At 62.8% G+C, this 225231-nt stretch carries 229 protein-coding genes, 3 tRNA genes and 2 pseudogenes (2 of these 234 running past the window's edge); 105 read left to right on the top strand and 129 right to left on the bottom strand.

The window, feature by feature from the left end; all coding sequences use genetic code 11:
* Positions 1-619: the 3' portion of an NAD-dependent epimerase/dehydratase family protein gene (locus NL528_RS01410; protein ID WP_309180973.1), read on the top strand. 32 nt of this gene lie to the left of the window's left edge; only the last 619 of its 651 coding nucleotides appear in the window; the start codon falls outside the window, past its left edge; it ends in the stop codon at positions 617-619.
* An 87-nt stretch (positions 620-706) separates the two neighbouring features.
* Here the strand turns inward: NL528_RS01410 and NL528_RS01405 are convergent.
* Positions 707-781: transfer RNA gene (locus tag NL528_RS01405), tRNA-Gly, on the bottom strand.
* A gap of 194 nt (positions 782-975) precedes the next feature.
* Entirely contained in the window at positions 976-1410 is a 435-nt protein-coding gene (locus NL528_RS01400) for an SRPBCC family protein (protein ID WP_309180972.1), read from the bottom strand.
* 208 nt (positions 1411-1618) lie between these two features.
* Here NL528_RS01400 and trxA (NL528_RS01395) point away from each other — a divergent pair, with 208 nt between their 5' ends.
* From trxA (NL528_RS01395) to NL528_RS01370, 6 genes are all read left to right on the top strand, one after another.
* On the top strand, positions 1619-2542 hold the full coding sequence (gene trxA / locus NL528_RS01395) for a thioredoxin (RefSeq protein ID WP_309180971.1): 924 nt from the start codon (positions 1619-1621) through the stop codon (positions 2540-2542).
* A 103-nt stretch (positions 2543-2645) separates the two neighbouring features.
* Positions 2646-3320 (top strand): LON peptidase substrate-binding domain-containing protein, encoded by a 675-nt coding sequence (locus NL528_RS01390; RefSeq protein ID WP_309180970.1) that lies wholly within the window; start codon positions 2646-2648, stop codon positions 3318-3320.
* A gap of 300 nt (positions 3321-3620) precedes the next feature.
* Positions 3621-3944 carry a helix-turn-helix transcriptional regulator gene (locus NL528_RS01385; protein WP_074272049.1) on the top strand — a complete coding sequence of 108 codons (324 nt, stop codon included), beginning with the start codon at positions 3621-3623 and terminating at the stop codon, positions 3942-3944.
* Positions 3941-4351: an SRPBCC domain-containing protein gene (locus NL528_RS01380; RefSeq protein WP_309180969.1), complete on the top strand. Its 411-nt coding sequence runs from the start codon at positions 3941-3943 to the stop codon at positions 4349-4351. The genes NL528_RS01385 and NL528_RS01380 overlap by 4 nt, the downstream gene beginning before the upstream one ends.
* Positions 4348-4902, top strand: coding sequence for a cytochrome b/b6 domain-containing protein (locus tag NL528_RS01375; protein ID WP_309180968.1), 555 nt, complete (start codon positions 4348-4350; stop codon positions 4900-4902). Before NL528_RS01380 ends, NL528_RS01375 begins: the two co-directional genes overlap by 4 nt.
* A gap of 45 nt (positions 4903-4947) precedes the next feature.
* A complete protein-coding gene (locus NL528_RS01370) occupies positions 4948-5385 on the top strand; it encodes a DUF1801 domain-containing protein (RefSeq protein ID WP_309180967.1) in 438 nt (145 codons plus the stop codon).
* A 327-nt stretch (positions 5386-5712) separates the two neighbouring features.
* Here the strand turns inward: NL528_RS01370 and NL528_RS01365 are convergent, their stop codons facing one another.
* Positions 5713-6063, bottom strand: coding sequence for a hypothetical protein (locus NL528_RS01365; protein ID WP_309180966.1), 351 nt, complete (start codon positions 6061-6063; stop codon positions 5713-5715).
* Between the two features lie 94 nt (positions 6064-6157).
* On the opposite strand from NL528_RS01365, the gene NL528_RS01360 reads away from it, so the two are divergent.
* The gene (locus NL528_RS01360; RefSeq protein ID WP_309180965.1) at positions 6158-6694 is read left to right on the top strand and encodes a TetR/AcrR family transcriptional regulator; all 537 of its coding nucleotides are present in this window, start codon (positions 6158-6160) and stop codon (positions 6692-6694) included.
* 64 nt (positions 6695-6758) lie between these two features.
* Positions 6759-6956 carry a Trm112 family protein gene (locus NL528_RS01355; protein WP_074272055.1) on the top strand — a complete coding sequence of 66 codons (198 nt, stop codon included), beginning with the start codon at positions 6759-6761 and terminating at the stop codon, positions 6954-6956.
* Between the two features lie 145 nt (positions 6957-7101).
* Here the strand turns inward: NL528_RS01355 and NL528_RS01350 are convergent, their stop codons facing one another.
* Entirely contained in the window at positions 7102-8322 is a 1221-nt protein-coding gene (locus NL528_RS01350) for a ubiquinone biosynthesis hydroxylase (RefSeq protein ID WP_309180964.1), read from the bottom strand.
* Positions 8323-8481: 159 nt separating this feature from the next.
* On the opposite strand from NL528_RS01350, the gene tesB reads away from it, so the two are divergent.
* Positions 8482-9342 (top strand): acyl-CoA thioesterase II, encoded by an 861-nt coding sequence (tesB, locus tag NL528_RS01345; RefSeq protein ID WP_309180963.1) that lies wholly within the window; start codon positions 8482-8484, stop codon positions 9340-9342.
* 105 nt (positions 9343-9447) lie between these two features.
* Here tesB and NL528_RS01340 read toward each other — a convergent pair whose 3' ends face one another.
* Positions 9448-10326 (bottom strand): DUF4339 domain-containing protein, encoded by an 879-nt coding sequence (locus NL528_RS01340; protein ID WP_309180962.1) that lies wholly within the window; start codon positions 10324-10326, stop codon positions 9448-9450.
* Between the two features lie 257 nt (positions 10327-10583).
* On the opposite strand from NL528_RS01340, the gene NL528_RS01335 reads away from it, so the two are divergent.
* The 9 genes from NL528_RS01335 (at position 10584) to NL528_RS01295 (ending at position 21641) form a co-directional block, all read left to right on the top strand.
* Positions 10584-10922, top strand: a complete 339-nt coding sequence (locus NL528_RS01335; protein ID WP_074272058.1) for a P-II family nitrogen regulator — start codon at positions 10584-10586, stop codon at positions 10920-10922.
* Positions 10923-10999: 77 nt separating this feature from the next.
* Positions 11000-12304: an ammonium transporter gene (locus tag NL528_RS01330; RefSeq protein ID WP_309180961.1), complete on the top strand. Its 1305-nt coding sequence runs from the start codon at positions 11000-11002 to the stop codon at positions 12302-12304.
* Between the two features lie 309 nt (positions 12305-12613).
* Positions 12614-12952: a P-II family nitrogen regulator gene (locus NL528_RS01325; RefSeq protein WP_008142813.1), complete on the top strand. Its 339-nt coding sequence runs from the start codon at positions 12614-12616 to the stop codon at positions 12950-12952.
* Between the two features lie 36 nt (positions 12953-12988).
* Entirely contained in the window at positions 12989-14431 is a 1443-nt protein-coding gene (locus tag NL528_RS01320) for an ammonium transporter (protein ID WP_309180960.1), read from the top strand.
* Positions 14432-14685: 254 nt separating this feature from the next.
* Complete coding sequence (locus NL528_RS01315) at positions 14686-15093, top strand: GFA family protein (RefSeq protein WP_309180959.1); 408 nt, start codon at positions 14686-14688, stop codon at positions 15091-15093.
* Positions 15094-16151: 1058 nt separating this feature from the next.
* A complete protein-coding gene (locus NL528_RS01310) occupies positions 16152-17378 on the top strand; it encodes an aminotransferase class I/II-fold pyridoxal phosphate-dependent enzyme (protein ID WP_309180958.1) in 1227 nt (408 codons plus the stop codon).
* A 12-nt stretch (positions 17379-17390) separates the two neighbouring features.
* Positions 17391-19835, top strand: a complete 2445-nt coding sequence (locus NL528_RS01305; RefSeq protein WP_309180957.1) for a DNA translocase FtsK — start codon at positions 17391-17393, stop codon at positions 19833-19835.
* Between the two features lie 184 nt (positions 19836-20019).
* The gene (locus tag NL528_RS01300; protein WP_309185303.1) at positions 20020-20748 is read left to right on the top strand and encodes an outer membrane lipoprotein carrier protein LolA; all 729 of its coding nucleotides are present in this window, start codon (positions 20020-20022) and stop codon (positions 20746-20748) included.
* A 77-nt stretch (positions 20749-20825) separates the two neighbouring features.
* A complete protein-coding gene (locus NL528_RS01295) occupies positions 20826-21641 on the top strand; it encodes an exodeoxyribonuclease III (RefSeq protein WP_309180956.1) in 816 nt (271 codons plus the stop codon).
* A 6-nt stretch (positions 21642-21647) separates the two neighbouring features.
* Here NL528_RS01295 and NL528_RS01290 read toward each other — a convergent pair whose 3' ends face one another.
* Together NL528_RS01290 and NL528_RS01285 are read right to left on the bottom strand one after the other, a co-directional pair.
* Complete coding sequence (locus NL528_RS01290; RefSeq protein WP_309180955.1) at positions 21648-22088, bottom strand: cyclic nucleotide-binding domain-containing protein; 441 nt, start codon at positions 22086-22088, stop codon at positions 21648-21650.
* A 54-nt stretch (positions 22089-22142) separates the two neighbouring features.
* Positions 22143-22829: a response regulator transcription factor gene (locus tag NL528_RS01285; RefSeq protein WP_074272068.1), complete on the bottom strand. Its 687-nt coding sequence runs from the start codon at positions 22827-22829 to the stop codon at positions 22143-22145.
* 216 nt (positions 22830-23045) lie between these two features.
* Between NL528_RS01285 and NL528_RS01280 the strand changes: the two genes are divergently transcribed.
* Entirely contained in the window at positions 23046-23615 is a 570-nt protein-coding gene (locus NL528_RS01280) for a L,D-transpeptidase family protein (protein ID WP_309180954.1), read from the top strand.
* 7 nt (positions 23616-23622) lie between these two features.
* Positions 23623-24408: a fumarylacetoacetate hydrolase family protein gene (locus NL528_RS01275; RefSeq protein WP_309180953.1), complete on the top strand. Its 786-nt coding sequence runs from the start codon at positions 23623-23625 to the stop codon at positions 24406-24408.
* Between the two features lie 150 nt (positions 24409-24558).
* Here the strand turns inward: NL528_RS01275 and NL528_RS01270 are convergent, their stop codons facing one another.
* Positions 24559-25248, bottom strand: a complete 690-nt coding sequence (locus NL528_RS01270; RefSeq protein WP_309180952.1) for a YggS family pyridoxal phosphate-dependent enzyme — start codon at positions 25246-25248, stop codon at positions 24559-24561.
* A 108-nt stretch (positions 25249-25356) separates the two neighbouring features.
* Between NL528_RS01270 and NL528_RS01265 the strand changes: the two genes are divergently transcribed.
* A complete protein-coding gene (locus NL528_RS01265; RefSeq protein WP_309180951.1) occupies positions 25357-27048 on the top strand; it encodes a diguanylate cyclase domain-containing protein in 1692 nt (563 codons plus the stop codon).
* A gap of 107 nt (positions 27049-27155) precedes the next feature.
* Here the strand turns inward: NL528_RS01265 and NL528_RS01260 are convergent, their stop codons facing one another.
* Entirely contained in the window at positions 27156-28142 is a 987-nt protein-coding gene (locus NL528_RS01260) for a GGDEF domain-containing protein (protein WP_309185301.1), read from the bottom strand.
* Between the two features lie 276 nt (positions 28143-28418).
* Here NL528_RS01260 and leuS point away from each other — a divergent pair, with 276 nt between their 5' ends.
* From leuS to holA, 3 genes are all read left to right on the top strand, one after another.
* The gene (leuS, locus tag NL528_RS01255) at positions 28419-31091 is read left to right on the top strand and encodes a leucine--tRNA ligase (RefSeq protein WP_309180950.1); all 2673 of its coding nucleotides are present in this window, start codon (positions 28419-28421) and stop codon (positions 31089-31091) included.
* Positions 31078-31629: an LPS assembly lipoprotein LptE gene (gene lptE / locus NL528_RS01250; protein WP_309180949.1), complete on the top strand. Its 552-nt coding sequence runs from the start codon at positions 31078-31080 to the stop codon at positions 31627-31629. Before leuS ends, lptE begins: the two co-directional genes overlap by 14 nt.
* 126 nt (positions 31630-31755) lie before the next feature.
* On the top strand, positions 31756-32784 hold the full coding sequence (gene holA, locus NL528_RS01245) for a DNA polymerase III subunit delta (RefSeq protein ID WP_309180948.1): 1029 nt from the start codon (positions 31756-31758) through the stop codon (positions 32782-32784).
* Between the two features lie 254 nt (positions 32785-33038).
* Here holA and NL528_RS01240 read toward each other — a convergent pair whose 3' ends face one another.
* The 7 genes from NL528_RS01240 to hemJ all read right to left on the bottom strand — a co-directional run bounded on the left by NL528_RS01240 (position 33039) and on the right by hemJ (position 41454).
* On the bottom strand, positions 33039-33914 hold the full coding sequence (locus NL528_RS01240) for a ParB/RepB/Spo0J family partition protein (protein ID WP_309180947.1): 876 nt from the start codon (positions 33912-33914) through the stop codon (positions 33039-33041).
* Positions 33915-34079: 165 nt separating this feature from the next.
* Positions 34080-34931, bottom strand: a complete 852-nt coding sequence (locus NL528_RS01235) for a ParA family protein (protein WP_309180946.1) — start codon at positions 34929-34931, stop codon at positions 34080-34082.
* Between the two features lie 29 nt (positions 34932-34960).
* On the bottom strand, positions 34961-35626 hold the full coding sequence (gene rsmG / locus NL528_RS01230) for a 16S rRNA (guanine(527)-N(7))-methyltransferase RsmG (protein WP_309185300.1): 666 nt from the start codon (positions 35624-35626) through the stop codon (positions 34961-34963).
* Positions 35627-35821: 195 nt separating this feature from the next.
* On the bottom strand, positions 35822-37705 hold the full coding sequence (mnmG, locus tag NL528_RS01225; RefSeq protein WP_309180945.1) for a tRNA uridine-5-carboxymethylaminomethyl(34) synthesis enzyme MnmG: 1884 nt from the start codon (positions 37703-37705) through the stop codon (positions 35822-35824).
* A 147-nt stretch (positions 37706-37852) separates the two neighbouring features.
* Positions 37853-39184, bottom strand: a complete 1332-nt coding sequence (gene mnmE, locus NL528_RS01220) for a tRNA uridine-5-carboxymethylaminomethyl(34) synthesis GTPase MnmE (RefSeq protein ID WP_309180944.1) — start codon at positions 39182-39184, stop codon at positions 37853-37855.
* Between the two features lie 323 nt (positions 39185-39507).
* A complete protein-coding gene (rho, locus tag NL528_RS01215) occupies positions 39508-40773 on the bottom strand; it encodes a transcription termination factor Rho (protein ID WP_074272080.1) in 1266 nt (421 codons plus the stop codon).
* 258 nt (positions 40774-41031) lie between these two features.
* Positions 41032-41454 (bottom strand): protoporphyrinogen oxidase HemJ, encoded by a 423-nt coding sequence (hemJ, locus tag NL528_RS01210; RefSeq protein ID WP_309185299.1) that lies wholly within the window; start codon positions 41452-41454, stop codon positions 41032-41034.
* A 453-nt stretch (positions 41455-41907) separates the two neighbouring features.
* On the opposite strand from hemJ, the gene NL528_RS01205 reads away from it, so the two are divergent.
* The 4 genes from NL528_RS01205 to dnaQ are packed head-to-tail and all read left to right on the top strand — an operon-like array spanning position 41908 to position 44730.
* Complete coding sequence (locus tag NL528_RS01205; protein ID WP_309180943.1) at positions 41908-42744, top strand: pyruvate, water dikinase regulatory protein; 837 nt, start codon at positions 41908-41910, stop codon at positions 42742-42744.
* A gap of 10 nt (positions 42745-42754) precedes the next feature.
* Positions 42755-43363 carry a Maf family protein gene (locus tag NL528_RS01200; protein ID WP_309180942.1) on the top strand — a complete coding sequence of 203 codons (609 nt, stop codon included), beginning with the start codon at positions 42755-42757 and terminating at the stop codon, positions 43361-43363.
* A 27-nt stretch (positions 43364-43390) separates the two neighbouring features.
* Positions 43391-43990 (top strand): dephospho-CoA kinase, encoded by a 600-nt coding sequence (gene coaE / locus NL528_RS01195; RefSeq protein WP_309180941.1) that lies wholly within the window; start codon positions 43391-43393, stop codon positions 43988-43990.
* A gap of 41 nt (positions 43991-44031) precedes the next feature.
* The gene (gene dnaQ / locus NL528_RS01190; protein WP_074272084.1) at positions 44032-44730 is read left to right on the top strand and encodes a DNA polymerase III subunit epsilon; all 699 of its coding nucleotides are present in this window, start codon (positions 44032-44034) and stop codon (positions 44728-44730) included.
* Positions 44731-44772: 42 nt separating this feature from the next.
* Here dnaQ and secB read toward each other — a convergent pair whose 3' ends face one another.
* The gene (gene secB, locus NL528_RS01185) at positions 44773-45261 is read right to left on the bottom strand and encodes a protein-export chaperone SecB (RefSeq protein WP_309180940.1); all 489 of its coding nucleotides are present in this window, start codon (positions 45259-45261) and stop codon (positions 44773-44775) included.
* A gap of 237 nt (positions 45262-45498) precedes the next feature.
* Between secB and NL528_RS01180 the strand changes: the two genes are divergently transcribed.
* The 3 genes from NL528_RS01180 (at position 45499) to NL528_RS01170 (ending at position 47708) form a co-directional block, all read left to right on the top strand.
* The gene (locus tag NL528_RS01180; RefSeq protein ID WP_309180939.1) at positions 45499-46734 is read left to right on the top strand and encodes an integrase arm-type DNA-binding domain-containing protein; all 1236 of its coding nucleotides are present in this window, start codon (positions 45499-45501) and stop codon (positions 46732-46734) included.
* A gap of 85 nt (positions 46735-46819) precedes the next feature.
* On the top strand, positions 46820-47050 hold the full coding sequence (locus tag NL528_RS01175) for a DUF6471 domain-containing protein (RefSeq protein ID WP_309180938.1): 231 nt from the start codon (positions 46820-46822) through the stop codon (positions 47048-47050).
* A gap of 1 nt (position 47051) precedes the next feature.
* Positions 47052-47708: an MT-A70 family methyltransferase gene (locus tag NL528_RS01170; protein ID WP_309180937.1), complete on the top strand. Its 657-nt coding sequence runs from the start codon at positions 47052-47054 to the stop codon at positions 47706-47708.
* 303 nt (positions 47709-48011) lie between these two features.
* Here the strand turns inward: NL528_RS01170 and NL528_RS01165 are convergent, their stop codons facing one another.
* The 20 genes from NL528_RS01165 to NL528_RS01070 form a co-directional block, all read right to left on the bottom strand.
* Complete coding sequence (locus NL528_RS01165; protein ID WP_309180936.1) at positions 48012-49226, bottom strand: hypothetical protein; 1215 nt, start codon at positions 49224-49226, stop codon at positions 48012-48014.
* Between the two features lie 130 nt (positions 49227-49356).
* Positions 49357-49572, bottom strand: a complete 216-nt coding sequence (locus tag NL528_RS01160) for a hypothetical protein (protein WP_309180935.1) — start codon at positions 49570-49572, stop codon at positions 49357-49359.
* A gap of 153 nt (positions 49573-49725) precedes the next feature.
* Positions 49726-50082 (bottom strand): hypothetical protein, encoded by a 357-nt coding sequence (locus NL528_RS01155; RefSeq protein ID WP_309180934.1) that lies wholly within the window; start codon positions 50080-50082, stop codon positions 49726-49728.
* Positions 50083-50304: 222 nt separating this feature from the next.
* Positions 50305-50490, bottom strand: a complete 186-nt coding sequence (locus tag NL528_RS01150) for a hypothetical protein (protein WP_309180933.1) — start codon at positions 50488-50490, stop codon at positions 50305-50307.
* On the bottom strand, positions 50487-50747 hold the full coding sequence (locus NL528_RS01145) for a hypothetical protein (RefSeq protein WP_309180932.1): 261 nt from the start codon (positions 50745-50747) through the stop codon (positions 50487-50489). The genes NL528_RS01150 and NL528_RS01145 overlap by 4 nt, the downstream gene beginning before the upstream one ends.
* Before the next feature lie 1523 nt (positions 50748-52270).
* Positions 52271-54586 carry a DUF5906 domain-containing protein gene (locus tag NL528_RS01140; RefSeq protein WP_309180931.1) on the bottom strand — a complete coding sequence of 772 codons (2316 nt, stop codon included), beginning with the start codon at positions 54584-54586 and terminating at the stop codon, positions 52271-52273.
* A 237-nt stretch (positions 54587-54823) separates the two neighbouring features.
* Positions 54824-55054, bottom strand: a complete 231-nt coding sequence (locus NL528_RS01135) for a hypothetical protein (RefSeq protein ID WP_309180930.1) — start codon at positions 55052-55054, stop codon at positions 54824-54826.
* Positions 55032-55328 carry a hypothetical protein gene (locus tag NL528_RS01130; protein WP_309180929.1) on the bottom strand — a complete coding sequence of 99 codons (297 nt, stop codon included), beginning with the start codon at positions 55326-55328 and terminating at the stop codon, positions 55032-55034. The genes NL528_RS01135 and NL528_RS01130 overlap by 23 nt, the downstream gene beginning before the upstream one ends.
* Positions 55329-55710: 382 nt before the next feature.
* Positions 55711-55983 carry a hypothetical protein gene (locus NL528_RS01125; RefSeq protein WP_309180928.1) on the bottom strand — a complete coding sequence of 91 codons (273 nt, stop codon included), beginning with the start codon at positions 55981-55983 and terminating at the stop codon, positions 55711-55713.
* Positions 55980-56843, bottom strand: a complete 864-nt coding sequence (locus tag NL528_RS01120; protein ID WP_309180927.1) for a hypothetical protein — start codon at positions 56841-56843, stop codon at positions 55980-55982. Before NL528_RS01120 ends, NL528_RS01125 begins: the two co-directional genes overlap by 4 nt.
* Positions 56844-57207: 364 nt before the next feature.
* Entirely contained in the window at positions 57208-57705 is a 498-nt protein-coding gene (locus NL528_RS01115) for a hypothetical protein (RefSeq protein ID WP_309180926.1), read from the bottom strand.
* An 11-nt stretch (positions 57706-57716) separates the two neighbouring features.
* The gene (locus NL528_RS01110) at positions 57717-58004 is read right to left on the bottom strand and encodes a hypothetical protein (protein ID WP_309180925.1); all 288 of its coding nucleotides are present in this window, start codon (positions 58002-58004) and stop codon (positions 57717-57719) included.
* 140 nt (positions 58005-58144) lie between these two features.
* On the bottom strand, positions 58145-58405 hold the full coding sequence (locus tag NL528_RS01105; RefSeq protein WP_309180924.1) for a hypothetical protein: 261 nt from the start codon (positions 58403-58405) through the stop codon (positions 58145-58147).
* A gap of 117 nt (positions 58406-58522) precedes the next feature.
* Positions 58523-58888 carry a hypothetical protein gene (locus NL528_RS01100; protein ID WP_309180923.1) on the bottom strand — a complete coding sequence of 122 codons (366 nt, stop codon included), beginning with the start codon at positions 58886-58888 and terminating at the stop codon, positions 58523-58525.
* A 1-nt stretch (position 58889) separates the two neighbouring features.
* Positions 58890-59216 (bottom strand): hypothetical protein, encoded by a 327-nt coding sequence (locus NL528_RS01095; protein ID WP_309180922.1) that lies wholly within the window; start codon positions 59214-59216, stop codon positions 58890-58892.
* Positions 59213-59440, bottom strand: coding sequence for a hypothetical protein (locus NL528_RS01090; RefSeq protein WP_309180921.1), 228 nt, complete (start codon positions 59438-59440; stop codon positions 59213-59215). Before NL528_RS01090 ends, NL528_RS01095 begins: the two co-directional genes overlap by 4 nt.
* Positions 59441-59443: 3 nt before the next feature.
* Complete coding sequence (locus NL528_RS01085) at positions 59444-59818, bottom strand: hypothetical protein (protein WP_309180920.1); 375 nt, start codon at positions 59816-59818, stop codon at positions 59444-59446.
* Between the two features lie 133 nt (positions 59819-59951).
* Entirely contained in the window at positions 59952-60338 is a 387-nt protein-coding gene (locus tag NL528_RS01080; protein ID WP_309180919.1) for a hypothetical protein, read from the bottom strand.
* 490 nt (positions 60339-60828) lie between these two features.
* On the bottom strand, positions 60829-61065 hold the full coding sequence (locus NL528_RS01075; protein ID WP_309180918.1) for a hypothetical protein: 237 nt from the start codon (positions 61063-61065) through the stop codon (positions 60829-60831).
* Positions 61066-61097: 32 nt separating this feature from the next.
* On the bottom strand, positions 61098-61325 hold the full coding sequence (locus tag NL528_RS01070) for a helix-turn-helix domain-containing protein (RefSeq protein WP_309180917.1): 228 nt from the start codon (positions 61323-61325) through the stop codon (positions 61098-61100).
* Between the two features lie 724 nt (positions 61326-62049).
* Here NL528_RS01070 and NL528_RS01065 point away from each other — a divergent pair.
* Genes NL528_RS01065 through NL528_RS01055 form a run of 3 tightly spaced genes read left to right on the top strand, consistent with a single transcriptional unit; the run spans position 62050 to position 64917 of the window.
* Entirely contained in the window at positions 62050-62754 is a 705-nt protein-coding gene (locus NL528_RS01065; RefSeq protein WP_309180916.1) for a Tim44/TimA family putative adaptor protein, read from the top strand.
* Entirely contained in the window at positions 62732-64324 is a 1593-nt protein-coding gene (locus NL528_RS01060) for a murein transglycosylase A (protein ID WP_375143974.1), read from the top strand. Before NL528_RS01065 ends, NL528_RS01060 begins: the two co-directional genes overlap by 23 nt.
* A complete protein-coding gene (locus tag NL528_RS01055; RefSeq protein ID WP_309180914.1) occupies positions 64321-64917 on the top strand; it encodes a Smr/MutS family protein in 597 nt (198 codons plus the stop codon). The genes NL528_RS01060 and NL528_RS01055 overlap by 4 nt, the downstream gene beginning before the upstream one ends.
* 154 nt (positions 64918-65071) lie before the next feature.
* Here NL528_RS01055 and NL528_RS01050 read toward each other — a convergent pair whose 3' ends face one another.
* From NL528_RS01050 to hslV, 6 genes are all read right to left on the bottom strand, one after another.
* A complete protein-coding gene (locus NL528_RS01050) occupies positions 65072-66208 on the bottom strand; it encodes a hypothetical protein (protein WP_309180913.1) in 1137 nt (378 codons plus the stop codon).
* Positions 66209-66595: 387 nt separating this feature from the next.
* Complete coding sequence (locus NL528_RS01045) at positions 66596-67696, bottom strand: transposase (protein ID WP_309180912.1); 1101 nt, start codon at positions 67694-67696, stop codon at positions 66596-66598.
* Positions 67697-67774: 78 nt separating this feature from the next.
* Entirely contained in the window at positions 67775-69076 is a 1302-nt protein-coding gene (gene hslU / locus NL528_RS01040) for an ATP-dependent protease ATPase subunit HslU (RefSeq protein ID WP_309180911.1), read from the bottom strand.
* Between the two features lie 64 nt (positions 69077-69140).
* A complete protein-coding gene (locus NL528_RS01035) occupies positions 69141-69752 on the bottom strand; it encodes a DUF2585 domain-containing protein (RefSeq protein WP_334398600.1) in 612 nt (203 codons plus the stop codon).
* Positions 69749-70234, bottom strand: coding sequence for a GNAT family N-acetyltransferase (locus NL528_RS01030; RefSeq protein WP_309180910.1), 486 nt, complete (start codon positions 70232-70234; stop codon positions 69749-69751). Before NL528_RS01030 ends, NL528_RS01035 begins: the two co-directional genes overlap by 4 nt.
* A 14-nt stretch (positions 70235-70248) precedes the next feature.
* Positions 70249-70800 (bottom strand): ATP-dependent protease subunit HslV, encoded by a 552-nt coding sequence (gene hslV, locus NL528_RS01025; RefSeq protein WP_074272092.1) that lies wholly within the window; start codon positions 70798-70800, stop codon positions 70249-70251.
* A 202-nt stretch (positions 70801-71002) separates the two neighbouring features.
* On the opposite strand from hslV, the gene hisB reads away from it, so the two are divergent.
* The 7 genes from hisB to coaA all read left to right on the top strand — a co-directional run bounded on the left by hisB (position 71003) and on the right by coaA (position 75766).
* Positions 71003-71596 carry an imidazoleglycerol-phosphate dehydratase HisB gene (hisB, locus tag NL528_RS01020; protein WP_309180909.1) on the top strand — a complete coding sequence of 198 codons (594 nt, stop codon included), beginning with the start codon at positions 71003-71005 and terminating at the stop codon, positions 71594-71596.
* A gap of 86 nt (positions 71597-71682) precedes the next feature.
* Positions 71683-72216, top strand: coding sequence for a DUF2628 domain-containing protein (locus NL528_RS01015; RefSeq protein WP_309180908.1), 534 nt, complete (start codon positions 71683-71685; stop codon positions 72214-72216).
* The gene (gene hisH, locus NL528_RS01010) at positions 72213-72863 is read left to right on the top strand and encodes an imidazole glycerol phosphate synthase subunit HisH (protein WP_074272095.1); all 651 of its coding nucleotides are present in this window, start codon (positions 72213-72215) and stop codon (positions 72861-72863) included. Before NL528_RS01015 ends, hisH begins: the two co-directional genes overlap by 4 nt.
* On the top strand, positions 72851-73600 hold the full coding sequence (gene hisA / locus NL528_RS01005; RefSeq protein ID WP_309180907.1) for a 1-(5-phosphoribosyl)-5-[(5-phosphoribosylamino)methylideneamino]imidazole-4-carboxamide isomerase: 750 nt from the start codon (positions 72851-72853) through the stop codon (positions 73598-73600). The genes hisH and hisA overlap by 13 nt, the downstream gene beginning before the upstream one ends.
* A 10-nt stretch (positions 73601-73610) precedes the next feature.
* A complete protein-coding gene (hisF, locus tag NL528_RS01000) occupies positions 73611-74387 on the top strand; it encodes an imidazole glycerol phosphate synthase subunit HisF (protein ID WP_309180906.1) in 777 nt (258 codons plus the stop codon).
* 80 nt (positions 74388-74467) lie between these two features.
* Entirely contained in the window at positions 74468-74791 is a 324-nt protein-coding gene (locus NL528_RS00995) for a phosphoribosyl-ATP diphosphatase (protein WP_309180905.1), read from the top strand.
* A gap of 18 nt (positions 74792-74809) precedes the next feature.
* The gene (gene coaA / locus NL528_RS00990) at positions 74810-75766 is read left to right on the top strand and encodes a type I pantothenate kinase (protein WP_309180904.1); all 957 of its coding nucleotides are present in this window, start codon (positions 74810-74812) and stop codon (positions 75764-75766) included.
* Between the two features lie 79 nt (positions 75767-75845).
* On the opposite strand, the gene NL528_RS00985 is transcribed toward coaA, so the two are convergent.
* The 5 genes and pseudogenes from NL528_RS00985 to NL528_RS00965 all read right to left on the bottom strand — a co-directional run.
* The gene (locus tag NL528_RS00985; protein WP_309180903.1) at positions 75846-78098 is read right to left on the bottom strand and encodes a response regulator; all 2253 of its coding nucleotides are present in this window, start codon (positions 78096-78098) and stop codon (positions 75846-75848) included.
* Between the two features lie 153 nt (positions 78099-78251).
* Positions 78252-78716, bottom strand: coding sequence for a hypothetical protein (locus NL528_RS00980; protein WP_309180902.1), 465 nt, complete (start codon positions 78714-78716; stop codon positions 78252-78254).
* Between the two features lie 1037 nt (positions 78717-79753).
* A complete protein-coding gene (locus NL528_RS00975) occupies positions 79754-81292 on the bottom strand; it encodes a YifB family Mg chelatase-like AAA ATPase (RefSeq protein WP_309180901.1) in 1539 nt (512 codons plus the stop codon).
* Between the two features lie 132 nt (positions 81293-81424).
* A complete protein-coding gene (locus tag NL528_RS00970) occupies positions 81425-81823 on the bottom strand; it encodes a type II toxin-antitoxin system HicB family antitoxin (protein WP_309180900.1) in 399 nt (132 codons plus the stop codon).
* A 5-nt stretch (positions 81824-81828) separates the two neighbouring features.
* Positions 81829-81915, bottom strand: a pseudogene (locus NL528_RS00965) (type II toxin-antitoxin system HicA family toxin); the annotation flags it as partial.
* Positions 81916-82113: 198 nt separating this feature from the next.
* Here NL528_RS00965 and NL528_RS00955 point away from each other — a divergent pair.
* Positions 82114-82698: a Panacea domain-containing protein gene (locus NL528_RS00955; RefSeq protein WP_309180899.1), complete on the top strand. Its 585-nt coding sequence runs from the start codon at positions 82114-82116 to the stop codon at positions 82696-82698.
* Positions 82699-82986, top strand: coding sequence for a hypothetical protein (locus NL528_RS00950; RefSeq protein WP_309180898.1), 288 nt, complete (start codon positions 82699-82701; stop codon positions 82984-82986).
* A gap of 143 nt (positions 82987-83129) precedes the next feature.
* Here the strand turns inward: NL528_RS00950 and NL528_RS00945 are convergent, their stop codons facing one another.
* The 8 genes from NL528_RS00945 to rsmI all read right to left on the bottom strand — a co-directional run bounded on the left by NL528_RS00945 (position 83130) and on the right by rsmI (position 89815).
* Positions 83130-83459, bottom strand: coding sequence for a hypothetical protein (locus NL528_RS00945; RefSeq protein ID WP_309180897.1), 330 nt, complete (start codon positions 83457-83459; stop codon positions 83130-83132).
* A 380-nt stretch (positions 83460-83839) separates the two neighbouring features.
* Positions 83840-84157 carry a hypothetical protein gene (locus NL528_RS00940; RefSeq protein WP_309180896.1) on the bottom strand — a complete coding sequence of 106 codons (318 nt, stop codon included), beginning with the start codon at positions 84155-84157 and terminating at the stop codon, positions 83840-83842.
* Entirely contained in the window at positions 84150-84314 is a 165-nt protein-coding gene (locus tag NL528_RS46875) for a hypothetical protein (RefSeq protein ID WP_375143973.1), read from the bottom strand. The genes NL528_RS00940 and NL528_RS46875 overlap by 8 nt, the downstream gene beginning before the upstream one ends.
* Before the next feature lie 243 nt (positions 84315-84557).
* Entirely contained in the window at positions 84558-85748 is a 1191-nt protein-coding gene (locus NL528_RS00930; protein WP_309180895.1) for a ferritin-like domain-containing protein, read from the bottom strand.
* 590 nt (positions 85749-86338) lie between these two features.
* Positions 86339-87310, bottom strand: coding sequence for an MBL fold metallo-hydrolase (locus tag NL528_RS00925; RefSeq protein ID WP_309180894.1), 972 nt, complete (start codon positions 87308-87310; stop codon positions 86339-86341).
* Positions 87311-87486: 176 nt separating this feature from the next.
* Positions 87487-88434, bottom strand: a complete 948-nt coding sequence (gene gshB, locus NL528_RS00920) for a glutathione synthase (RefSeq protein ID WP_309180892.1) — start codon at positions 88432-88434, stop codon at positions 87487-87489.
* A gap of 27 nt (positions 88435-88461) precedes the next feature.
* Positions 88462-88875: a YraN family protein gene (locus tag NL528_RS00915; protein ID WP_309180891.1), complete on the bottom strand. Its 414-nt coding sequence runs from the start codon at positions 88873-88875 to the stop codon at positions 88462-88464.
* Complete coding sequence (gene rsmI, locus NL528_RS00910) at positions 88862-89815, bottom strand: 16S rRNA (cytidine(1402)-2'-O)-methyltransferase (protein WP_309180890.1); 954 nt, start codon at positions 89813-89815, stop codon at positions 88862-88864. The genes NL528_RS00915 and rsmI overlap by 14 nt, the downstream gene beginning before the upstream one ends.
* A 233-nt stretch (positions 89816-90048) precedes the next feature.
* Here rsmI and NL528_RS00905 point away from each other — a divergent pair, with 233 nt between their 5' ends.
* Positions 90049-91275 carry a penicillin-binding protein activator gene (locus NL528_RS00905; RefSeq protein ID WP_309180889.1) on the top strand — a complete coding sequence of 409 codons (1227 nt, stop codon included), beginning with the start codon at positions 90049-90051 and terminating at the stop codon, positions 91273-91275.
* 5 nt (positions 91276-91280) lie between these two features.
* Here NL528_RS00905 and hemW read toward each other — a convergent pair whose 3' ends face one another.
* From hemW to rph, 3 genes are read right to left on the bottom strand one after another with little or no spacing between them, the layout of a single operon-like run.
* A complete protein-coding gene (gene hemW / locus NL528_RS00900) occupies positions 91281-92438 on the bottom strand; it encodes a radical SAM family heme chaperone HemW (RefSeq protein WP_309180888.1) in 1158 nt (385 codons plus the stop codon).
* Positions 92431-93060 carry an RdgB/HAM1 family non-canonical purine NTP pyrophosphatase gene (gene rdgB / locus NL528_RS00895; RefSeq protein ID WP_309180887.1) on the bottom strand — a complete coding sequence of 210 codons (630 nt, stop codon included), beginning with the start codon at positions 93058-93060 and terminating at the stop codon, positions 92431-92433. Before rdgB ends, hemW begins: the two co-directional genes overlap by 8 nt.
* Before the next feature lie 11 nt (positions 93061-93071).
* On the bottom strand, positions 93072-93785 hold the full coding sequence (gene rph / locus NL528_RS00890) for a ribonuclease PH (RefSeq protein ID WP_309180886.1): 714 nt from the start codon (positions 93783-93785) through the stop codon (positions 93072-93074).
* 244 nt (positions 93786-94029) lie between these two features.
* Here rph and hrcA point away from each other — a divergent pair, with 244 nt between their 5' ends.
* A complete protein-coding gene (gene hrcA / locus NL528_RS00885; protein ID WP_309180885.1) occupies positions 94030-95118 on the top strand; it encodes a heat-inducible transcriptional repressor HrcA in 1089 nt (362 codons plus the stop codon).
* A gap of 105 nt (positions 95119-95223) precedes the next feature.
* On the top strand, positions 95224-95820 hold the full coding sequence (gene grpE, locus NL528_RS00880) for a nucleotide exchange factor GrpE (RefSeq protein ID WP_309180884.1): 597 nt from the start codon (positions 95224-95226) through the stop codon (positions 95818-95820).
* A gap of 217 nt (positions 95821-96037) precedes the next feature.
* Here grpE and pncA read toward each other — a convergent pair whose 3' ends face one another.
* Together pncA and NL528_RS00870 are read right to left on the bottom strand one after the other, a co-directional pair.
* Complete coding sequence (gene pncA, locus NL528_RS00875; protein ID WP_309180883.1) at positions 96038-96757, bottom strand: bifunctional nicotinamidase/pyrazinamidase; 720 nt, start codon at positions 96755-96757, stop codon at positions 96038-96040.
* Positions 96758-96881: 124 nt separating this feature from the next.
* A complete protein-coding gene (locus tag NL528_RS00870; protein ID WP_309180881.1) occupies positions 96882-97829 on the bottom strand; it encodes a hypothetical protein in 948 nt (315 codons plus the stop codon).
* 408 nt (positions 97830-98237) lie between these two features.
* Here NL528_RS00870 and dnaK point away from each other — a divergent pair, with 408 nt between their 5' ends.
* The 9 genes from dnaK to NL528_RS00825 all read left to right on the top strand — a co-directional run bounded on the left by dnaK (position 98238) and on the right by NL528_RS00825 (position 106155).
* A complete protein-coding gene (gene dnaK, locus NL528_RS00865) occupies positions 98238-100139 on the top strand; it encodes a molecular chaperone DnaK (protein ID WP_309180880.1) in 1902 nt (633 codons plus the stop codon).
* Positions 100140-100293: 154 nt separating this feature from the next.
* Positions 100294-101427 carry a molecular chaperone DnaJ gene (dnaJ, locus tag NL528_RS00860; protein WP_309180879.1) on the top strand — a complete coding sequence of 378 codons (1134 nt, stop codon included), beginning with the start codon at positions 100294-100296 and terminating at the stop codon, positions 101425-101427.
* A gap of 202 nt (positions 101428-101629) precedes the next feature.
* The gene (locus tag NL528_RS00855) at positions 101630-102232 is read left to right on the top strand and encodes an rRNA adenine N-6-methyltransferase family protein (RefSeq protein ID WP_309180878.1); all 603 of its coding nucleotides are present in this window, start codon (positions 101630-101632) and stop codon (positions 102230-102232) included.
* A gap of 133 nt (positions 102233-102365) precedes the next feature.
* Positions 102366-102944 carry an NAD(P)H-dependent oxidoreductase gene (locus tag NL528_RS00850; RefSeq protein WP_309180877.1) on the top strand — a complete coding sequence of 193 codons (579 nt, stop codon included), beginning with the start codon at positions 102366-102368 and terminating at the stop codon, positions 102942-102944.
* 6 nt (positions 102945-102950) lie between these two features.
* Positions 102951-103661: an orotidine-5'-phosphate decarboxylase gene (gene pyrF, locus NL528_RS00845; RefSeq protein WP_309180876.1), complete on the top strand. Its 711-nt coding sequence runs from the start codon at positions 102951-102953 to the stop codon at positions 103659-103661.
* Between the two features lie 30 nt (positions 103662-103691).
* The gene (locus tag NL528_RS00840; RefSeq protein ID WP_309180875.1) at positions 103692-103994 is read left to right on the top strand and encodes a DUF1330 domain-containing protein; all 303 of its coding nucleotides are present in this window, start codon (positions 103692-103694) and stop codon (positions 103992-103994) included.
* 155 nt (positions 103995-104149) lie between these two features.
* Positions 104150-104965, top strand: a complete 816-nt coding sequence (gene dapB / locus NL528_RS00835; RefSeq protein WP_309180874.1) for a 4-hydroxy-tetrahydrodipicolinate reductase — start codon at positions 104150-104152, stop codon at positions 104963-104965.
* Positions 104966-105004: 39 nt separating this feature from the next.
* A complete protein-coding gene (locus NL528_RS00830) occupies positions 105005-105628 on the top strand; it encodes a 2,3-bisphosphoglycerate-dependent phosphoglycerate mutase (RefSeq protein ID WP_309180873.1) in 624 nt (207 codons plus the stop codon).
* Positions 105625-106155 (top strand): GNAT family N-acetyltransferase, encoded by a 531-nt coding sequence (locus tag NL528_RS00825; RefSeq protein ID WP_309180872.1) that lies wholly within the window; start codon positions 105625-105627, stop codon positions 106153-106155. Before NL528_RS00830 ends, NL528_RS00825 begins: the two co-directional genes overlap by 4 nt.
* Before the next feature lie 30 nt (positions 106156-106185).
* Here NL528_RS00825 and NL528_RS00820 read toward each other — a convergent pair whose 3' ends face one another.
* Positions 106186-107541 (bottom strand): glutamate ligase domain-containing protein, encoded by a 1356-nt coding sequence (locus NL528_RS00820; protein ID WP_375143972.1) that lies wholly within the window; start codon positions 107539-107541, stop codon positions 106186-106188.
* Between the two features lie 101 nt (positions 107542-107642).
* Here NL528_RS00820 and NL528_RS00810 point away from each other — a divergent pair, with 101 nt between their 5' ends.
* Positions 107643-108491, top strand: coding sequence for an LD-carboxypeptidase (locus NL528_RS00810; RefSeq protein WP_309180869.1), 849 nt, complete (start codon positions 107643-107645; stop codon positions 108489-108491).
* A gap of 22 nt (positions 108492-108513) precedes the next feature.
* Here NL528_RS00810 and NL528_RS00805 read toward each other — a convergent pair whose 3' ends face one another.
* Together NL528_RS00805 and NL528_RS00800 are read right to left on the bottom strand one after the other, a co-directional pair.
* Positions 108514-109410, bottom strand: coding sequence for a bifunctional helix-turn-helix domain-containing protein/methylated-DNA--[protein]-cysteine S-methyltransferase (locus tag NL528_RS00805; protein ID WP_309185297.1), 897 nt, complete (start codon positions 109408-109410; stop codon positions 108514-108516).
* Positions 109411-109525: 115 nt separating this feature from the next.
* Positions 109526-110047: a DUF2244 domain-containing protein gene (locus NL528_RS00800; RefSeq protein WP_309180868.1), complete on the bottom strand. Its 522-nt coding sequence runs from the start codon at positions 110045-110047 to the stop codon at positions 109526-109528.
* Positions 110048-110069: 22 nt separating this feature from the next.
* Here NL528_RS00800 and nth point away from each other — a divergent pair, with 22 nt between their 5' ends.
* The 6 genes from nth (at position 110070) to NL528_RS00770 (ending at position 116967) form a co-directional block, all read left to right on the top strand.
* The gene (gene nth, locus NL528_RS00795; protein WP_309180867.1) at positions 110070-110837 is read left to right on the top strand and encodes an endonuclease III; all 768 of its coding nucleotides are present in this window, start codon (positions 110070-110072) and stop codon (positions 110835-110837) included.
* A gap of 133 nt (positions 110838-110970) precedes the next feature.
* Positions 110971-112023, top strand: coding sequence for a type III polyketide synthase (locus NL528_RS00790; RefSeq protein ID WP_309180866.1), 1053 nt, complete (start codon positions 110971-110973; stop codon positions 112021-112023).
* A complete protein-coding gene (locus NL528_RS00785; protein ID WP_309180865.1) occupies positions 112020-112535 on the top strand; it encodes an isoprenylcysteine carboxylmethyltransferase family protein in 516 nt (171 codons plus the stop codon). Before NL528_RS00790 ends, NL528_RS00785 begins: the two co-directional genes overlap by 4 nt.
* Complete coding sequence (locus tag NL528_RS00780) at positions 112532-114070, top strand: DHA2 family efflux MFS transporter permease subunit (protein WP_375143971.1); 1539 nt, start codon at positions 112532-112534, stop codon at positions 114068-114070. The genes NL528_RS00785 and NL528_RS00780 overlap by 4 nt, the downstream gene beginning before the upstream one ends.
* Before the next feature lie 130 nt (positions 114071-114200).
* A complete protein-coding gene (locus NL528_RS00775) occupies positions 114201-115343 on the top strand; it encodes an HlyD family secretion protein (protein ID WP_375143970.1) in 1143 nt (380 codons plus the stop codon).
* Complete coding sequence (locus NL528_RS00770) at positions 115336-116967, top strand: MFS transporter (protein WP_309180864.1); 1632 nt, start codon at positions 115336-115338, stop codon at positions 116965-116967. Before NL528_RS00775 ends, NL528_RS00770 begins: the two co-directional genes overlap by 8 nt.
* Before the next feature lie 174 nt (positions 116968-117141).
* On the opposite strand, the gene NL528_RS00765 is transcribed toward NL528_RS00770, so the two are convergent.
* On the bottom strand, positions 117142-117894 hold the full coding sequence (locus NL528_RS00765) for a sulfate transporter family protein (protein WP_309180863.1): 753 nt from the start codon (positions 117892-117894) through the stop codon (positions 117142-117144).
* Between the two features lie 7 nt (positions 117895-117901).
* Positions 117902-121339 carry an indolepyruvate ferredoxin oxidoreductase family protein gene (locus tag NL528_RS00760; RefSeq protein ID WP_309180862.1) on the bottom strand — a complete coding sequence of 1146 codons (3438 nt, stop codon included), beginning with the start codon at positions 121337-121339 and terminating at the stop codon, positions 117902-117904.
* A 152-nt stretch (positions 121340-121491) separates the two neighbouring features.
* On the opposite strand from NL528_RS00760, the gene NL528_RS00755 reads away from it, so the two are divergent.
* Positions 121492-121947, top strand: a complete 456-nt coding sequence (locus NL528_RS00755; RefSeq protein WP_309180861.1) for an Lrp/AsnC family transcriptional regulator — start codon at positions 121492-121494, stop codon at positions 121945-121947.
* Positions 121948-122204: 257 nt separating this feature from the next.
* On the opposite strand, the gene NL528_RS00750 is transcribed toward NL528_RS00755, so the two are convergent.
* The 5 genes from NL528_RS00750 to NL528_RS00730 all read right to left on the bottom strand — a co-directional run bounded on the left by NL528_RS00750 (position 122205) and on the right by NL528_RS00730 (position 127716).
* The gene (locus tag NL528_RS00750) at positions 122205-123377 is read right to left on the bottom strand and encodes a hypothetical protein (RefSeq protein ID WP_309180860.1); all 1173 of its coding nucleotides are present in this window, start codon (positions 123375-123377) and stop codon (positions 122205-122207) included.
* Between the two features lie 92 nt (positions 123378-123469).
* Positions 123470-124882 (bottom strand): MFS transporter, encoded by a 1413-nt coding sequence (locus NL528_RS00745; protein ID WP_309180859.1) that lies wholly within the window; start codon positions 124880-124882, stop codon positions 123470-123472.
* A 139-nt stretch (positions 124883-125021) separates the two neighbouring features.
* Positions 125022-125816, bottom strand: coding sequence for a LysR substrate-binding domain-containing protein (locus NL528_RS00740; protein WP_309180858.1), 795 nt, complete (start codon positions 125814-125816; stop codon positions 125022-125024).
* A 37-nt stretch (positions 125817-125853) separates the two neighbouring features.
* Positions 125854-127527 carry a transposase family protein gene (locus NL528_RS00735; RefSeq protein WP_309179520.1) on the bottom strand — a complete coding sequence of 558 codons (1674 nt, stop codon included), beginning with the start codon at positions 127525-127527 and terminating at the stop codon, positions 125854-125856.
* A gap of 45 nt (positions 127528-127572) precedes the next feature.
* Positions 127573-127716: a LysR family transcriptional regulator gene (locus NL528_RS00730; protein ID WP_375143969.1), complete on the bottom strand. Its 144-nt coding sequence runs from the start codon at positions 127714-127716 to the stop codon at positions 127573-127575.
* A gap of 107 nt (positions 127717-127823) precedes the next feature.
* Between NL528_RS00730 and NL528_RS00725 the strand changes: the two genes are divergently transcribed.
* Both NL528_RS00725 and NL528_RS00720 read left to right on the top strand, forming a co-directional pair.
* Entirely contained in the window at positions 127824-128993 is a 1170-nt protein-coding gene (locus NL528_RS00725) for a CoA transferase (protein ID WP_309180857.1), read from the top strand.
* An 8-nt stretch (positions 128994-129001) separates the two neighbouring features.
* Positions 129002-129949, top strand: coding sequence for a hydroxymethylglutaryl-CoA lyase (locus NL528_RS00720; protein WP_309180856.1), 948 nt, complete (start codon positions 129002-129004; stop codon positions 129947-129949).
* 201 nt (positions 129950-130150) lie between these two features.
* Here the strand turns inward: NL528_RS00720 and NL528_RS00715 are convergent, their stop codons facing one another.
* Positions 130151-132520, bottom strand: a complete 2370-nt coding sequence (locus NL528_RS00715) for a heavy metal translocating P-type ATPase (protein ID WP_309180855.1) — start codon at positions 132518-132520, stop codon at positions 130151-130153.
* A gap of 55 nt (positions 132521-132575) precedes the next feature.
* Here NL528_RS00715 and NL528_RS00710 point away from each other — a divergent pair, with 55 nt between their 5' ends.
* Positions 132576-132851, top strand: coding sequence for a metal-sensitive transcriptional regulator (locus tag NL528_RS00710; protein ID WP_027540012.1), 276 nt, complete (start codon positions 132576-132578; stop codon positions 132849-132851).
* Between the two features lie 220 nt (positions 132852-133071).
* Positions 133072-133692, top strand: a complete 621-nt coding sequence (locus tag NL528_RS00705; RefSeq protein ID WP_309180854.1) for a class I SAM-dependent methyltransferase — start codon at positions 133072-133074, stop codon at positions 133690-133692.
* 32 nt (positions 133693-133724) lie between these two features.
* Here NL528_RS00705 and NL528_RS00700 read toward each other — a convergent pair whose 3' ends face one another.
* The gene (locus NL528_RS00700) at positions 133725-134696 is read right to left on the bottom strand and encodes a YiiX/YebB-like N1pC/P60 family cysteine hydrolase (RefSeq protein ID WP_309180853.1); all 972 of its coding nucleotides are present in this window, start codon (positions 134694-134696) and stop codon (positions 133725-133727) included.
* Between the two features lie 192 nt (positions 134697-134888).
* Here NL528_RS00700 and NL528_RS00695 point away from each other — a divergent pair, with 192 nt between their 5' ends.
* Complete coding sequence (locus NL528_RS00695; protein ID WP_309180852.1) at positions 134889-136316, top strand: NAD(P)/FAD-dependent oxidoreductase; 1428 nt, start codon at positions 134889-134891, stop codon at positions 136314-136316.
* A gap of 29 nt (positions 136317-136345) precedes the next feature.
* On the opposite strand, the gene NL528_RS00690 is transcribed toward NL528_RS00695, so the two are convergent.
* Genes NL528_RS00690 through pheS form a run of 5 tightly spaced genes read right to left on the bottom strand, consistent with a single transcriptional unit; the run spans position 136346 to position 142061 of the window.
* A complete protein-coding gene (locus tag NL528_RS00690; RefSeq protein WP_309180851.1) occupies positions 136346-137290 on the bottom strand; it encodes an MBL fold metallo-hydrolase in 945 nt (314 codons plus the stop codon).
* A 40-nt stretch (positions 137291-137330) separates the two neighbouring features.
* Complete coding sequence (locus NL528_RS00685) at positions 137331-138107, bottom strand: sulfite exporter TauE/SafE family protein (protein WP_309180850.1); 777 nt, start codon at positions 138105-138107, stop codon at positions 137331-137333.
* 53 nt (positions 138108-138160) lie between these two features.
* Complete coding sequence (gene pheT / locus NL528_RS00680; protein ID WP_309180849.1) at positions 138161-140569, bottom strand: phenylalanine--tRNA ligase subunit beta; 2409 nt, start codon at positions 140567-140569, stop codon at positions 138161-138163.
* Positions 140566-140982 (bottom strand): ASCH domain-containing protein, encoded by a 417-nt coding sequence (locus NL528_RS00675; RefSeq protein ID WP_309180848.1) that lies wholly within the window; start codon positions 140980-140982, stop codon positions 140566-140568. Before NL528_RS00675 ends, pheT begins: the two co-directional genes overlap by 4 nt.
* Positions 140979-142061, bottom strand: a complete 1083-nt coding sequence (pheS, locus tag NL528_RS00670; protein ID WP_309180847.1) for a phenylalanine--tRNA ligase subunit alpha — start codon at positions 142059-142061, stop codon at positions 140979-140981. The genes NL528_RS00675 and pheS overlap by 4 nt, the downstream gene beginning before the upstream one ends.
* 153 nt (positions 142062-142214) lie before the next feature.
* Here pheS and NL528_RS00665 point away from each other — a divergent pair, with 153 nt between their 5' ends.
* Positions 142215-142631 carry a hypothetical protein gene (locus tag NL528_RS00665; protein ID WP_309180846.1) on the top strand — a complete coding sequence of 139 codons (417 nt, stop codon included), beginning with the start codon at positions 142215-142217 and terminating at the stop codon, positions 142629-142631.
* A 42-nt stretch (positions 142632-142673) separates the two neighbouring features.
* Here NL528_RS00665 and rplT read toward each other — a convergent pair whose 3' ends face one another.
* The gene (gene rplT / locus NL528_RS00660) at positions 142674-143033 is read right to left on the bottom strand and encodes a 50S ribosomal protein L20 (RefSeq protein WP_309180845.1); all 360 of its coding nucleotides are present in this window, start codon (positions 143031-143033) and stop codon (positions 142674-142676) included.
* A 78-nt stretch (positions 143034-143111) separates the two neighbouring features.
* Complete coding sequence (gene rpmI, locus NL528_RS00655) at positions 143112-143312, bottom strand: 50S ribosomal protein L35 (protein ID WP_100415670.1); 201 nt, start codon at positions 143310-143312, stop codon at positions 143112-143114.
* 262 nt (positions 143313-143574) lie between these two features.
* Between rpmI and NL528_RS00650 the strand changes: the two genes are divergently transcribed.
* Positions 143575-143997, top strand: a complete 423-nt coding sequence (locus tag NL528_RS00650; protein WP_309185292.1) for a hypothetical protein — start codon at positions 143575-143577, stop codon at positions 143995-143997.
* Between the two features lie 73 nt (positions 143998-144070).
* Here the strand turns inward: NL528_RS00650 and infC are convergent, their stop codons facing one another.
* Positions 144071-144610, bottom strand: coding sequence for a translation initiation factor IF-3 (gene infC / locus NL528_RS00645; RefSeq protein ID WP_074272152.1), 540 nt, complete (start codon positions 144608-144610; stop codon positions 144071-144073).
* Between the two features lie 271 nt (positions 144611-144881).
* Between infC and NL528_RS00640 the strand changes: the two genes are divergently transcribed.
* Both NL528_RS00640 and NL528_RS00635 read left to right on the top strand, forming a co-directional pair.
* Positions 144882-145676, top strand: coding sequence for an alpha/beta hydrolase (locus NL528_RS00640; protein ID WP_309180844.1), 795 nt, complete (start codon positions 144882-144884; stop codon positions 145674-145676).
* A gap of 136 nt (positions 145677-145812) precedes the next feature.
* A pseudogene (locus tag NL528_RS00635) lies at positions 145813-146275 on the top strand (nuclear transport factor 2 family protein).
* 107 nt (positions 146276-146382) lie between these two features.
* On the opposite strand, the gene NL528_RS00630 reads toward NL528_RS00635, so the two are convergent.
* The 3 genes from NL528_RS00630 to NL528_RS00620 all read right to left on the bottom strand — a co-directional run bounded on the left by NL528_RS00630 (position 146383) and on the right by NL528_RS00620 (position 149159).
* Positions 146383-147177: an acyl-CoA thioesterase domain-containing protein gene (locus tag NL528_RS00630; protein WP_309185290.1), complete on the bottom strand. Its 795-nt coding sequence runs from the start codon at positions 147175-147177 to the stop codon at positions 146383-146385.
* A 132-nt stretch (positions 147178-147309) separates the two neighbouring features.
* Positions 147310-148518 carry a tRNA epoxyqueuosine(34) reductase QueG gene (gene queG / locus NL528_RS00625; protein WP_309180843.1) on the bottom strand — a complete coding sequence of 403 codons (1209 nt, stop codon included), beginning with the start codon at positions 148516-148518 and terminating at the stop codon, positions 147310-147312.
* Positions 148467-149159, bottom strand: coding sequence for a glutathione S-transferase family protein (locus NL528_RS00620; protein ID WP_309180842.1), 693 nt, complete (start codon positions 149157-149159; stop codon positions 148467-148469). Before NL528_RS00620 ends, queG begins: the two co-directional genes overlap by 52 nt.
* A gap of 308 nt (positions 149160-149467) precedes the next feature.
* Here NL528_RS00620 and NL528_RS00615 point away from each other — a divergent pair, with 308 nt between their 5' ends.
* Positions 149468-150274: an undecaprenyl-diphosphate phosphatase gene (locus NL528_RS00615; protein WP_309180841.1), complete on the top strand. Its 807-nt coding sequence runs from the start codon at positions 149468-149470 to the stop codon at positions 150272-150274.
* Between the two features lie 156 nt (positions 150275-150430).
* Here NL528_RS00615 and NL528_RS00610 read toward each other — a convergent pair whose 3' ends face one another.
* Positions 150431-151396 carry a complex I NDUFA9 subunit family protein gene (locus NL528_RS00610; protein ID WP_309180840.1) on the bottom strand — a complete coding sequence of 322 codons (966 nt, stop codon included), beginning with the start codon at positions 151394-151396 and terminating at the stop codon, positions 150431-150433.
* A 147-nt stretch (positions 151397-151543) separates the two neighbouring features.
* On the opposite strand from NL528_RS00610, the gene NL528_RS00605 reads away from it, so the two are divergent.
* A tRNA-Leu gene (locus NL528_RS00605) sits at positions 151544-151630 on the top strand.
* Positions 151631-151729: 99 nt separating this feature from the next.
* Here NL528_RS00605 and NL528_RS00600 read toward each other — a convergent pair.
* The 4 genes from NL528_RS00600 to NL528_RS00590 all read right to left on the bottom strand — a co-directional run bounded on the left by NL528_RS00600 (position 151730) and on the right by NL528_RS00590 (position 154191).
* Positions 151730-153001, bottom strand: a complete 1272-nt coding sequence (locus NL528_RS00600) for an MFS transporter (protein WP_309180839.1) — start codon at positions 152999-153001, stop codon at positions 151730-151732.
* A gap of 241 nt (positions 153002-153242) precedes the next feature.
* On the bottom strand, positions 153243-153617 hold the full coding sequence (locus tag NL528_RS00595) for a hypothetical protein (RefSeq protein ID WP_309180838.1): 375 nt from the start codon (positions 153615-153617) through the stop codon (positions 153243-153245).
* Complete coding sequence (locus tag NL528_RS46870) at positions 153614-153736, bottom strand: TetR family transcriptional regulator (protein ID WP_375144120.1); 123 nt, start codon at positions 153734-153736, stop codon at positions 153614-153616. Before NL528_RS46870 ends, NL528_RS00595 begins: the two co-directional genes overlap by 4 nt.
* Before the next feature lie 71 nt (positions 153737-153807).
* Positions 153808-154191, bottom strand: coding sequence for a hypothetical protein (locus NL528_RS00590; RefSeq protein ID WP_309180837.1), 384 nt, complete (start codon positions 154189-154191; stop codon positions 153808-153810).
* A gap of 1 nt (position 154192) precedes the next feature.
* On the opposite strand from NL528_RS00590, the gene NL528_RS00585 reads away from it, so the two are divergent.
* The 8 genes from NL528_RS00585 (at position 154193) to ptsN (ending at position 161207) form a co-directional block, all read left to right on the top strand.
* A complete protein-coding gene (locus tag NL528_RS00585) occupies positions 154193-154528 on the top strand; it encodes an ester cyclase (RefSeq protein WP_309180836.1) in 336 nt (111 codons plus the stop codon).
* 131 nt (positions 154529-154659) lie between these two features.
* A complete protein-coding gene (locus tag NL528_RS00580) occupies positions 154660-155274 on the top strand; it encodes a ribonuclease D (RefSeq protein WP_309180835.1) in 615 nt (204 codons plus the stop codon).
* Between the two features lie 132 nt (positions 155275-155406).
* Positions 155407-156165 (top strand): LPS export ABC transporter periplasmic protein LptC, encoded by a 759-nt coding sequence (gene lptC, locus NL528_RS00575; protein ID WP_309180834.1) that lies wholly within the window; start codon positions 155407-155409, stop codon positions 156163-156165.
* Positions 156162-156845, top strand: coding sequence for an LptA/OstA family protein (locus NL528_RS00570; RefSeq protein WP_309180833.1), 684 nt, complete (start codon positions 156162-156164; stop codon positions 156843-156845). Before lptC ends, NL528_RS00570 begins: the two co-directional genes overlap by 4 nt.
* Positions 156846-157054: 209 nt before the next feature.
* Positions 157055-158071: an LPS export ABC transporter ATP-binding protein gene (gene lptB / locus NL528_RS00565; RefSeq protein WP_309180832.1), complete on the top strand. Its 1017-nt coding sequence runs from the start codon at positions 157055-157057 to the stop codon at positions 158069-158071.
* A gap of 92 nt (positions 158072-158163) precedes the next feature.
* Complete coding sequence (gene rpoN / locus NL528_RS00560; protein WP_309180831.1) at positions 158164-159837, top strand: RNA polymerase factor sigma-54; 1674 nt, start codon at positions 158164-158166, stop codon at positions 159835-159837.
* A 78-nt stretch (positions 159838-159915) separates the two neighbouring features.
* Positions 159916-160515, top strand: a complete 600-nt coding sequence (hpf, locus tag NL528_RS00555) for a ribosome hibernation-promoting factor, HPF/YfiA family (protein WP_309180830.1) — start codon at positions 159916-159918, stop codon at positions 160513-160515.
* A 230-nt stretch (positions 160516-160745) separates the two neighbouring features.
* Positions 160746-161207, top strand: coding sequence for a PTS IIA-like nitrogen regulatory protein PtsN (gene ptsN / locus NL528_RS00550; protein ID WP_074272170.1), 462 nt, complete (start codon positions 160746-160748; stop codon positions 161205-161207).
* A gap of 8 nt (positions 161208-161215) precedes the next feature.
* On the opposite strand, the gene NL528_RS00545 is transcribed toward ptsN, so the two are convergent.
* On the bottom strand, positions 161216-161734 hold the full coding sequence (locus NL528_RS00545; protein WP_309180829.1) for a GNAT family N-acetyltransferase: 519 nt from the start codon (positions 161732-161734) through the stop codon (positions 161216-161218).
* A gap of 222 nt (positions 161735-161956) precedes the next feature.
* On the opposite strand from NL528_RS00545, the gene NL528_RS00540 reads away from it, so the two are divergent.
* A complete protein-coding gene (locus tag NL528_RS00540; protein WP_074272158.1) occupies positions 161957-163300 on the top strand; it encodes an IS1182 family transposase in 1344 nt (447 codons plus the stop codon).
* Positions 163301-163352: 52 nt separating this feature from the next.
* On the opposite strand, the gene NL528_RS00535 is transcribed toward NL528_RS00540, so the two are convergent.
* Together NL528_RS00535 and NL528_RS00530 are read right to left on the bottom strand one after the other, a co-directional pair.
* Positions 163353-163697 (bottom strand): tautomerase family protein, encoded by a 345-nt coding sequence (locus NL528_RS00535; protein ID WP_309180828.1) that lies wholly within the window; start codon positions 163695-163697, stop codon positions 163353-163355.
* Positions 163698-163797: 100 nt separating this feature from the next.
* Entirely contained in the window at positions 163798-164115 is a 318-nt protein-coding gene (locus NL528_RS00530; protein ID WP_309180827.1) for a MarR family transcriptional regulator, read from the bottom strand.
* A 164-nt stretch (positions 164116-164279) separates the two neighbouring features.
* Here NL528_RS00530 and NL528_RS00525 point away from each other — a divergent pair, with 164 nt between their 5' ends.
* On the top strand, positions 164280-164720 hold the full coding sequence (locus tag NL528_RS00525; protein WP_309180826.1) for a tautomerase family protein: 441 nt from the start codon (positions 164280-164282) through the stop codon (positions 164718-164720).
* Between the two features lie 149 nt (positions 164721-164869).
* Here NL528_RS00525 and NL528_RS00520 read toward each other — a convergent pair whose 3' ends face one another.
* The 8 genes from NL528_RS00520 to NL528_RS00485 form a co-directional block, all read right to left on the bottom strand.
* Positions 164870-165136 (bottom strand): DUF1150 domain-containing protein, encoded by a 267-nt coding sequence (locus tag NL528_RS00520; protein WP_074272175.1) that lies wholly within the window; start codon positions 165134-165136, stop codon positions 164870-164872.
* A 50-nt stretch (positions 165137-165186) separates the two neighbouring features.
* On the bottom strand, positions 165187-165612 hold the full coding sequence (locus NL528_RS00515) for an Hsp20 family protein (RefSeq protein WP_309180825.1): 426 nt from the start codon (positions 165610-165612) through the stop codon (positions 165187-165189).
* 270 nt (positions 165613-165882) lie between these two features.
* Entirely contained in the window at positions 165883-166974 is a 1092-nt protein-coding gene (locus tag NL528_RS00510) for a sn-glycerol-3-phosphate import ATP-binding protein UgpC (protein WP_309180824.1), read from the bottom strand.
* A gap of 1 nt (position 166975) precedes the next feature.
* Positions 166976-167824, bottom strand: coding sequence for a sn-glycerol-3-phosphate ABC transporter permease UgpE (gene ugpE, locus NL528_RS00505; RefSeq protein WP_309180823.1), 849 nt, complete (start codon positions 167822-167824; stop codon positions 166976-166978).
* A gap of 5 nt (positions 167825-167829) precedes the next feature.
* Positions 167830-168711 carry a sn-glycerol-3-phosphate ABC transporter permease UgpA gene (gene ugpA, locus NL528_RS00500; protein WP_309180822.1) on the bottom strand — a complete coding sequence of 294 codons (882 nt, stop codon included), beginning with the start codon at positions 168709-168711 and terminating at the stop codon, positions 167830-167832.
* Positions 168712-168769: 58 nt separating this feature from the next.
* Positions 168770-170083 (bottom strand): sn-glycerol-3-phosphate ABC transporter substrate-binding protein UgpB, encoded by a 1314-nt coding sequence (gene ugpB / locus NL528_RS00495; protein ID WP_309180821.1) that lies wholly within the window; start codon positions 170081-170083, stop codon positions 168770-168772.
* A gap of 216 nt (positions 170084-170299) precedes the next feature.
* The gene (locus tag NL528_RS00490; RefSeq protein WP_309180820.1) at positions 170300-171505 is read right to left on the bottom strand and encodes a CaiB/BaiF CoA-transferase family protein; all 1206 of its coding nucleotides are present in this window, start codon (positions 171503-171505) and stop codon (positions 170300-170302) included.
* Positions 171506-171683: 178 nt separating this feature from the next.
* Positions 171684-172109, bottom strand: a complete 426-nt coding sequence (locus NL528_RS00485) for an organic hydroperoxide resistance protein (protein ID WP_309180819.1) — start codon at positions 172107-172109, stop codon at positions 171684-171686.
* Positions 172110-172270: 161 nt separating this feature from the next.
* Between NL528_RS00485 and NL528_RS00480 the strand changes: the two genes are divergently transcribed.
* Positions 172271-172729: a MarR family transcriptional regulator gene (locus tag NL528_RS00480; RefSeq protein ID WP_309180818.1), complete on the top strand. Its 459-nt coding sequence runs from the start codon at positions 172271-172273 to the stop codon at positions 172727-172729.
* Positions 172730-172744: 15 nt separating this feature from the next.
* Here the strand turns inward: NL528_RS00480 and NL528_RS00475 are convergent, their stop codons facing one another.
* The 3 genes from NL528_RS00475 to NL528_RS00465 form a co-directional block, all read right to left on the bottom strand.
* Positions 172745-172981, bottom strand: coding sequence for a GIY-YIG nuclease family protein (locus NL528_RS00475; RefSeq protein WP_309180817.1), 237 nt, complete (start codon positions 172979-172981; stop codon positions 172745-172747).
* A 374-nt stretch (positions 172982-173355) separates the two neighbouring features.
* Positions 173356-173431 (bottom strand) — tRNA-Ala (locus NL528_RS00470).
* Between the two features lie 121 nt (positions 173432-173552).
* Complete coding sequence (locus tag NL528_RS00465) at positions 173553-173975, bottom strand: TIGR02300 family protein (protein ID WP_309180816.1); 423 nt, start codon at positions 173973-173975, stop codon at positions 173553-173555.
* A 144-nt stretch (positions 173976-174119) separates the two neighbouring features.
* Here NL528_RS00465 and aroA point away from each other — a divergent pair, with 144 nt between their 5' ends.
* Both aroA and cmk read left to right on the top strand, forming a co-directional pair.
* Positions 174120-175469, top strand: a complete 1350-nt coding sequence (gene aroA, locus NL528_RS00460; protein ID WP_309180815.1) for a 3-phosphoshikimate 1-carboxyvinyltransferase — start codon at positions 174120-174122, stop codon at positions 175467-175469.
* Positions 175466-176095: a (d)CMP kinase gene (cmk, locus tag NL528_RS00455; protein ID WP_309180814.1), complete on the top strand. Its 630-nt coding sequence runs from the start codon at positions 175466-175468 to the stop codon at positions 176093-176095. The genes aroA and cmk overlap by 4 nt, the downstream gene beginning before the upstream one ends.
* 32 nt (positions 176096-176127) lie before the next feature.
* On the opposite strand, the gene NL528_RS00450 is transcribed toward cmk, so the two are convergent.
* Positions 176128-176295: a hypothetical protein gene (locus NL528_RS00450; protein WP_309180813.1), complete on the bottom strand. Its 168-nt coding sequence runs from the start codon at positions 176293-176295 to the stop codon at positions 176128-176130.
* Between the two features lie 504 nt (positions 176296-176799).
* On the opposite strand from NL528_RS00450, the gene rpsA reads away from it, so the two are divergent.
* The 6 genes from rpsA (at position 176800) to trpB (ending at position 182852) form a co-directional block, all read left to right on the top strand.
* Entirely contained in the window at positions 176800-178500 is a 1701-nt protein-coding gene (rpsA, locus tag NL528_RS00445) for a 30S ribosomal protein S1 (RefSeq protein WP_074272187.1), read from the top strand.
* A gap of 312 nt (positions 178501-178812) precedes the next feature.
* On the top strand, positions 178813-179790 hold the full coding sequence (sppA, locus tag NL528_RS00440) for a signal peptide peptidase SppA (protein ID WP_309180812.1): 978 nt from the start codon (positions 178813-178815) through the stop codon (positions 179788-179790).
* Between the two features lie 171 nt (positions 179791-179961).
* Positions 179962-180267: an integration host factor subunit beta gene (locus NL528_RS00435; RefSeq protein WP_138831907.1), complete on the top strand. Its 306-nt coding sequence runs from the start codon at positions 179962-179964 to the stop codon at positions 180265-180267.
* Between the two features lie 79 nt (positions 180268-180346).
* Entirely contained in the window at positions 180347-180739 is a 393-nt protein-coding gene (locus NL528_RS00430) for a LapA family protein (RefSeq protein WP_309180811.1), read from the top strand.
* Positions 180740-180802: 63 nt separating this feature from the next.
* Entirely contained in the window at positions 180803-181627 is an 825-nt protein-coding gene (locus NL528_RS00425; protein WP_375143968.1) for a phosphoribosylanthranilate isomerase, read from the top strand.
* Positions 181628-181634: 7 nt separating this feature from the next.
* Positions 181635-182852, top strand: a complete 1218-nt coding sequence (gene trpB / locus NL528_RS00420; RefSeq protein WP_309180810.1) for a tryptophan synthase subunit beta — start codon at positions 181635-181637, stop codon at positions 182850-182852.
* Between the two features lie 82 nt (positions 182853-182934).
* Here trpB and NL528_RS00415 read toward each other — a convergent pair whose 3' ends face one another.
* Complete coding sequence (locus tag NL528_RS00415; RefSeq protein WP_309185288.1) at positions 182935-183189, bottom strand: endonuclease domain-containing protein; 255 nt, start codon at positions 183187-183189, stop codon at positions 182935-182937.
* Between the two features lie 162 nt (positions 183190-183351).
* Between NL528_RS00415 and trpA the strand changes: the two genes are divergently transcribed.
* The 4 genes from trpA (at position 183352) to NL528_RS00395 (ending at position 187473) form a co-directional block, all read left to right on the top strand.
* Entirely contained in the window at positions 183352-184188 is an 837-nt protein-coding gene (trpA, locus tag NL528_RS00410) for a tryptophan synthase subunit alpha (RefSeq protein WP_309180809.1), read from the top strand.
* A gap of 86 nt (positions 184189-184274) precedes the next feature.
* Entirely contained in the window at positions 184275-185216 is a 942-nt protein-coding gene (accD, locus tag NL528_RS00405; RefSeq protein ID WP_309180808.1) for an acetyl-CoA carboxylase, carboxyltransferase subunit beta, read from the top strand.
* The gene (locus tag NL528_RS00400) at positions 185213-186556 is read left to right on the top strand and encodes a folylpolyglutamate synthase/dihydrofolate synthase family protein (protein WP_309180807.1); all 1344 of its coding nucleotides are present in this window, start codon (positions 185213-185215) and stop codon (positions 186554-186556) included. Before accD ends, NL528_RS00400 begins: the two co-directional genes overlap by 4 nt.
* A 176-nt stretch (positions 186557-186732) precedes the next feature.
* On the top strand, positions 186733-187473 hold the full coding sequence (locus NL528_RS00395) for a metallophosphoesterase family protein (RefSeq protein ID WP_309185287.1): 741 nt from the start codon (positions 186733-186735) through the stop codon (positions 187471-187473).
* Positions 187474-187527: 54 nt separating this feature from the next.
* Here the strand turns inward: NL528_RS00395 and trxA (NL528_RS00390) are convergent, their stop codons facing one another.
* The 14 genes from trxA (NL528_RS00390) to ubiE form a co-directional block, all read right to left on the bottom strand.
* Complete coding sequence (trxA, locus tag NL528_RS00390; RefSeq protein ID WP_291567524.1) at positions 187528-187848, bottom strand: thioredoxin; 321 nt, start codon at positions 187846-187848, stop codon at positions 187528-187530.
* A 92-nt stretch (positions 187849-187940) separates the two neighbouring features.
* The gene (gene addA, locus NL528_RS00385) at positions 187941-191447 is read right to left on the bottom strand and encodes a double-strand break repair helicase AddA (protein WP_375144119.1); all 3507 of its coding nucleotides are present in this window, start codon (positions 191445-191447) and stop codon (positions 187941-187943) included.
* Entirely contained in the window at positions 191444-194590 is a 3147-nt protein-coding gene (addB, locus tag NL528_RS00380) for a double-strand break repair protein AddB (protein WP_309180806.1), read from the bottom strand. The genes addA and addB overlap by 4 nt, the downstream gene beginning before the upstream one ends.
* Before the next feature lie 159 nt (positions 194591-194749).
* Positions 194750-195472, bottom strand: coding sequence for a nucleotidyltransferase family protein (locus NL528_RS00375; RefSeq protein ID WP_309180805.1), 723 nt, complete (start codon positions 195470-195472; stop codon positions 194750-194752).
* Positions 195473-195602: 130 nt separating this feature from the next.
* A complete protein-coding gene (locus NL528_RS00370) occupies positions 195603-195929 on the bottom strand; it encodes a PilZ domain-containing protein (RefSeq protein ID WP_309180804.1) in 327 nt (108 codons plus the stop codon).
* 91 nt (positions 195930-196020) lie between these two features.
* Entirely contained in the window at positions 196021-197544 is a 1524-nt protein-coding gene (gene tsaE / locus NL528_RS00365) for a tRNA (adenosine(37)-N6)-threonylcarbamoyltransferase complex ATPase subunit type 1 TsaE (RefSeq protein WP_309180803.1), read from the bottom strand.
* Positions 197541-200060 carry an ATP-binding protein gene (locus NL528_RS00360; protein ID WP_309180802.1) on the bottom strand — a complete coding sequence of 840 codons (2520 nt, stop codon included), beginning with the start codon at positions 200058-200060 and terminating at the stop codon, positions 197541-197543. Before NL528_RS00360 ends, tsaE begins: the two co-directional genes overlap by 4 nt.
* Positions 200061-200281: 221 nt before the next feature.
* Positions 200282-200467, bottom strand: coding sequence for a hypothetical protein (locus NL528_RS00355; protein ID WP_309180801.1), 186 nt, complete (start codon positions 200465-200467; stop codon positions 200282-200284).
* A 10-nt stretch (positions 200468-200477) separates the two neighbouring features.
* Positions 200478-201155, bottom strand: a complete 678-nt coding sequence (locus NL528_RS00350; RefSeq protein WP_309180800.1) for a cupin domain-containing protein — start codon at positions 201153-201155, stop codon at positions 200478-200480.
* The gene (locus tag NL528_RS46865) at positions 201110-201340 is read right to left on the bottom strand and encodes a hypothetical protein (protein WP_375143967.1); all 231 of its coding nucleotides are present in this window, start codon (positions 201338-201340) and stop codon (positions 201110-201112) included. The genes NL528_RS00350 and NL528_RS46865 overlap by 46 nt, the downstream gene beginning before the upstream one ends.
* Positions 201341-201463: 123 nt before the next feature.
* Complete coding sequence (gene dut / locus NL528_RS00345) at positions 201464-201871, bottom strand: dUTP diphosphatase (protein ID WP_375144118.1); 408 nt, start codon at positions 201869-201871, stop codon at positions 201464-201466.
* Positions 201872-201918: 47 nt separating this feature from the next.
* Positions 201919-203349, bottom strand: coding sequence for a bifunctional phosphopantothenoylcysteine decarboxylase/phosphopantothenate--cysteine ligase CoaBC (gene coaBC / locus NL528_RS00340; RefSeq protein ID WP_309180798.1), 1431 nt, complete (start codon positions 203347-203349; stop codon positions 201919-201921).
* A gap of 56 nt (positions 203350-203405) precedes the next feature.
* A complete protein-coding gene (gene ubiB, locus NL528_RS00335; RefSeq protein ID WP_309180797.1) occupies positions 203406-204980 on the bottom strand; it encodes a 2-polyprenylphenol 6-hydroxylase in 1575 nt (524 codons plus the stop codon).
* Entirely contained in the window at positions 204977-205738 is a 762-nt protein-coding gene (gene ubiE, locus NL528_RS00330; RefSeq protein ID WP_309180796.1) for a bifunctional demethylmenaquinone methyltransferase/2-methoxy-6-polyprenyl-1,4-benzoquinol methylase UbiE, read from the bottom strand. Before ubiE ends, ubiB begins: the two co-directional genes overlap by 4 nt.
* A 241-nt stretch (positions 205739-205979) precedes the next feature.
* Between ubiE and mutM the strand changes: the two genes are divergently transcribed.
* Positions 205980-206861 carry a bifunctional DNA-formamidopyrimidine glycosylase/DNA-(apurinic or apyrimidinic site) lyase gene (gene mutM / locus NL528_RS00325; RefSeq protein ID WP_309180795.1) on the top strand — a complete coding sequence of 294 codons (882 nt, stop codon included), beginning with the start codon at positions 205980-205982 and terminating at the stop codon, positions 206859-206861.
* 237 nt (positions 206862-207098) lie between these two features.
* Positions 207099-208778: a gamma-glutamyltransferase gene (ggt, locus tag NL528_RS00320; RefSeq protein WP_309180794.1), complete on the top strand. Its 1680-nt coding sequence runs from the start codon at positions 207099-207101 to the stop codon at positions 208776-208778.
* A gap of 135 nt (positions 208779-208913) precedes the next feature.
* On the opposite strand, the gene NL528_RS00315 is transcribed toward ggt, so the two are convergent.
* Positions 208914-210290 (bottom strand): serine protease, encoded by a 1377-nt coding sequence (locus tag NL528_RS00315; protein ID WP_309180793.1) that lies wholly within the window; start codon positions 210288-210290, stop codon positions 208914-208916.
* 253 nt (positions 210291-210543) lie between these two features.
* Between NL528_RS00315 and NL528_RS00310 the strand changes: the two genes are divergently transcribed.
* Positions 210544-211350 carry a molybdopterin-synthase adenylyltransferase MoeB gene (locus NL528_RS00310; protein WP_309180792.1) on the top strand — a complete coding sequence of 269 codons (807 nt, stop codon included), beginning with the start codon at positions 210544-210546 and terminating at the stop codon, positions 211348-211350.
* Positions 211351-211538: 188 nt separating this feature from the next.
* On the opposite strand, the gene NL528_RS00305 is transcribed toward NL528_RS00310, so the two are convergent.
* The gene (locus NL528_RS00305; RefSeq protein ID WP_309180791.1) at positions 211539-212540 is read right to left on the bottom strand and encodes a D-glycerate dehydrogenase; all 1002 of its coding nucleotides are present in this window, start codon (positions 212538-212540) and stop codon (positions 211539-211541) included.
* 404 nt (positions 212541-212944) lie between these two features.
* Here NL528_RS00305 and NL528_RS00300 point away from each other — a divergent pair, with 404 nt between their 5' ends.
* A complete protein-coding gene (locus NL528_RS00300; RefSeq protein ID WP_309180790.1) occupies positions 212945-213472 on the top strand; it encodes an SH3 domain-containing protein in 528 nt (175 codons plus the stop codon).
* Positions 213473-213624: 152 nt separating this feature from the next.
* Here NL528_RS00300 and irrA read toward each other — a convergent pair whose 3' ends face one another.
* On the bottom strand, positions 213625-214116 hold the full coding sequence (irrA, locus tag NL528_RS00295) for an iron response transcriptional regulator IrrA (protein ID WP_309180789.1): 492 nt from the start codon (positions 214114-214116) through the stop codon (positions 213625-213627).
* A gap of 330 nt (positions 214117-214446) precedes the next feature.
* Here irrA and fabA point away from each other — a divergent pair, with 330 nt between their 5' ends.
* The 3 genes from fabA (at position 214447) to fabV (ending at position 217500) form a co-directional block, all read left to right on the top strand.
* Complete coding sequence (gene fabA, locus NL528_RS00290; protein ID WP_309180788.1) at positions 214447-214968, top strand: 3-hydroxyacyl-[acyl-carrier-protein] dehydratase FabA; 522 nt, start codon at positions 214447-214449, stop codon at positions 214966-214968.
* Positions 214969-215023: 55 nt separating this feature from the next.
* Entirely contained in the window at positions 215024-216247 is a 1224-nt protein-coding gene (fabB, locus tag NL528_RS00285) for a beta-ketoacyl-ACP synthase I (RefSeq protein ID WP_309180787.1), read from the top strand.
* Between the two features lie 83 nt (positions 216248-216330).
* On the top strand, positions 216331-217500 hold the full coding sequence (fabV, locus tag NL528_RS00280; protein ID WP_309180786.1) for an enoyl-ACP reductase FabV: 1170 nt from the start codon (positions 216331-216333) through the stop codon (positions 217498-217500).
* A 63-nt stretch (positions 217501-217563) separates the two neighbouring features.
* Here the strand turns inward: fabV and NL528_RS00275 are convergent, their stop codons facing one another.
* From NL528_RS00275 to infB, 7 genes are all read right to left on the bottom strand, one after another.
* Positions 217564-218160, bottom strand: a complete 597-nt coding sequence (locus NL528_RS00275; RefSeq protein ID WP_309180785.1) for a glutathione S-transferase N-terminal domain-containing protein — start codon at positions 218158-218160, stop codon at positions 217564-217566.
* The gene (locus NL528_RS00270; protein ID WP_309180784.1) at positions 218157-218621 is read right to left on the bottom strand and encodes a GNAT family N-acetyltransferase; all 465 of its coding nucleotides are present in this window, start codon (positions 218619-218621) and stop codon (positions 218157-218159) included. The genes NL528_RS00275 and NL528_RS00270 overlap by 4 nt, the downstream gene beginning before the upstream one ends.
* A gap of 281 nt (positions 218622-218902) precedes the next feature.
* Positions 218903-221062, bottom strand: coding sequence for a polyribonucleotide nucleotidyltransferase (gene pnp, locus NL528_RS00265; RefSeq protein ID WP_074272226.1), 2160 nt, complete (start codon positions 221060-221062; stop codon positions 218903-218905).
* Between the two features lie 349 nt (positions 221063-221411).
* Positions 221412-221681, bottom strand: coding sequence for a 30S ribosomal protein S15 (rpsO, locus tag NL528_RS00260; RefSeq protein WP_074272228.1), 270 nt, complete (start codon positions 221679-221681; stop codon positions 221412-221414).
* A gap of 2 nt (positions 221682-221683) precedes the next feature.
* On the bottom strand, positions 221684-222796 hold the full coding sequence (gene truB / locus NL528_RS00255; protein ID WP_309180783.1) for a tRNA pseudouridine(55) synthase TruB: 1113 nt from the start codon (positions 222794-222796) through the stop codon (positions 221684-221686).
* Positions 222796-223209: a 30S ribosome-binding factor RbfA gene (gene rbfA, locus NL528_RS00250; protein WP_309180782.1), complete on the bottom strand. Its 414-nt coding sequence runs from the start codon at positions 223207-223209 to the stop codon at positions 222796-222798. Before rbfA ends, truB begins: the two co-directional genes overlap by 1 nt.
* Positions 223210-223356: 147 nt before the next feature.
* Positions 223357-225231 carry the 3' portion of a translation initiation factor IF-2 gene (gene infB / locus NL528_RS00245; RefSeq protein ID WP_309180781.1) on the bottom strand. It continues 765 nt past the right edge of the window, so 1875 of the gene's 2640 nt are visible here — the last part of the coding sequence; the start codon falls outside the window, past its right edge; its stop codon occupies positions 223357-223359.

Raw genomic sequence — 225231 nt, 5'->3', positions numbered from 1 at the left:
GATCGGCTCGGCGGTGGTGCGCGAACTCGTCGCGCGCAGGCTTGAGGTTTTGGGCCTGGCGCGATCCGATGCGGCGGCAAAACTTGGCGAATTCGGGGCGACCGCCATCGCCGGCAATATCGCTTTTCCCCCGCCATGGATCGGAAAGCTTGCCGGCATCGATGCGGTGATTCACGCGGCCTGCGATTTCAGCACCGACATGGAGGCAATCGAGCGTCGCCTGCTCGACGCATTGTTGCCCGCGCTCGCCAGGCAGGCGAACAAGCCGCGCTTCATCTACACCGGCGGCTGCTGGCTGTTCGGCGCGACTGGCGACGAGGTTGCGACCGAACAGACGCCGTTCAATCCCCTGTCCGCATTCGCATGGATGGTGCCGCATTTGCAGCGCGTTCTCGCCGCACCCGGCATCGACGGCATCGTGATTCATCCAGCGATGGTCTACGCGCCACGCGGCGGTGTCTTCCATCGCGAGGCCTGCGACGCGATCGCCGCCGAACTCGGCGAATGGGCGCGCGGCTACGCGCTCGATCAGCGGCTGAGCGGCGCGAAGGCGCAGCGCGAGCTTGGCTGGCGGCCGAAGCATCTGGATCCCGAAAGTGAGATCGCTACGCTTGCTTGAATGTCGGGCCGCGCCGAGCGCGCCACAAAACGAAAAGCCCGCTTGTCTGCGGGCTTTCGTCAAACTCTGCCAATTTCCAAGAAAATCTGGAGCGGGCGAAGGGGCTCGAACCCTCGACCCCGACCTTGGCAAGGTCGTGCTCTACCACTGAGCTACACCCGCATCCGAGATGGCGGCGATCGCTCGCCGACAACGGCAGAGCTATGCCAAATGCGGCCCGTGAATGCAACAGTTCACGCACGGTCCGAACCCGTCCAAATAGCCCGGGCTTTCTGGCAAATATGGGCGAATCGGCCCGAAACGACGCCCGGACTGCCGAATATGCGGCTTTCGGGTCCCGGGGCGGGGAACCCGGGTCATGCCGCCAGCGTGTCGCGCAGCGATTCGAGCCATTTTTCGAACGAGGCCGCCAGGGTCCCGGTCAATTGGTCGCGCTGGCCGGCGTCGCAATCGAAGGTCGCCCACCACTTGGCGAAAGCGCGGTCGCCATCGACAACCGGCGTGATTCGTAAGGTGGCCCGATAGTAGGTCACCGGCAGCGTCGGCGCGCCGGCGAATTCGTAGGTCTGGGAACGCTCGACGTCGGACTGCGCCAATAGCCGCTGGCGGATGCGCCGCTGCTGATAAAGCACATTTCTAATGGCGCCCACGGTATCGCCGGATTTGCCGTCTTCGATCTCGCTTTCGCCGGCGCCGCCGACCCAGACCGGATAATTGTTGAAATCGCGGACGATTTTCCAGACCGCCGGGGCCGGCTGTTCGAACACGGTGCTGTAATAGGCTTTTGCCATGCCTCAAATTCCCTCATTGGCTGCGATGCCAGCCATCACGGGACGCTGGGAGGCCAAAACCCACCCGATCTCCGATGGAACAGAGCCCGTCGATCGCTGGTTGAACCGATTGAAATTTGCGGCCAAACCGCCATCTAGCGGGAGAGAACTTCTGACCGGGCCGTGCTAGAAGAGGCCCGATTTTTTGAGACATCAGGGCGAGGACACCGTGACCATAGTTGAGCAGGGCGGCGCCGCGGTGCCGCAGACAGCACCCGATCTGATCAAGGAGACGACCACCCAGACCTTCGTCAAGGACGTCATCGAGGAGTCGAAGCGCCAGCCGGTGCTGATCGACTTCTGGGCGCCCTGGTGCGGTCCTTGCCGGCAGCTGACACCGATCATCGAAAAGGCGGTGCGCGCGGCCAAGGGCAAGGTCAAACTGGTCAAGATGAATATCGACGAGCATCCGGCGATTCCCGGCCAGATGGGAATCCAGTCGATCCCGGCCGTGGTCGCCTTCGTCAACGGCCAGCCCGCCGACGGTTTCATGGGCGCGGTGCCGGAGAGCCAGGTCAACGCCTTCATCGACAAGCTGACCAAGGGTGTAGCCGCGCCGGGCGAGCCGAACATCGCCGAAATTCTGCAGGAAGCAGAGGCGGTGCTGGCGGAGGGCGATCCCGCTGCCGCGGCGCAGATCTATGCCGAAGTGCTCGCGATCGACGCCACCAACATCCCAGCGATCGCCGGGCTGGCGAAATGCTACGTGACGACGGGCGCGATCGAGCAGGCCAGGCAGACCATCGCGATGGTGCCGGAATCCAAGCGCAACGACGCCGCCGTCAAGGCGGTGCAGGCCTCGATCGAGCTTGCCGAGCAGGCCCAAGCGGTCGGTCCGGTGACCGAGCTGGAACAGAAAGTTGCCGCAAACCCGCTCGATCATCAGGCACGATTTGATCTGGCGACCGCGCTCAACGCCCAGGGCAACCGCGCCGAGGCGACCAACCAGTTGCTTGAAATCGTCAAACGCGATCGCAAATGGAACGAAGACGCCGCGCGAAAACAGCTGGTGCAGTTCTTCGAGGCGTGGGGCGGTGCCGACGAGGCGACCGTGGACGGACGCAAGCGGCTGTCGACGATCCTGTTTTCGTAGTCCGCACCAGCAAGCCCTCGGACGTGATCCGGGGGTGGACACCAGTTTTGCGATAACAATACGTGCCTGAATGTAGAGCCTTCACGAGCACCCGGGGCCGCAAATGCCGATCAATGCCGAATACCGCGGACCCGGCGAGCTTCCCGAAGTGATCCCTGTGTTTCCGCTACCCGGCGCGTTGCTGCTGCCGCGCGGCCAGATGCCGCTCAACATCTTCGAGCCGCGCTATCTCGCGATGGTCGACGATGCGCTGCGCGACGGCCACCGGCTGATCGGGATGATCCAGCCCGATGTAGCCCATAGCCGCGACGAAGCGAGGCCGGTGCTGTTCCGCGTCGGCTGCGTCGGCCGCATCACCCAGCTCGCCGAATCCGGCGACGGCCGCTACATCCTCGAACTCACCGGCATCGCGCGCTTCAAGGTGGTCGAGGAATTGACCGTGCTGACGGCGTACCGGCAATGCAAGGTGGATTTCTTTTCCTACGCCGACGATTTTGTCGCGCGCAAAGGTGAAGAGGAAGTGGACCGCCAGGCCTTGCTCGAGGTGCTGACGGATTTTCTGGAAGCCAACAATCTGAAAGTCGATTGGGAAGGCATCGAGAGCGCGCCGAATGAGGCGCTGGTCAACGCGCTGGCGATGATGTCGCCCTATGGCCCGGCGGAAAAGCAGGCGATGCTGGAAGCCCAGAACCTGAAGACCCGCGCCGAAATCCTGATCGCGGTGACCGAGATGGATCTCGCCAAGAAGCGCACCAGCGGCGACACCGGGCTGCAGTAGGTTTTTGGGCCCTGTTTACGAAGTTGCAGCACAGGCATCTGCGGATCGCAGCCATAGGACGCGCGGCACCGCCTCGCCACGCCCCCGATGATCGATAACGATCATGCATAACCAACGGGGTATGGTAAATTCGGGGATCAGGCGCGGCGCTGCGCAGGGAGCGGCCGGCTGACTATAGCGTCGGCGCGTTACTGCACACGCGTCGCCATCGCTCATTCTGCCCCTCCAGGCTTCCGGCTTGACTCACACATAACTCGGAAGTTATACGTTGATCCATAGCCAATGGGTTATCGATCTCAGATGCCGAACGCTCAAGATGTGCTGTTCCGAACGCTCGCCGATCCGACCCGGCGGGCTCTCTTCGAGCGACTGTGCCGCGAAGGAGAGCAGACCGTGGGGTCGCTGACGGCTCAGTCCGGGGTCTCGCAACCGGCGGTCTCAAAGCATCTCGGGGTTTTGAGGCAGGCCGGGCTGGTGCGCGACCGCCACGAAGGTCGCCAGACGCACTATAGCGCGCAGCTCGGCGCGCTGGCCCCGCTGATCGACTGGACCAGCCAGATGGCCGGCTTCTGGCAGAGCCGGTTCGACCATCTCGAAGATCTGCTGAAGAGGATGGACCAATGAGCAATGCTGCGACCAAAACGCGCTCCGTCGTTGTCGAACGGGAGGTACCTCATCCGCCGGAAAAGATCTGGCGTGCGCTCACGCAACCGCACCTGATCGAGGAGTGGCTGATGAAGAGCGACTTCAAGCCTGTCCTCGACCATCGTTTCAATTTTCGCGCCGACTGGGGCGCGGTCGACTGTCAGGTAGTGGCAGTCGAGCCGAACAGAACGCTGTCTTACACGTGGGCAGCCTATGGCCTCGAGAGTGTCGTCACCTGGACTCTCACCCCTACGCGCACGGGGACCCACCTGCGCATGGAGCAGTCGGGCTTCGGGCCGGGTCAGGGGCAGGCCTATCAGGGCGCCAAGATCGGCTGGGAGAAATTCTTCGCAGACCTCGAACGCGTGGTGGGAGGCCTGTCGTGAGCCGCACCCTCGCCTCGCGCTACCAGCCCGTGCTCGTCGCGCTGCACTGGTTGCTCGCGCTGATGATCATTGGCCTTCTATGTCTCGGTTTCTTCGTGCTTGCGGATATGCCGAACACCGATCCGAAGAAACTCGATATCCTGGTGTGGCACATGGCGGGTGGCATGTTCGTGCTCGTATTGATGATCCTGCGCCTCATCATACGCAGATGGAGCGCCCGTCCGGCAACGGCGACGACCGGTTCGCCCCGGCTCGACCGGCTGGCCTCGATTGCGCACCAGAGCTTCTATGTGATCGTGTTCTTGATGATCGCCAGCGGATGGTCCACCGGGTGGCTCATCAGCGGCGCGTTCCAGCCCAATGGCGAAGCTCTGCCCGACTCTTTCGCCGTGTTGCCCACATTCCAGGCCCATGCGGCTCTGGCAACGCTGCTGGCCATTCTGATTGCGGCGCATATCGCGGCCGCGCTCTATCATCAGTTCGTGCTGAAAGACGGCCTGTTCCGCCGCATGTGGTTCGGGCGACGCACGATCGTTCCCGCAGAAAAATAAAATGAAGTGGTCACTGACCACCCCATCGGACATGAGAAAGATCCAATGAAGCCATCGGAACAGATCGACCAGCTGATCGCGAAACTCGGGGATTGGCGTGGCAAGACCTTGGCCAGCATCCGCAAGAGCATCCTCGAGGCCGACCGCGAGATATCAGAGGAGTGGAAGTGGATGGGAAGTCCGGTGTGGTCGCGCGACGGGATGATCGCGGTCGGCAACGCCCACAAGGAGAAGGTGAAGCTTACCTTTACCCACGGGGCGAAGCTCCCGGATCCCGACAAGCTCTTCAACGCGGGGCTCGGAGGCAGCGCGTGGCGAGCGATCGATCTTTTCGAGGGTGACAAGATTGATGAGCGTGCGCTGAAAAATCTGGTCCGTGCCGCCATCGATTACAATCAGAGCAAAATGAAGAAGAAAGCGCCCGTGAAAAAGAAAGCGCCCGCGGCCGCGCGCGCGAAAGATACCAAAAGCAAGAAGGGATGAAGCAATAGCTTTCTCTCGCTGACACGAGTCCGCCGCTTCGCTCGGGTCGCGGCGACTTAAATCCCGCCTCGCTCCAGGAGGCATTCCCGGATCAAAGCCTGGGTCTCCGCGTGATGAACAGCGGCTAGAGCATTTTCCAGGTGGTTCGACTCGTGGTCGCGTAGCCGCGGCTTCATGGTTCGAGACGCACGGCGGTGCCGTGCTCCTCACCATGAGGATTTCAGACCTCATCCTGAGGAGCATCGCCAACGGGTCGCGCGAATGCGGGCCCGATGACAGGCTCCGCGATGCGTCTCGAAGGATGAAGCCACCGAGTCGGAAAATGCTCTAGTACCCGGCCGCCGCGAGCACGACCACTGCGCCGAGCGCCTTCCAGCCAAAGCCGCGGCCGCGCGACCACCAGGCATTGGCGGCGGCGGCGAAGGCGTAGACCGCGATGATGGTGGCGACGATCCAGTGCCGCGCGCTCTCCGATCCCATCGAGGGAGCTGCGATCAGCAGCACCCCGCCGCCGATCCAGGCCACCGTGCCGGCCTGCCAGACCAGCCGGATCAGGGTCCTCAAGCGCTCCGGCTCGATCGTCGCCCTGGCGAATACCTTGGTTTCGCCGAGCGCGCCGTGAATCAGGGCGACCACGATTCCGGCGGCGCCCGCGCATTGCAAGATCAGATCGCGCATCGAGATGCCTCCATACAGTGCTGTATAGTTGTGCCGCGGCTTCTGGCGCCTGTCAATACAGTTGTGTATGGTGGATTGTCGCAGGGAACCCGACATGACCGACCAACTCTCCGCCAAGGACTGGCTCGACCAGGGCCTGAAAACGCTGGCCCGCGACGGCTTCACGGCGCTCAAGGCCGAGCCGCTGGCGAAGGCGATGGGGGTGTCGCGCGGCAGTTTCTACTGGCATTTCGCCGACATCGGCGCGTTCCACGCCGCGATCCTGAAGCAGTGGCGCGAGGTCGCCGCCGAACAGATCATCGCCAATGTCGAGGCGGCGTCGAAACATGAAAACCCGCTGACGCTGCTGCTGCGCCGGGTGTTCGGCGAGCGGCTGGCGCTGGAGAACGCGGTCCGCACCTGGGCCAGCGTCGATGCCGCCGCGCGCGCCGCGGTGCAGGCGATCGACCAGCGCCGGCTCGGCTATGTCGAAAGCCTGCTGCGGCAGTCGGGGCTGCCGGCGGAAACGGCCCGGGCGCGGGCGCAAATCCTCTATTGGGCGTTTCTCGGCTTTGCGCTTTCGGACCGGCCGCTGCCGAAAGCGAGGCAACAGGCGATGCTTGACGAGATGCTCCGGATCGCCACGAGTTAAGCGCGCGGTTACGCCGTCGGTCCAGGTATGCTACAGGACCGCGGCCAAGCCGGAGTCCCCCTGCATGAATTCCTCGCCCGACCGCCTCGAAGGCACCGTCGACCCAAAGCTGCTGGAAATCCTGGTCTGCCCGATCACCAAGGGCCCGCTGGAGTTCGACGCCAACACGCAGGAGCTGATCTCGCGCTCGGCCAAGCTCGCCTACCCGATCCGCGACGGCATCCCGATCATGCTGCCGGAAGAGGCAAGGAAGATCGAGTAGCGCACCCGTCGTCCCGGACAAGCGAAGCGCGATCCGGGACCCATACGCCGTGAACTCTCGTTCAGGCAGTGAAGCCGAAACCTTCTTCTTATTATTAACGCCGGTGGCTATGGGTCCCGGCTCAAGGCCGGGACGACGAGAGGCGCTACAACGCCTCGCCCTTCAACAGCCGCGGCACTTCGCCTGACAGTCCCGCGGCCTGGCGGATGAACAGGCTTTTCAGCGGCGGGGCGCGATCGACCAGGCCCAGACCGATATCGCGCACGGTGCGCAGCAGGCTCGATTCGTTCGAGAACAGAAAGTTCAGCGAATTGGTGGCGAGCCCCATCGCCATGGTGTCGAACCGGCGCCAGCGCTGATAGCGGTCGAGCACGTCAGCCTGTCCGAGATCCATGCCGAGCCGCGCGGCATCGACCACGACTTCGGCCAATGCGGCGACATCCTTCAGGCCCAAATTGAGCCCCTGCCCCGCGATCGGATGAATCACATGCGCGGCGTCGCCGACCAGCGCCAGCCGCTCGCCGATGAAGGAACGCGCGACGAAATAGCCGAGCGGAAACGCGCGCGGCTTGTCGAGCGCCTTGATCTCGCCGAGATGCAGGCCAAAACGCTGTTCGAGCTCGGCGTGAAACTCGTCGTCGCTCAGGCCGATGATGCGCGCCGCCTGCTTGCGGTTCTCGGTCCACACCAGCGATGAACGCTTTCCGGTCAGCGGCAGGATCGCGAACGGGCCTGCGGGCAGAAAATGTTCTTCGGCGCGGCCGTGATGATCGCGCTCGTGACCGACGGTGACGACGATGCCGGATTGATCGTAATCCCAGCCATGGGTGGCGATCCCGGCGCGCTCGCGCAGTTTCGAGCGCGCGCCGTCGGCGGCGACCAGCAGGCTCGCCTCGATCACGGCGCCATCGGCGAGCGTCACGTCGACGCCATCGGCGCGTGAAGCGAAGGTTGCAACCGGCGTGGCTCGCAAGTCGATGCCCTCGGCTTCCGCGCGCACCACCAGCGCGTCGATCAGATGACGGTTCTCGACCATATGCGCAAAGGGTTCGCCGGGCTCGACATGGCCGGCAAAGGTCAGGAACACCGGACGCGTCGCGTCTTCCAGTTTGGAATCGGTGACGACCATGTCGAGGATCGGCTGCGCATTGGATGCCACCTGGTCCCAGACGCCGATCGCCTCGAACAGCCGCCGGCAGGCGGCGACGATGGCGGTGGCGCGGGGATCGCGGCTCGGCCGCGTTGCCAACGCCGGATCGGCGACAATCACGGGAATCTCGGGGCCGAGGCCCTGACGCAGCGCCAGCGCCAGCGCCAGCCCGGCGAATGCGCCACCGCAAATGACAATGCTTCGCTGTGCCGGCATGGAGGCCCTTACTCGGTTACGTCATCAGAGGATACTTGCTACCTGATATTAGCTGGGCGAAACAGGGCCGGAAACAAGGCCCGCATCCATCGTCATTCCGGGGCGATGCGTCAGCATCGAACCCGGAATGACGCAAAAGACCAAACCGAAAGCGCTTCCATGTCCGACGGCCTGATTGACCTGATTTCCATCCTTGATCTCGAGCCGATCGAGGTGAATATGTTCCGCGGCAACAGCCCGAAGACGAGCTGGCAGCGGGTGTTCGGCGGCCAGGTGATCGGACAGGCGATGATGGCGGCATGCCGCACCGTCGACGGCCGCCTGCCGCATTCGCTGCATTGCTACTTCATCCTGCCCGGCGATCCACAGATCCCGATCATCTACCAGGTCGAGCGCTTGCGCGACGGCAAGAGCTATTCGACCCGCCGCGTCACCGCGATCCAGCACGGCAACGCCATCTTCTCGATCATGGTGTCGTTTCACGCCGAGGAGGAAGGCGCGTTCGACCATCAGGACAAGATGCCGGACGTGCCGCCGCCGGAAAAACTCACCGCCGAGGAAGTCGCAAAACAGCCGATGTTCAAGGAGATGCCGGATTTCATCCGGCGCTATTACGAGTCGGACCGGCCGATCGAATTGCGCCCGGTCGAACTCGGCCGCTATTTCGGCCAGAAGATCGACGACGGCCGCATCCATGTCTGGATCCGGACCGCGGCGAAACTGCCCGACGATCCGGCGCTGCATATGTGCGCGCTGGCCTATGCGTCCGATTTCTCGCTGCTCGACGCGGTGATGGCGCGCTACGGCCGCACGCTGTTCGACAAGCGCATGATGCCGGCCAGCCTCGATCACGCGATGTGGTTTCACCGGCCGTTCCGCGCCGACGAATGGCTGCTCTACGCGCAGGATTCGCCGAGCGCGCAAGGCGGCCGCGGGCTGACCCGCGGCCTGATCTTCAAGCCCGACGGCACGCTGGTGGCGTCGGTGGCGCAGGAAGGCTCGGTACGCGAGCGCAGGTAATGCGTTCAGGCACCAAAGCGTTTTGGAGCGAAGTGGACGCCGGTTCGCGTCAAGAAAACGCGTCAAAGCAAAAAGATGGAGCGGGATGGCTTTCGAAGAAAGTCATCACGCTCCAGCGTAACCGCGCTCGACCAGCGCGAATTGCGACGCGTACCATTGCGCGTACCAGCGCAGCACCCATGGAATCGGAATCAGGAATGCACAGCCGATGCTGAAGACCAGCGTGCGCCAGAGCACTTCCAGTCCCGACCCGTTGAAGATGATCTCGCGCCTCGTGCCATCGATGTTGCGGCAGATCCATCGCATCCAGGCCGTGATCACCCAGGCCCAGCCGATGATGGTGATGAAGGACAGGAACATCAGGACGTACCAGCCGACATAGGTCAACGCGCTGCCGGTAAAGGCAATCGGCAACGGCTGGCCGTTCGAACTGAGATTGCCGGCGATCCAGCGCAGGATCATCCATGACAGAAACGCCTCGATCAGGACGGCGACGATCGGCAGGTAATTGTTGAGTTGTCCGGCATAGCTCATCAACGCCAGCGCGATGAACACGTACCAGATGTCGCCGACCATGCCGTCGAAAGCGAAATTGGGCCGCCCGGGCACCGAGGTCCGGGACGCCATCCAGCGGTAGTAGCTGGTCGCAACCCAGGGTGCGGGAATTACCAGCAAAAAACCGATGACATACAGAATGGTCCGGCCGAGGAGCGGCCAGAGCGGCAGGTCAATCGACAACGCCCCGCCGCCGTAACTGCCGGCGCTCATCACCGGTCCACCCGCTTGCGGGATCACCGGCGGGCCCGAGCCGCCCGGGGCGAGGCCCGGAATCTCTCCCGCCCGCTGCCAGCCGCTCATCCCCTCGGTCCAGACCAGCGTATCGGCCCTGACCGTCCCCCGGACGATGAGATCGCGCAGCTGAGTTTCCGGAAACGGCCCCTGTTGCTGGCCGTCGGCGGCATAAAACCAGGATCGGTCTGCCATCTCTTCTCATCCCCCTGAAGCGATGTGGCGAAAAGCAGCCAGCGGGACCGCTGGCAAGGCGAGAAAATCGCATTGTGGCGGACGGTTCGGTTCCCGTACAGTGACCGAGGTCACAAGGTTGGAATGTTTTCCCCTTCAACCTGCAACTTTTTTGTGCCATTTGCCCGGAAAGATGCCAAGTTCGGGCGGGCACGAACGCCACCCCCGACATGCCAAGACTTGAGAGAATCAAGGCTTGAGAGAATGAAGGCCTGACCATGAAACTCGTCGTTGCGATCATCAAACCCTTCAAACTTGACGAGGTGCGCCAGGCACTGACGGCCATCGGCGTCCACGGCATGACCGTGACCGAGGTCAAGGGTTACGGCCGCCAGAAGGGCCATACCGAGATCTATCGCGGCGCCGAATATGTCGTTAATTTCCTGCCCAAGCTCAGAATCGAAATCGCGGTCGCCTCCGACCTCGCCGACAAGGCGGTCGAGGTCATCACCGCCAATGCGCGCACCGGCCAGATCGGCGACGGAAAGATCTTTGTAACGCCGATCGATCATGCCTTGCGCATCCGCACCGGCGAGACGGACAGCGACGCGCTCTAGGCGCTTCCACAATTTTTCAAGCGCGCCCGGCAACGACGCCGGCGCAGCGAAAACGACCGACAGACCGGGGAAATTCCATGGGGGCACTATTTCGTGCAGCGAAGTTCGCTGCACTCGTCACGCTTGCGGCGGGCCTTTCGCCGGCGACGCCGGCCTTCGCCGAAACCTCGACCATCAACACCGCCGACACCGCGTGGATGATCGTCGCCACCGCGCTGGTGCTGATGATGACGATCCCGGGCCTGGCACTGTTCTATTCCGGCATGGTGCGCAAGAAGAACGTGCTGGCGACGATGGCGCAGAGTCTCGCGGCGGTCGCGATTGTCTCGATTCTATGGGTGACGTTCGGCTATTCGCTCACCTTCGTCGGCGACGGTCCCTGGCTTGGCACGCTCGACCGCTGGTTTCTCGCCGGGATGACCATGGAGAGCGTCAATCCGCTAGCGAAGACGATTCCGGAATCGCTGTTCATGCTCTACCAGATGACGTTTGCGATCATCACGGTGGCGCTGGTGGCGGGCTCGGTCGCCGACCGGATGCGTTTCTCGGCCTTTCTCTTGTTCTCGATCGGCTGGTTCATGTTCGTCTATGTGCCGCTCGCGCATTGGGTGTGGGGCGGCGGCTTCCTCGCCACCATGGGCGTGCTGGATTTTGCCGGCGGTCTGGTGGTGCATCTTTCCGCCGGCGTCGGCGGACTGGTCGCGGCCAAGGTGATGGGCCGCCGTCACGGGTACGGCAGCGACAATCTGTCGCCGTTCGATCTGTCGCTCGCGGTGATGGGCACCGGATTGCTGTGGGTCGGCTGGTTCGGTTTCAATGGCGGTTCGGCGCTGGCGGCCAATTCACGCGCGGTCATGGCGATCATCGCGACGCATCTGGCGGCCTGCGCCGGCGCGCTGACCTGGGGCGCGATCGAATGGGCGATGCGGCGCAAGCCCTCGGTGCTCGGGATGATTTCCGGCGCGGTCGCGGGCCTCGGCACCATCACGCCGGCTTCCGGATTCGTCGCACCCTGGCACGGCATCATCATCGGCATCGCCGCTGGCCTCGTCTGCTTCTGGGCCTGCACCTGGCTCAAGCACCGCTTCAATTATGACGATTCGCTCGACGTGTTCGGCGTCCACGGCGTCGGCGGCATGACCGGCACCCTGCTCGCGGGCGTCTTCGCGGTCAGCGCCATCGGCGGGACCTCGGGCCTGATCGAGGGCCACCCGCAACAGCTGCTGATCCAGCTCTACGGCGTCGCCGTCACGCTGGTCTGGTCGGGCGGGGTCACCTACGTGCTGCTCAAGCTGGTGAGCGCGTTCGTGCCGCTACGGGTGTCGCTGCAGCAGGAGCTCGAAGGCCTCGATATTTCGCAGCACGGCGAAGCACTGCAATAAATCCCCATCTGAATACCGTTGCCCTGCCCTTGTGCTGAGCAACATTATGTCGGGAGTCTGTCCTGCCTCTGATTTAAGCAGGGATGATTACGCTTTGGGCGCGACCGAATAACGCAGGTGCGGCCGTTTCCTGCAAAGCCCGAAAAGGTCCGGATTCATAGTCCGTTAGGCAATTCCGCCGATCTGGCACGGCATTTGATTCTATGGGTCCTGGCTGTGCCCGCGTAGTGAACTTCTCCGCGTGGTGAACCTCAGTCGAGAGAGAACGCCCGGTCGTGTCTGGACCGGGCCCAAGCGGGGATAGGACCCATGAAAATTGTTATGGCGATCATCAAGCCATTCAAGCTCGAAGAAGTCCGTGACGCCCTGACCGCCATTGGCGTTCACGGTTTAACGGTGACGGAAGTCAAGGGATATGGCCGGCAGAAGGGCCATACGGAAATCTATCGCGGCGCCGAATACGCCGTGAGTTTCCTGCCCAAGATCAAGATCGAGGTCGCTGTCGCCTCGGACCAGGTCGACAAGACCATCGACGCCATCACCTCGGCTGCCAAAACCGGACAGATCGGCGACGGCAAGATCTTCGTCATCAACCTCGACCATGCGGTTCGCATCCGCACGGGTGAGGCGGATGCCGCGGCCCTCTGATTTCGCGCTCAACCAAACCACTCAGGAGTAAAACAAATGACGTTCAAGCGTCCCTATAGCGCGGGATTGGCGGCCCTCGCAGTCGGCCTGTTCGCCGCGACCGCTGCCTACGCGGAACCAACTGTCAACAAGGGCGACAACGCCTGGATGCTGACATCGACGGTGCTGGTGCTGTTGATGACGATCCCGGGCCTTGCGCTGTTCTACGGCGGCCTCGTCCGTTCCAAGAACATGCTCTCGGTGCTGATGCAGGTTTTCTACACCGTCTGCATGGTCACCGTTCTCTGGGCTCTCTACGGCTACAGCCTCGCCTTCACCGGCGGTTCCGACTTCATCGGCGGCTTCTCGAAAGCCTTCCTGATGGGCGTGACCACGGATTCGAAAGCGGCGACGTTCAGCGTCGACGCCAACATCTCGGAACTCGTGTACGTCTGCTTCCAGATGACCTTCGCGGCGATCACCCCCGCCCTCATCGTCGGCGCCTTCGCCGAACGCATGAAGTTTTCGGCGATCGCGCTGTTCATTCCGCTCTGGGTCACCCTGATCTACTTCCCGATCGCACACATGGTTTGGTACTGGGCCGGACCGGACGCGATCTCGGATGCGGTCAAGGCGCTCGCGGCTGCGGCTGACGGTGCGGCGAAAACCGCGGCGCAGGCCAAGCTCGATGAAGTCAACGCCGACGCCGGCTGGGTCTTCAAGAAGGGCGCGATCGACTTCGCGGGCGGCACCGTGGTGCACATCAACGCCGGCATCGCCGGTCTCGTTGGCGCGCTGCTGATCGGCAAGCGCACCGGCTACGGCAAGGACCTGATGGCTCCGCACTCCCTCACCATGACCATGATCGGCGCCTCGCTGCTCTGGGTCGGCTGGTTCGGCTTCAACGCCGGATCGAACCTCGAAGCCAATGGTGGCGCTGCGCTCGCCATGACCAACTCCTTCGTTGCAACCGCAGCGGCGGCGTTGTCCTGGATGTTCGCGGAATGGATCGTCAAGGGCCATCCCTCCGTACTCGGCGCATTGTCGGGCGCGGTCGCCGGTCTCGTCGCGGTCACGCCCGCGGCCGGTTACTCCGGTCCGATGGGAGCGATCGTGCTCGGTCTCGTCGTCGGCGTCGTCTGCCTGTTCTTCTGCACCGTGGTGAAGAATGCGCTGGGCTATGACGACTCGCTCGACGTGTTCGGCGTCCACTGCATCGGCGGCATCGTCGGCGCGCTCGGCACCGGCATCCTGGTGAATCCGGCCCTCGGCGGCACGGGCATCATGGATTACACCGCCGGCAAGATCGCCGACTACGACTTCGCGGCGCAGATGGTCTCCCAGATCTGGGGCGTCTGCACCACGCTGGTGTGGTCGGGCATCGGCTCGGCGATCCTCTACAAGGTCGTCGACGTCATCGTCGGCCTGCGCGTGAACGTGGAGACCGAACGCGAGGGTCTCGACGTCACCGAGCACACGGAGCGCGCTTACAACATGTGAGTTCTCCCGGGGCGCGGCCTTCCCGGAGGTCGCGCCCACAACTCCGGTTTGGGCACATACCCGGCAATGCCCCGACCGTTGAGGGGCTCCAGCGCAAGCTGGGGCCCCTTTCTTTTTGGCACACGTAGCGTTTTCGAGCGAAGTGGGCACCGGTTCGCGTGAAGAAAACGCGTCAAAATATAAAAGAACCAAAAATGGATTGCCAAACCGGGCGCGCGGCGTCGAAATAGCGCCAACAAAACAGGGAGGACGTCATGAAACTCGAAGGCGGATGCTATTGCGGCAAGGTGCGCTATGAGGCCGAGGGCGAGCCGATGATGAAGGCGCAGTGCCACTGCCGCGAATGCCAGTACATCTCGGGCGGCTCGACCAACATGTTCGTGCTGATGCCGATCGCCGGCTTCAAATACACCAAGGAAGCTCCCAAGCAATTCAAACGCAGCGACCTGGAGCGCGCGGTGACACGGGAATTCTGCGCCGAATGCGGCACCCATGTCGTCACAAGGCCGCCGGGTCTGCCCGCCGTGGTTCTGAAGGTCGGCACGCTCGACGATCCCAGCCTGTTCGGCAGCCCCCAGATCGCGATCTACACCATCGACAAGCAGCCCTATCACCATGTGCCCGAGGGCATGCCGGCGTTCGAACGGTTGCCGCAGCGATAGGCGTCGTTGCCGGAAGTCACTTAGCCCGCATGAGCGCAGCGACATGTAGGATCAAAATTGACGCCGAAAATCGTCATTGCGAGCCAACGGGGCGCGCGTTCGCGCGACCCGTTGGCTCCTCGCAATGACGACGGGCTACATGGAGGACTGATTTTGCCCGACGGGCAAATCAGTATTTTCTGTCCAGCCCCCTTTGCAAAAATATTTCGCTTTCGCCGTCGGGCAAATCACCGATACAAGCTCGCCCCATCCCGGCCCGAGAAGAGGGGCGTTGGCCATCGTCACGAACGTTGGGACGGGATGCGGTGGACGCGGCCGGCGTCGGCGTGAAACGGAATCGCAGGGCGGGTTTATCCCGTGAGCGATATCGGTTGCGCAAGACGACGGCGCCAAAACCCGGTTGAGCCTTTTGGCGAAGACGGGCGGCTGCGTACGGCAAAACCGTGTGGTCCTGGCACCCGTTGCTGGTGTCAAATCGGCGGAGGTTTTCGTCAGCCCAACCGGGCGGACAAAGCCTTTAATCCGCCGATGACGGTGACAAGACGAATTCGTCGCCGGGGAGAGCGCGCCATAAGCCGTAAAACCATTGCGCAGGGAAGGCCGGATGCTCTCCGCTGAACCTGTATGCTCGTGTGCGTTTCTTCGCACAACTTTGCACACGAGACCGCGGGTGCAGCGCGCACCCGGCTTTCCCTGCGCCCTCTTCTTTTTGGGCGAGAACTTTTTCCGACTCGGGCGCGTCGCGCGGCGAGATCGCGAATTTGCGCGTGAAGCATGGCAGCCGTCATTGCGAGCGAAGCGAAGCAATCCATAGCGCAGCAAAGAAAGAATGGATTGCTTCGCTTCGCTCGCAATGACGGTTTCCGATCTGGCGTTTTTCTGGTCTCGGCGGCATCGCGGCCTCCGACACAGGTTCCAAGGGGGAACAAACCAGCAAAATCGACGCTGGCGCCGATGGTTAATCGCGTCTTAACCTCGCCGTATCTATGGTGGTTTGATTGGTCTCCGGTCGGTCTCCAACTCCCCCGACCGCTTTTGAAAGTGCTGGCGTTTCAGACATGGCAATGACCGCCTCTTCCGGCGTGGCGCAGGGCGCCGGCAGTGTTCAGCCTGCCGGTCAGGCCGAGCGCTCCCCGTTTGCGCGGACGACCGAGCTGCTGGCGCCCTATACGCCCGCTAAGCCGTTGATTACGCTATCATTGGGCGAGCCGCAGCACCCGGTGCCCGCCTTCGTCGGCCCGGTGCTGTCACGACATATCGCCGAGTTCGGCCGCTATCCGCTGGCCAGGGGCATCGAGCCGTTCCGCCGGGCCGCCGCGAACTGGCTGTCGACCCGGTTCCAGCTGCCGCGGCCGGTCGATCCCGAAAGCGAAATTCTGGTCCTGAACGGCAGCCGCGAGGGCCTGTTTTTCGCCGCCATCACCGCCGCGCGCTATGTCGGTCCGCGCAAGGGCCGGCCGGCGATCCTGATGCCGAACCCGTTCTATCCCGCCTATGGCGCCGGCGCCCGCGCCGCGGGCTGCGAGCAGATCTATCTGCCGACCACGGTCGCGAACGGATTCTTGCCCGATCTCGATGCGCTCGACGACGCCACGCTGGCGCGGACCGTTGCATTCTTCATCGCCTCGCCCGCCAACCCGCAAGGCGCGGTCGCCTCGCCCGATTACTTCACGCGGCTGAAGAAACTGGCCGACCGCTTCGGCTTCATGATCCTGAGCGACGAGTGCTATTCGGAAATCTACACAAGGCAGGCGCCGGGCAGCGCGCTGGAATGCGCCGGGCCCGATTTCACCAATGTGGTGGCGTTCCAGTCGCTGTCGAAGCGTTCGAACCTGCCGGGCATGCGCGTCGGCTTCGCCGCCGGCGACAGGAATTTTCTGGCCGCGTTTCACGAACTGCGCAATGTCGCCGCACCGCAGGTGCCGGTGCCGCTGCAGCACGTCGCGGTCGCGGCCTATAGCGACGAGGCGCATGTCGTGGAGAATCGCCGGCTGTACCGGATCAAGTTCGATTTCGCCGACCAGATCCTTGGCAATCGCTACGGCTATGTCAGGCCTGCCGGCGGTTTCTGCGTCTGGCTCGATGTTTCCGCGCGGGGCGGTGATGAGGCGGCAGCGGTGAGACTCTATCGCGATGCCGGCGTGCGCGTGATCCCCGGCAGCTATCTGTCGCGGCCGCAGCACGACGGCTTCAATCCCGGCGACGGCTATATCCGGCTTGCGCTGGTCTCCGACAGTGAATCAACAGCCGAGGCATTGCACCGGCTGGTCGAAATTCTGGATTAGTCGCAGGGCCCCATGAGCATGCCAGCGATCGAACGTGTCATTCCCCTGGTCAGCCAGTTGCCGGCCTCGATCCGCGACGCGCTGGCGCGGCGCCTTCGGGAATTCACCGGCCTCTGCCTGATCGCGCTGTCCGGCGTAGCGGCGGCCGCGCTGATGACATGGTCGGTGCAGGATCCCAGTTTCAGCCACGCGACCTCGCGCGCGATTCGCAACATCGTCGGCTATCCCGGCGCGATCGGCGCCGATTTGCTGATGCAGATTCTCGGCCTCGGGGCGATCATGCTGATCCTCCCCGTCGCGGTGTGGGGCTGGCGCATGCTGACCCATCGCACCTTCGACCGCGAAGCGTTGCGGCTCGGATGCTGGATTCTCACCACGGTAATCGCCGCGGGCTTTGCCAGCTGCTGGCCGCATGGCGGCGCCTGGCCGCTGCCGACCGGACTTGGCGGCGTCGTCGGCGACGCACTGGTGCGCGCGCCGGCGGTGGTGTTCGGCCCGGCAGGTTTCGTCTATCGGCTGGTGCTCGGGATCATTCTTTTCGCGGCGATGTCGGCGACCTTCCTGCTCGCATGCGGCTGGGGCTCGCGGCCGCAGGACGAGGAGCTGACGCCGATCGAGGACGATGACGCGCCGTTCGAGGAAGAGGGCGATCGCAGCTCGGTCTCGCTCGGCTGGATGTTTCATGCCGTCATGAGCACGAAGGCGCGTCTCGGCTGGCTATTGACCACGGCGTACCGCTCGCTGGTCGCAAGTGCGCCGCAGCCGCGGACGGCCTCGTTCGAACGCCAGGAGCCCAATCTCGGCGGCCGCACTGCGCCGTCACTGGCTCCGCAGGCTGAAGAGGATTTTGCCAACGAAGACGAGGAAGACGAGGACGAGGAAGTCCCCGCCACCCGCGCGCCGCGCAAGAAAGCCCCGCGCGCGCCGGCGCGTAAATCCTCCGACAAGTTCGAACTGCCATCGGTCTCGGTACTGACCGCGCCGAAGGCTTCCGACCGGCAGCCGCTGAACAAGGCCGAACTGGAAGCCAATTCGCGCGCGCTGGAAGGCGTGCTCGGCGATTTCGGCGTCCGCGGCGAAATCGTCAAGGCCAATCCCGGCCCGGTGGTGACGCTGTACGAACTCGAGCCCGCGCCCGGCATCAAATCGTCGCGGGTCATCGGTCTCGCCGACGACATCGCGCGCTCGATGAGCGCGCTGTCGGCGCGCGTCGCCGTCGTCGCCGGCCGCAACGCGATCGGCATCGAATTGCCCAACGCGCATCGCGAGAAGGTTTATCTGCGCGAGCTGCTGTCGGTGAAGGACGACTCGATGGCCAAGCTTCCGCTTTGCCTCGGCAAGAACATCGGCGGCGAATCCATCATCATTGATCTGGCGCGCACGCCGCACATGCTGATCGCCGGCACCACCGGCTCGGGCAAATCGGTCGCCATCAACACCATGATCCTCAGCCTGGTCTATCGCTTGCGGCCGGACCAGTGCCGCCTGATCATGGTCGATCCGAAAATGCTCGAACTCTCCGTCTATGACGGCATCCCGCATCTTTTGACGCCGGTCGTGACCGACCCGAAAAAGGCGGTGGTCGCGCTGAAATGGGCGGTGCGCGAGATGGAAGAGCGCTACAAGAAAATGTCCAAGCTCGGTGTGCGCAACATCGACGGCTACAATCAGCGTCTCGTCGAAGCCAGGGGCAAGGGCGAGGAGCTGACGCGCACGGTGCATACCGGCTTCGACAAGGAAACCGGCAAGGCGATCTACGAAGAAGAAAAGCTCGACCTCGATCCATTGCCCTACATCGTCATCATCGTCGACGAAATGGCCGACCTGATGATGGTCGCCGGCAAGGACATCGAAGGCGCGGTGCAGCGGCTGGCGCAGATGGCGCGCGCCGCAGGCCTGCATGTGATCCTCGCAACGCAACGGCCCTCGGTCGACGTCATCACCGGCACCATCAAGGCGAATTTTCCGACCCGCATTTCGTTCCAGGTCACCTCGAAGATCGACAGCCGAACGATCCTCGGCGAGATGGGCGCCGAGCAACTGCTCGGCCAGGGCGACATGCTCTATATGGCCGGCGGCGGCCGCATCAGCCGCGTGCACGGCCCATTCGTTTCCGACGAAGAAGTCGAGAAGGTGGTGCGCCATCTCAAGACGCAGGGCCAGCCGGAATATCTCGAGGCGGTCACCGCTGAAGAGCCTACCGACGAGGACGGCGCGGTATTCGATTCCACCGGCATGGGTGGCGATGGCGGCGGCGCCGACCTGTTTTCGCAGGCGGTCGCGATCGTCAAGCGCGACCGCAAGGCATCGACTTCGTACATTCAACGCCGGCTGCAAATCGGATATAACCGCGCAGCTTCTTTGATGGAGCGGATGGAACTGGAAGGCATCGTGGGCCAGGCCAATCACGCCGGCAAACGCGAGATTCTGGTCGAGGAAGAAGAAGGCCGCTTCTAAGCAAGTGCTGCATTTTCACGGAAAAACGATACCTCTTTTGGTCCAAAGCACGATAAAATAGCCGTCGAAGCGGGGCATTGCCTCGAATAGAGGTCTGAAATACCGAATGACAAAACAATCCACCCATCGCGGCATCCATTACGGATTGGCGCTGTTGATATCAGCGTCTCTCGCCGGCCTCGCGATGCCTTCGTCCGCGCAGAACGTTCCCGTTCCGAAGCCCGCGCCGAAGGCCCGAGACGGCGGCGTGCAGCTGAGTGCACAGGGCGCGCCGAGGACGACGGGGACGACATCCCAGGCGCCGCCGAACCCGGTGATCCCCGATCCGCACCGCAATGTCCCTGCCAGTATCTTTTCGAGCTTCGATGCCAACCAGAAGGCGCAAGCCGCCAAGGTGAGTTCGTATCTGTCGTCGCTGCAGACGCTGGTCGGGAATTTCGTCCAGGTCGGACCCGATGGCAGCAAGACCAAGGGCGACTTCTACATCCAGAAACCGGGCAAGGTGCGTTTCGAATATGACGATCCGACGCCGATCGCCATCATCGCCGACGGCTCGTCGCTGGCGGTGCGCGACCGCAAGCTCGCGACCCAGGACATCTATCCGCTGTCGCAGACGCCGCTGCGGTTTCTGCTGTCGGATCGCATCGATCTGATGAAGGACACCAACGTCGTCAACGTCACCGCCGACGATGTCTTCATCAGCGTCACCATCGAAGAGAAGCAGGCACTGATCGGGACCAGCCGGCTGATGCTGATGATCGGCACCAAGGACGGCCAGCTCAAGCAATGGACTGTGACCGACCCGCAGGGCTACGACACCACGGTCGCGGTCTACAATCTGGATACGTCGAAGAAGGTCGATCCCAATTTGTTCAAGATCGACTTCACCAATTATCCGACCTCGCCGGGCTGATTTTGCGGCCTCGCGCGTTCGTTTCCCTGTGGAGAGCTGGAAAACCGCAGCACGAACCGTGGTAAGACACGGTTCTCATGCGCTTCTCCCTGACAACGTGGAATATCAACTCGGTGCGCCTGCGCATCGATCTCGTCGCCAGGTTTCTCAAGTCGGTGCGGCCGGACGTGCTTTGCCTGCAGGAAACCAAATGCATCGACGATGCCTTCCCGCTGAAGCGCTTCAAGCGTCTCGGCTACGAGCACGTCGCGCTGAACGGGCAGAAGGGCTATCACGGCGTCGCCATCGTCTCGAAGCTGCCGTTCGAGAGCAAGGATGTAAGAACCTTCTGTGACAACATCGATTCTCGGCACATCTCGGTTTCATTCGGCGAGAAGGCGCAGCTCGTAAAGCCGCTGGTGCTGCATAATTTCTACGTCCCGGCCGGCGGCGATATTCCCGATCCCGCGCTCAATCCGAAGTTCGACCACAAGCTGAAATTTCTCGACGAGATGAAAGCCTGCGAGCCGCTGCATCCGCGCGGCGACGACCGGCATATCCTGGTCGGCGATCTCAACGTGGCGCCGCATGAGAACGACGTCTGGTCGCACAAGCAATTGTTGAAAGTCGTGTCGCACACCCCGATCGAGACTGAAAAACTGCTGGCCGCCCAGACGCACGGCGAATGGTTCGACGTCGCGCGGGAGCGCATACCGCTTTCGGAGAAGGTCTACACCTGGTGGAGCTACCGCGCCGCCGACTGGACCGTCGGCGACCGCGGCCGCCGGCTCGACCACATCTGGGTCTCGCGGGCGCTGAAGGACGGTGTCAGCGATTTCAGGATCACGCGGGATGCGCGCGGCTGGGAGCGGCCGTCGGACCATGTCCCGGTGACGGTGACGCTGGAGGTGTGATTGCGGTCAGATACTCAGCTTTGCACCCGCCATCAAAATGTCGCTGGCGAGCTGGCTGGTGCGGGTGGCGAGCTCGTCGCGCAGGCGGCGGGCCGCGGCGGGGTCGCTTTCGAGCACGCGCTGAAACAGACTGCGCGCAACCCTGAGCACGGTGGAATGTTCGATCGCGATCGCCGTGGACGGCCGCCGCATCGCGACGATCAAAGCGAGCTCGCCGATCAGGGCGCCGGGACCGGCGATGATCTCGGCGCCGCCATCCTCGACCCGGAAGGCGCCGCGCTGCACGATATAGCCCGCATCGGCGTCGTCGCCGGCATTGAACAGGCGGTCGCCACGCGCAAAGTCGCGCTGTTCCGAGCCGATCGCCAGCATGCGCAGCGCCGTATTGCCCAACAGGCGCAATGTCGGGACCCGCTCAAGCAGGGCTACATCATCTTCGATCGACATACGGGACCGGTGACCGGGATGCGCAAAGAGTTACGATTCGCGGACCGAATCGTATCACGGCACCAGCTTGTAGCCACCGGCTTCCGTCACCAGGATCTCGGGATTGGCAGCATCTTTTTCGATCTTCTGCCTGAGCCGGTAGATGTGCGTTTCCAGGGTATGGGTGGTGACGCCCGAATTATAGCCCCACACTTCCTGCAGCAGCGTCTCGCGCGACACCGGCAGCTGGCCGGCACGATAGAGGAAACGCAGGATCGCGGTTTCCTTCTCGGTCAGCCGCACTTTTCGGGCATTGGCGCCGGTCAGCATCTTGGAGCCGGGGCGGAAAGAGTAGGGGCCGACGGAGAACACCGCGTCCTCGCTGGCCTCGTGCTGGCGCAGCTGCGCCCGGATCCGGGCCAGCAGCACCGCAAACCGGAACGGCTTTGCGACATAGTCGTTGGCGCCGGATTCGAGGCCCAAAATGGTGTCCGAATCGGTGTCGTGGCCGGTCAGCATGATGATCGGCGCCTTGAAGCCGCCCTTTCGCAGCGACCGGACAACCTCGCGCCCGTCGGTATCGGGCAGCCCGACATCCATCAGCACGAGATCGGGGGCATTGGCCTTGGCCGCGCTGGCGCCCTTGGCGCCGGTATCGACCGCGGAGGCTTCGAATTCCTCGTGCAGCGACAGCTGCTCGACCAGCGTATCGCGCAGATCGGTATCGTCATCCACGATCAGGATCTTGCGGGCATTGGCCATAGGTTACCATCCTCTTGGGGCAGGCGGCGGCACAAGCGGAAGCGCTTTTGGCCGAGACTTGATAGTTAGATTCGTACACAGGTAGGCGATTGTTACCGATTCACAAGCAGGCCGCACTCTATCCCAAAACCGGCACGCCTTTGGATGAATGTCCTGTAATGGCGCCAGATAGAACAATCGAGGCTGGGGAGGCAACCCGGGATTAGAGCGATTCTCATGATAAACCCCAATCTTTCAATCGCTTATGAGACAGTTGCCCGTGATCGGCCGCTCTCGGCGATCAGGGTTCACCCCGCCGCCGGCGACCCGCGCCGGGGCTGGCTGACCGCGGACGGCTGGACCGCGCCGGTGGCACTTGGTCGCGGGGGCATCCTGGCCAACAAGCGCGAAGGCGATGGCGGGACCCCCAAAGGGACCTTCTATCCCCGGCAATTGTGGTGGCGCGCCGACCGTCACCCACGGCCGCGAACCTACCTGCCGGTGCGCCCGATCCGGCCCGATGACGCCTGGTGCGAGGACCCGAACGACCGCCATTACAATCAGCCGATGCGGCTCAGCTGCGATCAGGCCGGCGACCGGCTCACGCGCGAGGATCACCTCTACGATTTCATCGTCGAGATCGATCACAACAGCGCCCCGCGTATCGCCGGCCGCGGCAGCGCGGTGTTCTTGCATCTGGCGCGCGCGAACTTTTCAGCCACGGCGGGATGCGTGTCGATGACGAAGTCCTCCATGCTGCGGCTGTTGCGGCGGATGAGCCGGCAGACCAAGATCATCATCGGGTAATCAAACCATGCTCGACAAGAACCAGATCGCCGTGGCATCCAGTATCCTGCACGATCATTGGCGCGCCGGGACCAAGTTCGACGCGCTCGACGCTTCGCTGCGGCCACGCGATCGCGCCGAGGGCTACGCCATTCAAGCGGCGATCGAGAATTATTCGAGCGGAGAATTGTTCGGCTGGAAAATCGCAGCCACCAGCGAGGCCGGCCAGAAGCACATCAATGTCGAGGGCCCGATGGCCGGACGCATCCTGCCTGAGACGATTATACCGGATGGCGGCACCGCTTCGATGGCCGGAAATGAAATGCGCGTCGGCGAGCCGGAATTCGCCTTTCACATGGCGAGAGACCTGCCGCCGCGGCCGGCGCCCTACACGGTGCAGGAGGTTCTGGACGCGGTCGACACGCTGCATCCCGCGATCGAGATTCCGGATTCGCGTTTTGCAGATTTCGTGCGCGCCGGCGCCGCGCAAATCATCGCCGACAATGCCTGTGCGCACCTGTTCGTGCTGGGCGCGCCGACGGCTGCGAACTGGCGCGCGCGCGATCTCGTCGAGGAGAGGCCGGTCATCACGTTGCGCGGACAACGCTATGTCGGGCACGGCAAGAACGTGCTCGGCGATCCCAGGATCGCACTGGCCTGGCTCGCCAATGAATTGCGCGCGCTTGGTGTGACGTTGAGAGCAGGCGAGGTGGTGACGACAGGCACCTGCCATCCACCGCTGCCGATTCAGTCCGGGGATTTGTTCGCGGCGGATTTCGGCGCGCTTGGGAAAGTGTCGGTGCGGTTTGAGTAGGCTCTCTCAACGTCATTGCGAGCCACCGGGTCGCGCGAATGCGCGCCCGATGACAGGCTCCGCGAAGCAATCCACGCCGCCGCAAAAAGAAAGAATGGATTGCTTCGTCGCTGCGCTCCTCGCAATGACGGAAGGATGGATCGCGCGGCTCTACCGATGCCCGAAGATCGCCGAGCCCACGCGTATGTGCGTTGCGCCCATCTGGATCGCGATCGCAAAATCGGCGCTCATGCCCATCGACAGATTCTTCAATCCGTTGCGCGCGGCGATCTTCGCGGTCAGCGCGAAATGCGGCGCCGGCGCCTCGTCGACCGGCGGGATGCACATCAGGCCAGAAATCGCCAGGCCATATTTCTCCCGGCAGCTCGCGATGAAGGCATCCGCCTCGCCGGGCGCGACGCCGGCCTTCTGCCGTTCTTCGCCGGTATTAAGCTGGACGAACAATTCCGGCTGCTTTTTCTGAAAATTGATTTCCTTGGCTAACGCTTCGCAAATGCTCGGGCGATCGACCGAATGGATGGCGTCGAACAGTGCCACGGCCTCCTTGGCCTTGTTGGATTGCAGCGGCCCGATCAGGTGCAGCGAAATGCCGGGGTGGTCAGACATTAACCCTGGCCATTTCGCCTTGGCCTCCTGCACCCGGTTTTCGCCGAAAACGCGTTGTCCGGCGTCGATAACAGGCGAAATGGCGGCGGCGTCGAATGTCTTCGATACCGCGATCAGGGTTACCGACGTGCGATCGCGGCGCGCTTCCTTGCAGGCGCGCGCGATCTCCTGCTCCACCGTCGCGAGACCGTTTGGTAAAGGTGAGGTTAGCAAATTTGTCGTTTCCGGCGTCATGTTGTCTATCGGATCGTAACTTTATGGGGGTTTGTTCCAATTTTACCAAGTTCGGGAAAGGCTTTTTGAACCCTTCGCACTACCTTGGCACCGGGGCAGGGGGCGAAGATGTCTGGCGTTACTTTCAACCGCAACAGGGTGAAACTCAAGAAGCTTCTGGGAATCCGTGCGCGGCTGGCGCTGCTGGCGGTGATCCTGGTGGCGCCCTTGATGCTGGAACGCGCCCGCTCGCTCGAATACACCCGCGCCAAACAGATCGCGGCGGCTTCGGAGGAATTCGCCAACATCACCCAGCACAGCGCCGACACCCAGCGCGAAGTGATCTCCTCGGTCGAGACGATGCTGAAATCGGCGGCCTATATCCGCGCCTCCGGCGGCATCGCACGAAGCTGCGAAATCCTGCGCGCCAGCCTGCCGACCAACCTGCCCTGGATCCGCAGCATCATGTTCGTCAGCAAGGACGGGCTGGTGCAGTGCTCGACCCTGAACATGCAGGTGGGGCTCAGCCTCGGCGACCGCGAGTATTTCAAGAAGACACAGGCGACCCGCGACTTCGTTTTCAGCGACTATCTGTTCGGCAAGACCAACGGCCGCCCGATGATGATGGCGGCCTATCCGGTGGCCGCGATCAATCCGGAGGAAGACGCCGTCGTCGTCGCCGGCATCAATATCGACTGGCTGTCAAAGATCATGACCAATCTCGGAGGGCGGCCGGGGATTTCGTCCCTGCTGGTCGACAGCACCGGCGTCGTGATCGCAGCCCCCTCGGATCAGTCCAGCATGATCGGCCGGCCGCTCGACAATGTACCGCTGTTGGCGGCGATTGCCGAGAAAGCGCTCGGCTCCGACGCGCCGACAGGTTCGCTTTCATTCACCGCTTCCGACGGCTCGAAACGCACGATCAGCTTTGCGCGCATTCCCGGCACGCAATCGCGTCTGATCGTCAGCATCGACGAGGCCAGGGTGACGGCCGCAATCAATCGCGAGATCCGCACCGCCTATTTGCAGCTCGGCTTCGTCTGCCTGTTCGTGCTGCTTGGCGCGCTGGTCGGCGCGGAGAAGCTCATCATCGGACCGATCGAACTCATGACCGGAATGGCAAGACGGTTCGGCGAGGGCGACTGGTCGGCCCGCGTCGCGCGCAGCCGCCTACCTTCGGAATTCGTTCCATTGGCCCGCGCCTTCAACGCGATGGCGGCCCAGCTCAGCCAGCGCGAGCGCGAACTGGTCGCGACCAACGACCGGCTCACCGTGATGGCCTCGATCGACATGCTGTCAGGCCTCGCCAACCGGCGCGGCTTCCAGAGCCGCCTGGATTTCGAGTGGATGAAGGCGCAGCAATATGACAGCGAGCTGTCGCTCCTGATGATCGATGTCGATCACTTCAAGCTCTACAACGACACTTATGGCCACCCCGAGGGCGACGCCTGTCTCTCCAGGCTCGGCGAAACGCTTGCCGTGATCGCCGCCGACACCATGGGGTTCGCCGGACGCTACGGCGGCGAGGAATTTTGCCTGCTGCTGCCGAACACCGAAACCGCCCGCGCGCTCGAGATCGGCGAGATGGTGCGCGCCGCGGTCCAGGGCCTTGGCCTGCCGCACGCGACATCCAGCCACCAGACCGTCACCGTCAGCGTCGGCGTCGCCTGCACCAAACCGAACGACAGCCAGCGCCCCGGCGACCTGATCGAGGCCGCGGATGCCGCCCTCTACGCCGCCAAACACCGCGGCCGCAACGCCGTGGTCGAGCACGGCTTCGTGCGGATGGTGGATGAAGCCGGCATGGCGCTGGCGGGGTGAGGCTTCATCCCGAACAATCTGCCCGCAAGCCCGATCCAGATCTACGAATGAGATGTTCCGGCAAAGCGATAGGCGAGGGGTCCGATTCACCCGGATGAATCAGGCTCTCACCCGGCCCTGAGCCCGAGATCGAGTTCGTTCTCGGTCACGACGCGGTTACGGCCACCTCGTTTGGCGACATACAGTGCGCGATCGCAGCGATCGATCAGATCGGCCATCGACTCGCCCAGTTGAAACTGTCCAACGCCGATCGATACCGTGATGCCGGGCAGCGCCTCGCCAGTCGAACGGCGGCTAAGATGGCATTCCGCGATCAAGCGGCGAATGCGCTCGGCAACTGTCGCGCAGGTGGCGAGATCCGCACCGGGGAGCACGGCGATCAATTCTTCGCCGCCATATCGTGCCGGAAGGTCAATCTCGCGAACGCCCTCTCGCAGTACCTTCGCCATCAACCGCAGCACATGGTCTCCGACGCCGTGGCCGTACTCGTCGTTGAAACGCTTGAAGTGATCGATGTCAATCAACAACGCACTGAGCGGGTCGCCTTGTTCCATCGCCGCGATCTGGGCCTGCCGGAAAAACTCGTCCAACGCCCGGCGGTTCGGCAGACCGGTCAGCGTATCGGTCCTGGCGCGCTCCTCGGACTTGTTCAGGGAATCGCGGATGGTGTCGAGCTCACGCGATTTCTCGGCAAAGCCAGCTTCGAGCTTGGTGGCGCGGGTCGCCGCCTTGGCCAGCTCGTTCATCAGGCTTGCGACCAGCGGTTTTGGATCGACGCCGGCTTCGGTCTGCGCAGTGACGTCGCTGATAGCAGCCATTTGCGTACGGTTGTCGGCGATGGCCGTGGTCAGAAACTGCCTGGCTGACGCCATCACCGAATGCAGTTGCTGGGAGACGTCATGAGCCACCGCGTCATCCGCCCCTTTCGAGCCGATATAGGTCTCGAACAGGTCTTGATTGACAGCAACGTTGAACTTCAGCTTGTTGCCGATCAGGATGTCGATTGCCCGCCTGAGTTCGGGTGGTGTGCCGAGCGAATATTTGAACCAGACGTGAAAATTGTTCGGTGTCGGTGGCACGCGCTGTTCGGCCATCGACCGCATGGCTTTTTCCGCGACCGACGTCGCGTATTCGAAATCGAGCTCGTCGAACGCGGCGGTCACGGTATCGCTGGTTTCCCTGCCACAAGGGACAAAATGCCCTCTTCATGGGCAAGGTCTCACAAATTCATTAAGTGCACCTCAATCCGATTGGTTGCACTTCCGCCGGCGCCGTCGACATCCTCCAACCCATTGACCCATCATGGCCTTTTATGGCCTAGTCCGCCGTCTTTTGAATGGCCGCAAAACCCGAAAAAGCCCAGCGATTTCATGACCTCCGAACGCTATAACGCCCGTGATTCCGAACCGCGCTGGCAACGCCAGTGGGATGAAAAGGCGATCTTCGCCTCCAAAAACGACGATCCGCGGCCGAAATATTACGTGCTCGAGATGTTCCCCTATCCGTCCGGGCGCATCCATATGGGGCACGTTCGCAACTACGCCATGGGCGACGTGCTGGCGCGGTTCATGCGCGCCAAGGGCCTTAACGTCCTGCACCCGATGGGCTGGGATGCGTTCGGGCTGCCCGCCGAGAATGCCGCGATCGAGCGCAAGATTGCGCCCAAGGCCTGGACCTACGACAATATCGCCGCGATGAAGAAGCAGCTCCAAACTATGGGGCTCTCCCTCGACTGGTCACGTGAATTCGCGACCTGCGACCCCTCCTACTACAAGCATCAGCAGAAGATGTTCCTGGATTTTTTGCGCGTGGGCCTGGCCGAGCGCGAGAAGCGCAAGATCAACTGGGATCCGGTCGACATGACCGTGCTCGCCAACGAGCAGGTGATCGACGGCCGCGGCTGGCGTTCCGGCGCTGTGGTCGAGCAGCGCGAGATGAACCAGTGGGTCTTCAAGATCACGAAGTACTCGCAGGAGCTATTGGACGCGCTCGATGGGCTGGACCGCTGGCCCGACAAGGTGCGGCTGATGCAGCGCAACTGGATCGGCCGTTCCGAAGGCCTGCTGGTGCGTTTTGCGCTCGACCCGGCGACAACGCCCGCGGGCGAGAACGAGCTGAGGATTTTCACCACGCGTCCGGACACGCTGTTCGGCGCAAAATTCATGGCGATCGCGGCGGATCATCCGCTGGCGATTGCCGCAGCCGCCAGGAATCCAAAACTCGCCGAGTTCATCGCGGACGTAAAGCGGATCGGCACCGCGCAGGAGATCATCGACACCGCCGAGAAGCAGGGCTTTGATACCGGCATCCGCGCGGTGCATCCGTTCGATCCGAACTGGAAGCTGCCGGTCTATGTCGCCAACTTCGTGCTGATGGAATACGGCACCGGCGCGATCTTCGGCTGCCCGGCGCACGACCAGCGCGACCTCGATTTCGTCAACAAATACGGGCTCGGCAATATACCAGTGGTCTGTCCCGAAGGTCAGGACCCGAAGACGTTCGTGATCACCGACACCGCCTATGACGGTGAAGGCCGCATGATCAATTCGCGCTTCCTCGATGGCATGACCATCGAGCAGGCCAAGGAAGAGGTCGCAAAACGGCTGGAAGCCGAGCTACGCCCCCTCCCTAACCCTCCCCCGCAAGCGGGGGAGGGAAGGGTGGGGGCGGTCGGCGAGCGCCAGGTCAATTTCCGCCTGCGCGACTGGGGTATTTCGCGGCAACGCTATTGGGGCTGCCCGATCCCGGTGATCCACTGCCCGACCTGCGACGTGGTGCCAGTGCCGGACGAGGATTTGCCGGTGGTGCTGCCCGAGGATGTCACTTTCGACAAGCCGGGCAACGCGCTCGACCATCATCCGACCTGGAAGCACGTCAGCTGTCCGAAGTGCGGCGGAAAAGCGCAGCGCGAAACCGACACGATGGACACGTTCGTGGATTCGTCCTGGTATTTTGCACGCTTCACCGATCCCTGGAACGAGAAGGCGCCGACCACGCCGCCGGTCGCCAACCGGATGATGCCGGTCGACCAGTATATCGGCGGCGTCGAGCACGCGATCCTGCATCTGCTGTACAGCCGTTTCTTCACCCGCGCGATGAAGGCGACCGGTCATATCGGCATGGACGAGCCGTTCGCCGGCATGTTCACGCAGGGAATGGTGGTGCACGAGACCTATCACAAGGCCGACGGCTCCTACGTCACGCCAGCCGAAGTGAGGATCGAGGCCGGAGTTAATGGAAAACGCGCCGTCCTGCTGGAGACCGGCGAAGACATCACCGTCGGCGCGATCGAGAAGATGTCGAAGTCGAAGCGCAACACGGTCGATCCTGACGATATCATTGGAGCTTACGGCGCCGACGTTGCCCGCTGGTTCATGCTGTCCGACTCCCCGCCGGACCGCGACGTGATCTGGAGCGAGGAAGGCGTTAAGGGCGCGAGCCGTTTTGTACAGAGGCTTTGGCGGCTAACGAATGAAATCGCCGATCTTCTACCAAGTTCTGCAGTTCCCCACGATCAATTTGGTGAAGCAGCGACCAAAATTAGGAAGATAATCCATCGCGCCTTGGCCCGTTATGATGAAGACATTCAGCGGCTTCGTTTCAACGTCTGCGTCGCAAATATTTACGATCTGGTGAATAAGCTTGATGAGGAGCTTCGGGCTGCTTGGGGTCCGGACGACCAAGAACCTGACTTTGATGTTTCAACAGCCCTCGTTGAGGCCTGGGTCATCCTTGTTCAACTGTTCGCGCCCATGATGCCTCATCTGGCCGAGGAGTGTTGGAAGGTTTTGGGCAAGTCCGGGCTGATTTCGGAGGCCGATTGGCCCCAAATCGAACGCGATTTGCTGGTTGAAGATACGGTGACGCTGGTGGTTCAGGTCAACGGCAAGAAACGGGGTGATGTTACTGTGCCACGGGGCGCCCAAAATCCGGAAATTGAGGCTGCCGTTTTGGCCCTTGATGCGGTAAAACTGGCGCTGGGCGGCAAGGCCGTGCGTAAAGTGATCGTTGTTCCCATGAGGATCGTGAATGTCGTTGGCTAGGACCCGGATCGTTGCTCGGCTGTTGGCCGTGGCCGCGCTGGCGGCGCTGACGGCTGGCTGCTTCCAGCCGATGTACGCCGAACATACCGACGGCACCCCCGGCTTGCGCGAAAAGCTGATGGGAGTGGAAGTCCCGCCGGTCGACAAAAACAACGCATCGCGGGAAGCCCGGATCCAGGTGGAAATCCGCAACGCGCTGGCGTTCAAGCTCTATGGCAATGCGACCGGTATGCCGCCGACCCATCGGCTGGTGCTGCGGTTCACTTCCAGCCGTTCGTCGCTGATCGTCGACCCCAATACGGGGCTGCCGACCAGCGAGAATTACGGCATCGACGCGCAGTACAATCTGATCGAGATCGCGACCAACAAATCGGTCATGACCGGCACGACCTTCTCGCGCGTGTCATATGATATGCCGGGTTCGTACCAGCGCTTCGCCCGCTCCCGCGCCTACCGTGATGCCGAAGATCGTGCGGCGCAGGAGATCGCGGAAAACATCCAGACCCGGCTGGCGTCGTTCTTCGTTGCCGGGACCTGAGCTCCTCGTCATTCCGGGGCGCGTGAAGCGCGAACCCGGAATCCAGAGATTGTTCGATCGAGATTCCGGGTCCACGCGCGAGCGCGTGTCCCGGAATGACGTCGTAAATTCAAACAAGGTCAGTGCGTGGTCGCGCTTCGCGGAAAAGAAATCGACGCTTTTCTCGCTCGGCCGGACGCCGGCCGGCCCATCATCCTGCTGTACGGTCCCGACGCCGGCCTGGTGCGCGAACGCGCCGATGCGTTGATCGCGTCCGCGGTCGACGATCCCAACGATCCGTTTTCGCTGGTGCGTCTCGACGGCGACGAATTGTCGGCCGAGCCGTCGCGGCTGGTCGACGAGGCGATGACGGTGCCCTTGTTCGGCGGCCGCCGCGCCATCCGGGTGCGCGCCGGCTCGCGCAGCTTTGCCAGCGGCATCGATACGCTCGCCGATTCGCCGCTAAAAGACTGCCGCATCGTGATCGAGGCCGGCGAGCTGCGGCCGGAATCGCCGCTGCGAAAAGCCTGCGAGCGCGCCAAGACCGCGGTCGCCATCGCCTGTTATCCCGACGGCGAGCGCGACCTTGCAAAACTGATCGATGAGGAGTTGCGGCCCTCGAACCTGCGCATCGCACCCGATGCGCGGGCGGTGCTGACCGCGCTGCTCGGCGGCGACCGCCAGGCCTCGCGCAACGAGCTGCGCAAGCTTGCGCTCTATGCCCACGGCAAGGGCGAGGTGACGATCGACGACGTCATGACCGTCGTCTCCGACGCGTCCGAACTGAAACTCGATCCGATCGTCGACGGCGCCTTCGCCGGCAATCCGGCCATCGTCGAAACCGAATTTGCCAAAGCGATGATCGCCGGCACCTATCCCGGCGTGATCATCTCCGCCGCCCAGCGCCAGGCGGCGTGGCTGCACAAATCGGCGCTCGCGGTGGCCGAGGGCACGCCGGTTGCGAGTTTGCTGGAGAGCGGATACCCGCGGCTGCATTTCTCGCGCAAGGGCGCCGTCGAGATCGCGCTGCGCAATTTCAATGCGGCGCGGCTCGCCGCCATCATCGATCAGCTCGGCACCGCGGCGCTCGATATGCGCAAGCAGGCAACGCTCGCGTCTGCCATCGCGCAGCGCACGCTGCTGTCGATCGCGGCGAATGCGAAGCGGCGGGGGTGAATTGCGGACGGTCCATCAACTCCCTCGCCCCGCCCTTGCGGGGAGAGGGCTGGGGTGAGGGGCTCTTCGTTCTGCGAACACCGAATGCGCGGTGAGTCCCCCTCACCCGGCGCTTCGCGCCGACCTCTCCCCGCAAGCGGGGCGAGGTTAAGAAAAGATCAGATCCCCTCGCCAGGCGGCTGTTGTGCCAGTGCGCGGAGCGCGTCGGATACAAAATCGCGAAAACAACCCCAAGCAAAGTAGGTGCGGCCCCGTCAGCCGCCCTCCAGTCGCCGCATCACCTCGTCGAGCTGTTCGAGGTTGCGGTAGCTGATCTGGACCGTGCCGCCGGGATCGCGGTGGTTGACGCTCACGGTCAGACCGAGCGCATCGCTGACGCGTTTTTCCAGCGCGATCGTGTCGGGGTCTTTTACCTTGCCGCCGCGCGCCTTCTGCGGTTTGCGTTCCGGCACGCCTTCATCATGCGCCAGCGCTTCGGCCTGACGCACGTTGAGGCCTTCCTCGACGATGCGCTTGGCGGCAGCCAGCGGATCGGGCACGCCGATCAGCGCGCGCGCATGACCTGCCGACAGATCGCCCTTGGCGATATAGGCCTGAACTTCCGCCGGCAGTTTCGTCAGCCGCATCATGTTGGCGACGTGGCTGCGGCTCTTGCCGACGATCTTGGCGATGTCTTCCTGGCTGCGTTTGAATTCGTCGGCGAGCGCGTGATAGCCCTGCGCCTCTTCCATCGCGTTGAGGTCTTCACGCTGCACGTTCTCGATGATCATGATCTCGAGCGCGTCGCTATCGCTGACATCGACCGGTACGATCGGCACCTCGTGCAGGCCCGCAAGCTGCGACGCCCGCCAGCGGCGCTCGCCGGCGATGATCTCGTAGCGATCCTGGGCGCCCTTGACCGGGCGCACCACGATCGGCTGGATCACGCCATGCTGCTTGACGGACGCGGCGAGCTCGCCGAGTTCGGTATCGGAAAAAGCCCGGCGCGGGTTGCGCGGATTTGGTTTCAAAAATTCGATCGGCACTTTGCGCTGATTGCGCGGCCGTTCGACATGCGCGGCCTCGCCGCCGACATCACCGATCAGACTTGCAAGACCGCGGCCCAGTCGCGAACGCGCTTCGTCGGCCATCGCCAGCTCCCTTGGATTCACGTAGAAGCACTCCGTAATTAGAAACTCTATTTCAGTGAAGGTGATGGCAACCCGTAGGATGGGTAGAGCGTAGCGAAACCCATCCTCTCGATCGCACACACCAAGATGGGTTTCGCTGCGCTCTACCCATCCTACGATTCAGTCTCAATGAGCGAGCAGCTCGCGCTCGCGCTGGATCACTTCGGTTGCAAGCTTGAGATAGGCGTCGCTGCCGACGCATTTGAGATCGTAGACCAGGACCGGCTTGCCGTAGGACGGCGCCTCGGAGATGCGCACGTTGCGCGGGATCATGGTGTTGTAGACTTTTGCGCCCATGAACTGCCGGACGTCGGCGACGACCTGGTTCGACAAATTGTTGCGGGAGTCGAACATGGTCAACACGATGCCGTGGATCGACAGGTTCGGATTGAGCGTCGAACGCACCTGCTCGACCGTCTGCAGCAATTGCGACAGGCCTTCGAGCGCGAAGAACTCGCATTGCAGCGGCACCAGGATCGCGTCCGACGCCGCCATCGCGTTGACGGTGAGCAAATTGAGCGACGGCGGGCAATCGATCAGCACATAGGTGTAATCGGTCTCCGCTGTCGCGCCGGTGTTGAGCGCTGCGATCGCATCGCGCAGACGGAACGCGCGGCCGGGCGTCGATCCCAGTTCGAGTTCGAGGCCGGAAAGATCCATGGTGGAGGCAGCGATATGCAGACGCGGCACCGCGGTTGCGACCACCGCCTCGCGCAGCGGCGCCTCGCCGATCAGCACGTCATAGGTCGAGCAGCTGCGGCTGCGGCGGTCGATGCCGAGACCGGTGGAGGCGTTGCCCTGCGGATCGAGATCGACGATCAGCACGCGCTCGCCGATCGCAGCGAGTGCGGTGCCCAGATTGATCGCGGTGGTGGTTTTTCCGACGCCGCCCTTCTGGTTGGCGAGCGACAATATGCGCGGATGGCCCGCCGGGGTTGGCGCCCTATCCTCTTGATAAACCTCATCAATCACGGTCATACCCGGTTACCATATGCTGCCGCGGATGATTAGCGCCGCTCGATTCGGTCGAGTTCGACGATCCAGCCGTGTCCGCCGGTGCGGCTGGAGTGGAGTCGTGGTTCGATCTTCCAATATTTAGTGGCTTCGGTCAATTCAGCCTCTACATCTTGGCCTTTGAGAAACAACGCTTTGGCGCCCTTCCCCACCAGCGGCGCTGCGAAGCCGATGAGCTGGTGTAACGGAGCCAGCGCCCGGGCAGTGACGCAATCGACGGTACCGGTGATTCTATCCACACTATCCCCGATGTCAGCCAGATGCACTGTCCCGGCCCCCGAAGTCACGCGCAGCGCCTCGCGCAGGAAGGCCGCCTTCTTGGCGTTGCGCTCGACCAGGTGAACCCGCGCACCTGAAGTCTCCGCCATCGCGCAGGCCAACACGACACCCGGAAAGCCGCCGCCACTGCCGAGATCAGCCCATGTCTTCGCCGACGGGGCGAGGCTCAGAAGCTGCAGCGAGTCCGAGATATGCCGGGTCCAGAGATTCGAAAGCGTCGATGGCGCGACGAGATTGGTCTTGGCCTGCCACTCCAGGAGGAGAGCAACATACCGATCCAGCCGCGCTTCCGTTTCACGTGAAACGGGGGTGACTGCGAGCGCTGCGGCCTTGTCGGAGGCTGGGATCGGGGATGAGGCTTGAGTTGCTGCTTTAACCATCTGTTCGGACATACTCATCATGTTGAAGCCGTCATTGCGAGCCAACGGGTCGCGCGAATGCGCGCCCGATGACAGGCTCCGCGAAGCAATCCATCTCAGCACCGGGTCCGATCATGGATTGCTTCGTCGCTTCGCTTCTCGCAATGACAATCGAGGGGACGCAGGGCCGTCCTCCTGTTTCACGTGAAACAGGATCTACGCGGTCGCCTTCACTGTCTTCCGCCGGGCTTCACGCCGCAAGTAAGCCGCCAAGATACCCAGCGCCGCCGGCGTCAGGCCATCAAGCCGTCCCGCCTGCCCCACTGTCCGCGGTCGCGCGGCCTCGAGCTTCGAACGGGCCTCGTTGGAGAGCCCCGGCACATCGGCGTAATCGATATCGGTCAGAACCAGGCCCTCGTCGCGTCTGAAGGCGTCGACGTCGGCGGTCTGGCGTTTGAGATAGACGTCGTATTTCGCATCGATCTCCAGATGGACCGCGATCGCTGGGTCAATGGCCGATAGCTCCGGCCAGATGCCCTTGAGATCAGACCATTCGATCTCCGGATAGGCCAGTAGTTCAAAGGCCGAGCGGCGGTGGCCGTCCCGATTGAGAGCCAGCCCATGCTTGGCCGCCTCGTTCGGCGTCATCGACAGCGACTTGGCCAGCGACTTGGCTGCATCCAACGCAGCCATCTTGGCCCCATGGCGCCAGGTGCGCCCCTGCCCCACACATCCCAGCGCAATTCCCTTGTCCGTCAGGCGCTGGTCGGCGTTGTCGGCCCGCAAGGTCAGGCGGTATTCGGCCCTGGAGGTGAACATCCGATAGGGCTCGGTGATCCCACGGGTGACGAGATCGTCGATCATCACCCCGAGATAGCCGTCGGCGCGGTCGAACACGACAGGTGCACCACCGCTCGCCAGCAATGCTGCGTTCAGGCCCGCAACAACCCCCTGCGCCGCCGCCTCTTCATAGCCGGTGGTGCCGTTGATCTGCCCAGCCAGGAACAGGCCCGGCAACCGCCTGGTCTGCAAGGTCGGATCGAGTTCGCGGGGATCGACATGATCGTATTCGATGGCATAGCCCGGCCGGACCATCTTTACCCGCTCAAGACCGGGAATGGTGGCCAGGATCGCGAGTTGGACCTCCTCGGGAAGCGACGTCGAGATGCCGTTTGGATAGACCGTGCTGTCATCCAGCCCTTCCGGCTCCAGAAAGATCTGGTGGCCGTCGCGGTCGCCGAAGCGGACGATCTTGTCCTCGATCGAGGGGCAATAACGCGGTCCGCTGCTCTTGATCTGGCCGGAATACATCGGCGACCGGTGCACATTGGCCCGGATCACCTCATGGGTCGCCGGCGTGGTGCGGGTGATGCCGCACTGGATCTGCGGCGTCGTGATCCGCTCGGTCAGCACCGAAAACGGCTCCGGTGGCTCGTCGCCGGGCTGCATTTCTACCGCCGACCAGTCGATGGTCGTCCCATCGAGGCGTGGGGGCGTACCGGTCTTGAGGCGTCCGAGGGTGAAGCCGGCGCGTTCGAAGGATGCCGAAAGTCCCATCGCCGGCGATTCGCCGACCCGGCCGGCCGGCCAGTTCTTCTCGCCAAGATGGATCAGGCCGCGTAAAAACGTTCCGGTAGTGATGACGACCGCGCCAGCCGCAAGCGCACGGCCATCGGCCATGCGAATGCCGGTCACCCTGCCGCTCAACACGATGAGTTCATCCGCCTCGCCCTCGATCACACTAAGATTGGCGGTCTCGGTGATCGCGGCCTGCATGGCGGCGGCGTAAAGCTTGCGATCGGCCTGGGCGCGCGGCCCGCGGACGGCCGGACCCTTGCGGCGGTTCAGCATCCGGAACTGAATCCCGCCAGCATCCGCGACCCGGCCCATCAGGCCATCCAGCGCGTCGACCTCGCGGACCAGATGGCCCTTGCCGAGACCGCCGATCGCGGGATTGCAGGACATGGCCCCGATGGTCGCAAAACGGTGGGTCACCAGGGCTGTACGCGTACCCATCCGCGCAGCGGCGCTTGCGGCTTCGCAGCCGGCGTGGCCGCCGCCGATGACGATCACGTCGAACGATTCTTGCCCTGACATCATGCTGCGACTTCTATCCCGGAGAGGCAAAAGCCGGAAGTGGGAAGTTTTGGCGGAAGACCAATGTTTCACGTGAAACAACGGGTTCCAGCGCCGAATTTACCTCTGTTTCACGTGAAACAAGCGGTCCATATAATGAACCAAGAAATATTACTTACCTACACAAAACTCGCGGAAGATGACGTCGAGAATATCCTCAACATCGACGCGCCCCAGCAGCCTTCCCAGCGAATGTGCCGCCGCCCGTAGCTCTTCCGCAGCGAGCTCCTCGCCTCTGCCGACCACTTCTATGCTGCGATGCAGCGAATCCGCTACCTCCAGCAGCAATTTCCGTTGCCGGGTCCGGCTGATCAACCCGCCCTCTCCGGCACCGAAATAATCCTGGGCGAACCTGACCAAAGCCGAGATCAGTTCCGGAAGCCCGTCGCCGCGGCTGGCCGAGATTTTAAAGCCGGCTTCCGCCCGCCCCGGCGCCCTTAACGCTCCGACCGCGTCGAGATCGATCTTGTTGCGAACCACCCAGACCGGCGCAGCGCCCTCGTGTGCAATCTTTTCATTCGCTGTATCCGCTAGCCACAACACGAGATCGGCCTCGGCGGCACGGGCCCGCGCGCGACGGACGCCCTCCTGCTCGACCGGATCCTCGGTCTCACGAATGCCGGCGGTGTCGATCACCGTCACCGGATAGCCGTCGAGATCGAGCTGCACCTCGATGACGTCGCGCGTGGTGCCGGCATGCGGCGAAACGATCGCGACCTCGCGCCGCGCCAGCTGATTCATCAGCGTCGACTTGCCGACATTCGGGGGTCCTGCGATCGCAACCACCAGCCCGTCGCGCAGACGTTCACTTCGGCCCTGTGCCGCCAGCACTTCTTCGATTTCGCCAAGCAGCGCCCTGATCTTCACCAGCGCCGGCGCGATCAATTCCGCGGGCACATCGCCCTCATCGGAGAAATCGATACCCGCTTCGATCAGCGCGGACGCCTCGATGATCCCAGCGCGCCAGGCCCTCGCCTTGTCGCCGAGCAAACCCTTGAGCTGCCGTAGCGCCTGGCGGCGCTGCCGGTCGGTGTCGGCATGAATGAGATCGTCGAGACCTTCGGCCTCGGTGAGATCGAGCTTGCCGTTCTCGAACCCCCGCCGGGTGAATTCGCCGGGCTCGGCCGGCCGTACATTTTCGAAACCGGCCAGTGCGGCGAACATTGCGGCCAGCACCGCGCGTCCGCCGTGGACATGGAATTCGGCGACGTCTTCGCCGGTCGCGCTCGCCGGGCCCGGAAACCACAGCACCACGGCATCGTCGATCGGCCGCTGGTCAGCGCCGCGTAGCAGCACGCGGGTTGCCGTTCGCGGGGCAGCCATCTTGCCGGCCAAGGCCACCAAGGCCGCCCCCGCCTGCGGCCCCGACACCCGCACGATGGCAATCGCGCTCGGCGGCCGGCCTGACGACAGCGCAAAGATTGTTTGGTCGCGAGGATGCATGACTTATTTGTTCCCGAGGAATAGGAAAGGCAACGCAATTTCAGGGAGATGATTTGGGGCTGCCCCTCGCGGCCCGAGCCGCAATATTTGCTGCAGCAAAGCCGCAGCAATTATGCCGCAAAATCCGGCGGTTTCGCGGGCCGCCAATCGGCGATCTAGTAAATCAGTTTAAATTCAGTCACTTGCTGCAGCCGCTGTGGTGGCCGTCGAATTCCGTCATGCTGCACAAGAGCCGCAGTAGACCCACGCAATATTGCAGTGCAGCAGGTATGCAAAAGGCGCCCCGTGCGAACGAGGCGCCCCTGCAAAGCCGGCCTGAAGGCTTAGGTATTCATGGAATCGAAGAATTCCGAGTTGTTCTTGGTGTTCCGGAGCTTGTCGAGCAGGAAGTCGATCGCATCCATGGTGCCCATCGGATTGAGGATCCGGCGCAGCACGTACATCTTCTTCAGGAGTTGCGGATCGGTAATCAGCTCTTCCTTGCGCGTGCCGGAGCGCGAGATGTCGATCGCCGGGAAGGTCCGCTTGTCCGAGACCTTGCGATCGAGGATCAGTTCGGAGTTACCGGTGCCCTTGAATTCTTCGAAAATGACTTCGTCCATGCGGCTGCCGGTATCGACCAGCGCGGTTGCGATGATGGTCAGCGAGCCGCCCTCCTCGATGTTGCGCGCGGCGCCGAAGAAGCGCTTTGGCCGCTGCAGCGCGTTGGCGTCGACACCGCCGGTCAACACCTTGCCGGATGACGGCACCACGGTGTTGTAAGCGCGGCCCAGACGCGTAATCGAGTCCAGGAGGATCACAACGTCACGGCCGTGCTCGACGAGACGCTTGGCCTTCTCGATCACCATCTCGGCGACCTGGACGTGCCGCACGGCCGGTTCGTCGAAGGTGGAGGAAACCACCTCGCCCTTCACCGAGCGCTGCATGTCCGTGACTTCTTCCGGACGTTCGTCGATCAGCAGCACGATCAGATAGCATTCCGGGTGATTGGCGGTGATGGAGTGCGCGATGTTTTGCATCAGCACCGTTTTACCGGTGCGCGGCGGCGCCACGATCAGGGCGCGCTGGCCTTTGCCGATCGGGGCGACGATGTCGATAACCCTTGCAGAAAGGTCTTTTCTGGTCGGGTCTTCGAGTTCGAGCCGAAAACGTTGATCCGGAAATAGCGGGGTCAGATTGTCGAAATTGACCTTGTGCTTGGACTTTTCCGGATCTTCGAAATTGAGCGTATTGACCTTGAGCAGCGCAAAATAGCGTTCGCCTTCTTTCGGGCTGCGGATGTGGCCTTCGATGGTATCGCCGGTGCGAAGACCGAAGCGGCGGATCTGCGAGGGCGAGACGTAGATGTCATCGGGGCCCGGCAGATAATTGGCATCGGGCGATCGCAAGAATCCAAAACCGTCGGAGAGAACCTCGACGACGCCTTCGCCGATAATATCGATTTCCTGGATCGCGAGCTGCTTGAGAATCGCGAACATCAGCTCCTGCTTGCGCATGGTGCTGGCATTTTCGACCCCATTCTCTTCCGCAAACGAGACGAGCTCGGCCGGCGTTTTTGCTTTGAGGTCTTGAAGTTTCATTTCCCGCATTGGGATGGTCCTGTGGAGAGTAACTAGAGGAGGGGTGCGAGGTGGCTTTAAGAAAAAGCGGACACGAAAAAAGGAAGGTCCGCAGGTCTAAGCAAGGAAAGCGCCGGTGAGGCTTCAAACCTGATGCGGCGGCCGGTCCAACGAAGAAACCGGAACGCAACCACATCCGCCTGCGTGGGGTGGGATTTCGACAATATAGAAAATCGGCTGGCTCTCCGCAAGCAGGCCAAGGGCCCGGATTGTGAGCACCGGCATGCCCTAAAACGGTTTGACCACTACCAGGATAACGATCCCGATCATCAGAACGGTTGGTACCTCATTGATAAGACGATAGAATTTCTGGCTGCGCGTATTCCGGTCGGCGGCGAAATCCTTAACCCAGCGGGAAAAAAAGCCGTGGACGCCCGACAGCACGATCACCAGCAAAAGCTTGCCGTGCAGCCAGCCGGCCGAAAACCAATGCCCGCTCCAGGCGAGGTAAAGCCCGGCCAGCCAGGTCAGGATCATCGCCGGGTTGATGATCGCCTTGAGCAGCCGCCGTTCCATCACCTTGAACGTCTCGGACTGTTTCGATCCGGTCTCCGCCTCGCAATGATAGACGAACAGCCGCGGCAGATAGAGCATGCCGGCCATCCATGCGATGACCGAAATGACATGCAGCGCCTTGATCCACTCGTACATCGCGTTTCGCCTTGCCTTCAGCCGCGCCTGGAACGTCCCGACCACATCGGTATTTCGATCGACGTTCCGCCAGCGTGGGAGACAGACATATCCGCATTCACCGCTTCCCTACACTAATAATTTTAGAATCTTAGGTTTGAGTCTAAGTAGCGGTGAATTGGACTCACACAAATCTATTCCGCCATTTCCCGTGCTTGTTCACATCGCTCAACAATTTTGGCGGCGAAATCGGTTATGCGAATATGGCCACTCGCTTCAATCGCTTGCGCTGTTTTGCGGTCGGCTTATGCAGAGACAAATCCACATATTCTCACTATCATCGCGGCACACCGGCGGACTTGTCCTCATGAGGGGCCCTGTGAACAAAAAGCCGGGTTATCCCTGAGACGGGAGCCTGCGGCCGATTCTGTCGGGTAAGGTCCACAAGGATTCACAGGATACACAGGGGTTCTGGTGCCCACGACCGGCAATTATTTTCATCTTCATCTGGTCTCTGATTCGACCGGCGAGACGCTGATCACGGTGGCGCGCGCGGTCGCTGCGCAATATGCCAACGTGACTGCCGTCGAACATGTCTATCCGCTGGTGCGCAGCCAGAAGCAGCTCGACCGCGTGCTCGACGAGATCGAGGAAGCTCCGGGCATCGTGCTTTTCACGCTGCTGGAAAAGGATCTGGTCGGCCGGCTGGAAGCCAAGTGCAAGGAAATCAACGTGCCGAGCCTGTCGATCATCGGCCCGGTGATGCAATTGTTCCAGGCCTATCTCGGTGCTGCGACCACGGGGCGGGTCGGCGCGCAGCACGTCCTGAATGCGGAATATTTCAAGCGCATCGATGCGTTGAACTACACAATGATCCATGACGACGGCCAGCATGTCGAAGGTCTGGAAGAGGCCGACGTGGTTCTGGTCGGCGTGTCCCGAACGTCGAAGACGCCGACCTCGATCTATCTCGCCAATCGCGGCATTCGCACCGCCAATGTCCCGCTGGTGCCGGGCATCCCGCTTCCGCATCAGCTGGAGATGCTGAAAAAGCCGCTTGTCGTCAGCCTTCATGCGACGCCCGAGCGGTTGATCCAGGTCCGGCAAAACCGGCTCTTGAGCATGGGCGACCGCGACAACGACACCTATATCGATCGCCAGTCCGTTGCCGATGAAGTGGCGTTTGCCCGCCGCCTGAGCGCCAAATTCAATTGGGCATTGCTCGATGTGACGCGGCGCTCGATCGAGGAAACCGCCGCGGCGGTGATGAAACTATATGCCGACCGGCAGCGGCAGCGGCTTTCCGAATGATCCTCTCGCAATGAGCATCTGGCGCGGAAAAGACCCATTGATCCTGGCTTCGCAAAGCCGCGCGCGGCAGCTGCTGCTCGCCAATGCCGGCCTGCGATGCGACGCCATTGCGGCCGACATCGATGAACGCGCGGTGCAGAAGGCTTCGGGCCTATCGGCGCCCGGTGATATTGCAGGCCTGCTGGCGTGGGAAAAAGCCCTCGCCGTATCGTCGCAGATGCCAGGACGCTTTGTCGTCGGCGCGGATCAGACGCTGGCGCTCGGACATCGGCTGTTCAGCAAGCCCGCCGGGCGTGCGCAAGCCGCCGATCAATTGCGCGCGCTCGCCGGCGGCACCCATGAACTGCATTCCGCCGTTGCCGTTGCGCGCGATGGCAAGATATTGTTCGCCGATGTCGGTGTCGCGTGCATGACCATGCGGCGGTTGGGCGACAGCGAGATCGAGGCCTATCTGGATCAGGCTGGCGAAGCGGTCACGACCAGCGTCGGCGCCTATCAGCTGGAGAGGCTGGGAGTGCATTTGTTCGAGCGCATCGACGGCGATCATTTCACCATCCTCGGCCTGCCGCTGCTGCAACTGCTCGCATTTCTGCGCAGCGAGAACCTGCTTGCCGTATGAACGAATTGCGAAAATGGCTGTCGTAAAATGTTGATCCTGGGACTGACCGGCTCGATCGGGATGGGAAAATCCACCACCGCAAAGCTGTTTGCGGAAGCCGGCGTCCCGGTCTACGACGCCGACGCCATCGTCCATCAATTATACGAGGGAGAGGCGGCGCCCGCGATCGAAGCCGCATTTCCGGGTACGACGTCGGATGGCAAGGTCGATCGCAACAAGCTGTCGGCGCGCGTGGTGCATGATCCTTCTGCCCTGAAGCAGCTCGAACAGATCGTGCATCCGATGCTGGGCGCCTCGCGGCAAAAATTCTTTGCGGATGCGGAGGCGTCGGGCGCACCGGTCGTGGTTGTGGATGTGCCGCTATTGTTTGAGACCGGCGGCGAAAAGCGTGTCGATGCGGTGGTGGTGGTGACGACCTCGCCGGAAAATCAGCGCGAACGCGTATTGGCGCGGGGCATCATGGACGACGCCAGGCTCGACGCCATTCTGGCACGGCAGTTACCCGATGCCGAAAAACGCAAGCGCGCGGATTTCATAGTGGATACCTCGCATGGCCTCGAGCCAGTGCGGGACCAAATCCGGGACATTCTGGTCGAGGTTGTTAAGATGCCGCGGCGGCGGGCTTGATTCGCCGTTCTCCGCCCTGAAAACCCGTGTTCTGAAAATCCATGCGCGAAATCGTTCTCGATACCGAAACCACCGGCCTTGATCCCTTGCGCGGCGACCGGCTGGTCGAAATCGGCTGCATCGAGATCTACAACCGTATGCCGACGGGCCAGACCTTTCACCGCTACATCAATCCCGAACGCGACATGCCGGCGGAAGCCTTTGCGGTGCATGGCCTGTCCGCCGAATTCCTCGCCGGCAAGCCGGTATTCACCGAGGTGGTCGACGAATTCCTGGAGTTCATCGCCGACGCGCCGCTGGTGATCCACAACGCCTCGTTCGATATCAGCTTCATCAATGCCGAACTCGACCGCATCAAGCGAACGCCGATTTCGCGCGACCGGCTGGTCGACACGCTGCTGCTGGCGCGCCGCAAGCACCCCGGCGTCTCGAACCGGCTCGACGATCTCTGCTCGCGCTATTCGATCGACAATTCCCGCCGCACCAAGCACGGCGCGCTGCTCGACGCCGAACTGCTCGCCGAAGTCTATATCGACCTGATCGGGGCGCGGCAGTCGCAACTGATCCTGGCCTCGGAGACCCGCGCCGCGCAATCCGGCGGCTACGGCGACACGCCGCGGCGGCAGCGCGAGGTGCCGCTCGCGCCACGGATTACCGACGCCGATCGCGAGGCGCATCGGGCCTTTGTCGCCACGCTCGGCGACAAACCGATCTGGAACGATTTTCTGGCAGCCGGCTAGCCCAGGCTTGGCGCCCAGGCTTTCGCTGGAACCGGCTTGAACCTAGCTCGGCTTGACGCCGGACGCGGCCTGCGCGGCAGCCTGCCGCTCCAGGTTCTGGCGGTACAGGCCGACGAAATCGACGGGATCCAGCATCAAGGGCGGGAAGCCGCCGTCGCGCACGGAAGTGGCGATGATCTCGCGCGCGAACGGGAACAACAGCCGCGGGCACTCGATCATGACCAGCGGGTGCAGGTTTTCCTTCGGCACATTGACGATGCGGAACACGCCGGCATAGGCGAGATCGAAGCTGAACATCACCTTGCCGGCGTTTTCAGCCTTGCCTTCGACCGAAAGCACCACTTCGAACTCGTTTTCGGCCAGATTGTTGGCGGAAACGTTGATCTGGATGTTGATCGCGGGCTGCTGCTGCTGCGGCGCCAGCGAGGCCGGCGCGTTCGGATTTTCGAACGACAGGTCCTTGGTGTATTGCGCCAGCACGTTCAGCTGGGGAGGGGCCTGCTCGGCGGGCGCGCCGTTGCCGTTGGTCATGAAAATTTCTCCTGAAGCTCCAGCGAGCGGAGACCGGGTTTCGTCTGAATTCGCTCGGAAGGCGGAAATGCCTGTGCCGGGCGAGTGGCTATCATAGATGCAGCCCGAACGTCCCGGCATGTCTCCACACGCTAAAAACGCTTGTTTTATTGGGCTTCCATATCTCCACACGCCTTGACATATCTCAGGACCATGCCTAAAACGTGGAAAGAACGTGTAAAAACTGGAGCCCTCCAGATGGCACTATCCCTGCTCGGCGAAGACCTCGACGCGAAGGATATCGCGAAGATTATCCGCAAGCCCGGCAAGCACCCGGACGGCGGGGGACTGTATCTGCAAGTTGCCTCACCGGGTCAAGGGTCTTGGGTCGTGCGGTTCGGCAAGCGTTGGAAGTCGCTCGGGCCTGCGGATGAGATCAGTGCCGACGAAGCCCGGGAACGTCGGAAAGCCATGTGGAAGGTCCATAAGCTCGGCGGAGACCCGTTCGCCGTCGCCGAGGAAGCCAAGAAGGCCGACGAAGACAAGAAGGTTGCAGAACAGGCAGCGGAGGCCGCCCGGGTGCCGTTCGGCAGCCTGATAGAACCATACCTCACGTTGAACGCGCCCGGATGGAAGGGCGGCACAGAAGGGCACGAGGCTGGCCAGTACCGGAAGACGCTGGCCGGTCCGCTGTCTGCTCTCTCGGCTGCCGCGATCACATCGGCGGATGTCCAAAAGCATCTGGAGAAATACCCGCCCGCTCGCGCCGACAAGGTCCGCATGCGGGTCATGCAAGTAATCAACTATGCCGTTGCGAAAGGCCTGCGCGCCGATGGTGAAAACCCGGCCCGCAAAGAAGTCATGAAGTTTCTTGTCCCGAGCGCGCCGAAAAGCAAGCCACACAAGTCAATGCCTGTCGCCGACGTTCCGGAGTTCATGGGCAAGCTTTACGCGGACGGCTCGCCAGACGCGCGGGCGCTGGCGTTCGCGATCCTCACGGCTGCCAGAACGGCGGAAGCACGTGACGCGAGATGGGAAGAGATCAGCGGCAAGGTTTGGACAATCCCGGGCGGTATCGACGAACGCAGCATGAAAGAGAGCGTTGAACATTCCGTGCCGCTGTCGCCGCAAGCTCTCGCACTGCTCGGCACGCCGAAAAAGTCCGGGCGTGTGTTTGGCCAGCTTCCGCACGATGCTCTAATCGACAAGGTGAAAGAGCACGGCGGAGACTATACGACCCATGGCTTTAGAACCAGCTTCACGGGCTGGGCAGTCAAGGCGAAATACTCGAAAGACTTGCGCGACCGTGCGCTTGCTCACGCGGTCGGCACGAAGACCGATCAAGCTTACGACCGCGAAGAGCTTATTGAAGAGCGGCGGCCCATGATGCAGGCTTGGAGCGACTTCGCATGCAGCAAGCTGAAGCATGGCGACGAACTCACTATCGACTGGAGCACTGGAAAGGCGATCGACTCCCGCGCGGAATGTGGTTGATCTTGCTGTCCAACGCCCTCTAAGACTCTTGCCAAGGCGAATCACATCATTTACGGTGATTCAGACATTGAATCTGGGGACTCTTATGGCCAAGCGAAAAGATTGGCAAGCCCGGGTCAAGGGCCTCTTAAAGGCTGAGCTAAAGCGGCGCAATCTCAGCTATGCGGACCTAGCCGGGAAGCTCGCGACGGTCGGCATCGACGACAGTGAGCGTAACATCTCCAATAAAATCAGTCGGGGCACCTTTACGGCTGTGTTTTTTATCCAATGCATGGAAGCCGTTGGCTGCAAGACAATTCACCTAGAGGATAGTTGAAATGCTGGCCCGAAACGAAGAGCCCGATGCAGCAGCCGATCTGTTGAAGTTCGTTGGGAACCGACGGTTCGCCACTATTCTTGCCGATCCGCCGTGGCAGTTTACCAATAAGACAGGAAAGATTGCGCCCGAGCATAAGCGTTTGGCGCGTTACGGCACGATGAAGCTGCCAGACATCAAGGCTCTTCCCATAAGCGATATCGCAGCGCCGATGGCGCATCTTTATCTTTGGTGTCCGAATGCGATGCTGCCGGAAGGTTTGGCGGTATTGCAGGCATGGGGCTTCACCTACAAATCGAATATCGTTTGGCACAAAATCAGAAAAGACGGCGGCCCGGATGGCCGCGGCGTCGGATTCTATTTTCGCAACGTTACAGAACTCATTTTGTTTGGCGTGCGTGGAAAAAATGCGCGAACGCTCCAGCCCGGGCGAACGCAAGTGAATTTTATGGCGACCCGCAAGCGTGAGCACTCACGCAAGCCGGACGAGCAATATGAATTGATAGAGTCGTGCTCTCCCGGTCCGTTCCTAGAGCTTTTTTCGCGGGGTACTCGTCGCAAATGGACGGTGTGGGGCGATCAAGCTAACGAGCAATACGAACCAAGCTGGGACACCTACGCACACCACTCGCAGACCCATAAGGCCGCAGCAAAGTAATCCGTTGAGTACGCACCCAATGCATGAAATCCTTGTGTCGGAAGGTTACAAGTTGATCGATGATGCGTGGGGCAAGCATGGCCGTCTCACGTATCTTCACAATGACGATGCCGACCGTCAGTTCCTAGCCGACCTAACAAGAACCATCCGTGTCGCGGGATGGGTACGCTCTCAGAATGAGCTTCGGACATTCCGGCATCCCACAACGGATGAAATAATCGAGATCGAACCCGGCGGATCGGAGACCAGTGGTCATTTCCTGCACCTTATGAAGCCGGATCAAGCTATGTCCAATTGCTGATCTCATATTTTTACTTGCGTCACGATGCCCGCAAGCGTCTTGGGCAACTTGCTACTTGACACCAGCGTTCCCGAAACTGGCTCCTTCCATGCCAAGACAATCCCCAAAGATTCTGCGTATCCGATAAGCCATCTTTTGGCCTTCGGAGGGATGGTCTCGACCAACAAGAGCAACGTCGTTTCCGAGCCAAACAAGGTCTTGTACAGAAAGCGGTACTCAAATAGCTGGCTGATGCCCTTCCGAAGCTGACTATGAAAATTGGAATCTGTGCAGCTTTTAATTTCGGCGAGCACTGTGCCGTCGGGCACATCAAAATACATATCGACGTTTTGATTCCATTTTGGCGTCAAGCGTTGGCTTGTCGCGAAACCCGCCAAAAGCTTCTCAAGCTCAAAATGTGATCTGTTCGCGCGCTCTCGCGACACTAGGTCGATATTTGCAAGGGTAGATTTTTTACCAGAATAGGAAGGACTTTTCCGATCCCAATCTTTGCCCGTTGGCGGGATTGAAGGGTCAACGTTGATCTCAGTATCTTGAAGAGGAACGCTATCAAAGGAAAGAATTGGAGAGGTCGCGGGTAAATGAGCTTTTGTAATATTGAGAAGGCCAAGCCAACCTCGCTTCTCAAGAAAAGCCGCCGGGTTCGCCAGCAATTCCTCGCGGATGACCGGGTCTTTCTCATGTTGTGCGGCAGCGATTGCAGCTTGGTCCAACCACCCGTCGCCTAAATCCAAATGGACTGTTTTGGTTGCGGCATCGACAATTTTCGTTTCCTCGACAATAAAATATTCGAAATTGGACCTCGCCTTGCGTGCCGTAGACGGTTGCAGCCACGATTCGAAAAATTTTGAGTTCGATTTGTTTAGGAGTTGCGTTACACGCCATTGACCCGACGAGTTGGCGACAATTTCGCAGATAAATCGCCTGATTCGTTCGTCGCGATACGCCCATAGAAAGTACATGATCTTCCGAATAAACGGGCTCTCAAGGCCATGGGCCGCTGCCTGAGACAAGAAGTGATCGTAAGCAATCGTGTCGTCGCGATTCATCAGCAGGAAACGCTTGCTGATCAACCCCGGGGCGTCCTTGTGGGTATTTGCGCGGGCGTAGCTCAAAAGCGCCGGATATGACATCCCCGGCGTTATGGCTCGGATAGTTTCGTCCAGCCTCGCTAGTGGCGGTTCTTTCGTTAGAGAACTGAAATCACCGCCAACCATTCTGTGCCCCCAGCACCAAGTACGGGGATGCTACTCCAGGGCGAGCGAGGCACATAGCGCCCGAAGCAACTCATGCACAGCATCTTGGGCGCGTCCGTATCGCAGCACATCGAGCCGCGCGGCGGCAAAATCAAGTAGCGTTATAGCTGCCAAGTTTGATGAACGCGAAGTGTTCGGCTTCGCTGGCGTCACTCATCGCGGCGGCAGACGTGGCCTCGGGCTTGCTGTTACCGTGCGCGACGTTGCGCGAGTGCTCGCTCGCGCCGCCGAACTTATCATTGACGCCGTGGTCGAGAAGGCGCTCGGCAAGAAGAAAGATACAAGCAATGCCGTCGATAAAATCCACGAACTCGCTATGACGCACGCCGACAATGCACGCCCGGCCGATGGCAATGTCAGTTTGATTGCGATTGGACTTGCTTCAGGTTCCAACTGCAACAGGAGGCGTTCAAGTTCGTTTTGATTTGCCATGCTAACGGCTATCGGAATAGATAACGGCTCATCGCTTGAAGCCGATAATCCTTGCCTGTTCTGCCTGCAATGCTTCCATGGCAACCGTCTCGACAGCCGCCATAAAGCTGTCGAGCGTTTCCGGCGTGCCCTTGTAGTTGCCGCGAGCACTGGCGCGAAACGCGCTGAGTGCTGCCCAGACATCCTTGGGGATCGCCGCGATCAAGCCATCTGCCTCGGCGCGCAGATTGGCGCGGGTCTTTTCGTCGAGCTTGGCGCGCTCAGTGATGATCACTTGAAGCGGGTCTTCACTGACGATCTGGACGCGGTATTGATCGCCGACCGTCGCCCTGATTGTCTCGACCGTTTTCTGCACGAGCTTCCGTTTTGAGTGGTCAGAGATCATCGGTCAGGTCCTCCGGGAGCGCGTGTCGGGCGCGAGGCGTAAGTTGTAGCAGTGTTGTGGGCGGACGCTTGCCGACTGCCTTGCACTTCACGCACACAAGACGGCTCGCGAGATCATGAATGGCAGTTGTCGGGACGGGCAATACCACTGGATGGTCGCGCCCTCATAGCGGCAAACGCAAAGAAGCCCGCCAGCTAGGCGGGCTTCTTATCTTGTGATGCGCTAGGCGTCATCGCCCGGCCTTTGCTTGTTGTACACGATATCAATAGGCCCAATGGGAAGGCCATAAGCAAAATCCCATTTGCACGTTCCGATTTGCCCGGTGCTTAACTCGACATCGACGGTGCCATCGCCGTTGGACTTGATGAGGCGTCTTATCGTTATGTCGTTTTTGATTTCCTGTCTCATGCGGCCTCGCTGTCGTCTTCGTCAACGTGCATCAGGATTTTTCCGGCTGCCCGGCATTCATCTAACTCGGCCAGTAAAGTGGCGAGTTCATCGGATACAACCATGTCGTCTGATAACGCTTCATGTTGGCGCTGTGCATCCATGGCGGCGATGATTTCATGCAGCCATTGTTGCCACGCCTTCACGATGGCTGACTTACGCTTGCGATATTTTTGATCGCTGGCGGCGTCGATTAGTTTGGTGCTTACGTTACTCATGTGCTTCGGCTCCTATTGCGTCTCCGGGACGGATGACGTTGTCTGCCATGTGAGACGCGAAGGCCGCTCCCGCTAGTCGGTTTTCAAATCGATTGCGCAACATGGTGAACGGGGCTTTCAAATTCTAAATTCATTTTTATTTTTCAGCGAACCGCACTTGTCCCGTATGATCTAGGGGTTTTGGTTAACGCGAGAGCAAATCAATTATGGTTACCCGCCGGGGCAACCATCTAGACGCGGTGATGAAGCCATGTCATCGGCTAGGCATGACTGACATCATCTCACGCGCCGACGCGCTCGAACTTTCCCGGATTTTTCTAAATTTCGCGGTCCGGGCTTTCGGGTCGGAAAATGCGTGTGAGCTAGGGGGAAAACTTCTCCGGTATCGGGGCTGAGCAAATCCGATTTTCCCGAAAATTTTTTCTGGAGCGGCGAACTCGATTTTTCCTTCGAAAGAAGTGTGTCCGTTTAGGCATATCGCAGTTCGCCCATAGGTTGTGTTTTTGGAACTTGCCCCCTATCTCTTTCTGCCGTTAACCATACCAACCTCACCGGGCCGGGGGCTCGTTAACGTTAAATTGTAAGATCAATAGTGCGCAACCTTTGGTTAACCATGGCGAGCGATTGGACTTGACGAGGGGTCGCGTTAGTAGTCTGTTAACCACAACCTCTGAGAGTGCACTGCGAGAGATTCCATAAATACGCATACGCGAATGGTTGTGCAGCGCACATGCGCCATACTGGTACGTGTGGCACGCTTCTTGTTTGCGAAGCGATCTCGCGCCAGAGGTTAACTGCCATTAACGTTTAGAATTAAGGTTAATGGCCGCCGGGCCGCCCGGTTCTCCCGTATAGTGGCTGAGCCGCCGGTCTCGGGGAGAGTTGTTAACTGCCATTAAGGTAAGAAATTAAGGTTAATAGCCGCCGGGCCGCGGCTAGGTCGCTAAAATTGTCGCTATTAGGGTTAACAGCGAATGGTCGGCGCCGCTCGATCCGCCGGTAGGACCTGCATTATAGTGCATCTTTGCCGATCTGGGCGCGCAAAGCCTGCACCTTCTGGCACAGTGGCACGGCGCTGGCACAGTGCTTTTTGAGACTGTGCCACGCGCCGACCTCTCGAAAAGCCAATGATTGCAAGGGGTTTTTAGGTCTTTGGCACAGTGACACAGTAAATCTCTCTTTTTAGGGTTCGAATATCGGAATCTATAAGGCTGTAGGAGGCATCTGGGGGGGGGGTATACCCACGCAATACCGGTATTGGAGGTGGAAAACTCACTGTGTTCTGTGTCACTGTGCCAAACGTGCAAGAAACCCTTATAGAATGGGGCTTTCTTGCTGGCACAGTCCCAAAAAGCACCGTGCCATCACTGTGCCAAACCGCGCCCGTGGCTCTCACGTATTGGCGCCCCCGAGCGCGCCGAGCAGAAGACGCCGGGTAGGTCCCGAGCGCGCCGAGCCGGGGCGCCGTCATCACGCTGACAACTATGCGAGCGGCGAAACCATCATCTGCACTCGCCCGGGCTTTACTCCGCAGCGAGTTCGGCCCGGGCTTCGTCGGCGTCGGCCTGCTCTTCACTCGCCGACCGATCAGCGACAGCGAGATCATAGAGCCTGATCGCTCCAGCGCGGCCCATCTCGGCGCAAACCTGTTTCACGGTCGATCCGTCCCGAGCCCAAAGCCGCTTGCGGCCTGTCTTCGTTCGCAGCGGCCCGAGGTCATTCAGCGGCTTCGCGCCGAACTCGCGGAGCGCGGCCTCAATATGCTTTTGCGTGCGGAGATGCTTCTCGACCTCGAAGGGCAACTCATTGAGCACGTCTTGCGGGCTGATGATCGATGCGCCGAGCGGCCACTCGTTTGCCTCCAGCCTATCACGGACAAAACGCTGCACGCTGTCTTGCCCGGCCTCCACCATGTCAGCTTTGGCTTCAGTCTCCGGCGCGGGGCCTTGTCCGTTATATCCCTTGATGTCGCGAGCGCGCAGGAAGCGCAAAAACTTGCGAGCTTCGTCGCCCGGCTCATCGGATGTGCCGATGCAGCCGAACAACTGGTCATAGTATGCGGTGGACGCTGTCGTTCCCTTGCCGAACCGCGGATCATCGGCACAGCGGATCACGAGATATCGGCGTTCGTTGTCGTCAATCGGGATTGCGTCATCGTGGTTCGTGATCGTCAGGAACGCGGCGAAATTATCGACCTCATGAGCTTCGATGCCCTTGAGATTAATCGAGGTCGTGCCCTGCGTGATGTACTCTTTGAGTTCATCATAGAGCCCGCGTGCGCCTTTCTCGCGAAGCTCGTGGATAATCACTAGCTGCTTGTTCGCCAGCCATCCATTGAACTCGGATGCAACGCGCTTGCGTGACGGCTCTGAGCAATTGTGCGCGCCGAGGATAACCTTCATCAACTCGCCGATGACTGATTTACCCGTGCCCTTCTTGCCGAGCAGCAAGGCCGCGTGCATCAACTTCTTATCCGGGTTCTGTACCAGCCACGCCAGCCAATTGACGAAGTGCTGGCGCGATGCCACGTCGGGGATGAGATATCGAAGATGCTCAATGATGATTAGGGGCGGACCGTCCATCTCTTCGATTTTGTGCGGCTTGAATAGATTGAAGACGGACTGGCCATCGACCTTGAACGACCGAACATCGACAGGCTTGAAACCAACGCCATGATAGCGCGCGATCCACTTCGAACGAACGGCCTTGCAGTGCGCGTCTTCGCCTCCGATGCCGCCGAAGCGGTTATCAAATGACGCTTTGTTGAGAAGGTTGCGGCGCCTGATATCAACGAACGCGGGCGGCTTCACGATGATCGCGCATTGCGTATCCCATGCGCGCTTCTTTCCACGTGTCGCCTTCTCCGCTTTCCGCTTCTCGCGGTCGGCCTTTTGCTTTGCGATCTTCTTCGGGTCGCCCATCGGCTCGACCGGCGGCTCCGGCGGCTCGTCGCTGAAATCCGCCTCGGCTGTCTTGCCGCCAACCTTGCTTAGTGACGAATAGGCGTAGGCATTGGCGATTTTCTTTTCGAGACCATCGCGTTCCCACGGTGGTTCGCAGCGCGGGTTGTAGTAGTCGTTCAAGAGATCGACCGCGAGCGTCGGCGAGATCGCAAGGTCTTTGAGAAACATCGCGGTCTTGAGCGTGTTGAAATCTCCGCCGCTGCCTTCGATGGCGGGCTCGGCGTCGTTCTGCAAAAAGTCGATGGCCGCTGCGATGTTCTCGGGCTTGTCGTAATCGACCACGACATCCGCGGCGTCCGTGATCCGCGCTTTGCTCTTGCTGTCCTTGATGATCTCGTAAATCCACGACGGACAGGCGACCGCGTCGGCGCCGTTGCCGGTGTAGCTCGTGCCGTCCTTGAACGTGCAGCCCGGGATCACCGTGTAGTTCGGACTATCGATGTCCTTGCCGATGCCGTTCTCGCCGAGCGCCATGATGTGCTCGCCTTCGTAGACGAGATGGAAACCGCCGCTGGGCGTCTCCGTGCGTTCGGTCTCCGGCCAGTCGTATGCGAGCGCGATTGCGTCGAACGTCTGTTGACCCTGCTTGCCCTTCGCCGCGTTCGTGTCAACATCGACAACCATCAAGCGGGACTTCTTGTGGGCTACGCCCCAATTACATCCGGGAAACTTCTTCGACTGTTTCGTGATCTGCTCGGGGTCGTTGCTCGCATTGGTCGCGAGATTATCCTGCACGAGCGGCGGAAACTTCGCCCCGGCCTTGATCGGGAAAATGTACCGCGTCGGATGGCTCCGGAGATACGCGAGCGCGACTGCTAAACTGCTGGCACCATCAAGGGGCTTGAACTTTTCGTCGCGACGGCTATTATCTGTCATGTTACTTCCTTCCGAATTAGGGGCCGTGAACCCCGACGTTCCCAAGCGCCTCGACCTAACGGTCGGGGCGTTTTGCGTTTTGTCGTTGGCTCTATTATCTCACGCCTCGCGTCTCATCCGCCACAACAATCGCACCGCGCGAGGGCCGATATCGTTTTGAACTTTTCGTTTCTCCCGGATAGTCGGGATCATCCGGCGTCACCGCGGGAGGGCCGATATCGTTTTGACTCTCCCGTATTATCCTGTCTCTTCGAAGAGCCGCTTGCGTGCGGCGCGCGAGAATTTCGGCAGTGCCATGACCCAATGGAAAACCTCGGCACGAGCGGCGGTTCGCTCGACCTCGGCGTCGCCGCCTTCGATCTCGCAAAGGAAGACGAAGAGATCGTCGGCCTCTTCGATTAGTGCTTTCACTGCTGCCATCTTTCGGTCGGCGAGTAGTAGGTCGTCATCGGTGTTGCGTTGGGTCATGGTCGGTTCTCCGGGATGAGCCGGGGACAGCGGCATGGTTTGAGTTTTTGAGTTTGCGTCTGGCGGCCTCACGCGCGAGTGCGCGCTCGCGCATCTTCTCGCGGGCCTCATCGTGCCAGATGGTTTCTTCGGCGGCCTCGCGCTCGGCCAGCACAATGCGATCACGCTCAATGATTTTTATCAGAGCGAGTTCGGCACCAAGTGCCCTTGAAAATTTCGGGAGATTGTGGGAATTGTCGGTCACTAGCTGCCCTTCACGGCTGGTCACGGTCATCGCATCCTTGCCGGGATGGCGAAGCCAAAAATAGACGGGCTGCCTTTTGGTCGGGGCGGCCCGTTATCTTTTGGGCGGAGCCGGAGCGGGATTGCTCGCGGTTCCGATGGTTCAACGGCGGTTCTCAGCAAATGGTTGCTTTTAAATTATGTAGCGTATGCAAGTATTTAGGGCCGATCCGAGACAATTATACCAGACAATAGTACCGATTTGATACCTAATTGTTCCACAAGCCATTGGGCCTCGCCGAGGCGGTTGCCACCAAATCTAAGTATTCCCGCCCAGAAGCCATTTTAAGGGCCGCTGGTAGGCCTTGCCTGCCCGAGGTCCCCGCCTAGCGGTCACCGCGGAATAATGCGCCCAGCCCAGCGGCTGCCGAGCCCTACGGCTGCCCAGCCCTACGGCTGCCGAGCCCTACGGCTGCCGGGTCCATTTCTCCCGGGTCCTCCTCCTCGAAAAGTATCCGGGGGCGCCCAGCGGCTCTAAAAGCCCGTTCGTTCTCCGAATTTTCTTCCCAGATGATCGCGCCCTTCGCGTCGAGTATCACTCGCGCGCGATGCGGCACGACCAACCCGAGCGGCCGATCTTCCTGCGACGCTTCATCGCCGCTCGCGAAAACGTCGAAGCCATCATCATCGTCAAAGTCGCCGCTCATGATTGGGATGCCTTCTCTCGGGCAGCCGCTAAACGCTGAAACAGGTCTTTCTCCATCGCGTTCCTCGGTTCTCGCAAAGGGACTTCGGCAACGCCGACAGGTCGCGTCGGCGGTGCGATGAAATCTTTCGGCGGGATGTCGCGGATGATCTGCACGGGCTCTGGCACCGTCTCGACATCGGGCTCGGGCTCATACTGTTCTGGAGTGTCCGTGGTGGGCTCATACTGTGCTGGAGTGTCCGTGGTTGGCGCAAGCTGGGCAACCTTCACAGTATCCGTGATCTCGCCGCGCTGCATCGCTTGAACCTCCAGCGGGAGCGGCGCACGCTGCCCGATGGTTGTTACCCCCAACGATACTTGGCCCTTCATCGTCACTTCGGATTTGTTGCCGTATACCGCAGGCAAGTTGGATGCAGCATATTTTTCGATCAACTGGGCCGGAGCATACTCGACGCGGGTTGCAATAATTCGGTTTCCGTTGAGATCGCGCTTGAACATATCGGGCAGCCCGAGCACGTCGCGGACGAACTCTTCCCCGAGCGCGACTAGGCTCTCATCCTCTTCGAATTGGGGACGGCCATGATGCCAGACCTCACAGCGGCGGCCCTCGGCCACATAGCTTTCTAGCGTTCGGGAAACTATGATGGCCTTCGCGACGTTGCGCGCTATAGCCATGGCCTGTCCGAAGGTGATGTTCTGGCGGCCCATGTAATCCAGTACTAGCGACTTATCTCTTGCCCACATGAAGATAGTTCGAACGGAGATGCCGTTGCGCTTCGCGAGCATTTCGAGACTGTGCGTTGCGCCACTCGAATAATCGTCCAAAATTTGGATCAGGAACTCGGGATCATTCTTCAACATGGGGGACCTTTCCAGACGCGGTGATGCCTCGCACGATCTGATCGAGATATCGCGACCGCTGCCGGGCCTCGGCGCTGAGATGATAATCAGTCAGTGCGCGAGCGAGCGCGGGATTATTGAACCGCCCCGAAGACGGGGAAGACGGGATCGGCTCTGCGATTGGCTTCGGCACCTTAACCGGACGCGGCTGTGATGGCTTACCCAGTCGTTCCGCACGTGCGATGTCGCCGCACCTACAACAGCCCGTTGAGACCGTGAAGCGCTCGCCGACATGACCATGCGGACACGGGCGCGCGGAGATGTAACGCGTAAGATGCAGTTGCCTTGCTTCTTCTCTCACTGGGTCAACCGGACGCGCCATGGATCAGACAATCCGGCGAGATATCGGGCTTCGAAGCGTCGTCCCTGTCGGCATTGCCTGCGATGTACGCGGGCGCTGAGCCGCGGCGATATCGACGGCGCTCCGACCGTGAGACGGTTTCGGAGGCTCAACGGCCGGGAGGCCCTGTGCGACGCGAGCCATTTTTGCGGCCTGCTCTTTGGCAATGTGCGCCCGATAGACTTCATCCTGACTTGGGCGCGGCATGACCGCGATCAATGCCGTCAAAGCCGCGGCCTCGATCAATTCGCAGGATCGAAGATGGTTGACCGCGGCGTTCAATTCCAATTGCGCGGCGGTGAGATCAGCTTCGGCATTGTCGAGACGAAGAGCAGGACCGAGCCGCGCGATTTTTGGATGCGCCTCGCCTTTGGCTGGCGGAGTGTAGACCGCGACGCGCTTAGGTGCGCCCTTGGGGTCGGCCTTCATCGTCTGATCGCGCCCGACGTATTCCGTCGGCTGGTCTTCGTGTTCGTGAGCCATGGGGGACCTCGTTAGTGTGATGCGTTGTAAGCAGCTTGCGCGGCGCGCAGGGCTTCGATTGCAGTCTGCGGCGGGTTCGCGGTGATATGAGCTTCCATCGCTGCGATTTGCTCGGCGGTCGCGTCCTGAAGTGTTTTGATGGCCTTCGCATAGCGCGCTTGCGCGGCCTCTCGATTTTGCACGGCAGAAATCAACGAAGCTAACAGGGCCTGCTGTTGATCGTCCAATTCGGAAACGGCCTTGGGATCGATAACCGAAAGGTCTAAAACTCCGAAATGGTTGTGAAGCTGTAGCGTCATGTTGGGGACCTCCTGATTTGAGGATGAGTGCGCCGCGCTGACCACCCCATGACCAAACGGAGAAATCAGCGCGGCGCTGTACCGCAGGGCGTAGCCCTACGGCTCGGTCGCGCGCCGTCAAACGCGCGACCAATCGGGTATTACTTCTTCCGCGAGATCGCCCGCGCGATTTGCGCCGGATGATCGTTCGGATTTCGCATTCCGTGAGCCGTCGCGATGGGCTTCGCCGATACGTTGCGCGTCTGCCATTCTCCGGGATCGGCACTTGCCGCCGGAGGTGCGACTTTCGGCTCGACTAGCTTCGGTTGCTTTCCGAGTGGAACGCTCGACGGGGTCGGGTCGCCGTTCGTGCCGTAGCCCGCGCGGCTCTTCTCATGTGATCCAACAAATTCGTCTGCCATGTGAACTCCTTTGCTATGTTTGCGTTTGCGAGTGGATTTTATGCGCGCGTGACGGGGCCGCTGGCACCGGGCGCCGAGCCGCCATTATTTTTGTTGAGACCGCGCCCGTTCTGCGGATCAATAATCGTCGGCCCCGGGAAGGGTTTCGATGTATTCACGCTCGGCTTTCCCGCGTGATCTCGGACTACTGTACGGGTTCCAATTTTTCGTCGGTCCTGTCTTGCGTGTCTCATCTTTGTCGACATTGTTTCTCTCCACTTCACAAAGCCTCACATGCGAGGCAGACGGACCTTTACCGGGGCGATAGTTGCCAACATCGAACTCGACACGGTCGCCTGAGCGAACCGTCAGGCCGCCGAGCGATTTCGGACCAAACCACACGTTAGTCTCGCGCTTGTCCGGCGTGTCATCACAAGCGATGAAACCAAAACCTCGTTGGCTGTCAGTGTACGTCTTCCAAAATAAAACCGTCCCGTTCGGCATGTTAGCCTAGCTCCGCTCTTAGCTTCTCAACGAAGCTCATCTTGATATTCAAATTCTTTTTCAGCTTCGCCAATTTCGCGGGATCGGTTGCGAGCCGGATGCGGTCGCGAAGTTTCAGGAGTTCACGTTCATTCTCGGCGATCACTTCAGGCCGCGACAGTGGGCCTCTTAGTTTTGGTTTCGATACAGCATACGAGGGCATCTTGACGTTCGGCACGGATGCAGCGCGGCGAGAAAATTCACTTTCGCCGGATGCACTATAGCCAACGCCATGGTCGGCGAGATCGCGGGAAGTCGTTCCCCTATGCACGTTCGGCGGTCGCTTCATCGGGTATCCGCGCCCGTGGCAGCTTCGCTGTCCGAGCCCGTGGCAGCTTCGCTGTCCGAGCCCGTGGCAGCTTCGCTGTCCGGGAGAGCGCCGAAACGCTCTTTCAATTTCTCCATCGTGCGGGCCGCATGGCGCTTGCGCTCTGCATGCGCGATGGCCTCGGCGCGCTGCTGCGCGGCTACGCGCGGGATCGCATCTGCGGGCTTGTCGGTTTGCTCTGCCATGGGTCACGCCTTCTCAGGATTGCGGCCAAGGTTCGCGGCCTCGTGCAGAACGGCTGATGCCAGCCCTTCGGTATGCCCGCCGCGATCCGGGCGCGATGCCATCGCAGGATGAACAGTCACGCCTTTGCCCTGCCAATTCTTTTCGAGCGGCTCATCGTCGAGAGGCCGTTTCGCGTTCGGCAATAGCGGATGGCCGCCCTTCTCTTCGCGGCGTGTCTGTCCGATAACCGGTGCAGGGTTCGTCAACTTTTTCGGTGCGCCGTTGCGGGGTTCGATCATGTCGTTTCCTTCCTTCAAGAACAACTGGCCCTGTGAAAGTCTGTTGCCGTTTTTCAAAACTAGCCCTTTCGCGGGCGCTGCTGGAGTTGCGCGAGCCATGGTGGATTTTCCTTCAGGTCGTCGGTTCGCTCGGACTTTGCGCGTTGTTCGCGTTCGGTTCGAAGCTTGAATGTCGCGCCCGCAATTCTGACAGTGCTTTTAGAGCCTTTGCGATTTTGCTTACCCATGGCGATCAATTGTAATCGGGGTTGAACTTCGTGCTGCCGATCTTGCATCCGGCGGCTGCCGCGATCTCTTTGGCCTTCTTCTCGCCGAGCGTTGTTACGAGCTTGCCTTGCGCGCTGATATTCCAACCTTCCTTTGACCAAGGATTGGTTTTCTCAGGGCGCCTACGCGAGCCATCGTTCTGCACTCTCGGCGGCTCCGGGAGATACTTCGCGAGGTCGGCGCTTTCGAAAGCATCGATCACACCGCGGAGAAAACGAGCCTGCGTTTCGAGCGGCATGTTCGCCTTTGCCTTGATGTCGGCGTCGAGTTCGGCAACCTTGCCGCTCGGCGCGAGCATGCGAGCTTCGTGCGCGAGATCGTCGATGGTCTGCTGGGTTGTTTCGTCAGCCATTGGGGACGTTCCTTTTTCTGTAGGGTTTTTGGGTTGATCGTTTCGGAAAACTTCTCAGCCATCGTTCGGCGTCCGAAATTAAAATCCTGCGCTTGATCCCGATGCAGAAAACAGGGAGCGCGCCGCTCGCGATGCCCGCGGCGACCTCATCGTCGCGCACGCATAGTGCAGCCGCCAACATCGCTGGCGACAGCGCAAGAAAAACGACTGGAGGCGAATGCTTTCTCGGCATGATGATGATGATGCTCTCTTGTGATTAGGCGAGGGGGATTTTGGGTTTCGCTCGTGAGCTACCGGCGGTCATCCGCGGGCGCCAACGCATGTTGGCTTCACTCTGTTGCGAAGTCGACTAGGCTAAAGGAAATGAGGAGAGAAACAACTGTGAATTGCGAGTTGGATGTGTCGGTACAATTTCGCTCGGCGAACTCGTCGAAAGATCAACAATCGCAGCGGGTTTTCTTGTCGGCTGCCGGATGCGATCTCGCCCCGATCAGTGCTTTGTGCGCCGAGCTTGCCGAAGGAGATCGCACGCGAGAACCACGCGCTCGGTGATCTCGCGCGGGTCACTGGAGGCCCAGATCAGGAATGTCATGTTGGCGCCGACAAGTGCATCGTCGCCGCCGAGAACCGCGTCATAGGCCGCGGCCAAATTCTCTTCGGCCTCGATGTCGAACATGCCGGTCAGCGCCCGGGCCATCTCGCGGACAATGTGACGGCTCTGGAGCAATCGCGGCTCTCCGCGAAACACGAGGGCGCTCATCACTGCACCGCGGGGTTCGCGGTGAGCATGGCCTCAATATCAGCTACGCGGATCAGAACGCGGCGCCCGAGCTTGGACGCGCGGAGCGTCTTCGCTGAGATCAGGCTATCGATAGTTTGGATATCGACGCCGAGCGATGCAGCGGCTTCGGCGCGTCCGAAGGTAGTCTTCGGAACGTCGGGCCGGATAGCACGGGCGGGCTTTTTAAGAGGGGACTTTTTAGACATGACGGACCTCGTGCTGGCGTTCGCCAGCGGCTTGAGGCCCTATCCCGGTATCGCTAAACGTCCCGGGTTGACGCGATGGCTACCGTTGATCCGTTCATCGCTTGGGCGGCGATGTCGGCGGCTTGGGAATATGAACCGGCCTTCCCTCTTTCGACCTCCGATCTCTCGGCTCGTATGCCCTATACCCCGGCCCGGACGCTCGTCAAGTTTAGACTGCCCGATAACGTTTTGCCGGTGTCAGGATAGTTCGGCACGTCACCACATGCTTTAACAGGTCGTTAACCATGTCGCTGTGGGAAAAACGTGGAAAGGAAAACGCCGAAATTCAGTAAACCCAATGAAATTGGGCATAACTTGCATTTTTTCTGTGGCTATCATAGCCCCGCCTCATCCCACAAGGACGACGGATCGGGGCTGGTCCAAACCATCGGCGATTTGTGCCGGATATGGCTAATACCGCTCGGCCAGCCGCCTTCCGCCCATCCTAAATATTTGAATATGCGTGATTTCCGGGCATGATCGGGTTTCCCCTCGCGGCCAAAACGCGCTACAATTCACCCGCGCCAAAACGCGCCATTGGCCGGGCAAAGTTTCATGCCTACATGCTCCAGACTCAATCGTTGATGTAAACTCTGCCGTTCCCGGGTTCTACCAAGTGAGCTCTCGAGGGAACGCTCGACCGCCGGGCCCGTTGCCGGCGTGAGAATCAGAAAGCGAATACGACGTGGATATCTACACCATCATCTTCCTGGCGCTGGCGGTCTTTATTTTCCTGCGCCTGCGCAGCGTCCTCGGACAGCGCACCGGGAGCGAACGGCCGCCCTATGATCGCGCCGCGCCCAACGTCGTGCAGCGTACGCAGGACAATAACGTCGTTCCGATGCCCGGTGCCGTGATCGACCAGACGCCGCTGGCGCCGACCGCGGATGTGGTGGCGCCGACCGATCGCTGGAAGGGGATTGCCGAGCCGGGCACGCCGCTGGCCCAGGGCCTCGACGCCATTGCCACGCAGGATACCTCGTTCGATCCCAGGCACTTCCTGTCGGGCGCCAAGAGCGCGTACGAGATGATCGTGCTGGCTTTCGCCAACGGCGATCGCCGCGCGCTGAAGGACCTGTTGTCGTCCGAGGTCTATGAGAGTTTCGACGCCGTGATCAAGGATCGCGAGAAACACGAGCAAAAAACCGAAACGCGATTTGTTTCGATCGACAAGGCCGAACTGGTCAATGCGGAAGCCCGCGATCGCGCGGCGCAGCTGACGGTTCGTTTCGTGTCGCAGATGATTTCGGTCACCCGCGACAAGGCTGGCACTATTGTCGATGGCAACCCGGATAAGGTCGCCGATATCACCGATGTCTGGACATTCGCCCGCGACACGACGTCTCGCGATCCGAACTGGAAGCTGGTTGGCACCGGAAGCGCTAACTAACACGCGCAACCTTGCACGGTTGGCGTTGGCTGTGAGCGCTGTCCTATTGCTGCTGGTACCGTTGGGTGCGCTTGCGGCCCGTCATCTCCGTCACGTACATCCGCATCAGCCAACTCCTCGTGCCCTGCCATATCCGCAGCTCGAATGGCCGCTTCAGATCAGCGGCGGCCAATATTTGCCGCTGGCCTGGTCGGATATCGCGGGCTGGAACGACGACGATCATCTCGCCGCCTACAAGGCGTTTCGCACCAGCTGCAAACCGATCGCCGCCCAGACCGCGCCTCCCGCAGATTCGAAGGCGCTGGGCACGTCGCTGCGCGATCCCTGCCGCATCGCCAGAGGCCTCGAGCTGTCCGATGGCGCCAGGGCGAAGGCTTTCTTCGAGGAGCATTTTCTGCCCCTGCGCATTTCGCGGCTTGGCGAAGGCGAGGGGTTCGTCACCGGTTACTACGAGCCTGTCATCGACGGCTCCCGGACCCAGACCGACGTCTACAACGTGCCGGTCTATCGCCGCCCGTCCAATCTGTTCGTTCGCGGCACCACGCAAAGCTCCGTCGGGCTGCCCAACAAGGGTGAGGTGTTCCGCAAGATCGGCCGCCGCAAGCTCGTGCCCTATTACGACCGCGCCGAGATCGAGGACGGCGCGATTGCCGGCCGCGGCCTCGAAATCTGCTGGCTGAAGGATCAGACCGATCTGCTGTTCTCGCAGATCCAGGGCTCGGCCCGCGTCCGTCTCGAGGACGGCTCGACCATCCGCATCAACTACGATGCGCATAATGGCTATCCCTATACGCCGGTCGGCCGCATCCTGATCGATCGCGGCATCATTCCCAAGGAACAGATGTCGATGCAGAAAATCAGGGAATGGATGGCGCAGAACCCCGACGGCGCGAAGGAACTGCGGCGGCAGAACCGGTCCTACATCTTCTTCCGCGAGGTAAATCTCTCCGACAAGGATGAAGCGGTCGGCGCGCAGGGCGTACCGCTGACGCCGGGCCGCTCGATCGCGGTCGATAAATCGCTGCACGTCTATGGCACGCCGTTTTTCATCGAAGGCGAGCTGCCGATCGAGTCGGAGCAGTCCAGGACGCCGTTTCACCGCCTGATGATTGCGCAGGATACCGGCTCCGCCATCGTCGGGCCGGCGCGCGCCGATCTCTATTTCGGCGCCGGCGTCGATGCGGGGAGGGTTTCCGGCCGGCTCCGGCACACTATGCGCTTCGTCATCCTGGTGCCGAAAGGCCTCGATCCGCTGGCGCGGGGCCGCAAGATGCCGGTGCCGGACGAGCGGCCTTCGGAGAAGATCGCAACGCTGTTTCCGCAAACGGATCCCCTGAAAGATCAGAAGAACGGCGCCAACAACGCCGCCCGCACGGCGGCCGCGGCCAAGAACGCGGCGACGAGTCTGGCATCGCCCGCAACAAGCGCCGCCCAAACCCCGGCAGCCGCTTCGACGAACCAGGCTGCGGCGGTCAAACCGGTGCCGCTGCCGGAAGCGCGGCCCAAGATCGACCCCGCGCCTGAAAAGCCTCGCCACCGTTACATCCGCCGATATCGCCGCTACCGATGAAACGCCGGCCTTCGAGTTCGATCCCGGAATTGACGCCGCCGCGGCGCAAGCGCGGCCTCAGCGAAGAAGAGCGCGCGCTGTGGGAGAGCGTTGCCAAGCAGGTCAAGCCGCTGCGCAAGCGCCACCGCGCCGCGAAGCCGCCGGCCGCTCCGCCTGAGGCGGAAGCGCCTGTCGCGCCAAAACCCTTTGCTTCGCCAAAGCCGCCGGCGCCGCCGAAAATAATTACCCCGCCCAGACAGGAACCACCGCCGCTGGCGCCGATCGGGCGCCGCGAACGCTCGCATCTCTCGCGTGGCCGAAAGGAGATCGATGCCCGGCTCGACCTGCACGGCATGACGCAGTCGCGCGCGCACCACAGGCTCTTCACGTTCCTGCAGCGCGCCCACAGCGACGGCCTGACTTTCGTACTCGTCATCACCGGCAAAGGCAAAGTCGGCGGCGCGGAATCCGAGCGCGGCGTGCTGCGCCGCCAGGTGCCGCTATGGCTGAGCCTGCCGGAATTCCGTTCGCTGGTGGTTGGATTCGAGGAAGCCCATATCGGCCATGGCGGCGAGGGCGCGCTGTATGTCCGGGTCCGGCGGTCGCGGCTGTAGAGAATTTTTCTGGTTTAGTGGCTTTCATGGTTCGAGACGCACGGCGTCGCCGTGCTCCTCACCATGAGGATCTCAGACCTCATCCTGACGAGCGTCGCGAAGCGATGCGTCTCGAAGGATGAAAGCCACAGAGCTGGAGATTGCCCCAGTTTTCTCAGAACGGCCGGACGATCCCGACCCGCGGGATGATCGTGACGATCCAGCCAAACACGGTGGTTCTTCGATCATCCGTCGGGATCAACGGTACCTTATGCGAAGCGGGCAGCGTCTTCACCGCGTGCAGGATCAGGAACAGGCACACCGCCCAGTTCGAAATCCAGCGCGAATAGTCGAACACCATCGCGAACATCACGAGGTAAGCGGCGCTGACGAGGACGATCGCCGCGATCACGATGCGGCGATGCAGCTCGCTTGAAAGCGCGCCGATCAGCCGCGCGAAATATTGCCAGAGCGGCGTGTGCAGCCAGATCAACAGCGCAAACACCGGCAGGCCCAGCAGATTCGCGGGCATGCGCTCCCAGGTATCGTGGATTTCGCGCGCGAGCGGCTGATACCAGATGTAGACGAAAGCATCGGTGTATCTCGGCAGATCCTCCCGCGAGGTGTCGGCAATGCGGCTTTGCAGATGGGCGCTGAATTCGTTCGGGGATACCGTCATCGTTCCATAGAATTGCGCGGCGAAGAACAGCGCGGCGACGGCCAGCGCCGCTGTCATGCCGACGATGGCGTTCTGTCGCGTCAGGCCGACGACGAGGTAATGACGCAGCACCACGATGACGGCGATGGTCGGCACATACATCAGGAAATGGATGTGGTGAATCAGGAGCAGGACCATCGACGCCAGTGCGGCAGAGATCACGAAAGCGACCGAGCGCGCCGGCGCCAGCAACAGACAAATCGCAATCGCACAGCCATAGATGTCGAAATGCCCCAACGTATAGATGAAGTTCTTGAGGAAGAACGGCGATCCCGCAGTCAATACGAACAGCGGCAGCTGCGTACGCTCGGAGCCGAACGTCCGCCGGAATAATTGAACGTACAGGCCGGCCGTGATCAGCAACATCGCGCCGCCGAGCGCGAATACCGGCCATACCGGCATCTTGTGGACGAACAGGGACGCGATTGCGCCGATCAGCGCGCGCTTGGTGAAGCCGAAATGATAGTCGACCAGCAGATGGATGTAGGGGACATAGGGTACAAGCGTGATCTTGTAGAGAAAAACCCCGATCAGCACGGCGACATTGACGGCAACCATCAAGCGCCAGGGGTTTTTCGGTATCCGCAGATTCATTCGGCACCAAATTGATAAATCAGGTGCGGACTATCACATGGCGAAAGCGCAATGCGCAACGCGGTATTGTTCTCGGTGTCGTCCCGGCCAAGCGAAGCGCGAGCCGGGATCCATACGCCGCGGCGATCATTATTTTAGCACAATGGTCGATGGCTTCTTTCAACAACAGACGACTGGGGTTATGGGTCCCGGCGTTCGCCCATATGCGTTAAGATAGTGGGGATAGTGGGAACATTGTTTGATACTGACGTTTTCTTGGCGGCTCGCGGAGATGGCGTTGGAGGACCGATTTTGCTCGGCGCAGGCGGTCGATCGTGGGCTGTGGAATCACCGCTTGGAGCAGCGAGGCGATGAGATGCTGGAGCAGACGCCAGGCACCAGGCGGTGTCAGGCGGCTTCGACCAAGCGGGGAGAGTCCTCAAGTTCGTCGATGAGCGGCTCGAGCAGTAGAATAGTCAATAGATGAGCCAGCACATGAGGTCTGGCGGAGCGTTCGTCGATTCCTGGTGGTCCCTTGAGACCGATCAGGCTCTTTAGCCGTTTGAAGCCGAGTTCAATCCGCCATCGCAGGCGATAGAGTGCGAGAACATCCGCGGTCGCGAACTCTGTCGGCTTCAGTGAGGTCACCAGGATCACCCAATCTGCCGCGTCGAGCGTTTGCTTGGATATCTGATGGCCTCCGCGCTGGGCGGCCCGACGCGCCTTGCGTCGCGCCTCGGCAGCAGCATGCGCCGGCTTCTTGACCGCGACCAGACGCAAGGCGAGAGGCTCGCCGCTTTTGCGTTTTATCCAAATCGGCCGATCGATCAGCCCACGGGCCGCCGCCTTGCGCAACTCGGCGACGAGATCGAGCACATTGCCTTTACCATCGAGCCAGCACGCGCTCTTCCAACCAGCCCGGATCACGAAATCTCCGCCGGCTTCGATCACGCTCGCCATGCGATCCGGTTGCAAATAGGCACGGTCGCCAAGGCGAATCTCGCCCGCCACCACCGGTATCCGGTCGAGCGTCTCGCCCGCCTGCTGATCGGTCAGTTCGAAGTGGCCAAAGCGCTCCTGCGGAAGATCGAAGGCGCTGTGAATCCGCCACAACTCGTTCTTCTTTCTGGCGTCAGCTCCGTTCTTCGGCACTGTAGTGGCATCAACGATGCGGATGATCCGACCGCGGCTCGCTTGCGGGGCGGCGGCCGCAAGCATCTGACCCACCAGCAACGCGAGCCAGTCTCCGCACTGACGCAAGCGATACAGCAGCGCCACGCTCGAAATATCGACAAGGCCCACCGATGTCGCCCAGGCCGCAGTCGACCGCAACCCCCGCTCGCCCAGACAATAGGCCAGGATCACGCGCAGCAAATCCACCGCGTTGGTGATCTCTCGCGGACGCAAAAACGCTTTCGTCTCGCGCGCCGTCACCTTGAGCGTTTCCACCCCGCCAAGCCGGGCGACAACATTCTTCCAGTCTTCGTTCACAAGCGATTCGTGTCTCATGACACTTTGGAATCACAGACGATTCCGCGCCGCAAGACTATTTTAACGCCTATGGGCGTTCGCCGGGACGACGATCTATTACAAAATAAACCGGCTCAAATCGGCATTCTTGGCGAGATCGCCGACGTGCTTCTGCACATAGTCGGCATCGACCTGGATGGTCTCGCCGTGACGGTCAGGTGCTGCGAACGAAATTTCGTCGAGCACGCGCTCCATCACGGTCTGCAGCCGCCGCGCGCCGATGTTTTCCACCGTGGAATTGACGGCGACCGCGATGTCCGCCAGCGCGTCGATGGCGCTGTCAGTGATGTCCAATGTCACGCCCTCGGTCTTCAGCAGCGCGACATATTGCTTGATCAATGAGGCTTCCGGCTCGGTCAGGATGCGGCGCATGTCGTCACGCGACAGCGCTTCTAGTTCGACGCGGATCGGCAACCGGCCCTGCAATTCCGGCAACAAATCCGATGGTTTTGCGATGTGGAACGCGCCGGAGGCGATAAACAGGATGTGGTCGGTCTTGACCGCGCCGTGCTTGGTCGAGACGGTGGTGCCCTCGATCAGCGGCAGCAGGTCGCGCTGCACGCCCTCGCGCGAGACGTCGCCGCCGACGCGGCCATCGCGGACGCAGATCTTGTCGATCTCGTCGAGGAACACGATGCCATTGTTCTCGACCGCGTTGATCGCTTCCAGCACCAGCTGATCGCTGTCCAGCAGCTTGTCGGATTCCTCGTTGACGAGGATCTCGTGCGAGCCCTCGACCGTCAGGCGGCGGGTTTTGGTGCGCCCGCCCATCTTGCCAAAGATATCGCCGATCGAGATCGCGCCCATCTGGGCGCCGGGCATGCCCGGGATTTCGAACATCGGCATGCCGCCGGAAGATTGCGTCTCGATCTCGATTTCCTTGTCGTTGAGTTCGCCGGCGCGCAGCTTCTTGCGGAAGGCATCGCGGGTCGCGGGACTGGAGCCGGGCCCGACCAGCGCGTCGAGCACGCGGTCTTCGGCCGCGAGCTGGGCGCGGGCTTGCACATCCTTGCGCTTGCGCTCGCGGGTCTGTGAGATTGCGACTTCGACGAGGTCACGGATGATCTGTTCGACGTCACGGCCGACATAGCCGACCTCGGTGAACTTCGTGGCCTCGACCTTGATGAACGGCGCGCCGGCGAGCTTGGCCAGCCGCCGCGCGATCTCGGTCTTGCCGACGCCGGTCGGCCCGATCATCAGGATGTTTTTCGGCAGCACCTCCTCGCGCAAGGAACCGGTGAGCTGCAGCCGGCGCCAGCGGTTGCGCAAGGCGATGGAGACCGCGCGCTTGGCGTCGGACTGGCCGACGATAAAACGGTCGAGTTCGGAAACGATTTCGCGGGGGGAGAAGTCGGTCATAGGTCCTAGTTAGGGTTCGAATGTTGCGAGAACAAGCCGCATTTAATCGGATTCATTCAAGGCATCAAATGATCGGCGGCCCGGCCTGCCATTGCTTGATCGCCTCAAAGGGGTGGATCAGCATGATGATGTTCAAAGTGAGATTGTCGCGGATGTGAAGCGCCATCACGAGTTCGAACAACAGCGCCAACGCGATCGTGATCGCGACCGGGAGCTTTCTGGCCAGCAAAAACCCCAAAACCATGGCCAGCGTATCGGAGATCGAATTGACGATGGTGTCGCCAAAATAATCCAGCGAGATCGTGCCGGCGCGGTAGCGGTTGATGATCCAGTTCGAGTTCTCGACCAGCTCCCAGCCGCCTTCCACCAGCATGGCGATGATCAGGCGGCCCGGCCAGGCAAGACGCGGGAAGGCGAGGAAGGCCGCGCCGTAAAACAGAAAGCCGTGCAGGATATGCGACAGCGTGTACCAGTCGGTAATGTGCTGCGAGTTTTCCGAGCTTTGCACCACGCCGTGCCAGAGTTTGACATAGCCGCAGGCGCAGATCGGCAGCCGGCCCATCGCGTAGAGGGTCGAGGCCTGCACGGCGAGGATGCAGGCCGCGATCGCCAGCCAGTGCCAGGCCGAAAGACCGTTGAAGACGGGAGGTTTGTCAGCGGAGTTGCCGGAGGTCATGGGTTGCGGACCATCAGAAGGGCTGCGCCATCGGGCGTATCCACCATGCGGACTTTTTCGAACCCGGCATTTTCATAGGCGCGCACCGCGCGGCGGTTGGCGGGATCGGGATCGGTGACGATGCGCGGCGCGCCGTCTCTCAGCCGGTCGTCGACGAAGGCGCGAATGAACGCCGAACCATGGCCGCGCGCGATCATGGCGGGCTCGCCAATGAAGAGATCGATGCCACGCGTACCCTCTGGATGCGCCCCAAAACCTGAATTCCACGCGGTCAGGTCATAACACTGGATGTAGCCGAAATCGCTGCCGGTTGCTGCGACGACATATTGATCCATTGCCGGCTCCGCGAGGTCGCCGCTGACCAGGGCATATTGCTCGTCCGGATCGCCCCACCATTCCCGGACATGGGGTTTTGCGAGCCACTGCCCGATTAGCGGTAGGTCGGCTGTCGTCATCCGGCGGAAGGCATAGAGCGCCGCCATGCTTCGCCGCCCTCCTACAGCGTTTCAATCGTCACGTTCCGGTTGGTGTATACGCAGATGTCGGCGGCGATATCCAGCGCACGGCGTACGATGGTCTCGGCATCCTTGTCGCTGTCGACCAGCGCCCGCGCCGCCGCCAGGGCGTAATTGCCGCCCGAGCCGATCGCCATCACCCCGGCCTCCGGCTCCAGCACGTCGCCGGTGCCGGTCAGGACCAGCGACACATCCTTGTCGGCGACGATCATCATCGCCTCCAGCCGGCGTAAGTAGCGGTCGGTACGCCAGTCCTTGGCAAGCTCGACCGCCGCCCGGGTCAATTGCCCCGGATATTGCTCCAGTTTGCTCTCCAGCCGCTCGAACAACGTGAAGGCGTCGGCCGTGGCGCCGGCAAAGCCGCCGATCACGTCGCCCTTGCCCAGTTTGCGGACCTTTTTAGCGTTGGATTTGATGACGGTCTGGCCGATCGAGACCTGGCCGTCGCCGCCGATCACCACCTTGCCGCCCTTGCGGACAGTCAAAATCGTGGTGCCGTGCCAGACCGGCAGCTCGTTCTGTGATGCTTGCATAGGAAACCCTCGTGTCCGGCCAGATTTAGGGATTCGCGGGAGGGGTTACAATCGCGCGATTCACCCCGGATTCTGGTCACCATAGGGGGAAGTTCGGTCTCCAAAAGCGTCGTCCCGCAGTAGCGAAGGCGACATCGGCCTGTTAAAAGGGCCGCGTTTTCGGCCAAAGATCGATTAAGGGCCGACAGGGAAAGCACTTTTCATGCGCACGGCGACCATCAAGCGCAAGACCAAGGAGACCGACATCGAGGTAGCGGTAAACCTCGATGGGTCAGGCATATCCAAGGTTTCGACCGGTATCGGCTTCTTCGACCACATGCTGGATTTGCTGGCCCGGCATTCGCGCATCGACATCACGGTGAAGGCGGACGGCGACCTGCATGTCGACCACCACCACACCACCGAAGACGTCGGGATCGCGCTGGGACAAGCCATGAAACAGGCGCTCGGCACCATGGCCGGCATCACCCGCTATGCCTCGATCCATATGCCGATGGACGAGACGCTGTCGCGTGTCGTGATCGACATTTCCGGCCGCCCGGTGCTGGTGTTCAAGGTCGATTTTCCGCGCGACAAGGTCGGCCAATTCGACACCGAACTGGTGCGCGAATGGTTCAACGCCTTCACCATCAATGCCGGCGTGACTTTGCACGTCGAGACCCTATATGGCGAGAACAGCCATCATATCGCCGAATCCTGCTTCAAGGGTCTGGCAAGGGCGCTTCGGGCCGCGGTCGCCATCGATCCACGCGCCGCGGGTGAAGTGCCTTCCACCAAGGGTCAGCTCGGCGGCTGATTTTCGAGCATGATCCGGAAAAGTGGGAACCGGTTTTCCGAAAAGATCATGCTCAATAGAACAGTTTTCATCGGCGGAGAGTGACGATGCCGGTCTATACAGTGCATGCCCCCGTGGCCAGCGGCGCCGATCTTGCGGCGGCCGACAAGTTCACGTTCGTGCGCGACGGTTTCCATTTCTGGGCCGCGGTCTTGAGCGGGCTGTGGCTGATCTGGCACCGGCTGTGGCTGGCGCTGCTCGGCTGGATCGTCATGACGGCTGCCGTCGAAATCGGACTGGCACAGCTCGGGGCCGGCCGCGGCGCGATCATGCTCGCCAATATGTTGATCGCGATCCTGATGGGGTTCGAAGCGGCCAGCCTGCAGCGCTGGACGCTGTCGCGGCGCAAATGGCGCCAGCTCGACATCGTGGTCGCCGATCACGAGGAGGCGGCCGAGCGGCGCTTCTTCGACCGCTGGACCGCCCGGCAACGTGGCCTCGCCAACGACCAATGGGCGGTCGATCGCGGTGGGCCGCCGCCGACCCGCAATATTCCGGGCCAGCCGTTCTCAAAGCCGCCGCCGCCGTTGCCGCAGGGTGGCATCATCGGATTATTTCCGGAGCCGGGAGGGTCACGATGAGCGTAGCGATCATCGATTACGGCTCCGGCAATCTGCACTCGGCGGCCAAGGCTTTCGAGCGCGCCGCGCGCAGCATGGAGAATCCGCAGAAGATCGTGGTGACGCGCGATCCCGAAGTGGCGTTCCGCGCCGATCGCATCGTGCTGCCCGGCGTCGGCGCCTTCGCCGATTGCCGCAGGGGACTGGATGCAGTCGACGGCATGCTCGAGGCGATGACCGAAGCGGTGCGGGTCAAGGCGCGGCCGTTCTTCGGCATCTGTGTCGGCATGCAGCTGATGGCGACGCGCGGCAAGGAACACGTCACCACCAACGGATTCGACTGGATCGCAGGCGACGTCGAAAAGATTTCGCCGCGCGAGGAAAACCTGAAAATTCCGCACATGGGCTGGAACACGCTCGACATGATCCGCGAGCACCCGGTGCTGGAGCGGCTGCCGCTGGGGCCGAAGGGCCGCCACGCCTATTTCGTGCACTCCTATCACCTCAACGCCTCGAATGAGGCCGACGTGCTGGCGCGTGCCGATTACGGCGGGCCGGTGACGGCGATGGTCGGCAAGGACACCGCTGTCGGCACCCAGTTTCACCCGGAAAAGAGCCAGCGCTTTGGGCTGGCGCTGATTTCGAACTTTTTGAAGTGGAAGCCGTGATCCTTTTTCCCGCCGTCGACCTGAAGAACGGCCAGTGCGTGCGCCTCGAACAGGGCGACATGGCGCGTGCGACGGTGTTCAACCTCGATCCGGCGGCGCAGGCGCGCGCCTTCGCCGCCCAGGGGTTCGAATATCTGCACGTCGTCGACCTCGACGGCGCCTTTGCCGGCAAGCCGATGAACGCGATGGCGGTCGAGGCGATGCTGAAGGCGGTCACCATGCCGGTGCAGCTCGGCGGCGGCATCCGCGATCTCAAAACGGTTGAGGCCTGGCTCGACAAGGGCATTGCGCGCGTGATCATCGGCACCGCCGCGGTGCGCGATCCCGAACTGGTCAAAAGTGCTGCGAAAAAATTCCCCGGCCGCGTCGCCGTCGGTCTTGACGCGCGCGACGGCAAGGTCGCGGTCGAAGGCTGGGCCGAGACCTCGCAGGTGACCGCGCTCGAAATCGCGCAGCGATTCGAGGATGCCGGCGTCGCCGCGATCATTTTTACCGACATCGCGCGCGACGGCCTGCTCAAGGGCCTCAACCTCGATGCGACCATCGCGCTTGCCGAGCGGATCTCGATTCCCGTCATTGCCTCGGGCGGCTTTGCCTCGATCGAGGATGTGAAGGCGCTGCTGGCGCCGCGTGCCAAAAAGCTCGCGGGCGCCATCGCCGGCCGCGCGCTCTATGACGGCCGCCTCGATCCCACAGCTGCCCTGGCGCTGATCCGCACCGCGCGCGCCGCGGCTTAGGAGACCGTCCATGTTCAAGGTCCGCGTGATCCCCTGCCTCGACGTCAAGGACGGCCGCGTGGTCAAGGGCGTCAACTTCGTCGATCTGCGCGACGCCGGCGATCCCGTCGAAGCGGCGATTGCGTACGACGCCGCCGGCGCCGACGAGCTCTGCTTTCTCGACATCACCGCGACCCACGAAAACCGCGGCACCATGCTGGACGTGGTGCGGCGGACCGCGGAAGCCTGCTTCATGCCGCTGACCGTCGGCGGCGGGGTTCGCACCATCGACGATATCCGCACGCTGCTGCGGTCCGGCGCCGACAAGGTCTCGATCAACTCCGCCGCCGTCAGCCGCCGGGAATTCGTCAAGGAGGGCGCGGAAAAGTTCGGCGAGCAATGCATCGTGGTCGCGATCGACGCCAAGCGCGTCAAGCGCGGCGGCGGTTCGGACCGCTGGGAGATATTCACCCATGGCGGCCGCAATTCCACCGGGATCGACGCCATCGAATATGCCCAAGAAGTGGTCTCGCTCGGCGCTGGTGAAATTCTGCTGACCTCGATGGACCGCGACGGCACCCGGCAGGGTTTCGACCTGCCGCTGACGCAGGCGGTCGCCGACAGTGTTCCCGTACCGGTAATCGCATCCGGCGGCGTCGGCAATCTCGACCATCTCGTGGACGGCATCCGCCAGGGGCACGCCACCGCGGTGCTGGCGGCGTCGATTTTCCACTTCGGAGAATTTACCATACGTGAGGCCAAGGATCACATGGTGCGCGCCGGGCTGCCGATGCGGCTCGATCCCTGACGACTCCCCGTCGCAAAAGTGCTAAGGCGGTTTGGGGATGGCGTCCGGTCGTTGCGGGCGCATTTGTTTGAGTGCAGTTGATGCCGCGTTTTACGGTCCATGATCTGGCCGCCACCATCGATGCTCGCGCAGCGTCGGGAGGAGAGGCGTCCTACACAAGAAAGCTGCTCGACAAGGGCGCGGAGCACTGCGCCAAGAAATTCGGCGAAGAGGCGGTGGAAACCGTGATCGCCGCGGTCGAGAACGACCGCGATCACCTGATCGCCGAAAGTGCCGATCTGTTGTTTCACCTGCTGGTGCTGCTGAAATCGCGCGGCGTGAAGCTTGAAGAGGTCGAGGCCGCGCTGGCGCAGCGCACGAGCATGACCGGTCTGGAAGAGAAAGCCGCGCGCAAGCGCGATTAGTTCATCAAGGGCGACGCCATGGATATTCGGGCACCGGAGCAGCAGTACAATCCCTACCGGATTTTCACGCGCGATCAGTGGGCGCGGTTGCGCGACGACACGCCGATGACGCTGGAGCCCGGCGAATTCGAGCGGTTGCGTTCGATGCATGACCGGCTCGACCTGCAAGAGGTCGAGGACATCTTCCTGCCGCTGTCCCGCCTGTTGTCGATCTATGTCGATGCGACCCACCGGCTCTATCAGGCGCAACGCCAGTTCCTCGGCATCCGGGATCGCAAGGTGCCCTATATCATCGGCGTCGCCGGTTCCGTGGCGGTAGGCAAATCGACCACCGCGCGCGTGCTGCAGGCGCTGCTGGCCCGCTGGTCGCCGCGGCCGAAGGTCGATCTGGTGACGACCGACGGTTTCCTGTTCCCGAATGCGGCGCTGGAGCGGCAGGGCCTGATGCAGAAGAAGGGCTTTCCCGAAAGCTACGACCTGCCGATGCTGCTGTCGTTCCTCAGCGACATCAAGGCGGGAAGGCGGCCGGTGCGCGCGCCGGTCTATTCGCATTTGACCTACGACATCGTCCCGAACGAATGGATCGAGGTCGACCGTCCCGACATCCTGATCGTCGAGGGCGTCAACGTGCTGCAGACCGGCCGGTTGCCGCGCGACGGAAAGGCGATTCCGGTGGTCTCCGACTTCTTCGACTTCTCGGTCTATATCGACGCTGACGAGCCGGTGCTGCGCCAGTGGTATGTGCGGCGCTTCCTGGCGCTGCGCGACACCGCGTTCACCGATCCCAGGTCGTATTTCCACCGCTACGCCCCGCTCTCGGACGAAGAAGCAACCGCCACCGCCCTCGCCATCTGGGAACGCACCAACCTTGCCAATCTCGAGGACAACATCCTGCCGACGCGGCCGCGCGCGACGCTGATCCTCAAAAAGGGCGCCGACCACGTGGTCGAATCGGTGGCGCTGCGGCGGCTGTAGGCGCACCAAGCAATCCATACATCCGCGCAAGAAGTATGGATTGCTTCGTCGCTTTGCTCCTCGCAATGACGTGAAGCGATCACGCTGCGAGATGCCGCGACGCGGCGAGGCCCGCGAGCGCCTCGGTCAGTTTTTCGCGATCGAGCGGCTTGATCAGGAAACCGTCCATGCCGGACTCGAAGCAGGCGTAGCGGTCTTCCACCAGCGTGTTGGCGGTGAGCGCCAGAATCGGCGTGCGGCGTCCCGACTGTGCAGCCTCCAGGTCACGAATCCGCTTGGTGGTTTCGATGCCGTTGAGTTGCGGCATCTGGATGTCCATCAAGACCAGATCGTAGGCGGCACCGGCGGATTTCGCCGACAGCCAGGATTCCAGCGCCTCTTCGCCATTGGTGGTGATGACGGCGTGATGCCCGAGCCGGCCGAGCAGCGAGCGCATCAACAAAGCATTGATCTCATTGTCTTCGGCGACCAGGATCGAAAGCCCCTTGCTCGGCGGCGTGGCTGCTTTCTCCGCCTCGTCGGCAGGCACGATCGGGGTTTCGCCGGCAAGGCTGGACGCTGGAATCTCGGGTGTCGCGGTCAGGCGCGCGGCGAGCGAGGCGGCGCGCACCGGTTTGACCAGATAGCCGGTGAAGGCGGACGCCGCGGATAGTTGCAGTTCATGCCGCGTCGCCGGCGTGAACATCACGATCCGATGCATCGCGTGAAGGCGCGCCGCTTCGCCGAGTTTTTCGATCCCGGCGGTGCCCAGCGCATGATCGATCAGGACCGCCTGCCACGAACGCTCGGGCAACAGCGCCAGCGCGACGTCGACATCCCCGACCATGCAGGTCTGGCCGCCCCAGCGCTGCAGCCGCCGCGCCGTCAGCGACGCTTCGATGCTCTCCGATGAAACCAGCATGATCGATTGGCCGGTTAGATCCGGTGCTGCGAAAGTCTTTTGCTCGCCGCCGGCGGCAACCACGAGCGGGATCGATACCTCGAACGTCGAGCCGATGCCGGGCGTGCTTTCCAGCGTGATGCGGCCGCCCATGCGCTTGACGATGCGTTCGGAGATGCTCAAGCCAAGCCCAGTGCCGCCATAGCTGCGCGCGATGCGATCGTCGGCCTGTTCGAACTCGCGGAAAATCCGCTGCTGCGCCTCGGGCGCGATGCCGATGCCGGTGTCGCGCACCAGAAAACTGATTTCGTTGGGCCAGATGCCGGGCTCGACGATCAGCGCGACGCCGCCGGTAGAGGTGAACTTGATGGCGTTGCCGGCGAGATTGAGCAGCACCTGGCGCAGCCGCGCTGCGTCGCCGATCACCTGCGTCGGCAGCCGCTCGTCGATGTAGGCGGCGATCTCGATCTTCCTGGCCTCCGCGCGCGGCGCCAGCAACTCGGTGATGTCCTCGATCAGCACCGAGAGCGGGAACGGGCGATGCTCCAGATCGATCTTGCCGGCTTCGATCTTGGAATAATCCAGCAATTCCTCGATCAGCGCGAGCAGCGCGTCACCCGAGGTTTTCACCGCCTTGGCGTAGGTGGTCTGCTCCGGCGTCAGCGGCGTATCCATCAACAGGCCGCTCATGCCGATGATGCCGTTCAGCGGCGTGCGGATTTCGTGGCTGGCCATCGCGAGGAATCGCGACTTGGCGCGGTTCGCGGCATCGGCCTGGTCGCGGGCCTCGGCCAGCGCGCGTTCGCTCTCGGTGCGGTCGGTGACGTCGCGGCCGACGCTTTGCATTTCCGCAGGGCTCCCCGCATCGTGGCGGACCAGGCCTTCGCGCCAGGCGATCCATCGCGGCCCCACGGGGCCTGCGACTTTTTGATCGTGGATGCGGGTGCCGTTGGATTCCAGCGCGGTGTCGCCCTGTTCGAGGATGGTGAGCGTGGCGCGACTGCCGATCAGGGCGCTGCGCGGCATCTCGGCCAGTTCGCAATAGGCATCGTTGACGTAGCTGATGCGGCCATCGGCATCGCGCAGCACGATCAGATCGCCCTGCGATTCGAACAGGCGGCGGGCGCGCGCTTCGGCCTCCTGCAATTCCCAGTTTCGATCGGCCAGCGCTTCATTGTGCAGGGCGATCCGGCGCATCTTCCGGCGCATCAGGCGCAGCCGGACACTTAAGGTAACGAGCGCGACGCAGGCGATCGCGAACAGGAAACTGGTGCCGATCGCAAAAGCCTGCGGGTCATATCCGGAGACTTCCGTCCGGCTGCCGGCAATGAAGCCATAAGCGCCGCCGAACGTGGCGGAGAAGATCATGAACGAGCGCAGGGCGAAGGCGATCCACGGATGGCGGCGCCCGAAGCGGCGTAGGCCTATCTTGATCCGGAACGTTCGCCCCATCGCCAATGTCCCTGAGATGCTCGCCCGAAATTGAGGCGGTGTGATCCGCTTTATATGTTGTGGAGACGATGCGTCGGCGACACTTGCAAAGTGCTTGAAGGCGGCTGCGATTGCGCCTTGCGATGCGAACAGGGTTGATGAAACGTTAACGGCTCAAAGGGACGCCGCAGTGAGGCGGTGCCCGCCGCGGGCGCCGACGATGAGCGCGGCGGCGTCGCGCGCCGAAAACGTCCTCGAGCGCACAAAAATCTGGTAATCGGCGGGTCCATCCTGCGAAAGGTAGATGAGCGGCTCGGACGCCGCCGGATTTTGCGAGATCGCGACCAATTGGGGCAGCGCGCTGGTTTCGCAGGCACCGGCCTCGGCATCGTCGATATCGTCGATGACGGTGAAATCGGCGTCGGTGACGTTGTCGGTAATCTGGACCCGCACGGTCGCGAGCCGTGGGTCGCGGGTGAAGCCGACGTGAAGCTGGGCTTGCCAGGCGAGCGGGGCGATCTGCACCGAAGTGCCGGCAACCTCGATGCAGGGCTTTGGACCCGGCAGCAACTCGCCGCGCGCGAATACGGCGGTAACGGCCAACGGAACAACCGAGGCCAGAATCTTGAAACGCAACATGGGACGCTACTCACTCGACATAGGCCCGTGACGACGGGCTTATGGTTGGCAGAGCGTAAACAAAACTCGTTACCGCCGGGTTTATGCTGGGGCATGGCGAAGTTCGGATTCAATTTTCAAATAGCTGGGACACTTGAGGAACCGTCATTGCGAGCGAAGCGAAGCAATCCATCGCGCCGCAAAGAAAGAATGGACTGCTTCGTCGCTTCGCTCCTCGCAATGACGGTCCAAAACGCAGTTTCCCGATCCCGCGGCGCGATGCGCCCGAGTGGTGCAAGGAATCTCTCGCCCCCATCAAGAAGAGGGCGCAGGGAATGCCGGGTGCGCGCTGCACCCGCGGTCTCGTGTGCAAGATGCACAAAGAAATGCGCACACGAGCATACAGGTTCAGCGGAGACACTCCGGCATCCCCCGCGCAATGGCTTTACGGCTTATGCCGTGCTCTCCCCGGCGACGAATTCGTCTTGTCACCGTCGTCAGCGGATTAAAGGTTTCGCCGAACCCGGTCGGGCCAACAAAGACCTCCGCGAACTTGACACCAGCAACGGGTGCCAGGACCACACGGTTTTGCCGTACGCTTCAGCGCCGTTCGTCTGCGCGCTCTGAATGGCTCACGGAAAACCGCCCTGCGATCAGTTCGCGCGCCGACGCTGCCGCGTCCACCGCATCTCACCGCGCGTTCGTGACGACTCGCGATCCGCCCCTCAGTGGGTGAGACGGGCGGAGAGAAACCACTGATTTGCCCGACGGCCAAAGCGAAATATTTTTGCAAATGGGGCTGGACAGGTTTTCGGTGCGCGGACTGATTTGCCCGTCGGGCAATTTGTCGCGGCCAAAATATCGGGGTGGACGGGGCGGCCCGCCGGGACGGCTTGCGTGGTGCCGAAGGACGAATTCGCGACTGCGCGTCCGGCGCAGTCCATAGGGCACCAACCGCAACCTGGATGTTTCCGCTTTTTGTATCTGGAACGCAAGACTCTGGTGATCGTTCAGTGGCACCATCCACCGACGCTCGTGGGCATCAGACGGAGCACGATTTACGCCGCGCGCCGCAAATCTTCCGCCAGCGCGCGATACGACAACGCTTCCGCCAGATGCAGCCGGCCGATTTTTTCCGCGCCATCGAGATCGGCGAGCGTGCGCGCGACGCGCAGCACGCGGTGATAGCCGCGCGCGGTCAGCTTCATGGTCTCGGCGGCGTCGCGCAGCAGTTTTTGGCCATGACTGTCGGGCTGCGCGATGGTTTCCAACAGCGACGCCGGCGCCTCGGCATTGGTGCGGACATGCGGCATGCCGGCGGCGGCGTAGCGCGCGAGCTGGATGTCGCGCGCCGCGGCAACTCTTGCGGCGACTTCGGCGGAGCCTTCGCTCGGCGGCGGCAGGATCAGATCGGCGGCGGTCACCGCCGGCACCTCGATGCGCAGATCGATGCGATCCATCAGCGGGCCCGAGATGCGCATCTGATAGTCCGCGGTGCAGCGGTCGATCCGGCCGCGCTTGCAGGAATAGCCGGGTTCATAGGCATGGCCGCAGCGGCACGGGTTCATCGCCGCGACCAGCATGAAGCGCGCCGGATACGTGACGCGATGATTGGCGCGGGACACCGCGACCTCGCCGTTCTCCAGCGGCTGACGCAGCGAATCCAGCACGCGCGGATCGAACTCCGGCAATTCGTCGAGGAACAGCACGCCCTGATGCGCCAGCGAGATCTCGCCGGGTTTGGCGCGCATGCCGCCGCCGGTCAGGGCGGCCATGCTGGCGGAATGATGGGGTGAGCGGAACGGCCGCCGTGCGGTCAACGCGCCGTCGCGGATTTCGCCGGCGACGGAGGCGATCATCGAGACCTCCAGCAGTTCCGACGGCGACAGCGGCGGCAGGATCGAGGGCAGCCGCGCCGCCAGCATCGATTTGCCGGCGCCGGGCGAGCCGATCATCAAGAGATGATGCCCGCCGGCCGCCGCAATCTCGAGCGCGCGCTTGGCGCTCTCCTGACCCTTGATGTCGCGGAGATCGAGCAGCGTCTCCTCGCGCTCATGCACTCTCGGCTGCGGCCGCGACAGCACCTGGGTGCCTTTAAAATGGTTGGCGATCTGGATCAGCGACTTTGCCGCGATGATCTGGATGTCGGGGCTGGCCCAGGCCGCCTCCGAGCCGCAGGCCGCGGGACAGATCAGCCCCTCGTCGCGCGAATTGGCGCCGATCGCCGCCGGCAGCACGCCCGCGACCGGCGCGATCGAGCCATCGAGCCCGAGTTCGCCCAATACCGTGAAGCCGGAAAGCGCGTCGGGCGGGATCGCGCCGATGGCCGCCATCAGGCCGAGCGCGATCGGAAGATCGTAATGGCTGCCTTCCTTCGGTAAATCGGCCGGCGCCAGGTTGACGGTGATCCGCCGCGCCGGCAGCGCCAGCCCCGAGGCGATCAGCGCCGAGCGCACCCGCTCGCGCGCCTCCGAAACCGCCTTGTCGGGCAGGCCGACAATGGCAAAGGCGGGCAGCCCGGGCGCGACCTGCACCTGCACGTCGACCGCGCGGGCCTCGATCCCCTCAAAAGCCACGGTGGAAACGCGTTGGACCATGCTGCCCCTCGAACGCAATCGAGGGTAGCGGAAGGTTCGAAGGCTGGCAAGAACATTAAGGGAACATGTTGAGGCAGCCCGCGAAAGCAGCGGAGTAGTCAAAAAGGCCCAAAAGCGATCGGGGCTTTTATCTCAAGCCGCTTCGGCCATCAGCTTTTTGGCTGCCTGCGTCAGGAGTCCTGATCGCGTGTAGCCGTGAGCTTCCGCATATTTGTCAATCTGCTCCAGAACATCTCCGGGCAAAGTGACGTTGACGCCAACGGCTTTTGGTTGCTCGCTCTTCATCGAAACCAGAATAGCCACGCCAGTTCGGTTGTCCGGATCGGACATAATCTCTTCCGGGGCCGAAGGCTCGGGGACAGCTTCTTCGTCCTCCACCAAGCCTTCGATATGCAGAGCGAGAGCTTCCTCAGCCATGGCGCGCGCATCATCCAGGGTGATGCCTGCGGTGACGACGCCCGGAAAATCCGGAAAGGAAACGCCAAAGTGGCTGGCGGCGTCCTTATGGATAAGACCGATGTAGTTAGGCATGGCTCTCACCTCAGCTTCAGGCCTGACTGCTTCTCAATACTTTTCAGTGTCCCAACCGGAATGTCCCGTTCGGGGTGGGGAACAGTGACGCGGAGAAGCATTTGCGCCGCTATCTGACGGAGTTTGACTTTCGTGCGCGTTGCGTTGGCCTGCTCGATCAGGATAAGGCCGAAGACATGGTCGGAAAGCGGCTAACGGATAGCTCGGACTCCCCAGCTGAAACAAGGCGACCAAATGAAGAATGTCTAGCCCCCCTAGTAGCGAATCAGGATTCGATATAGATTCGCGATATGTCAAGTCTCCCGTCGGCTCGACCAAAGCTAACTTGGAAGGTTCCACTCCCCGGTGGACAGAGGCGTCTTCGGGAGGCGGTTCTGTATGTCTCCCAGAAATGCGAGACGGCCCCATTCTTCGGCAAGGTGAAACTGAACAAGATCATTTGGCGAGCCGACTTTGATTCCTTTGCCCAAAGGGGCCAGCCCGTCACAGGCCGACAATACCAACGCTTAAGGCAGGGCCCAGCCCCTGTGGAAATGTTGCCCGTTCTCAACGATCTTCTGGCCGAGGGGCTATTGGCTATAAAGCTCGTCCCTCAGGGCAATCACGACGAGCAGCGTCCCGTTGCCCTAGAGAAGCCGGTGCTCAATCTATTTAGCCTACAGGACTTGGAATACCTGGACCGGGCAATTTCGATCTACTGGGAGAAGACCGGAACAGAAGTTAGCGATATTTCGCACGGAGCCGCTTGGAAATCGCGTGAGGATGGCGAGCCTATGCCTTACGAATTGGCATATTTGTCGGACGAGCCTTTAGGGAGAGGCCAAAAAGCGAAGCTTCTAAAGCTTGCGACTACCTACGGCTGGAACAGCCAATAAGTGCGTCAGATTATCGAAGGCGAATACTTCGCAGTTTGCGTCGAAAGACTCGGCGGCTATAGGGCCATAGATCACGCGCTCGAAACGATTATCGAAGCGCTTATGCAGAACCCTGGATTTCCGCTCACTGAGAACGACTGGTGCAAGATCCGCTATGCTCGAACAGCCATGATCGAGGCGTACATACCCCCGTTGGTAGTGGCGTTCACGATCACAGACGACAATGACGTAATTCTACAGTGGGCTGAAATCGCCGATGATTCAGAAACGCCAGACTTCTCAGCTTGAAAGGTTCAAGCAGGCCGCCCGCGACCTTGAAACGGACGACGACGAAAAACCCTTCAACGAAACCCTTGGCAAGAGAGCACGAGCAAAATTGGCGACGCGGGCCGTGGTCCACGCCTCTGATTGTGCGGTTCACAATGCGCCGGCTATGCCGCCGGGGCCGTGTACGTGTGGAGCAGGGAAAGCTGGCAAATGATCCCGCGAGTCATCGCGCGATCATTCAGCTTGTACTCGGGACGCGGACCATCAAAGCCGATATCGGTTAGTCCGATCTCGCGCATTCGGTCGAACCGGAACAGCTTCCAATTGACGTGCTCGTTCGATGCCGAGGCCCCGTCGATCTGAAAGGCGCGCAGCAGGACCTGCCCTGCTGAGCCATAACCGAGTGCATGACACTCGATCATCCTTGTTCCGGGTTCGTACCAAATCTTAACGAGCTTTCGCTCGTTGATCGCCGTTTCAAGCAAGTCACGCATGCCAAATCTCCGTGGCAATGCGAGGGCCGACTCTTGACCGGTCTCCCGGATCATGGGACGATTCGGGTGCTGATAGGCCCGTCGTCGACCCTCTGAGGTTGATACGGAACCAGACTACGAAGCCGCTTTGGGTTGCCGCCCTTGGCGGCTTCTTCATTTGGTTCATCCAACGCGAAACACTCGCGCCGAACAGGTGCAAGTCTCGGATGACTCCGTATCGCCCGTCAAGGCGTAGCGGTTAATAGAATGATAAATACTAAATGTGGGGGATTTCTGGGGAAAGCCCATCAGTTGCAGGGCTAAGTATCTACACTTTCTTGCGAATCTGGGTTTGGGCCCTGTGTGCGCTCACGAACGTTACACGGATAGGTACGCCGCCCTCAGTTCAGCCTCGAACCCGCCACAGCAACCACCGTATTGGTGGCCTGCGGCTGCTCCAGCATCTTCAGCGCGGCATCGAGGCCGTTGCGCAGATTGATGGCGGCGTTTTGGCTGCAGCGGATCCGGCCGCTTGAGATGAACTTCACTTCGGTGCTGCCGTCCGGCTTGGGCACGAGAATCCGGGTCGCCAGTTCCACCTCGACGGCGCCATTCATGGTGCCGTAGGCGCCGACGATGTCGAAATAGACCAGCGGGGCCAGGGCGCCGGTGTCTTCATAGATGAGATCGGCCGGTTTGGTGGTGGTTTGGTCAGCCAATGGGACTCTCCCGACGTGCGATTCGCGGATGATCTCCACTTACGCCAGTCGGGGCGCCATCCCTAGCCTTGGGTTGGGTTCTGCGGCCTCTTGCTGCTTCAAGCCGAATAGTGCCCGACGGCGGCGGCGATATCGAAGGCAGCCGCGCTGCCAGCATCGATTTGCCCGCGCCGGGTGAGCCGATGATAGAGATGAGGTGGCCAATTAATCCTGGATCAAAAGGTCACCACATCATCCGATCGATTGGGCGGATGGCGAGTGCAGAAATATCCGCTACGCTAAACGAAATGGCGCAGCGAATTCCCTCTGCCGAAGCCTCGTGACACCTGAAAGGATATGACGGTTTTTACCGTCATATCCCTTCCAGGACTCCACCCGGCCGCGCCGCGGTCCGGCAGGTTCATTGCCGGCGCTGTGCCGCGTCTGCATGCGCCGCCAGCTCGTGGAGTTCGGTAAAGAATTCCACTGGCTGACCTATGAACAATCCATCGTCAGTGAGCGCGCGAACGGCTGCCGCCGCCGCTCCCCGCGTCGCGGTTGGGCGAATGATCGAGCAGACCGGAAGGGAGCGGCTCAGGAAGTGGGTGGGCTCCGGCATGATTAGATTGGCCTGCAGATCCTCGTTTCCCTGGAACGTCGCCATATCCGGGAAAGTGAGCCCATTGAACGGATCAGTCACCTTCGTGATATTGCCCACCTTGTCGTGCCATACTTGGAAGTGCATCGTTTCCGTCGGACCGATGCTGAGCAATATGCGCAGCACCTCCACGCTCGAGACGCGCTGCGCCAGGGCGGGATAGAGGCTGCTGCCGCCCTGCTCGATCGTGCCGAAATGGAATGCGGCCGTGTTGACGATCGCGAGCAGATGCTTCGGGTCTGTCGTGTCGTCATTGGTCCTCGGGATTGCGGGAAACTTGCCCTTGAGCAATCCCGGGACCGGATTGGCAAAGGTGGTATCGCCGAGGTCGGGATTGGCGTCCCGGCTGCGATAGCGCCCCCACCAGGAAGCGTCGACCGTGAGGTTCATGAGGTTGGTCAGGCGCTTCTTGCCCGACGAGCCTTGGGCAATGCTGCCCTGAAGCGTGCGGAATCGCTCGAGATTGACGGGCGTCGCGCGCTTCGATTTGAGATATTCATTGATGAAATTGAAGTGGGTGAATTCGTCCTCGGTGTTGTCGTGAATATATTGCGACATATCACCGTCAATCTGCGCAAGCAGATCACTGTAGGGCTTGTTCCCGCTGCCTGACGGCTCTTCCTGGTCCCTAAGGCCGCCGAGCTCGTTGTACTGCTCCCACAGATCGGTTTCGAGTATTTCGAGCGCGGCAAGGAAACGGAGAATGCTGATGTCCCCGACCGTCGGACCATCATCATCCTCCTCGGCGAATGCCGCTGTTGATATTGAGTTGGCCGCCATACTTGCGCCGATCACGGCCGGCGCTGCCAGGCCTGAGCGCAGGAATGAACGGCGGGTGGAAAAAGATACGAGCTGCTTGGTTGGGCGTAGCATGATCCTGTTCTCCTCACGATAATGATCCGCGAACCGTGATCCGTCGGGTTCCACTGTTCGATGCAAAACCTCCCGCGCCAAAACGCTCCGGACGGAGCTATCTTGGTTTTCCGCCTGGGCGCTTGCCGGCGCGGTCTCGTCTTTGGATTAGTTTAGTCGTGCGCAGTTTCTGATTCCGGGACGCTCATGCGTCGGCATTCTCCTCCTGATTTCGGGAGTCCTGGACGAAGCGCTTTCAAGCCCGGACGAAAGGGGGATACAGGTATGGACAACCACCAGTAGCGAAGTTACAGCCCGGTTGAATTCTAGTTGGAGTCGAAAGTTAAGAAAACTGACAAAGAATTTACTTTCTGACTTGGCGAATTCCTCCGCGTGTTCTCGTCCTTCACGCAGGCAAATGCGATATCGCCCCCGACGCCCGTCAATCGCACCGCGCACTGACGGTCGAGCGTGTTCGCTCCAGCGATGAACGCGAGTGGGCTTGTATTGCTTGGATGTGAAGGTCAGTCAGGTTGCGCCACAGCCAGGCGCCGCGGCGTTCTGTTTTCAGCCTCACCGCGGCTCAAGTATTTTCGAATGCAAACCGGATTACCTGGGTGCCACTCGACGTTGGCTACACACGATAACGTCCGAGAGCCGGTCAAGCCGCCCGCCCCCGGACGCACATCAACTCAAAGCACCATCTGCATCGGTTCGGGATAATAATGAAAACCCTCCCCGGCCTTGGCGACGTGGCCATAGCCCGGCCAGGCGAAGTGATAGGACATCACAGGCGTCTTGTTCGCCGCCAGCATGTCCAGCATTTTTACCCGTGTGGCCGCCGCCTGTTTTGGATCGGTGTCGTAGGAGAATTCCATCCGCGGCTTTTCGAGCAGCAGCACCGAATGGTGCGAGAGATCGCCGAGGAAGGCGAAGGATTTGCCTTCCGAGGTCACCATGAAGATGTGGTGGCCCACGGTGTGGCCGGGCGCGGCGAGCGCCTGCACGCCGGGCAGGAATTCCTGGCCGTCCTTGAAGTAGACGAGGCGGTCCCGCACCGGCAGCAGGTTCTTGCGGGCATGGACCACAAAATCCTTCAGCGGGCTGCCCATCTTGCCTTCATCGGTCCAGTAATCGAAATCGCTCTGGGCGATGTAGTACTGCGCGTTCGGGAATAGCGGCTTGCCGTCTTCGCCGACGACGCCACCGATATGATCGATATGCGCGTGCGAGAACACCACCGCGTCGATATCAGCGGGTTTGATGCCGGCTTCCGCCATGCTCTTCTGCTGGCGGCCGGTGGTCGGGCCGAATGCTTTCGAGGTGCCCATGCCGGTGTCGAACAGCACGAGCTTGTCGCCCATGTTCACGATCGGCGAGTTCTGTTCCAGCACGATATTGTCGGGGGAGAGGAAATTGTCGCTCAGCATCTTCTTCACTTCGTCATCCGGCACGCCGATGAAGGTGCCCTTGGGAGGGCCGAGCGGCAACGGGCCGTCGGAAACCACCGTCACCTCGGCGCTGCCGAGATTGAAACGGTGCCAATAGGGCGATTGGGTGCCGAGTTTGGGGGCGCGCGCCTGCGCGCTGCCGCCGAGTAGCGTCGTTGCGCCAAGGCCTGCGCCGAGCGCAAGCAAGGATCGTCGCGAAACATTTGATGTCATGCGTCTTCCTCCACTGTTTCTATGAGGTTTGTCGCGTCTGGTGCCCGGACGGATTTTTCCGACGGCTTGAAGCGGGCACAGAAAGGCTGCGCTCGCTTCGCCGGACGGGCAAGACGATTCAGGCTGCAAAAATCGCGGAGTAGCAATGCTCTGGCGACACAACCGCGCGAAGAAAACTATTTTCCGCCGCGTTTCGCCTCAATCGTGTCCCAAATCATTGCCGCGACATCCGGGCCGCCGAGCCGGGCGATGGCGCGGATTCCCGTCGGCGACGTCACGTTGATCTCGGTGAGGTTGCCGTCGATCACGTCGATGCCGACGAACAGCAGGCCGCGCTCGCGCAAGCTTGGGCCGAGCGTCGCGCAGATCTCGCGCTCGCGTTCCGAAAGCTCGGTTGCTTGCGCGGCGCCGCCGCGGACCATGTTGGAGCGCAGATCGTCCGGCGCCGGCACGCGGTTGACGGCGCCGGCGAATTCGCCGTCGACCAGCAGGATGCGCTTGTCGCCGTGCTTGACCTCGGGGAGGAAGCGCTGGATCACCCAGGGTTCCCGGAAGGTGACCGAGAACATGTCGAACAGCGAACCGAAATTCATGTCCTGTTGCATGACGCGGAACACCGCCGCACCGCCATGGCCGTGCAGCGGCTTCATCACCACGGCGCCGTGCTTGTCGCGGAATGCATTGATCTCGTCGAGGTCGCGCGAGATCAGCGTCGGCGGCATCAGCTGCGGAAAATTCATCACGAACAGCTTTTCAGGCGCATCGCGGACGCCAACGGGATTGTTCACCACCAGCGTCTTCGGGTGAATCCGTTCGAGAAAATGCGTCGAGGTGATGTAGGCGAGGTCGAACGGTGGATCCTGCCGCAGCAGGATGACGTCGAAATTGGTCAGCGGCTCGCGCTTCGGCTCGCCCAGCGTAAAGTGATCGCCGGCCTCGTCGCGCACGGAGAGTAGCTGCACCGGCGCCACCAGCTCCTCGCCATGCAGCGAGAGCTTGTCCGGGGTGTAATAGGAGATGCCGTGGCCGCGCTTTTGCGCCTCCAGGAGCAGCGCAAAGGTGGAATCGCCGCGGATGTTGATGCGCGCGATGGGGTCCATCTGGACGGCGACGTTCAATTTCATTGGGAGGTCCGGGTCTCTGGAGGGAAGCTAGGTGCTGGCGTCGAATGCCGCTAACAGATGGCGCGGCAAGCGCCTTGGCGCAATCAGGACGGCGTCAAAACGCAGATCAAATTCCGCATGCTCGGGATGCGTCATCAGCCAGGCCCCTGCTGCGTCGATGATGCGGGCCTGCTGGCGCGGCGTCACCGCATAGGCGGCCTCATCGAGGCTGGCGCGGGCCTTGACCTCGATGAAGACAAGCAGGCTTCGCTTGCGCGCGACCAGATCGATCTCGCCATAGGGGGTACGAAAGCGCTTGGCGAGAATGCGGTAGCCCTTGGCCATCAGATAGGCCGCGGCGCGGCTTTCGGCGGAGACGCCGGTTCGGAACGCCGCGACGCGCGCGGGTGAGGCTGATTTTGCGGCGCTGTCGGGCGGCGCGGCGCCGTCAGTCTTCGCCATCGTCGCCCCGGATTTCTTTCGCGAGCTCCAGCGCGCGGGCGTAAATCTCGCGGCGATGCCGGCCGGACAACTCCACCGCATGCGCCACCGCATCCTTGACGCTGTCGCGCTTCAGCGACGATCGCAGCAGATCATCCAGCGCGTCCTGCCCCATGATTTGCGCATCCGCCGACGGCGGGCCGATCACCAGCACGAACTCGCCGCGCGTTTCCAGCGTATCGGCGCGTTTGGCCAGTTCGGAAACCGGCGCGCGCGTGATGGCCTCGTGCAGTTTTGTCAATTCGCGGCAGATCGCCGCATCGCGCGCGCCCATGACGGCAGCGAGATCGGCGAGCGTGTCCTGCACGCGGTTGCCGGATTCGAACATGACAAGCGTCGCGTCGATCTTTGCAAGCTCGGCCAGCCGGGTGCGGCGTGCGCCCTCCTTCGACGGCAAAAAACCCTCGAAGAAAAACCGGTCGGTCGGGAGTGCCGCGACCGACAGCGCCGTCAGCACCGACGATGCGCCGGGCACCGCGATCACGGCGTGGCCGGCGGCGCAGACCTCGCGCACCAGCTTGAAGCCGGGATCGGAAATCAGGGGTGTGCCGGCATCCGATACCAGCGCGATGGACGCGCCCTGCGCCAGCTTCTCCAGGATTTTTGGCCGCGCCATCGCGGCATTGTGTTCGTGGTATTGCTTTAATTGCGCCGAGATCACGTAGCGGTCGGTCAGGCGGCGGGTGATGCGGGTGTCTTCGCAGGCGATGATGTCGACGCCGGCCAGCGTTTCCAGCGCGCGCAGCGTGATGTCGCCGAGATGCCCGATCGGGGTTGCCACCAGATACAGGCCGGGAACCGGCTTTGGGGCGGTCAGGACATGACCGTGGATCGAAAATGTCCGGTCTGGCGAACCCGCCTTGACTTCAGTTCCGTAGCTGGCGGTGGTTTTTGCGCGCATAATGCCAATCTAGAGGGGAGGGAGCGCCGGCGCCACAGCGGGGAGAGATTTGTGGTGGCGCGCAAAATCGGTGACGAGCCAAGTCTGCAACCGGGTCCCTGCAACAGGCAATGCCGCCATGGGACCATAATCCTTTTGTTTTGGTTAACTATTCGCCGACAATATGCCTGATTCCATCCCCTTTGATGGGATGGAGTCCTGGCCGATCGTGGTCGGTCAAGAGAAGAGATACGATGGTGGGGCCCCTCAATCGCACGTCCAAATCGGGTCAGCCGCCGTCGGGCGCAACCCGGCGGACGGCGCTCGGCCTGATTCTCGGCGCGCCCCTGCTCGGGGCGTGCTCGAGCGTCCAGCAGAGTCTTGGCCAGTTCTCCAATCCGTTCGGCGGCTCGCCTGATGCCGGGCCGGCGGGACCGCAGCAACAGCCGCTCGCGGTCGGCACCGGCCAGGTCAAGGTCGGCCTGATCCTGCCGCTGTCGGCGTCCGGCAATGCCGGCGTTGCCGCCCAATCGATGAAGAACGCGGCCGAAATGGCGCTGGCGGAATTCCAGAATCCCAACATCCAGCTTCTGATCAAGGATGACGGCGGCAGCCCGCAAGGCGCGAGCCAGGGCACCCAGCAGGCGCTGAGCGAAGGCGCGGAAATCATTCTGGGGCCGCTGTTTGCAGCCTCGGTTCCGGCAACCGCGCAGCTGACGCGCGCACGCGGCACCTCCGTCATCGCGTTCTCGACCGATTCCAGCGTGGCCGGCCGCGGCGTCTATCTGCTGAGTTTTCTCCCCGAGTCCGACGTCAACCGCATCGTCGGTTACGCCGCGGGAACCGGCAAGCGGTCGTTCGCGGCAATGGTGCCCGATAATGCCTATGGCAACGTGGTCGAGGCCGCGTTCAAGCAGGAGGTCGGGCGCAAGGGCGGGCGCGTCATCGCGTTCGAGAAATACGGCGCCGATCGCGCCACCCCGGCGCGCAACGTGGCGCAGTCGCTGGGACAAGCCGATGCGCTGCTGCTCGCCGATGACGGGGATTCCGTGGTCGCAACCGCCGACGCGCTGACCGCGGCGGGCGCTAATCTGCGCAACATTCAACTGCTCGGCACCGGTCTGTGGGACAATCCGCGCGTGTTCGCGAGCCCGGCGTTGCAGGGCGGGCTCTATGCTGCGCCGGATCCGGCCGGGTTTCGCAGCTTCGCCGGCCGTTACCGCACCAAATTCGGCGCCGAGCCGGTGCGCACCGCAACGCTCGCCTATGACGCGGTGGCGCTGGTCGCGGCATTGGCACGAACCCAGGGCGCGCAACGGTTCGCAGCGGAAACGCTGACCAATCCGTCCGGCTTTGCCGGCATCGACGGCCTGTTCCGGTTCCGCTCCGACGGCACCAATGAGCGCGGCCTCGCGGTCATGAAGGTCGCGACCGGCGGTGGCCAGGCGGTCGCCGGTTCGCCGAAGAGTTTTGGGGCGTAAGCAGACTACGCCGCCAAATCCGCGACCACGGCATCGAGCACCGGAAATCCGGATTGCGTCACCCGCAGCCGGCCGTCGGCGTCGACGGCGATGGCGCCTTCTTCGCGCAGCACCTTGATCCGGTTTGGATCGAGCGCGCGGCCTGACAGCGCCGTGTAGCGCTTGGGATCGATGCCCTCGGCGAGCCGCAGCCCCATCAGCAGAAATTCATCGGCGCGCTCCTCGCTGTTGAGGAGATCGTCGGTGACGACGCCATGGCCGTTGGCCTCGACCCGCATCAGCCAGGCCTCGGGGCGCTTTTCGGTCGCGGTCGCGTGCCTGAAGCCATCGATATCGAGGCGGCCATGCGCGCCGGGGCCGATGCCGGCATATTCCTCGCCGCGCCAGTAGACGAGGTTATGCTTGCACTCGGCACCCGATCGCGCGTGGTTGGAAATCTCGTAAGCCGGCAGGCCGTGCGCGGCGCAGACGTCCTGCGTCACGTCGTAGAGCGCGCGCGCGGTCGCTTCATCCGGCGTCTTGAGCTTGCCGGCCGCATGCAAGCCGAAGAACGGCGTGCCCTCTTCGATGGTGAGCTGATAGAGCGAGAGATGTTCGGCCGCTTCCGAGATCGCGAGTTTTAATTCGTCGGCCCACATTTGCGGCGTCTGGTCCGGGCGCGCGTAGATCAGGTCGAACGAGTAACGGTCGAAGGCGGTGCGCGCGATCGCGACCGCATCGAGCGCTTCGCGCGCGCTGTGCAATCGTCCCAGCGCCTTCAGCGAGGAATCGTCGAGCGCCTGCACGCCGAGCGACACCCGGTTGACGCCGGCTGAGCGATAGCCGCGAAACCGCGTCGCCTCGACGCTGGTGGGGTTGGCCTCGAGCGTGACTTCGACATCAGGAGCGACGCGCCAATGTTTGCCGATCGCATCCAGCACAGCGCCGACGGTTTGCGGCGCCATCAGCGACGGCGTGCCGCCGCCGAGAAAGATCGAAGAGACTTGCCGCCCCGGCGTGCGCGCGGCGGTGGTCTCGATCTCCCGCGTGAACGCGCGGACAAAGCGTTCCTCGTCCACCGGCGCATGCCGGACATGGCTGTTGAAATCGCAATACGGGCATTTCGACAGGCAAAACGGCCAGTGCACATAGACGCCGAAGGCTTCCTGCTCGCGGCTAGTCAAGGCAGATCTCCGCCAGCTTCACGAAAGCGCGCGCCCGGTGCGACAGGCCGAGGCCAAGCGGCGGCAGGCCGTGCTTCTCGATGCTGGTCATCTCGCCGAAGGTACGCGTATGTCCGTCCGGAAGAAACGCCGGATCGTAGCCGAAACCAGCGGTGCCGCGCGGCGGCCATACCAGGGTTCCATCCGCCCGCGCCTCGACTTCCTCAAGATGATCGTCGGGCCAGGCGACGCACAGCGCCGAGACGAAATGCGCTCTGCGCTGTTCCGGCGCCGTGGCGCCGCGTTCCTGCAGCAGGCGCTCGATCCGGGTCATCGCCGCGGTGAAGTCCTTGCCCTCGCCGGCCCAGCGCGCCGAATAGATCCCGGGCGCGCCGTCGAGGGCATCGACCACCAGTCCGGAATCGTCGGCAAACGCCGGAAGGTTGGCGGCTTTCGCGGCCGCGATCGCCTTGATCGCGGCATTGGCGCGAAAGGTTTTTCCGGTTTCCTCGGGCTCGCCGAGACCCATTTCACCCGCCGATACCGCTTCCACGCCATGCGGGCCCAGCAATTCGCGCATCTCGGCGAGCTTGCCGGGATTATGGGTCGCGATCAGGAGTTTGCCGGTGATTCGACGGTGCATGGCCAATGAGACTACGCCACCGCCATTTTTTGCAAGTCGACCAGACGCGCGACACCTTTGCGCGCCAGCGCCATCAGCGCCAGAAATTCGTCCTGCGAGAACGGGGTCTTTTCGGCGGTGCCCTGCACCTCGATGATGCGGCCGTCGCCGGTCATGACGAAATTGGCGTCGGTGTCGGCCTCGGAATCCTCGGCATAATCCAGATCCAGTACCGGCGTGCCCTGATAGATGCCGCAGGAGATTGCCGCGACATTGTCGCGCAGCACATTGGCCTTGATCATGTTGCGGGTCTTCATCCAGGCGATGCAGTCGGCGAGCGCGACCCAGGCGCCGGTGATCGAAGCCGTGCGGGTGCCGCCATCGGCCTGAATGACGTCGCAATCGACCGTGATCTGGCGCTCGCCCAGCGCTTCCAGGTCGACGGCGGCGCGCAAGGAGCGGCCGATCAGGCGCTGGATCTCGACCGTGCGGCCGCCCTGCTTGCCGGCGGCGGCTTCACGGCGGGTGCGTTCCAGGGTGGCGCGCGGCAGCATGCCGTATTCGGCCGTGACCCAGCCGCGGCCCTGGCCCTTGAGCCAGGGCGGCAGCCGTTCTTCCAGGGTTGCGGTGACCAGCACATGGGTATCGCCGAACTTCACCATGCAGGAACCCTCGGCGTATTTGACGACGCCGCGTTCCAGCGACACGGGGCGCAGTTCATCGGGCGCACGGCGGCTTGGCCGCATGGGGAAATCCTCCGGAAAATCCAGTAAAAGTCGGTTCGCGGTGCTTGTAGGTGCGGGAGAGGGGCGCGGCAAGGCCGTTTAACGGAACTCTCTATCTTGGTTGTTTGACGCGTTTTCTTTACGCGAACCGGTATCCACCCCCGGATCAAGTCCGAGGGCATGCTTTGCTTGAAAACGGTCTAATACGCGCTTGTCACCGGCCTTCGGGATAGACAGATTAGAGGGCCTTGGGAGGGAATAGTTAGTGGCCCACCACGATCCGATCGGCCTGATCGCTCCGAACGCCGGTCTGGCCCAGCTCAACGAGCGCTCGCGCGACATTTTTCGTCAAATCGTCGAGAGTTATCTCGCGACCGGCGAACCTGTCGGCTCGCGCAACATCTCGCGCCTGATCGCAGTACCGCTGTCGCCGGCCTCGGTGCGCAACGTGATGTCGGACCTCGAGCAGCTCGGCCTGATCTATGCGCCACATACTTCGGCCGGGCGGCTGCCGACCGAGCTTGGCCTGCGCTTCTTCGTCGATGCCCTGATGCAGGTCGGCGACCTTACCGAACCGGAACGGCTGTCGATCCAGAACCAGCTCGCCTCCGTCGGCCGCGCGCAATCGGTCGAGGCGGCGCTCGGCGAGGCGCTGACCCGGCTGTCGGGTCTGACTCGGGCCGCCGCCGTGGTCTTGACCGCCAAATCCAATTCGCGGCTGAAGCATATCGAGTTCGTGCGGCTGGAGCCGGAACGCGCGCTGGTGGTGCTGGTCGGCGAAGACGGCCAGGTCGAGAACCGCGTGCTGACGCTGCCGCCGGGCGTTCCCACCTCCGCGCTGACCGAAGCGACCAATTTCCTCAATTCCCGGATCCGCGGCCGCACGCTGGCCGAAGCGCGGCTCGAACTCGAAACCGCGCTGACGCTGAGCCGCACCGAGCTCGATCAATTGACGCAGAAGGTGATTGCCGCGGGCATCGCGAGCTGGTCCGGCGGCGACAACGAGGAGCGGCAGCTGATCGTGCGCGGCCACGCCAATCTGTTGGAAGATTTGCACGCGCTGGAAGATCTTGAACGCGTCAAATCGCTGTTCGACGATCTCGAGACCAAACGCGGCGTGATCGACCTGCTGGGCCGGGCCGAACGCGCCGAAGGCGTGCGGATTTTCATCGGATCGGAGAACAAGCTGTTTTCGCTGTCCGGTTCCTCCACCATCATTGCGCCCTACAGCGACGCCACCGGCCGCATCGTCGGCGTTCTCGGCGTGATCGGGCCGACGCGGCTGAACTATGCCAGGGTGATTCCGACGGTGGATTACGCCGCGCGGATCGTCAGCCGCTTGCTCGGCGGCTGATCCAGCCTCGGATCAGCGCTTGATTTTCTGCCCCCAAAGCACGATATCCGGGCCAGCAAATCCCAAATTTATCCAGTTCCATGCGATTTTTCGAGAAGGCAAGCCATGACCGATCCGACCCGGCCGAACGATGACGCGGCAAATCCGGCCCAGACCGGCGAGCCCGTGGTCTCAAAGCCCTACATCATGCCCGACGATCCCGAGGAAGGATCGGTCGAGGCGTTGGCGAAGGAGGCCGCCGAATCGCGCGACAAGATGCTGCGCACGCTGGCGGAGATGGAAAACCTGCGCAAGCGCACCGCGCGCGAGGTGGCCGATGCCAGAATCTACGGCATCACCGGCTTTGCCCGCGACGTGCTCGATATCGCCGACAATCTGCAGCGCGCACTCGATGCGGTTCCGGCCGAAGCAAAAGCCAACGCCGATCCCGGCCTGAAAGCCCTGATCGAAGGCGTCGAGCTGACCGAACGTTCGCTCCTCAACGCGCTGGAGAAAAACGGCGTCAAGAAATTCGATCCGGCGGGCGAGAAATTCGATCCGAATTTCCAGCAGGCGATGTACGAGGTCCCCGACCCGTCAGTGCCCTCGGGCACCGTGGTGCAGGTGGTGCAGGCCGGTTACATGATCGGCGAGCGCGTGCTGCGGCCGGCGCTGGTCGCGGTCGCCAAGGGCGGCGCGAAGGCGGCGGCTGCGTCGGAGTAAGGCTGCGTCGCATTCCACTTCGGTGGATGGCCAGCTCCGATGTTCGTTCACCTCGCCCCGCTTGCGGGGAGAGGTCGGATTTTGCGCGAAGCGAAAAATCCGGGTGAGGGGGACTCTCCGCGAGTCCGTCTTTCACCGTCTTCGCGGAGGCAGCCCCTCACCCCAACCCTCTCCCCGCAAGAGCGGGGCGAGGGAGATCAACTTCAGCGCATCACGCCTAAGCCGCCGCGATATCGCCGGACTGGATGCGCTTGACGCCGGCCTTGGCCATGTCGGCCCAGGCTTTGGCGAGCGAGCCCTGGGTGTCGATGCCGCGGCAGGCATCTTCGACCACATAGGCTTCGAACCCGGCCTTGCGCGCATCCAGTGCCGTCCACGCCACGCAGAAATCGGTGGCGAGCCCGGCCACGAACACGCGACTGACCTTGCGGGCCTTCAGATAGGCGGCGAGCCCGGTCGTGGTCTTGCCGTCGGCCTCGGTGAAGGCCGAATAGCTGTCGACGTCCTTGTGGAATCCCTTGCGGATCACGAGCCCGGCCTGGGGGATTGAAAGGTCCTTCGATAGCGAGGCGCCGTCGGTTCCCTGGACGCAGTGATCGGGCCACAGTACCTGCTTGCCGTAAGGAAGATCGATGGTCTCGAACGGCTTTTTGCCGGCATGGGTCGAGGCGAATGAGATATGACCCGGCGTATGCCAGTCCTGCGTCATCACGACATTGGCAAAGCTCTTTGCCATCCGGTTGATGACGGGAATGACCTGGTCGCCGTCTTTGACCGCGAGGCTGCCGCCGGGCAGGAAACAATTCTGTACATCGATCACCAGCAGCGCCGATGCATCGTCGGGTTTGATCGGTGTCGCCGCTCCAGCCCGCGCAGACATAACAGTTGCGATGGTCGTCATGCCCAGACCTCCGAGAATCCGCCTTCGATCCAACATGGTACATCTCCCTGCAAGGAATTTGCGCCAGCAAATCAAATCGCCGGGAGACCGTAAAGCAGGTTTAACCGGCGTCGAACGCTCGAGTCTTCGGCAGCCAAATATCGGCTGACGGGTGTCAGGCTCAGCGCGGCTGAATTCCGTCGCGCACCGCGCGGAACCGCGGAAATGCCTTCGCCCAAACGTCGCGCGGTGAGCTGCCGATGATACGCAGCGAACTCTGGCCGCCGAAGCGCAGCCATTGCACGATGGTGACCGGCGTATTGTCCTTGCCGCTGGTGGCATCGATCCGCGTCTCGTAGCCGGGCTGGCCGTCGATGCGGACCGGTTCCGACATCGTGATCCGCCCGTCGCGCACGCCGGGGATCGTGGTTGCGATCTGCTGGGCAAAGCGGCCGCGATCGTCGGGCGATGCCGCGGTCGAGCCGATGATGCCGATGATCATGAAGGGCGCGGCTTCAAAGCCGGTCTTTTCGTCGCCGTCGGCCAGAATGAGCGCCGCCCCCGGTGCCAGCGTGCGGATATTCTTGAAATTGCTGAGCTCGCCCATATTGAACGGCATCAGGGAGAGTTGCTCGTCGACCGGGACTTCGTTGCGGATCACGGCGGTGGCAAACATCTGGCGCACGGCGTCGTCGGTATAGATCTTGGAAGCATTCTCGGGCACCTGCACGGCGACATAGCCGGAGAAGGTGGGGCCGGGCAGGATCATCGAGTAGCGCCGCACATTGGCAGCACCTTCCTTGGCGTTCTCCTTGGCGCTTTCCACGGTGTAGTAGGCGAGCCCGGCCGCGGTCTCGATGGTCTCCGGCTTGACGCCGCCGGTGCCGGCGGGATTGGCCTTGAAGGCGTTGGCGACTTCGCCATAGGCCTCGGCCGGCAGATCCGTCACCAGCACCTTGACGCCCTGATTCTCGGTCTCGAACCCGACGAATGATTTGGCTTTGACGAGGCCGACCAGCGGCACCATGCCGACCCGGGCGCCCGGCGGGAAAACCGGGTCCGCGGCAAACGCAGAACATGTAGCGGCGATGGTGAGGGCAACCGCAGCGAGGTATCGAAGTGGCGTCATGAAGGGTCTACCGGGTTTGCATTGAGGCCGTTCAATGGTCGGCCAGCGCAGCCCCTAAAAGGGTTCAAGGGCGTCGGTTCAGTCGGCCCGCTTTTAGCGGTTTTGATGTCCGTGCAACAGGGGAGGGCCTCCGTTCCCCTCATGTACTCCCGCCGCCCCGATGCGGCTTTCTTGCTCATCCGTTAACGCCGCCTTTTGGCCTGAACCGGCCCCTGCCCTGAGCTGACACAATCTTTCAAACCTCAGCCTTTTCAGGCCCCAAGGTTGCGTTCGGTCCTTGCAGCCCCAACCCCCCCTCCTATATGAGGCTCACCGTCGCAATATCGCGAGTATTTGATCGTTGGGGGTTCGGTTAGGTGCGCCGTCAGGGCCCAGCCAACCTGCCGCAAAAAGAAGGATATGAGGACCATGGGAAAGGTCATTGGGATCGATCTCGGCACCACCAATTCGTGCGTCGCCGTCATGGATGGCAAGACAGCGAAAGTCATCGAGAACGCGGAGGGCATGCGCACGACGCCGTCGATTGTCGCTTTCAGCGATGATGGCGAGCGCCTCGTCGGCCAGCCCGCCAAGCGCCAGGCGGTGACCAACCCTGAGCGCACCTTCTTTGCGGTCAAGCGCCTCGTCGGCCGCCGCTATGACGACCCGATGGTCGAGAAGGACAAGAAGCTCGTCCCCTACAAGATCATCAAGGCTTCCAACGGCGACGCCTGGGTCGAAGCCGACGGCAAGACCTATTCGCCCTCGCAGGTTTCCGCTTTCATCCTGCAGAAGATGAAAGAGACCGCCGAAGCCCATCTCGGCCAGAAGGTCGAGCAGGCCGTCATCACGGTTCCCGCCTATTTCAACGACGCGCAACGTCAGGCCACCAAGGATGCCGGCAAGATCGCCGGCCTTGAAGTGCTGCGCATCATCAACGAGCCGACCGCGGCAGCGCTGGCTTACGGCCTCGACAAGACCAAGGCCGGCACCATCGCGGTGTACGACCTCGGCGGCGGCACGTTCGACGTCTCGGTGCTGGAGATCGGCGACGGCGTGTTCGAGGTGAAGTCGACCAACGGCGATACCTTCCTCGGCGGCGAAGACTTCGACATGCGGCTCGTCAGCTATCTGGCCGATGAGTTCCAGAAGGAGCAGGGCATCAACCTGCGCAACGACAAGCTCGCGCTGCAGCGCCTGAAAGAGGCCGCCGAAAAGGCCAAGATCGAGTTGTCCTCGACTACGCAAACCGAAATCAATCTGCCGTTCATCACGGCCGATGCGTCCGGGCCGAAGCATCTGACGATGAAACTGACGCGCGCCAAGTTCGAGGCGCTGGTCGACGATCTGATCCAGAAGACCATCGAGCCCTGCCGCAAGGCGCTGAAGGATGCCGGCCTCACCGCCGGTGAGATCGGCGAAGTGGTGCTGGTCGGCGGCATGACCCGGATGCCGAAGGTGCAGGAAGTGGTGAAGCAGTTGTTCGGCAAGGAGCCGCACAAGGGCGTCAATCCGGACGAAGTCGTTGCCATCGGTGCGGCGATCCAGGCCGGCGTGCTGCAGGGCGACGTCAAGGACGTGCTGCTGCTCGACGTCACGCCGCTGTCGCTCGGCATCGAGACGCTGGGTGGCGTGTTCACCCGCATCATCGATCGCAACACCACGATCCCGACCAAGAAGAGCCAGGTGTTCTCGACCGCCGAGGACAACCAGAATGCCGTTACCATCCGCGTGTTCCAGGGCGAGCGCGAAATGGCGGCCGACAACAAGGTGCTCGGTCAGTTCGATCTGATGGGCATTCCGCCGTCGCCGCGCGGCATGCCGCAGATCGAGGTCACCTTCGACATCGACGCCAACGGCATCGTCAACGTCTCGGCCAAGGACAAGGCGACCGGCAAGGAGCAGCAGATCCGGATTCAGGCATCCGGCGGGCTGTCGGAAGCCGACATCCAGAAGATGGTCAAGGACGCCGAGGCCAATGCGGCCGAGGACAAGAAACGCCGCGAGGCGGTCGACGCCAAGAACCATGCCGACGCGCTGGTGCATTCCACCGAGAAGGCGCTGGCCGAGCACGGTTCGAAGGTCGAGGAAAGCGAGCGCCGCGCCATCGAGGACGCCGTCAGCGATCTGAAGGAAGCGCTGAAGGGCGATGATGCCGAGGCGATCAAGGCCAAGACCAATACGCTGGCGCAGGCTTCGATGAAGCTCGGCGAGGCCATGTACAAGCAGCAGGCCGAAGCCGACGCCAAGAAGGATGCGGCCAAGGACGACGTCGTCGACGCGGAATTCACCGAGGTCGACGACGACAAGAACAACAAGAAGTCTGCTTAAAGACGGGCAATCGATCATGACCCTCATTCCAGAGAGCACGCAGCGCGTCTCAATGGGTGGGGGTCATTTTTCGATAGGCCCAAGATTTCATGTTCAAGGACTGCATCTTTTGGGACGCATTCCTTCGGAATTAAACTGCGGGCGGATCTGACGCATGTCCACCAAGCGCTGCTACTACGAAACCCTCGAAGTCGAACGAAACGCGGACGAATCCAAGCTCAAGGCGGCGTTCCGCAAGCTCGCGATGAAATGGCATCCGGACAAGAATCCGGGCGATGCCCAGAGCGAAGTGAAGTTCAAGGAAATCAACGAAGCCTACGAAGTCCTCAAAGACGGCGAGAAGCGCGCCGCCTATGACCGGTTCGGTCACGCGGCCTTCGAGCAAGGCATGGGCGGCGGCGGTCCCGGCTTCGGCGCCGGCTTTGCCTCCTCATTCTCCGATATTTTCGAGGATCTGTTCGGCATGGCCGGCCAGCGCGGACGCGGCGGCGGCCGCGAGCGCGGCGCCGACCTGCGCTACAACATGGAAATCACGCTGGAAGACGCCTTTCAAGGCAAGACCGCCCAGATCGAGATCCCGGTGTCGGTCACCTGCGAATCCTGCTCGGGCACCGGCGCCAAGGCCGGCACCAAGCCAAAGACCTGTTCGATGTGCGGCGGGCAGGGACGGGTGCGGCAGGCCCAGGGCTTCTTCACGCTGGAGCGGACCTGTCCCGGCTGTCAGGGCCGCGGCCAGATGATCGAAGACCCCTGTCCGTCCTGCGCGGGCCAGGGACGGGTGACGCGCGACCGGACCTTGTCGGTCAACATCCCGCAAGGCGTCGAAGACGGCACGCGGATCAGACTCGCCGGCGAAGGCGAGGCCGGCGTCCGCGGCGGACCGCCCGGCGATCTCTATATTTTCCTGTCGCTGGCGAACCACGAATTCTTCCAGCGCGACGGCGCCGACCTGCATTGCCGGGTGCCGATCTCGATGGTGACGGCCTCGCTGGGCGGCGAATTCGAGGTGCCGACCATCGACAAGGGCAAGACCAAGGTGAAAGTGCCCTCCGGGACCCAAACCGGCCGGCGTTTCCGCATTGCATCAAAGGGCATGCCAGTGCTGCGTTCGCGACAGACCGGCGATATGTATGTCCAGGTCATGGTCGAAACGCCGCAGAATTTGACCAAGAAGCAGCAGGAATTGCTGATGGAGTTCGAAAAGCTGTCGTCCGGGGCAACTCAACCGGAGGCGGCGGGCTTCTTCTCCAAGGTCAAGGACTTCTTTGGTAACCGCGCGAACCCCTGAAGTGGCGGGCGAAAGTGTCCGGTTTGGCGTTCGACCGTGCTGAAATAATTAATTAGTGCATGGTCTTATCGCCGAATCACAACCACGCTGGCCGATCAGGCGCGATACCGTTTTGCTTGACCATGTAGGCTTCGACCTATACCTCTTTATGACTGTTTGTTGACAGTCCCCGCTCGCTTTTGCGGTCCCGCCTGGTAGCGACATGCCTTTGCAATCGTCCGTGCGTGCGTTGAAGAAACCTCTCCGTCTTGACGACGAGGTTCGTTTCCTCCGTTCATGGATGGAAAAGCCGCTCCATATGGGCGCCGTGATGCCGTCGGGCCGGGTGCTCGCCCGCACCATGGCGCAATATGTCGATGTCGACTCCGAAGGCCCGGTCGTCGAGCTTGGACCCGGAACCGGCGCAATCACCAACGCGCTGATCGAGCATGGCATCGATCAAAAACGCCTCGTGCTGGTCGAATATAATCCGGGTTTTTGCGCGCTGCTGCGCGACCGCTATCCGCACGCCAAGGTGGTGCAGGGCGACGCCTATAAGCTGCGCGACTCGCTGTGGGAGGTCCTGAAGCTCCCCGCATCGGCGGTGGTCTCCGGCCTGCCGCTGGTGACCAAGCCGATGCTGACGCGCCTGAAACTGATCCGCGATGCCTTCGCAGCGCTCGCGCCCGGCGCACCCTTCGTTCAGTTCACCTATTCGGTCGCGCCGCCGATTCCGAAATCGCTGCCGGGCGTGTCCACGGAAGCTTCCGAGCGGATCTGGATGAACCTTCCGCCCGCCCGGGTCTGGGTGTATCGCAAGGGCTGACAGGCGCGTATTCCGCAAAAGTGGGTACCGGTTTTGCGCGTAGAATACGCGCGAAAATTTAGTTAAGAGCATTTTCTGAGAAAATGCTCGCCTGCGCCGTCGCGCAGGGCTCGCCTGAACGCGATTTCTAAATATGTCCGCACTGAAAATCCTCGTGATCCCGGGATCGCTTCGCACCGGCTCGCTCAATGCGCGGCTGGCGGCGGCCATCGCCCATGAACTGGCGCAATCGGGCGCTGAAATCACCCGCATCTCGCTGTCGGATTTTCCGCTGCCGATCTATGACGGCGATCTGCAGGCCAAATCCGGCGTGCCGAAAAACGCGGTCAATCTCAAGCGCATGATCGGCGCCCACCATGGCGTGCTGATCGTGACGCCGGAATATAATTCGTCGGTTCCGGCGCTGGTCAAAAATACCATCGACTGGGTGAGTCGGGTGCAGGATTCAGGCGAGAGCCGCGGCCAGGTATTTCGCGAGCGGGTATTTGCGATCGCGGCCGCCTCGGGTGGCCGGCTCGGCGGCACCCGTGCGCTGGCGGCGCTGCGGCTGATCCTCTCCGCCTGCCATGCGACCGTCATTCCGAGCCAGCTCGCGCTGTCCTTCGCCGATCAGGCCTATGACGAGATGGACCGCCTGAAACTTTCCGCCGATATCGAGGCGCTGAAAGCGCTGGTGCGGCAGCTGATCGAGATTTCCCAACGCATGATGTGAGGTGACATGCAGCCTGCCAAGATCGCTCCGAAAGACCGGTTGATTGTGGCGCTCGACCTGCCCGGCGTAGCCGAGGCGGAAGCGATGATTGCAAGGCTTGGCGACAGCGTGACCTTCTACAAGATCGGCTATCAGCTCGGCTATGCCGGCGGATTACCGCTGGCGCGCCAGCTTTCGGACCGCGGCAAGAAGGTGTTCGTCGACCTCAAGCTGCACGACATCGGCAATACGGTGGCGCGCGGTGTCGAGAGTGTCGCGAAGCTGGGCGCGACCTTCCTCACCGTGCATGCCTATCCGCAGACCATGAAGGCCGCGGTCGAGGCGCGCGCGGGCTCCAGCCTGAAAATTCTCGCCGTCACCGTGCTGACCTCCTACGACGATGGCGATCTCCATGCCGCGGGTTACCGGCTCAACGTCTCCGACCTGGTCGAGGCGCGGGCGCAGCAGGCGCAGGTGCTCGGCGTCGACGGGCTGGTCTGTTCGCCCGAGGAGGCCGCCGCCCTGCGCAAGATCGTCGGTCACCAGATGCATCTGGTGACGCCGGGCATCCGGCCGGCGGGCGCGGCGGTCGGCGATCAGAAGCGCATCATGACGCCGGCGCGGGCGATATCGGCCGGCGCCGATTATCTGGTGGTCGGGCGACCGGTCACCGAAGCCGCCGATCCCAGGCTCGCGGCGGACGCCATTCAGGCGGAAATCGCGCAGGCGCTGGGTTGAACAAGTTGAACAACAAGAAGGACAACGGAAATGGCAAAAGGCTACTGGATTGCACGCGTCGACGTTCACAATGAGGACGGCTACAAGCCTTACGCTGCGGCCAATCCGGCCATCTTCAAGAAATTCGGCGGGCGCTTCGTGGTGCGTGCCGGCAAATTCACCGCCATCGAAGGCGAAAGCCGCTCGCGCAATGTCGTGATCGAATTCCCCGACTACGAGACAGCGCTGGCCTGCTATCGCTCTCCGGAATACCAGCAAAACATCAAGGTGCGGCAGCCGCATTCGAACGCCGACCTCGTCATCATCGAAGGCTATGACGGCCCGCAGCCGTAGCCAAAAAATGCCCACTATCGTGATGCCTGAGAGCGCAGACCAGTTAACGTAGTCTGCGAAAAGCCGACGACTGGCCAGGGCATGACGACGAGTTGACGCCCAATCGGTTGCCGGAGCGGCCCGCTCCCGCTAATAGGGCGTGAAGAGGTAAAACCATGGCAGACATGCGTTTGATCGTTGCGGGGGCCGGCGGCCGGATGGGACGCGCGCTGACCCGCGTCATTACGGAAACACCAGGCGCGGTTCTTGCCGGCGCGCTGGAGGCGCCCGGTTCCGAACTTTTGGGCAAGGATGCCGGCGTCCTCGCCGGCCTGCCCGAAAATGGCGTCAAACTCTCCGCCGATCTGTGGACGATGACGGCCAATGCCGACGGCATTCTGGATTTCACCGTGCCGGGTGCCACCATCGCCAATGTCGCGATCGCCGCCCAGCGCGGCCTCGTCCATGTCATCGGCACCACCGGCCTGTCGTCGTCGGATGACGCCGTGATCAAGAGCGTCACCTCGCGCGCCATCGTGGTGAAGTCGGGCAATATGAGCCTCGGCGTCAATCTGCTGGCGGCGCTGGTCAAGCGCGTGGCGCAATCGCTCGATGCCGATTTCGATATCGAGATTCTGGAGATGCACCACCGGGCCAAGATCGACGCGCCGTCGGGTACCGCCTTGATGCTGGGCGAAGCCGCCGCCGCCGGCCGCAAGATCGCGCTGGCGGAGCATTCGGCGCGCGGCCGCGACGGCCATACCGGCGCGCGGCGGTCGGGCGATATCGGCTTTGCATCGTTGCGCGGCGGCAGCGTCACCGGCGATCACAGCGTGATCTTTGCCGGCGCGATGGAGCGCATCGAACTGACCCACAAGGCCGAGGACCGCACCATGTTCGCGCAAGGCGCCGTCAAGGCCGCATTATGGGCGCAGGGCAAGAAGCCCGGGATGTACTCGATGGCCGACGTGCTTGGGCTCACTGATTTCTAAAGTTTAGCTACCCTTCGAAACGAAAACGGAATCCCTGGAATGAGCGACCGCCTTCTCGTGCTCGTGCGTCATGGCCAGAGCGACTGGAACCTGAAGAATCTCTTCACCGGCTGGAAAGATCCCGATCTCACCGCGCAGGGCATAGCCGAAGCCGAGGAGGCCGGACGCAAATTGAAGGCGCAGGGGCTGACATTCGACGTCGCGTTTACGTCGGTGCTGACGCGCGCCCAGCACACGCTCGATCTGATGCTCACCGAGATCGGCCAGACCGGGCTTCCGACCAAAAAGGACCTCGCGCTCAACGAACGCGATTATGGCGATCTCTCGGGCCTCAACAAGGACGACGCCCGCAAGAAATGGGGCGAGGACCAGGTGCTGATCTGGCGGCGTTCCTACGACGTGCCGCCGCCCGGCGGCGAAAGCCTGAAGGATACGCTGGCGCGGACGCTGCCCTATTACGTGCAGGAGATTCTGCCCGGCGTGCTGCGCGGTGAACGGACGCTGGTCGCCGCCCACGGCAATTCGCTGCGGGCGCTGATCATGGTGCTGGAGAAGCTGACGCCGGAAAACATCTTGAAGCGCGAACTCGCCACCGGCGCGCCGGTGATCTACCGGCTCAACGCCGATTCCACCGTCGCTTCCAAGGTTGATCTGGCGGCGTGAGCGCGGCTGCCGAAATCTCCGTTCTCACCACGCCGATTGCGGATGAAGCACTCGAGCAACTCGCCTCCGTGCTGGTCGACTGCGTCGCGGGCGGCGCCAGCGTCAGCTTCATGGCGCCGTTCTCGCAAGATCAGGCGCTGGCGTTCTTCCGCAGGGTTTCAGGCTCGGTGGCGTCAGGCGACACCGTGCTGCTGGCGGCAAAGCTCGACGGCAAGATCATCGGCACGGTCCAGCTCGGGCTGGACACTCCGCCCAATCAGCCGCACCGCGCCGATGTGAAGAAAATGCTGGTGCATCGCTCCGCGCGCGGCCACGGCATCGGCGCGGCGCTGATGGCGCGGGTGGAAGACGAAGCGCGACATCGCGGCCGCTGGCTTTTGGTGCTCGACACCGTTCCCGGCGATAACGGCTATCGGCTCTATCGGCGCGCCGGCTGGACCGAAAGCGGGATCATCCCGGATTACGCGATGTTTCCGGACGGGAGGTTGTGCGACACCGCGTTGTTCTGGAAGCGGCTGGATCGCTGATTGCCGCAGCGCTTTCAAGCGAGCGCCGCCTTACGGCGCAAGCCGTCGCAGCAGTTCACGCGCGAATATTGAAAGCGAATCGTCGCGGGCTCCCATGACCAGGATGCGATCGCCAGGACGGGCCAACTTGACCAGCCTGTCACCGCAAGCGATCCGATCCGGCAGGGCGAAGGCCTTTCGACCGCGCCGCTCGACTTCGCATACGAGTTCATGGCTGCCAACGCTGCGGTCAACCGTGCCGCCGAAATAGACGGGCTCGGGCATCAGCAGAACGTCGTCACCATGCAGGCCGTTCGCAAAGCAGTCCACCAAAGCGTCTTTCATCAAACGGATCGGGCCGTAGCCATGCGGCTGAAACATCAGCAGCAGGCGGCCGGGAAACGCATGCATGGTTTCGAGCGTGGCCGATATCTTGTCGGGGTTATGGGCAAAATCGTCGATCACCGTCACGCCATTGACAGTGCCCACAACCTCCAGCCGCCGCCTTATGCCGCTGAATTCACCCAGATAGAACGCGGCGTCTGCCAGCGCCACGCCGCATGCCTTCGCGGCGCAGAGCGCGGCGAGCGCGTTGGCAACATTATGCAATCCTGGAACTTGCAGTTTCACCTCGACGGCCTCGCCGGTGTCGCGCGCCTTGATGCGGAAGGCGATGCCGGCCGGTGAGGGGGCCGGCGACAACGCGAGGAGATCGGCCCGCGCATCGGTCAGACTGTAGGTCGTCGCCTGGCCCGGCTTCAAATCGGGCACGAGTGCGGCGGTCTCCGGATTGTCGAGATTCAGCACGACGGTCTCTGCCTTGACGCTGAAGCCCCGGAACAGGCTACGCAGTTCGTCCAGCGATTTATGGTCGAGCGAGATGTTGTTCACGACCGCGATACGCGGCTCAAAAAACGCAATCGAGCCGTCGCTTTCGTCCACTTCGCTCACGAATGTCCCGCCCTCGCCGATCCTGGCGCTGGCGAACGGTGAGTCTGTGGCGGCGAAGTTCTTCATATCGGCGCCGTTCATGATGGTTGGGCTCTTCCCTGCGCGATGCAGGATCCAGCCGATCATGCCGACCGTGGTGGACTTTCCGCTGGTGCCGGCAACACCAACGCCCAAGGCGGCCTCGTTGAAGAGGTCGGCGAGAAGCCTCGCGCGCGTGGTAATGGAGGCGCCGACGCGCCGCGCGGCTTGCACGTCAGGGATCGTTTCCTCGACGGCGGCGGAGGTGACCAGGATCTGACCGGCCCGGCGAACGCCGCTGCCATCCTGCGGATGCAGCGAGACGCCGCGCGCGCGCAGAAAATCGAATCTTTCGGTGTTGCGCCCCTGGTCGAGCGCGCGGTCAGAACCCTCGACCCGATCGCCCCTGGCCTGAATGATCAGAGCGAGGGGGGTCATGCCACTACCGCCGACGCCGCAAAAAAAGTAATCTCCAAGCCGGGACATTGGCGGAATCTACAAGCGTTGCCGGTCAAGTGCAACGCGGGCGGGGCGGCAGGATGAGCAAGGAGAAGTGCCGGATCGGCGTCGTCGCGCCAGCGTCGCGGATGTCTCTGGAGGCCGCCGAGAAAGTGCAGGCGCTGGCGGCATCGCTGTATCCGGACAGGCCGCCGGAGATTTTCTTCCATCCGCAGTGTTTTGCTTCGCACGGGCATTTCGCAGGCGATGACGAAACGCGCGCGCAGGCCTTCCTCGACATCGCCAATGACGAAAGTTTCGACGCGGTGTGGCTCGCACGCGGCGGTTACGGCTCCTGCCGCATTGTGGAGGCGGTGATGTCCGGCTTGACGCCGCCGTCGACGCGAAAGACCTATCTTGGTTATAGCGACGGCGGCACGCTGCTGGCCGCGCTCTATCAGGCCGGCTTCAATTCCGTGGCGCATGGTCCGGTGGTGCAGGACATCGTCCGGGCCGGGGGCGACGCAGCGATCGGACGGGCGCTCGCCTGGATCATCGACCGCGCGCCCGAAGCGTTGGAGCCCGCCGTCCGTCGTTCGGACAAGACGGCGGCATTCAATATGACGATCCTCAGTCACTTGCTCGGCACGCCGCACCAGCCTGACTTCGACGGCCATGTGCTCATGCTGGAGGAGGTGTCGGAGGCGATGTACCGGATCGACCGGTCGCTGTTTCACATCACTGGCAATCCCGGGGTCAGGCGGGCTGCCGGCATCATGCTGGGCCGTTGCAGCGACATCACGCCGAACGATCCGGACTTTGGCATGACCGAAGAGGAAGTCGCCCGCCACTGGTGCCGGAAGTCCGGCATACCCTGGTTGGGCCGTGCCGATATTGGACACGACGCCGGCAACAAGGTCGTGCCGTTCGGACGCGCCCTCGTGAGCTAGCATGCCCGGAGCATTTCCGCCGTTAGTGCAATCCCACCTGTCCGGCTTCCCAGCCCAGCATCGCCTGCTTGCGGGTGATGCCCCAGTGATAGCCGGTCAGCGCGCCGCCTTTGCCGAGGGCGCGATGGCAGGGCACCACGAACGAGACCGGATTGCGTCCGACCGCGGCGCCAACGGCGCGCGAGGCCTTCGGGTTCTGGATATTGTTGGCGATATCCGAATAACAGACCGCGCGGCCCATCGGGATCTTCAGCAGGGTTTCCCAGACCCGGACCTCGAAATCGGTGCCGATCAAGACCACGCGCAGCGGCTGGTCCGGACGCCACAGCTTTGTATCGAAGATGCGCTGGGCAAGACCCGCGGTGCCGTCGCGGTCCTCGACATAGGTTGCATTCGGCCACCGCCGCTTCATGTCGGCGAACGCCGCCGGCTCCTCGCCGGGATCGGCGAAGGCGAGACCCGCAAGCCCGCGGCCGCTCGCGATCACGATCGCGGTGCCGAACGGCGAGGGATGAAAGCCGTAGCGCAAGGTCATGCCGGCGCCGCCGTTCTTCCATTCGCCCGGCGACATCGCCTCATGGGTGACGAATAAATCATGCAATCGGCCCGGACCGGAAAGGCCGGAGTCGAGTGCGGCGTCGAGCACGCTGGCGGAATCGCGCAGCAGGCCCTTGGCGTGGTCGAGCGTCAGCGCCTGCATGAAATCCTTTGGCGTCAGCCCGGCCCAGCGGCGGAACAGATGGTGCAGTTCGTCCGGCGTTACGCTCGCGGCTTCCGCCATCGATTCGATGGTCGGCTGCGCGCGCCAGTGCTCGGAGATGAAGGCGATCGCGCGCCGCACCGAATCATAGTCGCGCAGCGCGGCGTTCAGGGGGCCCGGCTTGGTCAGGCGCTGGTCATTTATGGCGAGTGTCATCATGGGGTCTGATGTAGGACGCATTGGTCGTTCCAACCACCCGATTTCCGATAACGTAGCGTTTTCAAGCGAAGGGGGCACCGGTTCGCGTGAAGAAAACGCGTCAAACAAAAACAGCCTAGGCGACGGGATTATACGTTGGGCCGCGCTTGGCAGCCTGCAGCGCGGTCATTAAGGCCTTGGCAAAACTGGCCTTTTCGTCGGGCCCCAAAAAACTTCCGATCGAGACGCGGCGGCCTCTGGAGACCAGATAAAGCCTTTCGATGCCGAATTCGGCGTGGCTCTTCTGCTCAAACTGCACCCACAGGGGATTGAGCACCCACTCGACGACATGGCCGCGATGGCTGACCCGGCGCACGCGCAATTCCGATGCCGTCACCACGATGTCCTCGGTGGCCTTGGCGCGGCGGAAATTGATCCGGAACGCCCAGTAGATCACCAGCACGTCGAGGCTGAAGAAGCCGAACACCGGCCAGGCGCCCATCATCCAGAACGCCACGCCCGCGACAAAACTGACGACGCTAATGAACGCCATCAGCACCAGAAAGCCGGTGCGGTTGAGCGAACGGTGGGGCGTCAGCCGTGCCGAAAACAGTTTTGGCTCGGGCGGCTCCGGATCAAAGTCGTTGCTAGCGGTCATCACAGGTCAGTATACCCGGATCATGGCCAAAATCATCCGCGCTCAACGCGCCAAAAAAACCATCGTTCGCTCCGCACCGAGGAAGCCGGCGAAAAAGGCGGCGGCGGGATCGTCGCCCAAATCCACAGCGCCCAAAAAATCGCCAAAGCCAAGGCCCTGGACTGCGGCGGAGGTCCACGAGGCCTTCAGCCGTTTTCGCGAGGCTAATCCCGAGCCGAAGGGCGAGCTCGAGCACCTCAACCCCTACACGCTGCTGGTCGCCGTGGTGCTGTCGGCGCAGGCGACTGACGCCGGCGTCAACAAAGCGACGCGCGCGCTGTTTCAAGTCGCCGACACACCGCAAAAAATGCTCGCGCTCGGGGAAGACCAGGTCCGCGACTACATCAAGACCATCGGGCTCTACCGCAACAAGGCCAGGAACGTCATCGCGCTGTCGGAAAAACTGATTGCCGAATTCGGCGGCGAGGTGCCGCGCAGCCGCGCCGAGATCGAAAGCCTACCCGGCGCCGGGCGCAAGACCGCCAATGTCGTGCTCAACATGGCCTATGGCGAACACACCATGGCGGTCGATACCCATGTGTTCCGCGTCGGCAATCGCACCGGTTTGGCGCCGGGCAATACGCCGCTCGAGGTCGAGCTTGGGCTGGAGAAAGTGATCCCGTCCGAGTTCATGTTGCATGCGCATCACTGGCTGATCCTGCACGGCCGCTACACCTGTCTGGCCCGCAAGCCGCGCTGCGAGTTATGCCTGATCAACGATCTCTGCCGCTGGCCGGAAAAGACGGTGTAGCTTTTTCGCGAGCGCCTTCCCTCCGTCTTTCAATTTATAGTGATGCCCCGGCGCGCCCGGCATCGGCGGCCTCTGAAATATTCGCTCCTCGCCGCGGTTCCTATAATGAGGTACCAGAGGCAGGATGAGTGACATGAATGACAAGGCCGCACTGGTTTCGCTTGCGACCTCGGTTCCCCCGCATCTGTTTCATCAGAAACAAATCCTGGAAGCAGCCAGCAAGCTGATGGCGGACCGCTATCCGCAGTTCGAAACCATGTCGAGCCTGTTTGCCAACACCGGAATACGCCATCGCTACGGCGTCAAACCGATGGAATGGTATCTCGAGCGGCGCGGCTGGCCGGAGCGAACGCGGGCGTTTCTCGAAGGCGCGGAGGCGCTGTTCGTCGACGTCGCGCGCAAGGCGCTGGCGCGTGCGGATCTTTCGGCCGGCGATATCGACACTGTCGTCACGGTATGTTCGACCGGCATTGCAACGCCGACGCTGGAAGCGCGGGTTGCGGGCCAACTTGGTTTCCGCAGCGACGTGTCGCGCGTGCCGGTATTCGGTCTCGGATGCGCCGGCGGCGTCTCCGGCCTGTCGATCGCTTCAAGGCTGGCGCAGGCGCGGCCAGGCACCAACGTGCTGTTGGTCGCGCTCGAACTCTGCACCCTTGCGGTGCGCCATGATGAATTGACCAAGGCCAACGTCGTTGCTGCCAGCCTGTTCGGCGATGGCGCAGCCGCCGCCATTCTGCGCGCCGGCGATGGCGGCGCGACCCGGATCGAGGCCGCCGGCGAAAAGCAGTGGCCCGATACGCTCGACATCATGGGATGGAGCGTCGACCCGGAGGGGTTCGGCGTAATCTTTCAGCGCACGATTCCCGATTTCGTCCGGGATAATATCGGGCCGGCCGTCGCGGAAATTCTGTCCCGTATGGAGTTGTCGGCAAACGATATCGATCGCTTCGTTTGTCATCCCGGTGGCACCAAGGTCATTCTCGCGCTTGAACGGGCGCTGTCGCTCGAGCAGGGCACGCTCGACCATGAGCGCGAAGTTATCGCCGACTATGGCAACATGTCGTCGCCCACCGTGCTGTTCGTGCTCGAACGCGCGCGCGCCCACGGCCTGCCGTCGCGGTCGCTGCTGACCGCGCTTGGGCCCGGCTTCACCGCAAGCTGCGTCGCGTTGCGGCACGCGGCGTGAGCCTCGCGGCCGTCATTCTTGCGCTGGTCACGCTGCAGCGGATCGGCGAGCTCGTCTTGTCGCGATACAACACCGGCAGGCTCAAGGCGCGCGGCGCCATCGAGATCGGCGCCAATCACTATCCGCTGGTTGTGGCGGTCCATGCAGCCTGGCTGATCGCGCTGTGGGTCTGGGGCCGCGATCAGGACGTGAATCGGCTGGCGCTTGCGCTGTTCGTCGCGCTGCAGGGCTTTCGCCTATGGATTCTCGCAACGCTCGGGCCGCGATGGACCACGCGCGTCATCGTGCTGCCGGGCGAGCAGCTGGTCGCATCCGGACCCTACCAATATTTTTCGCACCCCAATTATGCCGTCGTCGCCGCCGAGATCGCGTTGCTGCCGCTCGCGCTGCATCTGCCTCTGCTGGCGCTGATCTTCACGGCCTTGAACGCCGCGGTGCTCGTGATCCGGATTCGCGTCGAGGCCCGCGCGCTATCCGCCGTCGACGGTCAACGCGCACGCAGGGCGCTGTGAGTGAGCAGGCGGAGCCTCGAACGGTCGCGCCGGCCGTGGCGACATGGGCCGGCTTCCTGTTGATGTGCCTTGGCATGTTCATGGCCATCCTCGACATCCAGGTGGTCGCGACCTCATTGCCGGCGATCCAGCATGCGCTGGCGATCTCGCCGGACGCCATGAGCTGGATCCAGACCGCCTATCTGATCGCCGAGGTGATCGCGATCCCCTTGACCGGCCTGTTCACGCGCGTGCTGACCTTGCGGTGGCTGTTCGTAACAGCCGTCTCGTTGTTTACCCTGGCGTCGATCGGTTGCGCCTATAGCGGCCATTTTGCCGTGCTGCTGGTGTTCCGGGTGGTGCAGGGATTTTCCGGCGGTGTGTTGATCCCCGCGGTGTTTTCAGCGGTGTTCCTGCTGTTCCCGCCCCGGCTTCACGCCGTCGCCACTACGGTCGGCGGCGTGGTCGCGGTGCTGGCGCCGACCGTTGGACCCGTCGTCGGTGGCTGGATCACGGAAACCTGGTCGTGGCCGTGGCTGTTTCTGATCAACGTCATTCCCGGAATGATCGCAGCCTCGGCGGCACCGTTGCTGCTGCCGCGTCAGCAAACCGATCTGAACGAACTGACAAGACTGGACGGGTTAACGCTGATCCTGCTGGCGGCGGCGCTTGCCAGCCTCGAGATCGGGCTGAAGGAAGCGCCGCACCGTGGCTGGTGGTCGCTGACATGCATCGGCCTGTTGTCGGCAAGCGCCTTCGGTATCGCCCTTTCGGTCCGCCGCAGCTTGCGATCGGCGCATCCGGTCGTGCAACTCCTGACCTTGAAGCGGCGCTCGTTCGCGGCCGGCTGCGCCTTGAGCTTTTGCCTTGGGGTCGGCCTGTTCGGTTCGGTCTATCTGATGCCGGTCTTTCTCGCCTTCGTGCGCGGCCGTGATGCGTTCGAGATCGGCACCATCATGCTCGTCACCGGGGTCGCGCAACTCGTCACCGCGCCGCTCGCCGCGATCCTCGAAAGCCGGATCGGCGCCCGCCTGCTGACGGCTTGTGGCTTCGCTCTGTTCGCGCTGGGACTGGGCCTGAGCGCGTTTCAGCCCCGCACCGCCGATTTCGACGAAATGTTTTTACCGCAGGTGGTGCGCGGCATCGCGATCATGTTCTGCCTATTGCCGCCGACCCGCATTGCGCTCGGTGCGCTCCCGGAAGCGGAGGTGGCGGACGCCAGCGGCCTGTTCAACCTGATGCGGAATTTGGGCGGCGCCATCGGCATCGCTCTGATCGATACCATCCTGTACGGCCGGATCGGAATTTACGCCGAGGATTTTCGCACCCGCCTGCTGGCGGGAGATGTTACGGCCGCGAAGGCGATCGGGCTAAGCGTAGCCGCGTTTGTGAACCGGCCGCCGGGACCGCCGGACGATGCTGCCGTGGCATTCGTCCGGCCGATGGTCGAAAAGGCCTCGCTCGCATTGTGCATCAACGAGGCCTGGGCGATGCTCGCCTGCGTCGCGATCGCCGGACTGCTGTTGGTGCCATTGGCGCGGAACCGGTCGGATTGACCTCGCGGCACCAGCCGCGCGGTATGCCTGATCGACGATCTCTGCCAGTGGCCTCACACGACGGTTTGCGGCATGCATCATGCCTTGATAGCCTCGTCCGGCATTCGGCAGAATGAGTGAGGGGATTGCCTTGAGTCAGCAGGAACAAACCAGCCCGCCGCCCGCAATGAAGATAGCTGCGGCGCCGCCTCCGCCGGCTGCTCCTCCGGCCTCGCCGCCGCCGGCTGCCTTGCGCAATTCCTGGGGCCGTTTCGCGATTCCGCTGTTCGCGGTGCTGGCCGCATTCGGCTTCATCGCGCTGGCGACGCTGCGCTGGGATGCATGGGTCGGTAATGCCACGGTGCAGACCACGAATGACGCCTATGTCCGCGCCGAGATGACCCGGCTGAGCAGCCGGGTCGCCGGCGAAATCCTCACCGTTGCCGCCAACGATTTCCAGCGCGTCAAGGCCGGCGATTTGCTGATTCAGATCGATCCCGCCGACTACCAGGCCCAGGTCGCCCAGGCCGAGGCCAGCGTCGCGGCGGCGCAAGCAGCGCTCGACAATTTGAGCAACCAGGTCGAACTGCAATACGCGACCATCGCGCAGGCCGAAGCCCAGCTTGTATCGGCGGCCGCGCAAGAGGTCGAGGCAAAGCAGGAACAGGAGCGCCAGCAATCGCTGTCGCAGACCGAATCCGGCACAAGGCAAAAATTCGAACAGGCGACCGCGGCCTACGCCAAGGCGCAGGCCGATGTTCGCGCCAGCCGGGCCGTGATCGCCGCGCAGCGTCACCAGATGGAAGTGCTGGCCGGAACCAAGAAGCAGCGCGCCGCCGACGTGCTGGGCGCGCAGGCCGCCCTTGCCTCGGCGCGGCTCAAGCTCGGCTATACCAAAATCGTCGCGCCGTTCGACGGCGTCGTCGGCGAGCGCCAGGTCCAGCCGGGCGATTACGTCAATATCGGCAGCAACCTCATCAATGTCGTGCCGCTGCCCAATGTCTATGTGATGGCCAACTATAAGGAAACCCAGCTCACGCGGGTCAAGCCCGGCCAACCCGTCGACATCACGGTCGACAGTTTTCCGAACGAGAAGCTGCATGGCCGCGTCGAGCGGGTCTCGCCCGCCAGCGGCTCGCAATTCGCGCTGCTGCCGCCCGATAACGCCACCGGCAATTTCACCAAGGTGGTCCAGCGCGTTCCGGTCCGGATCGAACTCGACAAGAACCAGCCGTTGCTGGAGCGCCTGCTGCCGGGAATGTCGGTCGTGACCAACATTCAGACCGATGACTGACACGATCGCAGCCGACCAGGCGCTCGGGCCGGTCTCGCGCGGTGGCGTCGCGCGCCACCCGCTGTTCGCGGTCGCCGCCGTGCTGCTCGGCTCTTTTCTGGCCAATTTCGACAGCCGGCTGACATCGGTCGGATTGCCGGATCTGCGCGGCGCCTTTTCGTTGGGGTTCGACGAGGGCGCCTGGCTCAGCACCGCATCGATCGGTTCGCAGATCTTCATCGCGCCGGCCGTTGCCTGGCTCGCCACCGTATTCGGCCTGCGCCGCGTGCTTGGCATTCCAAGCCTTGCCTATGCCCTGGTCTCGCTGACAATCCCGTTCGTCCACGACTACACCACGCTGATCGTGCTCAGCATCGTGCACGGCATGTTGCTGGGGACGTTCGTGCCCGCGACGTTGATGATCGTGTTCCGCAATTTGCCGATCCGGTGGTGGCTGCCGGCGATCTCGATCTATTCCATCCGGGTCGGCTTCGCGCTCGACAGCGGCACCTCGCTGGTCGGCTTTTACGTCGACCATTGGGGCTGGGAGTGGCTGTACTGGCAGGGCGTGGCGATCGCGCCGCTGATGGGCTTGATGGTCTATCTCGGTACGCCGGCCGAACCGGTCAACCGCAATCTGCTGCGCGATGCCGACTGGGGCGGCATGCTGCTGCTCGGCACCTCGGTCTCGATGATCTATGCCGGTCTCGATCAGGGCAATCGGCTGGACTGGCTGGAATCCGGCACGGTCATGGCGCTGCTGCTCGGCGGCGGCGTGCTGTTTGTCCTGTTCCTGATCAACGAGGCGTTGGTTCCCGAGCCCTGGGCCCACGTCAACGTGCTGTTCTCGCGCAATGTCGGGCTCTCGCTGGTCATCATCCTGCTCTACACCCTCACCAGCCTGTCCAATTCATCGCTGGTGCCGAATTTTCTCAGCGTGGTCGGTCAGCTCAGGCCCGAACAGACCGGCGTGTTGTTGCTGACATACGGCGCGCTGCCGATGTTCGTGCTGGTGCCGGTATCGATCTTTCTGCTGCGGCATTTCGATCCCCGCACCGTGCTCGTAGTCGGGCTCTCGGCTTTCGCCACGGCCAATTTGCTGGGCACGCAACTCAGCCACGACTGGGCGCGCGGCGATTTCGTCACCATCGTCGTTTTGCTCTCGATCGGACAGGCGTTCACCTTGCTGCCGATCATCATCCTCGCTGTGTCCAATTCCGATCCGGCGCGCGCGACGTCGTTTGCCGCCTATATCCAGATCATGCGGCTCGGCGGGGCCGAGATCGGCGTGGCGCTGATGGGAACCTGGCTGCGCGTGCGCGAGCAGATCCACTCCAATTATCTCGGACAGCACATTGAAAACGGCAGCGTCGATGTGACCCGCATGCTCAAGCAGCTCTCGGATTTCTTTGCCAGCCACGGCGCCGGAACAGCGCCGGCACGGGCGATGGGAACGCTTTCGGCCCAGGTGGCACGCGAGGCGAATACGCTGGCCTATATCGACGGCTTCTGGCTGTGTTTCTGGCTGGCGATGGTCGCGCTGTTGCTCACGGCGTTGATCACCCGGGCGCCGCCGGGTCCATTCACGCCGGCGCCGTTCGGTTTTGCCAAGGGTGTGCTGCGGAAGTGCGGCGTGGCTGTTTGATGAGTCCGGGTTGGCATGGAGTCGCCTGCTTCTCCCTCGCCCCGCTCTTGCGGGGAGAGGGTTGGGGTGAGGGGCTCTATCCGCGAGGTCGGTGCTAGTTGAAAGACCCGTACCCCCTCACCCGGATCGCTTCGCGATCCGACCTCTCCCCGCAAGCGGGGCGAGGTGACAAGATCAACGCGCGGAAACTTCCCGCCGCCGCGCCTGCTCGATCAGTTCCGGCCGCGGGCCGCTCAATCGCTTGTGCATGTGAACCATGAAGGCCATGCCGAACAACGGCGTCGCCAGATTGACGATCGGGATCGATACGAAGGCTGCGATGATCAGGCCTGCGGTGAAGACGATGGCGGCGTTTTCCTTGCGCATCGCCTTGGCTTCCGCCGGCGAGCGGAACCGCATTGCCGCGAGCTCGAAATATTCACGCCCCAACAGCCACGCGGTCGCGATGAAAAACGCGATGAAGCCGGCGCCCGCGACGAACACGAAGGGCAGCGCGATCAGATAGACCAGGATGGTCAGCAGCGCGGTCTTGGCGCCTTCCGGGATCGCGACGCCGAGCGGCAGCGCGGTGCCGGGAAGCTCCGCCGGATAATGTTCGCGCTCGACATGATCGGCGACGTCGTCGACGAACACGCTGGCGACCAGCGAGGTGATTGCGGGCATCAGGAAGATGCCGCCGAGCACGACACCGAGGCCGGCGGCGATCGAGATGATCCAGGCGAGGACATTGAGTGTTGCGTGGAAGCCGGGGCCCAGCATGGCCTCGGCCCAGGTTTCGCCATTCTCCGCAAGCCAGCTCAACAACCGCTGCAATCCGACCGCCAGCACCGTGACCAGCACCAGCGCCAGCCCGATCGAGCGCCACAGAATGGTGCGCATCGGCGGCGACAGGATTTGCGATAGCGCCTTGACGGCGGCGTCCAACATGGCGGTCTCATCCTTTGTTGCGAAGGTTTGTGATCTTCGCCTTCACCTTTTCGACGGCCGCCTGCTTGACCGGTCCGTATCCCCGAATTTCCATCGGTAACGACGCGATTTCGGCCAGCGAACCGGCAGTCCCCGCATGTAGAAGGGGAAGCAGCTCCGTCAAGAGGGCTTCGTACCACGCGATCAAATTTCGTTCCATCCGGCGTTCGTGGGTGTAGCCGAACGGGTCCAGCGGCGTGCCGCGCAAAATCTTCAGACGCGCCAGCATCCGGAAAGCGGGCTCGATCCATGAACCGAATTGCCGCTTCAACGGCCGGCCCCGCGAATCCCTGCCCGCGGACAGGAAGGGCGGCGCCAGATGATATTTGATGGTGAAGTCGCCTTCGAACTCGCGCCGCAGTTTGTCCTGGAGCCCGGTCTGCGTATGCAAGCGCGCCACCTCGTACTCGTCCTTGTAGGCCATGAGCTTGAACAATGCGCGGGCCACCGCTGATGTGAGCAACTCCGATCCGGCTGCCCGATCGCGCTCGGTGGCACGAACGCGGTCCACGGTGGCGCGATAGCGCGCGGCATATTCTGCGTTTTGGTAAGATGTCAGGAAATCGACGCGGCGCGCGATGATCTGATCCAACGTCTCCTCGGGCTGCGTTTGTCCCAATAGCTGCGCGGTGAAATGTTCATCGGCCACGGCAAGGCGGCCGCACGCAAGTGCCCGCTTGTTCTGTTCGACGGCAACGCCGTTGAGCTCGATCGCCCGCATCAACGCTTCCATCGAGACCGGAACCAGGCCCTGCTGCCAGCCGGCGCCGAGCATGATCACATTGGCGAAAACGGTGTTGCCGAACAAAGCGTCCGAAATCCGGTTGGCGTCGAAACTCCTGATATTTTGCGATCCAATGATGCGCGTGATGCTGTGCAGCCGCATCGGTCCGGCCAGGCTAGCATCCGGATTCCGCACGATGTCGCCGGTCGGCATCTCAGCCATATTGATGACGGCGCGCATCGCCGGACGGTAGGTCGCCGTTGCCTTGGATGAAGAGCTGACGACGATGTCGCAGCCGATCAGCGCGTCGGCGGCGCCGCGATCGATGCGGACCTGATTGATGTCGGAAGGTTCCGCCGAGAGCCGGATGAAACTCATGACCGGGCCGAATTTTTGCGCAAAGCCGGTGAAGTCGAGCACCGACGCGCCCTTGCCCTCGAGATGTGCCGCCATCGTCACCAGCGCGCCGACCGTGATGACGCCGGTGCCGCCGACGCCGGTGACGAGCAGGTTGAAAGGCGTGGTGATCTCGGGACGTTCGGGTTCCGGCAGCGACTTCGCCCGGGCCAGCACGTCGATTTCAAGACCCTGCTTCTTGCGCCGCGTAGCGCCTTCGACCGTGACAAAACTCGGGCAGAAGCCGTTGAGGCAGGAAAAGTCCTTGTTGCACGAGGACAGGTTGATCTGGCGCTTGCGGCCGAACGGGGTTTCCTTCGGCTCGACGCTGAGGCAGTTGGATTCGACCGAACAGTCGCCGCATCCCTCGCAGACGAGATCGTTGATGTAGGCGAATTTCGGCGGGTCGGCCAATTGGCCGCGCTTGCGCCGGCGGCGTTTTTCGGTGGCGCATTCCTGCTCATAGATCAGGACGCTGACGCCGGGAATCTCGCGCAGCTCGCGTTGAACCGCGTCGAGCTCTCCGCGCGAATGGAAGGTGACATCGGCGGGAAAATCCCGCACATTGAATTTCTCGGGCTCGTCGGAAACAAACGCGATCCGCGCGACGCCGTTGGCGCGGACTTCGTGGGCGATGCTGTGGACGCTGATGGGGCCATCGACCGGCTGACCGCCGGTCATGGCGACGGCGTCGTTGAACAGAATCTTGTAGGTGATGTTGGCCTTGGCGGCGACCGCCTGGCGGATCGCCATCGATCCCGAATGATAATAGGTGCCTTCGCCGAGATTTTGGAACACGTGATCGCGGCCGGTAAACAGCGAGGAGGCCGCCCAGTTCACGCCTTCGCCGCCCATCTGGATCAGCGACGTGGTCTCGCGATCCATCCAGCTCGCCATGAAATGGCAGCCGATGCCGGCCAGCGCGTGCGAGCCTTCGGGCACTTTGGTTGACGTATTGTGCGGACAGCCGGAACAGAAATAGGGCGTGCGGTTCGCGCCGGATATCTCGACGATGCCGGTGCTTTGTGGCGCAAGCCTTGCGGCGCGGGACTGCAGGTCGAGGCCCGGAAAAATCGCGTCCAGACGCCGCGCCACGATCGGCGCCAGCAGGCGCGGCGACAATTCACCTACCCACGGCACCAATGGTGCGTTGTTCTCGTCGGTCTTGCCAACCATCCATTCCGGCTTGTGGCCGGGATAATCGTAGAAATATTCCTTGAACTGGCTCTCGATGATGCCGCGCTTCTCCTCGATCACGAGGATTTCGCGTTTCTCGCGCACGAATTCCAGTGCGTCGTGGTGCGCCAGCGGCCAGACCATGCCGACCTTGTAGATATCGATGCCGAGCCGCCGGCATTCGCCCTCGTCGAGACCGATGAGCCGCAACGCTTCGATCAGATCGAGGTGCGCCTTGCCGGTTGTGACGATGCCGTAGGTCGCATCGGGGATGTCATAGATTTTGCGGTCGATCGGATTTGCCGCGGCGAAGGCCAGCACCGCGTTCTTCTTGGCTTCGAGGCGGTGCTCGATCTGCGGACCGGGAAGATCCGGCCAGCGGTAATGCAAACCGCCCGGCGGCATATCGTAGTCCGGCCGGACGAAGCGACGCCGGACGGGAAGATCGACCGAGGCGCAGGATTCCACGGTTTCCGAAATGGCCTTGAAGCCGACCCACATTCCGGAAAACCGGCTCAGCGCATAACCATATTCGCCGAAGGCAAGATATTCGCTGACGCTGGCCGGATTGAGCGTCGGGATGAACCACGCCATGAAGGCGACATCGGACTGGTGCGGCATCGACGACGAGACGCAACCATGGTCGTCGCCGGCGACGACGAGGACACCGCCGTGCGGCGAGGAGCCGTAGGCGTTGCCGTGTTTCAGCGCGTCGCCGGAGCGATCGACCCCGGGGCCCTTGCCGTACCAGAGGCCGAATACGCCATCGACTTCGCGCTTCGGGTTGGTCTCGACCTGCTGCGATCCCAAGACTGCTGTCGCCGCGAGGTCTTCGTTGACGGCGGGGAGAAATTCGATGCGGCGATCGGCTAAGAATTTTTTGGCGCGCCAAAGCTCCATGTCGACGCCGCCAAGCGGCGAACCGCGATAGCCCGAAACGAAACCGGCGCTGTTGATCCCGTCAGCGATGTCGCGGTCGCGCTGATCGAGCAGGATGCGCACCAGCGCCTGGGTGCCCGTAAGGAACACCCGGCCGCTTTGTCTGACGTAGCGGTCCTCGAGCGAATAATGGTCCAGGTTCGGCTGCGGCGCGTCTGATATGTCCAGCATGTCCGTCGTCCTGATGAGGAGGTCGACGGAAGTATCTGCTAATTCACGGACAGGATTTTCCAGATTTCCCGGGAAATACTGGGATTTAGGTATAAATGTTCGGTAATTGGCTATATTCTGGATGAATTATCCAGATCAGGGAAGGCCGGGAAATGATCGACCCGCTTGATGGGCGGCTGTTGCAGCAACTCCAGCACGACAACCGGCAGAGCAATCAGCAACTGGCAGACAGCGTCGGCATGTCCTCGTCCGCCTGCTGGCGCCGCGTCGCTTCGCTGGAAGCGGCGGGCGTTATCGCGCGGTATACGGCGCTGGTGGATCGCGAGAAGGCCGGATTTTCGATGTCGGCCATCCTGCATGTCTCGCTCGACCGCCATGACGAGAGATTCGTCTCCGAATTCGTCGTGCGCGTTCGCAAGCGGCCGGAGGTCCTCGAATGCTTTGCGACCACCGGCGACGCCGACTATCACCTGCGGGTCGTCGTCAGCGACATGGCGGCCTACAACCGCTTTCTCGATGACTTCATGTTCAAGATCCCCGGCATCCGTCACGTGCGGACGAATGTGATCCTGAAAGAGATCAAATACGACGTCGCGCTGCCGTTCTGACGCAGCAGTGAAGCTGAAGGCTATAGCGTGATGGCTTTTGTTTGAGTCGGCACCGGTGGTCGTTCACCTCGCCCCGCCTGCGGGGAGAGGTCGGATCGCATCGAAGATGCGATCCGGGTGAGGGGGACTCTCAGCACACTCACATCTAACGAATTTGCTGCGAAAGCCCCTCACCCCAACCCTCTCCCCGCAAGAGCGGGGCGAGGGAGAACAACCTGAACGCATCACGCCCTAGCTCGGTCTCGCAGCTTTCCGACCTACGGCTCCGCCACGATGCTGGCCCAGCAGGTGATGGCGCTGCACACCGAGCTCCACCGCCCATAACCCTTGTAGATGGTGGCGGCGACCTGCGCCTGCTGCCGCAGCGTCCCTTCGGCCTTGATCTGCGGGTCGGAGACATTGCGGATCGCGAGCCAGCGCGGCGCGCTCTTGCCCATGTCCTTTGCCACCAGTCCCAGAATGGCGTCGCCCATTTCGGAAACGTCGCCGAGCCCCTGCAGTTTGTAGTGGTTGTCCGAGGTATCGAAGCCGAACAGGTCGGTGGTCACGACCGAGGATTTCAAATCCGCCGGCGCCACCTTGATGATCTTGGGTGGCCGCGTGTTGTCCTTCGGCAGCTGTGCGGAATTGGCCTTGAACAGCCCTTTTGCCACGGCAAATTTCGAGGATTTGGCGGGCGAGCTGGTGTAGTGCGCCTGCGCAAAAGGCTTCCTCTTGAACTTCGAGGTGCAATCGAAGCGGACCACGGGGCTGACCACGACGTCGCCGACCTCGACCAGCTTGCCGATGCCGCCCGCGGTCCCGGTGGTGATCACGAGCTTCGGCCTCACTTCCTCGATGATCTGGCGCCAGACGTCGATGTTCGGCAGTTGCGGGCCGTCCTGCGACATATGGGAGTCCGACTTGAAGACCACGACCGATTTCTTGCCGATCGCCGTCGTCCAATAGGCGCCGAGCCGCTTGGCCTGCAGCGCCGGTGCGCCTTTGCGGAATTTCTTCGAAAGGGTCGCGAAATTGTGCGTGTAGGAAACATAGTCGTTGCGGGAATCCTTGCCGGGGGTCAGCACGCGGCTCAGCGCGTGACCCTCGTCGACGGTCCATGTCACCACCAGCACGTCGGCCTTCGGCAGCGGGCCGCTGCCCGTGCCTTTTGGCTTCGGTCCGGTCTGCGGCGCCAATCCCTTCGGCCACGGTATGTCGGTGAAGCGCGACAGTCCGGTCGCGGTGCTGAAGGCGACGAACTCGCGGCCTTCGGGCGCCTCCGAATCGAAGTCGATTATTTCGCGCTGGAAATCTTCCGGAGCGACCTTGGCGGAGCGCTTGACGGCGGATGCCGCCACCGTCTTGACGGTGAAGGCCGCGGCGGGCGGGGGCGTCGAGATCGGATCGAAGCCAAGATTTCTCTCAACCCATTTGCGATCGGCTATCATGGCGCACTCCTCGGTCCCCAAGGTTGCCCGCGCGCAGCCTATCGCGGGTCGCGGCCGCGCGCAACCTTAGATCGAATGTCAGGAGCGCGCGATCAGGCGTCGAGCGGCTTGCCGCGGACGTTCGGACCGAAGGTCGCGATCGCGATGATCACCAGGACCATGGCCGAGGTAATCAGGCCGAACACGCCGTTGACGCCGCCGACGCGCAGCATGTAGGCGACGATGAAGCCGGAGAACATCGCGCTGACCCGGCTCATCGAATAGACAAGGCCCGACGCCCGGGCGCGGATCGCGGTCGGAAACACTTCGGTCTGATAGGCGTGATAGGCGTAGGACATCGTCATGTTCGCCGCCGTCAGCAGCACCCCGCTCAGGATCAACAGCGCCGGCACCGTGAATTGCGAAAACGCCGCACCGAACGCGATGATCGCCACGCAGGCGCCGCAGATGATCCATTTGCGCTCGAGCCGGTCGGCAAAGCTTGCGGCCAGCAAGGGCGCGATCGGATAGGCGAACGCGACGATGAAGGAATATTCCAGGCTTTTTGTCACCGTGATGCCCTTTTCGACCAGCAGCGTCGGCACCCAATTGGCAAAGCCGTAGAAGCCAAAGGCCTGGCAGAAGTTGAACACCATGAACAGCACGACCAGCGACAAATAGGGCGGCCGGAACAACTCCGCAAAGCCGACTGTCGCGGGCGCGCGTGCCGGCGACTTGTTCGTGAGTGTTTTTGGGCGCGCGGCGGCAGGGCCCGCGGAGGCTTCGAGCCTGGCCAGGATCTTCAACGCTTCTTCGGTCCGGCCGTGGCGCGCGAGCCAGAGCGGGCTTTCCGGCACATACAGCCGCAACACCCAGATCACCATGCTGCCGGCGGCGCCGATCAGCACCACCCAGCGCCAGCCGTCGACGCCGTAGGGCTGCAGCGGCACCAGCCACCACGACAGGAACGCGACCAGGGGAACCGCGATGAACATCACGCATTGATTGACGGCAAAGGCGCGGCCGCGCATCCAGCTCGGCACCAGTTCGGTGATATAGGCGTCGATGGTGATGATCTCGACGCCGATGCCGATCCCGGCGATGAATCGCCACAGCAACAGGCCTTCGGACGACGTCTGGCACGCCATGATCACCGACGCCGCGCTGTAGCCGAGCAGCGCGAAGGTGAAGATCGCCCGCCGCCCGAACCGGTCGGCGAGAAAGCCCAGGAAGAAGGTGCCGACGAACAGGCCGGCAAAGGTCGCGGCCACGAAGGCGCCGATCCCCGAGAAACCGAAGAAGGCCTGCGTCGTGGTCGTCAGCAGGCCGCTGCGGTTGAGGCCGGGCGCGATATAGCCGGTGAAGAAAAGGTCATAGATTTCGAAGCAGCCGCCGAGCGACAGCAGGATCACCAGCCGCCAGACATAGGACGAGGCCGGCAGGCTCTCGAGCCGCCGCGATATCTCGTCCGCCCCGCCGGATGTGGCCGCGACATCGCTTGCCGCGCCGATTTCGATTGCGCTCATGAATTCCTCCCCGAAACACCCGATCAGCCGTCCTTCTTCGCGAGGACGTGCCAGCTGGAGCCATGTTTGGCGCTTACGAGCCAGAAATCCAGAAGAACATATCGAACAAAGCGTTCGATATCTTCGATAGCGTAGCAATTTAGATCAGCAGCGTCGCCTCCCAGGCGCCGCGCCCGACCTGCTCGGCGATCAGCGCCAGCATCAGCCGCCGCATTTCCTCCATCACATATGTCATGGGCCGGTTGCGCAGCCGGCACAGATAGAGCGTGCGCGTCAAAGTGGGTTCGATCACCTCGCGGGCGATCAGCGTTCCCCCGTGAAGCTGTTCCCGGGCAAACAGTTTTGTCGCGATCCCGCAGCCCAATCCTGCCTGCAACGCGCCGGTCATACCGCTGATCGAGTTGAGATGCAGGATCGCATTGGCCTCGAGCCGCTTCAGCAGCACGGGATCGTCGAGCAAGGCGCGGGAGGAAAGCCCGTGGCGCAGCAGGATCAGCGGCAGCCGCGTCAGCTCCTCGAAGAGGATCGGCGCCTTGCTCTTGCCGATCAGTTTTGCGGTGCCGACGCAAAACATCTGCTCTTCCAGCACCGGCTCGGCGATCAGGTCCTTTTCCGAGGGCGGATTGTAGACCAGCGCGAGATCGACCTCGGAGGCCATCAAATGCAGCAAGGTCGCACCCGACAGGCTCTCGGTCAGCGACAGTTTGAGATCAGGATATTTCGCCAGCACGGTCCGCATCAGGGGGATGCCGATCGCCTTGACGCCGGAATTGGCCATGCCGATCGAGATATCGCCGGCGATCACGCTGCCGCCCGCCTTGATCTCGCGTTCGGCCGCCGCCATCGCGCGCAGGATGATGCGGGCGTGCTCGTAGAGCCGCTCGCCCGCGGCGGTCGGTTCCATGCCGCGCGGCTTGCGCTCGAACAAGGGCATTGCGAACTCGGCTTCGAGGTTGGATATGCGTATTGCCTCATCTGAGGATGTTACTTTCGCTTGACGGATGTAGCTCCGACTGTCGGCCGGGCCGAGGTTGCGTCGTTGCTCGCAGGATCGGAGGGACTGGGGACGTCGCGGAGTGCCCATCACACGCAGCGCCGGCCCCAGTCCCGGGATCACCAATGGTGGCCGGTGCCGTACCCCCGGCCATGCGCGGGATGATCACCTCGGCTGCGTTGCGTCTGAGTGATCGCAACAAGCGCTGCACGATGGTGTGCTGCGGCGGCCCGAATTGTTCGGGGGAGTGTTCGGCGAGACGACCGAGGATGGCCAGCGCGGTCAGACGAGGTTCGGCCGCCAGCCAGCGCTCGATGTCGGCGAGGTGCGGATCGAGCATCGATGGCATTTTCATGCGCTTTTTGTATGGCTTGTGCATGCGCCGATGGATGATGCGCTGCTCCCCCAGATGCACATCATTGCCGAGCCCCTTCGCGAACGCTGCCGCGTTCGTTGCCGGAGCCGGTGGGCTGGCTGCTGCCGCGAGCTTGCCCGCTCGGGCGCCGACGCGCGTGCCGAGCTCCGTCTGGGCGTCCCTCATCTCGGCCAGCAGGGCCACGGGATCGAGCGTGCGATAAAGCTCTCGAAGACGCCGTTTGACGCCTTTGCTCAACTTCGGATGCGCCAGTGCGCGCGCATAGGGCGTGGCCGGAACATGATAGCGCTTGATCACTTTCGCGCCCTCGCGTCGCTTGTCCTTCAGTTTGAAGGACGGCTGGAAGAAGTTGGTGTGCAGCCGCGATGCGGCATACAAGCGTTCCAGCACGCGTGTCGTCTCGACGCCATCGAAGCGACCGTATCCCACCAGTCGCCGGACGACCGCGCCATTCTTCTGCTCGACGAACGCCTGATCATTCTTCTTGTAGGCGCGCGAGCGTGTCACCTCGATCTTTTGCATGCGACACCAGGGCACGACGACATCGTTCATAAACGCGCTGTCGTTGTCGAAGTCGGCGCCACGAATGAGCCAGGGAAACAGGTTCTGTGCGCACTCCATGGCTCGCACGACGAGGCCGCTCTCGCGCGTCACCAACGGCATGCATTCGGTCCAACCGGTCGCGACGTCGACCATCGTCAACGTCTGAATGAACGAGCCAGCTACAGATGTGCCGCCATGAGCCACCATGTCGACCTCGCAGAACCCCGGCGGCGGATCGTGCCAGTCGTTGAACGTCCGGATCGGAACTTCACGCCGTACCGCCGAATAAAAGCCGACCCGCCGGCGCTTACCGCCGGCTGCGGCAATTTTGGTCTCGACCAGCAGGCGATCAATCGTGGCTGCGCTGACGCCGAGCACCAGCGCTCGATCGGCATGGTCGAGCTTGAGCCGGCCATGCCGCTCCAGCGAAGGCAGCAACGTCGGAATCATTACCCTGAGCCGCTTGCCGCAGATCCGATCCGAGGCCTCCCACAGCGCCACCAGCGCATCCCTGATAGGGGCGCCATAGGTCGGCCTTCGCTGCCGCCGGGCCTCCGGCGAAATTGCGACATGGATGGCAAGCGCCCGAACCGCGTGCTTGCGATGCCAGCCCGTCACCGCGCAAAGCTCGTCGAGAATGCGCCCCTTATCTGCCCGCCCCGCAGATCGATAGCGGTCTACCACCGCCGCCGTGATCTCGCGCCGCGCACCCATGCTGATCCGTCCTGCCATCGGCGACACCGATCCGATTCGGTATCGCCGCCCTAATCCTGACGGTCAGTTCTCCGGTAACATTATTGATGAGGCAATGCGTATGTGATGGCTGAGCGCCGATTGCGCGACATTGGCCTGATCCGCCGCCCGCGACAGGTTGCGCTGCTCGTAAACGGCGATGAAATACCGAAGCTGGCGCGAATCCATGAATTTGCGTTCTAGAATGGTGAATGCACTATTCGACAGATTATATTTTTCAGATGGCGTGTGAAGGCCTAGCTTAAGACCAAGATCCAACGGGTACGGGAGAAGACATGACCGGGACGGGACTGCCGCTGGACGGCGTAAGGGTCGTCGAGATGACCCATATGGTGATGGGTCCGACCTGCGGCATGATTCTGGCGCAACTGGGCGCCGAGGTGATCAAGGTCGAACCACCCGCTGGCGACAAGACCCGCTCTCTTGGCGGCATGGGAACCTCGTTCTTCCCGCTGTTCAACCGCGGAAAACGCAGCGTCGTGCTCGACTTCGCCAAGGCCGAGGACCGCGAGACGATGCACCGGCTGCTCGCCAGCGCCGACGTCTTTCTGGAGAATTTTCGCGATGGGCAGCTGGAGAAGCAGGGCCTCGGCACCGAAGAGTTGCGCAGAAAACATCCGCATCTGATCGTCGCCGGTCACAAGGGCTTTCTGTCCGGACCCTATGAACACCGCCCGGCGCTCGACGAGGTCGTGCAGATGATGTCGGGGCTCGCCGCCATGACCGGCACCCAGGAAAAGCCGCAGCGGGTCGGCTCGTCCGCCAACGACATCATGGGCGGCATGTTCGGCGCGATTTCGATCCTGGCGGCGCTGTACCAGAAGCGCGGCGGCCGCACCGACGGCGCCGATATCCGGATCGGGCTGTTCGAGAACTGCCTGTTCCTGGTCGCGCAGCACATGGTCGAATATGAAATGACCGGCCGGAAGCCGCGCTCGATGCCGGAACGCGAGCACGCCTGGCCGATCTACGACATTTTCGATACCGCCGGCGGTGGCCGCATCTTCATCGGCGTCGTCACCGAGGGCCATTGGCAGAGCTTTTGCCGCGAGTTCGGCTTGCAGGAATTTTCCGACGATCCGACCCTGCGCAACACCACCGATCGCATTCTGGCGCGGGCCCGGATCATTCCGCGCGTCGCTGAAGTGATCAAGCGCTGGAACGTGACGGATCTGTCCGCCAAGCTCGACGAACTCAATATCTGCTTCTCGCCGATCAACCGCCCCGAAGATTTGTTAAGGGATCCGCACGTGCTGCGCCCCGGCGGGCTGGTGCAGAACTTCAATGCCGACGGTGCCCCGTTCCGGGTTCCCGCGCTTCCGATCGAATGGAATGGCGGTAATATCGGCGAAGGACTCAAAGTGCCCGTGCTCGGCGCCGACACCGAAAAGGTTCGCGCCGAACTCGAACGGCAGAATCTTTCCTCAACCGACAACGCTGCATGAGGCCTGAGATGACCCGCGTCCAAGATGTCTATCCCGACAACAAGGTGATCCTGCGCGAAGTGGGCCTGCGCGACGGCCTGCAGCTGGTGAAGAAGTTTCCCTCGACCGCGGCAAAACAGCGCTGGATCCGCGACGAATACGCCGCCGGCGTGCGGAATTTCGAGGTCGGCTCATTCCTGCCCGCCAAGACGTTTCCGCAATTCGCCGATGTCCGCGATATCGTCCAGACCGTGGCGTCGCTGCCGGGCGCCTATGGTATCGCACTGGCGCTGAACGAACGCGGCGTCAACGAGGCGCTGGCGTCGGGGGTTGCCGAAGTCGCCACCGTGGTCTCGGCGACGGAGGAGCACAGCCAGGCCAATGCCAACCGCTCGCGCGAATCCGCGATCGCCAACGTCAAGCGCCTCTGCGAATTGCGCGACGCCAGCGCGCACAGACCGGTCGTCAATGCCGCGATCTCGATGGCGCTGGGTTGTTCGATCGTTGGTCCCGTCGATCCCAATGAAGTGCTGCGGCTGACCGAAAAATTGTATGAGGCGGGCGTCGATATGGTCGCGATCGCCGACACCGTCGGCTATGCCGGGCCGAAGCAGGTGGGTGAGTTGACCAAGGGCGCGGTCAGGATCGCGGGATCGAAGCCGGTCTGCGTTCATCTGCACGATACCCGCGGCATGGGCATCGCCAATGCGTCTGCCGCCCTCGATGCCGGGGCGCGCGTGCTCGACGGCTCGCTCGGCGGGCTCGGTGGCTGCCCGTTCGCGCCCGGCGCCACCGGCAATGTGGTGTTCGAGGACCTCGTGTTCCTGTGCGAGAGCAAGGGATTTCCGACCGGCATCGATCTGGAAAAACTGATCGCGGTCCGCGCGATCCTGCGCGCGGAAATGCCGGGCGAGACGCTGTATGGCGGGCTGGCCCGCGCCGGGCTGCCGTGCGGAACGGCGGCCAAGGCGGCGTGATCTACTTCTCCCTCGCCCCGTACTTACGGGGAGAGGGTTGGGGTGAGGGGCTCTCTCCAAGATCTGAGACCTCACGATAGACCAGTACCCCCTCACCCGGATTTTTCGCTACGCGTAAAATCCGACCTCTCCCCGCAAGCGGGGCGAGGTGACCTCTCGCGCGTGCCGACGAGCACGCTCGCATCCAGCGATGCGGCTCAATTACAGCCGCGTCACCCGCAGCCGCAGCGCATTGCCGACCACGCTCACCGATGACAGCGCCATGGCAGCGGCGGCGATGATCGGCGACAGCAGCAGTCCGAAGGCCGGATAGAGAATGCCGGCCGCAATCGGAATGCCGGCGGCGTTGTAGATGAACGCGAAGAACAGGTTCTGCCGGATGTTGCTCATGGTCGCCTGCGACAGAAGGCGGGCGCGGACGATGCCGCCGAGATCGCCCTTCAACAGCGTAATGCCGGCACTCTCCATCGCAACGTCAGTGCCGGTGCCCATGGCGATGCCGACTTCGGCGGCGGCAAGGGCCGGGGCGTCGTTGACGCCGTCCCCGGCCATGGCGACGATCCGGCCGGCCTTCTGTAGCCTGGCGACCACCCCGCTCTTCTGATCCGGAAGCACTTCCGCCTCGACATCTGTGATCCCGAGCGTCCGCGCGACGGCGCTCGCCGTGGTGCGGTTGTCTCCGGTCAGCATGATGACCTTGACGCCCTCCGCCGCCAGTGCCTTCAGCGTCTCAGGCGTCGTCGCCTTGACCGGATCGGCGATGGCAAACAGTCCGGCCAGTCTGCCGTCGACGGCAATGTTGATCACCGTGGCGCCATCGCCGCGCAGGCGTTCGCCCTGTTCGTGCAGCGACTGAGTTTCGATGCCGAGCGATGCGAAATAGTTCGCATTGCCCAACAGAACCGTCTTGCCGTCGACCTTGCCGGTCGCGCCCTTGCCGGTCGGCGAATCGAAATCCTCGACCTCGCCCACATCGAGGTTGCGTTCGCGGGCGGCCCTGACGATCGCGTCGGCCAGCGGATGCTCACTGGCGCGCTCGACGCTGGCGGCCAGCCGCAGGATTTCGGCTTCCTGAAAGCCAGCCGCGGCAACGATCGAGACCACCTTCGGCTTGCCTTCGGTCAGCGTTCCCGTCTTGTCGACCACCAGCGTGTCGATTTTTTCCATCCGCTCCAGCGCTTCGGCGTTCTTGATCAGGACGCCGGCCTGGGCGCCGCGGCCGACGCCGACCATGATCGACATCGGCGTGGCAAGGCCGAGCGCGCAGGGACAGGCGATGATGAGCACGCTGACGGCGGCAACGAGGCCGAACGCCATCCGCGGTTCCGGTCCGAACCAGGCCCAGGCGGCAAAGGCGATCAGCGCCACGACGATCACGGTCGGCACGAACCAGCCGGCCACCTGGTCGGCCAGCCGCTGGATCGGTGCGCGCGAGCGTTGCGCCTCCGCCACCATCTTGACGATCTGCGAAAGCAGCGTGTCGCGCCCGACCTTGTCGGCGCGCATCACAAACCCGCCGGATTGATTGAGCGTGCCCGCGATCACCTTGCCGCCGGTCTCCTTCGTGACCGGCATCGATTCGCCGGTCACCAGCGATTCATCGAGCGCGGAACGGCCCTCGAGAATGACGCCGTCCACCGGAACCTTCTCGCCCGGCCGGACGCGCAACCGGTCGCCAACCTGGAGGCTGTCGATTTCGACCTCATGGTCGGCACCGTCATCGCCGATGCGCCGCGCGGTTTTGGGCGCCAGTTCGAGCAGCGCCTTGATGGCGCCCGATGTGGCCTCGCGCGCGCGGAGTTCGAGAACCTGGCCAAGAAGGACGAGCACGGTGATGACGGCGGCGGCCTCAAAGTAGACCGCAACCGCGCCACCATGTCCGCGGAAAGTTGCCGGGAAAATATCCGGCGCGACGGTGCCGACGAGGCTGTAGACATAGGCCACGCCGGTGCCCATCGCGATCAGGGTGAACATGTTGAGATTGCGCGTCAGCAGCGATTGCCAGCCGCGCACGAAGAACGGCCAGCCCGCCCAGAGCACAACGGGTGTTGCGAAGGCGAGCTGAATCCAGTTCGACAAGGTCTGATCGATCAAGCCGTGTCCGCCGACCAGATGACCGCCCATTTCAAGAACGACGGCCGGCAGGGCCAGCACCAGGCCGACCCAGAACCGTCGCGTCATGTCGGCAAGTTCGGGGTTGGGCGGCGCATCCAGGCTTACGACATCGGGCTCCAGCGCCATGCCGCAGATCGGGCAGCTTCCGGGGCCGGCCTGACGGATCTCTGGATGCATCGGACAGGTGTAGATCGTGCCTTCCGGCACGTCGGCTTTCGGCTTGCTGCCTTCGAGATAGGCTGCGGGATCGGCGACAAATTTGGTCCGGCAGCCGGCCGAGCAGAAATGAAAAGTCTCGTCGCGGTAATCAAACTGATGCTTGCTGGTCGCGGGATCGACCGACATGCCGCAGACGGGGTCGCGCGCAGTTGCGTGGCTGTGGGCATGATGGTCGCCATGGCCGTGGCCGGCATGATCGTGAGCCCCGCCGCAGCAACCGGTCTTCGCTTCGCTCATCGCACTTTCCCAATATCCACTTGTAACCTATACCCTGTAGGGGTATATAGGCGGGATGCGAAAAGACATCAAGGCTTCCTGTCAAAAGCGCCTGAGCCGGATCGAAGGCCAGGTCCGTGGCCTGTCGAAAATGGTCGACGAGGACCGCTACTGCATCGACATCGTCACGCAGATTTCCGCGGTGCGTGCCGCGCTGCGGCGCGTCGAGGAAGAGGTGCTCCGGGATCACGTGTCGCATTGCGTCGAACATGCGATCACCAGCGGCAACAAGGCCGACCAACGGGAAAAGATCGCGGAACTGATGGCGGTGATTGGCCGGTCTGACCGCTAGTCTCACGCCGGCCGGCTCACATGCTCGGAGCCCAAGCGGGAGTTGCAGCCTGAAGCTATCTGTATGCCCATCGCGCGTTGATCCGGATCACGCCTCTGTAATGGGACAGCGGAATATCCGCACCATCGCAAAGCAGGGCCTTCCGTGCGACGGTTCCGTGCCCACATTGGCCGGAATGACGTGACCTGCCCTCCCGGCGTCGGGAATTCAGGAGTGCGCGATGGGATTTTACAACGACGTCATCCTGCCGAGGCTCTGCGATCTTGCGATGCGCAACGCGCAACTTCTGCCTTTTCGTGAGCGCGTGATTGGTGCAGCGGAGGGCAGGGTGCTCGAGATCGGTGTCGGCTCGGGATTGAACCTGCCGTTCTATCGTTCGTCCGTGCAGGAGGTCCTGGCGCTCGAACCGTCGCCACGGCTTGTGCGTATGGCGCGTGGCGTCTCACACCAGGCGAAGACGCCGGTCAGCTTCCTCGAGGCTTCCGCCGAGGCCATTCCGCTCGACCAACATTGCGTCGATACCATCGTCACGACCTGGACCATGTGCTCGATCCCGCACGCCGCTACCGCACTCGCAGAGATGCGGCGCGTATTGCGGCCGGGCGGCAAGCTCCTGTTCGTCGAGCACGGTCAGGCACCCGACGCGGGCGTGCGCTGGTGGCAGGATCGGCTGACGCCAGTATGGAAATGCTGCAGCGGAGGCTGCCATCTCAATCGCCCGATTCGCTCGATGATCGAAGGCGCGGGTTTTGCTATTGACCGGATCGAGACCGGCTATATCCCGGGGCCGGGGCCGAGGCCGATGACGTTCATGTATGAAGGCAGCGCCCGGCCGAACTGATGATGCCGAGGAGAGGGCCATCGATGCACGCTCTAAGCGGCCACCTTCCCGCGGGGACGGGTGCGGCGCTCTGGCGGTCGCACCGGAACATATTCGACCGCGAGGAAATGCTCTGACACGGTCACGCGCTCGACCCGCGCGGCTTCGCTCACTTCCGCAACCGGAAGCGGCGCCTCTTGGTCAGTCTCTTCAGGAACAAGTGACGGCGACTCGATCTCTGGAAACACACCGAATTCGCCGGCTACCTCCTGGAGCGGCTTCTGCTTGTCGGCCCAATGCAGGGCCAGATAGTCGAAGCCGTGCACGATGGTGGGTTTGACGACTTCGAAATAGGGCGAGATATCGAAATCGCGCGGCATGTACAGCGACGAATCGCGGATGTGCAGAATTTCGCGCCGGGCCTTCCGGGAGGCGGCGCGCGTGATCTTGGGCAGGATCGGATAGCGCACGGCGTCGAACGCCTGCGCGATCAGCGCCGAACAGATGATCTTGGTGGGATCGCCGGAGCCGAACGCAATTATGCGCCGCCGCCATCGCTGCGGCACCGGTAACGGAATCAGATAGCGCATCAGATCGACGATGTTCTTGGTGTCGTAGCCGAAGCCGATCCGGTTGATGGCATAGCGGCACACCGTGGTGCGGTCTTCATAGGACAGGCCGACCGGGCGGCACACGCGGGTGTGATACGGATAATATTTCGACAGCGGCGCCGAGGTGACGCCTTCGCCGATATTGGCCTCGATCAGGACATGCGGCTCGCCGTCGGGTTCGGTCGCGCCATCGATTGCGCCGACATACAGCGCTGCATGCGACCAGGTCGACTGCGTGAGGTATTTGATGATGCCGGAAATTCGGTTGTTGCCTTCGACCAGCAGGACGTCGCCGGCCTGGACCACGCCACGCAGATGTTCCGGATCGCTGGGCGTGAACGGCTCATAGCCCGGGACTTCCTTCTGCAGGTACCCCGCAATCAGCTGGCCGATGGTATCGAGCATTACGCCCATGAAACTCTCCCCAAGAGCGGCTTCCCGTCCGCTTTTTTCTTGTCCCTTAGCATGGTCGCAAGCCGTTTCAATTTAGTTCATGCATCGCGTCGATCAATCATGATTGATTTACCATGAGTGTTGCTGCGCGCCGTGAGATGCGGCACAGTTCGCTAGCTGTTCTCTTTCTTTCAAGTCTCCGGAAACCATGACATGACAATGACCCGCCGCGATTTCCTGTCGGCGTCCGCTGGCCTCGCGGTGACGCCGATGCTTGGCGGCAGGGTCTTTGGCGCACAATTGTCACGCGATGCTGACATTGTCGTGATCGGCGCCGGCGCCGCCGGCATTGCTGCGGCGCGGCGGATCCAGGCCGCGAACCGCAAGGTGATCGTGGTGGAGGCGGCGAGCCAGATCGGTGGCCGATGTCAGACCGATATCTCGACCTTCGAGGTGCCGTTCGATCGCGGCGCGCGCTGGATGCACAATCCCGAGACCAACCCGATGATCAGGCTCGCGCGCGCCGCGGGGCTTGAGATCACGACCGCGCCCTCAGGCCAGAAGATTCGCATCGGCCGCCGCAACGCTCGCCCAGGCGAAACCGAGGAATTTCTGGCCGCTCTGGTGCGCGCCAACCGCGCCATCGACGACGCCTCGCGCAAATCGGATATTTCCTGCGCGTCGGTGTTGCCAAAGGATCTCGGCGAATGGGCGGGCACGGCGGAGTTCTTGCTCGGCGCCAATTTTTCGGGCAAGGACCTCAAGGATGTCTCCGTCGCCGACAAGGCCCGCGCGCAGGATCGCAACACCGCGATCACCTGCCGTCAGGGGCTCGGCACGCTGATCGCCAAGCTCGGCGAGCCGATTCCGTTGTCGCTCTCGACGCCGGCGAACCGCATCTCCTGGGGTAGCCGCGACGTCACGGTGGAGACACCGGCGGGCAAGATCGTCGCACGCGCCGCTGTTATCACCGTGTCGAGCAATGTACTGGCCGCCGGCAACATCAAATTCGCCCCCGACATTCCCAAGCGCACGCTCGACGCCGCGGCCAAATTGAGCCTCGGCAGTTATGACCGGATCGCGCTGCAGATGCCGGGCAATCCACTGAACCTGGCCCGCGATGACATCATCATCGAGCAGAGCACTTCGACGCGAACGGCGCTGTTGTTCGCCAACATGGGTGCATCCTCGCTGTGTACGATCGATGTCGCGGGTTCGTTCGGCCGCGATCTCTCCGCCCAGGGCGAGCAGGCCATGGTGGCGTTCGCAGTGGAGTGGCTGACGAAACTGTTCGGCAGCGATGCTGCCGCCGCGGTCAAGAAATCGAGCGCCACCCGCTGGAATGCCGCGCCGTTTGCGCTGGGCGCAATGTCGGTGGCGGCGCCGGGCGCGCAGCCGTCGCGAAAAATCCTGAGCGAGCCGATCGGCTGCATGTACCTCGCGGGCGAAGCCACCCATGAAACGTTGTGGGGCACCATCGACGGCGCCTGGGAAAGCGGCGAGCGGGCGGCGGAAGCGGCGTTGCGACGGATCGGCGCCTTGAAAGACGCCGAACCAGTGGGAGCACCCGCGCGGGCGCCGAAGCAGCGGCGGCGTTCGGCGCCGTCAAGATCGGCAGCGCCGGCGTCGCCGATCCAATGATGGCGTTCTTACCCTCCAGGGGGTGAAAGTTACACCGGCAGCTTCAATTCCATCAAATCCCTGGCGACGATGAGGCGGCCCTTGAAGTGCTTTTTCGCCTCGCTGCTCCATTGCTCGTCCGTCACGTCGAGCTCGCCGGGCACGAGGTGGCTCATGACCAGCACCTTGACCTGCGCGGCGTCGGCGATGCGGCCGACGTCTTCGGCGGCGGTGTGGCTCTCGAGCAGATGCTTCTTCAGCGTGGCGCCGTTCTTGACCCTGGTCACCAGGCGATCGACCCAGGGAAGATAGATCGCTTCGTGCACCAGCACGTCGGCTCCCTTGGCGAATTCGGCCAGCTTCGGATTGTAATTGGTATCGCTGGAGAACACGATCGTGCCATCCGGCGTCTCGAACTTATAGGCGAAATTGTCAGTGATCGGGGGGTGCGGGGTCCGGAACGCGGTCACCTTCACGTCCGGCGTCTGCAGCACCACGCCGTCCTCGGTGATGTCCTTGGCGATCAACAGCTTGCGCGGATCGGGACGGCCTTCGTCCTCGATGCGTGTATCGACGTCGAATTTGTTCAGCTCCCAATAGGTCTTGGTCATCGCCTCGATACCCTTGGGGCCGAACGAGTGGATCGGCGCCGACAGGCCGGTGGCCCAGGCGTTGTAGACGAGGTTGCCGTATTCGAGGTTGTGGTCGGAATGGTGATGGCTGATGAAAATATACTTCACCGATTCCAGCGGCACGCCGGCGCTGACGAGTTGGTGGCTGACGCCCATGCCGCAGTCGATCACGAACGGCGTGTCGTTCACCATCACCAGATTGGCCGGGTTGGAAGGTCCGACGCCGACGCGCGGTCCGCCTTTGGTGCCGAGGAACACGATTTTCGTGCGCGGTTTCGTCGGTGCCTGCGCCAAGACGGCAGGCGCGGCCAGTGCTGCGGCGCCGCCGAGCGTCAGTTTCAGCGCATTGCGGCGATCGATCATAACGCTCTCCCCCTGAATTTTCTTGTCCGTTGCAGCCAGCCTAGCCGCTGCGCAGCACGCCGTCGAGCGCCGGCAGGCCGATGAGAACCGCCGCCGCGATCAGGGCGTAGCAGATCGCGCGAAACAGTGCCTCGCTGGCCTTGCCGAACAACGACGCGCCGAACCAGACGCCGATGGCGTAGACCGGGCCGACGACAAGCGAAAACTTGATCGAATCCGCCGTGATCAGCCCGGTCAGGGAATAACTGACCACGGAAAAGAAATCCGAGGCGCCGAAAAACAGCAGGATGTTGGCGCGTGCGATCGTGGAAACAATCGGTCGTCCCAGCCAGTAGCCGACGATCGGCGGCCCGCCCGTCTGGGCCAGACCGCTGCAAAAGCCGGATAGTCCGCCGATGCCGACGGAAATCGCCGCATGGTCCTTGCCCCGGTAACGCCAGCCCGATAGCAGCAGCAGCAACAGCGCGAACACGAATCCCGAGATGATCCAGCGTGTCGTCACCGGCTCGAGCCGGCTGAGGAAGTAGGTTCCAATGGGTACGCCCACCAGGGCGCCAAGCACTATGACCGCGGTCGCCTTGCGGTCGGCCTGCTTCCAGGCATTCGGAAGCAGCGGCGCGGCCGCGATGAAATCGATGATCAGCAGCAGCGCGGCGACCAGACGAGGGGCGGCGATGCTGCTCGCCAGCGGCATGAAGATCAGCGCGGAGCCGAAGCCGGAAAATCCGCGCGCGGTGCCCGACACAAAGGCGATGGCACAGACCGCGATCGCGGCGTTGAGGCTGACGTCGGAGGGGATGAGGCCCAAAGGACTCATGCCCTATTCCCTGAGCATGATGTCATCGGAAAACCGCTCCCCACTTTTCCGCATCATCCCCGCAATGTTCCACCCGTCTTCTTCGTGACTTCAGCGACGATCTTCGCGGCGACCGCGTCGATCTCCTGATCGGTCAACGTCTTCTCGCGCGGCTGGATGGTCACCGCAATCGCGATCGATTTCTTAGCCTCATCGATGCCCTTGCCCTCGTAGACGTCGAACACCGTGACATCCGTGATCAGCTTCTTGTCGACACCCTGCGCCGCGCGCACGATGTCGCCGGCCTTGACGCCGCGATCGACGATGAAGGCGAAATCCCGCGACACCGGCTGGAATGCGGAGAGTTCAAGCACCGGCTTGGCGCGGGTCGGCCGCTGCTTGGCATCGGGAACGCGGTCGAGGATCACTTCGAACGCGATCAGCGGACCATCGGCGCCGAGCGCCTCCAGAGCGCGCGGATGCAGCTCGCCGAAATATCCAAGCACGTTTTGCGGACCGATCTGGATGGTGCCGGAACGGCCCGGATGCAGCCAGCCGGGCCCGCCGGGCACGATTTGCAGCGCCTGCATCGGCGCGCCCGCAGCCGCGAGCACCGCAAACGCGTCGGCCTTGGCGTCGAGCGCATCCGCCATGGCCGCACCCGACCAATGCCGCCCCATGCCTTTCGCGGACGCAAAGCCGTGGCGCACGCCAGCGGCCGCGACCAGTTGATTCTCGGGCTTGTCGCCCTTGAAGACCTGACCGACCTCGAACAGCGCGACATCGGACGAGCCGCGATTGGCATTCGCCTGCGCGGCTGCGACCAGACCTGGCAGCAGGCTCGGCCGCATGTCCGAGAGATCCGACGCGATCGGGTTGGCCAGCGTGAGTTCAGCCTGGCCGCCGCCGAACAATTCGGCTGATGGTTTCGAGATGAACGACCACGTCACCGCTTCGACCATGCCGCGCGCGGCGAGCCCGCGCTTGGCGCGGCGGGTGCGGAGCTGGATCGTGGTGAGCACCGGCTTGCGCGGTGCGTCGCCGCGATCGAACGGCGTCATCGGCACCTTGTCGACGCCGACGATGCGCACGATCTCCTCGACGATATCGGCCTTGCCGTGAACGTCCGTGCGCCACGAGGGTATCGCGACCTTCACCACCGGGCCGCTGCCGGCCATCATGAAGCCGAGATGGCCGAGGATGCGCCGCACTTCGGGGAACGGCACCTCGATTCCGGCGAGGCGCTTGATCTCGGCGAGCGGGAAATCGATCACGCGGTCTTCGCCAAAGGGATTGCCGACGACGACGTTCTCCGACGGCGTGCCGCCGCACAATTCCAGCACCAGCCGGGTTGCCATCTCCAGCCCCGGCACCATGAAGGCCGGGTCGACGCCACGTTCGAACCGATAGCGGGCGTCCGAATTGATGCCGAGCTTGCGGCCGGACTGCGCAATGTTGATTTCGTTCCACAGCGCCGATTCGATCAGCACGTCCGTGGTGTTCTCGTCGCAGCCGGAGGCTTCGCCGCCCATGATGCCGGCGAGCGATTCGACGCCGTGTTCGTCCGCGATGACGCAGACGCCGCGGTCGAGCGTGTAGGTGCGGCCGTCCAGCGCCAGCAGGGTCTCGCCGTCGCGCGCGCGGCGCACGGTGAGATTGCCCGTCACTTTCCTGGCATCGAACACATGCAAGGGACGAGCGCGGTCGTAGGTCATGAAGTTGGTGATATCGACCAGTGCATTGATCGGCCGCAATCCGATCGAGGTCAGGCGCTTCTGCAGCCACTCCGGCGAGGGGCCGTTCTTGACGCCGCGCACCAGCCGCAGCGCAAAGCCCGGGCACAGCGTGGCGTCTTCGACCGTCACCTTCACCGGGCAGGGGAATTCACCCTTGATCTGCTTGATGCCGGGATCCCTGAACTTGCCCATATCGGCGGCGGAAAGGTCGCGCGCGATGCCGTGCACGCCGGTGCAGTCCTGCCGGTTCGGCGTCAGATTGATCTCGAGCATGGGATCGCCGAGCCCGGCCCATTCCGCATAGCCTTTGCCGATCGGCGCATCGGCCGGCAGTTCCATGATGCCGTCATGGTCTTCCGAGATTTGCAGTTCGGCGGCCGAGCACAGCATGCCGCGGCTCTCGACGCCTCTGATGGTGCCAACACCGAGCGTGATGTTCTTGCCGGGAATGAAGGTGCCGGGAGCCGAGAACACGCTGATGAGGCCGGCACGCGCATTCGGCGCGCCGCAAACGACCTGCACCGGTGCGCCGCCGTCGCCGGTATCGACCATGCAGACGCGCAGGCGATCGGCGTTCGGATGCTGCTCGGCGGAGATCACGCGCGCGATGCTGAACGGCGAAAGCTGCTTCGCCTTGTCCTCGATATGCTCGACCTCGAGCCCGATCATGGTGAGCTTGTCGGCGAGCTTTTCCAGCGGCTCGTCGGTGTCGAGATGTTCTTTCAGCCAGGAGAGCGTGAATTTCATGATGCAACCCTGCGATCGGCAAAAATCTCTACCAGACGAAAACGCTCGCACATCAGCATCATGTCTTCGCTGAATTTTCCCTGTCGTCCAAAATACCGGCGATGCGCGTCGCGCCAATAGGCGAGGCTGCGGTCGCCTTCGCCCTCTTCATAGGCAAAGGCGGCATCCACATCGCCGAAGCGGCGGTAGGTCACTTCGAGCGTTTCGATCACGCAGCGCGGCGCGCCACGCCCGTCGAGCACAATCCAGAGCTCGCCCGGCGTCGAGGTGTTGGGCTCGTCTTCGGTGCTGCAGGTCGCGGTCTTCACGCCGTTCAGCACGAGTTCGAGCAGCTCGTCGGCGAGCGCCGGGCCGTCGCCGAACGCGAACGAACGCAGGCTCCGATACTTTTCGGGGACGGCGCTTGAGCTCACGAACTCAACCCTCCCGCCAGGGTCGGGACATCGAGCGGCTTGAAGCCGTAATGGGAGAGCCAGCGCACGTCGCTGTCGAACAGCTGCCGCAGATCGGACATACCGTATTTCAGCATCGCGATGCGGTCGATGCCCATGCCCCAGGCAAAGCCCTGATAGACGTCGGGATCGATACCGCAGGCACGCAGCACGCTCGGATGCACCATGCCGCAGCCGAGAATCTCCAGCCAGTCCTCGCCTTCGCCGAAGCGAATTTCGCCCTTGTCGCGGCGGCACTGGATATCGACCTCGAGCGACGGCTCGGTGAACGGAAAGAACGACGGCCGGAACCGCATGTTGATGTGATCGACCTCGAAGAACGCCTTGCAGAACTCGTGCAAAATCCATTTGAGGTGGCCGAGATGCGAGCCCTTGTCGATCACGAGGCCTTCGACCTGGTGAAATTGCGGCGTGTGGGTGGCATCCGAATCGATGCGATAGGTGCGGCCCGGACAGATGATGCGGATCGGCGGCTTCTGGGTGAGCATGGTACGCACCTGCACCGGCGAGGTGTGGGTGCGCAACAGCATGCGCGAACCGTCTTCCCCAGGATTGAAGAAGAAGGTGTCGTGCATCTCTCGCGCCGGATGGCCCTCGGGAAAATTCAGTTTCGTGAAATTATAGTCGTCGGTCTCGATGTCCGGGCCTTCGGCGATCGAAAAACCCATGTCGGCGAAGATGACGTTGACCTCTTCGAAGACCTGGCTGAGCGGATGGATGCGGCCCTGCTCGGCCGGGGCCTCGCGCAGCGGCAGCGTGACGTCGATGGTCTCGGAGGCAAGGCGGGCGTCCAGTGTCGCCGATTTCAGGATATCGCGGCGCGCGGTCAGCGCCTGCGTGACCTTGTCCTTGGCGAGGTTGATCGCGGCGCCCTGGGTCTTGCGCTCGTCCGGCGACATCTTGCCGAGCGTCGACAGCAGCGCGGAGATCGAGCCCTTCTTGCCGAGCGCCGCGACGCGCACGGCTTCGAGGGCGGCCTCGTCGCCGGCGGCGGCGATTTCGGTGAGAATGGTTTGTTCGAGGGTTGGAAGGTCGGACACGGTCAAAATCTCTCTCGCAAAAGGCGGCCGGTTGTCGCCGCTCCCGGGCCAAAACGTCAAGCAAAAAGCCTGTAACAGGAAGCCGGCGATCCGGCGCGTTTGAACCCTTATCCCGGGCGCCCTACCAAGATGAGTTCGATCAAGGAGTGCGCGATGCGTTTTGCTCCCTCGGTGGCCGTTCTGGCCGTCATTTTTTCGTTCAGCGCCGGTCCCGCGCTCGCTTCGATCTGTCTCGGCAAATCGATGACCCTCGAGGAGACCATCGGCGCGATCAACGCCACGCCGGGATGCGAGCGGGCGATGAAGCTGTTTCAGGACTGCGCATACAGCACCAGCGGCGATATCCATCTTGGCGCCGCCGTCGAGAAGAAATGCGAGGGCGATTTCCTGAGCCGCCTCAAGGCACCGCAAAAGCAAGCCTACCAGCGCGAGATGGGCGTTTGCGATCGAAAGTACCGGAACGAGTCCGGCACCATGTATCGCTCGTTCACGGCCTTTTGCCGGGCGGAAGTCGCTCAGCGCTACTCTCAGCGGGCACTAAAAGCCGCGAGGCCGTTGAAGCCCCGCTAGCGCTGTTGCCTCAGGCCGCCAGTGCCTCAGGCCGCCAGTGCCTCAGGCCGCCAGCGCGGCCTTGGCCTTTTCAGCGATCGCCTGGAACGCCGCCGGCTCGGTGATCGCGAGATCCGACAGCACCTTGCGGTCGACCGTGATGCCCGACTTGGACAGGCCGTTGATAAACACGCTGTAGGTCATGCCGAACGGACGGACCGCGGCATTGATGCGCTGGATCCAGAGCGCGCGGAAGGTCCGCTTCTTGCGCTTGCGGTCGCGGAAGGCATATTGCCCGGCCTTTTCGACAGCGGCCTTGGCGGCGCGAATGGTGTTCTTGCGGCGGCCGGAGAAACCCTTGGCGGCCTTGTAGACTTTCTTGTGCCTGGCGTGAGAGGTCACACCGCGTTTGACGCGAGACATGACGGATATCCTTGATCTGAAAATTCGGTGACGGATTGCCGCGCGGACGCGGCCGGCTCAATGGGATCGCAAGAACGATCAGGCGTTCGGCAAGAAATACTTCTTGATGTTGTCGCCGTCGGTCTTGAACAGCACGCGGGTGCCGCGGAGCTGACGAATCTGCTTCTTCGTCCGCTTGATCATGCCGTGGCGCTTGCCGCGCTGGGCGGCCATTACTTTGCCGGTGGCAGTTACCTTGAAGCGCTTTTTAGCGCCCGACTTGGTCTTCAGCTTGGGCATTTGGCTCTCCTGTTGCCGCACAAAAGACGCGCCCGAGGGGCGCTTTTGTGGCGAAAATGCTCGTTAGAGCGTTGAAAATGCTTGGCTATTTCCGAAATGAGACAGCCTGCATGGACATCGACACGGCAGCCCTTGATCAGCCGGGCGATGAAGGCAGGGCTTATGGCAGACCGAGAGCGAATTGGCAACGATGAACCGTGGAGCCCTCGACGGTGACGTAGTCATTGAAGTCGTTGTTGCGCGAGCCCGGAGCATGAAGAAAATGACCCATTTTGATCGATCGATTGCTCGATTTGCTACCTTTTCTAGTCTGCGGACCCTGCGATGGCTCCCGGTATGCGCGGTTCTCGCCGCGGTGGCGGCACCGGCTACCGCGGACGCGAGAGGGAGGGCTTCAGGCGCCTATGACGGCACCTGGAACGTGGTCTTTGCCACCACGCGGGGGAACTGCAGTTCAGGCTATAGCGTCCCGTTCTCGGTATGGCGCGGCCGCGTTTCGTCGGCAGGCGGAGGCCGGGTTTCGGGCTCGGTCAGCCGCGCCGGCGCCGTGGCCGTCAATGTGTCGGTTGGCGCCTCCAAAGCGAGCGGCGGCGGCCGGCTCGCTGGCAATAGCGGCGCTGGTTCGTGGAGCGGCATCATTACCGGTGATCGCTGCGCCGGCACCTGGCAGGCCACGCGAGGCTGATGGTTGGCAAAAGCAAGCGGCCCGCCAGAGGAACTGACGGGCCGTTGTTATTTCGAGCAATCACCAGTTCAAATCAGCGCGGCGCCAGCACCATGACGACCTGGCGGCCTTCGAAACGTGCGTCCTGCTCGACCTTGGCGTATTCGGCGACGTCGGCCTTGACCTTGTCCAAAAGCTTGGTGCCGATCTCCTGGTGCGCCATTTCGCGGCCGCGGTAGCGCAAGGTGATCTTGACCTTGTCGCCTTCCTCGAAGAACCGCTGCATCGCGCGCATCTTCACGTCGTAATCGTGATCGTCGATCATCGGCCGCAGCTTGATCTCCTTGATCTCGACGACCTTCTGCTTCTTGCGGGCTTCGGCGGCTTTCTTCTGCGCGGAATATTTGAACTTCCCGTAGTCCATGATCTTGCAAACGGGAGGATTGTTGTTCGGCGAAATCTCGACAAGATCCATGCCCGCTTCAAGGGCCATCTTGACAGCCACCACGGTCTCGACTGTTCCGTGGTTGGTGCCGTTCTGATCGATCAGCTGGATCTGCGCGTTGCGGATTTCATCATTGGTGCGCGGCCCATCTTTTGATGCGGTGGGCGGGGCTCTGTTGGGACGGCGAATGGGTAACTCTCCAAAGTTGTGAAGGAAGGGCTATAGTTTGAAGCAATACGCGTCGGCGGGCAAGCGAACTCGCGGCTTACGCGCGAAAACCGTCAAATGCGAGGCATTTTGGTCACGCCGGGCAAATAAAGCGCGACGGGATGTTCCGCAAGGATAGACCGCCATCGGGATCCGTTAAGCGATGGCGTGTGCTCATCGAAAAAGCAGCGGGCAAGAGTCGAGCAAGAGCCCAGCAAGAGTCCAGCAAGAGTCCAGCAAGAGTAGCTAAACCATGACCAATTCGGCTGTAATCGATCAGGAACCGGCCTTCATCGAGGTCGGGAAGGACGACGGCGGGCGCCGGATAGCGGTGCGCGCCCGCGCAGGGTCCGACCCCGGGCTGTTCTGGCTCGGAGGTTTCAATTCCGACATGAGGGGCACCAAGGCGCTGGCGCTGGATGCATGGGCTGCCGAACAGGGCCGCGCCTGCGTCCGGTTCGATTATTCCGGTCACGGCGAATCCGGCGGTGCCTTCATCGACGGCACCATCGGGCGCTGGCTGGAAGAAAGTGTCGCGGTATTCGAGCGGTTCTGCCGAGGTCCGCAGGTCGTGATCGGATCATCGATGGGTGGCTGGATGGCGCTGCTGCTGGCGCGCGAAATCGCCCGACGCGAGCCAAGCCACGCCTCGCTGGCCGGGCTGGTGCTGATCGCGCCGGCGCCCGACTTCACCGAACAATTGATGTGGAACGGCTTTTCGGAGGACATTCGCGAGGAGATCCGGACCAAGGGGGTGTGGCAGCGGCCGTCGCCATATGGCGATGGCGCGCCGTATCCGATCACGCGCGCGCTGATCGAGGAGGGCCGCAATCATTTGCTGCTCGGCAGCGCCATCGAGGTCGGATGTCCGGTCCGCATCCTGCAGGGCGCGCAGGATCCGGACGTGCCGTGGCAGCACGCCTTCGCGCTGGTGCACCGGCTGCCGAGCGAAGACGTGGTGCTGACCATGATCCAGGACGGCGATCACCGCCTGTCGCGCCCGCAGGACATCGCGCGGATCATCGCGGCGGTGGCGGAGATAGGGTAGACTCTCACCGTTAGTCACAGTGTCATCGTCCGCGAAAGCGGACGATCCAGTACGCCGCGGCCTATCGATTCATCTCACGTGCTCTGGAATACTGGATGCCCCGCTTTCGCGGGGCATGACGGCCGGGAGAAACGCCATGAATACATCAGCCATGCTCCGCGCCTTCTGCGATGCGGTCGAACAGCGCAACGGCAAGGCGTTTTCGGAATTGTTCACCGAGGATGGCGTCTATCACGATGTGTTCTACGGCGCGTTCGCGGGCCATAGCTGAAATGATCGACGACTGGTTCTATCGCACGGCCACCGATTTTCGCTGGGACATGCACGCGCCGGTCAGCGACGGCCATACCCTCTATGCGCGCTACACGTTCAGCTACCGCTCGACGCTGCCGGAGGCCAAGGGGGCGCGTGCGATGTTCGAGGGTGTCGCGATCATGACGCTGCGCGATGGCAAGATCGCGACATATCACGAGGTCGCCAACACCGCGCCCGGCTTCGTCGACATGAACTTCGCGCCCGAGCGGATCGCGAAGATATTTGCAAAACAGGGCGCGGCGCTGAAGGCTCGGCCCGAGATGGCGCGGCATTTGGTGGCGTGATTCTCTCTCACCGTCATTGCGAGCGTAGCGAAGCAATCTATGGCGCGGCATAACGGATAGATGGATTGCTTCGTCGCTGTCGCTCCTCGCAATGACGGCAGGAACTCTCACGGTGGCGGCGGATTTGTCATTGGCTTGCGTTGCGCAAGGGCTGCCACCGTCGACGTGCCGATCGGGCCCTTTTCGTCATAGAGCCAGCACTCTCCGATCGCGATGCCTTCCGTGGCATGATGGTTCACCACCTCAAACCCGATCCAGTTCGTCACCGGCAGGCGATGCAGATAGATCGTCACGTCGCTGTTGATGTAGCCGAGGCCCTGATCGCCGGCATTGGCGAAGGGGCTGGCGAAATCGGCGCCGGTGGCGACATGCACGAACGGCGTCATCGGCACGCCTTCGACGAGTTCGCGCACTTCGCTCATCCATAGCCGGCGCGGCCCGAGCGAACCCATGTGGCCTGCGATCGGCCGCGTGGTCCATTTGCCGTTCATGCCGAGCCTGGGATCGGTGGGTTTGGCAATGTCCGCCGGCTGCGGCACGTCCCAGTTCGGCGGCGACCACACATTGCCCGGTGCATTTTCCGTCTTGCGCAATAACTGACACGAAGCGCGCGCCATGCTGGTGCCGCCGGAGAAGAACTCGGCCTCGACCACCTTGATGCGCATCCCGTCACGGATGATTCTTGTCTCGACCTCGATCGGCGCCATTTTTGGCAGGCGAAACATGTCGACCGTCAATCGCGCCGGCACGAAATCGTCCGAGCCGTGGCGCTGTTCGATCTCGAAGGCCAGCAGGCCGATGATGACGCGGCCGTGCAGCGAGTTGGGGTCCCACGGCCCGTTCGCGACGAACGTGGGGATGAAGGCGTCACGGTCTTTGGTGAAGAAAGGCTGATTTTTCATGGCGCGCGACCATGGCGGAATTTGCGCGATGAAATCAAGGGTGCTGATCCTCATGGTGAGGAGGCGCGCCGCGCCGTCTCGAACCATGAGAGCCCGGCTCTCATCCTTCGAGACGCGCGCGAAGCGCGCTCCTCAGGATGAGGGACTGGCAGCGGTGCTTATGAGCTGCCATTCCTCTCGCACGCTGTCATCGGCCTCGGTGCCAAGCGTCTTCGCCGCCAACGTGCAAAACTTCTCGCGCCCCAGCAATTGCGACAGCGCCCATACCGCAGCACCACGGACCAGCGAGCTTTCGTCGCCGAGCAATCGCTCGGCCTCTTGCGCCAGGGCGGCCTGGTTCGAGTTGCCGATCGCAATCAGCACATTGCGAATAAAGCGGTCGCGGCCGATGCGCTTGACCGGTGATTTCGCAAACAGCGCGCGAAACGTCGTGTCGTCGAGCCGCGCCAATTCCGAAAGCTGTGGCGCACGCAATTGTTCGCGCGCCGCAAGCTTGGTTTCGCGGCCCTGCTGCGCGAACTTGTTCCATGGACATACGGCCAGGCAATCGTCGCAGCCATAGATGCGGTTGCCGATCGCTTTGCGGAACTCGTGCGGGATCGGGCCCTTGTTCTCGATCGTGAGATAGGAAATGCAGCGCCGCGCGTCGAGCTTGTAGGGCGCGGGAAACGCCGCGGTCGGGCAGATATCCTGACAAGCCTGGCATGAGCCGCAATGATCGATGTCGGATTCATCGCGCGGCAGGTCGGAGGCGGTGAAGATCGCGCCCAGGAACAGCCATGAGCCGAATTCACGCGACACCAGATTGGTGTGCTTGCCCTGCCAGCCGAGGCCCGCCGCCTGCGCCAGCGGCTTTTCCATTACCGCTGCGGTATCGACGAATACTTTCACGTCATCGCCCGTTGTCGCGACCAGCCATCGCGCCAGCGCCTTCAGGCGCTTCTTGATCACGTCGTGATAGTCGTCGCCTTGCGCATAGGCCGAGATCGCGCCGCACGAGCGTTTTTCAAGAATCTCCAGCGGATTTTCGTCGGGCCCGTAATTGACGCCGAGCATGATGATCGAACGAACGCCGGGCCACAGCACGCGCGGATCGGTGCGGCGCTCGGGGCTGGCGGCGAGCCAGTCCATGGAACCATGGCCACCCGACTCGAGGAACTCGCGAAAGTATTTTCCGGCGGCAGCGATTGCCTCCGGACCGGTGACGCCGATGCAATCGAAGCCGAGCGAACGGGCCTGGCGCGCAAGCGCGGTTTTCAGATCGGCCGGGGAAAGCTTGACGGTTTCGTTCAGAAGTCGAGGTCCACGTAGGTCCGCGATGCCGGCACGCCCGCCAGCCATTCGCTCAGGAGCGGGCGGAACGACGGGCGGGATTTCACCCGCGCGTACCACGCCTTTGCCGCGTCGTCCTCGCTCCATGGCACGTCGCCCAGATAATCGATCGCCGAAAGATGCGCCGCGGCGGCGAGGTCCGCGTAACTGATCCGGTCGCCGGCGAGATAGTTCCGCGTCCGCGCCAGCCAGCCGATATAGGTCAGATGATAGCGCACATTGACCTTGGCCGCGCGGATCACTTCCGCCGCCGGCGCGCCGCCGCCATCCTCTTCGCTCATGAAGCGCTTGTAGATGCGCTCGGTCACCAGCGGATTGGCGGCCTCCTCGAAGAATTTATCGTTGAACCACGCCATCAGCCGGCGCACCTCGACGCGCTCCGCCATCGAAGCCGGCAACAGCCGCCGTTCGCCAACCTCCAGGCCGTGCGCCTCGTCGAGATATTCGGCAATGATCCCGGCGCCCGGAATAGGAGGGAAGCCCTCGGCGATCAGCACCGGCGTCGTCGCCGCGGGGTTAAGCGCGAGAAATGCTTCGCGCCGTTCCCAGACCCGTTCCTCGACCAGCCGCAGATCGAGGCCGTATTCGCCAAGGACCAGGCGAATGAAGCGCGAATGCGGGCAGAACGGATGATGAAACAGCGTGTACATGAAGTCCTTGGGTTAGTTCGCGGTGCTTAAGAAACCCTCAACCGGATCCGGCCGCGTATCGAATGGGGGTCACTGGAGCTTGTTCAATTCTGTTTGAATCAGGGCCGAGGCTCCAGCCTTAGTTTTGACGCGTTTTCCTTACGCGAACCGGCATCCACCCCGATCAAGTCCGGGACAGGCTCTCGCTCGAAAACGCTATAGCCAAGCAAGCGCCCGAGGCAACCTGTGTTTGCCGTTTTTTTGCGATTGCAGCAAAAGGGGGAATAGGCGAGAAGAGCGCGGATTTTCCAGTCAAAATGGACCCCATCATGATGTCGGATACATTGAGGGCGGTAATTCTTGGCATCATCGAGGGTGTCACGGAATTTCTGCCGGTTTCCTCGACCGGACATTTGCTGCTGGCGCAACGCTTCTTCGGTCTCGGCGAAGGCAGTTTCTGGCAGACTTTTGCGGTGTTGATTCAGCTCGGCGCGATCCTTGCGATCGTCGTGATCTATTTCGCGAAATTGTGGCAGATCGCGCTCGGCATGTTTTCCAATCCCGCCGACCGGCGCTTCGTGATCGGCGTGCTGGTAGCGTTCCTGCCGGCGGTGGTCATCGGCCTGATCGTCGGCAAGTACATCAAGGAAGTGCTGTTCAATCCGTGGGTGGTGTGCTTTTCGCTGATTGTCGGCGGCGCGATTCTGCTGTGGGTCGATCAGCAGGATCACAAACCGCACGAACACGATGCCACGAAATTTCCGCTGCTGATGTATCTGTGGATCGGCGTTGCGCAGTGCCTCGCCATGATTCCCGGCGTGTCGCGCTCTGGCGCCAGCATCGTGGCGGCGATGTTCCTGGGCGCGGACAAGCGCGCGGCGGCGGAATTCTCGTTCTTCCTGGCCATCCCGACCATGGTCGGCGCATTTGCCTATGATTTTTACAAGAACCGCGCCGAGATGACGACCGATCACGTGGGCATCATCGCGATCGGATTCGTGGTCTCGTTCATCACCGCGATGATCGTGGTGAAGACGTTCCTGAATTACGTCACCCGCCACGGCTTCACATTCTTCGCGTGGTGGCGCGTGATCGTTGGCACGCTCGGCCTGATCGCGCTGGCGATGGGGAAGTAACACTCTCTCCCACGTCGTCCCCGCGAAAGCGGGGACGCATAGCAACGAATGCGTGTTGATTAAACACGCTGTGGCCCCAGCTCTGCGCAACACAAATAACGGTGTTTATGGGTCCCGGCTCGCGCTTCGCTTGGCCGGGACGACGGGTTGAAAAACCTACGCGCTCTTCTGGAATTGCCCGGCGGCGCGGAAGCGCCAGAGATATTGCGGGCCGATCGCTTCCATCGAGTCCGGCGCGATCCCGAGCCCTTCCAGCGTCAGCCCCGCGGCCTTTGCCGCATCGGAGACCACATTGTCGGACCGCAACAGCACCACCTGGTCCGGCGTCAGCTTCAGCGCGCCCGGCGCGAACTGCAGGAACAGCGCCTGGAGCTGGGCCAGACCGAACGGCAGCGGAATCAGCATGCGCTTGCGCTCGGTGATATCCAGGATGATTTCCATGATCTCGCGCATGGTCAGCACTTCCGGCCCGCCGAGCTCGTAGGTCGCGCCAGCCTTGGCCTTGCCGTCGACCGCATCGGCAACCGCGCTTGCGACATCGCCGACATAGACCGGCTGCAGTTTGGTGAGGCCGCCGCCGATCAATGGCAGCGCCGGCGACAGGCGGGCAAGCGCAGCGAAACGGTTGGTGAATTGATCCTCGGGCCCGAATACCACCGAGGGCCGCAGGATCGTGGCGGAGGGCACGGCCGACAGCACGGCCTTTTCGCCGGCGGCCTTGGAGCGCGCGTAGGCGGACAGCGAATTTTCGTCGGCGCCGATCGCCGAAACATGCACCATCCGGGCGCCTGTCGCGGCGGCCGCTTTGGCCACGGCGCCGGCACCCCTGGCCTGCACCGCCTCGAAGGTCTGCGCGCCGCCCGGGGCCAGAATGCCGACCAGGTTGATGGCGACATGGGAATCGCGCATCGCGGCCTCGACGGACGTCGGATAGCGCAGATTGGCCTGCACGGCGTGGATCTGGCCGACCCGGCCGAGCGGCTGCAGATGCCCGGCCAGTTCCGGCCGCCGCACTGCCACCCGGACCCGGTAATCGCGCTTGCAGAGCGCCCGCACCACGCTTCGCCCGATAAAACCCGATCCGCCATAGACTGTGACGAGCGTTTCGAGGTTCGATGCCATAGGTCAGTTCCTGCCGGTCAAATTCGGTCGATAATGGGCATATTTAGCGGATTCGCGATACGCCATCATGTCAGCGCTGTACAGACCATTTGGACCGCAGTTTGCCAATTTGACAAGCGCGCCACCGGTCCTTAGTAACCGGCCCGGGCCCAGGTGGCGGAATTGGTAGACGCGCTGGCTTCAGGTGCCAGTGGCTTAACGGCCGTGAAGGTTCGAGTCCTTTCCTGGGCACCATTTTGCGCGGATTCGCGCAGAATGGTGCCGCCGCCCGGCGAGTCACGACCGCCGCCGTTTTTGGCGACCGGGTCGCCGCCGCAAGCCCAATCCCCTGTCTCAGACAAATCGCCTGCCGGCCCGCTTCGCGATCGGCTTCTGCACAAAGTACATCGTGATGAGCGAGACGATCGACGTCGCGACGACGATGTAGCCCAGCCAATCGAAATGCCGGAGCGAACCGTCCGGATTTTGCGCGATGATCGCTGCGGCGAAGACGGACCCGAGCCCGCCGGAGAACTGCTGCAGGGAAGCGCTGACCGCGCTGAACGAGCCGCGTTGACTGGCGTCGGGTATCGCCGAGATCAGCGCCTGCGACGGGATCATGCGCGAAAAGATGCCCACGAACATCACGACGTTGACGATGATCGCGGTCGTCAATGTGACCTGACCGAGGTGGGTGTAGATCAGCACCATGACCACCGACACCGCGCTGCCGAACATGAAGGTGGGAAACTTGCCGAAAGCGTCGCTCGCCCGGCCGACCAGCGGCCCGATGAAAATGCTGAACAGGCCGGAGACGAGGTAGATCGTCGGCAGATGCAGGATGTCGATCCCGAGATTATGCACGGTGTAGGCGCTGCCGTACGGCATCAGCATGAACCCGCCTGTCGCCAGCAGTGTCGTCACCGCGAAGGCCAGCGTGTAGCGCGGTTGTCCGACGGTCGCGATCAGGTGCCGAAAGGCGTTTTTGTCCTGCTTGAGCCCGAGATGCGCGTTCACCGGCTGCATCACGAACACGACGGCCGCCATCGTCGCGATCGACAGGCCGACGATCGCTCCGAAAGCTATGTGCCAGTTCCAATGGTTGGCGAGAAAAAGGCCGGCCGGAATGCCGAGCACCTGGCTTGCGGCGAATGCGGTTTGAACGAACCCCATCACGCGGCCGCGCAAATGTAGCGGAAAAAGGTCGGTGACGATGGCGAGCACGACGGAGCCGATCACGCCGCCGAACAGGCCGGTCACGATTCGGCCGAGCAAAAGCAAATGATAGTTCGGCGCCAGCGCGCAGAGCAGCGTTCCCAGCGTGAAGCCGACATAGAACAACAAGAGAAAGCGCTTGCGGTCGAATCGATCGGCGAAGCCGGCGGCAAGGACGCCCGAAATCCCGGCGCTGAACGCGTAGGCCGAAACCGCCACGCCGAATTGGCCGGCGGTAATGTCGAGTGCGGGCATCAGGATGGCGCCGAGCGGCGACATGATGATGAAGTCGAGAATGATCGTGAATTGCGCGAGCGCAAGCAGCGCAATGAGGAGTGACTGGTAGCGTGAAAAACCGCGCTCCTGTTCCTGCCGGTCGTCGATGGGCGTGGCCAAAGTTTGTTCGGTCATGCAGACTCTTTTTTGTGGCGGGGAGAGCGGAGGTGCGGCCCGCCGGCGGGTGCGATGCTTGCCCGCAACAGATAGGGTGGGTCTCGCGCGATTTCACGAGGCTGGCACACTGCAAAGTTTCGCGTCGGCATGCTTGAGAGGGAAAAATGGACGAGAGGGTCCAACGCAACGTATCGTAATGATGCGGCGCAAGGTTCCGAACGGATGCGATCTTGTTATTTCGATGACGTGAGAAGAAGTTTCAGCGCCTGCTCGGCGCGGTGTAGCGGCGCGGGGCTGCGGTAGGTCCGCGCCGGCAACAGCGCGCCTTCGACCTGGCTGAGCACGATGGTCGCAACAGATCGGCTTCTTCCGCCGTCATACCGAAGCGCTCCAGGCCGCGCTTGATTTCGCTCTCCCATTTTTGAAACGCGGTGCGTGTCGCAGCGGCGAGCACCTCGGATTGGGCGGAGGTTTCCAGCGCCGTGGTCGCAATAGGGTAGCCTTCCCGGTAGTCGGAGCGTTCGAGGTCCGCGGTCATGCCGCGCACGATCCGCACCAGAAAGATTTCGGCGCCCTCGGACGCTTCGGCAGCCCTTGCGATGCCCTCGCGCACGGCCTCGCCGGCCAGCGTCAACGCCGCCTCGCCGATCTGCTCCTTGCCCCAGGGAAATGGAAATAGAGCGACCCGCGCGGCGAGCCTCCGGCGGCCAGAATGTCGTGCAGCGCGGTGCCGTGATAGCCCTGCTGGCGCAACAGTTTCGCCGCAGCCGCCAATGTTTTTCCTTTGGAATCAGTAGCTTTTGGCCTGCAAAAAAATATCAATTTCAAATCGGTATGTTGACCTTCATAATATGTAGGTCAACATACATACAACCGAAATCATCGCTGCCGCCGGTCTCCCAACCCGCTTGCGGAGGTTCGATGTGAAAAAGTCGCTCGATCTCGCCGCCATCGTTCTGGCAGCGCTGCTGCTGTTGGCGTTCGCGGTTCTTTCCATTCGCGGAATGACGGTTCCCGAACTGGCTTCCGCGCGTTTCGGCGCGGAGGTCACCGACCCCGCCGGCGCGCTGTTCTATCGGGTCTATCTGTCCCGCAATTTCGTTATTGCCTTCGCCGGCGCGATTTTCCTGGTTTCGCGGCAATGGACGCCGCTGGCCATTCTCGTGACGGTCACCGTGGCGCTGCTGTGGCGGCGGAGAAGGAAACATCGTGACTGTTCTAACCGAGCCAACAGCCCGCGCCATCATCGCACCCTGGTACAGCCTGTTCAATGTTGCCGGCCGCGGCGACGTCAAAGCCAATTTCGCAAACACGATTCCGGACATGAAATTCGACATCAAGGAAGTGCTGGTCGCAGGCGACCGCGTCATCGTGCGCGGCGAAGTGACGGGCACGCCCGCCGGCGAATTGTTCGGCATGCCGCATAGCGGCAATAGCTTTCGAATCATGGCCGTCGATATCCAGACCACCCGGGACGGCAGAATCGCGAAAACCTTCCACATGGAGGACTGGCTCAGCGCCATCGGCCAGCTTCGCGCCAAATAGCCGCCCGCCGCCGGAAAATCGCGCCGATATGGCTGTTTTATAGCGTCCGGGGCGTGCCTGCCGCTCGCCTCACGGGGCTTTGGACGCTAGTGTCTCGCGTCGAATCGACCAAAGACACGAGGCTTCAATTCATGACCATCCGCCTGCATCGCGGCGACCTGCCCGATCTCTCCCGCTACAAGGAATCGGTTGCGATCGATACCGAGACCATGGGGTTGCACCCGCATCGCGACCGGCTCTGCGTGGTGCAGATGTCGAACGGCGACGGCAGCGCCGATGTGATCCAGATTCCGAAGGGGCACGCCGACGCGCCGAACTTGAAGGCGCTGCTCGGCAATCCGAACATCACAAAAATCTTTCACTTCGCCCGCTTCGATCTCGCGGCACTCTACAACGCCTTCGGCGTGATGCCGCAGCCGGTCTACTGCACCAAGATCGCCTCCCGCCTCACCCGCACCTACACCGATCGGCATGGCCTGAAAGACCTGGTGCGCGAGGTGCTCAATATCGACCTGTCGAAGCAGCAGCAATCGAGCGACTGGGGCTCGCCAGCTCTCAGCGAGGCGCAACTGGCCTATGCTGCTTCCGACGTGCTGCATCTCCATGGCCTGCGCGAACGGCTCGATGCCATGCTGGCGCGCGAGGGCCGCACCGAACTGGCAAAAGCCTGTTTCGAATTCCTGCCGACCCGGGCCAGGCTCGATCTGGACGGCTGGGAGGCCGAGGACATTTTCGCGCATTCGTAACCGTGACCGTTAGAAAGGCCGCCGGGGGTCGTTTCCGCCCCGTTTCCGTCACACTGCTGAGACCACGTCCGGGCTGCACAGTCAGGCAATGCCGGGTACAATGGCGGGATCGTCTCGCGCTTTGGAGCAGCGGTGAACTCGATACAGAACCCAGCCTACCTGATCGGACTGGAGGCGCGCTTTGCCCGCGCGGCGCGCCACAGCCGGATGGTGCGGCTGTTGCGCATCGCGGTTCCGGCGGCGGTCGTCCTGGCGCTGGCGGGCATCGTGCTGGTGTCGTCGGTCCTCAACCCGTTCCACAACATGCAATTCTCCAAGCTGCCGGTCGACATCGGAAATCTCGTGGTATCCGGCACCAGGGTCACGATGGAATCGCCGCATCTCGCCGGGTTTTCGACCGACCAGCGGCCCTACGAAATGTGGGCCAAGGCCGCGATCCAGGATCTGACCGATCCCGATCACGTCGAACTCAAGACGTTGCGGGCCAAGGTTTTGATGGAAGACAAGTCGACGGTGACGATGGACGCGCGCACCGGCTACTACGACAGCAAGCAGCAAATGCTGGACCTGCGCAAAGATATCTTCCTGCAATCCTCCACCGGCTATGAAGCCCGCATGTCGCAGGCCTATGTCGATATCAACAAGGGCACGGTGACGTCGGACGAACATGTCGACGTCAAATTGCTCAACGGAACGCTCACATCAGACAAACTCAGGATTCTCAACAGCGGCGAGGTGGTGCGGTTCGAAGGCAATGTCGTGATGAACCTGGACAAGCTGGGTGACGATAGCGCGTCCGGCCAGCCCGCCAACGAACCCGCTGCACCTGAACCTGCCGCGCCGCAGCCGAAGACGCGGTCGGTTGCCGCCAAACCGTCCCATACGAAATGATTTTCAAGATGAAGTTTTCTTCGCGCAGTTTTGCGGTAGCGGCATTCGCACTCGCGCTGATCGCCGGCGGCGAAGCCTGCGCGCAGGGTGCCGTGTCGGGCGTGCCCAACGCGATGCAGGGCTTTTCGCAGAACAGAGATCAGCCGATTCAGATCGAGGCCGCTTCGCTTGAGATGCGCGACAAGAAAAAGGAAGCGACGTTTGCCGGCAATGTGAAGGTGGTGCAGGGCGATACCACCATGACATCGAAAACGCTGGTGGTGTTCTACGATTCAAGCTCGTCGTCAGCCACGCCGCCGGCAAATTCGAAGGGTACGAAATCCGCTCCGATGCAGTCGGCAACACCCGGCCCGGGCGGCAGTTCGTCGATCCGCCGGCTGGAGGCGAAAGGCAGCGTGGTCGTGACTCAGAAGGATCAAGTGGTGACCGGCGAAACCGCGATTTTCGACACCAAGGAAAACCTGATCACGATGCTCGGCGGTGTGGTCCTGACCCAAGGCAAGAATGTGTTGCGTGGCGACCGGCTGAAGGTGGACATGGCGACGGGTGTGTCCCGGGTGGAATCCGACAGTGGACGCGTCCAGGGCCTGTTCCAATCGTCAGGCCAAGGTGGGCCGGCAATACCCGGAGCACCGCTTTCCGCAGCCCCAGCCCCGGGCGGCTCAAATAAACAGAAATAAGATCAGTTACTTAAATACTATGTTGCGACCGCGAGGTTGAAGCGGGCGGCGCGACCCTGTATCTACTGGGGCGGCCGGGTTGGATATCCGCAGCAGGGGATTGAGGCGGATCGCTGGGCAAGGGGCGCCCATTAATTCATGGTTCGCGAGCGAATCGAATCACCGCGGATGGGTCGCGGGATCACCGTGAAAGGCTTAAGCGAAGCGGGATGGTGGACATTCTCGGCATCTTCCGTCGACGTCCTGCGAAACGCGGTCCGGCAGGATTTGCGCGCTCGCGGGACGACATCACCGCGCTTGGCGACTCCTTCGGCGAGATGTTGACGAGCCCGGTGCGCGACGCGCCGCCGATGGCCCGCACCGCACCGGTGCCCGGGCTGGATCTGCCGATCCCGCAGCCGACAGCCGAACCGCCACGGGCGGAAGCCCCGCGTCCCAGCCCCAAGCCCGGCAGGCCTGCGAGCAAGACCAATGGCGCCGCGGCGCCGCGCCTGATCAAGCGGCCGGGCTATCTGGCTGTGCATAGCGTGGAAAAGAGCTTCGGCACCCGCCAGGTCGTGCGTGGCGTCAGCATCTATGTCCGGCGTGGCGAGGCAGTCGGATTGCTTGGGCCCAATGGCGCCGGCAAGACTACGGTTTTCTACATGATCACCGGCCTCATCAAGGCCGATCGCGGCGCCATCGAACTCGACGGCCACGACGTCACCAAGCTGCCGATGTATCAGCGGGCGCGGCTCGGCATCGGCTATCTGCCGCAGGAAGCCTCGATCTTTCGCGGCCTGACCGTCGAGCAGAATATTCGCGCGGTGCTGGAAGTGGTCGAGCCCTCCAGGAAAAAACGCGAGGCGGAACTGAATTCGCTGCTCGATGAATTCAACATCACGCGCTTGCGTAAAACACCGTCGATCGCGCTGTCCGGCGGTGAGCGCCGCCGCGTCGAAATCGCGCGCGCGCTCGCTACGCGTCCCAATTACATGCTGCTCGACGAACCCTTTGCCGGCATCGATCCGATCGCGGTCGGCGACATTCAGGACCTGGTCCGCCACCTCACCAATCGCGGCATCGGCGTCTTGATCACCGACCACAATGTGCGTGAAACGCTCGGCCTCACCGATCGTGCCTATATCGTCTATGCCGGGGAAATCTTGACCGAGGGAAGTCCGGATGAGATCGTTAACAATCCGGATGTACGCCGTCTTTACCTTGGCGAGGAATTCCGCCTGTAGCCCATTTTTAGCATTCGTCAAGCCGTGTACATCGGCTCCGGACTAATATAAGCAAGAATCGGACCAACTTTCAGGGAACGGTTCTTGCCTCCATGGCGCTAACGCAAAGACTAGAGTTCCGACAGTCGCAGTCGCTGGTGATGACGCCGCAGTTGATGCAGGCGATCAAGCTGCTGCAGCTGTCGAACCTCGACCTTTCGGCGTTCGTCGAGGAGGAACTGGAACGGAACCCGCTGCTGGAACGCGCCAATGACGGGCCGGAAGCCCCGGTCGCGGGCGAACCCACCCAGGAGCGGGCCGACGAACGGGTGGAATTCTCCGAATCCGGCGATTCCGACAGTTTTGGCGACGATTCCGGCGCCGAACATGCCGCGGGCATGGCCGGCGGCTCCGCCGGCGACAGCTTTGAGCCCGGCCAGGAAGAGTGGATGAACCGCGATCTCGGCACCCGCACCGAGATCGAGCAGACGCTGGATACGGGCCTCGACAACGTATTCTCCGAGGAGCCCGCCGAGGCGGCCGCGCGTGTCGCGCAGGACGCGGCGCCGACCGCCTATACCGAATGGGGCGGCGGCGCCTCCAACGACGACGACTACAATCTCGAGGCCTTTGTCGCCGCCGAGGTCACCCTTGGCAGCCATCTCGCCGAGCAATTGTCCGTCGCTTTCACCGAGCCGGCGCAGCGCATGATCGGGCAGTATCTGATCGATCTGGTCGACGACGCCGGCTATCTGCCGCCGGATCTCGGGCAGGCCGCCGAACGGCTTGGTGCGCCGCAGCAAGACGTCGATGCCGTTCTCGCGGTGCTGCAGAAATTCGATCCGCCCGGCGTTTGCGCGCGGGGCTTGAGCGAGTGCCTGGCGATCCAGCTGCGCGAACTCAACCGCTATGACCCCGCCATGCAGGCGCTGGTCGAGCATCTCGATCTCCTGGCCAAGCGCGACATCGCGTCTTTACGAAAACTCTGCGGCGTCGACGACGAAGACATCACCGACATGATCGGCGAGATCCGCCGGCTCGATCCAAAACCCGGTTTGAAGTTCGGCTCGGCGCGGACGCAAACCATGGTGCCGGACGTGTATGTGCGGCCGGGTCCCGACGGCGGCTGGCATGTCGAACTCAACAGCGACACGTTGCCGCGCGTGCTGGTCAATCAGGTCTATTATACCGAGCTGTCGAAGACGATTCGCAAGGACGGTGACAAATCCTACTTCACCGATTGCCTGCAGAATGCGACCTGGCTGGTCCGCGCGCTCGATCAGCGCGCCCGCACCATCCTGAAAGTCGCGACCGAAATCGTGCGCCAGCAGGACGGCTTCTTTACTCATGGTGTAGCGCATTTGCGGCCGCTCAACCTCAAGGCGGTAGCGGACGCGATCCAGATGCACGAATCGACGGTGTCGCGGGTGACCGCCAACAAATACATGGCGACCAATCGCGGCAGTTTCGAACTGAAATATTTCTTCACCGCCTCGATTGCGTCGGCCGACGGTGGCGAGGCCCACTCGGCCGAGGCCGTCCGCCACCACATCAAGCAATTGATCGATGCGGAAGCGCCCGCCGCGATCCTCTCCGATGATACGATCGTGGAACGATTACGCGAATCGGGCATTGATATCGCCCGCCGCACCGTTGCGAAATATCGCGAAGCGATGCGGATTCCTTCGTCGGTGCAACGCCGCCGTGACAAGCAAAGCATGCTCGGTAACGCCCTCTCAGCCCCTGCCGCATCCTCCGACCGGTCCCGCGATACCGCACCCGCCTGATTGCGTTCGCGTCAAATCGCGCGATAGTGTCGGTTCCCTTCCAGAGTGGTCGAGGCATCAAAGCAATTGAGGCACCAAATGACCCTTCGAATCTCGGGAAAAAGCATCAGTGTCGGCGAGGCGCTTCGCTCGCGCGTCAGCGAACGCACCGATGAGGTGCTGCGCAAATATTTCGACGGCAATTATTCCGGCCATATCACGCTGAGCAAGGATGGCTTCGGTTTCCGGACCGATTGCTCGCTGCACCTGGATTCCGGAATCACGCTCGAGGCCGATTCCAACGCCACCGACGCCTATTCCAGCGCCGACCAGGCGCTTTTGATGATCGAAAAGCGCCTGCGCCGCTACAAGAGCCGCCTGAAGGATCGCTCGGCCCGCAAGACCTACGCCGTTACCGAGGCGATGGCCGGGATGACAGCGGTACTCGACGCGCCGAGCTATGTCATCGAGGCGCCGGCGGAAGGCGATGACGATGTCACCGCCTACAGTCCCGTCATCATTGCGGAGGCGACCACCGCGCTGAAACGGCTTTCGGTCAGCGAGGCGGTCATGGAGCTGGATCTGACCGGGGCCGCCTGCCTCGTGTTCCAGCACGGCTCGAGTGGCCGGGTGAACATCATTTACCGGCGCACCGACGGCAATGTCGGCTGGGTCGACCCCCCGGCGGTTACCCCCTGACATATATGCCTGTAAGCATTGACGCCCGAAAAACCCCTCCCTATGGTCCGCCGCCCCTTAAGGATAGGGCCCGGAAACGGGCTCTCGGGAGTTGGCACCGGTCATGCGTTGGAGTAGAAGCCCCCAAATCGGGACCCCGGCCTAAGCCCGCCTCCCGTCTCATCTTCTTGACGCCGCCGCACTAAAACCTATCTCGCACCCTGACGGTTCAATTCACCTCGGAACGCCCCATGACGATTACCGATCTGGTCGCACCCGAGGCGATACTCCCGGCGTTGAAGGTCATCAGCAAGAAGCAGGCGTTGCAGGAACTTAGCGCCCGGGCCGCCACCTTGACCGGGCAGAACGAGCGCTCGATTTTCGAGGTGCTGCTGCAGCGGGAGAAGCTTGGAACCACGGCCGTCGGCTATGGCGTCGCGATCCCCCACGGCAAGCTGCCCAAACTGGAAAAGCTGTTCGGGTTTTTCGCCCGTCTCGAACGCCCGATCGATTTCGAGGCGATGGACGGCCAGCCGGTCGACCTCGTGTTCCTGCTGCTGGCGCCGGAAGGCGCGGGCGCCGATCATCTGAAGGCATTGGCGCGGATCGCGCGACTGCTGCGCGACCAGGACGTCGCCAAGAAGCTGCGCGCCTCGCGCGACGCCCAGGCGATCTATTCGGTGCTGGCTTTGCCGCCGGCGAGTGCGGCGTAAAGCTTCGATCAGCCATGCGTGGAGGCAGTTGAGGAAGCGGTCAGCGCGCGAAGTGCACGCGACAAATACCGCACCGTCTTGCGGTCGTTGTGGATGCTGGCGCTACCCACTTCGACAAATCCCAACGCGGCATGAAATGCGTCCGATTCCGGGTTCGGAGGGCGCGTGTTGACTTCGCAGACGATTCGATCGTGTCCTGCCCGCACCGCATGTTCAAACAGATCCAGGTAAAGCCGTCGCGCGCAGCCGCGCTCGCGCGCGGATGATGCGACCACGACCCGGTCCACGTAAACGAAGCGCGGATACCGCACGCGGAACCAGAGGAAATTGGGACTGTCGTATCGGGCATCCTGGTCGAGGGCGAGGATGAACGCATCCAGATTGCCAATTCTTCGCGCGAGGAATGCCTGTTTGACGAGATGCTGGAGCCGCTCCGGCTCAAGCCGGGACAGTTCCGGCGCATGGGCGTTGTTGAGGACGAGCAGCATCTGCCCGAGCGGCGCGGTCGGCGAGGCGTCCACGCCCATGATGGATTGAAGCTCACCGTCTGTCATGTGACCCGTCCAGCGGCGTAGCCGTTCAACTTCCTAGAGCATGATCCGGAAAAGTGGAGACCGGTTTTCCGAAAAGATCATGCTCAAACAAAAAGATAGAGCGGGATGACGATTCGAAGAAAAGTAATCGCGCTCTAGGAGCCTGTCCGAATAGTGGCTGTTCAATTCTGAGCGAGTCTGATTCAACCTTGGGCGATGAGCAAGTATTTTCGCCCCTGGAATATCGATCAGACGCTGCTTCTGCCGCCGAATGTGCAGGACTTCGTGCCGAAAGGCCATGTCTCGCGGTTTATCGTTGAACTGGTGCGGGAGAGCCTCGATCTCAAGGAGATCACGGGCAGCTATGTGAGCGGGCTCGGGCAGCCGCCGTTCGACCCGCGCATGATGGTGGCGCTTGTGCTGCACGGCTATGCGAGTGGGCTGTATTCATCGCGGCGGATCGCGAAGGCCTGCCGCGAACGGAATGATTTTGTAATGATTGTCGCGCTCGATCCGCCGGATTTTCGCACGATCAGCGACTTCCGCAAGCGGCATTTGAAGGCGCTCGGCGCACTGTTCCTGCAGGTTCTGAAGTTGTGCGAGACGGCAGGGCTGGTCAAACTCGGCCATGTCGCGCTTGATGGCACGAAGATCAAAGCGAACGCGTCGAAACATAAAGCGATGAGTTATGAGCGCATGAAGAAACGCGAGGCGGAATTGAAAGCCGAGGTCGCTCGCATGCTGGCGGCCGCTGAGGCGGCGGATGCTCAGGAGGACGAGACTTTCGGCAAAGACAAACGCGGCGACGAGCTGCCGGATTGGGCTGGCGACAAGGAGAAGCGGCTGGCGAAGATCCAGCAGGCGATGGCGGCGCTGGAGGCCGACGCCAGGCTGGCCGCGGAGGAAGAGCGTCGCATCGAGGCCGAAAAGGAACAGCAGCGCCAAGCCGAAGGCCGCAAGAAGCCGGGCAAACCGGCGGCGCCGGCATCGGACCAGCCTGATCCCAAGTCGCAACGCAACTTCACCGATCCGGAAAGCCGCATCATGAAGTCGAAGGATGGCTTCGTTCAGGCCTATAATGCACAGGCCGCCGTCGACGCAGGCGCCCAGATCATTGTCGCGCACGAACTGACGCAGTGCGGCAACGATCAGGGCCAGCTGGTGCCCCTGATCGAGGCCATCGAGAACAATCTCGGCCGCACGCCGGAGCAGGCCTCAGCGGACTCCGGCTACTGCAGCGAATCCAATCTCGAAGCGCTCGAAGCACATCGCGTTGACGGCTATGTCGCGCCTGGACGCGCCAAGCACCCGACAGCCGCGAACGGAAAAATCGGCGGACCGCTGACCCAACGGATGCGAAAGAAGATCGACGATGGCGGCTTCGAAACGCCCTACCGATTGAGAAAGCAAGTGGTCGAACCGGTCTTCGGACAGATCAAACAGGCGCGCGGCTTCCGCCAGTTCCTGTTGCGGGGTGTCGAAAAAGTGCGTGCCGAGTGGGCCATGATCTGCACCGCCCACAACCTCCTGAAGCTGTTCACCCTCGCAAAGGCTGCCTGAGCCGGCTAACATGCCAATAAATGCCCGTCGCAGCACCTATCTGGACGGACTCCTAGGTTGGTGCGTACTGCATTTCGCCGTTGCCAAATGACCAATCCTCCCGCGCCGAATCGATCAAATTGATGAACACGTCCTGCTTCCGCACGCCCGCTCGCGCGTGAAGATCGTCGGCGATCTTGCGGTAAAAGGCCTTTTTCACCTCCGTGCTTCGTCCTGCCACCCAGAAAACCTGGATAAAAATGATGCCCGCCGTGTAGTCGATTCCAAGATAGCCTTCGGATGGGTAGATCAGCTGCCCGGCGGCGTGACGGGTGATGATCTGGAATTTGTCGTGTTGCGGCACTTTGGCAATTTCGATCATCGCGGCGTAAACGACTTCGCCGATTACCTGGGCCAATTCCGGTGTCGCGGTATTGCCGATATCTATTCTTACCAGAGGCATGGTGGACCTTTCGATGGATCGGCTGGGTTGAAGGCGCCTTAAGGCTGTGCAAGCTTCAAACCTGTGCTGCCTTCCGGTTTAGCTTCGACTGAATCGCGTAAACGGCCGCTTTTTCATCGCCGAGCCGCGCCTGCATCGTTTGCTGCGCTTTCGCCCAAAGCGGAAGCGCCTTTTCAAACCTCGTCCTGCCCTTGGCGGTCAAGCTGACGATCTTGCTGCGCTCATCCTGTCCCCCGGACAGCTGCACATGGCCGGAGCGTTCGAGCACTTTCAGATTTCGGCCGAGCGTGCTGCGATCGAGATCGACAATACGCGCCAGCTTGCTGATCGTCGGCTGCCCCGCTTCCGATATCCGGCGCAGCAGGCGGAACATCGTGATCTTCAGACCTGACGGCTCAAGTGCCTCATCATAGATCTGCGTCGCCGCCAGCGCCGCCTGTCGCAAGGACGTGCATAGACAGGGATCATCATTCATATTAGGGGTATATACCCGTATATGTGTGCCGTCAACGAACCATCCATGACAGGGAGATCAAAATGCCGACATATCACTGCACGTCGCCTGCCGGCCTGCTCGACGCAGGCAAGAAATCGGCGATCGCTGCCGAAATCACGCGCATCCATAACGCGGTGACCGGCGCGGCGTCGTTCTTTGCGCAGGTGATCTACACCGATGTTGCCAAAGGCAACCACTTCATGGGCGGCGCGCCGCTCGCATCGGAGCAGATCTTCGTTCACGGGTTCATTCGTGCCGGCCGCAGCGTTCCCGACCGCCAGCGGCTCGTGACCGAAATGGTGACCGCGATCGCCGATCTCTCGGGACTTACGAAGCGTCTGGTGTGGGTTTACGTGACTGAAATTCCGGCCAGGCAGATGGCCGAATACGGCCATATCCTTCCCGAGCCGGGCGATGAGAAAGCCTGGCTGGACGGGCTTCCGGCAGAAGACCGGGCCTACATGAACTCGGTTGGCAAATAAGAATGCGCGCATGAGCGTGACGCGGTTCCAAGACAATACGGGCGTCTGTATCCGGCCAAGCCGATCACAGACGCCCGCGCGCCTCGAATTCTGATGTAGCGCACTGTCAGCCGCGAACGGCTACAGTCAGTGACACCGGCAAGCCCAGGTCAGTGGACGCTGACGGCCTGCAGCTCGTTGCTCCATGCGTTCGCGACCGCCGCTTCGCGGCTGTCGGTCAGCATGATCGGCGTACCGTCGGCGGCATGCAGCGCGAAAAGCTTCAGTCCCGGCGCGATCTTCGGCGCCTGGGGAAACAGTCCCGGCACGTCTTCGGAACGGACTTGCTTTACATAGGCGATATGACCCTCGCCCAGATGGGCCAGCGCCTCGATCGTGACGCTTTCGGGTTCGAACGTCGTACTCACTTCACTCATGGTCTCGACTCCTCTGTCAGACTAAGCGGTCGAGTCCGCTCCTCGTTCCATTATTCATGTTCATTGATAGCAATTGTCTTAACGACCCTTTCAGGTTCCGGCCTGGCAAGGTCGATCGACAACAGCCCGTTTTTCAGATCCGCGCCCAGCACCTGCATCCCCTCCGCCAGCACGAAGGTGCGCTGGAAGTGGCGCGCGGCGATGCCGCGATGGATGTATTGCCGGGCCTTGTCGTCCTGCTGGCGGCCCCGGATCACGAGCTGGTTTTCCTCAATCGTTACATCGAGTTGGTCGCGGGTAAATCCCGCCACCGCCAGCGTGATGCGTAAGCGTTCGGGCTGGCCGTTATTACGGTCGCACCGCTCGATATTGTAGGGCGGGTAACCGTCGGCGCCTTTGACGACGCGATCGAGCGCACGCTCGATTTCGTCGAATCCCAGCAGGAACGGACTTGATAACGAAGGAACACGAGACATTACAAAGTCCTCTCGAAGCGACTTTGAGGGGCCCTTACGGCACCCCATTCGACTGGATGACGGTCCGCCGTCCGGTCACAAGGGAATATGGGGTTGATTCGGATAGGGTTCAAGCCTCTGTAGAACCGCGACAAAATGACCAAAAAGGTCATTCCGGGGCACGTCGAAGACGCGAACTAGGTGCGCAATTGCGCACCTGAGAATCTCGAGGTCCCCTGATGCGCTAATTGCGCATCTGAGATTCGTGCTTCGCACGCCCGGGAACGACGGTCACGGGCCGATCCGCTTGCGGCCATCGGCGGTAAATAGATGCAGCTTGTCCGGCGCCGCGACCGCCCTGATCCGCTGGCCGATGGCGGGGCCGATGGCGCCGGGGATCCGCACCAGCACCTCGCCGGGCGGCAATTCGCCGGGGTTGGCGGCAACGCCCTGCACGTCGCGCTCGCGGGTGCCGTAGATGAAGGTTTCCGCGCCGACGCGCTCGATCGCCTCGACAGTGAGGCCAAGCGCGACGCCGCCGGCGACGGTTTCGTTCGAGACGACGAAGTCCTCGGGGCGGATTCCCAGAATGCCGGCGTCGTTGATACGGCTGTCGCCGGCCAATTGCGATTTGAGTTCATCGGCGCTTAGCGGCATCAGGTTCATCGGCGGGGCGCCGATGAAGGAGGCGACGAAGGTGGTCGCGGGCTTCTGGTAGATGTCGAGTGGATTGCCGATCTGCTCGACCTGGCCGCCATTCATGACCACGAGGATGTCGGCCAGCGTCATCGCCTCGAGCTGGTCGTGGGTGACGTAGATCGACGTCGTCGAGAGCCGGCGCTGCAATTTCCGGATTTCCACCCGCATCGCGATGCGCAGCTTGGCGTCGAGATTCGACAGCGGTTCGTCGAACAGGAACACCTTTGGTTGCCGCACAATGGCGCGGCCCATCGCGACGCGCTGGCGCTGGCCGCCGGAAAGCTGCCCCGGCCTGCGGTCCAGCATCGCGCCGAGTTCGAGAATTCGCGCGGCTTCCTGAACGCGGGTGTCGATTTCCGGCTGCGGCATGCGGCGGTTGCGCAGGCCATAGGCCATGTTGTTGTAGACGCTCATATGCGGATAGAGCGCGTAATTCTGGAACACCATCGCGATGTCGCGTTCGGCCGGCTCGACCTGGTTGACGATCCGTCCGCCGATGTCGATCTCGCCGCTCGAAATGGTCTCCAGCCCCGCCACCATGCGCAACAGCGTGGACTTGCCGCAGCCGGAGGGGCCGACCAGCACGCAGAATTGGCCGTCGGCGACGTCGACATCGACGCCTTTGATGGCCTCGAATCCGTTGGGGTAGGCCTTGCGGACGTTGCGGAGGGTTACGTTCGCCATTTCACTTTTCCGTCTCGATCAGGCCCTTGACGAAGAGGCGTTGCATCAGCACGACGACCGCGACCGGCGGCAGCATCGCAAGCACGGCGGTCGCCATCGCCACTTGCCACTCGGTCAGTGCGTCATGCACGTCGATAATCTTCTTGATGCCGATGACGATGGTCTGCATGTCGTCGCGGGTCGTAATCAAGAGTGGCCAGAGATACTGATTCCAGCCGTAGATGAAGAGGATGACGAACAGTGCTGCGATGTTGGTCACCGAAAGCGGCAGCAAGGTATCCCAGAAAAACCGGATCGGTCCGGCGCCGTCGATTTTCGAGGCTTCGACCAGTTCCTTCGGCACCGTCATGAAAAACTGGCGAAACAACAGCGTCGCGGTGGCCGAGGCGATCAACGGCAGGATCAGCCCGGCATAGGAATCCAGCATGTGCAGGTCGCTGGTGATCTTGTAGGTCGGAAAGATGCGCACTTCGACCGGCAGCATCAGCGTGATGAAGATGGTCCAGAACGCGGTCATCCGGAACCGGAACGAGAAGAACACGATCGCGTAGGCCGAGATGATCGAGATCGCGATCTTCCCTGCCGCGATACCGAGCGCCATGATCAGGCTGTTCAGCATCATGCCGCCGACCGGCGCGCGCGTGGTCTTTCCAGTGCCGGACACGATGGTGTTCCAGTAGGTCTCGATCGCGTGCGAGCCCGGATAGAGCGGCATCTGGCCGTTGGCGATCACCGTGTTGTCGTGGGTGGAGGCGATGACGGCGAGATAGACCGGAAAGGCGACGATCGCGACGCCGGCCAGAAGGACCAGATGAGGCAGCAGGTTTCCAAATCGGCGATGCTCGACCATGGCGATCAGTAATGAACTTTCTTTTCGACGTAGCGAAACTGAAATGCGGTCAGCGCGACCACGATCACCATCAGGATAACCGACTGCGCCGCCGAGCCGCCGAGGTCGGTCCCGACCTTGCCATCCTGAAACACCTTATAGACCAGCGTTTGCGTGGCGCCGTTGGGGCCGCCGCCGGTCGCGGTGTCGATGATGCCGAGCGTGTTGAAGAAGACATAGGTGATGTTGACGATGATCAGGAAGAACGTCGTTGGCGACAGCAGCGGGAAGATGATGGTCCAGAACCGCCGCATCGGCTTGGCGCCGTCGATCGCGGCCGCCTCGATCACGCTCCTGGGGATGGCCTGCAGGCCCGCGAGAAAGAACAGAAAATTGTAGCTGATTTGATTCCAGACCGCGACGACGACGACGAGGATCATCGCGTGGGTGCCGTTGAGCACCGGATTCCAGTCGATACCGTTGCGCTGCAGCGCGCGCGCAATCATGCCGAGGCCGGGCTGGAACATGAAGATGAAGAGCACGCTGGCAACCGCCGGCGCCACCGCGTAGGGGACGATGAGAAAGGTGCGATAGATCTGGACGCCCCGTATGTTGCGGTTCGCCATCACCGCGAGCAGGAGACCGATCGTCAGCGAGAAGAATGCCACCAGCGCCGAAAAGACAAAGGTGACGGCGATCGCGTGATAGTACTCGGGCGTTTGCAGCAGATTGATATAGTTTTCGAACCAGACGAACTCGGTGGAAAGCCCGAAGGCGTCCTGCACCAGAAACGACTGTTGCAGGGCCTGCAGCGCCGGCCAGTAGAAAAAGATCAGCGAAACCGCGAGCTGCGGCAGGATCAGAAGATAGGGCAGCAGCTTGCCTGAAAAGATCGCCCGGTTTTCCATGATGCCTCGCTGAACGGATCGCGGCCGGGGTCGACCATGGCCACGATCCTCGTCGCCGTTACTTGGCGGCGGTGCGCTCAAACTGGCGGAGCATCGCGTTGCCGCGCGACACCGCGGCGTCGAGGGCTTCCTTCGCCGACTTCTTGCCGGCGAGAGCTGCCTCGATCTCCTCGGACCAGACATCACGCATCTGCACCATGCCGCCGAAGCGCAGGCCACGCGAATTTTCGGTCGGCGGCTTGTTGGTCAATTCCTTCAGCGGGACTTCCAGGATCGGATTCTTGTCGTAGAAGCCCGAGGTCTTGGTCTTGTCGTAGGCCGCCTTGGTGATCGGCAGATAGCCCGACACCTCGTGCAGATAGACCTGGCGATCGGTGTCCGACAGGAAGGTGAAGAATTTTGCAATTCCCTTGTATTCCTCCGGCGTCTTGCCGCCCATCACCCACAGCGAAGCGCCGCCGATGATGGAATTCTGCGGCGCGCCGTTGACGTCGGGGAAGTACGGCATCGGGACCGCGGTGTAGGTGAACTTGGCGTTCGCCTTGACGTTCGGATAAAATGCCGAGGAGGTCATGTACATCGGACATTCACCCGACGTGAAACGCCCCTCTCCGGTGTTGGTGCGTCCCGAATAGTCGTAGCTCTTGTCCTTCTGCAGATCGACAAGGCCCTCGAGCAGCTTGGTCTGCAGCGGGGTGTTGAAGGCGAGCACGGTGTCGAAACCGTCCAGCCCGTTGCCCTTGCTGCCGATCGGCACGTTATGCCAGGCCGAAAACTGCTCGATCAGGCCCCAGGTGATCCAGGACGAGGAGAAGCCGCAGGTCGGGCTGGTCGCGTGCAACTTCCTGGCGTCGGCGAACACCTCCGGCCAGGTCTTCGGCGGCTCGGCGATATCGGCCTTCTTCAGCGCGTCGAGATTGATCCACATCACCATGCTCGACGAATTGAACGGAAACGACAGCATGTCGCCCTTCGAGGTCGAGTAGTAACCGGTGATCGCCGGCAGATAGGATTTGGGATCGAAGCTTTCGCCCTGCTCCTTCATCAGTTCGGAAACCGGTTTGACGGCGCCCTTGGCCGCCATCATGGTCGCCGTGCCGACCTCGAACACCTGCATGATGCCGGGCGCATTGCCGGCCCGAAACGCCGCGATCCCGGCATTCAGGACGTCGGCGTAACTGCCCTTGAAGCTCGGGACGATCTTGTAGTCGTTCTGCGAGGCATTGAAATCATTGGCGAGCTTGACCACGACGTCGTTGTTCGGGCCGGTCATCGCATGCCACCACTGGATCTCGGTCACAGCGTGGGCAGGCGTTGCGAGCGCGAGCGTTGCCGCGACTGCCGCAGCAGCGCCGAGTTGTCGAAGAGCCATAAAATTCCTCCAGGTTGGGCCGTCATCTTCGTTTCGCGCGATAACAGCGGCGGATGACGTGCAAATGACCGTATAGGCGAAAGGATGCTATGGGGAAAGCACAGGCCAAGGGAAGCCGGAAAATAGGCTGAGGCTGCTAACGGTTGCAGCGCGCCGCGCATTTGCGGTGCACCGTCGAGCGACGCTGCACCCGCATCCGGGAGCCGGTATCGCGGCTCAGCGCTTCCGCTCAGGCCCGCAGACCACGCCTTTGGCCACCAGCGCGTCGATCTCGCCCTTCGAGTATCCGAACTCTCCCAGCACCTCGGCCGAGTGCTCCGAAAACTTCGGCGGCGTGCGACGCAGGCTGGGTTTTGTTCGTTCCAGCCGGATCGGGGATGCGACGCCCTTGTACCAGTCCTTGGCGATGACATCGCCGCGATGGACGGTGTGCGGATTGGTGAGCGCCTGGTCGATCTTTTGCACCGGACCTGCCGGCAGGCCTGCGGCGAGCAGGCGATCGCAGAGCGGTTCGGCGTCGTGCTGGCTGAACACGGCGGCAAGCTCCTGGCGCAGCGCGTCGCGGTTGGCGATGCGGTCCTTGTTGCGGGCAAAGCGCGGGTCGGCGCCAAGTTCGGGCTTGCCGATCTCCTTGGCGAGCTTGCGGAAGGTGCCGTCATTGCCGACGCCGATGAAGATGTTGTCGGTGCGGGTCGGGAAGATCGCGTACGGCACGAGATTGGGATGCTCATTGCCGGTGAGCGCGGGCGGCCTGCCATGCATGAAATAATTCGCGGTGTGCGGATGCATGATGGCAAGGCCGGTCTCGTACAGCGTAGTCTCGAGAAACTGACCGAGGCCGGATCGCTGCCGCTCCGACAGCGCCATCAAAATGCCGATCGCCGCATAAAGCCCGGTTGAAATATCCACCAGGGGGACGCCGATCCGCATCGGGCCGCTTTCGGGCGAGCCGGTCGCGGCGATCATGCCGGTCATGGCCTGGATGATCGCGTCATAGCCGGGATTGCCGCCGCGCGGGCCGTCGCCGCCAAAACCGGAAATCCGGCAATGCACGAGCTTTGGAAATTTTTCGCGCAACACCTCGTTGCCGATGCTCCATTTGTCGAGCGTGCCCGGCTTGAAATTCTCGATCAGGACGTCGGCGCTCTCCAGCATCTTCATCAGCACCGCGCGCCCGCCTTCGGCGGCGAGGTCGAGCCCGATCGAGCGCTTGTTGCGGTTGATGCCGACGAAATAAGCGGCGTCCTCGTCATGGAACGGAGGACCCCAGTCGCGTACTTCGTCGCCGGCGGGCGGCTCGACCTTGATGACGTCGGCGCCGTGATCGGCGAGAATTTGCGTGCAATAGGGACCGCCGAGCACGCGCGTCAGATCGATCACGCGCAGGCCGGTCATCGCGCCGGGAGCGGCTTGGGCATTCATGGAAACAACCTTCGCTCAGGTGGGATTCACGTGGAATTCCTGAGCTAGCGGTCTTCAGGCGCGGCAGCAATGGCTTGGCGCGCGTAGGCGTATGCCGGGGTTGCCATCGGGGCGCGCCGGCCAAATTCCACGTCGCGAAAGGCCCGCCGATTTCTCGGCGGACCATTCGGCGAACTCGTTACACAACGGTCAGGTGGACATCCACGTTGCCGCGGGTGGCGTTGGAATAGGGGCATACCTGGTGGGCCTTCTCGACCAGGGCCTCCGCTTCGGCGCGCGGAACGCCGGGCAGGGCGACCGCAAGGTCGACCGTCAGGCCGAAGCCGCCGGCCGCACGCGGGCCGATCCCCACCGTGGAAGTCACCGAGGCGTCCGCGGGCACCTTCGGGCCGCCCTGGGAAGCCACGAACTTCATCGCGCCAATGAAGCAGGCGGCATAACCGGCGGCGAACAGCTGCTCGGGATTATTGCCGGCGCCGCCGCCGCCACCGAGTTCCTTCGGGGTGGTGAGCTTGACGTCCAGAGCGCCGTCGAGCGTGGCGGCATGGCCATCGCGGCCTCCGGTGGCTTTGGCGCTGGTCTTGTAGAGCACATTGACGGACATGGTGATCTCCCTTGTTGCGGTTTCGATGATTATTATATTGCATACAATTAAATTGTGTGCAATAGATATTATCTGGGCTCACATTTAATTGTTCGCAATTGAATGCCGGCGCGAGCCGTCCCAGTATGGACCCAAGTTCTATTCGCTGGCGAGGTTGCAAAATGGCTAGGAAGCAGGCGGCGGACCAGATGCTGCGGCTGGACAATCAAATCTGCTTCGCGATCTATTCCACCGCGCACGCGTTCAACCGCGTCTACAAGCCATTGCTTGACCGGCTCGGCCTGACCTATCCGCAATATCTGGTCATGCTGGTGCTGTGGGAACGCGACGACGTGCCGGTCAAGGACATCGGCGAACGGCTGCTTCTGGATTCCGGCACGCTGACGCCGCTGCTGAAGCGGCTGGAGGCGGCCGATCTCATCAAGCGCACGCGCAGCACCGAGGATGAGCGGCAGGTGCTGATCGCGCTGACGTCGCAGGGTCAGGCGCTTCGGGAAAAAGCCCGGAGCGTGCCGCAGTCGATTCTCGCCGCCTCGGCGTGCTCGATCGGCGAACTGTCGGCGATGAAGAACGAGATCCTCGCGCTACGGGACAGGCTGAATGCGGTGTTGGGGGAGTAGGGGGAAGGGCAGTCGTCAGAGGCGTTTTTTCGCGAATGCCCGGCCGGAGGGGGACTTCAGGTATTTTTCGAACGCGAAAGCCTGTGCTTCGTCACGGAACGCCACGTAGGTCTTTATCCGCCAAGGCCCATACTTTGAGGTGTGAGGCACTTCCCCAGCATTGTGCTTCGCCAACCGCGCGCGCAAGTCGTCCGTGATGCCGATGTAGTAATGCTCGGAATCAAGACTTTCTAAGATGTAGACGTATCTCATGGGCGGACCGCCTCCGCCGTAGAAGCTACAATGGAGGCCCCCGGCTTGCCGAGGCCCGTTTTCGCCCTTCGGGCTACGACGCGGCAGCCTTCGCTTGCCTCGCTACGATAGACTTCGACGTGGCTTGCCGAGCCGTAGCTTGCGGAACGTTTACCGATAGAGCCCGCCGTCGCCCTTCGGGCTATGGCGCGGCAGCCTTCGCTTGCTTCGCTACGATGGATTTCGGCGTGGCTTGCCGGGCCGTAGCTTGCCGAATGTTTACCGATAGAGCCCGTCTTCGCCCTTCGGGCTACGACGCGGCAGCCTTCGCTTGCTTCGCTACGATAGACTTCGGCGTGGCTTGCCGAGCCGTAGCTTGCGAAGCAAGCGAAGGCTGGTGGAGCCAGGCGGGATCGAACCGCCGACCTCTTGCATGCCATGCAAGCGCTCTCCCAGCTGAGCTATGGCCCCTTAACTCTACTATTTTAGCACGATCTTTTCGGAAAAGCGGTTGCCACTTTTCCGAATCATGCTGCCCGCACGCCTTGGGGGACGCGCGGGGAAAAACCCTGAACACAGTTCAGGGCTGATCTCAAGTCTCTTCGTCGCCGCCGACGTCGCCAATGATATCGGTGACGTCCTCGTCGCCTTCTTCCTCGTCGGGGATGAAGGTGGAATCATCGTCGTCATCGTCTTCGATGGTCTCGTCGATCTCGATATCGTCTTCCGATTCGGGAACGGCGGCCTTGACCTTGCCGGTGTTCTCCTCGGCATCGGCCTCTTCCAGCGAGACCAATTCCTCGGCCTCGGCGGGCTCCGGCACATCGGCGGCGGTGGCGGCCGATGCGGCGGCGGCGCGCGCGGCATCGCCACGGGCGGCCCGCGGCGGCGCGATCGGCGCAATCGGCACCACTTCGCCGGTGTAGGGCGAGATCACAGGACTCTTGTTCAAGTCGTAGAATTTCTTACCCGTCGTCGGGCAAATACGTTTGGTTCCGAGATCGGATTTGGCCACGTGTGCAATCCTGGGGATTTCTGAAAAACGGTGCTTCACTTGGCTAGTTGAGGGGCTGCTGTCAATAGCGCTTTGCAGGCATTTGCTGACCGCGTGACGCCGTGTGGCCCATGTGATACTGCCGCCCGCGCAGAGGACACAATCTTGACCCATTCAGACGACCTTGCAGCCGCCCCCACCCCGCTCGAATCCCGCTCTAGCGGCCCCCTGACCGGGAAAGTCCGAGTTCCCGGCGACAAGTCGATTTCGCACCGTGCCCTGATCCTCGGGGCGCTTGCGGTCGGCGAAACCCGGATTTCCGGCCTGCTTGAGGGCGAAGACGTGCTCAACACCGCCAAATCCATGCAGGCGTTGGGGGCGAAGGTGGATCGGACCGGCCCGTTTGCCTGGACGGTACAGGGCGTGGGCGTGGCTGGCTTCGCCGAGCCGGCCGCGGCGCTGGATTTCGGCAATTCCGGCACCGGATGCCGCCTGGTGATGGGGGCGGTGGCCGGTTGCCCGATCACCGCGGTGTTCGACGGCGATGCTTCGCTGCGCACCCGGCCGATGCGGCGGATCCTCGACCCCCTGGAATTGATGGGCGCCAGGGCCGGCGAAGCCAAAGAAGGCGGCCGCCTGCCGCTGACGCTGCACGGCGCGCGCGATCCGGTGCCGATTCTCTACCGGACGCCGGTGGCGTCGGCGCAGATCAAATCGGCGGTGCTGCTGGCGGGATTGGCCGCGCCCGGCGTCACCACCGTGATCGAGCAGGAAGCCAGCCGCGACCACACCGAACTGATGCTCAAGCACTTTGGCGCCCAGATCGTCTCGACCGCGGAAGGCAGCCACGGCCGCCGGATCGCGCTCACCGGACAGCCCGAACTGCATGGCGCTGAAATCGTGGTGCCCGCGGATCCCTCCTCGGCCGCGTTCCCGATCGTGGCGGCGCTGATCGTCGAGGGCTCCGACATCGTGTTCTCCGATGTCATGACCAATCCGCTGCGCACCGGCCTGTTCACGACGCTGCGCGAGATGGGCGCTTCGATCGAGGAAAGCGAACTGCGCGGCGATGCCGGCGAGCCGATGGCGCAGCTGCGCGTGCGCGCCTCAAAGCTGCGCGGCGTCGAGGTGCCGCCGGAACGCGCGCCTTCGATGATCGACGAATATCTGGTGCTGGCGGTGGCGGCGTCGTTTGCCGAAGGCACCACCATCATGCGCGGCCTGAAGGAATTGCGCGTCAAGGAATCCGACCGGCTGGAGGCGACTGCCGACATGCTGCGCGTCAACGGCGTCAGGGTCGAGATATCCGGCGACGATTTGATCGTCGAAGGCCGCGGTCACGTGCCCGGCGCCGGCCTCGTCGCCACCCACATGGACCATCGCATCGCGATGTCGGCGCTGGTGATGGGCCTTGCCGCCGACAAGCCGGTCAAGGTCGACGACACCGCCTTCATCGCCACCTCATTTCCGGATTTCATTCCGATGATGCGCTCGCTCGGCGCGGAGTTTTCATGATTATCGCCATCGACGGACCGGCCGCATCCGGCAAGGGCACGCTGGGAAAACGGCTTGCCAAGCACTATGGCTATCGCCACCTCGATACTGGAGTGATCTACCGCGCCGTCGCCAAGGCGCTGCTGGATGCCGGCGCCGACCTTACCGACGAGGTGATCGCGGTCTCCGCGGCACTTGAGCTCGATCCGGAAAAGTTCGGCAATCCCGCGCTGAAAACCCAGGCGGTGGGTGACGCCGCCTCGGTGGTTTCGGCGATCCCGAAAGTGCGGGAAGTGTTATTGAATTTTCAGCGCCAGTTCGCCGCCGATCCGCCGGGCGCGGTGCTCGACGGCCGCGACATCGGGACCGTGATCTGCCCGCATGCCGATGTGAAGATTTTTGTGGTGGCCGATCCGCACGTGCGGGCCCGCCGACGGACGCTGGAAGCCCGCGCGCGCGGCGAAGAGGCCGACGAGGCCCTGGTGCTGGCCGATATTCTTAAACGCGACGAACGCGACCGCAATCGCGCGGTCGCGCCGTTGAGGCCGGCCCCCGACGCGCACACGCTCGACAATTCAAACCTCGATATCGAGGCCGGCGTGCGGGCCGCTATCGCGATCGTGGAGGCGGTCCGCGCAGCGCGGTAAAACGCTGCGCGCGGCGTTCAGATCCGATCAGCTTAGTTCTTGGACCAGTAGCGGTCGAACGGCAGTTCCTGGTCGGCCATGGTCACGACCGGCTGGGCGGCGGACATGGTGCGCATGGACCCGGCCGCGCCCGGCATCGCGGCAATGGCGCTGCCGACGGTTAGAGCGGCGACGGCGGTCAGGACGATAAAGCTCTTCATGACGGTATTCCCCCTGTTTTAATTGAACGGTGCCATTGTGTGGGGGCGCGCTTAAGACCAGGTTCCGGAAAAGGCCTCGCTGGCGGCTTTCGCGGAATGCGGTCAACAACCCGTTGAAACGTCGATATGTCGTCCCGGCGTTCAGTCCCCGTCAGCCTTAAAGCCCCGTAAATCGGGCATTTCCGGCTTGCCGAAAACGGCCTTGGGCGCTATATCCCGAGCCATCCGGGCCGCCATCGATGAGATCAGGGCTGTCCGAGCGGGCCGGCAGGAGGTTTGAAACCCCTGCCGTCATTGGAGGAAAGCCCGCTCCAGGTTCTTGAAGTCGATACGCTCGTTTCAGGCTCCGGATAAAATCAACGTACCGAACGTGCAGGCATGCTGCCGGCCCGCTTTTGCGATTTGTCGCAAACAGCGGTCGTTAGGGTTTGCGGAACCCTGACACTTCACGCGCGATACGCCCTTTAACCCGAAAAGCCGGCGATACCCGCATCTGGAGAACATATGGCTTCGACTGCTGCTTCTTATAATCCTACCCGCGACGATTTCGCTGCGATGCTGGACGAGTCCTTCGCCGGCGGCAATTTGCAGGAAAGCTCCGTCATCAAGGGCAAGGTAGTTGCAATTGAAAAGGACATGGCCGTCATCGACGTCGGCCTCAAGACCGAAGGCCGCGTGGCGCTGCGCGAGTTCGCAGGACCCGGCCGCGAGAGCGACCTCAAGGTTGGCGACGAGGTCGAGGTGTTCCTCGACAGAATCGAAAATGCGCTCGGCGAAGCCGTGCTGTCGCGCGACAAGGCGCGCCGCGAGGAAAGCTGGGGCAAGCTCGAGAAGGCCTTCAACAACAACGAGAAGGTCCACGGCGTCATCTTCAACCAGGTCAAGGGCGGCTTCACCGTCGACCTCGACGGCGCGGTCGCCTTCCTGCCGCGTTCGCAGGTCGACATCCGTCCGATCCGCGACGTCGCACCCTTGATGAACAACTCGCAGCCGTTCCAGATCCTCAAGATGGACCGCCGCCGCGGTAACATCGTGGTGTCGCGCCGCACGGTTCTCGAAGAGACCCGCGCCGAGCAGCGCCAGGAGCTGGTGCAGAACCTCGAAGAGGGTCAGGTGATCGACGGCGTGGTCAAGAACATCACCGATTACGGTGCGTTCGTTGACCTCGGCGGCATCGACGGCCTGTTGCACGTCACCGATATCGCCTGGCGCCGGGTCAATCACCCGACCGAGGTGCTCACCATCGGCCAGACCGTGAAGGTCAAGATCATCAAGATCAACCATGAGACCCACCGTATCTCGCTCGGCATGAAGCAGTTGCTGGACGATCCGTGGCAGGGCATCGAGGCGAAGTACCCGCTGAACGCGCGCTTCACCGGCCGCGTCACCAACATCACCGACTACGGCGCGTTCGTCGAACTGGAGCCGGGCATCGAAGGCCTGATCCACGTCTCGGAAATGTCGTGGACCAAGAAGAACATGCACCCGGGCAAGATCGTTTCGACCTCGCAGGAAGTCGAAGTCCAGGTCCTGGAAGTCGATTCGGTCAAGCGCCGGATTTCGCTCGGCCTCAAGCAGACCATGCGCAATCCCTGGGAAGTGTTCGTGGAGAAGTTCCCGGTCGGCTCGACCGTCGAAGGCGAGGTCAAGAACAAGACCGAGTTCGGTCTGTTCCTCGGTCTCGAAGGCGATGTCGACGGCATGGTCCATCTCTCCGACCTCGACTGGAAGCTTCCGGGCGAGCAGGTGATCGACAACTTCAAGAAGGGCGACATGGTCAAGGCCGTGGTGCTCGACGTCGATGTCGAGAAGGAGCGCATCTCGCTCGGCGTCAAGCAGCTCGAAGGCGACCCCTTCGCCGAGCCTGGCGACGTCAAGAAGGGCGCGGTCGTGACCTGCGAAGTGCTCGAAGTGAAGGAAGCCGGCATCGAGGTAAAGATCTCGGGCACCGACTTCACCACCTTCATCAAGCGCTCCGAACTGGCCCGCGATCGCAACGATCAGCGCGCCGAACGCTTTGCGGTCGGCGAGAAGGTCGATGCGCGGGTGATCCAGTTCGACAAGAAGGCCCGCAAGGTGCAGGTCTCGATCAAGGCGCTGGAAGTCGCCGAAGAGAAGGAAGCCATCGCGCAGTACGGCTCCTCCGATTCGGGGGCGACGCTGGGAGATATTCTCGGCACCGCGCTCAAGAACCGCGACAAGTAAGCTTACGCTTTCTCGGTCACCATCAATCGGGCCCCGGTTTCGACCGGGGCCTTTTTTGTTTTTTACCCTCTCCCCTTGTGGGAGAGGGTGGACGCGATGCGGAGCATCGCGGACGGGTGAGGGGTCTGTCTCCGCGAACACTGAATGCGCGGTGAGAGACCCCTCATCCGGCGCTTCGCGCCACCTTCTCCCACAAGGGGAGAAGGAAGAAGGGCCTTGTTTTCTTCATATTGCATCGCAATTGATGTAATTGGATAAGGCGTTGGTGACGCTGCGGATGCAAAACGCGCGGGATATTTCAGGAGAATTTCAATGTCGCTTGATTCAGATGTGATCGTCGATCGCCGCAGGATCCGCCGCAAGCTGACCTTCTGGCGCGTGGCCGCCGCGGTGGTCGCGATTGCCGCGATTGGCGCCGTCGGCGTGATCGCGACGGGCGAACGCGGCTCGCTGACGGGCGGTGGCTCGATCGCACGGATCAATATCGAGGGCTTGATCCGCAGCGACCAGGAACGCGTCGCGGCGCTGGAGCGGCTGGAAAAATCGCAGGCTGCGGCGGTTATCGTGCATATAAACTCGCCGGGCGGCACCACGGCGGGCTCCGAGCAGCTCTACGACGCGCTGGTGCGCCTCAAAGCCAAGAAGCCGCTGGTCGTGGTCGTCGAGGGGCTGGCCGCGTCGGGCGGCTACATCACGGCGATTGCGGCCGATCACATCGTTGCCCAGCAGAGCTCGCTGGTTGGTTCGATCGGCGTGCTGTTCCAGTTTCCGAATTTCACCGAGCTTCTGAAAACCGTTGGCGTCAAGGTCGAGGAAGTGAAGTCGTCGCCGCTGAAAGCCGCACCCAACGGCTTTGAACCGACCAGCCCGGAAGCCCGCGCGGCGCTCGACGCGCTGGTGAAGGATTCCTACGCCTGGTTCCGCGGCCTCGTGAAAGAGCGCCGCGGCATGGACGACGCGCTGCTCGAAAAGGTCGCGGACGGACGGGTCTTCACCGGCCGCCAGGCGGTCGACCTCAAGCTGATCGACCAGCTCGGCGATGAGAAAGCCGCGATCGCATGGCTGGTCGCCGAGAAGAAGATCAAGAGCGATCTGCCGGTGCGCGATTTCAAGCTGAGCCCGCGCTTTGGCGACCTGACTTTCCTGCGAACGGCGGCTTCCATTACTCTGGATGCCCTCGGGCTGGGCTCGGTGGCGCGCCAGATCGAGCAGGCCGGCGTGGCACAGGCGGTCGATCGCCTTGGACTCGACGGAATGCTGGCGTTATGGCGTCCCGCAGGACCGAATTGAACCGCACGGGTGCGTCCCTGCCGCGGTTTCCCGCTGTGCTTGTATGGTCACAAACCCCCTTCGGGGCGTCTGTCACGTGCTTTCGCGTCACCCAAATTTGATTTAGCGTCTTGACAGTTCAAGGCATTTTCACGGAAATGCATATCCGCACGCTCCCGGATCCCAGTTTCGATGATCAAATCCGAACTCGTTCAGCGCATCGCCGAGCACAACCCGCATCTCTACCAGCGGGATGTGGAGAACATTGTGAATGCGATCCTCGATGAAATCGTCGCGGCCCTGGCGCGCGGCGACCGGGTCGAGCTGCGTGGTTTCGGCGCTTTCTCGGTGAAACATCGTCCAGCGCGGGCCGGCCGCAATCCGCGCACCGGCGCGCATGTGCCGGTCGACCAGAAGAGCGTTCCGTTTTTCAAGACGGGCAAGGAGATGCGCGAGCGTCTGAACCGCGACGGCGGCTCGCCGGAAGCCGGCGCGTAGGGCGGTTACGGGGTCCGGCGATCTGGTGCCGTGTTGCGGGACATCTTCCCGCCGATCTCCATCAATACGAGAGATGGTCATGCGAAAATTCTTCACGGCGCTGGTCGTCATTCCCTTGGGGCTCATCTTCATCGTCTTCGCGGTCGCCAACCGTCATTGGGTGACGGTGTCGTTCGATCCGTTCAATTCCACCGATCCGACCGTGGCCGTGACGCTGCCGCTGTTCGTCGTGATCATCGCGGTGGCCATTCTGGGGGTGGCCGCGGGCGGCTCGGCGACCTGGTTCCGCCAGCGCCACTGGCGCCGCGCCGCGCGCCAGCACGAGGCCGACGCCCGCCGGGCGCGGGCGGAAGCCGCCGATTTGCGGGCTGCTTCGCTGGCTTCCCGGGGCGAACCGCAGCGCCTGCCGGCATTGACGCAGCGCGGCATTTACGGGGCCGCCGGGCGAGACAAGCAGGACGCGACGTTGTAGAACCCGCCCCGTCAGCTCCGTTCCAACCCTGTTCTGGCGGCTCAAACCCGCGCCCGAGAGACCATGTCCCTGCTTGTCAAAATTTGCGGCCTGTCCACGCGCGAGACGCTCGACGTCGCTTTGCAGGCCGGCGCGGACATGGTGGGCTTCGTGTTCTTTCCGCCGTCGCCGCGGCATCTCGGCCTCGAGACGGCGCGCGAACTGGGCAAGCAGGCCAAAGGCCGCGCGGTGAAGGTGGCGCTGACCGTCGATGCCGAGGATGCGACGCTCGAAAACATCGTCGAGACGCTGCGGCCGGACATTTTCCAGCTGCACGGCAAGGAAACCATCGCGCGGCTGCGCGACATCAAGCAAAAGTTCGGATTGCCGGTCATGAAGGTGCTTGCCGTCGAGACCGCGGCGGACCTTGCAGCCCTGCCGGGCTATGCCACCGTCGCCGACCGCATCCTGTTCGACGCCCGCGCACCCAAGGGCGCCACCCGTCCGGGCGGCCTGGGCGCGGTGTTCGACTGGCGCGTGCTGGAAAAGCTCGATCTCAAACTGCCGTTCATGGTCTCGGGCGGGCTCAATGCCGATAACGTCGCGGAGGCGGTTCGCGTCACCGGCGCCGGCGGTGTCGACGTGTCCTCGGGCGTCGAGCGTTCGCTAGGCCACAAGGATCCCGAGATGATCCGCGCCTTTATCCGCGCCGCGCGCGCCACCGACCTTCCTTTACCTCTCCCCGTTTACGGGGAGAGGTCGGATCGCGCTAGCGATCCGGGTGAGGGGGAGTCGCCGCATTCACCTCTCTCACCGAATTTGCGGCAAGAGCCCCTCCCCCCAACCCTCTCCCCGCAAGGGCGGGGCGAGGGAGCAGAGACGGCGCCGCTGAACGATATGAAGAATTGATGGTTCGATGAATCCCAATCTACCCAACTCCTTCCGCAGCGGTCCCGACGAGCGCGGGCATTTCGGCATTTTCGGCGGACGCTTTGTCGCGGAAACGCTGATGCCGCTGATCCTCGACCTGGAAAAGGCCTATGCCGACGCCAAGGCCGATCCGGCATTCCAGGCTGAAATGAATGGCTACCTGAAAGACTATGTCGGCCGGCCGTCGCCGCTTTATTTTGCCGAGCGCCTGACGGAGCATCTCGGCGGCGCAAAAATCTATTTCAAGCGCGAGGAGCTCAATCACACCGGCTCGCACAAGGTCAACAATGTGCTGGGCCAGATCATGGTCGCGCGCCGGATGGGCAAGAAGCGCATCATTGCCGAGACCGGCGCCGGCCAGCACGGTGTTGCGACCGCGACCCTGTGCGCGCGGTTCGGGCTCGACTGCGTGGTCTATATGGGCGCGGTCGACGTCGAGCGGCAGCAGCCGAACGTCATTCGCATGGAGATGCTGGGTGCCAAGGTGATCCCGGTGCAGTCGGGGTCGCGGACGCTGAAAGACGCGATGAACGACGCGCTGCGTGACTGGGTCACCAATGTGCACGACACGTTCTACTGCATCGGCACGGTGGCGGGCCCGCATCCCTATCCGATGATGGTGCGCGATTTCCAGTCGATCATCGGCATCGAAACCCGCAAGCAGATGCAGGAGGCGGAAGGCCGCCTGCCGGATTCGCTGGTGGCCTGCATCGGCGGCGGCTCTAACGCGATGGGGCTGTTCCATCCGTTCCTCGATGACCCCTCGGTTGAGATCTTCGGTGTCGAAGCGGCGGGCCATGGGCTGACGCAACTGCATGCGGCCTCGATCGCCGGCGGCCGGCCGGGCGTGCTGCACGGCAACCGCACCTATTTGCTGATGGACGATGACGGCCAGATCCAGGACGCGCATTCGATTTCGGCGGGGCTGGATTATCCCGGCATCGGGCCGGAGCATTCCTGGCTGCACGAAACCGGGCGCGTCACGTATCTGTCGGCGACCGACGATGAAGCGCTGGCGGCGTTTCAATTGCTGTCGCGGCTCGAAGGCATCATCCCGGCGCTGGAGCCGGCACATGCCATCGCAAAGGTGATGGAACTCGCGCCGAAACGGCCAAAAGATCATCTGATGGTGATCAATCTCTCCGGCCGCGGCGACAAGGACGTGCCGCAGGTCGGCGATATCCTGAAGGGCAGGAAGAAGTGACTGTCGGGCGTCGCTCTTTCCTGCACCTCTCCCCGCCGGGGAGAGGTCGGCTGCGTAGCAGCCGGGTGAGGGGTCTTTCCTCTCAATCTGACGGAAGCGTACTCTCGATCATTTCGAGGACTCCCTCGAGATTGTCGTACACGTCCGTATTGGAGACGCGGACGACAAGGAAGCCGCAGGTCTCCAACACTTCGGACCGTGCTTTATCTTTTGCCACTTCTGACGGTTCGGCGTGCGTCACCCCGTCAACCTCGACGATCAGCTTGCCGTCGAGCGTTACGAAATCGACGACGTATCGGTCGATCGGATGCTGGCGGCGGAATTTCCATCGCGCCAGCCGCCGATTACGTAACGCCTGCCAAAGCTTCGCTTCGGCGCTTGTCTGTGACGCGCGAAGGGTTCACGCTCTGGCCTTGAACCTGTCCATCCCCCTCACCCGGCTGCTACGCAGCCGACCTCTCCCCGGTGGGGAGAGGTATAGCACAGCGAATGCCGTACCATGACCACCCGCATCGACGCACGCTTTGCCGAACTCGCCAAACAGGGCCGCTCGACGTTTGTCACCTTCCTGATGGCGGGCGATCCCGATCCAAAGACTTCGCTCGATATCATCAAGGCGCTGCCGAAGGCGGGTGCCGACATTATCGAGATCGGCATGCCCTTCACCGATCCGATGGCCGACGGGCCGTCGATTCAGGCGGCGGGTCTGCGCGCGCTGAAGGCCGGCATGACGTTGAAGAAGACGCTGGAGATGGTGCGCGGCTTCCGCAAGGACGACAACGCGACGCCGCTGGTGCTGATGGGTTATTACAATCCGATCTACATCTACGGCGTCGACAAGTTCCTGGTCGATGCGAAGGCCGCCGGCGTCGACGGATTGATCATCGTCGATCTGCCGCCGGAGGAGGACACCGAATTGTGCCTGCCGGCGATGAAGGCCGGGCTCAATTTCATCCGCCTGGCGACACCGACCACCGACGACAAGCGGCTGCCCGCGGTGCTCGCGAATACGTCGGGCTTTGTCTATTACGTTTCGATCACCGGCATCACCGGCAGCGCCAGCGCCGACTCCAACGCGGTCGGCGAGGCCGTCGCGCGCATCAAGCGGCATACCAAGCTGCCGGTCTGCGTCGGCTTCGGCATCCGCACGCCGGAGGCCGCACGCGCGATCGCCGAAAATGCCAATGGCGCCGTGGTCGGCACCGCGCTGGTCGATGCCTTGCGCGCCAGCCTCGATGCCGAAGGGCGCGCGACCGCCAAAACCGTACCCGCCGTGGCCGATCTGGTATCCTCGCTGGCCCAGGGCGTCCGGGGAGCCAGACAGGCCGCAGAATAAGCCGCAATTGCGGTGGAGAAGGCGGCTTGCCGGGGTCAACCCGGGCCGCCATATAGTCATCTAATGCGCGTCTTTTGGAGCGAACCATGAATTGGCTCACCAACGTCGTCCGGCCGAAGATCCGCAACATCCTGCGCCGCGAAACGCCCGAGAATTTGTGGATCAAGTGCCCGGATTCCGGGCAGCTCGTGTTCTACAAGGACGTCGAGGCCAATCAGTTCGTGATTCCCGGCTCGAACTACCACATGCGCATGGGCGCGGCAGCGCGGCTGAAATCGATCTTCGACAACGAGACCTGGTACGACATCGCGCTGCCGGACGTGTCCGCCGATCCGCTGAAATTCCGCGACGAGCGCAAGTATGTCGACCGCATCAAGGATGCCCGCGCAAAAACCGGCCTGAACGATGCCATCAAGGTCGGCTATGGCAAGCTCGAAGGCGCCGGCGTCGTCGTCGCGGTGCAGGATTTCGATTTCATGGGCGGCTCGCTCGGCATGGCCGCGGGCGAAGCGATCGTGCGCGGGCTCGAGCTCGCGGTCGAGAAGAAGTCGCCGTTCATCGTATTCGCCGCGTCCGGCGGCGCGCGGATGCAGGAAGGCATTTTGTCGCTGATGCAGATGCCGCGCACCACCGTCGGTGTGCAGATGCTGCGCGAGGCGAAGCTGCCCTACATCGTGGTGCTGACCAATCCGACCACCGGCGGCGTCACCGCGTCCTATGCCATGCTGGGCGATGTGCAGATCGCCGAGCCCGGCGCGCTGATCGGCTTTGCCGGCGCACGCGTCATCGAGCAGACCATTCGCGAGAAATTGCCGGAAGGATTCCAGCGCGCCGAATATCTGCGCGACCACGGCATGGTCGACATGGTGGTGCATCGCCACGAGATGCGTCCGACGCTGGCGCGGCTCTGCCGCTTGCTGATGAAGTCGCCGGCGCTGGAAACCGCCTCGAAGCCCGCACCGCAGGTTATCGATCCGGCCCAGATCGTGCAGGCTCCGGACGCGGTGCCGGCAGCGCCCCACGCGTGAACGCACCTGCGGCCAAACCGCAGCTTTCGGTCGGCGAATTGATCGCGCGGCTGTCGGCGCTGCATCCCAAACGCATCGATCTCAGCCTCGATCGCATGCATCGGCTGCTGGCCCGGCTCGACCATCCCGAACGCAAGCTGCCGCCGGTGATTCACGTCGCCGGCACCAATGGCAAGGGATCGACGATCGCCTATCTGCGCGCGATCCTCGAGGCCGCGGGCCTTCGCGTCCATGTCTTCACCTCGCCCTATCTGGTCCGGATCAACGAGTGCTACCGACTTGGCGATGCCGGCGGCGGCCGGCTCGTTGGCGACGACGAGTTGCGCGCCGTGCTCGAGCATTGCGAGCGGGCCAATGCGGGTGATCCCATCACCATTTTCGAAGCCGAAACCGCGGCGGCCTTTTGCCTGTTCGCGCAACATCCGGCCGACGTGGTGCTGCTGGAAGTCGGTCTCGGCGGACGGCTGGATTCCACCAATGTGATCGAGGCGCCGCTCGCGACCGTGATCGCGCCGGTCAGCATGGACCACACCGAATTCCTCGGCGACACGCTGACCGCGATTGCCGGCGAGAAGGCCGCGATCATCAAGCGCGACACGCCCGTGATCTGCGCCGAGCAGTTTTCCGAGGCCATGGCGGTGGTCGAGGCACAGGCGGGTCGCATGCGCGCCCCGCTGCACGCGGCCGGGCAGCAATGGCATGTCAGCGTCGAGCGCGGGCGACTGGTCTATCAGGACGATCGTGGCCTGATGGATCTCGCCGCGCCAAAACTGTTCGGGCGGCATCAGTTCGACAATGCAGGGCTCGCGATTGCGACGTTGCGTGCACAGTCCGTTTTCAGGATCGATGCCGCGGCATTCGAGGCCGGCATCGTCAGCGCCGAATGGCCGGCACGGATGCAGCGCCTGGTATCGGGCGCGCTGGTCGATCAGGGGCCAAAGGCTTGCGAGGTCTGGCTCGACGGCGGGCACAATGCCGAGGGCGGGCGCGTCGCCGCGGCGGCGCTCGGCGATCTCGAGGAGCGGGTGTCGCGCCCGCTGGTGGTCATCGCAGGCATGATGGCGAACAAGGATGCGGCCGGGTTCCTCGCCAATTTCGCAGGATTGACACGTCATATCATCGCCGTGCCGATACCGGATCGCGACAACGCGATGCCGCCGGACCGGCTGGCGGACGCCGCGCGCGCGCTCGGGATGCGCGTGGAGATCGCAGCCAGCGTCGAAGCCGCGCTGCAGACGCTGTCGCGCCTCGCCTATGAAGTGCCGCCGCGCATCCTGATTACAGGCTCGCTGTATCTCGCAGGCCATGTGCTGGCCATCAACGGCACGCCGCCGAAGTAAACTCTCGTGTCCCGGACGCGGTGCAGCGTGCAACGCTGCTCCGCAGAGCCGGGACCTACCCTTTGAGCCACATGGGCCCCGGCTCAGCAGCGCACCACCATGGCGCGTCGAAGACGCGCGTGAACGCGCTGGTGGTGCTGCGCTGCGTCCGGGGCACGGACAGTATTGGAACGGTCATGCGCTTTGCCGCGATTGCGGATGTTCACGGAAACTATCTGGCGCTGGAAGCGATTCTTGCCGATATCAGCGCCCAAGGCATCGAAGAGATCGTCAATCTCGGCGACATGGCGAGCGGCCCGCTCGACGCACGGCGGACGATGGATATGCTGATGGCGCTCGATGCCGTTCACGTGCTCGGCAATCACGACCGCTATCTGATCGACCGGCCGCCGGAGAAGATGGGGTCATGGGACCGGCCGGCGCATGCGCAGCTCGAGTCCAGGCATCTCGATTGGCTGCGTGCGTTGCCGCCGACACGGGTGTATCGCGATCAGGTCTTTCTCTGTCACGCGACACCGGCGCATGACGAGGTCTACTGGCTGGATACGGTTCTGCCGGACGGTACCGTGCGGATGGCGTCGCTGGAGGCGATCGAACAGGAGGCCAAAGGGATCACGCAGCCATTGATCCTGTGCGGCCATACCCATCTTGCGCGCGCGGTGCGGCTTGGCGACGGGCGCCTGATCGTCAATCCCGGCAGCGTTGGCTCGCCCGGCTATCGCGACGTTCATCCATACAAGCACGTCATCGAGGCCGGCACGCCGGACGCGCGCTACGCGCTCCTCGAATTGGCCCGAGGCAACTGGCGCGTCACGTTTCGGCATGTGCCGTACGATCACGATGCCATGGCGGCGCTGGCCCGGCAGAACGGCCAGCCTGAACTCGCGTCGGCGCTGGCGACGGGCTGGATACGCTGAAAGCAAGACGGCCGGCTATTCGCCGACCGTCATACAAATTCAGAGCGAAACGGATCAGACCGCCGCAGTAATCCACTGCTGCAGCTTCTGCTTCGGCGCAGCGCCGACCTGGCGCGAGGCCATCTCGCCGCCCTTGAAGATCATCAGGGTCGGGATCGACATCACGCCGTATTTCGAGGCCGTCTTCGGGCTCTCGTCGACGTTGAGCTTCACGATCTTGACCTTGTCGCCCATCGCGCCGGAAATCTCGTCCAGCGCCGGCGCGATCATGCGGCATGGGCCGCACCATTCGGCCCAGAAATCGACCACGACCGGGCCGGTCGCCTTGAGCACCTCAGCTTCGAAATCGGCGTCAGAAACCTTGCCAACGGCCATCGCAGTACCTCGTTCGGTTGAAAGATTAACGGCGCGGGTGAGAATCGCGCCTGACATGATGGGCTCAAACCTATGAACGCGATCCTGCCGGGTCAAGCACGGTCATCCCTTTGGATAAGGGTTGCCAGTTGCGCGTCCAGCGCAGGGGTAGAAATCTCCATCAATTCAGGGGTTTCCGTCCAAAGCAGCGCGGCGCGGACCGGCTTCTTAGGATAAAGTTTTTGCAGCACCGCCCGGTAAAGCGCGAGCTGCCGGACATAGCCTTGGGGCGCCTCGGCCGCCAGGGTGGGCGGGGCATGGTTGGTCTTGTAATCGACGATCAGGACCTCTGAAGGCGTCACCACCAGCCGGTCGATCTGTCCGGAAACCAGCGCCTTTGGCTGTCCCGGCCGCTCCAGCCGCCCGACGATTGACACTTCCGCGCGGCTGCCGGGCGCGAATACCGGCGCAAAGCGGGCATCCACGATCAGGGCCAGCGCCGCTTCCGCCAGCGCGTTCTGCTCGTCCGCGCTCCAGCCGTCGGCGTTGCGGGCGAGATAGGCCAGCGCGGCCTCGCGGCGGCGGTCGATGGCGATATCGGGCAGCGATTGCAGCAGCCGGTGCACCAGCGTGCCGCGCTGCAGGGCACGGGCGCGCAGCGTGATCGATTCGCCGGTCCGGACCTGATGGCCGTCGCCATCGCCGGGATCGGAAGGGCGCAACAGGCCCCCGGCGGCCGTCTCCGATGGCGCCGGCGTCCGCAGCCAGGACGGCAGCTCGATCGGCGCGGCCGCTGCCGAAGCCGCGACTGCGCCGTCGGAGATCTCTGCCTCCTCGGCCCGCGCATAGCGCTTCACCACGCCATGAGGTGTTTGCAGTTCCGCAAGCTGCAGTCCGGAATTGGCGAGGCCTTTGGTGATCAGGTCGTACCAGGAGGATTTGCGCACGCTATTCATGTTGCCGGGCAGGCAGCCGCCAACGACCAGCCGGTCGGCGGCGCGCGTCATCGCGACATAGAGCAGGCGGCGGTATTCATCCTCGGTGTCGGCCAGCATGGCGCTGCGCGCGGCGGCGACACTTAAGGGATCGTCGGCCTTCCGGCCGGCCCAGACCACGACACCGGGCGCATGCGGCCCGGCATTGCCTTGCGGCAGGTTGATCAGTTTCAGCCGCTGGGTGTCCGAAGGCGACGTCGTGGTGTCGACCAGGAACACGACGGAGGCTTCCAGGCCCTTGGCGCCGTGCACGGTCATGACGCGGACTTCGTCGCGCGAGATCTCCATGTCGCGCTTCACCTCGGTGTCGGCCGCGCGCAGCCAGGCCATGAAGCCCTGCAGCGAGGCTGGCGCCTTGCGCTCATAATTCAGCGCCAGCTCCAGAAATTCGTCGAGCGCGTCGTTGGCTTCATGTCCCAGCCGCTTGAGGATTCGCGCGCGGCCGCCATCGCCGCCGAGCAGCCAGGCGTAGAACGCGAACGGGGCTTCGCTCAGGCAATGGCGCTCGCATTGCTGCAGACGCGTTAGCGCATCCCTGAACTTGCCGTCCGTCGCGGCATGCGCGGTCAATGCCTGGCGCAATGGCATTTTGCGCTGCCAGGCCAGTTGGAACAGATCGTCGTCGGTGAGGCCGAACAGCGGGCTCTTGAGCGCCACCGCCAGCGCCAGATCGTCCTGCGGCAGCAGCAACGCGTCGGCGAGGTTCATCAGGTCGATGATCGCGATGTGTTCGGTCAGCTTGAGCCGGTCGGCGCCTGCGACCGGGATACTGGCGTGCTTCAAGGCCTGGATCACCGCGTCGAACGCATTGCCGCGCCGCCGCACCAGCACCAGCACGTCGCCATAGCGCAGCCGGCGGCGGCCGTCGGTGCTGCCGGTCATGGTGCCGCCTTCCACCAGCGACTTGATCTCGGCCTGGATGCGCTTTGCCAGTTTCACTTCCGGACTGGTCACGGAGACGCCGTCGAACGGCGCGCGCCAGCCCTCGATGTCCTGCTTGCCGTCGGTTTCCGCCAATTCCCAGAGGTCGATCAGGCCGGGACCGGCGTCGGCGAGCGAATGGTGGGTCGGGTAGCCATTCTCGACCGCATGAATGCTGCGGTAGACCGCCTCGTCGCGAAACACGTGGTCGACCGATTGCAGGATCGTCGGTCCCGACCGGAACGAATAGGTGAACGATACCGGGTCGAATTTCAGCCCGGCGTCGGTGAACTTCTTCTGCAGGCCGCGGCGGCGGAGGTCGAATTCGCGGGGAGCAGCGCCCTGAAACGAGAAGATCGACTGCTTCTCGTCGCCGACCGCGAACACCGTTCGCACCACGCCGTCGCGCGCGCCGGCGCCCGATGTGAATTCGGAGATGATATGCGTGACGATGTCCCACTGCCGGGGGCTGGTGTCCTGCGCCTCGTCGATCAGCACATGATCGACGCCGCGATCGAGCTTGTAATGCACCCAGCCGGAAGAAACGCGGTCCAGCATCTCGAGGGTCTTGTCGATCAAATCGTCATAATCGAGCAGGCCGCGTTCCTGCTTCTCGCGCCGGTAGTTCGCCGCCGCCGCGGTCGCGATATGCAGCAGCGCCTCGGTGCGGTCGCGGGTCGTCACCGCGCGGCGGCGCTCGATCAGGGGATCGAGGCGACTGATTTCGGATTCAAACAGACGGCCAATTGCAGGATTGTCCCGCGCAAAGTTCTTTGTCACCACCGATTTGCGCGGCGTGCGGTCGGTGTCGGTCAGGAAAACGCCGAGATATTCATCCACTTGCGCTGCGCCGGAAAACGCCAATGCCGCCCGGAGCTGCGCTGCCTGACCTTGGTCGGTCTTGCTGCCGGTATCGAGAACGAGCGCGATGTCTTCCCAGCGCGATCGCGGCAGATTCGGTCCATCCAGAATCTCGCGCTCGACGTCTTCGATGCGGTCGCCGGCGGCAACGCCGAGCGCGGCCGACATTTGCGCTGCGACGGCGTGCGCACCGCCGGCGGCATCGGTCCAGGCCATGAAATGGTCGCGGCTGAGACAGGCCTCGCGCACCACTTCCTTGAAGGTGACGTCGGCGGCGCTGGCCATCGCCATGGTGAGCGCGCGGCCCGTGGCGCTGTCGGGATTGCGGGACGCCTCCAGCAGCACGGACAGATTGGCGCGCTCCATCATCTCGTTCTGGTCGCGGTCATCGAGCACCGCGAACCGCGCCGGCACATTGGCCTCGAACGGAAATTGCTGCAGCAGGCGGGTGCACAGCGCGTGGATGGTCTGCACCTTCAGCCCGCCCGGCGTCTCCAGCGCGCAGGCAAATAGCTTGCGCGCCGCCTTCCGCAGCTTTGCATTGACGTGCGGGATGCCTGCCTCGCGGATCGCGGCATCAAGGGCCTCGTCGCCAAGCGTGACCCAATGGCCGAGCGTGGAAAACACCCGCTCCGCCATGTTGGCGGCGGCGGCCTTGGTGAAAGTGATGCAGAGAATCTTTTCCGGCGGCACGCCTTGAAGCAGCAGCCGGATCACCCGCTGCACCAGCACATGGGTCTTGCCCGAACCGGCATTGGCCGAGACGAACGCGGAAGCCGCCGGATCGGACGCGCGCGCCTGCGTCGCGCGGACGGCATCGGGAATGGCGCGGGGTGCCTTCACCATTCCTCGATCCCCAGGCCGCCGGCCGCAGACCATTCCTTGATGCGGGCGAGGTCGTCGTAGGAGCCGTAGCGGTTCGACCACATCGACAGGCTCAACGAATTATACGCCTGGTCCTCGTCCTCGAATTTGCGGATCAGCTTTTCGAGTTCCAGCCGCGCATAGTCCGCCGCTACATCGGGCGGCTGCGGCGCATCGTTTTGCTTGATCTTCAGCTCCAGCGATCTCTGCTCGCCCGGCGGATTGTTGCCGCTGAGCCGGACATAGACGAGGTCGCCGACGGAAGAATCCGCCGGAATGTCCTTAAAACCGCCTTCCCGCAAAATCGCCGCCTCCAGCGTCAGCTGCGGCGACAGGCCCATGCGGACCTGCTTGCCGGTCGGCGGCTGTCCGGTCTTGTAATCGAGAATCGCAAAGCTGCCGTCATGACGGCGCTCGATCCGGTCGGCGCGTGCCGAGAGGATGAAAATGCGCTCATTGTCGAGGGGGATTCCGATCTCGCCCCGGATCTCGGCCTTGATCGCATCGATATGGCCGCGCCGCGCGATTTCCCAATCCGCAAACCATGCCGCGATGCGTTGAAAGCGCGGCCACCACAGCGCGCGCGCCTCCGGCCGCTCCATTAGCGGCGCAAAGTATTTCTCGCCGATGCCGCGCAGCGCCCGCACGGGATCGTCCGGCAGCGCGCCGGCGAAGGTCTCGGTGAATTCGCCGAGCGCCTCATGGATCGCCGAGCCGCGATCCGCCGCCGACAGCGGCATGTCGACGGGATCGAGCGGATCGAGCCGCAAAATATATTTGGCGTAGATCGTATAGGGATCGCGCAGCCAGTCCTCGATCGCCGTGACCGACAGTTTCAGGGGCCGTGTCGCGAGTGGCGGTTTTGGCGCGGGCTGCTGGATCGGTTCGACCTTGTCGGGCCGGTCCAGTTCGGCGGCGAAGCGAGCATAGTTTTCGCCCGCGCGCCTGGCGGTCTCCCAGCGATCTTCGCCTGCGACCGCTTCCAGCCGGTGCAGAAAGCGCGAGGCCACCGCCGGTGCGCCGCCGACCTTCGCTGAATGAGTCAGGATCACCTCGTCATGGCCGAGCAATTGCGCAAAGTCGTGTGCGGAGAGGCCGATGCGCCGCTCCGGCAGATCGAGCCCGAGTTCGTGCCGCATCGGCCGGCTCAGCCAGGGATCGATCCGCGGCGCCGGCGGCCAGACGCCCTCGACCAGCCCGCCGAGAATCACGCGGTCGGATTCCGTCAACCGCGCCTCGAGCTGGCCATAGATATGCAGATGCGCGCTTGCCGATTCCGGCCGCCGCACGATGCGATCGGCAAAGGCGGTCTGGAATACGTCGGGATAATCGCCAAGCTGGACCATCAGTCCGCTCGGCCGCCCATGGCCGAGCAAATCGTCGAACGCTGCGGCCAGCGCCGATCCCTGACTTTCCTCGAACACGAGCGCGATGCCATTCTGATCGGATGACAGCGCCGTCAGTGCGTCGCGATGGCGTTGCGCCAGTTCGGCGAAGTCATGAGGTTTCGATGAGCCGAGGCTTTCGAGCGGCAAAAGCGCCTTCTGCAAGGCCGAGATCAGCGCCTGGGCCTGATCGAGCTCTTCATCCCGCAATTTTGCGCGCTGTTCGGCCGCATGAAGCGAGGAGGTTTCGCCGCTCCTGAGCTTTCGAAGTTCGGTGCGGAAGCGATCGAAGTCGCGCGCGAGGCCGCCGCTTCCCGATTGCGGCCGCGTGCCGCGCAATACCGCCATTTCAAGCACTTCGATGGCGCGCCGGAACGCGCCATGCGCAGCACCAAGCCGGAACAGCGGATGCTTCAGCAGCGCCAGCAGCGTCGGCGGCTCCAGTCCTTTCGCCGCGGCCTCGGCGGTCAGCCGCGCAAAATTACCGGCCGCCGTGTCCATCAGCGCATCGCCGCCGGAATCGTCGAATGCGAGATTCCAGCGGGTCAGCGCCGCCATCACCCGTCGCGCCAGCGCGCGATCCGGCGTCACCAGCGCGGCCGATTTGTTCAGATGGCGCGCCTCGCGCATGGCCACCGCAATCGCAAGTGCCTCCATCTCGGGGTTGGGCGCCTCGACGACGGCAAGATTGGTCATGCCGCCTGAAATCTTCGCGGATATCTCCGGCTGTTCCAGCCGTTCGTGCCATTGTTCGGTCGCGGTGGACGGCCGCATCGTCTCGGACACCAGCACCTCGCGTCCAAGCGGCGCCGGTTCGCCCAGAATTTCGACGTCGCCCCGCTTGATCCCGAAGCGGTCCAGCAGTCCCTGCATGGCGTATTGCGGATGGTTCGAGGCCGGCGGCGTGGTGAATTTGCCTTGCGGGTCGCGGATGCCGCCGATGGTTTGCCAGGCGTCATCGTCGAGATCGGTATCGAGCCCCGGCAGCACCACCGCGCCTTGCTTGAGGAGGGCTACCGCATGCAGGAATTTTGCGGTGGCCGGCATCGAACCGGTCGAACCCGCCGCGATTACCGGACCATCGTGATGCGCCGTCAGCCGCGCGGCTTCGGCGTTGATCAAGCGGTCGCGCCGCTCCGCCGGTTCGATCCTGCCGATTTCCTTCAAATGTTCCGGCCAGGCCTTGCGGGCGATGCGAAGGAAATCCAGCGAGTGCTGCCAGTATTTGTCGAACTGGTCCGGCACCAGTTTGTCGAGCGCGTCCCAGTCGACGCCGCGCGTGACCATGTCGTCCATCAGCCGCGCCAGATCGCCCGCCAAAGCCAGCGTCGATGCCGGGCCGCCGACCACGAGCGGCGCCAGCACCGGACCCTTGGCCCATGCCGCAACCAGCGTCGCCAGCGTCAGCCGGCGCTCGAGTTCGCCGAGCCGGGGCGGGATCTCCAGCGGCGCCGTGCCGCCATATTGTTCGGAGCTTTCCGCGAAGGCCAGTTCGTCCTCGTCGATATCGCCGAGGGCGACGATGCGCGGCAATATCGCGGCGTCGACGTCGAGCACGTCGAGAAAAATTTCACGAGCCAGCCGGCCGGCGCGCCGCGTCGGCAGATACAGCGTTGCCTGCGCCAGCTTTGCGGGGTTGCTGCGCGCCTCGAATCCGTCGACCAGCCCGCCATCGACCAACGCGGCGATGACGGTGCGCAAGAACGGCACGGAGACTGGAACGCTGAAAACGCGCATGGGCTTCCTGATTCGGGATCGGGCCGTATCATGGCACGGGTAGCAGACAGGCGGGAGTGTTGGTGTTACGCCGTCATTCCGGGGCGCGTCGAAGACGCGAACCCGGAATCTTGAGATTCCGGGTCGGCGCCTTACGGCGCATCCCGGAATGACGGGGAATTACGCCACGCTTTCCAGAAAAGCCTCTTCCGCGGCCTGGACCGCGTCGGGGGTTCCGACATGCATCCACACGCCGTCCAGCCGCAGGCCGAACAGCCGTTCCTGCTCATTGGCGCGGTCGAACATCTTCGTCAGCGAAAACTCGCCTTTGGGCGCATCCGCAAACAGCGACGGCGACATGATCGCAGCGCCCGCATAGACGAACGGCACCACCTGATGCTCTTTGCGCTTGCGCAGTGCGCCATCCGCCAGCATCGCATAGTCGCCGCGGCCGGCATAGCCGATGCTGCTGGTCGTCGGCGCCATCAGCAAGAGGATATCCATGCGTTCGGGATCGAAGGCTTCGGCGAGCCGCGCCAGATTGGGCCGCACGCCGTCGATCCACATGGTGTCGGCATTGACATGGAAGAACGGGGCGGGACCGAGCAAAGGCAGCGCCTTCACCACAGCGCCGCCGGTGCCGAGCACCAGGTCGCGCTCATCGGAGATGATGACGCGCGGCCGGGCGCGGGCGGCGACGTGTTCGATGATCTGGTCGGGCAGATAATGCACGTTGACCACGGCTTCGGTGACGCCGGCGGCGGCGAGCTTGTCCAGCACGTGGTCGAGCAGCGGCTGGCCCGCGACAGGTATCAGCGGTTTCGGCATATGGTCGGTCAAGGGGCGCATGCGCACGCCGAGACCGGCGGCGAGGACCATGGCTTTGGCAGGCGTGACTAACATTTGAGGGATTTCTCGAACCGTTTAATTCTGTGCGCAGTGGATCATATCACGGTGATTCGGCTGAACCAGCGACTGTGAGGCCATAGCCATCGGACATGACGGCCGTACGACGGCGGCGGCGATACAAAATTCAGGCTTCCGTGGTCTGCTCCGCACCGCGCTTGCCCGCTTTCTTCTTCTTGTCGCCCTGTTTCAGGAAATTGACGCCGATCTGATCGCCATTGACCCAGGCCAGCTCGCAGCGGCGGTAGGCGAGGCCGGTGGACGACAGCAGCAGGAAGAATTCCTTGAGGTGCAGACCCTCGACGGAGCCCTCCACCGTGAGCTTGGCGCCGGTCTCGGAGACGTCTTCCATCACGCAGTCGCGCCGCCAGGTGCCGTCGATGCCCATCATGTGCGCCGTGAAACCGCGCTCAAATGTGACGCGCTCACCCTTGCGCCGTTCCGCAGCCGCCATGGTTGTGTTTTCCTGCTTCCAAGGAAGCCGCGTCCGCACGGGGACCACAGCCTGCCCCAGATTAAAGGCAGGCTGGCTAACAAGTGGTAAATCAGGGAACAGGCGGGGGGACGTTGGCGCCGTACCATGCGCGAAAGCCCGATAGGGCCGGGTGAGCCAGCGACCGGTTCAAATAGGTCCAGATCCGGGGCTGGTGACGCAGATAGTGCGGCTTGCCGTCGCGCCGGTTGAGCCGCGCGAAGGTGCCGAGCAGGCGGGTGTTCCGCTGCGCCGACATGATGGCGTAAAGCTCGGCAAAGTGGGCCGGATCGAAGTTCTCGTCGGCTATCCGCCGCGCCTTGATGTAGCGGGTCAACAGCGCGAGTTCGAGCTGCTCGGGGACGTCGATCCGCGCGTCCTGCAGCAGCGATACCAGGTCGTAGGCGGCTGGTCCCAGCACGGTGTCCTGGAAGTCGATGACTCCAACCCGCAATATTCCGCCGCGCTCGCCGAGCCAGATGATGTTGGGCGAATGGAAGTCCCGCATCACCCAGGTCCTCGCCGCCGCAGCGGGTTTTTCCAGCAGCTGGCGCCACATCGCGACGAATTCGGCGCGCAAATCCGGGGTCGGCTCGGTGCCGCGATCGGGCATGTACCATTCGAGCATCAGCCCGACCTCGACCAGCCACGCGTCGATGTCGAAGACCGGGATGTGGTAGGTTTCTTGTGGCGTCAGCAGCAGGATGTCCGGCAATCGCTCGCGATGCAGCGCCGCCAGCATGTCGGTCGCAGCCTCGTAACGCTCCGCGATCGGCCGCGGCGGATCGCCTTCGACGATGCCGTCGCTGCCGAAATCCTCGGTGATCAGAAAGCCCTGATCGAGGTCGGCGTGCCGGATCGCAGGTGCCGAGAAGCCGCGTTCGCGCAGGCCGCCCGCGATGGCGACGAACGGCTTGACGTCTTCGGCGAGATGAACCGCGGCGCTGTAGGATTTGCCGCCATAGATCGCCGGTCCGTCCGGGCGCCGCGGCGAATTCATCAGGATCTCCGTGCCATCGTCGCGGAGCAGCCGTGCATAGGAGCGCGTCGAGGCGTCGCCGGGCATGCGCTGGCGCTTCGCGTCCGTATGACCGGCGCCGTCGAGAAACATGCGCAGCGCGCTCAGCCGTGCAACCTGTGCCGCCGCCTTGCCATGGCCGGTGATTTCAGCGGCCCGCGCGGAAGATCCGAACGCCGGACGGTGGCTGAAGGCGATGTCGATGCGGTCGTCGGGAAGCGCGCCCTGGGCGCGCTCCGGCCATTCGATCAGCGCCAGCGTGCCCTCGGGCAGCGGCGACAGCCCGATCTCTTCCAGTTCGCTCGCATCGTTGATGCGGTAGAGATCGGCATGAATCAGCGGAAACGGCGCGAGATCGTAGCTTTGCGCCAGCGTGAAGGTCGGGCTTGGAACCTCCAGCGCATCGTCGTCGGCGAGATAGCGGATCATCGCGCGCGCCGCCGCGGTCTTGCCGGCGCCGAGATCGCCCGAGAGCGTGATGACGTCACCGGCGCCGACCAGCAAGGCGAGGTCGGCCATCAAATGCGCGGTCGCCGTCTCGTTCGCCAGCGCAACCGAGAATGTCGCGGGCTCGGTCATTCGGCGGCGTTGCGATGCGCGTTCTGGTCGATCGGAAAGTCGCACGTCACCGACGTGCCTTTGCCGACCGCCGAATCGACCCGCACCTTGCCGCCGTGCAGTTCGACAAAGGAGCGCACCAGCGACAGGCCGAGGCCGGCGCCGCGATGCCGCGAGCCGTCGGTATGGCTCTCGAACCAGTCGAACACCTTGTCTTTCACGTCCGCCGGGATGCCGGGGCCGGAATCGGTCACGGTGAAAATGACGCGGTGATCGGCGCGCCTGGCGCTGATGGTGACGGCGGCATCATGCGGCGAGAAGCCGACGGCGTTGGCCAGCAGATTGTAAAGCACCTGCACCACGCGGCGTTCGTCGCCGGTGAATTCGTCGATCTCGGGATCGATGTCGACCTTGAGCGCGATGCGATCGGTCGCGAGCCGGTCCTGAATGCCTTCGGCGGCGGCCTCGATGGCTTTTGCGATATTGACCGGGCCGAGTTCGAGCTTCATCGCGCCGGCATCGATGGTGGCGAGGTCGAGGATGTTGTTGGTGAGTGCGAGCAGCGCGTTGGTCGATTTGGTGACGTAGTCGAGATACTCGGCCTGCTTGGGCGTCAGTGGGCCGGTGGAGGGGTCGCTCAGGAAATGCGCGAAGCCGATGATGGTGGTGAGCGGCGCGCGCAGCTCGTAGGACACGTGGTGGACGAAATCCACTTTCATCTGGTCGGCGGCCTCGAGCGCTTCGTTGCGCTCGCGCAGCGCGCGCTCGACATTCTCGGTGTCGGAGATGTCCTGGAAGGTCAGCATGGTGGCGCCGTCGGGCAGCGGCATGGTCGTGCAGTCGAGCACACTGCCGTCCTTGCGTTCCAGCTTCAGCGCCACTTGGGCGCGGCTTTCGATCGCGGTGATCGCCTCGCGCAGGGTCCGCCAGGTCAGCGCGTTGTCGAACAGCGGCTTGCACCAGCTTTCCACGGTCTCGATATGCGGCTGTTCGCGCAACGCCTCGGGCGACAGCTTCCACATCTTGCAGAAAGCCGGATTGAACAATTGCACGCGGCCATTGCTGCCGAACACCGCGACGGCTTCGTTGAGATTGTCGAGCGTCTCGCGCTGGGTGCGGGCCAATCCGTCGAGCCGCCGCGCCAGATCGAGGCTTTCCGTGACATTGTCGAACAGATAGGTGACGCCGCCTTCGAGGTTCGGCGTGGTGACGACGGTGACGGCGCGGCCGTCGGGCAGGAACCAGGTGTAGGTTTCGGATTCGACGGCGCGATAGGCCTCGTGCAGCTTCGCCTTCCAGGCCCGGAAGTCCGGCTGTTCCGGCAGCTTGCGCGCGGCACGCAGCCGGTCGAGCACGCTCGAATCGTCGGGATTGGAGTCGAGAAACGCCTGATCGAGGCCCCACAGGCGCCGATAGGATTCGTTGTAGAAGGCGAGCCGCCGCTGCGCGTCGAATACCGCCACGCCTGACGACAGCTGGTCGAGGGTGCGGCGATGCGCCTCTGCCATCCGCTCCAGCGCGGCGCGCAACGCGGTCGCCTCGCTGGCATCGATCGCGATGCCGGCGCTGCCGCCGCCGAGCTTCAGCGCCCGGATGTCGTAGATGCGCCGCTCGCCGCCGACCACGATCGGGAATCGCGCGGAAAAACTGGTATTGTCGTTCAGCGCCCGGCTCATCTCGGCGCGCTGGTCGTTTTCGAGCAGCTCGAGGTTGCGGTGGATGGCGTCCGCGACGCTGGTGCCCTCGGTCGCCCGGACATAGGCGGCGTTGGCATAGCGCAGGTCGCCCTGGGCGCTCTTGGCCCAAATCGGCCAGGGCGCGGCAGCGGCGAAATCGCGCAGCAGTTCGGTCTCTTCCTGCAGCGTCCTGTAGCGGAGATTCGATTCGGCGAGTTCCCGGCGCAAGCCCCCGAGTTCGCGTATCCTGATGATGGCCTGGCCACCGATGGCGCGGCCCATGGCCTCGATCGCGCGGCCGTTCGAGGTCGAGAGGTTGAGCAGAAAGCCTTCGCCGGCCTCGCGCAGCGCATCGACGGCATGATCCATCTGCAGCGCCGGTTCCGGCGGCAGCCAGGTTCCAAAGGCCAGGATACGCTGGGGCGAGTTTTGCTGGGCGTCCTGCGAGATCAGCAGCGAGGTGTCGCCGCTGATCTGGGGCCGGTTGTCACCCGCGGCCCATGAAATCAGGACCTGGGGTTCGGCGAACAGCAGCGTGCGCAGCCGGTCGGCCTGGACTTGCAGTTCGGCGATGTCGGAGCGCAACCGGACTTCGGTCTGGGTGGCGCGAACGCGGGTGCGCATCAGCAGGATCGCCGCCACGACGGAAAAGCCGACCAGCGACAGGGCCGTCGTCAGCACCGCGAATTCCTGATGATTGAGGTCGAACCAGGCCGAAACCACCTGTGAGAGCAGGGAATCGCCGGCAAAGGCAGGTTCCGGCGCCGCCGAAGAGGCCATGGCGAGTACAATCAGGCCGTTGCGCGCCAGTGAGGTGCACGACAGCAGGGTTCGACGCATCGCCGCGACTACGCCCGACATGATTTGCCCCAGAACGCACGAATCTGCGCCCGGCGTACTCCCCCGCCGCGCACGAATCGAGCAACAATATCCCCTTCGGGAGTCAGCGGGTAAGAGTCCAGACCGTGAACGTGAATCCCTCGGGGAAAAAATGCTCGGTGAAACGATATTCGGCGCGAATCATTTCAAAATGAATCCGCTTTTTTGCGGGCATTGGCGGCCGGTCGAGCCGAATCCGCCGCTCAGCGACGCGCGGCAAGCTGCAATTTCATCACCGCGATGACGTCGCTGAACTGGGACGGATCGTCGGTGGTCCGTTTTACCAGCAGCGCGCCCTGAAGCGCCCCAAACACGAACCGCGCCACCTTGGGCGCGATCGAGGATCTGTCGGCGGTGTCTGATCGCTGCTTCGGCGCCGAATTCGTCATCGCTTCCCTGTCACGGCATCGGGCGCAGGTGACCTCGCTTTGCCCAATATGTCGCTCCGTTGTTTGATCCAAGACGGCGCCGGAATCCAGCCGGATTCCTGATCCATGTCCCGGCCCGGTAGCTCCCGTGCTCGTCACGGAGGTCGCCGGACAAAATGAATATCTCCTCGCCGCCCGGACAGTCCATCTCGACCGGCTGCGCGCCGGCCGCCAGCCGCTCGATCACGACGCATTCCCCGGTGTCGGACGCCGCATGTAGCGGCAGTTGCTCAAGGCCGCCTGGATCGCGCGCTCTCCACGTCGTGTTTTTGGTGTCGATGACGACCCGCTGCGCTTCCGTCGGCAGCATCTGTCGTAACTTGACCAGGATGGTGCATCCGGGCGCGGTTCGCGGTGTGTGACGGCTGCGCGGCGGGTTGCGGACATAGGTGCCTTCGCCGTAGTCGCCATACTCGTCGGAAAACACGCCGCCGAGGACCAGAAATTCTTCGCCGAGCGCGTGCTCGTGGGCGGGAAAGCTGCTGGCGGGCGCGTAACGCACAAGCGAGGTGGCGCGCGCGACTTCGCCGCCGACGCGATCGAGCATGCGCCGTTCGACGCCGGCCTGCGGCGACGGAACCCACGGCATCGTGTCGGTCGCAATCACGACGCGTTGCGCGAAGTCGGCGTTGATGAGTTCACTCGACATATCGGGCTCTCCCTGGTTGTGACCCGCCCCGTGTACCTGCGAGGGCGGGCCATCTTCGTCAGATCCAGCGCAGGATGCGTGCGCGCCGCCGGCAGCCCTGCCGGATAGACCACGAAGTGCAGCAGGCGCGCGAAGAAGTATACCACGACCGCCGCCTTCGTTGCCGCGTTCGAGATGCCGAGCACATGCGCGGTGAGTACGATGGGTGCGAAGATCGCGAGGTTTTCGACGGCATTGGTGTGAGCCTACCGCGATCGCCGCACGGGGAGGCTGCCCGGGAAAGTCAGATCAAGCCGGATGGAAGGATGTCAGCGCCCGGTCGAACCAAACCCGCCGCCGCCGCGGTCGGTTGCCGAAAGCGCAGTTACCAGAACGAGTTGCGCCTGCATGGCCGGCGCGATCACCAGCTGGGCGATGCGTTCGCCGCGCCGGATCGGAAACGGCGCCTGGCCATGGTTGATCAACAGCACGTTGATCTCGCCGCGATAATCCGCGTCCACGGTGCCCGGCGAATTCAAAACGGTGACGCCATGCTTGGCGGCAAGGCCCGAGCGCGGCCGCACCTGCGCCTCATAGCCCGGCGGCAGCGCGATCGTCAGCCCGGTCGGAACCATCGCGTATTTCCCCGGCGGGAGGATCAGGGGCGTCTCTGCGGGCACGGCCGCCAGCAGGTCGAGGCCTGCGGCGTCCGCGCTCTGATAGGCTGGCAGCGCCATGCCCTCGCCGTGCGGCAATTGCCTGATGTCGACCTTGATCGTTGCACTCACGAAGCTTTCTCCACGGTCTTAGCAATCCGCGCCACCAATTTGGTCGCGACTTGTTCCTTGGTCATGACAGGCCAGGAATCAACGCTGATGTTATCGGCATCCGCTCCCTCGCGCGTGAGCAAGTGGACGGTGTTGCGGTCGCCACCCATCACGCCGGTTGCGGGCGAGACATCATTGGCAACGATCCAGTCGCAGCCCTTGCGCGCGATTTTTGCCTTGGCGTTGTCGATCAGGTGCTCGGTCTCCGCCGCGAACCCGATCACCAGCGGCGGACGCTTGTCCTGCAACTTCGAAATCGTCGCCAAAATGTCGGGATTTTCGATCAGCTGCAGCGGCGGCATGCCGGCGGAAGTCTTTTTCAGTTTCTGCTCGCCTTCATTGGCGACCCGCCAGTCGGCGACCGCGGCGGCGAAGATCGCGATATCCGCAGGGAGCGCGGCTTCCACCCGATGCAGCATGTCGCGCGCCGACTCGACGCGCATGACCGTCACGCCGGGCGGATCGCGCAGTTCGACCGGGCCCGAGATCAGGATGACATCGGCGCCGGCGGCCTGCGCCGCCGCGGCAATCGCATAACCCTGCTTGCCGGAAGAGCGGTTGGCGATGTAGCGCACGGGATCGATCGGCTCGTGCGTCGGGCCTGCCGTGATCAGCACGCGCTTGCCGGCCAGCGGGCGCGGGTGCGGCGGGCGCAAAATGTGTTCGGCGGCAGCCGCGATTTCCGTTGGCTCCGCCATCCGCCCGACGCCGACTTCGCCGGCTTCGGCCATCTCGCCGGCATTGGGGCCGACGGTGGCGACACCGTCGCGCCGCAGCTGCATCACGTTGCGGCGGGTGGCGGGATTATTCCACATCAGCGGGTTCATCGCCGGCGCCAGCAGGATCGGCTTATTGGCCGCCAGCAGGACGGCGCTGGCGAGGTCGTCGGCGTGGCCCTGCGCCATCTTCGCCATCAGATCCGCGGTCGCCGGCGCCACCACGATCAGGTCGCAGTCCCGCGCGAGGCGGATATGACCGGCATCGAACTCGCTCTCGGCATCGAACAAATCGGTATAGACCCGCTCATGCGACAGCGCGCTGGCCGCCAGCGGCGTGACGAATTGCTGCGCGGCCTTGGTCAGCACGCAGCGGACCTCGATATGCCGCTCCTTGAGCCGCCGGATCAGGTCCAGCGCCTTGTAGGCGGCGATGCCGCCGCCGATGATCAGCGTGACGCGGGCCTGGCCGGTCTCGCTGGCGCGCCGGATAGCTGGCGAAGCAGCCTCGGCCGGAGCCAGCGCGGCGTCGGCTTGCACCGGACTACCTTCCAGATATTCGCGCAGGATGACCCGGACCTCTTCCTCGACCGAGCGGCCGTTCTTGGCGGAGCGAAGCCGTAAGTAGGTCTTGATGCCTTCGTCGAGCTTGCGGATGGTCAGGCTCGCCATGGCGGCCTCCAGAAAGAGGTGATTGCAATGCTAGCACAAACGTGCAGTCAATGCAATCAAAGTTGTCGGACGGCGATCAAAATTCCGATAAAGGTCGCCGCGATGATCCAGAGCGCGATGGTGCGCCAGCGGCTCTTGCGGCCCTCGGTCCGGCCCATCGCCGCGATCGTCTCCGGCGACAGTGTAACGCCTTCGCGGACCATCTTCTCCAGATGCTCCAGCACCGCCACCGAGCGCGCGGCGATCGCCGGCGCGCCTGTCAGCACCCGGCCAAGGTCGCCGGCGCCGGCCATCGCGCCCTGGATGCGCCCGATCGGTCCGAGGTTGCGCTCGATCCATTCCCGCACCACGGGATCGGCGACCTTCCAGATGTCGAGCTTCGGGTCGAAGCCGCGCGCGACCCCTTCGACCACCACCATGGTCTTCTGCAGCAGGATCAGTTCGGGGCGGGTCTGCATGTCGAACAGGCCGGTGACCTCGAGCAGAAGCGTCAACAGCTTCGCCATCGAGATTTCCTCGGCGGTGCGGTTGTGGATCGGCTCGCCGATGGCGCGGATCGCCTGCGCGAAATTCTCCACCGAGTGATGACCGGGCACGTAGCCCGCCTCGAAATGCACCTCGGCAACGCGGCGATAGTCGCGGGTGATGAAGCCCAGCAGGATTTCGGCGAGGAAGCGCCGTTCCTTCAGGCCAAGCCGGCCCATGATGCCGAAGTCGACCGCCACCAGCCGGCCGGTATCGTCGAGGAACAGATTGCCGGGATGCATGTCGGCATGGAAGAAGCCGTCGCGCAACGCATGGCGCAGAAAGCTCTGGATCACCTTGCGGCCGAGATCGGGCAGATCGATGTTCGACTGCGCGAGGCGGGCGTGATCGTTCAGCGCGATGCCGTCAATCCACTCCATCGTCAGCACGTTGTGGGTGGTGCGGTCCCAGTCGACGGTCGGCACACGAAAATCCGGATCGTCGCGCGTGTTCTCCGCCATCTCGGACAATGCGGCCGCCTCCAGCCGCAGATCCATCTCCATCGCGACCGAGCGCGACATCGTGTTGATGACCTCGACCAGCCGCAGCCGGCGCGCTTCGGCCGAATGCGACTCGGCATTGTACGCAACAAAGAAGAAATCGCCGAGGTCGCGGCGGAAGCGCGCGGCGACGTTGGGCCGGAGCACCTTGACCGCGACCGATTTGCGGACCCCATCGCGCTCGGTCTCGCCGCGATGCACTTGCGCGATCGAGGCGGCGGCGACCGCCGGCCCCAGGCTCGCAAAGGCCTGCGCCACAGGCCGTTCCAGCGATTGGGCAATGACGGCTTCGGCCTCGCCTTGCGAGAACGGCGGCAGCCGGTCCTGCAGGCTTTCCAGGTCGCGCGCCATCATGACGCCGACCACGTCGGGCCGGGTCGCCAGAAACTGCCCGAGCTTGAGATAAGCGGGGCCCAGCCGCGTCAGCGCCCGCGACAGCCGCTGACCGGACTTGGTGCCGGGCCGCTCGATCAATCGCGCCAGACGCAACGCCAACTGCCCGGGCGGCGGCACCAGGCTCGGATCGACGACGCCGAACACGCCCTCGCGCGCGAACACATAACCGGCGCGGACCAGCCGCGCGATGTGGGTCGTCGCAGAAATCACAAACGCCAGCCCGAATGCAACGCCACGATACCGCCCGAGAGGCTCTCCCACTTCACCCGCGAAAAGCCGGCGGCGCGGATCATCTCGGCAAAGGCGCTGGGCCGTGGAAATTTCCGGATCGATTCGACGAGATATTGATAGGATTCGGCGTCGCCGGTCACGGCGCGGCCGAGCGGCGGGATTATCTTGAACGAAAACAGGTCGTAGATCCGGTCGAGCCCGGGGACATCGACGGTGGAGAATTCCAGGCACAGGAAGCGGCTGCCGGGCCGCAGCACGCGATAGGCCTCGCGCAGCGCCAGATCGATCTGCGGCACGTTGCGGATGCCGAACGCGATCGTATAGGCGTCGAACGTGCGATCGGCAAACGCCAGCGCCTCGGCATTGCCCTCGACGAACGACACCTGCTCATCGAGATGACGGGCCGCGGCGCGGGTACGTCCGACCGCGAGCATGTCGCTGTTGATGTCACAGACGGTGGCGCGAAAACCTCGGCCGGCCGCCTTGGCGGCGCGGAACGCGATATCGCCGGTGCCGCCGGCAACGTCGAGCAGCGCAAACGGAGCATCGCTCTTCGGCGGATTGAGGGTGTTGATCATGATGTCCTTCCAGACCCGGTGCAGGCCCATCGACATCAAATCGTTCATCAAATCGTAGCGGGACGCCACGCTGTGAAACACATCGTTCACCAGCGTCTGTTTGTCCCCCAAGGGCACGTCCCTGAAGCCAAAATGCGTGGTTTGATCCGGCCGATCCATCAACTCATCTCCACTGGTGCCGCCGATTTGAAGTTCCTGCAGAATTTGCTGCAACTTCGATCAGAAACTTCAAATCGATCAGCGGCACCAGGATCTATATTTACTGGTGCCCCCTGACTTTCCGAAGTTCGTACAGGAGGTGCTGCGAGGGTTTACGAACTTCGGAAAGGGGGCGCTGGCGGACCATAGCGCGCCCGCCGCAATGGCGCTATCACGTCACCTTTATAAGGTGAATGCCTGCATGCCCGAATTACCCGAAGTCGAGACCGTCCGCCGCGGCCTGCAGCCCGCCATGGAGGGGGCCAAAATCGTCAAAGCGGAGGCCCGGCGCAAGGATCTGCGGTTTCCGTTCCAAAAAGACTTTGTCGCGCGGCTGGAGGGCCAGACCGTGACCGGCCTCGGCCGCCGCGCCAAATATCTGATGGCGGATCTGACTTCGGGTGACGTGCTGCTGATGCATCTGGGCATGTCCGGCTCGTTTCGCGTCCAAAAAGCTGACGGCAACACGACGCCGGGGCAATTCCACCATCCGCGCAGCGAAACCCGCACGCATGATCACGTCGTGTTTCACATGTCATCGGGCGCTGCGATCGTGTTCAACGACCCGCGCCGCTTCGGCTACATGAAGATCATTGCCCGCAACGCGCTGGAGGACGAGCCGTTGTTGAAGGGCCTCGGCCCCGAACCGCTCGGCAACGAATTCGATGCGGCGATGCTGGCGCGTTCCTGCGCCAACAAGAAGACCAGCCTCAAGGCCGCACTGCTCGATCAGCGCGTGGTCGCAGGGCTCGGCAACATCTATGTCTGCGAGGCGCTCTATCGCGCGCGTCTGTCGCCACGCCGGCTGGCGGCGACGCTGGCTACCAAAAAGGCCGAGCCGACCGATCACGCCAGGCATCTGGTAAATTCGATTCATTCGGTGCTGAACCAGGCGATCAAGGCCGGCGGCTCATCGATCAGCGATCACCGCCAGACCTCGGGCGAACTCGGCTATTTTCAGCATTCGTTTCAGGTTTACGATCGCGAAGGCGAAAAATGCCAGACCGCAGGTTGCAGCGGAATCGTACGGCGTTTCACCCAGAACGGGCGCTCGACCTTCTGGTGCCCGAAATGTCAGAAATGATTGGTGTCAGGTAATGCTACGGATGCGCCATCGCGAGCCACCGGGTCGGCGCAAAGCGCCGCCCGATGACAGGCTCCTCGCGGTGATGCTGCGGGAGCAGAATGTTCGGTCAGGCCCTCACGGGCCCAAGCTCAGTACGGTGCAATGATGCCGGATTATGAAATTATGGCTATTCCGGGAGAATACTGGCGTAGTTCAGCTGTATTACTTTCATAGACCGTGGAGCGAGAGACAAACATGACCAGTAACTGGCGGGATCGCGCGGGCACCGATTTCCACTGTCAGAAACAGCCGGCGTCCTCGAGCCGCGGCATGGTGGTCAGCAATCATCCGCTGGCCTCGGCAGCAGGCGTCGAAATGCTCGCCGCCGGCGGCAACGCCATCGACGCGGCGATCGCGACGTTGTTTACACTGACTGTGGTCGAACCGATGATGGTCGGCATCATCGGCGGCGGCATGGCGCACATCCGGCTTGCCGACGGCAGCCATCGCTTCATCGATGGCCAGAGCACCGTTCCATCAGCGGTTCGGCCCGACACCTACACATCGAAGCCGGGCTCCGCGCACGACGTGTTCGATACGATCGGTGACGAAAATCTGAACGGCCCGAAAGCGGTCGCCGTGCCCGGCTCGCTGAAAGCCTGGTGCGAGACGCTGCACCGGTTCGGGACCATGAGCCTCGCCGACGTGATGCAGCCCGCGATCAAGCACGCCGCGCGCGGCTATGCCGCGACGCCCTATTTGCACGAATGCATCAGCGACTGCGCCGACGAGATGCGCAAGGACAAGGCGATCTCGGCGATCTATCTCCCCGGCGGGATGCCGATCAAGCCCGGCGAGCGCGTGATGCAATCGGAATATGCGGAAACGCTGACCTATATCGCGCAACATGGCGAGGCGGCGCTGTATCAGGGGCCGCTCGGCGACATCCTGGTCGACTACATGAAGGCCAATGGCGGCTTCATCGCCCGCGAGGATCTCACCAGCTACAAGACCGTCGAGCGTCAGCCGGTCCGGGCCGATTATCGCGGCTGGGTCATCCTGGGGCCGCCGCCGCCCGCCGCATCCGGCGTGCACATCGCGCAGATGCTGAATATTCTGGAAGGCTACGATATCGCCGAACTCGGCTTCGGCACCGCGGAGACGATTCACTATCTCGCCGAGGTCCTCAAGATCGCCTTTGCCGACCGCGCCGCTGCCAGCGGCGATCCCGATTTCATCAACGTGCCGGTGGAGCGGCTGACCTCAAAAGCCTATGCCGACGAGCGCCGCGGCGCGATCGATTCAACCCGGGCGCAGAAATGGGGCGCCGGCGTGCAACAGCTCGAAGGCGCACACACCACGCACATGACGGCGGCGGATGCGTTTGGCAACGTGATCGCGACCACGCAGACCATCAACAATCTGTTCGGCGCCAAGATCATGATTCCCGGTCTCGGCACCGTGCCGAACAATTACATGAACTTGTATGATCCCCGTCCCGGCCATGCGCTGTCGCTGGCGCCGGGCAAACGCGTCACCACCTCGATGTCGCCGATGATGGCGCTGCGCGACGGCAAGCTCGCTTACGCGCTCGGCCTGCCCGGCGGAAAACGGATTTTCCCGAGCGCGCTGCAGGCGCTGGTCAATCTGATCGACCACGGCATGAGCCTGCAGGAAGCGGTCGAGGCGCCGCGGGTCTGGACCGAGGGCAATGCGCTCGAGGTCGAACTGGCGGTGCCGGACAATGTCCGCGCCAAACTCACTTCGTTTGGCCACAAGGTGCTGGCGGTGCCGACCGTCGCCGGTGGCATGAATGGGATCCAGTTTCACGACGACGGCCGGATGTCGGGCGCGGCCTGCTGGCGCGCGGACGGTACGCCGATCGGCATGGCCGGCGGGCTCGCGCGCGCGGGCGTGCGGTTCGGGCTGGCGTGAGGAGCGATGCGCGGCAGGATTAACGGACGTCATACCCGCGAAAGCGGGTATCCAGTACGCCGCGCCTTCTCGGCTATTTCACAGGTCTCTGGGATACTGGATCATCCGCTTTCGCGGATGATGACCACTAGTGATCTACTTCCTCACGCAGATCACGCGGACCACCGAGGCTTTTGCATCCGACGATCCGCCCGATGCATTGACGCCATTGGCTTTGAGGAAATCGCGCACGGTATCGGCCGGCACCAGCGTCGCCTGGGCAGGCGTGGCATTCGCCGGACCCGCAACCAGCACCGGCTTCAACAGGGCGATGCCGGCGAACTTGCCGTCGGCATCGATCGCCGCCGCGCCGGAAAAGCCGAGCGCCGGCGGCGGCGACAGCGCCACGTCGTTGCCGCCGCCGATCTGGGCCACCGTCGCCTTGACGCTGCTGACGGCCGCGCCGCCACCCTGGCTCTGGGGATCCGATATGCCGGTGAGGTCGAGCGCCGTCTTCGACGCGCCGCCCGTGAGGTTGAGCGGCTTCAGCCCGCGCGCGCCGTAGATGCGCAGCAAGGCCAGATCATGGCCCTTGTCCTCGGCGATCCGGTCGGCGTTGCCGTAGCCGCCGATCGTGACCGCGAGACATTCGTCGGTGACCTGACGGTCGGTCACGATCGCACCGTCGTCGCTGACCACGATTCCGGTACCGTATTCCACCGTCTTGCGCGGCGGGGGCCCCGCGACCTGCGCGCCGGTCGGAAACGCGTTGAAGGCGCTCGACATCGCGATCACGACAGGCTCGACGGTATTTTCCGTGGCCTGATCGTAGAGGATGGTGAGGATGCGGACCTCGTCACCCCTGAAGGTCCCGCGCAGATAGAATTTTTTCAGGCCCTGCAGGCCGGACAGCACGAAGAAGTCCGGCTTGACCACGGTGTAGTCGATGTTGCGCCCCGGCTCCTTCTTTTCCCGCTCGGCCAGTTTTGCGGTGGTGGGGTTGGCTTCCTTGCGCCGCGCCAGTTGAATCTGGATCGTTCCGGTGGACGAGGTCCATTTGGCGCCATTGGCGTCGCTGGTCTGCTGTGGCGTCAGTTTTGAGGGAATGCCGAGCCGCACGCCGGTGCCGGGATCGGTGACGATCTTCCAGCCGACACTGTCCTGCCGCCGTTTCGCGGTGTCGGCGAGGATGCCCCGCTCCTGCGGATTGAGCACGCCGGTCGGCTTGCCGCCGCGGGCTTTCTGGAATTCCTTGATGGCGGCGACCATGCGCTCGCTGACATCGCCGGTGATGGCGCCATTATACTGGCCGACCCAGGCGAGATCCGACTGCAGCGCCAGGCGTTCCGCCTGCGCCATGGCATTCGCCGTCTCCTCCGGCTTTTGCATCGCGGGGCGGATCGGCACCGTCGTCACCACCTTCGGCTTGGCGCCCGCCGTGGTTGGCGCCGTCAGCTGCGCCTGCGCGGAGGCCCCCGGGACGACAAAAATGTTGGCCACGACCATCAATGTTGCTGAAAGCACGGATCTCATGACAAATCCCGGAAGCCATTGACGTGCCGACAATTAAGCACATCTGCTTGGTCGGCAACAACCGCGCCCCGGTTCAGGGAACGGGACGGTCCTCCCTCATCCTGAGGAGCCGCGAAGCGGCGTCACGAAGGATGGGCCAGGGGCTTCATGGTTCTCCTGGCGATGCGAAAGCATCGTCCGGAGACGCGCGAAGACGCGCTCCTCACCATGAGGATCGGATAATTGCGATGCGGCGGAAGGAAGTAATGCGACGATGCTGAGTGCCGACGAACTCGAACGCTACGCCCGCCATATCGTGTTGCGCGAGGTCGGCGGCCCCGGCCAGACCGCGCTGAAGGAAGCGTCCGTGCTGGTGATCGGCGCCGGCGGATTGGGCGCCCCGGCGCTGATGTATCTCGCCGCCGCCGGCGTCGGTACGCTCGGCGTGGTCGATGACGACATCGTCTCATTGTCCAATTTGCAGCGCCAGATCATCCACACCACCCCGGACATCGGACGGCGCAAGGTCGACAGCGCGGCCCTGCAGATCCATGCGCTCAATCCGCACGTGAATTTTGAGGCGCACGCGGTACGGCTCGATGCGCGCAACGTGATGTCGCTGATCGGCGGCTACGACCTGGTGCTCGACGGCTCCGACAATTTCGAGACGCGCTATCTGGTTTCCGACGCCTGTTTCCTCGCCGGCAAGCCGCTGATCACGGCGGCGCTCGGCCAGTTCGACGGCTCGCTGACCACGATCCGCGCCCATGAGCGAAATGCCGAAGGCGAGTTCAATCCGACCTATCGCTGCCTGTTCCCCGAACCGCCGCCGCCGGGCACGGTGCCGGCCTGCGCCGAGGCCGGCGTGATGGGTGCGCTGGCAGGCATGCTGGGATCGATGATGGCGCTGGAGGCGATCCGCGAAATCGTCGGTTTCGGCGAAGGCCTGGTCGGGCGATTGCTGATGGTCGACGCCCGCGCGATGCGGTTCGAGACCCTGCGCTATGCGCGCGATCCGCAAAATCCGCTCAACGGCGATGCGCCGACGATTACCGACTTGAGTGGATATCGGTCGCCGTGAGGCGTGCCCCGGATGCTGCGCGGCGCCATCAGCGCGTTCACGCGCGTCTTCGACGCGCTATGTCTTGCGGCGTGATGCGCTGCTGATCCGGGGTCCATCCCTATCGACTCGCGCGTGGGTCCCGGCTCTGCGGCGCAGCGTGAAGAACGCTGCACCGCGTCCGGGACACGTAAACACCGATCGAAGGCTCACAGCATGCTGGGCAGCACGCGATCCGGCGGCTTGTGATTGTCGAGGAAGGTGCGGATATTGATGATCACCTTCTCGCCCATCTCGACGCGGCCTTCGATGGTGGCCGAGCCCATATGCGGCAGCAGCACCACCTTGCCGGCACGCGCCAGCCGCACCAGTTTCGGACTGATCGCGGGCTCGTTCTCGTACACGTCGAGGGCGGCGCCGCCGATCTCGCCGGCTTCGATCAGCTTGATCAATGTGTCTTCGTCGATCACTTCGCCGCGCGCTGTGTTGACGATATAGGCCTCTTTCCGGATCAGTTTCAGCCGCCGTGCCGACAATAGATGGAACGTCGCCGGCGTGTGCGGGCAGTTCACCGAGATGATGTCCATCCGCGCCAGCATCTGGTCGAGGCTTTCCCAATAGGTCGCGCCGAGTTCTTCGGCGATGCGCGGCGCTACGGGACGGCGGTTGTGATAGTGGATCTGCAGGCCGAACGCATGCGCCCGGCGCGCCACCGCCTGGCCGATGCGGCCCATGCCGACGATGCCGAGGCGCTTGCCGCCGATGCGATGGCCGAGCATCCAGGTCGGCGACCAGCCGGGCCAGTTCTTGCCCTCGGTCAGGATCGTAGCGCCTTCGATCAATCGCCGCGGCACCGCAAGGATCAGCGCCATGGTCATGTCGGCGGTGTCTTCGGTCAACACCTTCGGCGTGTTGGTCACGGTGATGCCGCGCGCATGCGCCGCGGTAACGTCGATATTGTCGACGCCGTTGCCGAAATTGGCGATCATTTTGATCTTGCAGTCGGGCGCTTTGAGAATCTCTTCGGTGATCTCGTCGGTGACGGTCGGCACCAGCACGTCGGCGCTGCAAACCGCTTGCGCGATCTGCTCCGGCGTCATCGGCGTATCGTCGAGATTGAGCGTGGCGTCGAACAGCTCACGCATCCGGGTCTCGATCGAGTCCGGCAGCTTGCGGGTGACGACGACGAGAGGCTTTTTCTTAACCGACATGTTCTGCTCTCATGAAGCTCCGGCGTGCCAGGCTTTAGCTCGTCAAAGGCCGCGCCGTTCAGACCTCATTAACCCGGTTGTTCGACACTGCGATTGTCGCGCGTCCAGGTCTCTACGTGGGTGGCTTCCTCGGTCGTTTTCTCGGTCGTCGTCTTGGCGTTTTCTTGGGTTCCAGGAAAAACTTCGAGACAGGGTTCGAGAGAAAGTTCGGGGAAAAATTCGGCCGTTCTGGGTCTCAACCGTTCCGCTCTCTCTAGCAGAAGGCCGGGCCAAGACAAGAACCCCCGGAAATGGGATGCCGGGGTGCGACCGGGACGGACGCAGGGGTCTGGGGTTTTAGGCGTTAGCAGGCGGGTTCAACCCGAAGAATACGGGTTGAGGGTTTCTCGGCAGGAGACGGGTTGATGGCGTTGGGGCGTTTCTGTTTGGTCGCGGTGCTGGCGGGGTGCTGGCTTGGCGCGTCCGTCAGCACGGGATTTTCGGCCAAGGATTCGGCCGTCACCACCAGCGGCCTGCCGGTGCCGCGTTACGTCAGCCTCAAATCCGATCATGTGAATGTCAGGGCCGGCCCGACCAAGGACAATGACGTCGCCTGGGTCTACACCCGCTCGGGCCTTCCGGTCGAAATCACCGCCGAGTTCGAAAACTGGCGCCGGGTGCGCGATTCCGAAGGCGCCGAAGGCTGGGTCTATCATTCGCTGCTGTCGGGCCGCCGCACTGCGGTCGTCACCATGAAGACCAAGGACGAACTCGCGCCGCTCTACGCTCGTGCCGATCCGGGCAGCGCGGTTGCCGCGCGCCTGCAGGCCGGCGTCGTGGCCCAGGTCAAGAAATGCGCGGCCGGCTGGTGCCGCGTCACCGGCGATGGCTTTGACGGCTGGATCGAGCAGCAGCGGCTGTGGGGCGTTTACGCCGATGAGAAGGTGGAGTGAGTATGCCGTCGTCCCGGCCCATATGCGCAATTGCGCATCAGGCGCCGGGACCCATACCGCGCGATTCATCGATGAGGCGCGACAGCAGACGCCTTCGCTAAACAACAAACATCTGTGGTTATGGGCCCCTGCTTTCGCAGGGGCGACGAGGCTCAGCGCTTCCTGCGCAGCCGCACGACCATGTCGACGCGGGCGATCTCGTAGCCTTCAGGCACTTCCGGCATCTTCGACAGCACGAGGTGCGGATCCGGAATGTCGACCAGCTCGTGATTGTTCTCGAGATAGAAGTGGTGATGCGCGGTGACGTTGGTGTCGAAATAGGTCTTGGTGCCGTCGACGCTGACCTGACGCAGCAGGCCGGCATCGGTGAGCTGGTTGAGGGTGTTGTAGACGGTGGCGAGCGACACCGGAACCTTGGCCAGGGTTGCTTCCTCGTAGAGCATTTCCGCCGTCAGATGCCGCGCGCCCTTGCCGAATAGCAGCCAGCCCAGCGCCATGCGCTGACGGGTCGGCCGCAGGCCGGCGGCCTGCAGCATTTCGTTGACGTCGTGCCAGGGACAGCCGGTCAGCGCCGGCTGATGTGCGGCACTGCGGGTTGCCGGATCGACGGCGTCATCGCTCAAAACCGTGATTTGGTTCGTCATATCTACTTTGGGTACCGCACGCGCTAATTTGGGCAACATTCTTGCCGAATATAGAAAGGAAGCCAGTTAGATGCAAGTTTTTCGCAACTAGAACCGGCCCAAGGGTTAAGGAGGAACCCGGTGGGACGCGGCGATTTAGCCCGTTCCGCTGCTTTGCTGGCTGCGGAGGCCTATGTTACAGAGCGCGCGGACCACATATGCGATTTCGGCAGAGGCCATAGCCGAGAGCACCCTAAGTAGCGCCAATTTGCGGGAAGCGGTCTTCCCGTGGGAAACAGGTCCGGTTCGCTCGAAAGCGCTCCATCGGGACATCTAGAGAGGCTGAAGACGATGCTGAATCGGCGCGGTGGTTATGAATATGAGGATTTGCTGGCGTGCGGCCGCGGCGAGCTGTTTGGCCCCGGCAACGCCCAGTTGCCACTGCCGCCGATGCTGATGTTCGATCGCATCAGCGAAATTTCCGAAACCGGCGGGGAATACGGCAAGGGCATCGTTCGGGCCGAACTCGACGTGAACCCGGATCTCTGGTTCTTCGGCTGCCATTTCAAGAACGATCCAGTCATGCCGGGCTGCCTCGGCCTCGACGCGCTCTGGCAGATGGTCGGCTTTTATCTCGGCTGGACCGGCGGTGAGGGGCGCGGCCGGGCCCTGGGCCTCGGCGAGCTGAAGCTTGCCGGCCAGGTGATGCCGAACGTCCGCAAGATTGTGTACAACATCGATATCAAGCGCGTGATGCGCCTAAAGCTCTGGCTAGGCATCGCCGACGGCTGGCTTTCGGCCGATGGTGAGATTATCTATCGCGCGAAGGACCTGAGGGTTGGGCTCTTGAAGCAGGGCACCACCCCGGCTTGAGCAAGACCATCACGCCAAAATACACACTAAAACATAACGGCAGGGCGAGGCGATCATGAGGCGGGTTGTCATCACGGGGATGGGTATTGTCTCGTCCATCGGAAATAACACCCAGGAAGTGCTGGCGAGCCTTCACGAGGCGAAGTCAGGGATTACCCGCGCGGAAAAATACGCCGAGCTCGGCTTCCGTTCGCAGGTGCAGGGCGCGCCGACGCTCAATCCGGCTGACGTGATCGACCGGCGCGCGATGCGGTTCCTCGGCGAGGGCGCGGCTTGGAATCACATCGCGATGGAGCAGGCGATCCAGGATTCCGGTCTGGAGCCTGCGGAAGTTTCCAACGTCCGCACCGGCATCATCATGGGCTCGGGCGGACCGTCCGCGCGCACCATCGTCGAAGCCGCCGACGTCACGCGCTCCAAGGGACCGAAGCGGGTCGGACCGTTCGCGGTGCCGAAGGCGATGTCGTCGACGGCATCCGCCACGCTCGCCACCTGGTTCAAGATCAAGGGCGTGAACTATTCGATCTCGTCGGCCTGCGCGACCTCGAACCATTGCATCGGCAATGCCTATGAGACGATCCAGATCGGCAAGCAGGACGTCATCTTCGCCGGCGGCTGCGAGGAGCTCGACTGGTCGTTGTCGGTGCTGTTCGACGCCATGGGCGCGATGTCCTCGAAATACAACGCGACGCCGGCGACCGCCTCGCGCCCCTACGACGTCAGCCGCGACGGCTTTGTGATCGCCGGCGGCGCGGGCGTGGTCGTGCTGGAAGAGCTCGAGCACGCCAAGGCGCGCGGCGCGCGCATTTACGGCGAAGTGGTCGGCTATGGCGCGACCTCCGACGGTTACGACATGGTAGCACCCTCGGGTGAGGGCGCCGAGCGCTGCATGCGCATGGCGATGGCCACCGTCGATACCAAGATCGATTACATCAACCCGCACGCGACCTCGACGCCCGCCGGCGATCCGCCGGAAATCGAGGCGATCCGGAAAGTGTTCGGGACCGGCGACAAATGTCCGCCGATATCGGCGACCAAGGCACTGACCGGCCATTCGCTGGGCGCCACCGGCGTGCAGGAAGCGATCTATTCGCTTTTGATGATGAACAACGGCTTTGTCTGCGAGAGCGCCAACATCAGCGAACTCGATCCGGTGTTTGCCGACATGCCGATCGTGCGCAAGCGCATCGACAATGCCAAGCTCGGCACCGTGCTGTCGAATTCCTTCGGCTTCGGCGGCACCAACGCCACGCTGGTGTTCAAGCGGATGGATGCGTGACGTCGTTTTTCTTCTCCTCGCTCGCGGCAAGAGGTGGGCGGGCTGCGGGTGGGCTCTTTGCAGCGATCTGAACCGGGGTGGGCATGATTATCGAACCGCGCGTGCGAGGCTTTATCTGCACGACGGCACATCCTGTCGGCTGCGCCAAAAATGTTCGCGAACAAATCGCTTATGTTCTTCGCCAGGGGTCGATTGCGGAATGTCCAAAGCGTGTCGCCGTGCTAGGGTGTTCGACCGGTTATGGCCTCGCGAGCCGCATTGTTGCGACCTTCGCCGGAGGCGCAGAAACCATCGGCGTGTCATTGGAGCGCGAGCCTTCGGCAACCAGGACGGGCAGCGCCGGCTGGTACAACAACCGCGCATTTGAACTCGAGGCCGAGAGGATCGGACGGTCTCCCCTTACGCTCGAGGGCGACGCCTTCTCCAACGACTTGAAGAAGACTTTCATCGACTGTGTGCGCGAAAAGTTCGGACAGCTGGACATGCTGATCTACAGCATGGCCGCTCCGGTCCGGACAGACCCGGACACCGGCAAGACCTATCGCTCGGCGATCAAACCACTGGGCGCTCCCGTCGACATCAAGACTCTCAACACTGAAACCGGCGAGGTCTTTGAGACGACCATTGCGCCGGCGAGTGAGGATGAGGCGACCGCCACGGTGGCGGTGATGGGGGGCGATGACTGGAAGCGCTGGATCGACCAACTCGCGGACGCTGGTGTCCTGGCGCCGGGCTTCCGGACGCTCAACTACACCTATATCGGCAGCGAATTGACCTGGCCTATCTACTGGAAAGGCACCCTGGGTCGCGCCAAAGTCGATCTCGACCGCAAGGCAGAAGAAATCCGCGGCCGGCTCGGCCAGGACGCTGCCCGCGTGGTGGCGCTGAAGGCCGTGGTCACCCAGGCGAGTTCAGCCATTCCGGTGGTTCCGCTTTATGGGACGGTGCTGTTCAAGGTCATGAAGCAGCTCCAGCTCCACGAAGGATGCATCGAACAGATCGATCGCCTTTTCCGCACGCGCCTTGGCGCGGGCGTCGAAGTCGATGAGGCCCAGCGCATTCGAGTCGACGACTGGGAGCTTTCGCCCGAAGTCCAGGCGGAGGTGTCGCGACGATGGCCTGTCCTTTCCACGGAAACGCTCGGCGAATTGGCGGACCTTCCAGAATACAGGAGCCAGTTCCTTCGCCTGTTCGGATTTGGCATCGACGGCGTCGACTATGCACAGGACGTGGATCCCCGCGTCGTCGTGTGACCCGCCCCGGGAACCAACCCTACTTTGCATGGGGTTGTTTTCGCGATTTTGTCTTTGGGCCATTCACCCCGCCGCGATCTTTTCCGCGCGCTGGAACGCGGGCCGCGCCATGCAGCGTGCGATATAGGCGTCGAACGACGGCCGCGCCGGGATCATCTTGAACAGCCGGACCGCGAAATTCAGCCCCGAGCCAATCACGATATCGGCGGCCGAGAAGCTTTCGCCTAGGATCCACGGTCCCTTGCTCAAGGCCACGTCGAGCACGTCGATCACCCGCTGCGCATCGCCCCAGCCGGCCGCGACCGGGTTCATCTCGATCTTGGTGGCAAGCTGCACCATCGCGGGCTCGATGCAGCCGGGGCCGAAGAACAGCCAGTACAGATACTTCGCGCGCAGCGGATCGCCGAGCTTTGGTGCCAGCTTCGCTTCGGGATAGCGTTCGGCGACATAGGCGGCGATCGCGGCGGCTTCGGCCAGCGTGGCCTCGCCATCTTTCAGCGCCGGCACCTTGCCCATCGGATTGATCGCGAGATATTCGATCTTCTTCTGCGCGCCGGTGGAGATGTCGGTCAGCACGCCCTCATAGGGCTGCCCGGTCTCTTCCAGCAACCACAGCGAAGAGAACGAGCGGGAGCGGGGCGACCAGTAGAGTTGCATCATGGTGCGATTCCTTCTTTCTTCCATCGATAATATTTCATGACAAATCCCGTCATCGGCTCGACCTGTTCCTTCTCGAACACAAAGCCTTCGCGCTCGTACCAGCGCCAGGCCTTTTCGTTTCCGCGCACACAGCGCAGCCAGATTTCATCCGGCAGATGTTTTCGCGTGAAAGCCAGCAATTGCCGCCCGAGATTTTGGCCCTGATATTCCGGCGCGACGAAGAGCTGGTCGAGATAGCGGTCGCCCAGATGCAAGGCCAGCATCGCCGCCAGCGTGCCATTGTCGTCGGCGACGTAGAGGCTCCAGCCCTTCTCGATCTCCTGCGGCACGCGCGCCCGCAGTTTCGCCAGCAGGAAATTGCTGGCGTCTTCGAGCCCGGTCGAAACCCAGCTGTTCATCCAGACGCGGGCGACCTCGTCATATTCGTCGGCGCGGGCGGGGCGGATGGTTGGCGTGGGCATGGCGGGATCACCCGTTTTGGAGAGCGATGACATCTACAGGATCGGGGAGGAAAAAGAAAAAGCCTCCGCGATATGTCAGGGGGTCGTCATCTCGTGCACATCCGTCATTGCGAGCGAAGCGAAGCAATCCATAGACCCACAAAGGAAGAATGGATTGCTTCGTCGCTTCGCTCCTCGCAATGACGGCCTTTGAATAGAGCAACGCTAGCTGGCCTGGGGTTGGCAAACAAAAAGGGCGGCCTTTCGGCCGCCCTTCGTTGTTCCTGGCTCTTTGCGAAAACCTACTCGCCGGCGGCTTCACGCGGCGCCGAGGCTTCCGCGGCCTTCTGCTTGGCCTCGAGGTCCTCGCCGGTGGCCTGATCGACCACCTTCATCGACAGCCGCGTCTTGCCGCGATCGTCGAAGCCGAGCAGCTTGACCTTGACCTTGTCGCCTTCCTTGACGACGTCGGAGGTCTTCTGCACGCGGCTGGATGCGAGCTGGCTGATGTGGACCAGGCCGTCCTTGGCGCCGAAGAAGTTCACGAAGGCGCCGAACTCCATCACCTTGACCACGGTGCCCTCGTAGATCTGGCCGATCTCCGGATCGGAGGCGATCGACTTGATCCACTTGATCGCGGCCTTCATCGCCTCGCCGTCGTTGGAGGCGACCTTGACGGTGCCGTCGTCCTCGATGTTGACCTTGGCGCCGGTCTTCTCGACGATCTCGCGGATCACCTTGCCGCCGGTGCCGATCACTTCACGGATCTTGTCGGTGGCGATCTTGAAGGTCTCGATGCGCGGCGCGTATTCGCCGAGCTCGGCGCGGGCATTGGTCAGCGCCTTCGACATTTCGCCGAGGATGTGGATACGCCCATCCTTGGCCTGGCCGAGGGCGACCTTCATGATCTCCTCGGTGATGCCCTCGATCTTGATGTCCATCTGCAGCGAGGTGATGCCCTGGTCGGTGCCGGCAACCTTGAAGTCCATGTCGCCGAGATGATCCTCGTCGCCGAGAATGTCGGACAGAACCGCAAAGCGCGAACCTTCCAGGATCAGGCCCATCGCGATGCCCGCGGTCGGCCGCTTCAGGGGAACGCCGGCATCCATCAGCGCCAGCGAAGCGCCGCAGACCGAAGCCATCGACGACGATCCGTTCGATTCGGTGATCTCCGAGACCACGCGCACCGTGTAGGGGAATTCGTGGTGCGGCGGCAGAACGGGATGGATCGCGCGCCAGGCGAGCTTGCCGTGGCCGATTTCACGCCGCTTGGTGCCGCCGAGACGTCCGGTTTCACCGACCGAGTAGGGAGGGAAGTTGTAGTGCAGCAGGAACGTCTCTTTGTAGGTTCCCGACAGCGCGTCGATATACTGCTCGTCCTCACCGGTGCCGAGCGTGGTCACGACCATCGCCTGGGTTTCGCCGCGGGTGAACAGCGCCGAACCGTGGGCGCGCGGCAGCACGCCGACTTCGGCGACGATGTTGCGCACGGTCTTGGAATCGCGGCCGTCGATGCGCTTGCCGGTATCGAGGATGTTCCAGCGGACGATCTTGGCTTCCAGTTCCTTGAATACGCCGGCGATGCGCAGCTTGTCGTATTTCGGCTCCTGCCCTTCCGGGAAGTAGTGCGCCATCACCTTTTCCTTGGCCTTGCCGACCGCGGCATAGCGGTCCTGCTTGACCGGGATCGCGTAGGCGGCGCGCAGGTCCTGCTCGATCAGGCCGAGGATTTCCTTTTCCAGCGCGCTTTCGTCGACGATCTTGACTTCGCGCGGCTCCTTGGCGGCCTTCTCGGCCAGTTCGATGATCGCCTTGATCACCGGTTGGAAGTGGCGGTGGCCGAACATCACGGCGCCGAGCATGATGTCTTCGTTGAGCTCCTTGGCTTCCGATTCCACCATCAGCACGGCGTCGGCGGTGCCGGCGACGACCAGATCAAGCTGGGTCTCGAGCATTTCGTCGAGCGTCGGGTTGAGCACGTATTCGTCGTTGGCGAAGCCGACGCGGGCAGCGCCGATCGGGCCCTTGAAGGGGGCGCCGGAAATCGTCAGCGCCGCGGAGGCGGCGACCAATGCGACGATATCGGGATCGTTTTCCATGTCGTGCGACAGCACGGTGACGATCACCTGGGTTTCGTTGCGCCAGCCGTCGACGAACAGCGGACGGATCGGGCGGTCGATCAGGCGGGAGACCAGCGTCTCCTTTTCGGTCGGACGTCCCTCGCGCTTGAAATAGCCGCCGGGAATGCGGCCCGCGGCGTAGGTCTTTTCCTGATAGTCGACGGTCAGCGGCAGGAAGTCGACGCCTTCGCGCGGATTTTTCGCGGCGACGACGGTGGCGAGCACGATGGTCTCGCCATAGGTTGCCAGAACCGCGCCGTCGGCCTGACGGGCGATCTTGCCGGTTTCAAGCTTGAGGGGACGTCCACCCCAGTCGATCTCGACTGAATGAGAGTTAAACATTGTGGTCTTCTTTCATGGGTTCGCGAAAGAACGAACGCCTGAAACACAAAGACCATGCGCAAGATTGCGGGACGCTGATCGCAATACGAGATCAGCATCCGGCGATCCTGCCATGGTCTCTATATTTCGGATGGCGGCCATCCTCTCGGTCGTACGGGCACCTTGCCCGTTATGCCCAGCGGCCGGATTGCTGCTGAACGTCTATGTTTGAGCGCGATCTTTTCGGAAAACCGGGATCCGCTTTTCCGTAAATCGTGCTCTTGCACATGATCGTCTTTCGAAAATCGAAAGTCCGCTTTGCGGAAAATCATGCGAAAACGCGCGCCAGAAGCGCGCGTGAACCAGGGTATCAGCGACGAATGTTGTGCTTTTCGAGCAAGGCCTTGTAACGCGCCTCGTCCTTCCGCTTGATGTAATCGAGCAGGGAACGGCGTGTTGCGACCATTTTCAAAAGACCACGGCGTGAATGATTGTCTTTCACGTGGGACTTGAAATGTCCGGTGAGGTTGTTGATGCGTTCCGACAGGATCGCGACCTGAACCTCGGGCGAGCCGGTGTCGCCGGCCTTGTTGGCATTCGTCTTGATGACTTCCGCTTTGCGTTCTGCGGTAATCGACATCGTCAAACACTTCCATTGTTGCGAGCCGAACTGGCAGTCAGTCCGGTCAGGTTGAACACGCGCTTGGGGATGAGCTCGCCATTGCCAATTTCGGCGAGGGCCAGAAGCCGGCCTGCCACCGTGACATAGACTGTGCCGCTACTATTGGGCGCATCCCGTCCGCGCAACAAAACGGCTTGGCCCCGGTGGAGCCTTGCCGCATCAGCCCGTGTGACGGCCAGTGCCGGGATGTCGTCCAGCGCGGTCTCAACGGGCAATAGCGCGTCGGCGAGGCTACCCTCGCCCGACGCGGCTCTATTGCACAAAGCCTCCAACTGTTCCAGCGGAATCATGTCTCGTTCGGTAAACGGACCGACCAGAGTCCGCCGCAACGCACAGATATGGCCGAAACAGCCCAGAATCCGGCCGATATCGCGGGCCAGCGCCCTTACATAGGTACCTTTTCCGCACTCGGCCTCGAACACGGACTGGCCGTTATCGCCATGTTCGACAAGGGTTAATTGGTGAATCTCGACCGGCCGCGGCTTCAATTCCACGGTCTCGCCGTCCCGCGCCAGATCGTAGGCGCGCTCGCCCTGGACCTTGATCGCCGAATATTGCGGCGGGATCTGCTCGATCAGGCCGGTGAATCGCGGCAGCAGGTCCCGGATCGCCTCCGCGGAGGGCCTGACATCGCTGGCCTGGGTCACCCTTCCTTCGGTGTCGTCGGTATCGCGTTCCTCGCCCCAGGCCACCGTGAAGCGATAGCGCTTGCGGCCGTCCATCACGAAGGGAACCGTCTTGGTGGCCTCGCCGAGCGCGATCGGCAAGCCGCCCGAGGCGAGCGGATCGAGGGTGCCGGCATGGCCCGCGCGCTTGGCGGAAAACAGCCGCTTCAACACCGCGACCGCATGCGTCGAGGTCATGCCGATCGGCTTGTCGAGCACGACCCAGCCGTGAACGTCGCGCTTGTCGCGGCGCGGCTGATTGTTCTGCCGCGGCTGCTTCTGCCGCGGGTCGTTGTTGGCGCGCCGCGGCTGCTCATCGCTGCGCGGTTCCTGAAAAATATTTTTCTGGACGTCGCTCGATTCAGCATTCGGCTGCTCGATCACGCTGTTTGCGGTGGTCACGATCATCACTTGTCGTCCGAATCGGGTGCGAGGTCTTTTTGCACCGCAGGTGTTCGCAGTAATTTCTCTATTCGTTCCGCTTCGTCGAATCGCTCGTCGACGCGGAAGCGGATATCAGGGGAAAATTTCAGGTTAACGCGGTGCGCGATCTCGCCGCGCAAATACTTCTTGTGGCGCTCGAGGGCGGCGATCACGACATCGGTGTCGCGTCCGCCGAGCGGCATCACGTAGACCGTTGCGAGCTTCAGGTCCGGCGACATTCGCACCTCGGGAACGGTGATGATGTGGCCTTCAAGATCGGGATCGTGGACGCTACCCTGCGACAGAATATCGGCGACGGCGTGGCGTACGGTCTCGCCGACGCGCAACTGTCGTTGCGAGCCGCCGGGGGCGGAACTTTTCTGGTGATGGCGGGGCATTCTCAAAATCCCAATGTATTCATCACCCGCAAAAGCGGGTGATCCAGTATCCCTGACCAAAATCAGTTCGCTGACTAGTAGATGCCCCGCCTTCGCGGGGCACGCCGGTTCAGATTGAAAATCCCAGGCGCTCTGTAAGACTTGGACTTACAGAGAGCGCTGGATCGTTTCGACGCGATAGCACTCGATAACATCGCCGACGCGCATGTCGCCGTAATTCTCGAAAGCCATGCCGCATTCCTGGCCGGACTGCACTTCCTTCACTTCGTCCTTGAAGCGCTTCAGTGTCGAGAGCTTGCCCTCATGCACGACGACGTTGTCGCGAATCAGGCGCACATTGGCGCCGCGTTCCACGGTGCCGTCGGTGACGCGGCAGCCGGCGACCTTGCCGACCTTGGATATGTTGAACACTTCCAGGATCTGCGCATTGCCCAGCATGGTTTCGCGCAGCGTCGGCGCGAGCAGGCCGGACATCGCCTTTTTGATGTCGTCGACGAGATCGTAGATGATGTTGTAGTAGCGGATCTCGATGCCATTGCGCTTGGCCGCGGCCGCCGCTTCCTTGTTGGCACGGACCGAGAAGCCGATGATGGCGGCGTTGAAACCTTCCGCCAGCGTGACGTCGGATTCCGAGATGCCGCCGACGCCGGCATGCAGGATGCGGGCGGCGACTTCGTCGGTGCCGAGCTTTTCCAGCGAGCCGAGAATGGCTTCCAGCGAGCCCTGCACGTCGGCCTTGACGATCAGCGGGAAATCCTTGCGGCCCGAGGTCTTGAGCTGCGACATCATCTGTTCGAGCGAGCCGCGCATGCCGGAAATCGAGGCGGCGGCGTTTTCGCGCTTCTGGTGGGCGCGATAGCTCGTGACCTGGCGGGCGCGGGCTTCGTTCTCGACCACGGCCAGACGGTCGCCGGCTTCCGGCGGGCCGTTGAAGCCGAGCACTTCGACCGGCACCGAAGGTCCGGCCTCGTCGATGGTGTCGCCCTGGTCGTTGATGAGGGCGCGGACGCGGCCCATTTCGGCGCCGGCCACGATGATATCGCCGACGCGCAGCGTGCCACGCTGCACCAGCACGGTCGCGACCGGGCCGCGGCCGCGATCGAGCTTGGCCTCGATCACGGTGCCTTCGGCGGGGCGCGACGCGTTGGTCTTGAGGTCGAGCAATTCGGCCTGCAGCGCGATCATTTCCAGCAGCTTGTCGAGATTGGTCTTGTTCTTGGCGGAAACCTCGACGTCGACGACGTCGCCGCCGAACGATTCGACCTGAACCTCATGCTGCAGCAATTCGGTGCGCACGCGCTCCGGCTTGGCGTCGGGCTTGTCGATCTTGTTGATCGCGATGATCATCGGAACCTTCGCCGCCTTGGCGTGGTTGATCGCCTCGATGGTCTGCGGCATGACGCCGTCATCGGCGGCGACCACCAGGATCACGATGTCGGTGACCTTGGCGCCGCGGGCGCGCATCGCGGTGAACGCGGCGTGGCCGGGGGTGTCGATGAAGGTGATCTTCTTGCCGCTTTCCGGCGAAGTCACCTGGTAGGCGCCGATATGCTGGGTGATGCCGCCGGCTTCGCCGGAGACCACATTGGCGTGACGGAGCGCGTCGAGCAGCGAGGTCTTGCCATGATCGACATGGCCCATCACGGTCACGACCGGCGAGCGCGGTTCGGTATCGCCGGAGTCGTCGACCGCATCGAACAGGCCTTCTTCGACGTCGGACGCGGCCACCCGCTTGACGGTGTGGCCCATTTCCTCGGCGATCAGCTGCGCGGTGTCGGCGTCGATCACGTCGGTGATCTTGTGCATCGCGCCCTGCTTCATCAAGAGGCGGATGACGTCGACCGCGCGTTCCGACATGCGGTTGGCGAGTTCCTGGATGTTGATGGCTTCCGGGATCACCACTTCGCGGATCAGCTTTTCCTTCGGCTCGTTGGCGGCGTGCCCCTTCAGGCGCTGGGTGCGGCGGCGGAACGAGGCGATCGAACGCTCGCGGACGTCATCGGCATTGAGCGCGGTGACCAG

It is taken from the genome of Bradyrhizobium sp. Ash2021 (genome assembly GCF_031202265.1).
Taxonomy (GTDB): domain Bacteria; phylum Pseudomonadota; class Alphaproteobacteria; order Rhizobiales; family Xanthobacteraceae; genus Bradyrhizobium.
The sequence above is the reverse complement of the archived record's forward strand: the minus strand, read 5'-3'. Positions and strand labels throughout refer to the sequence as shown.

Bases quoted from the DNA above. Each gene is read 5' to 3' on its own strand.
- truB (WP_309180783.1), bottom strand. From the start codon at position 222,796: ATGATCGTGACCACCGCAAACAGCGTGATCGAGCAGCCGAATGCTGAA.
- dnaJ (WP_309180879.1), top strand. From the start codon at position 100,294: ATGTCCACCAAGCGCTGCTACTACGAAACCCTCGAAGTCGAACGAAAC.
- NL528_RS00510 (WP_309180824.1), bottom strand. From the start codon at position 166,974: ATGGCGAACGTAACCCTCCGCAACGTCCGCAAGGCCTACCCCAACGGA.
- rplT (WP_309180845.1), bottom strand. From the start codon at position 143,033: ATGTCTCGCGTCAAACGCGGTGTGACCTCTCACGCCAGGCACAAGAAA.
- hisH (WP_074272095.1), top strand. From the start codon at position 72,213: ATGAGCGTAGCGATCATCGATTACGGCTCCGGCAATCTGCACTCGGCG.
- NL528_RS00360 (WP_309180802.1), bottom strand. From the start codon at position 200,060: ATGTCGGGCGTAGTCGCGGCGATGCGTCGAACCCTGCTGTCGTGCACC.
- rdgB (WP_309180887.1), bottom strand. From the start codon at position 93,060: ATGCACCGTCGAATCACCGGCAAACTCCTGATCGCGACCCATAATCCC.
- NL528_RS00770 (WP_309180864.1), top strand. From the start codon at position 115,336: ATGACTGACACGATCGCAGCCGACCAGGCGCTCGGGCCGGTCTCGCGC.
- NL528_RS01310 (WP_309180958.1), top strand. From the start codon at position 16,152: ATGGCAATGACCGCCTCTTCCGGCGTGGCGCAGGGCGCCGGCAGTGTT.
- NL528_RS00745 (WP_309180859.1), bottom strand. From the start codon at position 124,882: ATGAGCGCAATCGAAATCGGCGCGGCAAGCGATGTCGCGGCCACATCC.
- NL528_RS00270 (WP_309180784.1), bottom strand. From the start codon at position 218,621: ATGCCCACGCCAACCATCCGCCCCGCCCGCGCCGACGAATATGACGAG.
- ubiE (WP_309180796.1), bottom strand. From the start codon at position 205,738: ATGGATCGGCCGGATCAAACCACGCATTTTGGCTTCAGGGACGTGCCC.
- NL528_RS01110 (WP_309180925.1), bottom strand. From the start codon at position 58,004: ATGACGCTACAGCTTCACAACCATTTCGGAGTTTTAGACCTTTCGGTT.
- NL528_RS01095 (WP_309180922.1), bottom strand. From the start codon at position 59,216: ATGAAGCGACCGCCGAACGTGCATAGGGGAACGACTTCCCGCGATCTC.
- NL528_RS00805 (WP_309185297.1), bottom strand. From the start codon at position 109,410: ATGATGACACTCGCCATAAATGACCAGCGCCTGACCAAGCCGGGCCCC.
- NL528_RS01115 (WP_309180926.1), bottom strand. From the start codon at position 57,705: ATGGCTCACGAACACGAAGACCAGCCGACGGAATACGTCGGGCGCGAT.
- NL528_RS01180 (WP_309180939.1), top strand. From the start codon at position 45,499: ATGGCACTATCCCTGCTCGGCGAAGACCTCGACGCGAAGGATATCGCG.
- NL528_RS00855 (WP_309180878.1), top strand. From the start codon at position 101,630: ATGCCTTTGCAATCGTCCGTGCGTGCGTTGAAGAAACCTCTCCGTCTT.
- NL528_RS00850 (WP_309180877.1), top strand. From the start codon at position 102,366: ATGTCCGCACTGAAAATCCTCGTGATCCCGGGATCGCTTCGCACCGGC.
- NL528_RS01240 (WP_309180947.1), bottom strand. From the start codon at position 33,914: ATGGCCGACGAAGCGCGTTCGCGACTGGGCCGCGGTCTTGCAAGTCTG.
- NL528_RS00545 (WP_309180829.1), bottom strand. From the start codon at position 161,734: ATGGGCGTGGACGCCTCGCCGACCGCGCCGCTCGGGCAGATGCTGCTC.
- NL528_RS01390 (WP_309180970.1), top strand. From the start codon at position 2,646: ATGCCGATCAATGCCGAATACCGCGGACCCGGCGAGCTTCCCGAAGTG.
- NL528_RS01385 (WP_074272049.1), top strand. From the start codon at position 3,621: ATGCCGAACGCTCAAGATGTGCTGTTCCGAACGCTCGCCGATCCGACC.
- NL528_RS00610 (WP_309180840.1), bottom strand. From the start codon at position 151,396: ATGGCATCGAACCTCGAAACGCTCGTCACAGTCTATGGCGGATCGGGT.
- NL528_RS00475 (WP_309180817.1), bottom strand. From the start codon at position 172,981: ATGAGATACGTCTACATCTTAGAAAGTCTTGATTCCGAGCATTACTAC.
- NL528_RS01270 (WP_309180952.1), bottom strand. From the start codon at position 25,248: ATGACGCCGGAAACGACAAATTTGCTAACCTCACCTTTACCAAACGGT.
- NL528_RS01090 (WP_309180921.1), bottom strand. From the start codon at position 59,440: ATGGCAGAGCAAACCGACAAGCCCGCAGATGCGATCCCGCGCGTAGCC.
- hslU (WP_309180911.1), bottom strand. From the start codon at position 69,076: ATGACCGACTTCTCCCCCCGCGAAATCGTTTCCGAACTCGACCGTTTT.
- NL528_RS01320 (WP_309180960.1), top strand. From the start codon at position 12,989: ATGACGTTCAAGCGTCCCTATAGCGCGGGATTGGCGGCCCTCGCAGTC.
- NL528_RS01100 (WP_309180923.1), bottom strand. From the start codon at position 58,888: ATGCCGAACGGGACGGTTTTATTTTGGAAGACGTACACTGACAGCCAA.
- NL528_RS00810 (WP_309180869.1), top strand. From the start codon at position 107,643: ATGAGCAAGGAGAAGTGCCGGATCGGCGTCGTCGCGCCAGCGTCGCGG.
- NL528_RS01055 (WP_309180914.1), top strand. From the start codon at position 64,321: ATGAAACGCCGGCCTTCGAGTTCGATCCCGGAATTGACGCCGCCGCGG.
- mnmG (WP_309180945.1), bottom strand. From the start codon at position 37,705: ATGATGTCAGGGCAAGAATCGTTCGACGTGATCGTCATCGGCGGCGGC.
- NL528_RS00925 (WP_309180894.1), bottom strand. From the start codon at position 87,310: ATGACATCAAATGTTTCGCGACGATCCTTGCTTGCGCTCGGCGCAGGC.
- NL528_RS00450 (WP_309180813.1), bottom strand. From the start codon at position 176,295: ATGAAGAGCTTTATCGTCCTGACCGCCGTCGCCGCTCTAACCGTCGGC.
- NL528_RS01015 (WP_309180908.1), top strand. From the start codon at position 71,683: ATGCCGGTCTATACAGTGCATGCCCCCGTGGCCAGCGGCGCCGATCTT.
- NL528_RS00580 (WP_309180835.1), top strand. From the start codon at position 154,660: ATGACCATCCGCCTGCATCGCGGCGACCTGCCCGATCTCTCCCGCTAC.
- NL528_RS01045 (WP_309180912.1), bottom strand. From the start codon at position 67,696: ATGAGACACGAATCGCTTGTGAACGAAGACTGGAAGAATGTTGTCGCC.
- NL528_RS01125 (WP_309180928.1), bottom strand. From the start codon at position 55,983: ATGAGCGGCGACTTTGACGATGATGATGGCTTCGACGTTTTCGCGAGC.
- NL528_RS01295 (WP_309180956.1), top strand. From the start codon at position 20,826: ATGCGCTTCTCCCTGACAACGTGGAATATCAACTCGGTGCGCCTGCGC.
- NL528_RS01070 (WP_309180917.1), bottom strand. From the start codon at position 61,325: ATGTCTAAAAAGTCCCCTCTTAAAAAGCCCGCCCGTGCTATCCGGCCC.
- accD (WP_309180808.1), top strand. From the start codon at position 184,275: ATGAATTGGCTCACCAACGTCGTCCGGCCGAAGATCCGCAACATCCTG.
- NL528_RS01170 (WP_309180937.1), top strand. From the start codon at position 47,052: ATGCTGGCCCGAAACGAAGAGCCCGATGCAGCAGCCGATCTGTTGAAG.
- NL528_RS00730 (WP_375143969.1), bottom strand. From the start codon at position 127,716: ATGGATTCGCGCCAGCTTCGGTATTTCATCGCCGTTTACGAGCAGCGC.
- hisB (WP_309180909.1), top strand. From the start codon at position 71,003: ATGCGCACGGCGACCATCAAGCGCAAGACCAAGGAGACCGACATCGAG.
- NL528_RS01335 (WP_074272058.1), top strand. From the start codon at position 10,584: ATGAAACTCGTCGTTGCGATCATCAAACCCTTCAAACTTGACGAGGTG.
- hslV (WP_074272092.1), bottom strand. From the start codon at position 70,800: ATGCAAGCATCACAGAACGAGCTGCCGGTCTGGCACGGCACCACGATT.
- trpB (WP_309180810.1), top strand. From the start codon at position 181,635: ATGAATCCCAATCTACCCAACTCCTTCCGCAGCGGTCCCGACGAGCGC.
- NL528_RS01030 (WP_309180910.1), bottom strand. From the start codon at position 70,234: ATGGCGGCGCTCTATGCCTTCCGCCGGATGACGACAGCCGACCTACCG.
- NL528_RS00355 (WP_309180801.1), bottom strand. From the start codon at position 200,467: ATGACGAATTCGGCGCCGAAGCAGCGATCAGACACCGCCGACAGATCC.
- pheT (WP_309180849.1), bottom strand. From the start codon at position 140,569: ATGAAATTCACGCTCTCCTGGCTGAAAGAACATCTCGACACCGACGAG.
- NL528_RS01260 (WP_309185301.1), bottom strand. From the start codon at position 28,142: ATGGCCGAACAGCGCGTGCCACCGACACCGAACAATTTTCACGTCTGG.
- NL528_RS00765 (WP_309180863.1), bottom strand. From the start codon at position 117,894: ATGTTGGACGCCGCCGTCAAGGCGCTATCGCAAATCCTGTCGCCGCCG.
- nth (WP_309180867.1), top strand. From the start codon at position 110,070: ATGGCCAAAATCATCCGCGCTCAACGCGCCAAAAAAACCATCGTTCGC.
- NL528_RS01340 (WP_309180962.1), bottom strand. From the start codon at position 10,326: ATGGCAGACCGATCCTGGTTTTATGCCGCCGACGGCCAGCAACAGGGG.
- NL528_RS00615 (WP_309180841.1), top strand. From the start codon at position 149,468: ATGATGTCGGATACATTGAGGGCGGTAATTCTTGGCATCATCGAGGGT.
- pnp (WP_074272226.1), bottom strand. From the start codon at position 221,062: ATGTTTAACTCTCATTCAGTCGAGATCGACTGGGGTGGACGTCCCCTC.
- dut (WP_375144118.1), bottom strand. From the start codon at position 201,871: ATGGCGCTGCCAGCCTATCAGAGCGCGGACGCCGCAGGCCTCGACCTG.
- NL528_RS00975 (WP_309180901.1), bottom strand. From the start codon at position 81,292: ATGGTCCAACGCGTTTCCACCGTGGCTTTTGAGGGGATCGAGGCCCGC.
- secB (WP_309180940.1), bottom strand. From the start codon at position 45,261: ATGACCAACGGCAACGGCGCGCCCGCCGAGCAGGCCCCTCCCCAGCTG.
- NL528_RS00520 (WP_074272175.1), bottom strand. From the start codon at position 165,136: ATGAGTGAAGTGAGTACGACGTTCGAACCCGAAAGCGTCACGATCGAG.
- NL528_RS00480 (WP_309180818.1), top strand. From the start codon at position 172,271: ATGGCTAGGAAGCAGGCGGCGGACCAGATGCTGCGGCTGGACAATCAA.
- NL528_RS00430 (WP_309180811.1), top strand. From the start codon at position 180,347: ATGCGAAAATTCTTCACGGCGCTGGTCGTCATTCCCTTGGGGCTCATC.
- ggt (WP_309180794.1), top strand. From the start codon at position 207,099: ATGACCAGTAACTGGCGGGATCGCGCGGGCACCGATTTCCACTGTCAG.
- NL528_RS01360 (WP_309180965.1), top strand. From the start codon at position 6,158: ATGACCGACCAACTCTCCGCCAAGGACTGGCTCGACCAGGGCCTGAAA.
- NL528_RS00790 (WP_309180866.1), top strand. From the start codon at position 110,971: ATGAATGACAAGGCCGCACTGGTTTCGCTTGCGACCTCGGTTCCCCCG.
- NL528_RS01130 (WP_309180929.1), bottom strand. From the start codon at position 55,328: ATGACCGTGACCAGCCGTGAAGGGCAGCTAGTGACCGACAATTCCCAC.
- queG (WP_309180843.1), bottom strand. From the start codon at position 148,518: ATGGCTGGCGGGCGTGCCGGCATCGCGGACCTACGTGGACCTCGACTT.
- NL528_RS01380 (WP_309180969.1), top strand. From the start codon at position 3,941: ATGAGCAATGCTGCGACCAAAACGCGCTCCGTCGTTGTCGAACGGGAG.
- NL528_RS00490 (WP_309180820.1), bottom strand. From the start codon at position 171,505: ATGAATGCCCAAGCCGCTCCCGGCGCGATGACCGGCCTGCGCGTGATC.
- NL528_RS00310 (WP_309180792.1), top strand. From the start codon at position 210,544: ATGCTGAGTGCCGACGAACTCGAACGCTACGCCCGCCATATCGTGTTG.
- NL528_RS00275 (WP_309180785.1), bottom strand. From the start codon at position 218,160: ATGATGCAACTCTACTGGTCGCCCCGCTCCCGCTCGTTCTCTTCGCTG.
- NL528_RS01200 (WP_309180942.1), top strand. From the start codon at position 42,755: ATGAGCATCTGGCGCGGAAAAGACCCATTGATCCTGGCTTCGCAAAGC.
- NL528_RS01350 (WP_309180964.1), bottom strand. From the start codon at position 8,322: ATGCCGGCACAGCGAAGCATTGTCATTTGCGGTGGCGCATTCGCCGGG.
- irrA (WP_309180789.1), bottom strand. From the start codon at position 214,116: ATGACGAACCAAATCACGGTTTTGAGCGATGACGCCGTCGATCCGGCA.
- fabB (WP_309180787.1), top strand. From the start codon at position 215,024: ATGAGGCGGGTTGTCATCACGGGGATGGGTATTGTCTCGTCCATCGGA.
- NL528_RS01080 (WP_309180919.1), bottom strand. From the start codon at position 60,338: ATGGCTGACGAAACAACCCAGCAGACCATCGACGATCTCGCGCACGAA.
- NL528_RS01235 (WP_309180946.1), bottom strand. From the start codon at position 34,931: ATGACCGTGATTGATGAGGTTTATCAAGAGGATAGGGCGCCAACCCCG.
- hisF (WP_309180906.1), top strand. From the start codon at position 73,611: ATGTTCAAGGTCCGCGTGATCCCCTGCCTCGACGTCAAGGACGGCCGC.
- rpsA (WP_074272187.1), top strand. From the start codon at position 176,800: ATGGCTTCGACTGCTGCTTCTTATAATCCTACCCGCGACGATTTCGCT.
- NL528_RS01105 (WP_309180924.1), bottom strand. From the start codon at position 58,405: ATGGCAGACGAATTTGTTGGATCACATGAGAAGAGCCGCGCGGGCTAC.
- NL528_RS00600 (WP_309180839.1), bottom strand. From the start codon at position 153,001: ATGACCGAACAAACTTTGGCCACGCCCATCGACGACCGGCAGGAACAG.
- NL528_RS00695 (WP_309180852.1), top strand. From the start codon at position 134,889: ATGACAATGACCCGCCGCGATTTCCTGTCGGCGTCCGCTGGCCTCGCG.
- rsmG (WP_309185300.1), bottom strand. From the start codon at position 35,626: ATGGTTAAAGCAGCAACTCAAGCCTCATCCCCGATCCCAGCCTCCGAC.
- NL528_RS01280 (WP_309180954.1), top strand. From the start codon at position 23,046: ATGATAAACCCCAATCTTTCAATCGCTTATGAGACAGTTGCCCGTGAT.
- NL528_RS00630 (WP_309185290.1), bottom strand. From the start codon at position 147,177: ATGAAAAATCAGCCTTTCTTCACCAAAGACCGTGACGCCTTCATCCCC.
- addB (WP_309180806.1), bottom strand. From the start codon at position 194,590: ATGCGCGTTTTCAGCGTTCCAGTCTCCGTGCCGTTCTTGCGCACCGTC.
- NL528_RS00995 (WP_309180905.1), top strand. From the start codon at position 74,468: ATGCCGCGTTTTACGGTCCATGATCTGGCCGCCACCATCGATGCTCGC.
- coaBC (WP_309180798.1), bottom strand. From the start codon at position 203,349: ATGGCGAGCCTGACCATCCGCAAGCTCGACGAAGGCATCAAGACCTAC.
- fabA (WP_309180788.1), top strand. From the start codon at position 214,447: ATGCTGAATCGGCGCGGTGGTTATGAATATGAGGATTTGCTGGCGTGC.
- NL528_RS01290 (WP_309180955.1), bottom strand. From the start codon at position 22,088: ATGTCGATCGAAGATGATGTAGCCCTGCTTGAGCGGGTCCCGACATTG.
- NL528_RS00300 (WP_309180790.1), top strand. From the start codon at position 212,945: ATGGCGTTGGGGCGTTTCTGTTTGGTCGCGGTGCTGGCGGGGTGCTGG.
- NL528_RS01325 (WP_008142813.1), top strand. From the start codon at position 12,614: ATGAAAATTGTTATGGCGATCATCAAGCCATTCAAGCTCGAAGAAGTC.
- NL528_RS00710 (WP_027540012.1), top strand. From the start codon at position 132,576: ATGCGAAAAGACATCAAGGCTTCCTGTCAAAAGCGCCTGAGCCGGATC.
- trpA (WP_309180809.1), top strand. From the start codon at position 183,352: ATGACCACCCGCATCGACGCACGCTTTGCCGAACTCGCCAAACAGGGC.
- NL528_RS01175 (WP_309180938.1), top strand. From the start codon at position 46,820: ATGGCCAAGCGAAAAGATTGGCAAGCCCGGGTCAAGGGCCTCTTAAAG.
- trxA (WP_291567524.1), bottom strand. From the start codon at position 187,848: ATGGCCGTTGGCAAGGTTTCTGACGCCGATTTCGAAGCTGAGGTGCTC.
- NL528_RS01355 (WP_074272055.1), top strand. From the start codon at position 6,759: ATGAATTCCTCGCCCGACCGCCTCGAAGGCACCGTCGACCCAAAGCTG.
- NL528_RS00840 (WP_309180875.1), top strand. From the start codon at position 103,692: ATGGCAAAAGGCTACTGGATTGCACGCGTCGACGTTCACAATGAGGAC.
- NL528_RS00755 (WP_309180861.1), top strand. From the start codon at position 121,492: ATGATCGACCCGCTTGATGGGCGGCTGTTGCAGCAACTCCAGCACGAC.
- rpoN (WP_309180831.1), top strand. From the start codon at position 158,164: ATGGCGCTAACGCAAAGACTAGAGTTCCGACAGTCGCAGTCGCTGGTG.
- NL528_RS00515 (WP_309180825.1), bottom strand. From the start codon at position 165,612: ATGTCTCGTGTTCCTTCGTTATCAAGTCCGTTCCTGCTGGGATTCGAC.
- NL528_RS00945 (WP_309180897.1), bottom strand. From the start codon at position 83,459: ATGCGTGACTTGCTTGAAACGGCGATCAACGAGCGAAAGCTCGTTAAG.
- grpE (WP_309180884.1), top strand. From the start codon at position 95,224: ATGACCGATCCGACCCGGCCGAACGATGACGCGGCAAATCCGGCCCAG.
- coaE (WP_309180941.1), top strand. From the start codon at position 43,391: ATGTTGATCCTGGGACTGACCGGCTCGATCGGGATGGGAAAATCCACC.
- NL528_RS00350 (WP_309180800.1), bottom strand. From the start codon at position 201,155: ATGTCGAGTGAACTCATCAACGCCGACTTCGCGCAACGCGTCGTGATT.
- NL528_RS00870 (WP_309180881.1), bottom strand. From the start codon at position 97,829: ATGACGCCACTTCGATACCTCGCTGCGGTTGCCCTCACCATCGCCGCT.
- NL528_RS00685 (WP_309180850.1), bottom strand. From the start codon at position 138,107: ATGAGTCCTTTGGGCCTCATCCCCTCCGACGTCAGCCTCAACGCCGCG.
- ugpA (WP_309180822.1), bottom strand. From the start codon at position 168,711: ATGGAAAACCGGGCGATCTTTTCAGGCAAGCTGCTGCCCTATCTTCTG.
- NL528_RS00985 (WP_309180903.1), bottom strand. From the start codon at position 78,098: ATGGGGCGAACGTTCCGGATCAAGATAGGCCTACGCCGCTTCGGGCGC.
- NL528_RS01370 (WP_309180967.1), top strand. From the start codon at position 4,948: ATGAAGCCATCGGAACAGATCGACCAGCTGATCGCGAAACTCGGGGAT.
- rsmI (WP_309180890.1), bottom strand. From the start codon at position 89,815: ATGCGCGCAAAAACCACCGCCAGCTACGGAACTGAAGTCAAGGCGGGT.
- ptsN (WP_074272170.1), top strand. From the start codon at position 160,746: ATGACGATTACCGATCTGGTCGCACCCGAGGCGATACTCCCGGCGTTG.
- NL528_RS01145 (WP_309180932.1), bottom strand. From the start codon at position 50,747: ATGAGTAACGTAAGCACCAAACTAATCGACGCCGCCAGCGATCAAAAA.
- NL528_RS01150 (WP_309180933.1), bottom strand. From the start codon at position 50,490: ATGAGACAGGAAATCAAAAACGACATAACGATAAGACGCCTCATCAAG.
- NL528_RS00395 (WP_309185287.1), top strand. From the start codon at position 186,733: ATGCGCTTTGCCGCGATTGCGGATGTTCACGGAAACTATCTGGCGCTG.
- NL528_RS01315 (WP_309180959.1), top strand. From the start codon at position 14,686: ATGAAACTCGAAGGCGGATGCTATTGCGGCAAGGTGCGCTATGAGGCC.
- tesB (WP_309180963.1), top strand. From the start codon at position 8,482: ATGTCCGACGGCCTGATTGACCTGATTTCCATCCTTGATCTCGAGCCG.
- NL528_RS01050 (WP_309180913.1), bottom strand. From the start codon at position 66,208: ATGAATCTGCGGATACCGAAAAACCCCTGGCGCTTGATGGTTGCCGTC.
- NL528_RS00915 (WP_309180891.1), bottom strand. From the start codon at position 88,875: ATGGCGAAGACTGACGGCGCCGCGCCGCCCGACAGCGCCGCAAAATCA.
- pyrF (WP_309180876.1), top strand. From the start codon at position 102,951: ATGCAGCCTGCCAAGATCGCTCCGAAAGACCGGTTGATTGTGGCGCTC.
- NL528_RS00715 (WP_309180855.1), bottom strand. From the start codon at position 132,520: ATGAGCGAAGCGAAGACCGGTTGCTGCGGCGGGGCTCACGATCATGCC.
- NL528_RS00305 (WP_309180791.1), bottom strand. From the start codon at position 212,540: ATGTCGGTTAAGAAAAAGCCTCTCGTCGTCGTCACCCGCAAGCTGCCG.
- NL528_RS00590 (WP_309180837.1), bottom strand. From the start codon at position 154,191: ATGTTTCCTTCTCCGCCGCCACAGCAGCGCCACGGTGACCGTCACGAG.
- NL528_RS00955 (WP_309180899.1), top strand. From the start codon at position 82,114: ATGTCAAGTCTCCCGTCGGCTCGACCAAAGCTAACTTGGAAGGTTCCA.
- rpmI (WP_100415670.1), bottom strand. From the start codon at position 143,312: ATGCCCAAGCTGAAGACCAAGTCGGGCGCTAAAAAGCGCTTCAAGGTA.
- NL528_RS01400 (WP_309180972.1), bottom strand. From the start codon at position 1,410: ATGGCAAAAGCCTATTACAGCACCGTGTTCGAACAGCCGGCCCCGGCG.
- NL528_RS01305 (WP_309180957.1), top strand. From the start codon at position 17,391: ATGAGCATGCCAGCGATCGAACGTGTCATTCCCCTGGTCAGCCAGTTG.
- NL528_RS00620 (WP_309180842.1), bottom strand. From the start codon at position 149,159: ATGTACACGCTGTTTCATCATCCGTTCTGCCCGCATTCGCGCTTCATT.
- NL528_RS00720 (WP_309180856.1), top strand. From the start codon at position 129,002: ATGACCCGCGTCCAAGATGTCTATCCCGACAACAAGGTGATCCTGCGC.
- NL528_RS01365 (WP_309180966.1), bottom strand. From the start codon at position 6,063: ATGCGCGATCTGATCTTGCAATGCGCGGGCGCCGCCGGAATCGTGGTC.
- gshB (WP_309180892.1), bottom strand. From the start codon at position 88,434: ATGAAATTGAACGTCGCCGTCCAGATGGACCCCATCGCGCGCATCAAC.
- lptE (WP_309180949.1), top strand. From the start codon at position 31,078: ATGTCGTTGGCTAGGACCCGGATCGTTGCTCGGCTGTTGGCCGTGGCC.
- NL528_RS46875 (WP_375143973.1), bottom strand. From the start codon at position 84,314: ATGCTGGCAGCGCGGCTGCCTTCGATATCGCCGCCGCCGTCGGGCACT.
- NL528_RS01275 (WP_309180953.1), top strand. From the start codon at position 23,623: ATGCTCGACAAGAACCAGATCGCCGTGGCATCCAGTATCCTGCACGAT.
- NL528_RS00650 (WP_309185292.1), top strand. From the start codon at position 143,575: ATGACCCATTTTGATCGATCGATTGCTCGATTTGCTACCTTTTCTAGT.
- NL528_RS01085 (WP_309180920.1), bottom strand. From the start codon at position 59,818: ATGGCTCGCGCAACTCCAGCAGCGCCCGCGAAAGGGCTAGTTTTGAAA.
- mnmE (WP_309180944.1), bottom strand. From the start codon at position 39,184: ATGCATCCTCGCGACCAAACAATCTTTGCGCTGTCGTCAGGCCGGCCG.
- NL528_RS01135 (WP_309180930.1), bottom strand. From the start codon at position 55,054: ATGACCCAACGCAACACCGATGACGACCTACTACTCGCCGACCGAAAG.
- NL528_RS00980 (WP_309180902.1), bottom strand. From the start codon at position 78,716: ATGTTGCGTTTCAAGATTCTGGCCTCGGTTGTTCCGTTGGCCGTTACC.
- NL528_RS00905 (WP_309180889.1), top strand. From the start codon at position 90,049: ATGGTGGGGCCCCTCAATCGCACGTCCAAATCGGGTCAGCCGCCGTCG.
- pncA (WP_309180883.1), bottom strand. From the start codon at position 96,757: ATGTTGGATCGAAGGCGGATTCTCGGAGGTCTGGGCATGACGACCATC.
- NL528_RS01265 (WP_309180951.1), top strand. From the start codon at position 25,357: ATGTCTGGCGTTACTTTCAACCGCAACAGGGTGAAACTCAAGAAGCTT.
- rpsO (WP_074272228.1), bottom strand. From the start codon at position 221,681: ATGTCGATTACCGCAGAACGCAAAGCGGAAGTCATCAAGACGAATGCC.
- ugpB (WP_309180821.1), bottom strand. From the start codon at position 170,083: ATGGCTCTTCGACAACTCGGCGCTGCTGCGGCAGTCGCGGCAACGCTC.
- coaA (WP_309180904.1), top strand. From the start codon at position 74,810: ATGGATATTCGGGCACCGGAGCAGCAGTACAATCCCTACCGGATTTTC.
- NL528_RS01155 (WP_309180934.1), bottom strand. From the start codon at position 50,082: ATGATCTCTGACCACTCAAAACGGAAGCTCGTGCAGAAAACGGTCGAG.
- NL528_RS00665 (WP_309180846.1), top strand. From the start codon at position 142,215: ATGCGTTTTGCTCCCTCGGTGGCCGTTCTGGCCGTCATTTTTTCGTTC.
- hpf (WP_309180830.1), top strand. From the start codon at position 159,916: ATGACCCTTCGAATCTCGGGAAAAAGCATCAGTGTCGGCGAGGCGCTT.
- tsaE (WP_309180803.1), bottom strand. From the start codon at position 197,544: ATGACCGAGCCCGCGACATTCTCGGTTGCGCTGGCGAACGAGACGGCG.
- NL528_RS00970 (WP_309180900.1), bottom strand. From the start codon at position 81,823: ATGCCTAACTACATCGGTCTTATCCATAAGGACGCCGCCAGCCACTTT.
- NL528_RS01330 (WP_309180961.1), top strand. From the start codon at position 11,000: ATGGGGGCACTATTTCGTGCAGCGAAGTTCGCTGCACTCGTCACGCTT.
- cmk (WP_309180814.1), top strand. From the start codon at position 175,466: ATGATTATCGCCATCGACGGACCGGCCGCATCCGGCAAGGGCACGCTG.
- rph (WP_309180886.1), bottom strand. From the start codon at position 93,785: ATGCGGCCAAGCCGCCGTGCGCCCGATGAACTGCGCCCCGTGTCGCTG.
- NL528_RS00740 (WP_309180858.1), bottom strand. From the start codon at position 125,816: ATGCCCTTGTTCGAGCGCAAGCCGCGCGGCATGGAACCGACCGCCGCG.
- NL528_RS00725 (WP_309180857.1), top strand. From the start codon at position 127,824: ATGACCGGGACGGGACTGCCGCTGGACGGCGTAAGGGTCGTCGAGATG.
- rho (WP_074272080.1), bottom strand. From the start codon at position 40,773: ATGCGGGAAATGAAACTTCAAGACCTCAAAGCAAAAACGCCGGCCGAG.
- NL528_RS00750 (WP_309180860.1), bottom strand. From the start codon at position 123,377: ATGATAGCCGATCGCAAATGGGTTGAGAGAAATCTTGGCTTCGATCCG.
- NL528_RS00435 (WP_138831907.1), top strand. From the start codon at position 179,962: ATGATCAAATCCGAACTCGTTCAGCGCATCGCCGAGCACAACCCGCAT.
- dnaK (WP_309180880.1), top strand. From the start codon at position 98,238: ATGGGAAAGGTCATTGGGATCGATCTCGGCACCACCAATTCGTGCGTC.
- NL528_RS00370 (WP_309180804.1), bottom strand. From the start codon at position 195,929: ATGGCGGCTGCGGAACGGCGCAAGGGTGAGCGCGTCACATTTGAGCGC.
- NL528_RS01120 (WP_309180927.1), bottom strand. From the start codon at position 56,843: ATGTTGAAGAATGATCCCGAGTTCCTGATCCAAATTTTGGACGATTAT.
- NL528_RS00570 (WP_309180833.1), top strand. From the start codon at position 156,162: ATGATTTTCAAGATGAAGTTTTCTTCGCGCAGTTTTGCGGTAGCGGCA.
- NL528_RS00525 (WP_309180826.1), top strand. From the start codon at position 164,280: ATGCCGACATATCACTGCACGTCGCCTGCCGGCCTGCTCGACGCAGGC.
- lptB (WP_309180832.1), top strand. From the start codon at position 157,055: ATGGTGGACATTCTCGGCATCTTCCGTCGACGTCCTGCGAAACGCGGT.
- rbfA (WP_309180782.1), bottom strand. From the start codon at position 223,209: ATGCCCCGCCATCACCAGAAAAGTTCCGCCCCCGGCGGCTCGCAACGA.
- NL528_RS00800 (WP_309180868.1), bottom strand. From the start codon at position 110,047: ATGACCGCTAGCAACGACTTTGATCCGGAGCCGCCCGAGCCAAAACTG.
- NL528_RS00700 (WP_309180853.1), bottom strand. From the start codon at position 134,696: ATGGGCGTAATGCTCGATACCATCGGCCAGCTGATTGCGGGGTACCTG.
- NL528_RS00690 (WP_309180851.1), bottom strand. From the start codon at position 137,290: ATGATCGATCGCCGCAATGCGCTGAAACTGACGCTCGGCGGCGCCGCA.
- dapB (WP_309180874.1), top strand. From the start codon at position 104,150: ATGGCAGACATGCGTTTGATCGTTGCGGGGGCCGGCGGCCGGATGGGA.
- NL528_RS01300 (WP_309185303.1), top strand. From the start codon at position 20,020: ATGCCTTCGTCCGCGCAGAACGTTCCCGTTCCGAAGCCCGCGCCGAAG.
- NL528_RS01035 (WP_334398600.1), bottom strand. From the start codon at position 69,752: ATGACCTCCGGCAACTCCGCTGACAAACCTCCCGTCTTCAACGGTCTT.
- ugpE (WP_309180823.1), bottom strand. From the start codon at position 167,824: ATGGTCGAGCATCGCCGATTTGGAAACCTGCTGCCTCATCTGGTCCTT.
- hemJ (WP_309185299.1), bottom strand. From the start codon at position 41,454: ATGTACGAGTGGATCAAGGCGCTGCATGTCATTTCGGTCATCGCATGG.
- NL528_RS00830 (WP_309180873.1), top strand. From the start codon at position 105,005: ATGAGCGACCGCCTTCTCGTGCTCGTGCGTCATGGCCAGAGCGACTGG.
- NL528_RS01285 (WP_074272068.1), bottom strand. From the start codon at position 22,829: ATGGCCAATGCCCGCAAGATCCTGATCGTGGATGACGATACCGATCTG.
- NL528_RS00425 (WP_375143968.1), top strand. From the start codon at position 180,803: ATGTCCCTGCTTGTCAAAATTTGCGGCCTGTCCACGCGCGAGACGCTC.
- NL528_RS00485 (WP_309180819.1), bottom strand. From the start codon at position 172,109: ATGTCCGTCAATGTGCTCTACAAGACCAGCGCCAAAGCCACCGGAGGC.
- leuS (WP_309180950.1), top strand. From the start codon at position 28,419: ATGACCTCCGAACGCTATAACGCCCGTGATTCCGAACCGCGCTGGCAA.
- NL528_RS00705 (WP_309180854.1), top strand. From the start codon at position 133,072: ATGGGATTTTACAACGACGTCATCCTGCCGAGGCTCTGCGATCTTGCG.
- NL528_RS00820 (WP_375143972.1), bottom strand. From the start codon at position 107,541: ATGACCCCCCTCGCTCTGATCATTCAGGCCAGGGGCGATCGGGTCGAG.
- NL528_RS00375 (WP_309180805.1), bottom strand. From the start codon at position 195,472: ATGTTAGTCACGCCTGCCAAAGCCATGGTCCTCGCCGCCGGTCTCGGC.
- NL528_RS00540 (WP_074272158.1), top strand. From the start codon at position 161,957: ATGAGCAAGTATTTTCGCCCCTGGAATATCGATCAGACGCTGCTTCTG.
- dnaQ (WP_074272084.1), top strand. From the start codon at position 44,032: ATGCGCGAAATCGTTCTCGATACCGAAACCACCGGCCTTGATCCCTTG.
- fabV (WP_309180786.1), top strand. From the start codon at position 216,331: ATGATTATCGAACCGCGCGTGCGAGGCTTTATCTGCACGACGGCACAT.
- sppA (WP_309180812.1), top strand. From the start codon at position 178,813: ATGTCGCTTGATTCAGATGTGATCGTCGATCGCCGCAGGATCCGCCGC.
- NL528_RS00530 (WP_309180827.1), bottom strand. From the start codon at position 164,115: ATGTTCCGCCTGCTGCGCCGGATATCGGAAGCGGGGCAGCCGACGATC.
- mutM (WP_309180795.1), top strand. From the start codon at position 205,980: ATGCCCGAATTACCCGAAGTCGAGACCGTCCGCCGCGGCCTGCAGCCC.
- NL528_RS01165 (WP_309180936.1), bottom strand. From the start codon at position 49,226: ATGGTTGGCGGTGATTTCAGTTCTCTAACGAAAGAACCGCCACTAGCG.
- NL528_RS00735 (WP_309179520.1), bottom strand. From the start codon at position 127,527: ATGGCAGGACGGATCAGCATGGGTGCGCGGCGCGAGATCACGGCGGCG.
- NL528_RS00760 (WP_309180862.1), bottom strand. From the start codon at position 121,339: ATGCTGGACATATCAGACGCGCCGCAGCCGAACCTGGACCATTATTCG.
- NL528_RS01140 (WP_309180931.1), bottom strand. From the start codon at position 54,586: ATGACAGATAATAGCCGTCGCGACGAAAAGTTCAAGCCCCTTGATGGT.
- NL528_RS00640 (WP_309180844.1), top strand. From the start codon at position 144,882: ATGACCAATTCGGCTGTAATCGATCAGGAACCGGCCTTCATCGAGGTC.
- NL528_RS00315 (WP_309180793.1), bottom strand. From the start codon at position 210,290: ATGAGATCCGTGCTTTCAGCAACATTGATGGTCGTGGCCAACATTTTT.